Origin of the sequence: Brevibacillus halotolerans, from assembly GCF_026891775.1 — a bacterium.
GTDB lineage: Bacteria > Bacillota > Bacilli > Brevibacillales > Brevibacillaceae > Brevibacillus_B > Brevibacillus_B halotolerans.
In genome coordinates this window covers 287,205-467,109 of the sequence record NZ_JAPTNK010000002.1, presented here as the reverse complement: position 1 = coordinate 467,109, position 179,905 = coordinate 287,205, and the positions used below count along the sequence as shown (strand labels likewise).

Annotated in this window: 166 protein-coding genes and 8 pseudogenes (1 of these 174 running past the window's edge); 32 read left to right on the top strand and 142 right to left on the bottom strand. The window is 40.6% G+C overall.

All coding sequences use genetic code 11. From position 1 onward, the window contains the following. Nucleotides 1-128: pseudogene (locus O0550_RS05145) on the top strand (IS3 family transposase); the annotation flags it as partial. A 345-nt stretch (nucleotides 129-473) separates the two neighbouring features. Next, entirely contained in the window at nucleotides 474-1,190 is a 717-nt protein-coding gene (locus O0550_RS05140; RefSeq protein ID WP_258425735.1) for a hypothetical protein, read from the top strand. Nucleotides 1,191-1,864: 674 nt separating this feature from the next. Here O0550_RS05140 and O0550_RS05135 read toward each other — a convergent pair. Next, nucleotides 1,865-2,083: a hypothetical protein gene (locus O0550_RS05135; protein WP_258425734.1), complete on the bottom strand. Its 219-nt coding sequence runs from the start codon at nucleotides 2,081-2,083 to the stop codon at nucleotides 1,865-1,867. 134 nt (nucleotides 2,084-2,217) lie between these two features. Here O0550_RS05135 and O0550_RS05130 point away from each other — a divergent pair, with 134 nt between their 5' ends. Then, on the top strand, nucleotides 2,218-3,357 hold the full coding sequence (locus O0550_RS05130; RefSeq protein ID WP_258425733.1) for an aminotransferase-like domain-containing protein: 1,140 nt from the start codon (nucleotides 2,218-2,220) through the stop codon (nucleotides 3,355-3,357). A gap of 686 nt (nucleotides 3,358-4,043) precedes the next feature. Then, nucleotides 4,044-5,273 (top strand): Kelch repeat-containing protein, encoded by a 1,230-nt coding sequence (locus O0550_RS05125; RefSeq protein WP_258425732.1) that lies wholly within the window; start codon nucleotides 4,044-4,046, stop codon nucleotides 5,271-5,273. Between the two features lie 381 nt (nucleotides 5,274-5,654). On the opposite strand, the gene O0550_RS24625 is transcribed toward O0550_RS05125, so the two are convergent. Further along, nucleotides 5,655-5,879, bottom strand: coding sequence for a DUF1036 domain-containing protein (locus tag O0550_RS24625; RefSeq protein WP_396125683.1), 225 nt, complete (start codon nucleotides 5,877-5,879; stop codon nucleotides 5,655-5,657). 347 nt (nucleotides 5,880-6,226) lie between these two features. On the opposite strand from O0550_RS24625, the gene O0550_RS05120 reads away from it, so the two are divergent. Continuing rightward, the gene (locus O0550_RS05120) at nucleotides 6,227-6,649 is read left to right on the top strand and encodes a hypothetical protein (RefSeq protein WP_258425731.1); all 423 of its coding nucleotides are present in this window, start codon (nucleotides 6,227-6,229) and stop codon (nucleotides 6,647-6,649) included. Between the two features lie 77 nt (nucleotides 6,650-6,726). Here O0550_RS05120 and O0550_RS05115 read toward each other — a convergent pair whose 3' ends face one another. From O0550_RS05115 to O0550_RS05055, 13 genes and pseudogenes are all read right to left on the bottom strand, one after another. Then, nucleotides 6,727-7,287, bottom strand: coding sequence for a DUF3238 domain-containing protein (locus O0550_RS05115; RefSeq protein WP_022585456.1), 561 nt, complete (start codon nucleotides 7,285-7,287; stop codon nucleotides 6,727-6,729). Nucleotides 7,288-7,404: 117 nt separating this feature from the next. Then, nucleotides 7,405-7,641 carry a helix-turn-helix domain-containing protein gene (locus O0550_RS05110; RefSeq protein WP_258425730.1) on the bottom strand — a complete coding sequence of 79 codons (237 nt, stop codon included), beginning with the start codon at nucleotides 7,639-7,641 and terminating at the stop codon, nucleotides 7,405-7,407. A 5-nt stretch (nucleotides 7,642-7,646) separates the two neighbouring features. Further along, nucleotides 7,647-8,174: a sigma-70 family RNA polymerase sigma factor gene (locus O0550_RS05105; RefSeq protein WP_258425729.1), complete on the bottom strand. Its 528-nt coding sequence runs from the start codon at nucleotides 8,172-8,174 to the stop codon at nucleotides 7,647-7,649. Between the two features lie 98 nt (nucleotides 8,175-8,272). Continuing rightward, nucleotides 8,273-8,896 carry a glycoside hydrolase family 73 protein gene (locus O0550_RS05100; RefSeq protein WP_258425728.1) on the bottom strand — a complete coding sequence of 208 codons (624 nt, stop codon included), beginning with the start codon at nucleotides 8,894-8,896 and terminating at the stop codon, nucleotides 8,273-8,275. A gap of 158 nt (nucleotides 8,897-9,054) precedes the next feature. After that, complete coding sequence (locus tag O0550_RS05095) at nucleotides 9,055-9,198, bottom strand: hypothetical protein (protein ID WP_258425727.1); 144 nt, start codon at nucleotides 9,196-9,198, stop codon at nucleotides 9,055-9,057. A 462-nt stretch (nucleotides 9,199-9,660) separates the two neighbouring features. Then, the gene (locus tag O0550_RS05090) at nucleotides 9,661-10,041 is read right to left on the bottom strand and encodes a VOC family protein (protein WP_096886859.1); all 381 of its coding nucleotides are present in this window, start codon (nucleotides 10,039-10,041) and stop codon (nucleotides 9,661-9,663) included. A 275-nt stretch (nucleotides 10,042-10,316) separates the two neighbouring features. Continuing rightward, nucleotides 10,317-10,484 carry a hypothetical protein gene (locus O0550_RS05085; protein WP_258425726.1) on the bottom strand — a complete coding sequence of 56 codons (168 nt, stop codon included), beginning with the start codon at nucleotides 10,482-10,484 and terminating at the stop codon, nucleotides 10,317-10,319. 111 nt (nucleotides 10,485-10,595) lie between these two features. Further along, nucleotides 10,596-10,872: pseudogene (locus O0550_RS05080) on the bottom strand (terminase TerL endonuclease subunit); the annotation flags it as partial. Nucleotides 10,873-10,939: 67 nt separating this feature from the next. Continuing rightward, nucleotides 10,940-11,104, bottom strand: a pseudogene (locus O0550_RS05075) (YdhK family protein); the annotation flags it as partial. 4 nt (nucleotides 11,105-11,108) lie between these two features. Continuing rightward, the gene (locus tag O0550_RS05070) at nucleotides 11,109-18,122 is read right to left on the bottom strand and encodes a non-ribosomal peptide synthetase (RefSeq protein WP_258425725.1); all 7,014 of its coding nucleotides are present in this window, start codon (nucleotides 18,120-18,122) and stop codon (nucleotides 11,109-11,111) included. Between the two features lie 535 nt (nucleotides 18,123-18,657). After that, on the bottom strand, nucleotides 18,658-19,026 hold the full coding sequence (locus tag O0550_RS05065; protein WP_258425724.1) for an ATP-binding cassette domain-containing protein: 369 nt from the start codon (nucleotides 19,024-19,026) through the stop codon (nucleotides 18,658-18,660). A gap of 485 nt (nucleotides 19,027-19,511) precedes the next feature. Beyond that, complete coding sequence (locus O0550_RS05060; protein WP_309304368.1) at nucleotides 19,512-19,748, bottom strand: hypothetical protein; 237 nt, start codon at nucleotides 19,746-19,748, stop codon at nucleotides 19,512-19,514. Nucleotides 19,749-20,350: 602 nt separating this feature from the next. Continuing rightward, nucleotides 20,351-20,629, bottom strand: a complete 279-nt coding sequence (locus O0550_RS05055; protein WP_258425743.1) for a YolD-like family protein — start codon at nucleotides 20,627-20,629, stop codon at nucleotides 20,351-20,353. Between the two features lie 132 nt (nucleotides 20,630-20,761). On the opposite strand from O0550_RS05055, the gene O0550_RS05050 reads away from it, so the two are divergent. From O0550_RS05050 to O0550_RS05040, 3 genes are read left to right on the top strand one after another with little or no spacing between them, the layout of a single operon-like run. Then, nucleotides 20,762-20,932 (top strand): hypothetical protein, encoded by a 171-nt coding sequence (locus O0550_RS05050; protein ID WP_258425723.1) that lies wholly within the window; start codon nucleotides 20,762-20,764, stop codon nucleotides 20,930-20,932. Between the two features lie 21 nt (nucleotides 20,933-20,953). Beyond that, nucleotides 20,954-21,115: a hypothetical protein gene (locus tag O0550_RS05045; RefSeq protein WP_003343659.1), complete on the top strand. Its 162-nt coding sequence runs from the start codon at nucleotides 20,954-20,956 to the stop codon at nucleotides 21,113-21,115. Nucleotides 21,116-21,130: 15 nt separating this feature from the next. Beyond that, nucleotides 21,131-21,427, top strand: a complete 297-nt coding sequence (locus tag O0550_RS05040; protein WP_258425722.1) for a hypothetical protein — start codon at nucleotides 21,131-21,133, stop codon at nucleotides 21,425-21,427. Between the two features lie 101 nt (nucleotides 21,428-21,528). Here O0550_RS05040 and O0550_RS05035 read toward each other — a convergent pair whose 3' ends face one another. After that, the gene (locus O0550_RS05035) at nucleotides 21,529-21,654 is read right to left on the bottom strand and encodes a hypothetical protein (RefSeq protein WP_258425721.1); all 126 of its coding nucleotides are present in this window, start codon (nucleotides 21,652-21,654) and stop codon (nucleotides 21,529-21,531) included. Between the two features lie 220 nt (nucleotides 21,655-21,874). Here O0550_RS05035 and O0550_RS05030 point away from each other — a divergent pair, with 220 nt between their 5' ends. After that, nucleotides 21,875-22,261 carry a hypothetical protein gene (locus O0550_RS05030; protein WP_181749064.1) on the top strand — a complete coding sequence of 129 codons (387 nt, stop codon included), beginning with the start codon at nucleotides 21,875-21,877 and terminating at the stop codon, nucleotides 22,259-22,261. 320 nt (nucleotides 22,262-22,581) lie between these two features. On the opposite strand, the pseudogene O0550_RS05025 reads toward O0550_RS05030, so the two are convergent. From O0550_RS05025 to O0550_RS05005, 5 genes and pseudogenes are all read right to left on the bottom strand, one after another. Beyond that, nucleotides 22,582-22,761: pseudogene (locus O0550_RS05025) on the bottom strand (glucosaminidase domain-containing protein); the annotation flags it as partial. Between the two features lie 239 nt (nucleotides 22,762-23,000). Then, nucleotides 23,001-23,123: a hypothetical protein gene (locus tag O0550_RS05020; RefSeq protein WP_258425720.1), complete on the bottom strand. Its 123-nt coding sequence runs from the start codon at nucleotides 23,121-23,123 to the stop codon at nucleotides 23,001-23,003. A 10-nt stretch (nucleotides 23,124-23,133) separates the two neighbouring features. Next, nucleotides 23,134-23,208, bottom strand: coding sequence for a BhlA/UviB family holin-like peptide (locus O0550_RS05015; RefSeq protein WP_236867771.1), 75 nt, complete (start codon nucleotides 23,206-23,208; stop codon nucleotides 23,134-23,136). Between the two features lie 100 nt (nucleotides 23,209-23,308). Next, entirely contained in the window at nucleotides 23,309-23,554 is a 246-nt protein-coding gene (locus O0550_RS05010) for a hypothetical protein (RefSeq protein WP_258425719.1), read from the bottom strand. Nucleotides 23,555-23,641: 87 nt separating this feature from the next. Continuing rightward, on the bottom strand, nucleotides 23,642-23,887 hold the full coding sequence (locus O0550_RS05005; RefSeq protein ID WP_242401361.1) for a hypothetical protein: 246 nt from the start codon (nucleotides 23,885-23,887) through the stop codon (nucleotides 23,642-23,644). 214 nt (nucleotides 23,888-24,101) lie between these two features. Between O0550_RS05005 and O0550_RS05000 the strand changes: the two genes are divergently transcribed. Then, the gene (locus O0550_RS05000) at nucleotides 24,102-24,359 is read left to right on the top strand and encodes a hypothetical protein (protein WP_258425718.1); all 258 of its coding nucleotides are present in this window, start codon (nucleotides 24,102-24,104) and stop codon (nucleotides 24,357-24,359) included. A 490-nt stretch (nucleotides 24,360-24,849) separates the two neighbouring features. On the opposite strand, the gene O0550_RS04995 is transcribed toward O0550_RS05000, so the two are convergent. Next, nucleotides 24,850-25,803 (bottom strand): ETX/MTX2 family pore-forming toxin, encoded by a 954-nt coding sequence (locus tag O0550_RS04995; protein ID WP_258425717.1) that lies wholly within the window; start codon nucleotides 25,801-25,803, stop codon nucleotides 24,850-24,852. 712 nt (nucleotides 25,804-26,515) lie between these two features. On the opposite strand from O0550_RS04995, the gene O0550_RS04990 reads away from it, so the two are divergent. Further along, nucleotides 26,516-27,175 (top strand): hypothetical protein, encoded by a 660-nt coding sequence (locus O0550_RS04990; protein ID WP_096886262.1) that lies wholly within the window; start codon nucleotides 26,516-26,518, stop codon nucleotides 27,173-27,175. A 12-nt stretch (nucleotides 27,176-27,187) separates the two neighbouring features. Beyond that, nucleotides 27,188-27,745, top strand: coding sequence for a hypothetical protein (locus O0550_RS04985; RefSeq protein ID WP_101668621.1), 558 nt, complete (start codon nucleotides 27,188-27,190; stop codon nucleotides 27,743-27,745). A gap of 481 nt (nucleotides 27,746-28,226) precedes the next feature. Here the strand turns inward: O0550_RS04985 and O0550_RS04980 are convergent, their stop codons facing one another. Continuing rightward, nucleotides 28,227-28,856, bottom strand: a complete 630-nt coding sequence (locus tag O0550_RS04980; RefSeq protein ID WP_258425742.1) for a VanZ family protein — start codon at nucleotides 28,854-28,856, stop codon at nucleotides 28,227-28,229. A 113-nt stretch (nucleotides 28,857-28,969) separates the two neighbouring features. After that, a pseudogene (gene vanY / locus O0550_RS04975) lies at nucleotides 28,970-29,833 on the bottom strand (VanY-A/VanY-F/VanY-M family D-Ala-D-Ala carboxypeptidase). Nucleotides 29,834-30,004: 171 nt separating this feature from the next. Between vanY and O0550_RS04970 the strand changes: the two are divergent. Next, nucleotides 30,005-30,820 (top strand): annotated as a pseudogene (locus O0550_RS04970) (site-specific integrase); the annotation flags it as partial. Nucleotides 30,821-30,935: 115 nt separating this feature from the next. Here the strand turns inward: O0550_RS04970 and glnA are convergent. From glnA to O0550_RS04925, 9 genes are all read right to left on the bottom strand, one after another. Further along, nucleotides 30,936-32,267, bottom strand: coding sequence for a type I glutamate--ammonia ligase (gene glnA / locus O0550_RS04965; protein ID WP_003343687.1), 1,332 nt, complete (start codon nucleotides 32,265-32,267; stop codon nucleotides 30,936-30,938). Between the two features lie 48 nt (nucleotides 32,268-32,315). Then, nucleotides 32,316-32,723, bottom strand: a complete 408-nt coding sequence (locus O0550_RS04960; protein WP_003335725.1) for a MerR family transcriptional regulator — start codon at nucleotides 32,721-32,723, stop codon at nucleotides 32,316-32,318. A 221-nt stretch (nucleotides 32,724-32,944) separates the two neighbouring features. Then, nucleotides 32,945-35,371 (bottom strand): peptidoglycan D,D-transpeptidase FtsI family protein, encoded by a 2,427-nt coding sequence (locus tag O0550_RS04955; protein ID WP_396125675.1) that lies wholly within the window; start codon nucleotides 35,369-35,371, stop codon nucleotides 32,945-32,947. Between the two features lie 140 nt (nucleotides 35,372-35,511). Further along, the gene (locus O0550_RS04950; RefSeq protein ID WP_003335722.1) at nucleotides 35,512-36,780 is read right to left on the bottom strand and encodes a methionine gamma-lyase family protein; all 1,269 of its coding nucleotides are present in this window, start codon (nucleotides 36,778-36,780) and stop codon (nucleotides 35,512-35,514) included. Between the two features lie 21 nt (nucleotides 36,781-36,801). Continuing rightward, on the bottom strand, nucleotides 36,802-38,091 hold the full coding sequence (hflX, locus tag O0550_RS04945; protein WP_003335721.1) for a GTPase HflX: 1,290 nt from the start codon (nucleotides 38,089-38,091) through the stop codon (nucleotides 36,802-36,804). A gap of 224 nt (nucleotides 38,092-38,315) precedes the next feature. Continuing rightward, nucleotides 38,316-39,290: an AAA family ATPase gene (locus tag O0550_RS04940; RefSeq protein WP_003335720.1), complete on the bottom strand. Its 975-nt coding sequence runs from the start codon at nucleotides 39,288-39,290 to the stop codon at nucleotides 38,316-38,318. A 137-nt stretch (nucleotides 39,291-39,427) separates the two neighbouring features. Beyond that, nucleotides 39,428-41,083 (bottom strand): YcdB/YcdC domain-containing protein, encoded by a 1,656-nt coding sequence (locus O0550_RS04935; RefSeq protein WP_258425716.1) that lies wholly within the window; start codon nucleotides 41,081-41,083, stop codon nucleotides 39,428-39,430. Next, nucleotides 41,074-41,637, bottom strand: a complete 564-nt coding sequence (locus O0550_RS04930) for a sigma-70 family RNA polymerase sigma factor (RefSeq protein ID WP_035318841.1) — start codon at nucleotides 41,635-41,637, stop codon at nucleotides 41,074-41,076. The genes O0550_RS04935 and O0550_RS04930 overlap by 10 nt, the downstream gene beginning before the upstream one ends. 350 nt (nucleotides 41,638-41,987) lie before the next feature. Then, the gene (locus O0550_RS04925) at nucleotides 41,988-42,809 is read right to left on the bottom strand and encodes an AraC family transcriptional regulator (RefSeq protein ID WP_003335717.1); all 822 of its coding nucleotides are present in this window, start codon (nucleotides 42,807-42,809) and stop codon (nucleotides 41,988-41,990) included. Between the two features lie 379 nt (nucleotides 42,810-43,188). Here O0550_RS04925 and O0550_RS04920 point away from each other — a divergent pair, with 379 nt between their 5' ends. Then, on the top strand, nucleotides 43,189-46,635 hold the full coding sequence (locus O0550_RS04920) for an NTTRR-F1 domain (RefSeq protein ID WP_258425715.1): 3,447 nt from the start codon (nucleotides 43,189-43,191) through the stop codon (nucleotides 46,633-46,635). A gap of 255 nt (nucleotides 46,636-46,890) precedes the next feature. Then, nucleotides 46,891-47,817, top strand: coding sequence for a GNAT family N-acetyltransferase (locus tag O0550_RS04915; RefSeq protein WP_258425714.1), 927 nt, complete (start codon nucleotides 46,891-46,893; stop codon nucleotides 47,815-47,817). A gap of 4 nt (nucleotides 47,818-47,821) precedes the next feature. Here the strand turns inward: O0550_RS04915 and O0550_RS04910 are convergent, their stop codons facing one another. The 5 genes and pseudogenes from O0550_RS04910 to O0550_RS04890 all read right to left on the bottom strand — a co-directional run bounded on the left by O0550_RS04910 (nucleotide 47,822) and on the right by O0550_RS04890 (nucleotide 51,447). Beyond that, a complete protein-coding gene (locus O0550_RS04910) occupies nucleotides 47,822-48,616 on the bottom strand; it encodes a DeoR/GlpR family DNA-binding transcription regulator (RefSeq protein ID WP_173645584.1) in 795 nt (264 codons plus the stop codon). A gap of 149 nt (nucleotides 48,617-48,765) precedes the next feature. Next, nucleotides 48,766-49,008 (bottom strand): RNA chaperone Hfq, encoded by a 243-nt coding sequence (hfq, locus tag O0550_RS04905; protein WP_003337168.1) that lies wholly within the window; start codon nucleotides 49,006-49,008, stop codon nucleotides 48,766-48,768. Between the two features lie 29 nt (nucleotides 49,009-49,037). After that, complete coding sequence (gene miaA / locus O0550_RS04900) at nucleotides 49,038-49,991, bottom strand: tRNA (adenosine(37)-N6)-dimethylallyltransferase MiaA (RefSeq protein WP_003337167.1); 954 nt, start codon at nucleotides 49,989-49,991, stop codon at nucleotides 49,038-49,040. Next, the gene (locus O0550_RS04895) at nucleotides 49,988-50,779 is read right to left on the bottom strand and encodes a class I SAM-dependent methyltransferase (RefSeq protein WP_003337166.1); all 792 of its coding nucleotides are present in this window, start codon (nucleotides 50,777-50,779) and stop codon (nucleotides 49,988-49,990) included. The genes miaA and O0550_RS04895 overlap by 4 nt, the downstream gene beginning before the upstream one ends. A 385-nt stretch (nucleotides 50,780-51,164) precedes the next feature. Beyond that, nucleotides 51,165-51,447 (bottom strand): annotated as a pseudogene (locus O0550_RS04890) (YolD-like family protein). 185 nt (nucleotides 51,448-51,632) lie between these two features. Here O0550_RS04890 and O0550_RS04885 point away from each other — a divergent pair. Both O0550_RS04885 and O0550_RS04880 read left to right on the top strand, forming a co-directional pair. Then, nucleotides 51,633-52,445, top strand: coding sequence for a hypothetical protein (locus tag O0550_RS04885; protein WP_258425713.1), 813 nt, complete (start codon nucleotides 51,633-51,635; stop codon nucleotides 52,443-52,445). A gap of 20 nt (nucleotides 52,446-52,465) precedes the next feature. Continuing rightward, nucleotides 52,466-52,789, top strand: coding sequence for a hypothetical protein (locus O0550_RS04880; RefSeq protein WP_258425712.1), 324 nt, complete (start codon nucleotides 52,466-52,468; stop codon nucleotides 52,787-52,789). Nucleotides 52,790-52,935: 146 nt separating this feature from the next. Here the strand turns inward: O0550_RS04880 and O0550_RS04875 are convergent, their stop codons facing one another. Next, the gene (locus O0550_RS04875; protein ID WP_258425711.1) at nucleotides 52,936-53,097 is read right to left on the bottom strand and encodes a hypothetical protein; all 162 of its coding nucleotides are present in this window, start codon (nucleotides 53,095-53,097) and stop codon (nucleotides 52,936-52,938) included. A 199-nt stretch (nucleotides 53,098-53,296) separates the two neighbouring features. Here O0550_RS04875 and O0550_RS04870 point away from each other — a divergent pair, with 199 nt between their 5' ends. The 5 genes from O0550_RS04870 (at nucleotide 53,297) to O0550_RS04850 (ending at nucleotide 58,134) form a co-directional block, all read left to right on the top strand. Continuing rightward, nucleotides 53,297-53,827 (top strand): RNA polymerase sigma factor SigX, encoded by a 531-nt coding sequence (locus tag O0550_RS04870; RefSeq protein WP_003346059.1) that lies wholly within the window; start codon nucleotides 53,297-53,299, stop codon nucleotides 53,825-53,827. Between the two features lie 3 nt (nucleotides 53,828-53,830). Further along, the gene (locus O0550_RS04865) at nucleotides 53,831-54,799 is read left to right on the top strand and encodes a DUF4179 domain-containing protein (protein WP_258425710.1); all 969 of its coding nucleotides are present in this window, start codon (nucleotides 53,831-53,833) and stop codon (nucleotides 54,797-54,799) included. A gap of 192 nt (nucleotides 54,800-54,991) precedes the next feature. Further along, on the top strand, nucleotides 54,992-55,231 hold the full coding sequence (locus O0550_RS04860; RefSeq protein ID WP_174888195.1) for a hypothetical protein: 240 nt from the start codon (nucleotides 54,992-54,994) through the stop codon (nucleotides 55,229-55,231). Nucleotides 55,232-56,586: 1,355 nt separating this feature from the next. Next, a complete protein-coding gene (locus tag O0550_RS04855; protein ID WP_035319337.1) occupies nucleotides 56,587-56,856 on the top strand; it encodes a hypothetical protein in 270 nt (89 codons plus the stop codon). Nucleotides 56,857-57,204: 348 nt separating this feature from the next. Continuing rightward, a complete protein-coding gene (locus O0550_RS04850; protein ID WP_258425709.1) occupies nucleotides 57,205-58,134 on the top strand; it encodes a DUF1259 domain-containing protein in 930 nt (309 codons plus the stop codon). Nucleotides 58,135-58,250: 116 nt separating this feature from the next. Here the strand turns inward: O0550_RS04850 and mutL are convergent, their stop codons facing one another. The 7 genes from mutL to O0550_RS04815 form a co-directional block, all read right to left on the bottom strand. Beyond that, on the bottom strand, nucleotides 58,251-60,509 hold the full coding sequence (mutL, locus tag O0550_RS04845) for a DNA mismatch repair endonuclease MutL (RefSeq protein ID WP_258425708.1): 2,259 nt from the start codon (nucleotides 60,507-60,509) through the stop codon (nucleotides 58,251-58,253). Between the two features lie 30 nt (nucleotides 60,510-60,539). Further along, the gene (mutS, locus tag O0550_RS04840) at nucleotides 60,540-63,284 is read right to left on the bottom strand and encodes a DNA mismatch repair protein MutS (RefSeq protein ID WP_258425707.1); all 2,745 of its coding nucleotides are present in this window, start codon (nucleotides 63,282-63,284) and stop codon (nucleotides 60,540-60,542) included. 49 nt (nucleotides 63,285-63,333) lie between these two features. Then, complete coding sequence (locus O0550_RS04835; protein WP_035319335.1) at nucleotides 63,334-64,641, bottom strand: putative amidoligase domain-containing protein; 1,308 nt, start codon at nucleotides 64,639-64,641, stop codon at nucleotides 63,334-63,336. 159 nt (nucleotides 64,642-64,800) lie between these two features. Next, nucleotides 64,801-65,355, bottom strand: a complete 555-nt coding sequence (cotE, locus tag O0550_RS04830) for an outer spore coat protein CotE (protein ID WP_003337050.1) — start codon at nucleotides 65,353-65,355, stop codon at nucleotides 64,801-64,803. Between the two features lie 105 nt (nucleotides 65,356-65,460). After that, nucleotides 65,461-65,913 carry a YlbF/YmcA family competence regulator gene (locus O0550_RS04825; RefSeq protein ID WP_258425706.1) on the bottom strand — a complete coding sequence of 151 codons (453 nt, stop codon included), beginning with the start codon at nucleotides 65,911-65,913 and terminating at the stop codon, nucleotides 65,461-65,463. Between the two features lie 6 nt (nucleotides 65,914-65,919). Then, nucleotides 65,920-67,431: a tRNA (N6-isopentenyl adenosine(37)-C2)-methylthiotransferase MiaB gene (gene miaB, locus O0550_RS04820; RefSeq protein ID WP_003337048.1), complete on the bottom strand. Its 1,512-nt coding sequence runs from the start codon at nucleotides 67,429-67,431 to the stop codon at nucleotides 65,920-65,922. Between the two features lie 378 nt (nucleotides 67,432-67,809). Continuing rightward, on the bottom strand, nucleotides 67,810-68,625 hold the full coding sequence (locus tag O0550_RS04815; protein ID WP_258425705.1) for a (2Fe-2S)-binding protein: 816 nt from the start codon (nucleotides 68,623-68,625) through the stop codon (nucleotides 67,810-67,812). A gap of 503 nt (nucleotides 68,626-69,128) precedes the next feature. On the opposite strand from O0550_RS04815, the gene O0550_RS04810 reads away from it, so the two are divergent. Next, the gene (locus O0550_RS04810; RefSeq protein ID WP_181748063.1) at nucleotides 69,129-69,518 is read left to right on the top strand and encodes a helix-turn-helix domain-containing protein; all 390 of its coding nucleotides are present in this window, start codon (nucleotides 69,129-69,131) and stop codon (nucleotides 69,516-69,518) included. A 334-nt stretch (nucleotides 69,519-69,852) separates the two neighbouring features. Here O0550_RS04810 and O0550_RS04805 read toward each other — a convergent pair whose 3' ends face one another. From O0550_RS04805 to O0550_RS04785, 5 genes are all read right to left on the bottom strand, one after another. Continuing rightward, nucleotides 69,853-70,227, bottom strand: a complete 375-nt coding sequence (locus O0550_RS04805; protein WP_031413806.1) for a LytTR family transcriptional regulator DNA-binding domain-containing protein — start codon at nucleotides 70,225-70,227, stop codon at nucleotides 69,853-69,855. Continuing rightward, the gene (locus O0550_RS04800; RefSeq protein ID WP_258425704.1) at nucleotides 70,224-70,358 is read right to left on the bottom strand and encodes a hypothetical protein; all 135 of its coding nucleotides are present in this window, start codon (nucleotides 70,356-70,358) and stop codon (nucleotides 70,224-70,226) included. Before O0550_RS04800 ends, O0550_RS04805 begins: the two co-directional genes overlap by 4 nt. After that, nucleotides 70,355-70,876, bottom strand: a complete 522-nt coding sequence (locus tag O0550_RS04795; protein WP_258425703.1) for an accessory gene regulator B family protein — start codon at nucleotides 70,874-70,876, stop codon at nucleotides 70,355-70,357. Before O0550_RS04795 ends, O0550_RS04800 begins: the two co-directional genes overlap by 4 nt. After that, nucleotides 70,869-71,540, bottom strand: a complete 672-nt coding sequence (locus tag O0550_RS04790) for a hypothetical protein (protein WP_258425702.1) — start codon at nucleotides 71,538-71,540, stop codon at nucleotides 70,869-70,871. The genes O0550_RS04795 and O0550_RS04790 overlap by 8 nt, the downstream gene beginning before the upstream one ends. 700 nt (nucleotides 71,541-72,240) lie before the next feature. After that, the gene (locus tag O0550_RS04785; protein WP_031309031.1) at nucleotides 72,241-72,882 is read right to left on the bottom strand and encodes an FMN-dependent NADH-azoreductase; all 642 of its coding nucleotides are present in this window, start codon (nucleotides 72,880-72,882) and stop codon (nucleotides 72,241-72,243) included. Nucleotides 72,883-73,121: 239 nt separating this feature from the next. On the opposite strand from O0550_RS04785, the gene O0550_RS04780 reads away from it, so the two are divergent. From O0550_RS04780 to O0550_RS04770, 3 genes are read left to right on the top strand one after another with little or no spacing between them, the layout of a single operon-like run. Continuing rightward, nucleotides 73,122-73,724, top strand: coding sequence for a TetR/AcrR family transcriptional regulator (locus tag O0550_RS04780; protein ID WP_258425701.1), 603 nt, complete (start codon nucleotides 73,122-73,124; stop codon nucleotides 73,722-73,724). 7 nt (nucleotides 73,725-73,731) lie between these two features. Further along, nucleotides 73,732-74,088, top strand: a complete 357-nt coding sequence (locus tag O0550_RS04775; RefSeq protein ID WP_174888173.1) for a DMT family transporter — start codon at nucleotides 73,732-73,734, stop codon at nucleotides 74,086-74,088. Nucleotides 74,089-74,090: 2 nt separating this feature from the next. Continuing rightward, nucleotides 74,091-74,405 (top strand): DMT family transporter, encoded by a 315-nt coding sequence (locus O0550_RS04770; protein WP_258425700.1) that lies wholly within the window; start codon nucleotides 74,091-74,093, stop codon nucleotides 74,403-74,405. 132 nt (nucleotides 74,406-74,537) lie between these two features. Here the strand turns inward: O0550_RS04770 and O0550_RS04765 are convergent, their stop codons facing one another. The 8 genes from O0550_RS04765 to O0550_RS04730 all read right to left on the bottom strand — a co-directional run bounded on the left by O0550_RS04765 (nucleotide 74,538) and on the right by O0550_RS04730 (nucleotide 85,156). Continuing rightward, a complete protein-coding gene (locus O0550_RS04765; RefSeq protein WP_258425699.1) occupies nucleotides 74,538-75,893 on the bottom strand; it encodes a 6-phospho-beta-glucosidase in 1,356 nt (451 codons plus the stop codon). Beyond that, nucleotides 75,880-76,215 (bottom strand): PTS sugar transporter subunit IIA, encoded by a 336-nt coding sequence (locus tag O0550_RS04760; protein ID WP_035318504.1) that lies wholly within the window; start codon nucleotides 76,213-76,215, stop codon nucleotides 75,880-75,882. Before O0550_RS04760 ends, O0550_RS04765 begins: the two co-directional genes overlap by 14 nt. Before the next feature lie 29 nt (nucleotides 76,216-76,244). Further along, entirely contained in the window at nucleotides 76,245-77,012 is a 768-nt protein-coding gene (chbG, locus tag O0550_RS04755; protein ID WP_258425698.1) for a chitin disaccharide deacetylase, read from the bottom strand. Nucleotides 77,013-77,031: 19 nt separating this feature from the next. After that, nucleotides 77,032-78,381, bottom strand: coding sequence for a PTS cellobiose transporter subunit IIC (gene celB / locus O0550_RS04750; protein ID WP_022584442.1), 1,350 nt, complete (start codon nucleotides 78,379-78,381; stop codon nucleotides 77,032-77,034). A gap of 15 nt (nucleotides 78,382-78,396) precedes the next feature. Beyond that, nucleotides 78,397-78,699 carry a PTS sugar transporter subunit IIB gene (locus O0550_RS04745; RefSeq protein ID WP_003337029.1) on the bottom strand — a complete coding sequence of 101 codons (303 nt, stop codon included), beginning with the start codon at nucleotides 78,697-78,699 and terminating at the stop codon, nucleotides 78,397-78,399. Between the two features lie 185 nt (nucleotides 78,700-78,884). Continuing rightward, nucleotides 78,885-81,698, bottom strand: a complete 2,814-nt coding sequence (locus O0550_RS04740) for a sigma-54-dependent transcriptional regulator (protein ID WP_258425697.1) — start codon at nucleotides 81,696-81,698, stop codon at nucleotides 78,885-78,887. Nucleotides 81,699-81,807: 109 nt separating this feature from the next. After that, nucleotides 81,808-83,010, bottom strand: coding sequence for a lysophospholipid transporter LplT (gene lplT, locus O0550_RS04735; protein ID WP_258425696.1), 1,203 nt, complete (start codon nucleotides 83,008-83,010; stop codon nucleotides 81,808-81,810). A 19-nt stretch (nucleotides 83,011-83,029) separates the two neighbouring features. After that, nucleotides 83,030-85,156, bottom strand: a complete 2,127-nt coding sequence (locus O0550_RS04730) for an AMP-binding protein (RefSeq protein ID WP_258425695.1) — start codon at nucleotides 85,154-85,156, stop codon at nucleotides 83,030-83,032. Between the two features lie 333 nt (nucleotides 85,157-85,489). Here O0550_RS04730 and O0550_RS04725 point away from each other — a divergent pair, with 333 nt between their 5' ends. Further along, nucleotides 85,490-86,740: an S-layer homology domain-containing protein gene (locus O0550_RS04725; protein WP_258425694.1), complete on the top strand. Its 1,251-nt coding sequence runs from the start codon at nucleotides 85,490-85,492 to the stop codon at nucleotides 86,738-86,740. A gap of 106 nt (nucleotides 86,741-86,846) precedes the next feature. Here O0550_RS04725 and O0550_RS04720 read toward each other — a convergent pair whose 3' ends face one another. Then, nucleotides 86,847-87,317 (bottom strand): GNAT family N-acetyltransferase, encoded by a 471-nt coding sequence (locus O0550_RS04720; protein WP_003341256.1) that lies wholly within the window; start codon nucleotides 87,315-87,317, stop codon nucleotides 86,847-86,849. 158 nt (nucleotides 87,318-87,475) lie between these two features. On the opposite strand from O0550_RS04720, the gene O0550_RS04715 reads away from it, so the two are divergent. Together O0550_RS04715 and cbpB are read left to right on the top strand one after the other, a co-directional pair. Further along, nucleotides 87,476-88,348: a lipoate--protein ligase family protein gene (locus O0550_RS04715; RefSeq protein WP_258425693.1), complete on the top strand. Its 873-nt coding sequence runs from the start codon at nucleotides 87,476-87,478 to the stop codon at nucleotides 88,346-88,348. 288 nt (nucleotides 88,349-88,636) lie between these two features. Further along, the gene (gene cbpB / locus O0550_RS04710; RefSeq protein WP_003341260.1) at nucleotides 88,637-89,077 is read left to right on the top strand and encodes a cyclic-di-AMP-binding protein CbpB; all 441 of its coding nucleotides are present in this window, start codon (nucleotides 88,637-88,639) and stop codon (nucleotides 89,075-89,077) included. A gap of 150 nt (nucleotides 89,078-89,227) precedes the next feature. Here cbpB and O0550_RS04705 read toward each other — a convergent pair whose 3' ends face one another. From O0550_RS04705 to O0550_RS04695, 3 genes are all read right to left on the bottom strand, one after another. Further along, nucleotides 89,228-90,295 carry a YheC/YheD family endospore coat-associated protein gene (locus tag O0550_RS04705; RefSeq protein ID WP_258425692.1) on the bottom strand — a complete coding sequence of 356 codons (1,068 nt, stop codon included), beginning with the start codon at nucleotides 90,293-90,295 and terminating at the stop codon, nucleotides 89,228-89,230. A gap of 161 nt (nucleotides 90,296-90,456) precedes the next feature. Beyond that, nucleotides 90,457-91,011 carry a tRNA 5-(aminomethyl)-2-thiouridylate-methyltransferase MnmM gene (gene mnmM / locus O0550_RS04700; RefSeq protein WP_003337018.1) on the bottom strand — a complete coding sequence of 185 codons (555 nt, stop codon included), beginning with the start codon at nucleotides 91,009-91,011 and terminating at the stop codon, nucleotides 90,457-90,459. Between the two features lie 16 nt (nucleotides 91,012-91,027). Beyond that, the gene (locus tag O0550_RS04695; RefSeq protein ID WP_258425691.1) at nucleotides 91,028-91,765 is read right to left on the bottom strand and encodes an MBL fold metallo-hydrolase; all 738 of its coding nucleotides are present in this window, start codon (nucleotides 91,763-91,765) and stop codon (nucleotides 91,028-91,030) included. 51 nt (nucleotides 91,766-91,816) lie between these two features. Between O0550_RS04695 and O0550_RS04690 the strand changes: the two genes are divergently transcribed. After that, nucleotides 91,817-92,875, top strand: coding sequence for a YkvI family membrane protein (locus tag O0550_RS04690; RefSeq protein WP_003337016.1), 1,059 nt, complete (start codon nucleotides 91,817-91,819; stop codon nucleotides 92,873-92,875). A 200-nt stretch (nucleotides 92,876-93,075) separates the two neighbouring features. Here the strand turns inward: O0550_RS04690 and O0550_RS04685 are convergent, their stop codons facing one another. The 29 genes from O0550_RS04685 to O0550_RS04545 all read right to left on the bottom strand — a co-directional run bounded on the left by O0550_RS04685 (nucleotide 93,076) and on the right by O0550_RS04545 (nucleotide 126,156). Beyond that, nucleotides 93,076-93,942 (bottom strand): 2-oxoacid:ferredoxin oxidoreductase subunit beta, encoded by an 867-nt coding sequence (locus O0550_RS04685; RefSeq protein WP_003341270.1) that lies wholly within the window; start codon nucleotides 93,940-93,942, stop codon nucleotides 93,076-93,078. Further along, the gene (locus tag O0550_RS04680) at nucleotides 93,914-95,692 is read right to left on the bottom strand and encodes a 2-oxoacid:acceptor oxidoreductase subunit alpha (RefSeq protein ID WP_003337013.1); all 1,779 of its coding nucleotides are present in this window, start codon (nucleotides 95,690-95,692) and stop codon (nucleotides 93,914-93,916) included. Before O0550_RS04680 ends, O0550_RS04685 begins: the two co-directional genes overlap by 29 nt. A 577-nt stretch (nucleotides 95,693-96,269) precedes the next feature. After that, on the bottom strand, nucleotides 96,270-96,530 hold the full coding sequence (gene spoVS, locus O0550_RS04675; RefSeq protein ID WP_003337012.1) for a stage V sporulation protein SpoVS: 261 nt from the start codon (nucleotides 96,528-96,530) through the stop codon (nucleotides 96,270-96,272). Nucleotides 96,531-96,646: 116 nt separating this feature from the next. Next, on the bottom strand, nucleotides 96,647-97,441 hold the full coding sequence (locus tag O0550_RS04670; RefSeq protein WP_003341275.1) for a TIGR00282 family metallophosphoesterase: 795 nt from the start codon (nucleotides 97,439-97,441) through the stop codon (nucleotides 96,647-96,649). Nucleotides 97,442-97,585: 144 nt separating this feature from the next. Beyond that, nucleotides 97,586-99,136, bottom strand: coding sequence for a ribonuclease Y (rny, locus tag O0550_RS04665; protein ID WP_003337009.1), 1,551 nt, complete (start codon nucleotides 99,134-99,136; stop codon nucleotides 97,586-97,588). Between the two features lie 360 nt (nucleotides 99,137-99,496). Further along, complete coding sequence (locus O0550_RS04660) at nucleotides 99,497-100,156, bottom strand: RecX family transcriptional regulator (protein WP_003337008.1); 660 nt, start codon at nucleotides 100,154-100,156, stop codon at nucleotides 99,497-99,499. Nucleotides 100,157-100,237: 81 nt separating this feature from the next. Beyond that, entirely contained in the window at nucleotides 100,238-101,296 is a 1,059-nt protein-coding gene (gene recA, locus O0550_RS04655) for a recombinase RecA (protein ID WP_003337007.1), read from the bottom strand. Between the two features lie 174 nt (nucleotides 101,297-101,470). Continuing rightward, nucleotides 101,471-103,060, bottom strand: a complete 1,590-nt coding sequence (locus tag O0550_RS04650; protein WP_003337006.1) for a DEAD/DEAH box helicase — start codon at nucleotides 103,058-103,060, stop codon at nucleotides 101,471-101,473. 16 nt (nucleotides 103,061-103,076) lie between these two features. Continuing rightward, on the bottom strand, nucleotides 103,077-104,321 hold the full coding sequence (locus O0550_RS04645; RefSeq protein WP_003341282.1) for a competence/damage-inducible protein A: 1,245 nt from the start codon (nucleotides 104,319-104,321) through the stop codon (nucleotides 103,077-103,079). Nucleotides 104,322-104,340: 19 nt separating this feature from the next. After that, nucleotides 104,341-104,916 carry a CDP-diacylglycerol--glycerol-3-phosphate 3-phosphatidyltransferase gene (pgsA, locus tag O0550_RS04640; protein WP_003337004.1) on the bottom strand — a complete coding sequence of 192 codons (576 nt, stop codon included), beginning with the start codon at nucleotides 104,914-104,916 and terminating at the stop codon, nucleotides 104,341-104,343. Beyond that, a complete protein-coding gene (gene rimO, locus O0550_RS04635) occupies nucleotides 104,917-106,260 on the bottom strand; it encodes a 30S ribosomal protein S12 methylthiotransferase RimO (protein ID WP_003337003.1) in 1,344 nt (447 codons plus the stop codon). 243 nt (nucleotides 106,261-106,503) lie between these two features. Beyond that, complete coding sequence (locus O0550_RS04630; protein WP_022584429.1) at nucleotides 106,504-107,430, bottom strand: helix-turn-helix domain-containing protein; 927 nt, start codon at nucleotides 107,428-107,430, stop codon at nucleotides 106,504-106,506. A 12-nt stretch (nucleotides 107,431-107,442) separates the two neighbouring features. Next, complete coding sequence (locus O0550_RS04625; protein ID WP_018670903.1) at nucleotides 107,443-108,234, bottom strand: DUF3388 domain-containing protein; 792 nt, start codon at nucleotides 108,232-108,234, stop codon at nucleotides 107,443-107,445. 333 nt (nucleotides 108,235-108,567) lie between these two features. Then, entirely contained in the window at nucleotides 108,568-108,825 is a 258-nt protein-coding gene (locus O0550_RS04620; RefSeq protein ID WP_003337000.1) for a DUF3243 domain-containing protein, read from the bottom strand. A gap of 128 nt (nucleotides 108,826-108,953) precedes the next feature. Beyond that, nucleotides 108,954-109,688, bottom strand: a complete 735-nt coding sequence (ymfI, locus tag O0550_RS04615; RefSeq protein WP_101668662.1) for an elongation factor P 5-aminopentanone reductase — start codon at nucleotides 109,686-109,688, stop codon at nucleotides 108,954-108,956. Nucleotides 109,689-109,712: 24 nt separating this feature from the next. Further along, on the bottom strand, nucleotides 109,713-110,996 hold the full coding sequence (gene yfmH, locus O0550_RS04610) for an EF-P 5-aminopentanol modification-associated protein YfmH (protein ID WP_003336998.1): 1,284 nt from the start codon (nucleotides 110,994-110,996) through the stop codon (nucleotides 109,713-109,715). 1 nt (nucleotide 110,997) lies between these two features. Continuing rightward, nucleotides 110,998-112,293, bottom strand: a complete 1,296-nt coding sequence (yfmF, locus tag O0550_RS04605) for an EF-P 5-aminopentanol modification-associated protein YfmF (RefSeq protein ID WP_258425690.1) — start codon at nucleotides 112,291-112,293, stop codon at nucleotides 110,998-111,000. 181 nt (nucleotides 112,294-112,474) lie between these two features. Further along, the gene (locus tag O0550_RS04600) at nucleotides 112,475-112,630 is read right to left on the bottom strand and encodes a hypothetical protein (RefSeq protein ID WP_003336995.1); all 156 of its coding nucleotides are present in this window, start codon (nucleotides 112,628-112,630) and stop codon (nucleotides 112,475-112,477) included. Between the two features lie 85 nt (nucleotides 112,631-112,715). After that, entirely contained in the window at nucleotides 112,716-113,879 is a 1,164-nt protein-coding gene (locus tag O0550_RS04595; protein WP_258425689.1) for a stalk domain-containing protein, read from the bottom strand. Between the two features lie 199 nt (nucleotides 113,880-114,078). Further along, nucleotides 114,079-115,032, bottom strand: a complete 954-nt coding sequence (locus O0550_RS04590) for an ABC transporter permease (protein WP_003336993.1) — start codon at nucleotides 115,030-115,032, stop codon at nucleotides 114,079-114,081. A gap of 2 nt (nucleotides 115,033-115,034) precedes the next feature. Then, nucleotides 115,035-116,111, bottom strand: a complete 1,077-nt coding sequence (locus O0550_RS04585) for an ABC transporter permease (RefSeq protein ID WP_003336992.1) — start codon at nucleotides 116,109-116,111, stop codon at nucleotides 115,035-115,037. Beyond that, nucleotides 116,104-117,645 (bottom strand): ABC transporter ATP-binding protein, encoded by a 1,542-nt coding sequence (locus tag O0550_RS04580; protein ID WP_003336991.1) that lies wholly within the window; start codon nucleotides 117,643-117,645, stop codon nucleotides 116,104-116,106. The genes O0550_RS04585 and O0550_RS04580 overlap by 8 nt, the downstream gene beginning before the upstream one ends. 122 nt (nucleotides 117,646-117,767) lie before the next feature. Continuing rightward, entirely contained in the window at nucleotides 117,768-118,814 is a 1,047-nt protein-coding gene (locus O0550_RS04575; protein ID WP_003336990.1) for a BMP family lipoprotein, read from the bottom strand. 295 nt (nucleotides 118,815-119,109) lie between these two features. Continuing rightward, a complete protein-coding gene (locus tag O0550_RS04570) occupies nucleotides 119,110-121,488 on the bottom strand; it encodes an FtsK/SpoIIIE family DNA translocase (RefSeq protein ID WP_003341294.1) in 2,379 nt (792 codons plus the stop codon). Nucleotides 121,489-121,682: 194 nt separating this feature from the next. After that, entirely contained in the window at nucleotides 121,683-121,910 is a 228-nt protein-coding gene (locus O0550_RS04565) for a YlzJ-like family protein (protein WP_003336987.1), read from the bottom strand. Then, nucleotides 121,907-122,737: a ClpP family protease gene (locus tag O0550_RS04560; RefSeq protein ID WP_003336986.1), complete on the bottom strand. Its 831-nt coding sequence runs from the start codon at nucleotides 122,735-122,737 to the stop codon at nucleotides 121,907-121,909. The genes O0550_RS04565 and O0550_RS04560 overlap by 4 nt, the downstream gene beginning before the upstream one ends. A 184-nt stretch (nucleotides 122,738-122,921) precedes the next feature. Continuing rightward, entirely contained in the window at nucleotides 122,922-123,275 is a 354-nt protein-coding gene (locus O0550_RS04555) for a YxeA family protein (RefSeq protein ID WP_003341300.1), read from the bottom strand. Between the two features lie 115 nt (nucleotides 123,276-123,390). Beyond that, the gene (locus tag O0550_RS04550) at nucleotides 123,391-124,434 is read right to left on the bottom strand and encodes a PdaC/SigV domain-containing protein (RefSeq protein WP_258425688.1); all 1,044 of its coding nucleotides are present in this window, start codon (nucleotides 124,432-124,434) and stop codon (nucleotides 123,391-123,393) included. 489 nt (nucleotides 124,435-124,923) lie between these two features. Continuing rightward, nucleotides 124,924-126,156, bottom strand: a complete 1,233-nt coding sequence (locus tag O0550_RS04545; protein ID WP_258425687.1) for a macrolide family glycosyltransferase — start codon at nucleotides 126,154-126,156, stop codon at nucleotides 124,924-124,926. A gap of 442 nt (nucleotides 126,157-126,598) precedes the next feature. Between O0550_RS04545 and O0550_RS04540 the strand changes: the two genes are divergently transcribed. Together O0550_RS04540 and O0550_RS04535 are read left to right on the top strand one after the other, a co-directional pair. Further along, a complete protein-coding gene (locus O0550_RS04540; protein ID WP_258425744.1) occupies nucleotides 126,599-126,760 on the top strand; it encodes a putative glycolipid-binding domain-containing protein in 162 nt (53 codons plus the stop codon). Beyond that, nucleotides 126,705-127,172 (top strand): putative glycolipid-binding domain-containing protein, encoded by a 468-nt coding sequence (locus O0550_RS04535; protein ID WP_258425686.1) that lies wholly within the window; start codon nucleotides 126,705-126,707, stop codon nucleotides 127,170-127,172. The genes O0550_RS04540 and O0550_RS04535 overlap by 56 nt, the downstream gene beginning before the upstream one ends. 347 nt (nucleotides 127,173-127,519) lie before the next feature. On the opposite strand, the gene O0550_RS04530 is transcribed toward O0550_RS04535, so the two are convergent. From O0550_RS04530 to flhB, 50 genes and pseudogenes are all read right to left on the bottom strand, one after another. Further along, the gene (locus O0550_RS04530) at nucleotides 127,520-127,738 is read right to left on the bottom strand and encodes a helix-hairpin-helix domain-containing protein (protein ID WP_003341314.1); all 219 of its coding nucleotides are present in this window, start codon (nucleotides 127,736-127,738) and stop codon (nucleotides 127,520-127,522) included. A 598-nt stretch (nucleotides 127,739-128,336) separates the two neighbouring features. Next, entirely contained in the window at nucleotides 128,337-130,016 is a 1,680-nt protein-coding gene (locus O0550_RS04525; protein WP_003336978.1) for a ribonuclease J, read from the bottom strand. 411 nt (nucleotides 130,017-130,427) lie between these two features. After that, a complete protein-coding gene (gene dapA, locus O0550_RS04520) occupies nucleotides 130,428-131,291 on the bottom strand; it encodes a 4-hydroxy-tetrahydrodipicolinate synthase (RefSeq protein ID WP_003341321.1) in 864 nt (287 codons plus the stop codon). A gap of 58 nt (nucleotides 131,292-131,349) precedes the next feature. After that, complete coding sequence (dapG, locus tag O0550_RS04515; RefSeq protein ID WP_003336976.1) at nucleotides 131,350-132,576, bottom strand: aspartate kinase; 1,227 nt, start codon at nucleotides 132,574-132,576, stop codon at nucleotides 131,350-131,352. A 13-nt stretch (nucleotides 132,577-132,589) separates the two neighbouring features. Then, entirely contained in the window at nucleotides 132,590-133,630 is a 1,041-nt protein-coding gene (locus O0550_RS04510) for an aspartate-semialdehyde dehydrogenase (RefSeq protein ID WP_258425685.1), read from the bottom strand. 32 nt (nucleotides 133,631-133,662) lie between these two features. Then, entirely contained in the window at nucleotides 133,663-134,259 is a 597-nt protein-coding gene (locus O0550_RS04505) for a dipicolinate synthase subunit B (protein WP_003336974.1), read from the bottom strand. Then, on the bottom strand, nucleotides 134,246-135,154 hold the full coding sequence (dpsA, locus tag O0550_RS04500) for a dipicolinate synthase subunit DpsA (protein ID WP_258425684.1): 909 nt from the start codon (nucleotides 135,152-135,154) through the stop codon (nucleotides 134,246-134,248). The genes O0550_RS04505 and dpsA overlap by 14 nt, the downstream gene beginning before the upstream one ends. Before the next feature lie 163 nt (nucleotides 135,155-135,317). Next, nucleotides 135,318-135,596 carry a YlmC/YmxH family sporulation protein gene (locus O0550_RS04495; protein ID WP_003336972.1) on the bottom strand — a complete coding sequence of 93 codons (279 nt, stop codon included), beginning with the start codon at nucleotides 135,594-135,596 and terminating at the stop codon, nucleotides 135,318-135,320. 171 nt (nucleotides 135,597-135,767) lie between these two features. Beyond that, nucleotides 135,768-136,220 carry a dUTP diphosphatase gene (gene dut / locus O0550_RS04490; RefSeq protein WP_258419367.1) on the bottom strand — a complete coding sequence of 151 codons (453 nt, stop codon included), beginning with the start codon at nucleotides 136,218-136,220 and terminating at the stop codon, nucleotides 135,768-135,770. Nucleotides 136,221-136,235: 15 nt separating this feature from the next. Further along, the gene (locus O0550_RS04485; RefSeq protein ID WP_003336970.1) at nucleotides 136,236-137,492 is read right to left on the bottom strand and encodes a M16 family metallopeptidase; all 1,257 of its coding nucleotides are present in this window, start codon (nucleotides 137,490-137,492) and stop codon (nucleotides 136,236-136,238) included. 170 nt (nucleotides 137,493-137,662) lie between these two features. Beyond that, nucleotides 137,663-138,643 (bottom strand): polysaccharide deacetylase family protein, encoded by a 981-nt coding sequence (locus O0550_RS04480; RefSeq protein ID WP_003341332.1) that lies wholly within the window; start codon nucleotides 138,641-138,643, stop codon nucleotides 137,663-137,665. 150 nt (nucleotides 138,644-138,793) lie between these two features. Further along, entirely contained in the window at nucleotides 138,794-140,914 is a 2,121-nt protein-coding gene (locus O0550_RS04475; protein ID WP_096886163.1) for a polyribonucleotide nucleotidyltransferase, read from the bottom strand. A 142-nt stretch (nucleotides 140,915-141,056) separates the two neighbouring features. Beyond that, the gene (gene rpsO, locus O0550_RS04470; protein WP_003336966.1) at nucleotides 141,057-141,326 is read right to left on the bottom strand and encodes a 30S ribosomal protein S15; all 270 of its coding nucleotides are present in this window, start codon (nucleotides 141,324-141,326) and stop codon (nucleotides 141,057-141,059) included. Between the two features lie 151 nt (nucleotides 141,327-141,477). Then, complete coding sequence (locus O0550_RS04465) at nucleotides 141,478-142,458, bottom strand: bifunctional riboflavin kinase/FAD synthetase (RefSeq protein ID WP_396125667.1); 981 nt, start codon at nucleotides 142,456-142,458, stop codon at nucleotides 141,478-141,480. Beyond that, a complete protein-coding gene (truB, locus tag O0550_RS04460) occupies nucleotides 142,427-143,359 on the bottom strand; it encodes a tRNA pseudouridine(55) synthase TruB (RefSeq protein ID WP_003341337.1) in 933 nt (310 codons plus the stop codon). The genes O0550_RS04465 and truB overlap by 32 nt, the downstream gene beginning before the upstream one ends. Then, complete coding sequence (locus O0550_RS04455) at nucleotides 143,352-144,350, bottom strand: DHH family phosphoesterase (RefSeq protein WP_096886160.1); 999 nt, start codon at nucleotides 144,348-144,350, stop codon at nucleotides 143,352-143,354. The genes truB and O0550_RS04455 overlap by 8 nt, the downstream gene beginning before the upstream one ends. 1 nt (nucleotide 144,351) lies before the next feature. Next, nucleotides 144,352-144,708: a 30S ribosome-binding factor RbfA gene (gene rbfA / locus O0550_RS04450; RefSeq protein WP_003341340.1), complete on the bottom strand. Its 357-nt coding sequence runs from the start codon at nucleotides 144,706-144,708 to the stop codon at nucleotides 144,352-144,354. Nucleotides 144,709-144,743: 35 nt separating this feature from the next. Then, nucleotides 144,744-145,025: a DUF503 domain-containing protein gene (locus O0550_RS04445; RefSeq protein ID WP_003336961.1), complete on the bottom strand. Its 282-nt coding sequence runs from the start codon at nucleotides 145,023-145,025 to the stop codon at nucleotides 144,744-144,746. Beyond that, nucleotides 145,025-147,439 carry a translation initiation factor IF-2 gene (gene infB, locus O0550_RS04440; RefSeq protein WP_003341342.1) on the bottom strand — a complete coding sequence of 805 codons (2,415 nt, stop codon included), beginning with the start codon at nucleotides 147,437-147,439 and terminating at the stop codon, nucleotides 145,025-145,027. Before infB ends, O0550_RS04445 begins: the two co-directional genes overlap by 1 nt. A 14-nt stretch (nucleotides 147,440-147,453) precedes the next feature. After that, nucleotides 147,454-147,762 carry a YlxQ family RNA-binding protein gene (locus tag O0550_RS04435; RefSeq protein WP_022584414.1) on the bottom strand — a complete coding sequence of 103 codons (309 nt, stop codon included), beginning with the start codon at nucleotides 147,760-147,762 and terminating at the stop codon, nucleotides 147,454-147,456. Next, nucleotides 147,759-148,049, bottom strand: coding sequence for an RNase P modulator RnpM (rnpM, locus tag O0550_RS04430; RefSeq protein WP_003341347.1), 291 nt, complete (start codon nucleotides 148,047-148,049; stop codon nucleotides 147,759-147,761). The genes O0550_RS04435 and rnpM overlap by 4 nt, the downstream gene beginning before the upstream one ends. Further along, nucleotides 148,046-149,140: a transcription termination factor NusA gene (gene nusA / locus O0550_RS04425; RefSeq protein WP_003336958.1), complete on the bottom strand. Its 1,095-nt coding sequence runs from the start codon at nucleotides 149,138-149,140 to the stop codon at nucleotides 148,046-148,048. Before nusA ends, rnpM begins: the two co-directional genes overlap by 4 nt. 22 nt (nucleotides 149,141-149,162) lie before the next feature. Then, the gene (gene rimP, locus O0550_RS04420; RefSeq protein WP_003336956.1) at nucleotides 149,163-149,621 is read right to left on the bottom strand and encodes a ribosome maturation factor RimP; all 459 of its coding nucleotides are present in this window, start codon (nucleotides 149,619-149,621) and stop codon (nucleotides 149,163-149,165) included. A 292-nt stretch (nucleotides 149,622-149,913) separates the two neighbouring features. Beyond that, nucleotides 149,914-150,748: pseudogene (locus O0550_RS04415) on the bottom strand (multidrug resistance efflux transporter family protein). Between the two features lie 182 nt (nucleotides 150,749-150,930). Then, nucleotides 150,931-155,247 carry a PolC-type DNA polymerase III gene (locus tag O0550_RS04410; RefSeq protein WP_258425683.1) on the bottom strand — a complete coding sequence of 1,439 codons (4,317 nt, stop codon included), beginning with the start codon at nucleotides 155,245-155,247 and terminating at the stop codon, nucleotides 150,931-150,933. 163 nt (nucleotides 155,248-155,410) lie between these two features. Further along, the gene (locus O0550_RS04405; protein WP_258425682.1) at nucleotides 155,411-157,126 is read right to left on the bottom strand and encodes a proline--tRNA ligase; all 1,716 of its coding nucleotides are present in this window, start codon (nucleotides 157,124-157,126) and stop codon (nucleotides 155,411-155,413) included. A gap of 32 nt (nucleotides 157,127-157,158) precedes the next feature. Beyond that, nucleotides 157,159-158,223 carry a flavodoxin-dependent (E)-4-hydroxy-3-methylbut-2-enyl-diphosphate synthase gene (gene ispG / locus O0550_RS04400; RefSeq protein ID WP_003336952.1) on the bottom strand — a complete coding sequence of 355 codons (1,065 nt, stop codon included), beginning with the start codon at nucleotides 158,221-158,223 and terminating at the stop codon, nucleotides 157,159-157,161. 41 nt (nucleotides 158,224-158,264) lie between these two features. After that, nucleotides 158,265-159,524, bottom strand: a complete 1,260-nt coding sequence (gene rseP / locus O0550_RS04395; protein WP_181748020.1) for an RIP metalloprotease RseP — start codon at nucleotides 159,522-159,524, stop codon at nucleotides 158,265-158,267. 145 nt (nucleotides 159,525-159,669) lie between these two features. Then, the gene (locus tag O0550_RS04390) at nucleotides 159,670-160,821 is read right to left on the bottom strand and encodes a 1-deoxy-D-xylulose-5-phosphate reductoisomerase (RefSeq protein ID WP_258425681.1); all 1,152 of its coding nucleotides are present in this window, start codon (nucleotides 160,819-160,821) and stop codon (nucleotides 159,670-159,672) included. Between the two features lie 41 nt (nucleotides 160,822-160,862). After that, entirely contained in the window at nucleotides 160,863-161,711 is an 849-nt protein-coding gene (locus O0550_RS04385) for a phosphatidate cytidylyltransferase (RefSeq protein ID WP_003336948.1), read from the bottom strand. 18 nt (nucleotides 161,712-161,729) lie between these two features. Then, entirely contained in the window at nucleotides 161,730-162,500 is a 771-nt protein-coding gene (uppS, locus tag O0550_RS04380; protein WP_022584409.1) for an undecaprenyl pyrophosphate synthase, read from the bottom strand. A gap of 71 nt (nucleotides 162,501-162,571) precedes the next feature. Beyond that, entirely contained in the window at nucleotides 162,572-163,129 is a 558-nt protein-coding gene (gene frr / locus O0550_RS04375; RefSeq protein WP_003341354.1) for a ribosome recycling factor, read from the bottom strand. Continuing rightward, nucleotides 163,130-163,855 (bottom strand): UMP kinase, encoded by a 726-nt coding sequence (pyrH, locus tag O0550_RS04370; RefSeq protein ID WP_003336945.1) that lies wholly within the window; start codon nucleotides 163,853-163,855, stop codon nucleotides 163,130-163,132. It lies immediately after the preceding gene. A gap of 90 nt (nucleotides 163,856-163,945) precedes the next feature. Next, on the bottom strand, nucleotides 163,946-164,830 hold the full coding sequence (gene tsf / locus O0550_RS04365) for a translation elongation factor Ts (RefSeq protein ID WP_003336944.1): 885 nt from the start codon (nucleotides 164,828-164,830) through the stop codon (nucleotides 163,946-163,948). A gap of 142 nt (nucleotides 164,831-164,972) precedes the next feature. Next, entirely contained in the window at nucleotides 164,973-165,677 is a 705-nt protein-coding gene (gene rpsB / locus O0550_RS04360; protein WP_003341356.1) for a 30S ribosomal protein S2, read from the bottom strand. A 296-nt stretch (nucleotides 165,678-165,973) separates the two neighbouring features. Further along, entirely contained in the window at nucleotides 165,974-166,726 is a 753-nt protein-coding gene (locus O0550_RS04355) for a hypothetical protein (RefSeq protein ID WP_003341357.1), read from the bottom strand. A gap of 1 nt (nucleotide 166,727) precedes the next feature. Then, entirely contained in the window at nucleotides 166,728-167,324 is a 597-nt protein-coding gene (locus tag O0550_RS04350; RefSeq protein WP_258425680.1) for a DUF6115 domain-containing protein, read from the bottom strand. Between the two features lie 23 nt (nucleotides 167,325-167,347). Then, the gene (locus O0550_RS04345) at nucleotides 167,348-167,677 is read right to left on the bottom strand and encodes a hypothetical protein (protein WP_233882519.1); all 330 of its coding nucleotides are present in this window, start codon (nucleotides 167,675-167,677) and stop codon (nucleotides 167,348-167,350) included. Nucleotides 167,678-167,695: 18 nt separating this feature from the next. After that, a complete protein-coding gene (locus O0550_RS04340; RefSeq protein ID WP_003341360.1) occupies nucleotides 167,696-169,093 on the bottom strand; it encodes a flagellar assembly protein A in 1,398 nt (465 codons plus the stop codon). A 43-nt stretch (nucleotides 169,094-169,136) separates the two neighbouring features. After that, the gene (locus O0550_RS04335; protein WP_003336937.1) at nucleotides 169,137-169,928 is read right to left on the bottom strand and encodes a FliA/WhiG family RNA polymerase sigma factor; all 792 of its coding nucleotides are present in this window, start codon (nucleotides 169,926-169,928) and stop codon (nucleotides 169,137-169,139) included. 18 nt (nucleotides 169,929-169,946) lie between these two features. After that, the gene (locus O0550_RS04330; protein WP_096886145.1) at nucleotides 169,947-170,339 is read right to left on the bottom strand and encodes a hypothetical protein; all 393 of its coding nucleotides are present in this window, start codon (nucleotides 170,337-170,339) and stop codon (nucleotides 169,947-169,949) included. 2 nt (nucleotides 170,340-170,341) lie between these two features. Then, nucleotides 170,342-170,827 (bottom strand): chemotaxis protein CheD, encoded by a 486-nt coding sequence (locus tag O0550_RS04325; protein ID WP_022584404.1) that lies wholly within the window; start codon nucleotides 170,825-170,827, stop codon nucleotides 170,342-170,344. Further along, complete coding sequence (locus O0550_RS04320) at nucleotides 170,814-171,449, bottom strand: chemotaxis protein CheC (protein WP_003336934.1); 636 nt, start codon at nucleotides 171,447-171,449, stop codon at nucleotides 170,814-170,816. Before O0550_RS04320 ends, O0550_RS04325 begins: the two co-directional genes overlap by 14 nt. A gap of 3 nt (nucleotides 171,450-171,452) precedes the next feature. Beyond that, entirely contained in the window at nucleotides 171,453-171,929 is a 477-nt protein-coding gene (locus tag O0550_RS04315; protein ID WP_003336933.1) for a chemotaxis protein CheW, read from the bottom strand. Between the two features lie 16 nt (nucleotides 171,930-171,945). Continuing rightward, nucleotides 171,946-174,003: a chemotaxis protein CheA gene (locus O0550_RS04310; RefSeq protein WP_003336932.1), complete on the bottom strand. Its 2,058-nt coding sequence runs from the start codon at nucleotides 174,001-174,003 to the stop codon at nucleotides 171,946-171,948. A 19-nt stretch (nucleotides 174,004-174,022) separates the two neighbouring features. Next, nucleotides 174,023-175,165, bottom strand: a complete 1,143-nt coding sequence (locus O0550_RS04305; RefSeq protein ID WP_096886144.1) for a protein-glutamate methylesterase/protein-glutamine glutaminase — start codon at nucleotides 175,163-175,165, stop codon at nucleotides 174,023-174,025. A gap of 44 nt (nucleotides 175,166-175,209) precedes the next feature. Further along, the gene (locus O0550_RS04300) at nucleotides 175,210-176,100 is read right to left on the bottom strand and encodes a MinD/ParA family protein (RefSeq protein WP_258425679.1); all 891 of its coding nucleotides are present in this window, start codon (nucleotides 176,098-176,100) and stop codon (nucleotides 175,210-175,212) included. After that, on the bottom strand, nucleotides 176,093-177,718 hold the full coding sequence (gene flhF / locus O0550_RS04295; protein WP_181748007.1) for a flagellar biosynthesis GTPase FlhF: 1,626 nt from the start codon (nucleotides 177,716-177,718) through the stop codon (nucleotides 176,093-176,095). The genes O0550_RS04300 and flhF overlap by 8 nt, the downstream gene beginning before the upstream one ends. Further along, nucleotides 177,718-179,751: a flagellar biosynthesis protein FlhA gene (flhA, locus tag O0550_RS04290; RefSeq protein ID WP_003341371.1), complete on the bottom strand. Its 2,034-nt coding sequence runs from the start codon at nucleotides 179,749-179,751 to the stop codon at nucleotides 177,718-177,720. Before flhA ends, flhF begins: the two co-directional genes overlap by 1 nt. A gap of 14 nt (nucleotides 179,752-179,765) precedes the next feature. Beyond that, a protein-coding gene (gene flhB / locus O0550_RS04285) for a flagellar biosynthesis protein FlhB (RefSeq protein WP_003336926.1) crosses the window boundary here: on the bottom strand, nucleotides 179,766-179,905 show its 3' end. It continues 961 nt past the right edge of the window; only the last 140 of its 1,101 coding nucleotides appear in the window; its start codon lies beyond the right edge, outside the window; it ends in the stop codon at nucleotides 179,766-179,768.

Here is a 179,905-nt window from a genome sequence, read left to right as displayed (position 1 = left end):
ATTATGAATCTGCAAAGCTTGCGCTTTTTACATATATAGAAGGTTGGTATAACCGAACCCGAATACATGGTAGTCTAGGCTACAAAACACCTCAAGAAGTAGAAGACTTGCAAAGAAAAGCATCCTAGTACTTAACTTAATTGTGTCCAAGATATTGACTCAAATCCACTACTTCAAGTTAAATCTCGGTTACAAGCGGAAACTTACATACTTCCTAAAGAAATGAAATTAGTAGAAATGTTTTATATTCCCGAGAAAAAAATCAAAAGGATTGCCACATAGAAACCAAGCAACTAAAAAACCGGTATTATGTTCCAAAGGATGTTTGGACCGAATTTCTTATTGAGGAAGAATGGGCTAAAAGAATTTCTAGAAAAATTATAGAAAGATTTTCTTTTGTAATCGGTAACGGTAACAAGATTAGACACATTCTCGTTGTGAAGGAAAATGAGATTCCGCTTGAGGCTGATGATATGATAAATTTATTAAGTAGCTGGCCTAAACGGAATCGTATTGAGTTATTACAACGAAAAGATAACAATGGGGATTTCAAAATAATTTCAAAACCAGCCTCTATTTATAATTTGTCCGATCAACTAATAATGAAATCCCCTATTACAAATAACGTTCTAACTTACTTGAATATAGACCAGGTAAAATGGATATCTCAAACCGATCTTTTCAAAAACTGTTTTGTAGTTGATTATCATGATGCTGCTAGCCAGATGGACAGTACATCTAAGTTTAATTTCTACTTAGAACTATTACTTCAAGACGATCAGTACAACGATGAATCTATCAATTCATCCAATGTAAGAGAAGATATTCAGTTGCTGACAACTACAAGAAGCTTAGAAGAATGCCTGTTTACTTTATCTAGTGTTAAAACTAAGGTAGAACAAGCTCTTTCCATAAATGAATTACTCCAAGCTTATAATAACTACTTAACTTTGTCAGAATTCCACCGTAGTGACTCCATGCAAAACTTATCATTTTCCAAAGAGGTTATTAATACTTTGTATGATAGCTTCTCCCCTGCTCATAAATTAAATCACTCACTTAATATAGGGATACCAGAAGATGACTTCATGAAATTTGACCCAATCGTATTTGAATATATATGTTCGTATATTAAATCAAAATTATCCCTTCTAACAACTAAAGAGATAAAAGTGGTAATTACTAAATAATGTAACATTGAAAAAATTTAAGGGAGATACTATTTAGACGTAGTATCTCCCTTAGAAAGTTGATAAGTTGTGTAATAAGTATTCAAATTCCTTGCATTATCAGAAGGTATATTCTACTATGTTGTTACTTAAATTTAAAGGAGTTGTTTCTTTATGGGGCAAAGGGTCTCAGGTTACCTATCCCTGTATAAAGCGTAATTATTGCCTCTTCTACAATCGAATCACAATCGTTATTGTCGAAGAGCTAAAAAATCCCGATCAATGGCATAATATTACCCTAATTTTTGATAGATAGCGGTTCCATTTTTTTACCGATTTCTCTCCAATCGTCATAATTCCAGTATAATACGATGGAAAATAGATGACACGATTACCTAAAACAGCCTTTCCTGAAATGATTCCAGTATCACTTTGAAATATCTATTTTTGTTCACCATTGGGCAAGAAAGCTACGCATGCAATTCTGGTTTCTTCTGGTTGTGTTACGTATACACCGATCCAATAAACCATGCTATCTGCTCCGATTAAAAGGCCTTCCCTAAAATGTATTTTCCTTCTATCGTTTTCACCCACTAGAGTGTTCCATCTGAACTAATGGCAAAGAGTTTTTCATAGCTTGCTACATACAGCGTGTCATCAGCCCCTAATGCAGGATTAAATATTGTAAATTGTCCTCAGGCGTGCTCTTTTAGAGAAATTCTCCATTTCTCCTGTCCTGTTGGATAGACAGCCATAATTTCAGATGAATTGGAACTTCCTAGATAGATCGTTCCATCTGAATCAAGCTTCGGTTCCGTCTTTCTCACTCCAGAGGTATGATTATATTCTTTGCTAGCTGTATAATTTCGGGTTGACGGCATATAGCTTGTTTTTGATGTGCGAAAATAAATCACGCCCCCTTTACCGATTACAGGTGAACTTGAGAAATCTCCTTTGATTTTAAATACCCATTTCTTCGTTTAAAATATGTGAAGTTAAAGGATTAATTTACGCTGTTACCGGAAGTGGAACCTTTGTCGCTCCTAATGTGGGAAATGCTATTTTTAAAGCAGATAGTGAAGAGAAAAAGAATGTAATAGAGATGGGGATTATAGAACCACTTGATTGCTCAAATGCATTCGTAGCAGAAACAATTAAAAGCATCGTCACTAAAAATTATTTGGAAAAATTATTAGATTACAGACATCCGTTAGGCATGCCTTATCATAGAATGGCAGCCAAAAAGTGGATGGAGCGCTTTAACATGGATGTATCTGTTGAAAATATTGCGATAACTTCTGGAGGACAAAATTCCCTTACGCTGATTTTAATGTCCTTGTTTAATCCCGGGGATAAAATTGCGGTAGATACGTATACCTATCCTAATTTTATAGAATTGGCAAATATGCTTAATATTCATTTAGTTCCAGTAGAAGGAGATATCTTTGGGATGATACCAGAACGGTTAGATACCGTATGCAGAACAAATCATTTGCAGGGAATCTATTTAATTCCTTCCTGTAATAATCCGACTGCTGTCACTATGGATATGAATCGAAGAAGGGATATAGCAAAGGTCATAAAGAAACACAACCTTATACTAATGGAAGATGACATATTTTCTTTCCTTGCTCCACAAGGTTACCTACCTATTTCACACTTTGTACCGGAACGCTTTGTTTATAGTTTAAGTATCTCTAAATCACTAAGCTCAGGCATACGAGTTGGATTTTTAGCCTACGCCAATCAGTTTGCTGAAAAAATCACTCACGGAATTTTCAATATCAATATAAAGACCTCCGCATTAAATGCAGAAGTTATAACAGAGTTGATCAATACTGGTTGTGCAGAGAAGATTATTACTCAAAAGAGGGAAATTGCCAAAGAACGTAATCTTCTCTATCAACAATATTTTCAAAAAAATTCTAACGAAAACCCTTTGAGTTTCTTTCGTTGGCTTCCGTTGCGCCAAAGGTATCAACTGAAACAGTTTGAACAGAACGCTTTGGCACATGGTATTCATGTGTATCATTCCCATCGTTTTTTGGTCAAAAAAGATGAATCTGATCAGTTTATTCGTATCTCGTTGACATCTGCCAAGGATGCTGATGAATTGGAGAAAGGACTTTGCATACTTAAGAATTTCTTACTAAATACCGATGAAGAAACAGGACAAATTACCAAGTAGAATTTGAGAAAATTCTTTGGAGTGGTTGGCAGAAAATCGTATGTTCAGAATATCCGTGACATACGATTTTTTTGCGAAAATAAAGATTTGTTATGTCGAATGTTGCTTATAGAGCTGAGAGCATGTACCTTTATTGAAGAAAAAAAGGTGGTTGCTATGAAGTTTGGAATGCGTAAATCAAGTTTCAAAAAGCGTGTAGTAGCTAGGACAAAGCCTAATAAGAGAGTTAGTACTTCGAGTTGGGCTGAAAATTCCGAGAGGCTGGGGATGGCTCAGAAATCCTAAGAAGTATGCTTATAATAAGTTTATAACAGGACTACTTTTGATATATTTAAGGTGATTGGTAAGTTGTTTAAATAACTAAAACCCTCTAGGCTTCCTAGGGGGTTTTTCTGTGTATAAATGATTTAATGTTCCGTTACGCCTAAGAAAGAGATTATATTTCTTTCCTATCATAATTAAAAAAAGAAAATATTTTTTTAAAAATATACAAAATACACCATAATTAATTACATATTTTTCAATTTATGTTTTGTTTTATGAAATTCAATCTCTTATAATGCAAATGTGTCGGCCGACATAGCTACTATTCTTACAACATTTTTTATTCGTTATTCTTACATACAATCATGAAGGAGGTAAGCACTTTTCTCTTTCTATACAGATAGAGTAAAAGTGTTAAACAAATGAACCTAAAGAAAATAGGACTATTCGCTATTGCTATGATTATGACCTTATTTAGTTTTCAGACGCATTCCTTTGCAGCAGAAGAAATGGAATGGGTTAAAAAAGCACCAATGCCGACGGCTAGATACAGCTATGGTGAAGGAATAGTCCATGAAGATAAGATCTATATATACGGAGGAACCACAGGGTTTGATTCCATGGCTAATCTTGAGATGTACGATCCTGAAAAAGATAAATGGTATAAATTACTTAACTCCTCTGTAGGTAGGTATTTCACATCGTTTGTAGAAAACCAAGGAAAATTTTATGCTATAGGTGGTTATGTTGCTAATACTGCCTCAGAAACGAACATTGTTGAAGAGTATGATCCAATCTCTAATAGTTGGAGCCGGAAACAATCCATGCCTCAAGCTATTAGAAATGCTAAAGCTATTTCTTTTGAAAACAACATTTATGTATTTGGGGGAATCTCAGAAAAATTAGGAACAACTAAATTAGTACAAGTATTTAATCCTGAAACAAATACATGGATTTCTAAAAATCCATTACCTTTCGAAGGTAACTCACTCTCTTTTGGAGTTTTAAACAACTCTATTTATGCAATCGAATTTGTTCCTGATAAGGGTCTTAAAATATATACATATGACCATTTAAAAGATACTTGGACACTAGATGATGACATCCCTTCAGATTTTGTTCCCGTATATCCAGAGATAAATTATGATGGAAAACTCTTCTTTATATCTAGTAGTAGTACTCAAATAAAATATTATAATTTAAATTCTAAAAAATTAATAACACACCCTGCTTCTTTTACTCCTTTAAATAGATTTGGTTATTATTCGGGAATAGTAAAGGGTAAGCTGTATGTTGTTGGAGGTACCACAAAAGACGGATCAGCTAGTTCTACTTCAGATGTCCAAGAATTAGATCTTTCAGACTTAGTTAATCCGGATCCCAATCCAGATCCAGAACCTAATCCTAACCCTAATCCAACCGGAAACGCACTCTTAGTTATTTACATGGATAGTGGTTTAATCAAAGAATATGAAATGACAAATGAAGAAATAAGAAACTTTACCGAATGGTATGAAGGTAGAGCCAAAGGAAACGGTAAAGAAGCATACATCGTTAATAAGAAATACAACATCGGACCTTTTACTTCTAGAAAAGACTTTATTAGCTACAGTCATATTGAGAGCTTTGAGGTTCAAGAATACAGTAGATAATAAGATACCCCCTCTTACACTATGTGTGGAGGGGGTTCTCATGTTTTTTAAGGTGATCAGTAAGTTTTTTAAATAACTAATGTTTGGTTGCAAAATTTCATGAAAATAAGCAAAATGGTTGCAGAGATGATTGTCAAGAAAAAGAATGAAAAACCTCCCGATTAAAGAGGGTTATAGTTATTTATTCCTGTCCACTTGTAACCCTTGCCCGATCGGCAAGCTCACCAAGGGATTGACCATAGAAACGGATATTCATGAAATTTAATGCGCGGAGCCTATATCGAATATAAATACGGGCGAATTGTCGGTATCTACTTGCCTAAATCCTATTTCTCTACAAGGAGGGGGGCATCCATCTTGCCAGCACATATAGAACGACACTTACGGTACGGTAGTTCGCAAATCACCATTCCATACATTTCCAAAGGCGTCCTCTGCGTAGAAGAAGAACCTTAGCCCCCGGGTATCACCCTCCTTGATCGCCCTTCGCCTGCCAGGCTCAAAAGTCCACCATCCAAACTTATTCCAACCATTACAGTTAGGATCAAAAAGGCTGAAGCAAGCAAATACAGTTCTTGAGGTATTGTTGCCAAAAACAATAGACATCGTCTTCGCTCCTTTCCTTTGTTAAACTAATTCACGATATATTATTATGAAAAATTTTAACAATGGGTGTCTTACATCAAGTAAAGATAAAGTTATTTCCCCATGACGAAAAAATGATTTTAGCTAAAAGTAACATTTTTTCTTAGCGGAACCTTTTAAGAGTTATATGTTTTGAGGTGCTTGTCCACTTGCAATCCTTAGTTCATCTGCCAATTGCCCGATGTTTAAACCCTCATTTAAAAATCTAACATTTCAAAATTTACACTGTTAGTAAGATTAAGAACCATTAAACAAAACCCATTTTATGGTATAATAATTAATATTAATGTAAGGGGGTTATGATCTAAATGCGATCATACTTGTCTGGAGCAGGATTATCTCTGTTCTTTGCTAATTTAATTTTCTTTATATTTTCTTTAAGTCATACAATTGATTTTTCTGATTTAAGAAAATCAGGTTTTGATGCTGTTATTTTATTTATTTCATTATTTAATTATCTTTGTTGCATCTTTGGCTGGTTGTTACTTACTATTTTACGAAAAAGTAGAATTAAAAGCTGGCTCATTTGTACATTTTTCTTCATTGTATTAGGTAGTATTTTCGGAGCTGTACTCTATACGCTTTATCCTAAGGCAATCATTTTACCTTTCATTACTATATTCGGTTCAATTATGTTTTTCGTAGCGCAATTTAAAAACACTAAATTAATTTCGACTTTATTAAGTTTTAGTGGTCCGATTTTCACAATCTTATTGCTTATCATTGTATAGAGTTAAGAATCAAAAGGCTCCCTTTCTATTGAAAAGGAGCCTTTTTGATTTTTATGTTTTTAGATAATTCTCTTTTTTTACTTGCCAATGCGAACTGCAAATGGACGACGACTTACACCCTTATCCATTGGAGGAAAGAGAGCCCTAGCTGTTTCATTTTTATGACCATACGTATAAATAACGTTTTTATTTCTTCCCAATGAACTTGAAGTATTGATATATACTTCATAATTTGGGAACCCGTCATGCAATCCTTCAATAAATCCAGTACCATCTGATTTAAAAGTTACTTTAAACTCGTAATCAATCGCCGGAGCTCCTTTAACCAAAGGATTTTTACTTGAGCAAACAACTTTAAATTTTACTTGATTTGAACCACCCCATTGTACATCAAGTAATTTAAGGTCACTCGTAGGTGCAGTTCCTGTTTCTCCTGTTGTCAAATTATGAGTTTCGCCAATATAAGGCTTATCTTCAATAGTCTTATTATCAAAATTAATTACAATTTTTTGTTTGGTACGATAACTTCCATAAAAATCAAAACCTCGATTATCACCTTTATACCAGTGACCCCAGACAGGTTCTTCTATTTTAGCTTCTGGAATAAATGTTTTAAAAGTAATTATAAAATTTCCCAAAAAAACACCTCAATTCTTATATTTGAACGGAAGGGTAAGATCAAGTGTTTCCCTTCAAAACATTCGATCTTTTACGTTTCATATAAGGTAAGGTATAAAAAAACAAAAATAGTCAACCTAATCTTTTTTTTCATTAGAATTAATATATCTAAATAAATCGGGGATGTTTTTCATATCATATCTGTATACTGCTTCTATTATATTTTTTGTGATTTCTTGTCTTACATCTTCTTTTAAATGATTAGGTGCTTTTGCAATCTCTTTCCGAATTTTCGGCTCAAATTTTTCACAAATTTTAATCATTGCTTCTGTATCATGTTGCTTTGCTTTTTTAATCAATTCAATTAAAGTCATGACATCTACCTTTCCACAAGTAACTTTTTCAACTTATTTAGTGCCCTAATCTTCGTCTTTGAAACTGATTGCTTAGTTGTATTTGTCTTCTTTGAAATAAAACTAACATCGTACCCATCAATGACTAAATACTTTAATATCAATTTTTCTTTATCAGTTAATGCGGTTAACGCTAAGTACAAACTTTCGTTTCCAATTACCTCTAAAAGGTCATTGTTTTCTGTAAAGTAATCATCCTCATTAGAAATTGTTTCTTTTGCATCATTCTCAAAAATTATGGGGACTAGTTTTTCTTCTGCCTCACGATTTTTCTTAGAATAATTGATCGAAGAAAACTCTATTAAAGAAGCAAAATATTTTACCAACCTTATTTCACCAAAATATTCTATGAAACTTTCATTTAGTTTTTCACTTGCTCCAGTGTCTAAAGGGTTTGAAATCACTTTGTCATAAAGACTCTTATTCTCTTCTCTGCTCAAGAAGTTAGCGATTATTTTATTTTTCACAGATTTTTTGTTAATTGTATCTATCATTATTTGACCACCAATCTACATTTGATACGAATGTACGTTCTGTTTTATAGCAAAAAATAAATTGTGCCAGCACGTAACTGGCACACTCTAAACCGTTATTATTCATTCTTTCTTCCTTGCCCACTTGCAACCCTCAACTCATCTGCCAATTGCCCGATCCTTACAGCCTTATCCTTAATTCCCATTTGATTGTAAAAAGCCCATTGCCCTTGTAAATGGCTAATAATTTCATTTGCTACCTCTGGTTTCATCGTTATTTCCTCCTTGTCATATTTAGCTAACCCATACTTTTCAATCAATCCAATTAACTTACCTGGATAACCAGGATCTGTGGCATAACCGCCTTTATGGATTGCGTAGCAAGCCGTCTTATAATCAGCACCTAGTACGCCATGATAGCGTGTAGGCTTGTCTCTTGTGCCGTTAAGAATTAGCTTCGAATGGTCTGCAATAGACTCTCCCCAATTGTTGTAAGCTCTGAAATTAGCTGTAATGGTTGTCCATTGACCGTTATAATTCTCCTTTGTAGGCATGGCGCAAACACCTGCTGGACCTGTTCCTTTGATGCCAAAGAGGTTGTTTCCTCGTTTAGTTAGCCCGCTCTCTCCCCAAGCTGATTCCAGGATTGCCTGAGCAATTGTAAGAGATGCAGGTATCTTCGTTTTCTTCATGTCAGCTACAGCACTAGGTGCTATCTTATCTATAAAATCCTGTGGTTTCATTGCTCCACATCTCCCTTCTGAAACGAATTTTTAACTCCTGAATGAATCCCAATGGCAGCCGTTGCCTCAATAAAAGCTATCTTGCCAGCTTCGAGTAAATCTCCCCTTGAACAATAAAGCGTTTATTGCATTATAGGCTATTGCCATCTCAACAATAGCTAAAAGAATGTAATCATTTTGGGGACGCGTGTCTGAGCCTGTTTTACTAGTTGGGCCTCGCTCTCTCTTCCTTCCTTTTTTGTAGAGAATAACAGCCAAACAAACAGAGCAGTGAACGGCCCCTGTTGAAGGAATGCGTTCATTAACTCTCTTCCATGCTTTTCCCTCTCCTTATCACCCCCTAGGGGCAAAAATGAAAAGGGAGCCTATCAGCTCCCCATGAATGAAAAAACCCCTCTCTGATCGAGAAGGCGTTACTTGGCTAAATCCTCATATCCCAGTACAGTTAGTTGTCGTTTCACTTCAGGTCTTTATCTATTAGTTGTTTAGGCACCTGCTCCAGAGTTTTCTCTCCAGATATTACTTAATAAACAGTTGCACATTTATTATCAACCCAAACAGTTTGATCAAAATATGCGCGTAAACCTGCATTTTACACCAAAATAAAAGAATCCATTTTGAAAAAAGATTGATCAAAATGGATTCCTGACTTATAAATGATGGCTCGATTTTTATAAAAAAGCTTGATTGATAACTGACGGTGTTTATTGTTCACTCAACATCCAAACGACTTTTGATGTTTGTTTCTTCTATAATTTTATGATTTACTTTTTTTCCATGACTGCAAAGTAATTTTTTTCATTATCAGCAAAGTTAAACACTCTACCAGAAGGCATACTTACAATTTCCCCGACTGTAATTTTTTTATCTGAAAAGTCTTTATATAACTTATCGAGATCTTCCGAGAAAAACATCAGCGAAGGTGTATTAAGATTTAATTCAGGCTGCATTTTAGCAATTAGTTCCTTATTGTGGAGAATGATACTCGTTCCTGCCTCATTTGTTGGAGCAATTTCAATCCATCTTAACCCTTGACCATTATCTTCTTCAGAAACTACGCTAAACCCTACTTTTTCTGTCCAAAATTGCAATGCCTCATCTTGGTTATTTACATATAACATAATTTGACCGACTTTATTAATCATTTTCTTCTCTTCCTTTCTATTAGTTCAGTTAATATTGATTTTTTACTTTTGAGCATTTCATTATACTTTGGCATCAAAATCATAACATTTAACTCCATCTTTATTTTAAATCAATTTTTTTAAAAGCCACAGCATTATCTGCTGATTGTAATTGTAAAAACAGATCTGTTACGGCAATACTTATCTCAAAAGAGTATTGATAAAACCTTGAGGCTCGTAGTAATCTCATTTTAGGATAGATGCTAAAATGGCGCCTCCTGGTTTGTCCCTACTACCTACAGGTAATAATGGAGTAGCTGTTGGAGCTTTATATGTTTTAAGGTATTGTCTATCACTAAACTAGCGTTGTTGTATTGATCCCAGACTCGTACTGTATCGTAAAACTCCGTATCAGCTTGTAAGTATGCTGTCACTTTATGCGTACTACTACCACTCTCTATCATGCTGAGCCTGCCTTAACTTCAAAATCGTTCCACCCAGCTTGAAGATATCCCTTGTCAACCCCATTGCAAGTTCTCCTTTGTCAAAAACCAGATCGCCCCCTTGCAAAAGAAAAGACCAATATTTTCTTGGGCATCCATCTTAATAACTGCGTTTCCAAGTGACCATTCCAGGACAGGGTTCTTGTCATTAGAACCTTCTTTTCTAAGACCATTTCTCTAAAATTCTTAGTCGGCTCTGATAGAGTACGCCCCCTTGCCTAATTTCAATCATGGTATAGCCTTCTGCTTCCATATCAGCAGCGAATTGAGTTGCATTGTATGGATCGTAACAAATTTCTTTGATTTTCTATTCCTTTTCGCGCTCCATGTGCTGAATATACGCCTTAATATAGGACAAATAAAGAAGCAATCCATCAAGAATTGCTTCTTTATTTTCTAACCCTATTTTCAAACTTTTATTTAGTTGAAAGTTCACTCTCTGTTACCCATTTATGATTTTTCATTGGTTCTCCACCAGTTGTCGGAGTGTAATCAACCATATACGCTGTAGTATGTTCAACTGAATCAAATTTAGCAGTTGCTCCTTTTATACCTGGCATGTGGTCTGCGTCTAAAGTAACTTATTTACTTCAGAGCAAAACTCGCTTCGAGAATCTCTTTGAGTATGGAGCCATTTTTAGTAACTTGTTCTCCGCTAAGCATCCTCGGATGATCTCCATAGCCACGATAGTTTATAAATCGTTCAGATGCCCGTGCCCACACTTCCTCATTCCATTTTTCAGCCTCATAGGCTGTTACGTTTCCTTGCTCGCATTCTGCTTGGATGAGATGAATAGCGGCCTTTATATTACCTTTATTTACTAATTGATTATGGAACATCAGATAACTGAACATGTTTTGAAAAAAACTTTGTTTGATAAAATCGTTAGTTATGAACTGCTCTAGATCCTCTTTTTTCATATTAAACAGCTCGTTATTTTCTGCTATTTTTTTAAAATAGGCTCCAATTTCTTTTCTTGCTTCAGTAGCCGTTTGTTCAATTGCTTTATCCTTCCAATAGGAGTCAAATAAAATAATGCTGGACACCTGTCTTCCTTGGTTTTCCAATACTTTAGCTACTTCAAAAGCTAAGTTACCGCCAGAGGAATACCCCATCAAAGTATACGGCCCCTCAGAATCAATCTGAGTAATTGCATTGACGTACTGCTCAATGCGATTGTCTTCTTCTATGAAGTCAAAGCTATATAAAGAAATGTCGTGGACTTCTTCAGCAAGCTTTTGATAGAAGGTACTGTGGGCTGCAATCGGTGTAAAGCTAAATACAGGTCGATTTGTTTCTTTATTTAGTAGAATCGGGTAACCCGCGTTTTGCTCGTACTGCTTATGCAAAATAAACTCTGCCATTTTTTCAATCGTTGGATGCTGGAATACGAGATGCAACGGCAACTCTTCCTGCATGTACTCATACACCTTTGATATGAGAAGCATCGCTTTTAAGGAATGTCCCCCGATTTCAAAAAAATGATCGGTGATTCCAATTTTCTCTACCTCTAACACTTCTTGCCAAATGGCAGCCAATTGTTCCTCTACCATGTTTCTAGGAGCAATATATTCTTTTGCTGCAACGCCGACGTTCTGAGGCTTTGGCAATGCTCTCTTATCTACTTTTCCGTTAGCAGTAGTAGGTAGTTCTAAAAGCTGTACGAAGTAAGTAGGAACCATGTAGGCTGGGAGTTCCTTGGAAACAAATTTTCTCAGATCAGCCAGTACAACTTCCTTTTCAGCTACAAAGTAAGCACATAAATATTGCTGTGCATGTTGATCCTGTTGAGCAGTAACCACTACCTCCCCAACACCATGATACTGAAGAATGGTAGATTCGATCTCTCCTATCTCAATTCGGAAACCTCGTACTTTGACTTGTTCATCTACCCGACCAACATATTCTATCGTGCCATCTGGACGCCACTTGGCCAAATCACCCGTTTTATACATGCGCTCCCCAGGTACAAATGGATTAGCAACGAACTTCTCTTCTGTTAATTCTGGTCGATTTAAATAACCTCTAGCCAGTCCACGACCTGCTATGCATAACTCCCCTACTACTCCTATAGGCTGTAAATGATGCTCATTATTAACAATATAGACAGTTACATTGGCTAGCGGTCGACCAATTGTAATCGCTTGATCTACTCCAATTGCTCTTTGGATCGTCGTAACTACACTATTCTCCGTAGGTCCATACTCATTGTTAATCTCAATAGCAGGATTTTTTTGTTTAATCTTGTGGACAATTTGTGGTGATAATTTTTCTCCTCCAAGAGTGACACAACGTAATTGGTGTAAATCCTCTGCTGTAGCGCTATCCACAATTGCATTAAACAGACTTGGAACACCATAGTAATGAGTGATTGATTCAGAGGCGATCAATTTTCGTAGTGCAAATGGATCTTTTGCCTCTTCTTCCCTTGGCAAGATCGAAGTGGCTCCTCCAAGCATAGGAGCAAACAAACTAGCTACAAATCCATCAAAAGCAAATGAGAAAATCTGCAGAGCTTTATCCTTTGGATTAAATGCATACTCGTCTCTTCTCCATTGCAGGCAGTTCACGATGGAATGATGTTCAATCATGACACCTTTTGGTTTACCAGTTGTACCTGAAGTATAGATTACATATGCCAAGTCAGTTGGTTGGTTCACAACTGTGAGATTGGTTCCATCAACTACATAATTTTGCTCCTCATCTAAATCTAGCCTCACCATATTAACTGCTAATCCATTGAGCAAATGCGACTGGGTCAGTAAAAGAACAGCACCGCTATCTTCTAAGACATATTCAATACGTTCAGTAGGATAAGCTGGATCAATAGGAACATAGGCTGCTCCAGCTTTCAAGATACCCATGATACCAACAATCATTTCTACGGAACGATCTACCATAATAGCTACTAGTTGATTGGGAACGATTCCTTTATTACGTAACGTACGAGCTAATTGGTTGGCTCTTTCATTTAGCTCTTGATAAGTCAACTCCTTCTTGTTCCAGATAAGTGCTACCTGATCTGGTGTTTTTCTTACCTGTTCTTCAAAAAGCTGATGAATCGTTGTATCCTGCTGATAGTTTCTTTCTGTGTTATTAAACTCTTGTAAAAGCTGATTTTTTTCTGCATTCGTCAGTATTTCGATAGTAGCTAGCTTCACTTCAGGATTATCTACGATCGCTTTTATAATCTGAAGGAAATTTGTCGTCAAGCGTTCTATTGTTTCCTGACGGTACAATTTGGTGCAGTATTCCACACCAATCATGATTTGATCTCTTTCTTCTGTGGCGATAAAGGTGATATCGAATTTAGAGTGTTTCCATTTATTTTCCCTTTCATAGGCAATAAACCGTAGCTCATCTAATTCAATAGAATCTTCTCCTCTGTTTTGGAGAGTAAACATGGTATCAAACATTGGATTTCTGCTTACATCGCTTTGTAGCTCCAGTTTCTCCACTAGCTCTTCAAATGGATAATCCTGATTCTCATAAGCTTGTAATGCATTTCGTTTTACTTCTATTAAAAACTCTCTAAATGATTTTGATCTAGCTGGTTTATTTCGCATGGCCAATGTATTGACAAACATCCCAACAGTGCTCTGTAAATCAACATGCGATCGACCTGTAACCGGTGTACCCACAATCAGATCTTCTTGACCAGAATATTTGGAAAGAAGTACATTATATGCGGCTAACAAGACCATATAAAGTGTGGTTCCTGTGTCTGTAGCTATCTTGTACAAGCCTTCCATAAGCTCTTTGCCAGTTCCTCTTGTGATTACATCTCCGTCAAAGCTTTGTGTATTTGGTCTCGGAAAATCTGTCGGTAGATTTAACACAGGAATTTTATCTGCAAATGTTTGAACCCAGTGTTCTTCCTGTTTTTTATACAAATCCGTCTGAGACTGTTCATGTTGCCATTCAGAAAAATCCTTATATTGAATCGTAAGCTCCGGTAACGTATTCCCTTGATACAATTCCACCAATTCGCTGATGATGATCCCAGATGATACTCCATCAGAAATAATGTGATGCGTATCTACTAGTAACAAATAACGATCCAATCGGGTTTGAACAAGCTTGACGCGAAGCAATGGTGCCATATTTAACTGGAATGGTTTGATAAACTCATCAATGATTTCTTCCAGCTCTTCTTCAACAGTTACCTGATAATCGACTTCAAAATCAACTACTGAATGGATTTTCTGTACGGGAGAACCATTTACTAACTCAAAGGATGTACGCAAGCTCTCATGACGGTTGATTAAACCTTTAAAAGCGGTTTCTAGTTTTACCAGATCAAGTTTTCCTTCCAGTAGCATGATAGAAGGCATGTTATAGCTGATATCTATCCCATCAAACTGGTTAAGAATAAACATTCTTCGTTGTGCTGCTGAAACCGGATAGTAATCTTGCTTTGTAGCAGGTCGGATAGAAATGATCTGCTTCATGCGCTCGCTCTCCAAGTAGTGGGCTATTTCTTCGATCGTTGGTTTTTCAAATAGGACACGTAAAGGAATATCCATTTGATACTCTTTATGCATTTGAGATAGAACCATCATAGCACGTAAGGAATGTCCACCTAATGCAAAGAAATCGTCCTTACATCCGACTCGATCAATACCTAAAACTTGTTGCCAGACAGTAGCAAGTTGTACTTCCAATTGTGTTCGAGGAGCCACATATTCTGTGTTAAGCAAAAAATTATCTGGATCTGGTAACGATCGCTTGTCAATTTTTCCATTTGCAGTTAATGGCATCGCTTCAAGTGAAATAAACGTAGTAGGAATCATCGCGATCGGTAGCTGAGTTGTTAAATGGGCACGTATTTCCGATATGCTTACCTCTCTATCTGTGACCATATATGCGCAGAGGAATTTTTCCTTCGCTTGATCTTGCTTCGCTACAACGACTACTTCTCTTAGACCATCAAGCTTACGCATTTGTGACTCAATCTCACCAAGTTCGATCCTAACTCCACGGATTTTTACTTGATCATCAATTCGGCCCAAATATTCAATATTTCCATCTGGTAGCCACCTTGCTAAGTCCCCTGTTCTATACATTCGTTCTCCCGCGACAAACGGATTTTTCACAAATTTCTCTTCCGTAAGCTCCGGTCGATTCAAGTACCCTCTTGCTAGACCAACACCAGCAATGCATAACTCACCTGCTATCCCAATTGGTTGAAGGTTCTCAGAATTAGCCTGGACGATGTAAAGTTGGGTATTATATATAGGTTTACCAATCGGAATTGTAGCTAGTTCCTCATCTGTATCACAATCAAAATACGTAACATCGACAGTAGCTTCCGTTGGTCCGTATAAATTGATTAATCTAGCTTGACATACTGAAGAAATTGCTCGGCGGAATCTATCTACATGCTGTGGCGGCAATGCTTCCCCACTCGCAAAAACCTGACGTAAAGACTGTAGTTTTTCCTCTACCAACTTACTTGGCTGTTGTTCAACATAATCCAGAAAAGCGTGCAGCATCGCAGGAACAAAATGCATTGTTGTAATGCGATGTTCGGCTATTGTCTCTAAGATTTGCTCAGGGTTCTTTTCTCCTCCTACAGATAATAGGCACATTTTGGAGCCCACCATCGACCACCAGAATAGCTCCCATACTGATACGTCAAACGTAATCGCTGTTTTTTGCATAATGGTGTCAGCGGATGAAATAGGGTATTTTGCATGCATCCACATCAGTCGATTTATAACTGAATGATGTTCTATCATAACTCCTTTAGGCTTGCCTGTAGAACCTGATGTATAAATAACATAGGCTAAGTGATTCGGACCATTTATCGCTTCCAAATTCGAACCATCTTGGTGATAGCTTTGAGCGTCATTTATATCTACTATCTTCCCAGCAAAAGTCACTCGCTCCAACAAATGGTTCTGACCCAAGAGTAGTTTTGCTTTTGAATCTTCTAGCATGTAGCGGATTCTTTCCTCTGGAAATTCCGGGTCGATCGGCATATAGGCACCGCCAGCTTTTAAAATCCCAAAAATTCCAATCATCATCTCTAATGAACGTTCTGCCATGATTCCAACTAATTGATCAGCTACTACTCCTTCAGCACGTAGCTTTCGCGCTAACTGATTCGCTCTTTCATTCAGTTCCCGGTAAGAAAGTTGTTCCCCCTCGCAAATGACAGCTATCTGATCTGGTATACGTGCTGCTTGTTCTTCAAATAGCTGATGAATCAGCTTTTCGCGTGGATATTCCATTACCGTATTATTAAATTCAGATATAATCATATTTTTCTCTTCTTCTCGAAGCAGGGATATGTCCGCTATTTTTGATGTAGGATGATGAATGATTGTTTCAATAATGGTAAAGAACTGTTGAATTAGTTGTTCCATCTCCATTTCTGTAAACAACTGTGCTCGATAATTTAGTTGAAACAGAATTTTTTGATTATCTAATTCAATCACATTCATTTCAAAATCATTAATGACGTCTCCACAAAAATTCTCATCAACTTCAATTTCAACATTTTCATACTGCGAATAATTCATAGCACGGTACTGTACAGAAACACCAAAGAGACGTTGAAGGTCCTTATGCTGATGTACTTCTCGTAAATCTTCCATCATTTGATTGTACGGGAATCTTTGATGACGTAGAATCGAAACCTGCTCTTTTGATACAACTTTCAATAATGAAAGCAAATCCATCTCAGGATCAACGAATACCCGTGTTGGCACTGTACTAACGAACATTCCTAGCATTTCTTTTTCCTTTTTGGTTGTTTTGTTCGCATAGAATGTACCAATTGAAACATCGTTCTGTGTTGTCTTTTTATGCAAGTAGATGTACAACGCAGTCATAAAGATTGTTAACATACTACTGTTTGTTTGTTTGCAAAACTCATACAGGTTATAATACAAACGCTCTTCTAAGATAATATTTTTTCTTTTTCCAGCAGTACTTAAGGTAAGAGGATTATATGATTTAAACCCTATCACTTCGGGTAAGGTGCTAAATTTATCTACCCAATACGATTTATCCTTTTGATAGCGATCCGATTTTTCATAGTCCTGCTCCGTTTGTATAAAGTCGAAATAAGTATGATTCTCTGTTATTTCTGGAAGCTCATCATTTGCAATCTGAGAATAGTATTCGTTCACTTGATTGATGAACATTCTTGCGGAGATTCCGTCGCAGATAATATGATGAATTTTGACATTGTACCAATATTCTTGGTCACTAATCTTGCAAATGATAAATTGATACAATTCTGAATGTAGAAGTTCAAATGGTGTACGATTGTGCTGGTCCAGCCACTTTAAGGCCTGAGCTTCTCCATCAACACCTGAAAAATCGAAACATTCGAACGATTTTTCGCTATATTCCTCCACATATTGCTGAGGATAGCCATTTTGAGCTGTCAATTTAATCCGAAAGGCATCGTGCCGGAAAATAATCATATTTAAAGCTTGTTGCAAGGCACCTAGACTTATATTACCTTTCATTTTAATTGTCAATGAAATCGACGATACACCCGTATTTGGATAAAGTAATTCGGAGTACCATATCCTTTGTTGAGGATGAGTCAACGAAAATAACTGAAGCAAATCCTTATTCATATTGCTGCACCTCTTGTTAGAAATTATAGTTTATATAAAAAAATACTATGATTGCTTACTATGTAGATGCTATCGGCATGTTGCAAGGTTTGACTGTATGTTTGGATAGATGACGTTAATCTAAGATTTATGAGAGTTATGTCTAGAGATGTAGGGAGTCGCTTGAGGAAAGACGGTACTTTATGCAGAGGAATCATCATGATGTGAGAAAAGATTTTTTGTATATGAATCTATCAAATATTTTATCATCACCTCTTTTACTCAAGGATAATTGAAGCGGTTGTATGCGATCATACTTGGCCTCCTTTTCGATGTGAGTGACATATTGTTGCAGCAAAAAACCTTTGACCTCACTGTAAAAGCTAAATCACATATTCCACAAAAATATATTTTATGAAAAAATAAACATTTGCGACTCACCATAACATATTAGCATTATTCTTCCATTGAAGTGTTTGTAAATTTTGTGAACTTTTTTATATATTTCTGTAAATTTCATGCTGAAAAAGTCAAAGATGCTATTGACCGTACTATACTAATGAATAGAGATTGCTTTGTCAGAAGTGGTTTCCCCTACAAATAAACGCAGGTAAGGTCCCTCTTTCACTTTCATCTCATCAGGTGTCTCATGATCCACGATAGAACCCTGCTCCATCACGAAAATGACATTTGCTATCTCTATAGTTTGCATTTGATGCGTTACGATCACGACGGTACGTTGATCCTTTAATGAGCGGATCGCGTCACGAACACATGATTCGGAATGTGAATCTAGAGCAGACGTAGGCTCATCAAATAAAACGATAGGAGCTTTTGATAATAAAGCACGTGCAATGGCGATTCTTTGCCGTTGTCCTCCTGATAAACGTACCTTATCCCCTCCAATGAAGGTTTTTGTATCCATCAGGCAATCTCAGAATAAATTTGTGAGCATACGCAGCTTTGGCTGCTTCAATAAGTTCCTCCTCCTCTGCATCAGGCCTCCCAAATCTAATATTTTCTTCAATCGTTCCTTCAAATAAATGCGGATCTTGTGGAACGTATGCTATCAATTCTCTCACCTACGCGAGAGTGTGAGTTTTTACATTTTTAGCAAAGAATTTTATATCGCCTTCCGCAGGGGAATAAAACCCTAGTAGCGCTTTTCATAACGTACTTTTCCCAGAACCACTTGTTTCCACTACAGCGGCTAATATTTCCAAACTAATCTCCGTTTAGCTTAATGAGGCACTTCGTCTAATACTTTATTTCTTCTAACAGATAAATCATCTTCAAGAGCCTCTATCTTCTCTAGCATTCTTCCGATTATGACTTTGCTCATATTATGGCTACCAATTGTTCCGATCCCAAAACAACGTCTTATCTCCCTATGTGGAACGATATGGTCAACTACTGTAGCACCAGTGAGTAAGCCTTTATCAAAGCAATGTTTGCAGAGTGGATGTGCTTTCTTAAAAATCTTATTCTTGCTTTTCTCCACTTGGCATCGTAGCCACGTTGCGTAGATGATCCGCGTTCTCGATCATACTGCTGGACTTGTTTCTTTTGATGTAAAGGACAATAAGTTACTCTTGTTAAGGTTGGGCATCTGGAATACAGACAGGTCTTTAATGGTTTGCTAGGCATTGTTTCATCTTCCTTGTTTCATAGAAAAAATATCTATCAAAATGACCTATATATATTTATTTCTTTTCTTTTGTGTACCTATTGCATATATCATGCAGTAAAAACTAGAGTAACTGTTGCAGAAATGAAGGTTATTGCTTACAGAAACTCAAACGGTTAAAATATCCATTTTTCCTGAAATTAGTTATTGTAAATGAAAACCTCTATTACTGTTGCAGAAACTACAATTGAAACAAAGTTATTGCAACATGATGTAAACATTAAGTACAAAAGAAAAAAGCACCACATTGGGTGCTTACAGCGTGTAGACAAAATACAGAAAGGTATGAAGGTTTGCACGCTTTTAGCCCTCCGGTACTCTGGAGGGCTATTATAGTATCCATGACTCACTGACAATACATTCTATACTGTAGTATTTTTCCAAAAATACAAAAATCCGCCGGAAAAACAGCGACGGCGACCTACATAAATTCTTCCTTAAACGTAATTCAACCACGAGAGCCCTAGTGAGTCACGGGCCATTGACACCTCACTAGGCTATTAATAGTGAGGTGTTGACTGTATCCCTGTTCCCCGTTCTATGCAATTGTAAGATACTCAACTTAGGCTTCTACACTAATCACATCTTCTACAGGAATCCACCAAAAATCCTCATCGTTCTTTAACTTGATCTGTTTAAACGTTGACTCAAACCTATCTACCCATCCCCAAACTGATTCAATTACTCCTCGCCCCTCTTTTGTTTCTTTCCACCAGCTAATCGTAAGGGCATAGTCGTACTGACGTGAGCCAGATATCCTGTAGCAAAACTCGGCCAACTCATCCTCTTCAATAATCGGTTTCTCGATCAGTTTCTTATCCTCGTGATGTTGACGTAAAATCTCTGCATTTTTCTATGGGTACATATCTAGGACTCTCAAAAAATGGACTTCTTGGTTTGATACTAGTCTATTTACCTTCTCTTCACTTGTGCATTATACATAACACCACTGATAAACTAGGGAGGGAATACCATGAGTAATAACAAGTGTGCAGAAAAGGAAATTGATAAAATCATTCGCAACATCAAAAAATTTAAATGCAGACTAAAACATACAAGAAGAGAGAGCAAAGTAGAAGCAAATGAATCAAATATTCTCATCACGGAGATCCAGAGATTAATCGAACAAGCATTGCTCACATAGAACAGAAAGGGGTTATGAACCATGAGTGCCAGTCTCTGTAAACGTTTGGAAGAAATCGAGGAAAATATTAAAACACTCACAAGTCAATTCCTGCACGAAGCTGACGAAATAAAAGCTGATTTCGAGGATATTAATGAGCAATTACGACAAACTTTAGCCGTCATTCAACAATTGCTTGCATAAAGGGAGGAATTTATTTTGATCACTGACTTTGAAAAAAGCCTTTTGGTTGACATTTTTACTACAACAACAAGAATTAGGGCAACACAAAGAGCAATTCTTGCTTTAGAAAGGCAAGCTACTTTCGGTTTCGCAGTGCTACTCTCTACGCTGTCTAATGAGAGTAAAGAGCCAAGTGAAAAAGAAGATATTCTACTCGCACTCACATTCGCCCTTAGCGGACTGGTAAGTCAAATCGGAATATTGCGTGAATTTTTACAAGGACTGCAACAAGAATTAACGTTGGAGACGAACGCACTGGCAAAAACCCTCTGAATAATGACCGCAAACCACCCTGCGAAATCAAACGAGCCAAGCTGGGTGGTTTGTTCTATCCAACATCTACATAGGAAAAATTGTTAGATCAGTATGCACGATCATTGCAGTCTTTGGATTTTCGGCTTCTCAATCAGTTTCTTATCTTCATAAAACTGATGCAACATTTCTGCATGTTCTGCCAAGATGAATTTCGTTACAAGCGGATCAAGAATTTTGCTAGCCAACAAAACATCTCCTTAAAATACGAATATGCGTTCTTGTTTTATTAAATCTTGAAGAGACTATGCAATGGGTAAAATTACATGTTCAATAAATCTGCTAACCAATAAAAAATTATTTCTTATAATAAAAATATTTTTTAAAAATGTATTATATTTACATTTATTGCAATATTATGTTATTGTATAGAGGTAATAGCCTAACCATTTAAGGAGAGTGATCATTTTGAGAAAAGCTTTAGTTGCTTTAGGAGTGCTTGCAATGGTTACAGCCGCAGTTCCAGCATCAGCTTCAACTCAATTCTCTGAACCTAAGGAAATTACAGCATATGGAGATGTACAGTTTGGACAGACGGTTACGCATAACGTTGCTGGATATTCTAGTTCCAGTATAGATCTTCTGAATTTAGGTAAGAATGGTAGTCATACAATTGTAGTTTTTGCAACAGGTAATGTATCTGATGTAACGGTCCATGTTAATGGGGTGCCTACGAATTCTAGACTTAAAGCTGGAAATAATTATTTTAACGTTACGGCAAAAACAGTAACCTTTCAATATTATGGTAAATCGACTGGAACTAAATCCTTCCAAGTTACGTACTCTAAACAATAAGCCTATAGTTTTTTGAAAGTTTCACTAAGGTTATAAAATAGGTTTCCAACAGTTTAGATTTTACTTCTCTGTTGGGAACCTTTTATTATTCACATCTTAAAAATCCCTTTCAGTTTCACCATTTAATTATTTCTGTATATGGTTAACACTTGATAGCCCTCACTTTTAGTAGCCCAATTCCGTTACAAAAATCTCATATAAATCAACTTGGTTGCTGACATATTTCGTCAACTAATTTTTATTCTGTGGTTCCTGTCCACTCGCCACGCGCAATTCATCAGCCAATTTGCCCGATCCTAACAGCTACATCCCTCATCTCCACCTGCTGGGCCTGTTCCTTTGATGCCAAAGAGGTTGGTTCCTCGCTTGGTTAGTCCCCTTTCCCCCAAAGCTAATTCAAGGATTGCTTGAGCAATTGTAAGGGATGCAGGTATCTTTGTTTTCTTCATATCAGCTACAGAACTTGGTGCGATCTTATTTATAAAGTCTTGTGGTTTCATTGCTTGTTCCCTCCGTTGTCTGGTTTTACATAGCTATAAGCTCCCGAAGCCGTAATCCAATGACTACCGCTGATAGTAAATTGGTTTTTACTTCTCCGTTTGGAAGAAATACAAATAGAGCTGAAAAAGCCATTGCGACTAATGGAGCAAATTTATTCGGAACTCCAAACCCTTTACACACCAGTTAGCGCCGCAACAATTGGGGCTAATGTAGCGATATCAGTGGTCATCTCCATTCCTTATCCCACCTTTTCTTTTCGTTCTTGGACATCACTGCCAAGTTCTGCTAAACTCCATTCAATCTGTTGCAGGATAGTTGTATTTCTTTCGAGCTGAATCACCATTTTCTCGTTGTGTTTCATGAGTTTTGCTTCACGTTCTTTCCCATCTTTTTTGGTAGAAAAAAAGTAACCATACAAACAAAAGAGCAAATGGCCCCTGGGACATCACTGCCTTGTAATCATTTCTTCCATGCTTCCCTTCTCCTCATCACCCCCTAGGAGCAAAAGTAAAAAGGGAGCCGCAGCTCCCCATGAAAAAACGCCTTTTAAAATGAGAAGGCGCTATTTTTGGCTAATTCTTCGTACTCAAGTACATTAAGTTGTCTTTTAACCTCAGGACGTATTTTAATCGGAACCTGAGGATAGGGTTTGTCACCATCCAATATTAGATATACATATATGGTCGCAAAAGGCATGATGGACTCACCCCCTTTCACTAGCACCCAAAGCCAAAAGAAAAACGCCTCTAAAGCTCTTTTAATCAGCTTCATTGGCGCTTCATTGACTTTCAACTTTATCTCTAATTTTTTGGGGAACCTACTCCAAAGTCTTGTCTCCAGATTTAATTAGTGAGCAGTAGATTGGTACCATTGAATTCATTAGGCATTACCTCCAGATGTAGTTTGTAAAAATTGTTCAAACAGCTCTGTTACGGCAATCATGATAGCTGTAATCCGCTTGTTCGATTCTAAATTTTGCTCGTATATGTCTGTGACAGTGAGCATTAAATCACGCTTTTCCTTTTCGAGTTGGTCTACCTGATCTAGCAGTGTCTTTTTCTCTTGCTCCAACTTTTCTTTGGCAGCACGCATTTTCTCTAAATCCGTCGATTTTGCTATTTCCAATCTATATCACTCCCGCTCCCGTTTAGTCGTAGGAAAAACCAAACGCATCAAATTCAATCGGGCCTAAACTGTCATTAGCACAAAGACAGTGATCCTCACGTTTAAACCCCAAATTGAGTAGCTATTGGAGCTTTATATGTTTTAAGGTGAGGATTTGAAAGTTGCGTCACTTGGATCTTTCGGAAACTACTACTGGTGATGATATGCATTTACTATGACAGATAGGGATACTAGAGACGTAGCTAACGCTTGGGCACAAGCAGGGACAGTTACAGGAGGTGTTACTGCGATTTCTGGGTTGATTCCTTCTCCGCCAACAAAACTTGTACAAGCTATTTCATATGCTTTGTCAACTGGAATGGTAGCCATTGCAAACGAAATTAACCATAAAAATGAAGGTTATGGGGTTACAATAAACATTCATTATGTCGGTTATTTTACAATTTCGACAAACCCTAAAGGTGCATGGTAAAATATTGATTAGATCAACTTATACTACTCCATCAAGGTATTACAGAGGGGTGTTGACTTATCGTATTCGGTGTATTTAATATAATGCTGTTTATTATATTAATAGCTGCTGTTGTAACTTTATTCCTGTTAAAGTCTGTGTTTTCAAGAAACATAGCCTACATTGTTTTCTCTTTGCTTCTTATTTCGGTTTTAGTTTGGCAACAAATAACAATGGAGCATGCAAACAATTTGTTCGTTATTACTTTAATTTTGACTTTCACTATTAAAGTAATAGCTGACCAAAGAAAAGGATAGAACACTAATACCACGGAAATAAAAAAAGGCCTCTGACGGTTTATAACTTTCCGTCAGAGGCCTTTCCCGTTATCTTTCCATAGTTGTTAATAATAATTCAGCTCATTTTTTTCGTTTTTGGGGAACAACCAATTTCTTCACTTGATTGCAATGTGGTGCTACCCCTAGTAGACGGATAATCAAAAAGTGACTTACTATATTTCAGTTCTAATTAGTGGAACTTTAATCTCTTGAACGACAGTTCCACTCCCGTTATTGTTTCGTAACTTTGAATCTGTGATGTCTTCAATTTTTAAAATGAAGTCCGTTCCATAATTAGATGTGAAAGTACCTTGGCCTTTAACGATTACATCTCTTCCACTAGGTTGAAAGTTTCTGAAATCTCCCCATCCTTTTTGTTGGCATTTGGTAAGTACAGCACCTATATTTACTCCTCCGCCATTGGGATAACCTGGTAAAACCCCCCAAGCTATACCCCCAACATTTGCGTAAAGGTTAGCTTCACCTGAAATAGATCCAGTATTTAGGTATGCTAAAACTCTAAAGGTTTTACCTGCTGGTACTTTAATTTTTTGTGATGGGCTTTTATATGATACTTGTTTAGTTTTAGTATCAGTGGAAGAATTTTGAAAGTTATATTCAGTAGAAGCTTCCATGCTACCCTGAGCAATCGGGAATTTCATGGTAGCAGTGGTTTTGACTCCTAATTTTAATCCATGAGTTGTTGTATTTGAAGTGCTTTCCGTATAGGTATAGTTAAACTCGGGTGTTAACAGCTCTTGATCCATTGTTCCTTTTGAGTTATCTAATACGTTTTTTCCCGCATATAAAGGTGTCCCCGATACTTCGGTTGGACTTCCTTCTAATGTAGCCCATGCATTATTTACTTTATACTGTGAAATTCTTCTTTCGCCAATAACATTTTTAGGTGGTGTTAAGAAAACAATACCTTCAGTTGGACTATAAGAGAATTGTTGTTCATCACTGGGTTTGAAGTTAGTATTCCATGCTACATTAAGGGTTCCAGCTTCATTTTCTCTTGCCAAGTCCCGTAATCTTTCTTGAACATCTGTGGATGACGCATGAACAAATTGCGTACTCGAAAAAAGGAACACACTTATAAGAATTAAACTTGCAAATTTTTTCATAAAAACCCTCCCGTTAATATTTTATTATGTGAATATATTCACATAATAAAATCATACAATTAAATTCCACTAAATTCCACTATTTTCATTATGTAATCAGATATGTTCATAAATTCTCCATTTTTATAACAATTATTTTACAATTGGATTGTTGTTTATTTCTCAATGTATAATCTCTGTAAAATTAGGTTACACCCATAATAAACACAGACCGACTCTTTATTGTAAATAGACAAAACGATGCCTAGTTGTAAGTTCAAAAGGTTTTATTTGGAAATAAAAGTAAGCCTATGACCTGTTTTTACGTGTATCTCGGCTGAATCCCATTATCTCTTAGCGTACAGGAAATCGGCTTCTTCTTTATAAAATTTTGCTTAGCGTACGAAATTCGCATTTTGTTGGTGCTATCCCTGGTGCTATCCCAAATGTCTAACATCGTATCCAATGACTTATTATACTAGCCATCAAAACATCTCCTTAAATACGAATGTGTGTTCTTATTTTATTAGATGATGAGGAGATTATGCAATGGTTAGAATTGGTATTTACACCGAATGTAAATGAAAGAAGTACTGCCAAGCCTCCAGATGGTCACATTCTTTACAGGTGTCCTCTATATACCTTCCATACATAGATTTAATATTAATATTTACATATTTGTATTAAATTGGTAATATAATGGAAATTAATAGAAAATAGGAGGAACAAAAAAATGCCCTTTAAAAAGCTTTCTATTGCTGTAGGGATTTGTTTAGTAGTATCTGGAGGGAGTTCTGTATTCGCAAAATCTCAGGATATGAATGAACCTACTATTACACATGAAACAATAGGTGATTTGGAAATCGTTGAAAAAGTCTGGAATACTCCTGTGAATTATGATTATGAGGATGCTCTTGAAGAAGATAAGGAATCGAAATATACTCCTAAGGGTATTAGTCCTCAGTATGTCGATTTCAATGAAACCGTTTATGAAATTAGCAAAAAGGATTTATATAAAGCAAAAAGTTTTGAAACAGAAGTAACAAATAGGGGTTCGGCAAATGACTCTGTTACAAGATCAGTTTCAAGAAAAACATTTGTTACCGGAAAAGTAGGCACATCAGGTGAAACAGCAGTTAATTGGAAGCTAATTCAAGGGAAAGTAGGAATAAATGCAGAGGTTGCATTTGGAAAGGAAACTGTTGAGACTACAACTTACACCTGGACCATTCCTGCAAATACTGTTACAACTATTGAGTACGGATCAAAAGCAGTAAGCACAAGCGGAAGTATAGTGAAGTACTTCCACGGGGAGCCAAAGAAAACCACTTATGTATACACCGATTACTCATATTCCGAGTATGCTGATAAAAATCCAAAAAAATTGAGGTAGCAAAAAAACTACATGAAAAGAACACCAGTCATCCCAGCCGTTCTCATTGCTTCATTATTTCTGTTTAGTGGTTGTGCAGTAGATAAATCTCCGAGAAAAATAGACAAAATATCAGAGGAAACGATTCAGAAAGTATCCAGCAAGACCTATCAATCGATTAATGAGTACAGTAAGGAAATTGCTGGACAGCATCTAAAAACATCTGTACTTCAAATATCCCAAAAAGATACCTTGGCTGATCTTAAACTTGAAATTTCTATATCGGAATATTTAAGGGAAAAGATGGTGGATACTGAAAAACCTATTTATTTTACGTTTGGGGACGTATTGGGTAGCAAAAAAATAGGGCAGTTACTTGTTGAATCTCCTCCGGTTATTCAAATTGATTTAAGTAAAGGTAAAGAAAACACCTATACTCTTTTACAACAACTCAAATTAAAAGAGAAACCGTCAGAGGAAGAGAAAAAAACACTTTTAACTCCGGAGAATTATGAGCTACAAGTGCTCAATGAAGAAAAGTTAGCTGTAGCTGTTTTCATTGGATTGGAAACCCCAACTATTCAGAAATAAAGCGTGAAAACAAAAAAATAGCCCTCCGACAGAAAAATTAAACCGTCGGGGGGCCTTGACATTATCTTTCTCTCGCTAAATCAAAATAAAAGGGTAATTGCTATGAAGTTTGGAATGCGTAAGCCAAGTTTCAAAAAGCGTGTAGCAGCTAGGACAAGCCTAAAAAGACAGTTAGTACATCGAGTTGGATTGAAGATGCCAAGAGGATGGGGATGGCTCAGAAATCCTAAGAAGTATGCTTATAATAGGGGTAGCGTCAGGAAAATGCGGATTTACAACGTTAAGGAAATTACAATCGAAGTATGTTTAGTTCTGATTCGTAGGTTTTCGAAAGTATTTCAACAACCATCTACAGAGCATCTTAAGTAGATCTTTTGCCAAACTGTTACACTCCTTATCCTTGTGCAAGAGTGCTAAGCAGACGTTTTTTCATCATCTTTAAATTTTATTTTTTGTCAAGCATTATTGATGGCGAAAAGCCCTAAATAGCAAATAAAAACATCCCCAAAAATGATAAACCTAAATAAAAGAATGCTTCGTGTTTGATGACAACTGAAGATGATGTTATTTCATCTTTTTCGTTGCTATTTTTTTTCAAGAAGACGTAAAAGAATGCTTTAAAGATGAAATATCCAATAATAGCGCCTAGTGTGTTCATAATTAAATCATCTGTCGTTGTGTTTCGACTTTGAGTAAACAACTGACTTAATTCAATACATAAAGATAACAAAAATCCCGACAAGGCAACCTTTTTTATTGTTCGAAATTGTTTCCAAATCAATGGTAACAAGAATCCTAATGGTATCGTCATTATAATATTTAAAACATACGGCATAGTTACCTCAGAACTAGAGAATGGAACTAAATAAATTCGATTAAATTCAGATGTAGATGCGGTAACAAACCTTTGCACATCCCAAATTGTTCCTATACCTGTTACACCATAAACAACTGACAGATACACTAAAAAAATAAATACCCCTAAAAAATGCTTGCGGGAAACTCTTCCTTCCTTCTTCTTAGCCCTTAGAAAAAATATTTTTTGAAATATAATACATAAAATACATGTGCAAATAATGTTAATTAATAAATCCGTATGAACAACATACATAATACATATACGAGTATAAACATATAAATACTGAAATAGTGACATAATAATCCCCCTTGCTGAATCTCCTAACTTTACATTAAACCTATGACTTTATCATTTTAGAACCTAATTCAAGAAAATGTGGTCACAATCACTCCATCTATATATCACCAGATATTTCATATTGTTCATTCGCTGGTACTTCAACTTCAATTGTCTCATTTTGAGAAATAGTATAATATGAAATTGTATATTTTTTCCCATCAACACTAACAGAAATGCTCTTTTCTCCTTTTGAATAATCTAAATATTCTCCCAAATCTAAATTCATTTCCCGTATAATCGCACTGTGAGGCAAGCCGACATAGCGAATATGCCAAGGTTCATATTGAATTCCTGTAACATCCGTTTTATCCAAGGGATAGCGTAATATAAAGCCGTATTTCCAGGAATTTTCTTCTATCCACTCTCCTTCAGGTGCTTTATCCATCTTCATTTGAGTAGATCCTACATCAAGTGCTAATCCTAAATTATGTTCGCTATGACCAACTGGCAAAGCATAGTCAGCTCCCATCTCTTCGTATAATCTGCTTTACTCATCCAAGTCTCGATAACCACTGCTAATTAAAAAATTACTAACCCCATCCTCTTCAGCAGCAGCTATCATCTCCGAAAATTCTTCAGCTATTTCTTCTGACAATTTAATTTCGTTATCAAGTAACCCATACCCCTTCGTCAATTCTTTGTGCGTAAATAAATTTTACAATATCCGATTTTATACCTGCTTGTTGAACAGCATATTCACTGTTAACCAAAAGCAGATTCCCTTGATAGATATGCTCTTCTGTAATCTCAATCTTTTGGGTATTTTCAGTAGCTGTATTATCATTTTGTTCATATATTTGATCCTCTACTTTATCTGGGGATATCGGTAATATATTAAAAATAAATACTAGAAATAATGCAAAAACCAATAAAAATCCCCACTTTTTCATTTTTAGTCTCCTCCTTGATGTAACTTGTTTATAGGATAGGAAAAACTTTTAAAATAAAAAGTGGGGTAAATATAAAATTTTTCTTAAATTTTTTACTTGGATTTTACACTTAATCTCTTTGGGAATCCTCCATTGGTAAACGGACTTCAAATATAGTACGTATTAAATTAACCTATTATGTATCAGAAATTTTTGAATCAACTATTTGATAATGGCTACAGCAAACGTTCAGTTGAGTTAGTACACTCTATCATGCATAATGCAATGAGCAGAGCTGTTACATTAGGGAAGATTGAGAAAAATCCATGTATCGGTGCAACTATTAAAGGTCAACAAAAAGTACAGACTTTAAAATTTATGGAGTCAAAAGATATACCCTTTTTTTTGCAACAAGCTTATCAATATAATTACATCTATTGGATTTACTTCAAGCTTTTAATTGAAACAGGATGCGAAAAGGTGAAGCTGCTGCACTTCAATGGTCTGATATTGATTTAAAACAAATGACCATCAGCATCAACAAAACGCTCGATTTTTCTGCCACGGATAGAAGTGAGCTATTTGGTGATACAAAGACCTATCACTCTGTTAGAACGATTCATATTAGTAAAAACTTAGTTAATGATTTGATCAATCATGCAAAATATCAAAATCAAAACAAGTTAGCGCTAAAACGATCTCTACCATCACGATCTTAACCTGGTTCTATGTAGAAATGATGGGAGCTTTATTACTAAATCTTCTCTATTCAACGCTTTCTCAAGGATTTTAACTAGAGCAGGCATCCTCTCAATGCCCATACATTCTTTACGACACACTCACGTAGTTTTGCTTTTAGAAACAGGAGTAGATATGAAATACATTCAAGAGCGTCTCGGACACGGCAGCCTTCGAATCACATCAGACGTATACGCCCACATATCTAAAAAAATCGAAACTGATTCGATAAGCAAATTCGAAGAGTATATGCAAAATATTTACGACTAATTGAAAAAAATGTGGGTGTTTTGTGGGTGCGTATGTGGGTGGAGACTTTTTCAACCGTATAACCCACAAACAAGAAAAACCCTCGCGCCTACAGGCGCAAGGGCTTTGCCACTTCTTACAGTGACATATATTGATTACGCTCCCACTCGTGAACACGTGTGCGGAACATATCCCATTCAATCTCCTTCGCTTCGATGAAGTGTAACGCGGCATGCTCACCTAGCGCTTCACAGATAACACGATCTGCTTTCAGACATTCGATCGCCTCTTTTAGCGTAGATGGCAAGCTATCAATTCCGTTTGCTTCGCGTTCAGCTTCGTTCATCACATAGATGTTGCGATCAACAGCAGGCTGCAATTCTAATTTGTTCTTGATTCCATCCAAACCAGCTTTCAACATAACAGCTAGTGCCAAGTACGGATTCGCTGCCGGGTCGGGATTACGCACTTCCAAACGAGTCCCCAATCCGCGTGATGCAGGGATACGTACTAATGGAGAACGATTTTTTGCAGACCATGCCACGTAGCAAGGTGCTTCATAGCCTGGTACAAGGCGTTTGTAAGAGTTCACTAGTGGATTTGTAATTGCCGCAAATCCTCTCGCATGCTTTAAAAGACCAGCTAGATAGTATTTTGCTGTTTGACTTAGACCTAGCTCATCAGATTCATCATAGAATGCATTTTCGTTGCCAATAAATAAGGATTGGTGCGCATGCATACCAGATCCACTTACACCAAACAATGGCTTTGGCATAAAGGTTGCGTGCAAACCATGTTGACGCGCAATTGTTTTAACCACCAGTTTAAACGTCAGAATTTGATCAGCTGCATGTATCGCATTTGCATATTTAAAATCAATTTCATGTTGTCCTGGTGCTACTTCATGATGAGAAGCTTCGATTTCAAAGCCCATTTTCTCTAAAGTTAGAACGATATCACGGCGACAGTTTTCACCCAAGTCTAATGGTGCAAAGTCAAAATATCCGCCTTGGTCATTCAGATCGAGAGTAGGCTCGCCTTTTTCATCAATTTTAAACAAGAAGAATTCAGGCTCTGGACCAACGTTAAAATCCGTATAGCCAAGCTCTTCTGCTTCTTTCATTACCTTTTTCAAAATATAACGGGGATCACCTTCAAACGGTTTACCATCCGGCATATACACATCACAGATCAAACGAGCCACTTTTCCGAATTCAGTTCCCCACGGGAATACCACCCATGTATCTAAATCTGGGAAAAGATACATATCAGACTCTTCAATGCGCACGAAACCCTCAATGGAAGATCCGTCAAACATCATCTTGTTATCCAACGCTTTTGGCAATTGAGAAACCGGAATCTCAACATTCTTACTGATACCCATTAGATCAGTAAATTGCAAACGGATATACTTCACATTCTCTTCATCAGCAAAACGCATAATGTCTTCTTTCGTATAACGGCTCATTCTCTCTTCCTCCTTGACCAAATCCATCAATTTTTTGTACCCATCTATCTAGTGGAAGAACCTAGAAAGCTCTCCACGAATCAATGCCGATTCACCTAAGCGATTGGCACTGGGGTTTATCACTTGTTGTTTCAATAATTGCAGTAATTCCTTCTTCTCCATTTGTGGACGAGCTGCCGTTTTCCCTGGTAAGATCGGCGCCTCCACAACAGGCTCCTTCAATTGGATCACCTGTTTAATGCCAGCAATATTTAGCCCCTTATCAATCAGTTGTTTAATTTCTAACAGACGATCTACGTCATTAAACGAAAATAACCGCTGCTTCCCGTCTGTACGAGCTGGTGTGACTAACCCGTGTTGTTCATAATATCGGATCTGTCGTGCAGTCAGATCGGTTAATTTCATAACGATGCCTATGGGAAAAAGGGCCATGTTGCGACGAATTTCATCACTCATTTTGCTTCCCCTTCCTCGTAAATCAAATCATTTCATTTTGTTATGTTCAAATTCTAACGGATAGCAGATTATCTGTCAACACATGTAAGGAAATCTGACATGACTTTTTTACAACAAGAAAAAAGCATGCCCTCTACAATCTCTTGACTACCTTATTTGCGGTAGAACAGCGAGACGATCTGAGAACATGCTCCCTTGTGATTATTTCTTATCCATTTTAATTACTGCTCGATCCCATACATTTTCACATATTCCTCCAAAATTTGCTTTGCAATCACTCCAGACATATCAGCACCATGCCCCCCACCTGGCACAACGACAGCAAATGCAATCTGTGGATTTTTAACGGGTGCATATCCGACAATTAGCGCATTGTCTGCGTTCCCTCCCGTTTGTGCTGTACCCGTTTTAGCTGCCACAGGAAACGGAAAACCCTTGAAGTTACGATACGCTGTCCCGTTCGGCTGGGTTACCTTTGCCATACCTTCCTGCACTACCTTTATCCACTTGGGATCAATATCGACCTTATTTAGAACATATGGCTCCACTTTGGTCAATGTTATTCGTTCTGTTGGGTTACTTGCTCCCTTGCGAATCTCTTTGACTAAATGAGGTTTGATTCGATAACCCCCATTTGCGATTGTACTGACATACTGACAAAGCTGCATAGGTGTAAAGCTATTGTATTGACCGATAAATGCATCTACTAAATTCCCTAAATATTTGTCGTTTGCCAGGTACCCTGTCTTCTCACCCGGAAGATCAATTCCCGTTTTTACACCCAGCCCGAACTGGCTGTTATAGTAATCTAACACATTAAATTGTTCGCTATAATGCTTGCCTTCACGATTCCCCTTTCTTGCTAAACGAAGCCCCATTTCATACATATAAGTATTATTAGATACCTGTAAGGCCCTTCTTGCATCTACTGCACCATGTCCAGAGCGTAACCAGTTATTTTTAAAGCGATTTCCAACAAAGAGACCACCTCTGTCTATGATCGTCTCAGAAGGAGTAACCAGCCCCTCCTGCAAGGCAAGCATCACGGATATAGGTTTTACAGTCGAGCCTGGTGCATAGGCTCCCCGAGTAATTTTATTATCTTCATAAGGCCAGATATCCGTTTTATACACTTTACTAAATGTTTCTCGATCATAATACAAATTCAAATCATAATCAGGATAATTAGCCAAAGCTAATATTTCCCCCGTATCAGGAGCCATTACCACCGCATGCCCAACTTTCAGATTTTTCTGCGAAAGGTTTTTATGCAGAATATCCTCTACTTTATCTTGAAATCTCCAGTCCAAAGTAAGAATAAGATCATTTCCAGGCTCTGCAACACGCTTTATGGTTTCGTTGACAAATTCCGAATTCCGATTTACCTGTACAGTCATGGCGCCAGTTTTTCCCCGTAGCTGCGACTCGTAATAATTTTCTAAGCCTGCTACACCAACCAATTCATTCCCTGAATATTGTTTGGACTTATACTCCTTCACAAAGCGAGGATCAATGGAGTTGATATACCCCAAAATATGTGTCGCAAGTGGCCCTCCGTTTGCATCAGTCTTTACTTTTCTAAGCGGCTCCACCTCTACATAGACACCAGGTAATCGGGCTAATCGCTCCTCAATCCTAGCATCCTCAGCCGCTGTAATATTTCGCTTTATCTGTCTTGGCATGAAGGCCGGGATACCCATGCCTACCATCCGCTCTAAAACAAGTAATTTTCGCCAAGTCTGCTCACGTTGTATCTCAGACAGACCTAGGTTTACATCTAAGAAAAAGAAGCGTGCATTTTCAATTAGCTTTCGATCACTTTGCTTCGTAACAGGTGTTGCACGCAAAATCTCAATGGAGCTTTTTATTTTGCGAACAAGATCATCTGATTGTTTTTTCTCCAAATGATAAGGAAACGGAATCTGATGTTGCAGAAGTTCGCCAAGCAGTACTCGATCATTCGCCCCTTGCTCATATGATAAGATCTTTCCTGTTTTTTTTCGCAACAGCTCAAGAGCCTTAGTGCGTTCTACATCGGTAAAGGCATATTTGATTGGGATATGCACTTCTTTTGCCAGACGGAGTAACTCTACGGATTGTAATAGTTCCATTTTTTCTGGTAAAGGCAATGCATCTAATTTTGTCTGTATTTGCGTTCGCAGTCTCTGACGTTGCTCAAAAGACAATATGATGGGAAAGCTAGCTTGTAGCTGAATCCCTAAGTCAGCCAGCTTCTTATCATCACCTCGCTCCTCTTGCTTCCAATCAAGCAAGGTAGCCAATTCCTCCGCTACTCTCTCCTTGTTTATTTTTTCTTCTGGTCTATCCATAAATTTAACAGTGAAAACAGGCTTATTATCCACTAGGACCACCCCATTGCGATCTAAAATATGACCTCTTGGAGCAGGAATTGGAAGTTCTTTGAGGCTGTATTTCTCTAATTCTTGCGCAAATAACTCCCCTTGAACAACTTGAACATATGCTAGCCGTAAAATGACAACTACAAAACAGATAAAAACAGCTAAAAACATAATATTTACACGGAATACTATTTCCGGGTCTTTTTTTCGCTGCTGCTCTGGTTCAATTTGCATGATTTCACCGCATCCCTTGTCATATATCCCTTTCTTATAAATATACCAGAACATTCCATATATTCCATTAGATAATATAGCTGAAAAATTAGTACGTCCCGCTAGGTTTCACTTTTACTCCATATAAAAAGACAGCTATAAATGTTGGACATTCATAGCTGCCTGCATAATTTCATCATATCTAGCGTTATATGTTATAAATCAAGTAACCCTTTTGCAATCATGCCATCTAAAGCTGTTAAAATACCCACTTTTACATGCGAGTACGTAAGCCCTCCCTGCACAAAGCCCAAATAAGGTTCACGTAGAGGACCATCAGCAGAAAACTCAATGCTAGCCCCTTGAATAAAGGTGCCCGCTGCCATGATAACCTCATCCGCATAACCTGGCATTGGACTAGGATAAGGTGTTACATGCGAATCGACAGGAGCCGCCTTCTGTATACCTTGGCAGAAGGTTATTAATCGTTGGGCACTTCCAAATTCTACAGACTGAATTAAATCAGTTCGTGGTTCATGCCACAACGGATCAGTACGGAAGCCTAGTTTTTCCAGCATAGCAGACGAGAAAATCGCCCCTTTCAACGCTTCACCTACCACGTGCGGAGCTAAGAAGAAGCCTTGGAACATCTCCAATAAAGAGTATAATGACGCTCCGCCTTCCGCTCCGATTCCTGGAGCTGCCATACGATAAGACGCCATTGTAACCAAATCCTCGCGTCCTACAATATAACCACCTGTTTTAACCAAACCGCCACCTGGGTTTTTAATCAGTGAACCAGCCATAATATCAGCGCCGACCTGTAGCGGTTCTTTTTCCTCTGTAAATTCCCCATAGCAATTATCCACGAACACGTATAATTCAGGGCGTATTTCCTTCACAAAAGAAATCATTTCCTCTAACTTAGCAATCGTAAACGACGGGCGATCCGCATAGCCACGCGAACGCTGAATCCCAATCACTTTCGTTTCGGGACGAATCGCTGTTCTTACAGCATGAAAGTCAATGCTTCCATCCTCTAATAAGGGTACATAGTCGTAACTAATCCCATAATCCTTCAATGAGCCTTGACCTTCTCCACGCACTCCTACCACTTCTTCTAGCGTATCGTATGGTTTGCCCGTTATATATAATAAGTGATCTCCTGGGCGCAGCATTCCAAATAAACTTATTGCAATCGCATGCGTTCCCGATATAATATGCGGCCGTACGAGAGCCGCTTCTCCACCAAACACTTCTGCATAAATGGATTCTAGTGTTGCTCGACCACTATCATCATAACCGTAGCCAGTAGATGGTGAAAAATGAAATTCATTTACTTCATGCTTTTGAAATGAGCGCAATACTTTTAATTGATTATAGTCAACCAAGCGGGATACTTCCTGATGTCGCTTGGCAATCATCTCTTCTACTTCTTCCACAAGCGGACGTAATTGCGCCCCGTGCGTAAACAGTTGAAACATGTTCTTTCTCTCACCTTTCTCTTACCATTCCTCTTCGTTGATTGCTGGTGGGTTTACCATATATGGAATCAAACGCCCATACATGGGTTCATCTGGCTTAATACGTATCGTAATATGATAAGCGGTGCCATCCTCGGAGAATTCCTGCTCCATTTCTAGTCCAGCTCGATGCATCATGGAGATCACGTCCCCACGCTCCATCGGAATAATCAGTTCGACACTTTCATACCCCGTCAATACTATTCCTTCGACTCTATTTAATAAACGCTGCAAATCCTGCTCAGACAATGCTGATATCTGAATCGAATCTTCAGGGTGCGGCAAATACTTGTCAGTATCAAGCAGATCAGCCTTATTATATACCACTAATCGAGGGATGCCTTCAGCTTCTAAATCCTTTAAGACCTGATCTACAACCTCCATATGAACTTCAAAATCAGGATGGGAGCAGTCGACTACATGTAAGATTAAATCTGCCTCTTGAACCCCTTCTAATGTGGATCGAAAAGCTGCAATCAAAGCAGTGGGCAGGTCTTGAATAAAACCAACTGTATCCGTCAACAGTACTTCTTTTCCACTAGGAAGAGCCAACTGACGTGTGGTTGGATCAAGCGTAGCAAATAATTTATCCTCTTGCAATGTATCTGCTTTTGTTAAATTATTTAATAAGGTAGATTTGCCTGCATTCGTATAACCAACCAGCGCGATTTGGTAAACATGGTTTTTCTTCCTGCGCTCACGATGAAGCTGTCTAGTCCGCACAATATCATCTAGCTGTTGCTTTAATTCACTAATTCGACGACGAATGTGACGGCGGTCTGTTTCCAATTTCGTCTCACCAGGTCCACGCGTTCCAATACCGCCACCCAATCGGGACATCTGATTTCCTTGCCCGGCAAGTCGGGGCAGTAAATAGCTATATTGTGCTAGCTCTACTTGAATCTTACCTTCACGCGAATTAGCTCTACTCGCGAAAATATCCAATATCAATTGTGTACGGTCAATTACTCGACACTCAAATAACGCTTCCAAATTACGGTTTTGGCTTGCAGATAATTCATCATTAAAGATGACAACATCTACATCTAGACTAACTGCTAATTCCGCAATCTCTTGGATTTTACCCGTTCCTAGATACCAAGCTGAATCGACACGCTCGCGATTTTGAGTAATAACTTCTAGCACTTCAACACCGGCCGTCCGCGCTAGCTCTCCCAGCTCCTCTAGGGATAACCGCATCCGTTCCTCATCTCGCTGATCTAATAGACAACCAACTACTATAGCTGTTTGCTGTTTATTCCATTCACTCATATATGTAACCTTCCTTCCCACGTCCCCAGACGAAAAGAACGGCATCCGTTCGCATGTCTAGCAAACGTATGCCCTAATTCATTCTTTTACTAGCTAGTAATCAATATACCTTCTTTTTTACCCATTTGCCATCCTTTTCATCCTTCACCCGTTAAATCTAGGGAGATGTCAACTTTGTTCTCCAGATTTAAAAACACACGTTACATCCATTAAACGTCAGGCTTTCAGTTCAAAAAAGGATTGCTAACCTGCAAGTCCTCTGCTCGTATGCTCATTAATTCTTCCTTGCTTGGGTTAGAACTCTTTAACAACCGCATAGCTTGTGCTCGAATAGCCTTCTCCAGCATATTCCGTATGTAACGCGCATTGCTAAATGACTCCAAAAAAGGGTCGGATAGCAGGTGGATCAGATGCTGCTTCATTTTTTCTTTTGCCGTAGAGGTGAGCACATATTGCTTTTCCTCGACCATGATCGCTGCAATTTCCATCAGCTCATCTACCTCATAATCCGTAAAGTGAATCTGAATGGGAAAGCGCGAGGGCAGGCCTGGATTGATCTGCAAAAACTCATCCATCTCCTCTGTGTACCCGGCCAAAATGCAAATAAATTCGTTTTTGTGATCTTCCATTGCCTTCGTGAGACAATCCACTGCTTCCTTGCCAAAATCCTTCTCTCCTCCGCGTGCTAACGAATAAGCCTCATCCACAAACAAGATTCCGCCCAAAGCCTTTTTAATTAAATCGCGTGTTTTCTGCGCTGTATGTCCAATGAACTCTCCCACTAGATCGGCTCGTTCCACCTCAATTAAATGGCCCTTGCTTAAAATCCCCATCTCTTTAAGCACCTTCCCAAAAATCCGGGCCACCGTAGTCTTTCCCGTTCCTGGGCTACCTTTAAATACCATATGATATACCTGTTGTTCTGTCTTTAACTGATGCTTTGCGCGTTCACGGTTCGTTCTAAGGAGGGCATAAATCTCGTACATGACAAGCTTTGCCTCATCGAGTCCAATCATTTTTTCCAGATCATTAATAACGGATTTGATTTGATCATTCGCAGTAGATCGTACCGTGTCTACCAACGGCTCTGGTTCCTTTAGCGGCTGTACAACCGGATGATGAAACACAAATTGAATTCGATGTGGTGACTCCGGTGATTCTGTAACGACCGTTTTGGTCATAGTCGCAGCCTGTTTCATGTCCCATCACCTGCCTTCCATAATCGTCTCTACAGTATACGCAGCACACTTTGAAATCCTGTACAGAAAATCCAAAATAAATAGCTTGATTTATAAAAAAATCCCGTCTCACCTGTTGCAGTGATCCGGGATGTTTCTTATCTGTCAACAAATACAGCTTTACCTGTAGTCGCATCAATAAATACGTTTTTGTCTACCTTTCTTTCCTTAACTTGATACACTAACCTAGTCTTTTTACCTCCATCCACATATTCATACACCAGCTCTACCGGATTATAGCGCAGCCACTCACTAGCTCCCACTTTTGGTGACACTATGGCATTTCGATCCGGGAGCTTGACTTGCTTAATAGAAGAAGATACGAAAGGCTTTTCAACTGAATCTTTGATAAATAAGATGACTTCTCCTGTAGCTGAATCTACATGAACCGAATAACTGAGATAGGAACTATCCGTCTGTAAAACCGGAATGCCTTGATGGCTTTTAAAGAAACGGAATATATGCGTGTATTCATTCTCGTTACTGTATGTGAGCTGTACTTCCTTGTCCCAAGGATCAAGGTATTTCTCCAGAAATCGAATGGCCTTCTCTCTAGCTTTCTCTTTAGAGACTCTCCATTTTTCTTTCAGAGTATCCTTGGCAATTTGCAGGACACGCCCCGAGCTTAATTCCGTAATAACCGTATATTCACCCTTTTCTCCAAATTGGTAAACAGCCTCATTTTCTTCTTTCCGTTGTTTATGATCGTCCCAATTATTGGAGTAAACTTTTAATGGCCCCTTAATTCCATACTCCTGTTTAATGAGCAGCTCTGCTTCTTGTTGGTTGCGTGCGAGGGCAGGTTTATTTGGTGGATTCATTTTAATTAAGGTCGGTTGATCATAATCGTAGTAAGTATGATAGATCGTTTTGCCCGTAATCGCATCAAAGCTGTACGCGTTCAGGATACCTGGTGTATATTCAAGTATTGGGCGGTCATTTTTTGGATCAAAATGTTCGATATACCTTAATTTTATATACTTCTGTAACTGATTTTCCAATTCATGTTCGGGTATTACCTGTGACGGATGTGGAAAGGCTGATTGATCTATCCATTCGTCACTCCGTACACCGAACCCTTTTAACTCCCCTTTTCCATTAATACTTATGTAAACATTATCCCCGCTTACTGGAATCCCATTAACATATCGCATAAAGTTAGCTGAGCTTTTTGATAGATTGGTTTGTTTATACTCTTTCCTTTTTTCACCTAAAAATTCCTGTAAAATAGCCGTGGCACTTTGTGAATCAATCGCTTTATTCCCCTTATCCCGTCCTGCATTCAATACGTCGAGTTCTTCTAACTTACCGTTAGTCCGATCGAGTCGAATTCTTGCTGACCATCCTTCTTCTTCTTTTTCTGTTTTCTTTTCTTCAATAGTAACAATATAATTATCACGAGCATCTTCGAACTCCATTACTTTACCATTTTTTAGATATGGGGCGAATTTATAAAGGGACTGCATCGTTTTTTGAGCTTCCAGAGACAATCCTTTTAATTCTGTTTCCAGCTTAATAATCGGTTGTTTTGAGCTAAGCTGTATATCCTCGAGCCACACTGAGCGTGAACCAAGCACAATCAAAGTAAAGCCACACGCTAATGATAGGGAAGCGAATAATCGACGGTTTTTCTGCTTTTTCTTACGAATACCTTCCCAAATTTTTGCTTCCAACTGAGGAGTGAAGGGAAGGACATCTAAGTTAGTTGTCCTAAACTCTTGTGCTAATTTTTTATCAAATGAATCTACACCCATGTCTCTCCCCTGCTTTCTAGCATTTGCTTGATTTGTTGGCGGGCTCGCGAAAGCCTTTTCCGTACTGCCTCTTCTTTTATCTGTAGAATAAATGCTATTTCTTTCATTTCAAGCTCTTGGTAATAACGCAAAATAATGACTTGCTGATAATCTGGAGACAGAGACAGCACTAGCTTTCTTAATTCAACGGCTCCGTTTTGCTTAAAAAATATACTTTCGGTATCATCCGTTACCTTACTTTGGGCCTGTTGTTGACTTTGCAAGGTAAGCTTTGAAAAAATCGTCCGAAATGACCAGGAACGGACATACTTTTTCGTTTCATTGATAGCAATCCGATACAACCATGTTTTAGGCTCTGACTCCCCTCTAAAATAATCCCAATTCATATACGCCTTCATAAAGGTTTCTTGTGTAATGTCTTCCGCAATCTTTTGGTCTTTTATCATGAGATACACCATATTTAAAATCTTTGGACCATATTCATGCATAAGAGACTCAAAGATAGTCTCTTTAGACATTGTTAAAGCGATTTCCGCTTTTTCCAATGAATTCACCTGCTTTATGTATTCTTTTTTCTTCTATTAAATTAGATTCTGCTAAACGATTTTTGTGACAATGATTTTTATCGGAATTCCCCTAAAGGTAAAACATGAAAAACCGCCCTCATAGGAGAGCGGTTCACATCGAGCTCAGTCATTTTGGGGTACTAGCGGTACTGTTCTTTAACTCATCTACCTCCAATATAGAGTTAGATCATCAAAGCGAACCGGATACCACAATCTGGGTAATCATTTCATCGTCCACGGCACATCAACCTCCTATAAAGACTGTTGCGCGTTTCTAATTTGTGACCACCGAGCTCGATAAGTATAGTGTAGCCACAATGAACATTTCTATACATAGCTTATCCATTTTTTCTAAACTCGCTCGCTGAAACACCATATTGTTGCTTCCAAGCACGTTGAAACGAGCTGAGGCTACCAAATCCAGCCTCATATGCAATTCGAGTGATATCCCAATCCGTTGAACGTAGTAAATAGGCTGCCTCTTTTATTCGTAAATGTTGCAGGTATTGTCCGGGTGTCATTTTTTTATTCTTTTTAAACTGATGAATAAAATGATATTTGCTACTGCCGGCAATGCCTGCTATTTCTTCAAGTGTTACGGGATGTTTAAATGCTTCATGCATATAGTCAACTGCTCTTTTGATTCCCGGATATTCATACAAAGAGGTTACCTCAAGCTCCGTGTATGTATTGTTTTTTGAATGAAGGGTAAGAAAGAGTCTAGCTATCTCCCACTCCAGTTCCGTTTGAAGCAATTCATCCATCGGCTCAAACACCGATCGCTGAAAGGCACGTTGTACGGTTTGTTGAAATAAGGGGACAACCTTCGTAGATAAGCTTGTATATTCAAGTGCATGTCTTGCTCTTACGGGCTGTTCATGTTCCCATACCTGTTGTAGAAAATTACGATGTAGGCCAACTAGCAAAATAGTAGCAGGGCCATATGTAGCCAGATGACGATGTTGTTCATCCGGTTGTACTAACAGTCTTTGCTTAGCTGCTACTCTTTGATATCGTTGATTCCATTGAATCTCTACCTCATTGTCCAGCGGCATGCTGACTTGCAGGTAATCGCCATGATCATGTAATTCATCACTTTCCCCCTGTTGTAAAGTAAACAATCGAAAACCACTGTTTTTCCATTCTAGAAGCATATCCATTTGTTTATATTTCCTCCACTACAAGAGCTAATAAGAATTTCTAACGTGCCCAATATTCTGATTTTAAAGGACCTTTATATGAGCAGGAATACGACATTATCAATAGGAAATACATACATTTTTACACATTAGTCTAACATAATCAGAAGAATAAAAAGCGGTGATCCATTTATATGCCTAGTTTATTTGTTTTTCTATTGATATTTTTTAGCAAAATCTTTATTGTACTCTTTTTAATTATCATTAAAATATACACTTCTCTCTTTTTATAGAAATAACGCCCTCTTTTCGTTTCATTTTGTATTTTTCGCCACTGGTATATACCCTTCCCCATCTATAAGAGTCACCATATAATGCAAAAGATCTACTAAATTTATTAATGAAAGCGGTGATTTATTTGCCCTTTGGCAACAAAATTGTGAATGGAAATTTTGAGACAGGCAGCTTAGTCCCATGGAATTTTTCAAATGTAGCAATTAGTAATTTTCGGAGTCACACAGGGCTTTTTAGTGCACAAATGTTTGGAGATACTACAAATAGTGTATTATTTCAGACTGTTGCTGTCACACCCGGAGATAGTTTTGAATTTTTTCTATCGATCGGAAAAATAGGAAATTTGCCAAGTCCACAAGTAAATATTGCTGTGATTTATTTAAATGCCGCTTTTACTCCTGTAAGTATCGGAATCAATATTATACTTCCGGTAGGTCAACTTCCTAATAACCTGAATAATAACTGGTCTACCATCTACGAAATATCCTCTGTTGTACCTGCAACAGCTACTCAAGCAATGATTATTATTCATAAAATCCCTGCTCCATCAACTGCAGACATAGTCGTTGATGATATTGTTTTAGTACAAACTGTGGCAGGGACAATAGGAGGTACGGGGCCTACTGGTGCTACTGGGGACACTGGCGCTACTGGCGTTACTGGACCTACTGGTGCTACTGGCATTACCGGTGCTACTGGCATTACCGGTGCTACTGGTATTACCGGTGCTACTGGCATTACCGGTGCTACTGGTATTACTGGTGCTACTGGTATTACTGGCGCTACTGGTATTACTGGTGCTACTGGTAGTACTGGCGCTACTGGTAGTACTGGCGCTACTGGTAGTACTGGACCTACTGGTATTACTGGCGCTACCGGTGCTACTGGGGACACTGGCGCTACTGGTATTACTGGCGCTACTGGAGACACTGGCACCACTGGTTCTACCGGTGCTACTGGGGACACTGGCGCTACTGGTATTACTGGCGCTACTGGAGACACTGGCACCACTGGTTCTACTGGTTCTACCGGTGCTACTGGGGACACTGGCGCTACTGGCGCTACTGGCGTTACCGGTGCTACCGGTATTACTGGACCTACTGGTATTACTGGCGCTACTGGAGACACTGGCACCACTGGTTCTACCGGTGCTACTGGGGACACTGGCGCTACTGGCGCTACTGGCGCTACTGGCGTTACCGGTGCTACCGGTATTACTGGACCTACTGGTATTACTGGCGCTACTGGTATTACCGGACCTACTGGTATTACTGGCGCTACTGGTATTACTGGCGCTACTGGTATTACTGGCGCTACTGGCGTTACCGGACTTACCGGTATTACTGGCGCTACTGGTTCTACCGGCGCTACTGGAGACACTGGCACTACAGGTGCTACCGGCGCTACTGGGGACACTGGCACTACGGGTTCTACCGGTGCTACTGGGGACACTGGCGCTACTGGCATTACCGGACCTACTGGTTTTACTGGCGCTACTGGTTCTACCGGCGCTACTGGAGACACTGGCACCACTGGTTCTATCGGTGCTACTGGGGACACTGGCGCTACTGGCGTTACCGGTGCTACCGGTATTACTGGCGCTACTGGTTTTACTGGACCTACTGGTTTTACTGGCGCTACTGGTATTACCGGACCTACTGGTTTTACTGGCGCTACCGGACCTACCGGTATTACTGGCGCCACTGGTATTACTGGCACCACTGGTTCTACCGGCGCTACTGGGGACACTGGCGCTACTGGTTTTACTGGCGCCACTGGTATTACTGGCGCCACTGGTTCTACCGGCGCTACTGGGGACACTGGCACCACTGGTTCTACCGGTGCTACTGGGGACACTGGCGCTACTGGCATTACCGGACCTACCGGTTTTACTGGCGCTATTGGGGAAACTGGTCCTACGGGTTCTACCGGCGCTATCGGTATCACTGGTGCTACTGGTTCTACTGGCGTTACCGGACCTACCGGTTTTACTGGCCCTACTGGCGTTACCGGACCTACCGGTTTTACTGGTGCTACCGGTATTACTGGCGCTACTGGTATTACTGGCGCTACTGGTATTACCGGACCTACTGGTTTTACTGGCCCTACGGGTTCTACCGGCGCTACCGGTATCACTGGCGCTACTGGCATTACCGGACCTACTGGTTTTACTGGCCCTACGGGTTCTACCGGCGCTATCGGTATCACTGGTGCTACTGGTTCTACTGGCGTTACCGGACCTACCGGCATTACTGGCGCTACCGGGGATACTGGTCCTACGGGTTCTACCGGCGCTACCGGTATCACTGGCGCCACTGGTTCTACAGGTGTTACCGGACCTACCGGTTCTACTGGTAACACGGGAGCTACAGGACCTATCGGTTCCACTGGTAACACAGGACCCACCGGACCTATCGGTTCCACTGGTAACACGGGAGCTACAGGACCTATCGGTTCCACTGGTAACACGGGAGCTACAGGACCTACCGGTTCTACTGGTAACACAGGACCTACTGGACCTACCGGTTCTACTGGTAACACGGGAGCTACAGGACCTACCGGTTCTACTGGTAATACAGGACCCACCGGACCTATCGGTTCCACTGGTAACACGGGAGCTACAGGACCTACCGGTTCTACTGGTAATACAGGACCTATCGGTTCCACTGGTAACACAGGACCCACCGGACCTATCGGTTCCACTGGTAACACGGGAGCTACAGGACCTACCGGTTCTACTGGTAACACAGGACCTACTGGACCTATCGGTTCTACTGGTAACACGGGAGCTACAGGACCTACCGGTTCTACTGGTAATACAGGACCCACCGGACCTACCGGTTCCACTGGTAACACGGGAGCTACAGGACCTACCGGTTCCACTGGTAACACGGGAGCTACCGGTTCTACTGGTAATACAGGACCCACCGGACCTACCGGTTCCACTGGTAACACGGGAGCTACAGGACCTACCGGTTCCACTGGTAACACGGGAGCTACAGGACCTACCGGTTCCACTGGTAACACAGGACCCACCGGACCTATCGGTTCCACTGGTAACACGGGAGCTACAGGACTTACTGGTTCCACTGGTAACACGGGAGCTACTGGACTTACTGGTTCCACAGGTAGCACAGGACCTACCGGACCTACTGGTTCTTCTGGAAGCTTTTTAAATTTCCAAGTTTCCGAAAACGCACCTAATACCAGCGGCAGTTCCGCTATAGTAATAAGTACCACTCAAACCATATTAAAAACCATCACAGTAACAGGAAGTACAGCTACAAGCCGTATCTGGTTAACTGGAATAATTGGTTGGCAAAATGGATCAAGTAATCCAGTAGTCGAATTCCAAGTTCTTCAAGGAACAACAGTCATTTTTAGTATTAATGATCAAAGAACTGGAACAAATGCGTTTGGTTCTACGAGTATAAATCATGTTGATTTAGCCCCTGGAGTTGGTAATGTCACGTACACATTAGTGGCTCAAACTGTTGGTAGCGGCACAGTTACTGCTGTAGGGGGAATTACTTTTACCGGAGCTTTATTGTAGTCATATGTACTCTCTGTGGTCGCTCTTTATAAAGAGTGACCACTTCTTATTGCAAATAATCATTTCACTACGTCAAATATGAAACATCAATCCTGCCAATGAAAAATAAACAGTAAAATAAAGCATCGCAATTTATACTACATAACGCGCAATTTTTAGTGTGCGTAATTTCCGTATTCTTTTTATACTTAATTATGATACGTTAGCGCAAGAAATTTAGATGTAGCTAGCAGTTCTCGAAAGGAGTGAATAAATGTGCTTAGACAAACTAACGGTGCTTATGCCGCTGCAGGGCTTACGGAAGCCGAACTCATTCAAATAAAAGAGCTTCTACAGGTATGCAATACTCACGATAACATTCAGATAAAATTAAATCTGGATATGCTTACCTGTAGGCCCACTGACCAAATTCAAGATTTTTACTTTGCTATAGATAACCGAATCATTGGGTATCTTGCCTTGTACATTTTTAATACGCAAGAGGTAGAAATCAGCGGGATGGTAGATCCAGCGTATAGACGTAATGGCATATTTTCCTCTTTGCTTCGGCAAGCCTATCCTGAAATCGAACGTCGTCAATTACCCAAGCTAATATTTATGTCTCAGGAAAAATCAGATTCTGGCAAAGCATTTTTAGAATCACTCGGTAGCACTTATTCCTTCTCAGAATACTGGATGGAATTAGGAGCACCGCCTACAGAATTAATTGCACCTTCTCTTTCACTAAGAGAAGCAACGCAAGAAGATCTTCCCCTGCTTGTCCAAATTGATATGGAAGCCTTTGGAGCAACAAAAGAGGATGCAACCAGATATGCCTCAACAGGAGTTGAAGAACCTGATCGGCATCTTATCATGGCCTTTCATAACAGCGAATTTATAGGAAAAATCAATTATCAAAGAATTGAGAATATGGATTTTATTTACGGCTTTGCGGTCATGCCAGCCCAACAAGGAAAAGGTTTTGGGAGAGAAATATTGACAAGATTGGTGAACGACTTACTTCAAAAACAATCTCCTTCCATCGTCTTGGAGGTGGAAACGAAGAACAAAAGCGCGCTCACACTGTATAACCGTTGTGGTTTTAAAGAAGTAACTGCCAATGATTATTATATCCTGGCCACTTCGCAACTTGGGAGCCTATTTCGTCTTTCGGATAGAGAGGTAGGTGACCAGGAAATGTAAGATTCTACGAATAATCAGGAACGGCAACAGGATAGCTTCCTTTTGCTACCGTTACTTCTAATCCTTGCTTCTCGATTTGATCTCGTAACTCTTTTGGTGTTCCCTCATCAGTGATGAGTAAATGAAAGCTGTTGAGGGGACCTATTTTAGAAAAAGCATCATGTTCCATATTCTCATGAGACGCTAAAATGAAGCGACGTCGAGAAACCTCCAACACAGCGCGACTAAAACTAGCTTCCTCTGGGGTTGCAGTACTAACACCTTGCAAGCTAATGGCTCCTGCTGTCATAAAACACAGATCAATTGTAAATTGTTTTACCATTTCATTGGCAATAATATCGGAAATCATACCTGTTTTATTAACTTGTCCTCCGATAAGATAAACGTCAGTATTTTCAGATTCACGTAACTGTTCTGCGATTTTAACCGAGTTCGTCACCACTGTTATCGGCATATGTTGAGGTAAATATTTTATCATATGAAAATGCAGGTTCGTTCCACTTAAAAATATTGTATCGTGCTCTTGTATGTAGGATACGGCTGTTTTGGATATAGCAGTGATATGACTAGGTCCATCTTTTATACGTACCGCTGATGGTACAACAGGCTTTCGCACAGCTGATACAGGAATAGCTCCTCCATGAGTTTTTTTCAATAATCCCTGTTCTTCCATAATGGATAAATCTCTCCTGATGGAATCAATAGAAACATGAAATTGCTCCGCTAACTCCTTCACCAGCACTCGTTGTGCTTCGTGGAGTATCTCCAGAATCTTTCCTCTTCTCTCTTCAGCAAACATCTCATCGCCTGCCTTCACTATGTAATACTTCCATTTTATTCCGTTATCCGCAAAAAAGTCAATATTTACCTGCAAAAATCTTCTTGTTTATGCTTTTTTGGGCAAAAAAATCAGGATTCCCGAAGAAACCCTGATTTTCTTGTCTACAATTACATTTGTTGTGATTGGCTTTCCGACATCAAGGATACCGGACGTTGTGGTGTAAATGTAGAGATCGCATGCTTATAAACCAATTGTTGCTTGCCTTCTGTATCAATAACGATTGTGAAGTTGTCAAACGCCTTGATATAGCCTCTCAATTGGAATCCGTTTACCAAATATATGGTAACTGCGATATTTTCTTTTCGTAAATGGTTTAAGAACGTATCTTGAATATTGATCGTCTGTTTCATGGACAATACCCCCTAAAAGGACTTGTAAGTTATATATTCGGCGTGGAATGGAACTTTCCTTCCATCGCACTGGTAATTGTTTCAACCACTTGTTCATATGAATCGGATTCAGTCATATCATACCATTCCAACTGAGGCATCCGCTTAAACCAAGTTAACTGACGCTTAGCAAAATGCCTTGTTCTTTGCTTAATGTCAGCTATTGCCTTATCTAACGTGATCTCTCCATATAGATAAGGAATGAGTTCCTTGTAGCCCAGCCCCTGCATGGCAACCAGATCAGCAGAATACCCTTGATCTAGCAACCTGCGAACTTCTTCTACCAATCCAGCCTCAATCATTAAATCGACTCGTTGATTTACTCTTTCGTAGAGCTTCGCCCGATCCATTGTTAAGCCTATAATTTTCAAGTTGTAAGGCGAATAAGCGGCCTGATTTTGAAAATCAGACATACGTTTTCCAGTCAATTCGTATATCTCAATTGCACGTATAACCCGGCGAACATCATTTGGATGTAAGCGATCTGCTGTAATAGGATCATGCTCGCGTAGGCGTCTGTGAAGAGCTTCTACTCCTTCCACATCGGCAAATCGTTGCAATCTCTCTCGCAATTCCTCGTCCTGATCCGCCTCAGAGAATTGATAAGCATGAGTAACCGATTGTATGTAAAGTCCTGTTCCACCCACGATAATAGGCAGATGATTACGCTGATTAATTTGGGTGATTAGCTGTTGGGCCTGCTGCTGAAAGATAGCCACAGAGTATTCCTCATCTGGATTCATGATATCAATCAGATGATGGGGAACAATGGACCGCTCTTCCTCGGTAGCTTTAGCCGTACCTATATCCATGCCACGATAAACCTGCATAGAATCACCAGAGATGATCTCTCCATTAAACTGTTGTGCTAATCGAAGGCTAAGAGCAGTCTTGCCTACTGCCGTAGGGCCTGCAATTACCACTAAATTCTCTTTTTGCCTCATCTCTCACTCCCCTCCAATGCTTCCATATAACTATAAATCACTTGATGTTCACGTTTTCGATAAGGTGTAAAGCCCAATTGCTCGTGCAAGGTACCTGTTGTACCCTCTTTTAAAACGACTCGTCGTTTAGCTACCCGGCGAGCTTGAGCAATCGTTTCCTCCGTCAACACCTTATCATTAGCCAATTGACGCAAGGTAGAAATACCATGTGACTCGAAGACAGCTTGTTGGAACATAGGATCAAAATAAACTACATCAAATGAGTTATCGGGCAATGCTTGAAGCTTGTCAAGGTGATCAACCTGTTCCACCTGTACACGCCGCATCGCTTCGATTAAAGCTGGTGATCCCGTATCCCAATGAGTAAGACCGTCTCGGACAAGTCTCGCAATCATAGGCTCCGATTCAATTCCAACCACTTGCCCTGTTCCACCTGTGGCATAGGCAAATACGATCGCATCTGCCGCCAATCCCATCGTAGCATCAAGCACCTTATCACCTGGTGAAATTTGGCAAACAGAAAGCATAGTATCATTATCGCCGCGTTCTAGCCTCTTTATACGGAAAGACGCTGTATTGGGATGAAAAAAGAAAGCCTGTTGACCCCTCCGTTCCAACCTAGCTCCCTTAGCAGTTACAATTAAAATATCATTCGCCTGGTATTTATCTCTGAGCTTTTCAATCGAAAGCTCTCCACGTGAAACTAGTGGAGCGGAAAAGATAGTAGCCAGTTCCTGCGCATGAGCCAAAACAGACGCCCTTGGCTCATTTCCTGTTGTTACAATCATTTTATCACTCGTTTCCTACTCATACTAAATCCGATCAAATTTGATTCCTATCTCTATGTATGTCTGCCTTGGTTGCTATCCTATTATACTAACAAAAGAAAGCTGTCAACAGCAACGAATTTTGATTAGCAATAAGCTTAAAATCAAGGTTATTCACGATGTTGCCTCTTTTCCCCTAATCAGCTTCATTATCCATAAAAAGAAGAACATCCCGCCGCCTCGTAAGCATACGTTCGAGATGTTCCTCTATACTCATGCCAATGGATGATCAAATTATCTCTACATCACTCGTTTGATTAGTTGTGTTTCTATTAGTTAATTTGACCGCATTAACCGCTTTCTAATGCGATTCTTAACGAATATAGTTAACGTTCATTTATCTGATTTACTTAAGTGCGTTGTCAATTTGGTTGTCAATGTTGTCAGCCCTGTCTACTCTCAATACATCTTCTACAGGTATCCACCAAAAATCCTTATCATTCTTTAGCTTGATCCTCTTAAACAAGCGGATTCTATCACACCTTTACCCCCCTTTGTCTCTTTCCACCATAGTCAGGGCATAGTCATATGACGTAAGTCAGATATCATGTAGCAAAACTCGGCCAGCTCATCCTCTTCAATAATTGGTTTCTCGATTAGTTTCTTATCCCGTGAAGCTGACGTACCATTTCTAGTATTACGGTAAAAGTGAATCCAAAAATTTAGTAATCTATCATCTTTTTATATATACATTTTTTTACTAAAAAAATGTATTTTTTATTTAATTCTAAATATTTCTATATAATCTTCCGATATATTATTTGGGTATATTTGTATATCCACTATTATTTTAGAAAATATTAAGAGGATGACTATGATATCAGTTTCTAGTGCTTCAAATTCTTACAGGCAAAATATGAACGGCGCAAGAGAAGTAATGGCTTTAAGAAATCAACAGGAGCAACGTCAGAATGATCATCTGCAAGGTAATATTCAAAATGATAGGGTACAAATATCAAAAGAAGGTAAACAATTATATCTAGCTAGCGCTTCAGCTCGTTCTAATTCATGGTGGGATGATTTAAAAGATACGACCTCTGATTGGATTGATTCTAGTAAGAGATGGCTAGTTGATGCTGGTAATTTTTTATTAGACGCTGCCAAAGCAGGACTGGACTTCTTAATTTTAGATGATGTAAAAACAATTTTTGACCCAAAAGCTAGTGATGCAGAGAAAGGATTCGCAATTCTCTCTTTATTCCCTGCAGGAAAAGGTGCAAAGGCCGGTAAGAAAGAATATAATCTTTTAAAAGAGCATGGTGATGATATAGCTAGTTTTGCTCATAAGGTTTTAAATGGCCGAAAGAAAATCGGAAAATATTATGTTAATTCGAGAATCGATGAAGATTCTTTTCTTATACGCGAAACTGAAAAAGCAATGAAAGATAAGAAGCTTCAAGCTGAAGAAAATCATTTACTCAATGAGTATTTAAAAGGAAATAGTAATCCTGGTTCAGGGAACAACTATCTTTTTAATGGGGTTTTTGAGCTTCGTTCAAAAAATGGAGCTAGAGTATATCTAAGAACTGAAGGAGATACCGTTGAAATACTGGCAAAGTCAGATAAAAAAAATCAATCTAAAGTTATTGAACGTCTAGAAGAAATATACGGAAAAAAAATAAAATAACACAATCATAAGGAGAAAATATGAAACATGTAGTAAAAGAAATATGGATCAATGTAGAGCAGTCAGAAGATAAAAATTACGACATTTACGATAACAATGTTGATGTAATGGTAACGTTATCAGACAACTCAAAGTGGGTCGTAACATTCTTCACCTATGAAAATATAAAGACACTCCAACAAAAAAATAAAAAAACTGGTGAGAATTTAAAAGGTGCTTATCTATGGGCAAGTGATATGATTTTGGTTGATAACGTTAGTAGAAAAAGAATAGAGGAAATAATAAACCATTTAATAAACGAGGATGACTTTAAATATATATTTGTCCATTGTGAAGATGATTGAATAAATTCAGACGTTAAACCAAGTGAGAGTAGGATTTATTTATTCTCTACCCTCACTACATCCTCAATAGGTATCCACCAAAAATCTTCATTATTCTTTAACACGCTCTTGCTCCATTTCGCCCAAATCCATAGGTTTTATTAAAATCAATCGAATGCACCTCCGAATCCTCTTACAATCACAGGCTCAGTTGCAACTCCTTTAACAAAAACAAAGCGTATACTAACGCCCCATTTTTCTGCTGTTTTTTCCTTGTTGGTGAAGATGAAGCCACGGTTGAATATAACATGGTTAGTTGCGTCTTCCACGTAGGCGACTCGTCAAATGCATTGTTACACACCTCGATTTTATAATCTGCACCAGGAGAAACTGTCACATTCTGCATTTATCTCATTGAAAGATGAATGCTTTTTTTTGTACATAATAAATAAAAATTTTTGTCACAAAACATGTTTTTCCGGTTTCTCTATAATACAGGTATCAAATGAGAGTGAGGTTTTAACTGACATGTTAACGATAAAAAAGGAAGAACGGCCTGTTTCGGATGTGACATTTGAAGATTTGTTTAAACAATACTATGTGTACGTTGTGAAACAGATCGTATGGATTGTCAAAAATCAGCCTATTGCTGAAGAATTAGCACAAGAAGTTTTTTTACAACTACATCGCAACGATTGGAAAGAGATTAAAAGCTTATCTGGATGGCTTATAAAATCTTCTACTTATGTAGCGTATAACTATCTACGATCTGAAAAACGACATCAAGCGAAAATAGATAAATCTATACATTATCATGAAGTACAACATGTTTCATCGTTAGATGATGACTGGATCAGACAAGAAGAAATTACAAAGGTACAAATTGTACTCAGTAACATGAGTGAGCAAGATCGAACCATTTTATTAATGAAGTTTTCTGGTTTTCAATATAAAGAAATTGCAGAAGTGTTTCAAATTGACATATCTTCTATTGGAACTTTATTAGTACGAGCCAAACAAAAATTTCGTAAGATTTATCAACAATTAGAGGAGGCATAACAAATGAATTGTTATGATATGGGGTTTATACAAGCGTATATTGATGGGGAACTTCCTTATAATACAAGAAAAAAATTCACAAAACATCTAGATACATGTGAAGTATGTCAAAATTTATTGGCAGAAATCAGTAAATTAAGCCGTTGGGAAAATGTCATGTTAGAAGATGAAAGTATACATTCAACGCAAGACATTAAAATTGATGTCAATCAAGCTTGGAAAACATTTGAAAGTCGTTCAAAACGGGAGAATGTTTCTTATATAAATCAAAAAACACAACAGAGGAAGGGAATATTTACAAATATGAATAAAAAATCAAAACGTTTCATGTATACATCGGTAGCTGCAGCAGGACTTTTTACAATAGCGATGATTCCGCAAGTACGAGTGGTAGCTACGAATGTTGCTTCCTATTTTTCGAATGAAATATTAAATGATAAGGTTGTAAATGAAGGTATACAAGATGAAAATGGTGTTACACAAGACATGATGAAAAATGGGCAATTTATTCCGATTGATGAAAAAATTACAGATCAAGGCGTGACTGTACATTTTAAAGAATTATATGTTGCGGATTCACGTATATCTGTCCATTATAAAATTGAAAAAACAGATGGAAGTTTAGTACCGTTTGAATTTGACACAACAGGATTAAACCTTAAAAACGATGGAAAAATAAATGGCCAACAAGAAGAAAATCCTGAATATTATACGAAAGATGGTAGCTTCTCACAATCAGCATTTATTCAAGGTTCAGATGGTTTACCATTCAAATTAACTGCAGCAGGAAAAGAATTAACGCATGTAGGTATTCGTGATAAAGATAGACCAGAGGGTATCATTACATTTGTTGAAGGTCCTGAAGGGAAAGAATCCTTTAAACAACCACTTACATTAGATGTAAATATAAATAGAATTGGAAAAGTAGCTGGTTCTTGGAAAGGCCAAATTCATATTGATCCTCAAAATTGAAAAAGTAAAGTGAATGGAACATGAAAAAAGAATAGAACACTGTGTATCTAATACCGTGCTTATCTTCTTCCTTGTGTTATGATTAAGCAAGAAGAACAGCTTATAAATTGCCCTCCCACAAACCCTATACAATGAACATATAAAACATCTTTCAACCTTTTACGGAAATGGAAGGTGTTTTACATTAATCATTTGAAATTTTCCAGTGAACACCACACTATTCCTGCCCCAATAAAAAAATGGGAAAAGGTAGTTTTGGCTTTTTTATTAGATACTTTAGGTGGTTGGTCGCAAGATGCACTCCAAGATACTCATATAGGGTTTTGGGATTGGAAGGTTCGGGATTCTGATGACAAAGTGGATATTTATTATGTGACCGTTGTTCGTTATAAAGATAACACATTTAAAAAAGTTATAGATGTCCAATACTAAGAAGCTGATAGAGTACGTTATAAATAAAAATTAATTATAGGAGGGGGAGAGGTGATGTATTTTCCTCTACACCCTCCTATATATGAAAGAAGGAAAGTTTATTAAAGTAGAGAAATATTCGTGTTCCTATTTCATTGTTTCGGGTATAGTTGTTTTTATTGATCGTTTACTACGGAATTCGTTCGACAATATTTATGTTCTCTTGCTTATCGATTTAGTTTTGATATATTTATTGTTCAAATTAGCGGATAAATTCATCGCCCCATTCATTCAAAAAATTTGTACTAGATATCATATTCATGTGCTAGTCATATATATCGTTTATTTCCTGTTTTTTATTTTTGTTATGGCATAAAATCTAGTTATTGTAAGAGCGAACGTCCGAATCCCTTATATTCGGACATTTCTTTATTTGGATTCACCCCTTTCTAACTTTTATTCTGCGGCTCCTGTCTCACTTGCAACCCTTACCCGATCAGCCAGCTCCCGTTGCAACATGTCCAGCATGACCAGAAAAGCTTCACAAAGGTGTTTTCGCTTTATTTAATGAACACTGACCACATCTTCTACAGGTATCCACCAAAAATCCTCATGGTTCTTTAGCTTGATTTGTTTCAACGTTGAATCAAATTTATCTACCCATCTCCAAGCTGATTCTATCACGTCTCTGCCCTCTTCCTTCATTCCCATTTGATTATAGAAAGCCCATAGTCCCTGTAGATGGCTGATAAATTTCGTTCGCTACCTCTGATTACTGTTAATTCCTCCTTGTCATATTTATCTAGAACATACTCCTAAGAGGTTTACAACATGTTAATAGGAGACAATTCATTTCCTTTAGTTGAAAATGAAATCTCTAAAGAAAACAAAAAGGAATCAATATCAGACATTGCTTATAATCAAGAACCACCATCAGATAAGATTGACGTTTCGATCAGGTATAGGCGATGCTGGCTAAAAAGATGCTACTCGGATATTGCTACTACAACTCTAATCCTGTAAAAGCCAGAGGGTAAGAGGAAATAAAAAGGATTTGATTATCCCTATAGAAAACCATTTTGTAAAAATAAGGTAAATACAATATGATGTAAAGAGAGGAATTAAAATGAAAAAACATGCAAACTTGTAACCGCTCTATGCTTAACAGGATTCTTAGTAATTTCTCTCTCTTACAACTGAATTACTTAGTAAACGCGCTGGTACATAGCTAAGAAGATAGATAAAAACAAGACCAAAAAAGGTGTTTATATGGATTTTGGTTGGGATCGATTGACAACTAATATTTACGAGCGTTAACTTAACTGCATGAAAAGCCGCATACTTGCGGCTTTAGTTCATTTTAGGAGGTTGTTAGGATGAATGTAAACGTGATGAATATTGGTTTGTTTCTAGCCATTGTAATATTTTTAATTTCTTTATTTATTAAAAATAAAAAAAATCCCAAAAAATCATATGTTATAATCTACATACTCAACATTATTATTCTGTGTATTGTATTAGGTAACTATTTCTCCAATCCCCCTGGTGGAGCTGGTTCTATTGTTATACCTATCGTTTATATTCTGGTGATATTATTGAACCTCCAGCAAATTATACGAGGATTAAAAAATAATAACTTGAAATAATTTGTTCCTGATTATCAAACGTCCGAATGTGAGAATTCGGACGTTTGACGTTTTGCTGTATTAGCTATTATTTATTCTTTTTTCTTATAACATAAATTACTTATTCTGCAGCTCCTGTCCACTTGCATCCTTACCCGATCAGCCAGTTACCCAAGATATTTAGCCTGCTCTTTCATCCCCATTGCGTCACTAACTTTCCATTGTGTTTTCAATACTAAAATAATTATTCAGGCTTACGGGGTAGCATCACATCGCCTGAGCTTGATGACGAAGTAAATACTACCCCATGTATAAATAAAAACACCTTTGGAAAAGAAAAGGATGAAGTACTATATATAGGAGGCAGAAATGAAGAGGTCGTTCTTGTTATTGTCGATATTTACAGTACTATTGCTTGCATTAGTTGGAATCATGAAATTTCAAAGTGAAGCAGTCTCAAAACGCAACTCGGGAGTATCTCAAGAGCAAGGGCCTAAATGGGAGTCTGTCAAAAGAGTTTTTACCAAGGGGTCAATTCAAAATGATGTTTTTAGAGTAACGTTCCCTCGTACCGATTTGCAGATAAAAGTAGATGATGTTCAAATTGATCCAAATCTTGCTTTAACCTCTTATTTAGCTTTTAAGCAAGTTGGTAACCATTCTATGATGATGGGTGATCTTGTTCTCCTTGAAAAAGAAGTCAAACCTGTTGAAACAAAGTTAGCTGAGCTTGGAATTGAGATTACTGCTTTACACAACCATATCATCGAAGAAAATCCAAAAATCATGTATTTACATGTTGCTGGTCACGGTGATCCAGTTAATCTGGCTGAAAAAATGAAGGATGCTCTTTCCGTAACAGGCACTCCATTAGCCTCTACGCCACCTGAAAAATCACCGTCAACCTTTAACTGGTCTAAGGTTGAGGACACAATAGGGTGGAAAGGTGTACAAAGAGGAAAGGTGTTTCAATTCTCTATACCAAGACCGGAAAAAATAACGGAAAAAGGCGTAGGTATTCCACCGGCTATGGGTATAGCGATGCCCATAAACTTTCAATTGATTGGTGAGAAAGCAGCAACAACTGGTGATTTCGTTTTGCTTTCAAACGAAGTGAATCCCGTGGTTCGTGAATTAACGAAAAATGGGATTACCGTAACAGCGATACATAACCACATGTTGAATGAATCTCCTCGATTATTCTTCTTGCATTTCTGGGGAGTGGATGAACCCGAAAAGTTAGCTCGTGGTCTACGTGCGGCACTAAATCAAACCACAGTGGGAACACAAATAAAGTAGCCATAACGGAAATAGCCGGTTTCCTAAACATATAGGATTCCGGCATTTTTTTCGGACAAAAGGGCCTTAGTGTTTATTTTATCGTTTTGAAGGTGATCCTTTTTCTTTTTTTATGCTTACATCACTCGTTTAAACATTTTCTCTAAATCATAGGTTGAAAAATGAATAGCGATGGGTCTGCCATGCGGACAAGTGAATGGGCTCGTAGTTCGGCGAAGTTTGTTTAAAAGTGCCTCCATCTCAGCGTGGGTCAAATAACGATTCGCTTTTATAGAAGCTTTGCATGACATCATAATCGCAGCCTTTTCCCGCATTTTACTCACGTCAACCCGTTCATTTTCGCTCGCTTCTTGTACGAACTGAATCAGTTCGTTAATGACCTCCACTTCACTCCCCTGAGGGAACCACTGAGGATGAGCTCGAACAATAAACGTCCGGTTGCCAAACCATTCTATATCTAACCCAAAGGATTGCAGCAAATCAAGTCGCTCCAACAGTTTCGCTTCCTCCTGCATTGTACATTCGACTGTATGCGGAAATAGAAGCATCTGACTTGAAACCTTTTCCTCTTGCAGTTTTTGCATGAAGTACTCGTAAAAAATTCGTTCCTGAGCAGCATGCTGATCAATTAAATACATACCGGTGTCATTCTGAGCAATGATGTAAGTACCATGAACCTGACCTACTGGGTATAAGATTGGGACAGCATTTCCAGACTCATCTACGTAGGCAGCATCTTCATGGTTGCTTGCTTTTTGTATGGATGTATTCTCGGTATCTTCCTCAACTGCTGAGTTACTCATTTCACCTATATGCTCTGGTTGTTCTTCTCTATTTGAACCCAGCATATGAGAAGCTTCCTCGTGCGGTGTACTATTGTCGTCCTCGATAGCATCGCTCCAAAAGTCTTCCTCTGTATCGATACTCCTCCCTGAATCGGTAATATCATCTTTAGTTGGCGACTTTTCCAGCGCGTTAGCATCAATAGTATTTCCAGACTCATTTTGAGCAAAATGGTTACGAGAGCCTTCTGTGACAGACTGACTGGAATTGTGAGCAGGATAACTGGGCTTGCTGTTACCTGTGTACATCCAATTGCTCTCGCGTTGCTGATCTGACTGTATGTGAGCCTCTGCTTTCGACTCCTGATCTCCTTGCTGTCCAGATCCTTTTTTCGCCGTCAATTCAGAAGATGCAGGATCTGTGGATTGTTCTACGTAGGCTGACCGTTTTTCTCTAATCGGTACATCAAAAGCGGTCAGTAATCGATTCATCTGCTGTTGCTGTTCGTTTGAATGGTGTTCACCTAGATTAAACTGCGGCTGATACGGTTTTTCCAGCTTAATTTTGGGCTTACTGTTCGTTTGCATCGGCTGTACAATTCGTAAGCCTACGCGCAGTGCCTCTTTTACTGATTGTTCAACCGCTGCACACAATTCCTGTTCCTTACTAAAACGTACCTCTAATTTAGCCGGGTGAACATTTACATCAACCAAGATCGGGTCCATTTCAATATGCATAGCGACTATCGGAAAACGCCCAATTGGTAAAAAGGTATGATACCCTCGCATAATCGCTTGTGATAATGGATAATTGCGCACATAACGACCATTAACCAGCGTAGAGATGTAGGTACGATTCGCTCTCGTTACCTCTGTCTTAGATAGAAGTCCGCTCCAGCGAAAATCTAACGTCTCCCCTTCAAATGGCAATAATTGCTTTGCTACCTGAACCCCATAAATGGCCGCCATCACATGTAATAGTTTACCATCACCTGATGTTTGGAGAAGATTTTTTCCATTATGAGTCAACGTAAAAGCAATTTTTGGATAGGTAATCGCTAAACGGTTTACATAATCTGATACATGTCCTACTTCTGTCGAAATGGAGCGCATATATTTTAACCGAGCTGGTGTATTAAAAAATAAGTCACGTACAACAATTTCCGTTCCTTTTACCCTAGCCAAATCCTCAACGCTTTTCATGTCTCCACCGTCGATAACGACCTTAGTTCCTACTTGTCCGCTATCTTCAGCACTCATCAATTCAATTCGAGATACCGAGGCGATAGATGCCAAGGCTTCCCCGCGAAAACCAAGAGAACGAATATGAAATAAATCACGTGCCGAACGAATCTTGCTCGTAGCGTGCCGTTCAAAAGCTCGCAAACAATCTTCTCGATCCATTCCCACGCCATTATCAACGATGCGGATTAGCTGTAATCCGCCCTCCTCAATATGAATCTCTACTTGAGAGGTACCTGCATCAATAGCGTTTTCCACCAGCTCCTTCACCACGGAGGCTGGGCGTTCCACCACTTCACCAGCAGCAATCATATTGCTTACCTGCTCCGTAAGCACTTGAATTTTTCCCATGTTCCTCCTCCTTTTTTGTGTGAAGCAAGCTTATTTATGCTTGCGTAAACGTGTATTCCAGTCAGACAACTGAATGAGTGCCTGTAGAGGTGTCATTTGATTTAAATCGATATCACGTAATTCTGATAGGACATCAACCTCTGTTGGATTTGGTAAAGGTTCATTTTGGCTAGATGTAGCTGGGGCTTGGGCTACCTCTGTACCTTCTACTACTGTATCGGTTTTATCCGTTTTTCCTTTTGTTTCTGCCTTTGATGTAGAAGCATCGTTAGCCCTTTTCTTCTTCTGATGAATCGTTGTTTCAATTTGACCAGAAAAAACCTGCTGGGAAGGGGCTGAGGCTTGTCCCCAGAGCATATCAAGCGAAAGCTGCTCTAATGGCGCTTCTCGATCCTTGCCTTCTAAGCCCTGTAAAATTTCACGTGCACGACTGATTACCTCTAGCGGCATTTCTGCTAATTCTGCAACATGGATACCGTAGCTTTTATCAGCTCGTCCCTCTTCGATTTTATGCAGGAATAAGAGTTTGCCGTCACGCTCCTCACAACGTGCATGAACATTCACCACTCCTGGAATCTTCTCCTCCAGATCAGTTAGTTCATGATAATGTGTAGAGAATAAGGTCTTTGCCCCGATATGCTCGTGGATATATTCAATGACAGCTTGAGCTAATGCCATACCATCATAGGTGGACGTTCCCCGCCCAATTTCGTCCAGTAATATCAAGCTACGCGGGGTTGCTTTTACCAGCGCGTTACGAGTTTCTAGCATCTCCACCATAAACGTAGAGAATCCCCCCACTAAATCATCAGCCGCTCCAATTCGAGTAAAAATCTGATCCACTAGGCTAATACGAGCTTCACTGGCAGGAACAAAGCAGCCGATCTGAGCCATAACCGTAATTAAAGCCATTTGACGCATATATGTACTCTTACCCGCCATATTGGGGCCTGTAATGAGTAAAATATTACGATCCTTTTGATTCATCGTCACATCATTTGCCACATACTTCTCTTGATTTAATACTGCTTCCACAACAGCATGGCGACCGTCTTTTACATAAACCTCGCCATCGGTGGTCAAGGTAGGACGGGTAAAGCCGCGTTCTTCACTCACGGTAGCAAAAGCCTGCAACACATCAATGCGGGCAATTCGTTCTGCTAAATTTTGAATCCGCGGGATATGCTTCGCTACTTCCAAGCGAATTTGGGTAAACAACTGATATTCTAATTCCACAAGCTTCTCTTCAGCTTCCAGAATCAGAGCTTCCTTCTCTTTTAACTCTGGGGTGACATAACGCTCCGCATTCGTTAGGGTTTGCTTACGCTCATAGCGTCCCGGTGGTATGTGGGCCAGATTAGCCTTCGAAACTTCGATATAGTAACCAAAGACTTTATTGAAGCCTACCTTCAAGGAGCGGATTCCTGTTAGCTCACGCTCGCTTTTTTCGAGTTGTGCGATCCAGCCTTTTCCTTGGCGACTAGCTAATCTGAGCTTGTCTAGATATTCGTCATAACCGTCCTGAATTAAATTACCCTCACGCACGCTTACAGGAGGATCTTCTACAAGAGTTTCGGATAAAAATTGGGCAATATCACCACAGTCATCCATATCTGAAGCAATCGATTGCAGGGCTTGCTCTCCGCTGTTAACCAATAGATGGATTACACTCGGGATAGCTTCAAGAGAATGGCGTAGCTGCACCAAATCCTTGGCATTTGCATTTCCATAAGAAATCCGGCCCGCTAAACGCTCCAAATCATATACGCGATCCAGCCCCTCACGTACATCAGAACGCAGTAATAAATCGTGGCGAAATGCTTCTACTGTATCATAACGATTACCAATTTCCTCAGGATTCAAAAGAGGCCGTTCAATCCAGCGACGTAACAATCGTCCTCCCATGGCCGTCTCTGTTTTATCCAGAAGCCACAATAAAGAGCCCTTTTTGGACTTGTCCCGAATCGTTTCAGTCAGCTCTAAATTTCTTCGTGAGAAATGGTCCATTTGCAGAAATTCATCTGCCACGTAATGCTGTAGGGAACGCATATGTGTTAACGCTCTCTTTTGCGTAGTCCCTACATAATGCAAAAGTCCATTCATAGCTAGGCGGACTGCATCCTCTAGCTGCGTAGCTTCCTCTGGATAAAGCTCATCTACGGCTGTTTGCGACATTGCATTGGTAGCTAGGCAGGTAATAGACATATGGGGCGGTAATCCTTTTCCGCGAAGCTCATCCTCAGCGATATCACATAGCAATAGCTCACTCGGGCGATATTGCATCGCTTCCTCTACTGCTGCATACATGGTTGACAATGAGGTGGTATACAATTCACCAGTACTTAAATCACACGCTGCTACCGCCGCTTTTCCTGACAAAGCGGCAATAGCAACTAGATAATTGTTCTCTTTATCATGTAACCATTTTCCCTCAATCATGGTTCCAGGTGTGATCATTCGCGTTACTTCACGCTTTACAACACCTTTTGATGCTTTCGGATCTTCTACCTGCTCACAAATCGCTACTTTATATCCTTTTTTTAACAATTCGGCAATGTAGGTCTCCGCTGCATGATGAGGAACTCCACACATGGGAATGCGCTCTTCAGCTCCTCCACCACGACCTGTCAACGTAATCTCTAGTTCGCGTGAAGCTAGAACTGCGTCTTCAAAAAATAGCTCATAAAAATCACCTAAACGGAAAAACAAAAAAGCATCGGTATATTGACGCTTTATCTCTAAATATTGTTGAATCATCGGGGTGTATTGTGCCATTATTTCTACTCCTAATACCCATAATCATTCATCTATTATAACATGGTTCCTAGTGGTTGTTGAGTTGAAATGGAGGTAACTTCCAAGTAAGCTTCATATCCTGATTGCAAGGCCACTCCCCATCCATAAAAATACTATGAAAAAAGGGGGTTATATATTTTCGATACGTTTGAAATAAAGGTAGATTATTTATCTCCAAATACAAGTCCTTGACCAATGAAGCAAGTTTTTCTTTTTCCCCACGATAGTAGGCAAGCTGCATGGATATGTCTGTACTGACATCTTGCTTGAGAAGATATTGGGATTCTGCTATTACTTTTGTAAGAGCCAAAACTCCTTTGGTGATTCTTGGCGAAACCAGCCAACTAGGAAGAGTCCTGTATTCAAATCCTCCATGCGCCTGTGCACGTACATCTCCTAAAAAACCGTAGCGCGGCCTTCTTTTCATACATCCTTGATCTTCTAGTAAACATAAAGGTAATGCCAAATACGTATCTAATTTACGCACTAAATCAAAATGCAGAGTAGTCCCGCTAACATGAACATGACCGCCGATTGGATAACCATCAAAGGGCATCCCCCCTGCCAACCAAATAATCGAATCATCTGAAATCCGGCGTTGAGCCAGATGGAGGGCTCTATAAATATTTTTAAAGACAGTTTCTGGTTCAGTTGAGGGTTCTGGTCGAACTTCAACCAATGGATGCTGGTGCGATAGAAGCTCTGTTTTTAATCGGACTCCATCATATCCGATAACACCATTTTTCGGTAAATATTCTGAAGCAATTGCCATATTTCCAGACTGATCTCGTAAAGCAAATTCCGGATCGGCTCCTAGCATTACTTGTGGAGCTGCTACTTGATCTAAAAGAATTTGCTGTTCACGTTCCTTCATAAACATCTGTAAACGTTCTCGTAGCGAAACATCTGCTGGCAGCTCGGCTTTACAGTCCAGTACCCGCATCCTTGTTGGGGAATGAACTCCAACCAAAACTTTCCCGTAATCTAATCCAAGAGCGTAAATGGTACGAATCGCCAGGCTAATGATCCGATTTTTCTCAATCTCATCCAGCTTTTGACTTACTTCTTCTTTTTGCGTTTTGCCAGTGGTTCGTGCTTCTTGTAAAATCCAAACATTCCGTTCTTCTATTCGATAAATGGCAGCAACCTGGTGCTGAAACAGATGTACCTCAAACGTTTGCATAGGGATTACTCCATCGTACGTCTGAATTGGCATTCCGTGTAATTTCAGAATAGCCAACATTTTCTCTCGATGATGCGTATGTTTTATGGCACTCTCCCTATTCCACTTCTCAAACGTAGAAGCGGCGACTTTACTCATTACCATGTTAGACATACGCTTACCTCCCTTACTTCCTTCCTACACGCTATGCATGATAAAAAAGTAAGGTGCCTGGCCCAGTATGGTACCATTTTTAATAATAATATAATATTTTTCGTTATAAAAAATAGACGTAAAAAAGCCGCCGGACAAACCGACAGCCTTTTCTACCACTTAATCTAAATCATCTAGTAAACTCGATGAGTCGAATTGATCATACTCTTCGGTTGAGTCATCAAAGTCATGCGAGAAGGAATCTTTATCCTCACAGTTGTGACAAATTACAACACACACCTTCGTTTCTCCAACAACTTCAACAGAATACTCCTGTTCAACTCTTACATTAACTGCATTACCGCAAATTTCTGCTCTGACGCATTTTGGTTGTTCAATGCACTGGCAAATGATTTCTAAATCACCGCGGCAATTTTTGTCAAAATAAGAAAGAGGAACATCTAACGTGTACTTTACTTCTTCTTTTTTGACTTCTGTTTGAGTATTATCCTCATAAGAATACCAGAGATTGACATCATACGTTCCACTGATAACGACCGATTCTAACACTTTCTCTGCTGAAAAGTTATTGTTTATAATCCAGCATCCTAGGATAGTAGTCGGTGTCTGAGTAGGTGTGATCGTATGTGTCGTTTGCGAGAATCTATGTCCTCTACCGCAGACAGCCTTGGCAATCAATTCTCGACACTGCAAATCTTTATCAGGACCAGACATATTGTAACCTCCTCCATACATCGTTTCTGTACATTTGTATGCAGGTGATTCGCTCAGAGTGCAAGATCGAGAGAACTGTTGCGGCAAGAATTAATCTTTCATACTTTAGTGACCACAGCCACAGCCTTCATCATCATGATGATCGGCTTCAGGGCCACCTGTTTTACCGGTGAGAGGATTACCACCCGTATCTAAAATAATTCTATCGGACACAGTATTGGTAATAACATGGGTCACCATTTGCAAAAGATCGTTTACATCTGTTTGAGATTGCTTAAATTCTGTAACTAGCGGAATCTCATCTAATTCTTCCTGAAGAGCATCGAACTCCGCTTGTACTTTTTCTACAAGTTGCGTATTGTTCATGCTTTCATACATGACTAGTTGCTTTTGTTTTGCTTTCAGACTGGAAATCAAATCCTGAACGCGTTTGTTTTGCTTCACCTGTGATTCTGCTCGTTTGAAAAAGTCTACTTCCTTCGTCCGAGAAATCATGTTAGCTAATTCACGCGCTTTCGCTAAAATTTCTTGATCTGTGTAAACCGGTGTTTCTGCCATCTCCAATTACACCTCAACTTTAGTCACTAATTCCCCATATGTGGTAAATGTTTTTGCCTCTGTAATTGTAACATGTACCAGTGTACCAATTAAAGATTTATCAGCTTTTACATGCACTAATTTTCCAGTTCGAGTGCGTCCAGCTAATACCTCTGGATTTTTTCGACTCTCTCCTTCAATCAGCAATTCATAGGTTTTACCAACCATCTCTTGATTTTTACGCAAGGAAATCTCATTCTGTACGGCCATCAATCGTTGTAAACGATCCTTTTTCACCTCTTCTGGTACATTATCCACCATAGAAGCAGCCGGTGTACCCTCGCGTGGAGAGTAGATGAACGTATACGCTGAATCGTATTCCACTTCTTTCATCAAGGACAGTGTTTCCTGGAATTGTTCCTCCGTTTCACCTGGGAATCCCACAATAATATCTGTAGATAACGAAACATCCGGAATAGCAGCCTTAATTTTACGAACCAACTCCATATAATGCTCGCGTGTATATTTACGTGCCATTTTTTTCAGTACTTCTGAGCTACCAGACTGTGCAGGCAGATGAATTTGCTCTACCAAATTTCCGCCTTTTGCTAAGACTTCAATGAGGTGGTCATCAAAATCCCGTGGATGACTTGTTGTAAAGCGAATACGCGGAATATCAATCTTACGAAGTTCGTCTAACAAATCCCCAAGTCCATATTTCCGATCTTCAAAGTCTTTACCGTATGCGTTTACGTTTTGTCCCAGTACCATGATCTCTTTAAAGCCTTGGCGCGCCAATTCACGCACTTCAGCAACGACATCCTCTGGGCGGCGACTGCGTTCTTTTCCACGTGTGTAAGGCACGATACAGTACGTACAGAACTTATCACAGCCATACATAATATTAACCCACGCTTTGATATCACCCGTACGTGTTTTCGGCATATTCTCGATGATATCGCCCTCTTTAGACCATACCTCAATCACCATTTCTTTACTAAACATTGCATCTCGCAATAATACTGGCAGACGGTGTATATTATGCGTTCCAAAAATCATATCTACTTCTGAATAAGAACGTAATACTTTATTGACTACCTTTTCTTCCTGTGACATACAGCCACATAAACCGAGAATGAGATTAGGATTGTTACGCTTCAGATGCTTCATGTGACCAAGCTCACCAAACACCTTATCCTCTGCTCCTTCTCGGATCGCACAGGTATTAAACAGAATGACATCAGCTTCCATTGTATCTTCCGTCGCTGTATAACCCATTGCTTCAAAAATTCCAGCCATGGTCTCTGTATCATGCTCGTTCATTTGACAGCCATACGTACGAATCAAATAGTGAAGACCTTTTCCTATTTGTTTCATCTCTTCAGGTATAGTGAAATCGTAATGCACGGTAATGTCTTCTTTTCCACGTTTCTTGGCGTCCTTTAAGCTTGGTGCCTGAAAATATTTTGCATAATCAGCTGTGGACTTACTAGACTTTCCGGATTTTAAGTCCGTTGTCGCCTCTTTTTTATCGATCATTTTCTATTTTCACCTCATAATATGCTGTTTTTTTCTGCTATCATCCAGATATTATAGCATATTTGGACTTTGAGAATAAAAGGAAAAAAGTTCTCTGGGAATAGGGGTAGGGTGGTTATACTTGTCGTACAAGTAAAGAGAAAAAACGCTGATCACTATTCTTAACGTGTGTTATTTAAAAGTGTAAAACAAGCCTGATGCGAGTGTAAAAATGGATACGTGAAAAAGAGCCTTTCTTGGTTGATTCAAGAAAAGCTCATACGGAATACAAGCAAACGATGCTTTTACCTGACATGTATAATATCATGCCTGTTCAGACTTACTTTTAAACTGATGCTTTTTTTGCGGGAATGTCTAATTGAAGCATGTACTTCGCTATTATGCATTTGCTTGGATGATTTCAGCCCGATGTTTCGTTCTTCTTGCCGCCCTATCCTCTTCTTTCATGAGAGGACAGGTATAGCAATACTGGGCACCCTCGGTTCTAAAATATCTACAGCAAACATTTTTCATTCTCATTTGCTTTGTTGGATCCTCTATATGTTCGATTAATCGTACCTTCACATCAAACGGATTCTTGCTACGTCCAAAAACACTTGGATTTAACTCATGCTGTAAAAAATGAAAATCATCAATCACACGCTGCTTCTCTTCGGAGCTTGTTGTTTGTTCCAAAAGATTTGTTATAAAATGATGGAATTTCGTTGGCAGTTGTCCCCACATTTGGCCTACGTTAAATCCAGTAACAGCAGATATGCATTCCAAGAGAGGACGCAAAGTTTCACCATACAGTCTGGAAAGAACGTCCGTTCTCCATTCCTGTCTCTTCTCATCACTCACCGGTGCTTTTGTTTCTGCCCAGGAGCGTAGTTGAAAAGAGATTCGGGTATACGATCCCTCTGATTTTGGACTCATATGTACAATTACATTCTCTAAGGAGAAATCCAACGCCTTATTTTGGATCGACACCATGTACTGAAGTCCTGTAGCCATCGCCAGAAACCAGCTAGCAATGTAAGCAGCCGTAGCCGTATCATCTAATGCCTTGATCACTAGAGCGTATTGATCAATAAAATTTCGCATAGTGCTCTCATTAAGGAGGTCCGTGGCAGGCATGGAATAAAAAGCCCCATTAGGTTCTAGCAAATGAATATTAAACAGCTCATCAAGTCGTTGGATGTATTCGTTTTTCATTATATTCTCCTTTTCTTACTTTTCGTTATGTAGCAGAGAACGGCTCTAATGTGCGAGAATGATTTTCATTATTTGTAATTGTAAAGCACAGGGCTTACGCATTCAACTCAAAAAGGCTACCAAACGTTCCCTCATGACGTTTTGTAGCCACTTTTTATTTGACATTCCCATGCAGTTCTTCATCAGCCTCTGTTCTCCTGTTCTTTTATTTTTTTCAAAATGTATCTAGCTTCCTAATTTTTAAAGAACAAAACTTGAAGGTATTTCAACTCAAGGAATCTCAAAATCTATATTTTATCTTATAAGCAAATTATATTTTATGTACTATAGTATGTAGTAACTAGCTTCTTTTGACAGAAATCCATAGTTGATATTCTGGGATAAACACGAAAAAGCTTGAAATAAGTTCAAATCATTTATGTAGATATCTTGAATTTTCTTCATATTCCTTTTGAAGATACTTCAACTATCGTATAATTGTTAGAAAAAAATGGGGTGAGAATATGTCGACATTTGGTCAACGATTACAAAAATCTAGAAAAAAAGCAAAATTAACGCAGGAACAAGTGGCCAATAAACTCGGACTTGACTACTCCACTATCTCCAAATATGAGAATGATCACTCGCAACCCGATAATGATACTCTTATTTCGCTAGCAGATTTATATTGGGTTACTGTAGATTATCTACTCGGTCGATCAGTCGAACAATCTGATCACGATCTCTCTTTAGTGGATGCATACCTGCCTAAGGAAAAATTAGAAAAATTAACTCCAAAACAAATGGAAAAGATTAATGATTTTTTGTCTTTACCTGAAGACATTCAGATGAATATTGGTACAATGATTGAAGCCGCTGTCGAAATCGTAAAAAACAAAAATCGTCCTGATTAGTAGTCGAACTGATTATGGCGTTTTTTCGCATCTTCAATGATTTTCTCTATAAAACAAATAATGGAATTTATACTATAGTCTTTATTTTCGATTAAGTAGAGTTCGGCTAATTCAACGGCTTTCATTTTGGTATAATCTGTGAGTTGTACCGCTTTTATCTCCATTTTTTTCACCTACTTTAAAATTCTTTGCATATAAAAATTTATCATTAAATTATAGAATTTTTTGTCGAAAAATGAAGATAAAGCCTGTCTGTTCTACCCCCTTCAATTTTTCTTTACATTTATCAAAAATATCTGTATAATGGTATACCAAAAAAGAAAGAATCATCCATTTAATCCGGATGATTCTTTCTTTTCAAATGTTTTACTAATTCATATTTAGACCTAGAAACTGTTGTATAAGAACCATCGTCGAAGTAAGCTCTGATGAACAACGGATTCTCCACTACATAAGTAATATTTTCGAGATTAACAACATTTACAGCATCTAATGAAACAAAGCCGTATTTCCCCCAAGAAGCGCGAATCCCTTCTAAGGTAGTCACTCCAAGAAACACACCTTTGCTAGTATGGAAGCGTAAAATGCTATCTGAGTTTTTTTTTGGTCTAAAGAGATCTACATAATTAACCTCTTCTACTCCAAATTCTACAAAATCTGACTCATCGTACTTTCTTTCGATTCTAATCCCTGTTAGCCTAGGTTTCATTTTGCTTCACTTTGCTTTTTTAGTTCTTCTGGCACGATTGGACTACCGATGCTAGCCTTGAACGAAACAGCAAAAGCTCTAGCCACGGCGGTAAGCATAACCGAAGTAATTTCTGCTATATGTTTTTTCATTGATACTCACCCCCCTTTGGAATTAATAGCAACGATTGTACAAAGAATGATAATGCAACTATGGGAGAACCGATGACGAAATTCATGCTTACGATTAAAACAGAGCTTACTTTTAACAGAAGCACTTTTCGAGGTACGGTCAGATTTTCATATGTACTATTAGGAGCAAAACAGAATGTAAGAATAATACTAATTAAAGTTAGTAGATAAACAGCCATATAGTTTACTGGAATATGTGGAATTACTGCAATAATTGCTGTGGTTACAATAACACACAGATCTAAGGATCTTAAATGATAGCCCCCTGAAAAAAAACGCAGGATTACAAAAGAAGTCAATGCTATAAAACTATCCTGTAAACTATCTGTCAAAATCCCAACTAAAAGTAAAAAGAAACAAATAAAAAAAAAGTTAAGTAAAATAGAAAGAGCGTATGATAATACAGCTACGCTATTCGTACGCTCTGGACTCGCATTTTTTATTTTGATAGACATCACTTCTGACCATTTTTCAATCAATAATTTTGTCCCTCCTATATAACCAACGAAGTAAAAGTAATAGAGGGGCCAAAATAGGCAAAATCAATACCCAGATATCGCCTTTAAAAATAAAAATCCAATAAGCATTAGCTGAAATGGTTAAGATCCCAAGCACTAATCCACAAATGATCCTTATTTTTAAAGCGTCCAATTTTCCTTTTTGGTATAAATCATGGGGTGGTTGCATAATAAAAGAAAACCCTAGATTAAATATACCAATGAGCCAGCCTATCAGTAAAACGGTCACATCGGTGATAAGCTGAATCAAAAAAGTTCCCCACTCTACAAGACTTTTACCATCACTTAATGTCACCCATCCAAAGGATAGAAGAACAGGATAAATCACAAATTGAATTCCTATATAACTTAGATAACCAATTGCGGTAATTAAAGCTGATTCATATACTCTTATTTTGAACAAAAGTCTGAAAAACACTACAATCAGAAAAAATTGCGCCCCAACATCAATCTGGTCTACTTCTAGTACAACTCGGTTTACAAACGATGTGATAGACAATGCTGTAGCCATAATTGAGAAGTCCCTCAAATACATCGTTACTGGTAGCCTAAATGCTTTGAAGGTTAAGAACAGAATAGTAAATGAATCAATGAATCCAAACAATACATACAAAAAACTTTTCATATTATATCCCCTATTTAGCCAAGATCAAAACGATGTAGGTGTTTTTGTACTCACGACCATACAATAGACTATCTCTTAGAGAGTGTAGCTCGCTCATAACTTCTTGGTGAAAAATGATCTCCTCGCCTAATCAGCTCAAGGGAGGTTTTTTTATTTTTAAGTAAGTAACCATCAAGGCTAAAAAGAACATGCCAAACATGGAAATCAAGAACAAACCCTGATATCCACTGTGTACCTTTATGTACTCACCTCCTTCCCAATTGGGATAAAAGAGAGTGTGCTGATCATCTCTTAAGTGCCGCATTCTATTGTACCTCGCTATTATAGCATGGATTTTTTACGTATTCTCTACTTTCATAAAATATCAATAAAAAGCATGTGAATCCTTATCAAATCAAGTATTTTCTTGTAAAAACACACAAAAAATAGCACAAATAAATCCCTAAAATCTGAATGCTAAACCTTGTCCTCCCTCTATTACTATTTTTGTCCAAACCAACAACAAGTAATGCCCCATGACATCCATGATTCATACTCTTGACGAAGATATCCCCTTCCCACACTAGTATTGTTGATTCGTATGGGGAACAAAAGAAAAACGCCACAGCTTGTATGTAAGCCTGGCGTTTTCTTGCTGAATGGATTTTGTTTTTATATATTCTCTAACTTAATCTACTGGTCGTTTATCGTATGTTTATTTTTATTTACCAAACGTTTTCGCGATTTCAACAGCACGCTCTTTTGCTTTTGCCTTGATATTTTCTGCCTCAGCAGGAAGTGCGTTCATACCTTCTACTGCCAATGTTTCGTAGTCAGTGATACCGATGAAGTTCATTACTGCTTTTAAATATTTATCACCAAATTCAAAGTCAACAGCAGGACCCTCAGAGTACATGCCACCACGAGCTTGGATATGAAGAACTTTTTTACCGTTTAGTAAGCCTGCTGGACCAGCTTCTGTATATTTGAAGGTTTTTCCAGCGATTAATACGTTGTCAATGTATGCTTTCACTACAGGAGGGAAGCTCAAGTTCCACATTGGTGTTACGAATACATAGCGATCTGCTTCTAAGAACTGATCCAATACTTCACCCATGCGGCCAACTTTAGCTTGAGCTTCTGGAGATAAATCACCAAACGCAGTTCCTTGACGCAATTTGTTCCATGCATCTAGCACAGTTCCATCAATCATTGGAATATCTTCCTTGAATAGATCAACACGTACTACCTCGTCCTGAGGATTTGCTTGACGGTATGCATCTACGAAAGTTTGTCCCACACTTAGTCCAAAGGAATCCTCTACAGAGTTCGGATTTGCTGTAATATACAATACTTTTGCCATTTTTGTAATCATCCCTTCTGATGTATGTACCTTATTATGTGCTTGATAAGCCTGCTGCATGTAATACATTAATATTTATTTACTTACCTTATATAAGTATAGTACTTTTTGATAGAAAATTTGTCAACACATTTATTTAGAAAGTATCCTTCCATATTTTTCTGTATTCTTCATTTGACAAGAGTGAACTACCTGTGAGATATTTTACCTAACGAACGTTAGGTAGGAGGTTTTGTCTTATGACTGCAAACAAGATAAAAGAGGCTGCCTTGCAGTGCTTTGCTCAACACGGCTACGAGGGAACATCGCTTGCTCAAATTGCAAACGAGGTTGGAATAAAAAAACCTTCCATTTATGCTCACTTTAAGGCAAAGGAAGATCTTTTTCTGCACCTGATCCATGATGTATTCACGATTGAGAAGGCCAAGATACAACAATTTTTAATGATCAATCAGGATCAGCCCCTAGCTACCTTGTTACCCGAATTGTTAAACCATTACAAAACAAATTTTACTCACGATAGCACGTTTACCTTTTGGCTTCGGATGGCTTTCTTTCCCCCATCTAGCTTGGTGGAGCCGGTTAGTGATGTGACCAATCAATTTTTAGACGAACTGGAGGCTATGCTAGTCCCCTTGTTCAAGCGTGCAAAAGAATTAAGAGAAATTCAGGTGGATGATCCCCAAGATGCCGCCATTGCCTTTCTTTGTTTAATGGATGGTCTATTTGCGGAATTATTGTTTGGTGGATCAGATCGATATGAGAAACGTTGGTCTTCCTCATGGAAAATTTTTGCCAAGGGAATACACCTTCGAATACACAGGGAAAGGGATTGGGAGTAAACCTATGATGAACCGGAACTGGACATACGTCCTTATCGCAGGCTTATTAGAAATTATTTGGGTTTCGGGGATTAAATACTCCTCTACCTGGTATGAATGGGCTGGAACAATAATCACGATTGCTCTTAGTTTTATCGTGCTTATCCGTGCAACGACATTTCTGCCTATTGGCACGGTCTATGCGGTCTTTACAGGAATCGGTACGACAGGTACTGTTTTGACAGAGATGTTGTTATTTGGTGAACCGTTTCATTTAGCGAAAATAAGTCTTGTTGCATTATTGCTAATTGGTGTTATCGGACTGAAATTAATTACGTCTGATGATTCCAATACGAATGAAACAAAGATGAAAGGAGCGAGCTAAGCATGGGCTGGGTTTTCTTATTTTTTGCAGGATGCTTTGAAATTGTTGGCGTGCTTGGCTTAAAAAAGGTCTCATTGAAGCAGAGCTTAGCCTCTTATCTGATTTTAATGGGGGGATTCGCTCTTAGTTTTACCTTTTTGAACCTGTCGATGCAAAGTATCTCCATGGGTACAGCTTATGCAATCTGGACTGGCATCGGTACAGTTGGGAGCGCCTTATTGGGTATGCTTGTTTATAAGGAACCGAAAGAATGGAGGCGGATTTTATTTATTATGATGATTGTATCCGCTGCTATTGGTTTGAAAATAATCACATAGGTACTGCACAGCAAAGACGAGTGGAAAAGCACAGAAGGTTGAGATTGCGAGAATGTTCAATATTTCGCAATGACACCTCTGTGCTTTTTGTATAGGTGAAATGACTGACTATCCCATTTCTTTTTGTTTCATCTAGACGTTACCAACCTCTGCGGTCACTTTACTTGTCTCCTCTTTGAAAAACTGGGGCAGATAGGGCTTATGTGCTTCCAGCATTTCATCTAAAATCGTTTTAGCGATGGAGTCTGATGGAATTAACGGATTAATGCTCATGGCTAGCAATGCTTTATGGTAATCGCCTATCACTGCTGCTTCTATCGTCACGCGTTCAAAGGATTTAATTTGTTGAACTAAACCGTTTACGGCGATTGGCAGCTCTCCCACCGAGATTGGCACAGGTCCTTCTTTTGTGATAACGCAGTTCACTTCGACAGCCGAATCAGGAGAAATCCCCGCAATGGCACCGTTGTTACGAACATTAACCGGTTGAATATCCCGTACATCATTATAAATTGAGTAAATAAGATTACATGCCGCATCACTATAGTATGCGCCGCCTCGTTTCTCTAGCTGCGGTGGCTTGATCGCCAACTCAGGGTCTTGATACAGCTCAAACAATTCCGCTTCTACCTTCTGAACTACCTCAGCTCTCGTTCCTTCTTTTTTCGCCGCTTCTCTTTCATGTTCAAGCATCGGTCCAGTCTGATAATAATAGCGATGATAGGGACATGGCAATAAGCCTAGCGCCCGAATGAATTCTTTTTCCCACCCCATATCTGCAATATTTTTCACGGAAGGACCGGTTTCCTCGTCACTTGTCAGCTTATCAATTACTTGCTGGGTTACCTTCTTGCCATCCAGATAGACGTTTGTACCGAAAACCATATGATTTAACCCTGCAAAATCAATATGCACGCGACTACCATCTACATCCAGCATCTTGGCAACAGCCATTTTCATACCTACTGGAACATTGCAAAGACCTACGACTTTTTTAATATTGCTGTGACGCAGAACTGCCTCGGTCACCATTCCTGCTGGATTGGTAAAATTAATGAGCCATGCTTCTGGACATAGCTCTTCCATATCCCTACTAATGTCTAAAATTACTGGGATAGTGCGCAATGCCTTAAACAGACCACCTGCACCGTTTGTTTCCTGACCAATGCATCCATGTTTTAATGGTATACTTTCGTCTAATCCACGAGCCTTTAGTAGACCTACACGTAATTGAGTCGTAACAAAATCTGCTCCTGGCAGGGCTTCTCTGCGATCCAATGACAAATGAATTTTCATGGGAACACCAGCCTTCTCCACCATGCGTTTTGCTAAATTGCCTACGATTTCTAACTTTTCTTTGCCTTCTAAAATATCGACCAGCCAAAGCTCACGTACAGGTAATTCCGCATACCGCTTGATAAAGCCTTCAACTAACTCTGGTGTGTAGCTGGAACCACCGCCAATGGTTACGATTTTAATTCCGCTCAACTGTAAGTCCCCCTTCGATGTTTATTTTTGCATAAAGGTCTATGAACTCGTTTGCTAAGTCTTTCACTGTGATTGCATTCATTAAATGATCCTGCGCGTGGATCATTAATAGGGTTACTTCTGTCTTGTTTCCGCCCGCTTCTTCCTGAATTAAAGAAGTTTGAATATGGTGCGCTTCACGTAGCTCTGCAGTCGCTCCGTCCATTAGCTTGCGTGCTTCCTCTATTTCTCCTCGCTTCGCCGCTGCAATTGCCTCCATAGCGAAGCTTTTTGCGTTACCACCATGTAATATTATGTGAAATGCTACATCTGTAATTTCCATATGGTTGCCTCCTATCCCATGCACTACTGTCAGCCTAGTTGTGCAAATGTAATCAATTGTATATCTCGGCAGTTCAACCGTTTTGTAACATGCGGGTCAGTCAAAATCGCCAATTCGTTCATACGTTGAAGCGCATAGCTGCTCCCTTGGTAAAGAGACTGGTCGATAAAAGCTGGATGTGTCATAATCTCCAGTGATTCAGCTCCAGCATGCTTATCGAGAATTTGTTCCAGGGACTCAAGGGAAAGCTTATCTCCATAAAAACTCTGATCGAAAGCAGCAGTGCTTTTTATGCCTGCTGGTAACCGATTAGTCTCATCAGGTGTGCGGAGAAGACGAAGCGGCAAATGATACCGCTCCGCCAATTTCAACACAATAGGCAATATTTTTTCATGCGCATGTACATGATGATGACTATCAATATGGGTTGGTTTCTTTCCGTATGAGAGAAATGCTTCTACTTGACGTGTAAATTCTTTCTCTACATCTTCTGTATTTATGTGATGAAATACATCCGGCAGTGAGTGAAAATAACCTGATTCATTTACTAAGGAAGGTACGTCGTCACCAAGTGGTTTGCCACAGGTCAAAACCAAATGAATTCCTACTCCTAACGTTGAATGCTGTTTGGCCAGTAAAAAGGCATGATCTACCTCGGGCATATTCATCATCATCGTAGTCGATGTAACAACCCCGCATGCATGAGAAGTAATAATTCCATAGTTGACTCCTTTTGAGTAACCAAAATCATCGGCGTTTATAATCAGTTTCGTAACGATTCCTCCCTTCCCGTGCATCTAACTAACACAATTGTTCTTATGCTTGTAATGTGGTGACAGCTTGATTTTTTGTTGCCTCCTGCTCTTCCTTGCATTTTTGACGATCCCACAGACGTATAAATGGGTAATAAATCGCAAAAGCGAGTATAAAATTGATTAATTGTAGGACTAATCCGGATGTTTTAGCCCCAGTCGCGAGATAACCACTAACTAACAATGGAGTGGTCCATGGCACGGATATTCCGCTTGGTCTCGCTACAAGTCCCGTGGACATTGCAAAATAAGAGACACATAAAAGAACAACGGGCGTTACTATAAATGGAATAATTAAGAGCGGGTTCATGACGATCGGTACCCCGAAGATCACCGGTTCGTTAATGTTAAATAAGCCTGGTGCAAGAGATAGTCTTCCTAAGCTTTTCATCTGCTGGCTCTTTGCCAGAAAAGCCATGGAAACAACCATTGCAAGCGTTGTACCTGATCCGCCAATATAGAGCCATAAATCAAAGAATTGAGTCGTGATAACATTCGGTAATTCTGCATTAGGATTGCTCATGTAAACAGCTCGGTTTGCATCCATCAGCGTTAACCAGATCGGGCTCATTACACTGCCAACTAAATTGGCTCCATGCAAGCCGCAAGCCCATAAAAGATGAATAAGAATAACAGCGATTAAAGCACCTGCGAAGCTGGAACCCAGTGCTTGTAGGGGAACTCCTAATAGTGTTTTAACAACATTGTGTACGCTTTCAAAAGTAGTAGCTTCCATAATCAAACGAATAATCCAGCAGGTTCCAAGTACAATAAAGGCTGGAATCAGTGCAACGAAGGATTTCGCAACCGCTGGTGGTACACCTGGCGGCATTTTTAAAACAATGTCCTTTTGTATAACAATACGGAAAATTTCTGTCGATAAAAGAGCCATAATCATGGCAACAAACAAGCCTTGACTTCCCATTAATGTTACCGGTATGACCCCGCTAACCTGTATGGCTGTTTCTGTGCCAGCCGGAGTAAACATCGTGTTGTATGGCGTTACTAGCAAAAAGGAGGCAACAGATATCGATGCTGCCGATAAAGGGTCCACCTTATACTTTTCCGCTAACCGATACGCTATACCAAAACTAGCAATGAGTGCCATAATATCAAAGGTAACGCCTACCGGATATAAGAGCTTTGTACGCCATAGCTCTCCAAAAATCCCCTTCATAAAGTCATCATAACCCTCGATTGGAATAAACCCAATAACCAAACATAAGGAGCCGACAATTAGCAGGGGAGTTGTTAAAACGATACCGTCACGAATGGCTTGTAAGTGCTTCTGCCCAGCGACTTTCCCTGCAATGGGCATTAGCGCTCTCTCGAATAATTGAACGAGTCTGTCCATCGATATCACTCCTATCTATTTCTTCATGTGTAAGGCAGCTTCTAGTACCTTTTGGCCATTGACCATTCCATAGTCAACAGGGTTTATAACATCAACGGGTATATTTCTCGCTTCGCCTTCCTTTTTAAATTCTGCTAATTTATAACGGATTTGCGGTCCGAGCAACACAACCTCTGCTTTATCCCAGTTATCACGCATATCATCTGCAGATATAGCCCAAATCGTCGCTTCGATACCTTGCTCCTTTGCTGCCTCCTCCATTCGAGTTACAAGTAGGCTAGTTGACATTCCTGCTGAACAACATAGTACGATATTCATCTGTATATACCCCCTCTGGTCATGTAAGTGCTTACATTTACTTATTTTGCAAATATGATGCCAAAACACTAATGATGTATATGTAGGCTGTCATCCTTTCATTCTTCCATTAGTGTTTCGCTTGTCCATAAGAAAAACGAAACACTAATCCATAGTGTTTCGTCCTAAATACAGTGAGTGTTTACTTATACGTGAGACTGATTTGCTTCACTCATAAGGAAAAATTTCGCGAGATAACAAATTTCATTTTCTTCTACCATGATTCCATACGTCAACTCAATTGGCTGCATTTGTCCTTGTATAACAGTAAGCATCTCTTTAAAATGCTCTTTGTACGCTTCCTTTTCTTTAAATTCTGCTACTTCTCCTCCGCCTTTCAGCCGATCAATCATACAGCACATATGCAATGTAATCCCCATCAATTCATCCTGATATAGCTTCTGCTGTAGTTTTCGTTCCATGCGTTTAATAGTAGCACGTACATCTGCTAGGACTTGTTCGCCTGAGAGATATTTTAAATGAGCTTCTAGTGTTTCACCCATTTTTTTATAAATTTCTTCCTGGTTGATAATTTGCTGAATCTCAGGAATAGCCTGTAAGCTTAAGACCTGCTCAATATTATATTGAGGTGCATCTATATCCAATCGAAAATTGCTGACAATACACAAAATCTGGCGTTTTGTCTTTAGTGCCTCCAGCTCCTGTTTCGCTTTGTTTTGATCCACACACGTAATCGGTATAATTTGTAAGGATTCGTTATGAAAGCGAAGATAATTTTTCAATAGATTTTTAATCACAAGTGCGCTTCCTTCACCTGTCAAGCACGCTGTTACGATCACTTGCTTTGGTAGCTTATTACGTTCCCGTTTAACAGACTGTTCTTGTATTTCATGACTTGATACCGCTAACACGCTTTGATAAATCTCGTCTAATGTAGAACCGGATATCGCTTTGCGGGTAGCTTCTAAAACATGCGTGGTACTAACCAAGGGGATCACTTTTACCGGTATTCCCAATTCTTTTTGGATGATTTCTCCAAAGGTAAGTAAAGAGCCCATATCTACTAAAAACAGCAGACCCTCTTCATTCCCAATCGTTTTGGCAATTTCTCTGGCTTTTTCTAATAATTCATGGGGAGGCTTTTCTAAGGGCATATCTAATGAAACAGCATGATTCGTTCCTAAGAGGCGATTTGTCACCTCTACCATGGAGGTCGCACTGGAATTACCGTGCATCATGACGAGAATACCCACATAATTTTTGATCTCCTCAGGCTGTGCTTCGTCAAGTACAAAGAACATGCAGAGAAAACCTGCCTCGTCTAGCGGTATGTCGAGATCAAAAGCCTCTTCTATCTTACTCACACATTCAAGAGCTACCATGAATTCAGCTTTATGTAGCTTGCTAATTTGATTCAATTGCGGATTCGAGATTGTTTTTCCCCTTCCAATCCGATCAATGAGTGTCTGAATATGCAAAGACATTCCCAGTAGAACATTGCGTGTTAATGTTCTATTCAATATAGTTTGGGCATACTTAACGATGTCCTCGACCAGATTGACAATTTCGGGGTGGACAATTTTCAAGACATCTTCCTGATTGAAGCTTTTTCGTACATTAGTCAGATAAGTAGTGAAATACTTTTCAATCTCACTAGTCAAGACTGTGTACAGCTCTGTATCAGATACTCCCGTAGCTCGTAGTTGTACAATCTTTTGTTCCATTCGTTCGTAGATATTATTGTCCATTACCGATGAATCTTCTAAAATATATGGTTCTTGATCGGGATGAAACAAAAAATACTTCTTTTCCCCAATAAGCTTCTCGATATTTTGTCTATTCTGCTCCACATGCAGCACGCCCTCTTTTACATGAGGAGGAAGATCAGCGGTAGTAATTTGCATTTCTGTTTTCCGCAAAGATATAAAATCGGCATATGCCTTTGCACAGGATAGGCGAATATCCGTTTTCAATTGACCAATGTTGTTTGGACAGTCGTACAGGAGAAGCGCACGGATAGAATTACCTGAGACATGAATATCCTTCCCTAAACGATAAGACTCTTCTTGAAAAAATTGTTTGATTAGCTGTAGCCGCTCCTCCAGTCCTCTTTCTTTTAAGGAAGGCAGAGAAATCATCATAGGAATTCGTCTCGTAAAAGTCGCGAGCAATGCAGAGGTAGGATTCTCTGTTGTCGCCGCAATTAATCGTACATTTGCCTGACGCACTCCATCTGTTTCTCCTACGCGTCTAAAAAAACCTTTATCGATGAAAGTAAATAACATCTCCTGCCCTTCAGACGGTAAGCGGTGAACCTCATCTAAAAACAGAATGCCAGTGTCAGCAGCTTCCATTAATCCTTGTCGATCATGATCAGCGCCAGTATAGGCACCCTTTTTCACACCAAATAATTGGCCTACCAATAATTGAGCATTGTGAGCATAGTCCGCACAGTTAAAAGTGATAAACGGAGCAGTAGCTGCTAAGATTCCTTTTTCCACAGCATATTCGTACATAAGCCCAGCAAACATGGTTTTCCCAACACCCGTTTCACCAAAAAGTAGCGTATGCATGCCATGGGGCGGATAGAGCAGTGCAGCCTTAGCTTGTTCAATGAGTGCTGCTAAGCTCTGGCAATCTCTAGCCAACTGGTCCATTACACTAGCTTGTAGCTGATTTTCGCTATGATGTATATTCCTCTTAAGCTCCGGCGGAAAAGAACCCGCTCTCTTACGTTCCCAAGTCTGCTTCCCGTCCGTTTTCCTTTGTTTAGACAAACCTGCGTTCATCAAAGCTTTAGGTTGAATCCCAGGCAAGGAGAAGCGTACAGGCCTAGTTGTACTTTTCTCTATACGACCTTCTCTCCAAAGCTGGTTTAAATCAGAGCTGACATTGGCTCGACTTAACGAAAGAATCTCGGCCAGCTCTTGGGCACTGCTTGCTTGTCCTTCACGCGATCTGGATACAATCTGTTGCATAATCAGCTCTATGCGTTTCATTTCATCACCTTGTGCCGATTTTTAACTGACAGCCTTCACTATGAAAACTCTTTCATGATCCATCATCTCATATTTATATTCATTCATCCATGCATCATTTTTGTGAAAGTTAGATTCGCTTGGTTCGAGCTCGATCTACCTCTGGAATTTTGAATACTAGATAACCAAGAAAGACTACAAGAAGAATACCCTGAAATAAAATGGCAAAGGAAACAGAGCCGCCCATATAGGATACAGCATAGTAAATAACCGTTCCCCCTAGCATTAAGCTATTCTCTACAAAATTTTGGACCGCAATCGTTTTACCTGATCCGATGATTTGAAGTCCTTGCTCCTGAATGACAGTGTTCATCGGAACGATAAATACCCCGCCCATAAAGCCAACAGCAAGCAACATCAGAATAGCAATGAATGTTGAATGTATCCAAGGAAACAGCATAATACAGCCAGTCATAAGAAATCCATAGAGGATGGCTTTCGTAAATCTAGATAAAGGAATCACCTTCGGAGCAAAGAAGGCTCCTCCAATAATGCCAATGGAGGTAGTCGCTAGTATAAGGGATACACGAAAGTCGTTCTCTGCAAAACCCAGGGCAAGCGGAATCCAAGCAAGCACAGCAATCCGAAGTACCGCCGAACTCATCCAGAATGCCCCTGTTCCTATCAGTGCGTAGTGTGTAGTCGGATGACCGTACAGCAAACGAAAATTTTCAAAAAATAAGCAGGTTTCTTTTCTGATTTTAATATGGCGATTTCCTCGCTGCATTGGGATGTAAAAGGTCATCGCAATCGAAGCCGCAAAGAGCAGCAAGCAGATGCTCGAAGAAACCATGACACTAGTAACGGCCGCAATGGCCCCTCCTCCTCCGATTCCTAGCAAAATAGCCAGTATCGTATAGGCCTCAATCCGTGAATTAGCTTCAAATAACTCCATTTCGTTTTCAGTAAGCTCTACTAATATGCCGTACTTGGCAGGTGAGTAGACAACCGCTCCTATTCCTACAGTAAAGTAACTAGCCATCAACGCTATAATGCTTTGGTGGTCTACCGTCATTAATAATACGATGCCTAAAAGCTTCAAAAAATTACCTACAAGTAAAACGGCTGTTTTCGAATACTTATCTGCTATGGGCCCTACCACAGGTGCCATTACAATAAACGGCACGAAAAATGCCATGGAAACTAAGGCAAGCGCGACAGGAGAAAAGCCATTTTGTCTTAACAGATTGGCAATCACAAATAATGCCATGTTATCAGCAAACGCAGATAAAAACTGAGTGATATATAAATACTGCAAGGCTTTATTTTTCACGAATGCCGCTCTCCTCTCCCTATCGTTTAGATGGGGTCTCTTGTTCTGCCCATTGTTTTAATGTTACATAGTCCACCTTACCGCTTCCTAATAAAGGAAGTTCCTCAATTTCCACAATTTTAGAAGGAACCAATAGTACTGAGAAGCCTTTAGCTATCACGTATTCCTTAATCTCACGCATTGTAATGGGAGTAGAGGTAAATAGATAAATGCGCTCTCCTTTTCGCGGATCACCTGTGGTAACAGCAGCGAGCCTCGTATCTTGCACTACCTCCGTAATCAGTTGCTCAACTAAATTTAGTGAGACCATTTCACCTGCAATTTTTGCAAAACGTTTTTTCCGAGCTACAATGGAAATATACCCTTCGTCATCCACTGTTACGATATCTCCACAATCGTAGTACCCTTCTCTTGGCTCGAAGCCTTTTCCATGAAATAAATAGCCCTTCATGACATTTGCTCCATCCACCCAAAGGTTGCCGCCTTCTGCTATGCCTTCAATCTTCTCTAATTCGTAACGAATACCTGGCAAAAATTGACCGACTGTTCCCTTTTTATGCTGTAGTGGAGTGTTCAGTGAAAGGATTGGAGAAGCCTCTGTTGTACCATATCCCTCCATTACTCTAATGCCGAATTTATCCATCCAAAGCTGTCGAACCTCATCCTTTAATTTTTCTGCTCCCGCCACTACATGACGCATAGCGTAAAAATCGTATGGTTTGGCAGTCCGAGCATATCCTGCAAGGAATGTAGACGTTCCAAATAACACGGTACAATTGCGATCATAAGCAATCTCTGGAATCACCTTGTAATGAAGCGGCGAGGGGTAAAAAAACACAGGAATTCCTGTCACAATTGGTAAAATCGTACCTACCGTTAACCCAAAGCTGTGAAACATGGGTAAGGTATTTAAAAATTTGTCTTTCGATGTCATATCCATCATGGCCAAGACCTGCTGAATATTGTTATAGATATTACTGTGTGTAAGCACCACTCCTTTTGGTTTGCTCTCGCTTCCAGATGTAAATAAAATAAGTTCACTTTCCTGTAATGGATTCACCTTTAAAGCACGCTGTTTGCTCACATAAGCAACCAGCGCTTTTCCTTTATCAGTTGTGCTAATCGATGCTTTTACGTCTTCTAGGTAAATAACCCGAATATGTTTGGTAAGCGCATCAGCCATCGCCTGTAAATTAGCCTTCTGAATAAACTCTCTGGAGGTTAAAATGGTGGAAATACTCGCTGTTTCACAAGCATCCAATACCGTCTGAACCCCCATACTAAAGTTGAGGAGAGCGACCGTTTTATCTAAATAAAATAACGAAAATAAAGCTACGGTATGCCCAAGTGATGTAGGTAATAATGTGCCGATGCGTTGCTCCTGCTGAACAAGATCCTGTAATTTATTCCCTAATGCATATGTACTTATGACCAGCTTTTTATACGTTATTGACTGTGTTAATTCTTCCCCAATCATCCGGTTTGGACCATTAAGACGACAGGCATCTAGCATTTCATTAAATAATTGCACATGGTGCTTCTCTTTGGCATAAAATAATTCTGTTTGCATTGTTCTCAGGACTGTACTTCCGGCCTTTTCCTTTTGAATACGTTTCGATACTCCCTCTTTTGCTGGAATCGTATAGGCCTCACCAATACGGATACGCACCTTGGGGAATAAATGCGTTTTCCACTTATCCGTAATGTAAGAAAATGGTGTTCGTTCAGGCCCCACCAATGTAACGGGATAAATAGTGGCCCCTGTGCGAAGAGCAATATAACCGAGCCCACTATATATTTTCATGATTCCACCAGTCGTTGTAATTCTCCCTTCAGGAAACAACACCAAAGGAACTCCAGCCTTAACCTCACGCACAATTTTGCGGATGGAATAAGAATTAAAAGGATCAACCGTTATAAATTTTCGTTGTGATAAAAAGCTGGCATATTTTTTGGCAATATCCGTATTTACCACATAGCATACTTCTTTAGGAAGATTGCAGGCCAGTAATACGGCATCTAATATGGAAACGTGATTTGGTGCTAAAATAACCGGCTTGGAAAAATCGAGTTTTGAGAGTCCCTCAATCTCAACTCGATAACTCGTATTAATGACCGTTTTTAACAAACTATCTACAATACCCACACCATTCCACCTTTCTCCCTTTTTCTCTTTAACTTGTATTCTCAAAAAATCATAACAGACTTGTCAACTAATATATACTTTCATCTTCTAATCCCAACCATACATCTTATGTAGGATTTGCTTTTTCTATCTTTTTTCTTAGCATATTCTACTCTCCGTTGTTCAAAACAAGTCTTTTTAGCCAGGTAAGAATACCTCTCAGGAAATTAGCCCTACTCAATCAGCCCTATTTTTTATTTTTTCTGATAAATACCGAAACTAACTCGTTGTTTTGCGCGTCAAGGATTTTGACAAACATCACATATTTGTGAAAAAGAACATGAGGAGGAAACCATGAAAAGGATATCTGCTTTATTGCTGTCGTTCCTATTGCTGTTTTCCATGATGCCCCTGCTAGCACAAGCTAAAAACACAAATTTTTGGGATGTCTCGCGAGATCATTGGGCTTATGAGGCAATCACTGACATGGCCACCAAGGGAATTATTGATGGCTACAGTGACGGTTCGTTTCGTCCAAACTCAAAAGTGACCCGTGCCGAGTTTGCTAAAATTATGATTGCAGCAGCAGGAGTCCAATTGGGGGATAAATGGGGGATTTCTCAGACCTTTAAAGATGTACCGCGCAGCCACTGGGCATTTACGTATGTCGAGTATGCAAAGCCTTACCTGACTGGCTACAAGTCAGGCTCAACCTACAGCTACAAGCCTGATCAGAATGCCGTACGTGAAGACATTGCCGTAGCTTTGGTGCGCCTGCTGGGCTATGATCAATCAAAATCAGCAAAAGTATCTTTATTAAATCAATTCAGAGACAAAGAAAGAATTTCTTACAATCTTCGCACCTTTATCGCAATCGCCTTAGATTATGATCTGATTAAAGGCTTCAATGATGGTACCTTCCGACCACAAGATGCCATTACACGCGCGGAAGCCGCCTCTCTATTGTATCGAGCTAAGCTAGATGAGCAAAAAGTCGTTTTCCCAACTGATCCTACTTCTCCCGTCCCCCAACCAAAGCCTGATCAAAAAACAAGAGAAGTGGTTGATGATTTTTCAGATAATCAATTGAAAAAATGGAACAGTGCACGAGGAACTGGAGCGTGGGTGGTTTATGATAAACGTGTAACAGCTTATAGCAATGACAGCGCTCTAAAGCATTATCTCCTGCCCCTAAAAGATAAGGTAAGCAGGGATGATACAGAATGGGAAATATCAGTAGATATTATTCCTGTCAAAACCGATGCGGAAGCCGGTATATTTATTAATGGGAACGATGGAGAAGCTGATATCGTTTATCTAACAAAGGATTCTCTACAGATTCGCCACCTGCCTGATCCTGAAAAGAAAGAGACAAAAGCTATCGCAAGCATTGCCACCAAGCTAACAACCAACAATAGCCTTAAAATAAAAGCTAGCGGTGATACATTATCCGTTTATCTAAACGGCACCAACATCTATACGCTCCAAAATGTGAAATGGGATCATTCCGAAATAGGATTATATATGAGTAAGGATGCTTTTAAACAGATTCCATCAAAGACTACCTGGTTTGACAATTTCACATTTACCGCTACGAAAAAATAAAAAAAGCTGGTCCCCTGAACATTTCGTTATATGATAAAGGTACCATTTTTTATTGTTTGGTACCTTTGGCGAAATGTTCTGGGAAGCCAGCTTTTGTTTTGCTGTTTTACAGATTTTTTTTTAAAATCACCATATCTAAAGCACGAATTCCATTTTCCCAAATTGGATAGGGGTATTGCAAAAAGAAATCGGCTTTGATTCCTGTAATTCGAAACCCTACCTTTTGATAAAACGCTAGATTATCCAAGCTAGAATTCGCTGTTCCTACAACCATCACCTTATAGTTGGCTTCTTTAGCCTTCTCTTCCAAACACGAAATAAATTGTTTGCCGTAGCCCTTTCCCTGCTCTCCTCTACATACCGCAATATTTTTAATTTCGACCATTTCTTCGGTACACGGAAGCAAAATGGCGATACCAAGCAAACGCTCCTCTGTATAAGCAGCGTACATATCTCCACGATGCTTATAGCGTGCAATCATCTCTTCTGATTCATCAGCCTCTAACAACAATCGATCATATTCACCTTTATCCCGCTCTTCCATGGGTACAAGGACTACAGTTACCTCCTCTGACAAATCGCTCTTCCTCTCTTACATGGACTTCTTGACTTTCTCCTCATATATTAAACAAATCACACCGAAAAATCCATCTTTTCTGAATACTCCTTTTTCCTAGCAGAGATTTTCATGACATGTGTATAATGGAGAAAGACACCTCTCTTACAGGAGGGTATTTGGGAAGGGGTTTTATTGTGTATTCTGAACTACTGCACTCTCCATTTACCTGGATTGATTCGGGCATCTACCGACAATCTCCGGTAGAACCGATCGCATTGGATGAAGCATTAGCTACTGCTATGAAAGAGCCTAATGCAAAACCAATTATCCATTTATGGATTTATGATAAAGCTTTTTGGTTGGGACGACGTGACGCCAAGCTTCCGCACTTAGAGCAAGCCTTGAAGGCATACAGTTATGAAGGGTACTCGGCTCTCCTCCGTTCCTCGGGCGGCGCATGTGTTCCACTGGACAGCGGTGTTTTAAATATGGCTATTTTATTCCCACAATGCAATCTGGCAATTGATGATTTTTATAAGCTAGCTGCTGATATTCTATCAGTCGGACTTGCTGACTACGGAAAGATTGAACTAGGAGAAGTCGTAGATTCCTATTGTGTAGGTGACTATGATTTTGCGCTTTCTGGTAAAAAAATTGGTGGAATGGCTCAACGCCGTACCCGCTATGGTTCCATTTTGCAGCTCTGTATCAATATTGAGGGTAGTGGAATAGAACGCGGAGCCCTGATGGAAGACTTCTATCATCAAGCTGGACTTTATGAAATGGAAGTAGCCCAGCGCCCTGTTCCTGCCGTTCGAAAGGAGACTATCGGCAGTATCTCCGAGCATATGGGACGTGCCATCTCCGTAGATGAAGTAAAAGAGCAGCTTTATTCTGCTATTTCAAACAAATGGACGGCTCCCAAGGGAGAATTGCCTTTGACAGAAGCAGATAAAGAAGTCGCAATCCAGCATTTAACGGGACGCCTTGGCCTCTTCTCTTATACCGAAGCAGAGATTCAACAATCTGATTGGCGGTTACAAAAATAAATTCATAATCAATGAGGTCTTTTGCATATCTATAAAAAAGACATCTTCTCATTTAAAAAACCTGAGGATTGACCCGCTCAGGTTTTTTCTTTTTCATCTATTTTGAGACAAAATGGGCAGCATACATAAAAGATTTAGGATAGTCAGGACTTATAAAAATTTGCTCAAGCTACTTCTACACTGTTTTTCAACTCATTTCAAATAGAGAAAAAAATGCATTTTTGCTTAATTTTTTATACAATACAAGAAGAATGTCCATTAACAATGAAAGGTAAGGAGGATCTTGCATTGATTAATCCTCAAGCTAAGCATATTTTCAATTACCCGATTATGGATTTAATATTGCCCGCCTCAAAAGTAGCTCATGTTCAATTGGGCAATTCTTTGGAACACGCTTTATTAGTATTGGTGAAAAGCAGATATTCGGCCATTCCTGTATTGGACTCTTCCTATAAAGTGATGGGACAAATTAGTAAAACAATGATACTGGAATCCATTCTAGGTTTAGAGCGTGTGGAGTATGAAACATTACATGAGCATCATGTAGAAGAGGTCATGGAACATAACATCCCTCGTTTACGCCCTACTGACTCTTTTCAACGCGCTCTAGAATTATCCATTAATCATCCGTTTGTGTGTGTCGAGGATGAGCAAGGTGTTTTTGAAGGAATCTTGACTCGTAAAGCAGTTCTTGCCCTCGTGTACCACCATTTCCGTAACGCCGAATAATACAGTCTAAGACCCACACCCCATGGTGATGTTAGAAATGAAGGAAAGGCCCGCATCCAACTTGGAGCAGGCCTTTTATTACACACACGCTTTTTCTATTTTCCCGTAACCAATAGCATGATGTCTGGCCGTCTAGCAGTCTACTAATCATCATTTTTTCTTTTTGTACAGAGTAGCTCCATATTCAAGTGGTGTTTTATAAGATTGATAAAACATGGCCTTCTCTCCTGCTTTAAAAAATGAGTATCTTTGATCCCTTACGTTCGCCTCAATAAAATATGGTAATCCAGACCGGTCAATCCCCATATCTAAGCCCAGATCAGCTAGTGACGTTTCATGTTGTTCTAGCTCTTCTACAATGGCAAAGCATGCAGCCTTCAAACGATTCACAATGACGGGAATACTTTGAGTAGCAAACAGCGAGGCCAGAACTGTTTCCAATTGTTCTGCCCTACCACCTTGTGCTAAGTTACTTAATTTATTGGTAGGGTTTTCTAACTTCGCTACCATCCCTGATATCTTCCATTCATGCAATTGATTTTTTTGAATAGAAACACGCACATCAAAAGTTCGATCCTGATACTTGCAAAGCGGAATACCTTGTTGAATAATGTAGGTTTTGTTCTTGATCCAGTTTTCCACAAACTGTACAAGTTCTTCTACATGCTGAAAGCTTTCCTTTGTTTGCGACGAGTAGAAAAAATATTCCTCTGCCTTACGTTCTATTCGAGCAACTCCGACCCCTACTGATCCGATTACCGGTTTGATGTAGATAAAAGAATATTTATTCAGCATGTCGGTAAAGGCTTGTTTAAGAAATAGCTTGGTTTCTGGAATGTAATGACGTAAATTATCCTGTCCCCACAGTCTCTTGTGCACCCTCCATTTATTGCGTGTGACAATTCCGTTATACACTTGGCTTATTTTTTCTAATTTTTTTATCCGAAAAATCGTAGCTTTCTTGCCAGAAAGTAATCGATTGTGAATGACTTTTGGGATTATAAAAGTGGATGGTACCAGCTTCTTATCTCTCCATACATAGCCTTTAATTTTATTCGTGGCAAAGTTAATTTGATCAGCATGAAAAAACACAGTCTCTAGTCCAAGCCTAGCCCCAATCTCTACATAAAAAGCCAGCCGCTCATAGGTGTGTCGTCGTCGTCTGTTCAAGGAAATAACTTTCTTATCAAGCATGATTCCGATTTTTTCCACATTCATCCCTTCCTACATCATTTCTTCAGTACATTTTTCTTTTTTATTACTCTATGTAGGCCGCAGACAGATGGGTTGCCTATTTTTTATCTGCTTGATTTCAACTGAAAAAACCGAGTAATGAATAGATCCATTACTCGGCTAGGGCTGACGATATCTGTTTTGTCTTATCTTTTTTCAATGGCAATGATAAAAGGAGCTTGGTTTTGTTGATTCATATATTGATAACGAAGCACAAGGTATTCTGTCTGCGGTAGTTTTTCACAATAATCAACAACCGCCTCCTTCTCTACAGCCCCTGCTTCGTGCCCCCAATAAATAATGATCGTCATGATTCCACCAGTCCGGAGCTTATCCAATCCGGCTTCAATAGCACGAATGGTGGTATTAGCCTGTGTCGTAATATCCTTATTTCCACCTGGTAAATATCCTAAATTAAACATAACAGCTCCGATTGCTACCGGAATCTCTTTCATTTGCTCGTGGCTGGTTAATAATAAATTCACCCGCTCTACTACCTGTTCGCGTTCTAAACGTGCTCGGGTTTTCTCAATCGCTTCTGATTGAACATCATAAGCGTACACTTTTCCTCTTTCCCCAACTAGCTGAGCAAGAAATAATGTGTCATTTCCATTGCCCATAGTGGCGTCCACTACCGTCTCTCCTTCTTCTACTCGTTCTCTAATATATTGACGTACAACTTCTAAAACATTTGGAAACACGTAAGCTCTCTCCTTTTTATATCTCTATCTGTAATCCTATCCTTGCAACATAGCATGATTCCCCATATGATCTTGCTTGCTCGTATACATCCTCGTCTTTTGTATTATGAAATAGATGCGTAATTAATAATGCTTTTGCTTTTATATCATTGGCAATCTGAGCAGCTTGCCGCACTGATAAATGGCCAGTCGGCTTGTTCGGTTCAAAGCCGTCAAGATACGTTCCTTCACATATAAATAAATCAGGCTCCATAACCCTCTCCCAATTCATTTGCATCCCTGTATCTGCACCATAAAGGATTGTTTTTCCATTATACGTAAACATCATGGCATAACATAAAATGGGGTGATCTGTTTTAACAAAACGAATAGTGATGTCTCCTACAATTACGTCTGTCTGCTCAGTTATCGGCTTAAAAACTGTTGCTTCTTTATAGGCCATTTGACTGCTAAATTCGACTGGCTCTGTCGGAGCATAAATGGGTACAGGTTGATTGGCACGAATCCCTTCTACTCTTTGATGCACATTCAAACCATACTGCAAAACTCCAACATCAGCAATATGATCTTGATGATAATGTGATAAGAAAACCGCATCTAGCTGATGAATTGGTATGTATTTTGTTACCTGACTAATTACCCCGCTCCCACAATCAATTAATATATTCTTTGATTCTGTTTGTAATAAATAACCAGGGGTAGCTCCTCCAGGTCCTGGATACGGTGATTGAAAGCCTAACACAGTGATACGCATGTTTTCACTCTCCATTTCATAGGATGTAGTATGGTGGACAGGAGGTACTCAATGCAAAATTCATGGAAAACTATTTTGCAGATCGCCTTTACTTATATCGGAACGGTTGTAGGCGCTGGATTTGCTTCAGGTCGAGAGATTCTCGAATTTTTTGTACGGTTTGGACCCTATGGCTTAGTTGGCATTGGCATTGCTAGTCTATTATTTGTCTGGTCTGCTATACAGGTTATGCTGGTAGCACAGCGTATACAGGCCAAATCCTATCAGGAAGTTAGCTTCTACCTGTTTGGTAAAACGATCGGCACTTTTTTTAATACAATCTTACTCCTAGTTCTCATCGGGACAACTTCCGTCATGCTTGCTTTTACTGGTTCACTTTTTAAAGAATCGTTCCATTTACCAGCTCAGCTTGGAATTTGGGTAAGTATGATATTTATTTTCCTGGTAACAGCTAGAGGTATGGGTGCTATTCATATGGTAAATAGTATTTTTGTTCCAATCCTTATTGGATTTACGCTACTTGTCTTTTTCTACACGAAGCCTTGGGATAGCACTGCCTCCGTAGCCGGCTTGCCTCTTGATGAACTAGAAGCTGACGGATGGCTCCAATCTCCCATCTATTATGTATCACTAAACGTTGCATTAGCCCAAGCAGTCCTAGTCCCTATTGGACGTGAGTGCCCCTATAGGCGTACTTTGATTTACGGAGGTTTAGTTGGCGGTTTGGGTATTGGCTTGCTTCTCTTTCTCGCATATGCATCACTATTGGACAATATGCCCCACGTTCAATTTGTAGATACGCCTACTATTTTCATTTTGTCTGGACTAGGCAAAACGATTACCTTTCTTTTTGCATTATTGGTCTATGCGGAGGTTTTCTCCTCGCTCGTTGCCAATCTGTTTGGATTAGTTGAACAGGTGAAAAGCTATATTAACGTTCATTTTTCACTAATCCTATTGATCATACTGCTAATCTGCTATGGAGTTAGCTTCGTAGGATTTAGTTCTTTGCTTACTATATTGTACCCGCTTTTTGGACAGATTGTCGTGTTCTTTTTGGTGATGCTATTTTATCGCCAAATGATGGATCGATCAAAGCAATTGAATTGATATTTTCAGGCGCATAAGCTGATTCTGTATGTTACTAGAATCAGCTTGCTTGTATGGTATGATCATGTCAAAATTCCCCGCCCATCCTCAAAAAAACATCCCCTCATAAACACTATTGTAGCAAAAGAAATCCGTTTTGCTGCCAAGTGTAGATGAAGGGATGTTTTTATGAGGTAAGCATCGTTATACTTGCATTTGCCTTACGCAAATTCCGCTTGTAATTGATTAAAGAGCTCTTCACCAAGATGCAAATCCTTTTTCACAAGGGCTTCTTGATCAAATCCTTTAACTAAGTCCTCGTAGCGCTGTTGCTCTGTATTTTGATAGATAATACCTGTTAGCAGGCCATTGTTCGCCATCGAATGGGACATTGCCATAATTTTATTGTGCTTGTCATAGCCTTCAATGCTATCAACTGGAACAATATTTTGCTTGAACCAGTCATATGTGTTTACTTTATTAAAGGTTACACAGGGGCTGAATACGTTAATTAACGAGAAGCCCTTATGTTGTATTCCCTTTTCAATAACATCTGTCAAACCTTTTAAATCACTGGATACGGACTGAGCCACAAAAGTAGCTCCCGCTGACAGAGCTAATTCGATAGGAGAAATAGCTTGTTCAATCGCGCCAGCAGGGGTAGATTTCGTCACAAAACCTGCCGCAGAGCGTGGCGATGTTTGACCTTTAGTAAGTCCATAAATCTGGTTATCCATCACAATATACGTAATATCCATATTGCGACGAATCGCATGTACAGTATGCCCCATACCAATAGCGAAACCATCTCCGTCTCCACCAGAAGCAATGACAGTTAATTCACGGTTTGCCATTTTTAGACCTTGGGCAATTGGTAAAGCTCGGCCATGCACACCGTGGAAGCCGTAGCAATTAATATAGCCTGAAATACGTCCTGAACAACCAATACCAGACACGACGGCCAAGTTTTCTGGTTCTAATCCCACGTTTGCTGCTGCCCGCTGAATCGCAGCTTGTACGGAGAAGTCACCACACCCTGGACACCAGTTTGGCTTGGTACTATTGCGAAACTCTTTGAACGTCGCCATCTTTTATCAGCCCCTTGACTTGTGTATAAATTTCGTTCGGCAAGAACGGATTCCCATCGTATTTTACTACGTTCTCCAGTCTGTCAGCACAGCCTACATTCAATTTCACTAGGTTGGCGATTTGACCAGTCGCGTTATTTTCAACTACAATAATTTTTTTAGCTTGATCTACGTATGGCTTGATTGCTTCTACAGGGAACGGATGAAGCAATCGAATTTGAGCATGATTTACCTTTAAACCGTCCGCTTCCAAGCGTGTACGCGCTTCTTCCACGGTACCTCCTACAGAGTTGATCGAAACCAACAGTACATCAGATTCTACGCCTTCACCATTAATGCGAACCGGTGTAGGGAATTTAGAAGGAAGCACGTCTAATTTTCGTAAACGTTTATCCATTTGCGCCTTACGGTTAGTTGGGCTTTCCGACGGTTTACCTGTTTGGTCATGCTCTACCCCTGTAACGTGGTGAAGACCATACTTTTGTCCTGGAATGACGCGTGGAGATACACCATCCTCTGTTACTTGATATCGCTGGAACATCGCTCCAGCTTCAGTTTCTGGAAGCTCCTGACCCGCAAGCAGCTTTCCTCGACGAATCTCAACACGTTTATAATCAAGCGGTTCAACGGTTTGCTTACCAAGTGACAATGCCAAATCCGTAATCAAAATAACAGGGACTTGATATTCTTCCGCAATATTAAAAGCCTCTACTGCATCATAGAAGCACTCTTCAACCGATGTAGGTGCCATTACTACCTTAGGAATTTCACCATGTGTACCATTGATCATGGCATTAACATCTGATTGCTCTTGTTTTGTAGGTAAACCTGTAGACGGACCGCCACGTTGTGTATCTACAATCACGACAGGCATCTCGGTCATTCCTGCTAAACCGATTGCCTCCATCATCAGAGACAGACCTGGACCGGCTGATGCTGTCAAGGTACGTACACCACCATAGCTAGCTCCAATTGCCATCGTAATAGCGGCAATCTCATCCTCTGTTTGTATAACTGTACCGCCAAATTTCGGTAGTTTTTTAATAAGATATTCCATGATCTCAGACGCTGGTGTAATTGGGTATGCAGGCATAAAGCGGACTCCAGCCGTCAAACAGCCTAGAGCTATCGCATCATTGCCGATCATGAAAAGACGTTTATTTCCATCTGCCGGTTCTAGTTGGAACTCTGGAAGTTGTCCACCTGTTAATTCATTTACAAATTGTGCTCCACGAGTAATCGCTTGCATGTTTAATTCGACTACTTTTTCACCTTTACGCAAGAACATGTCCTCTACAATGTTTCGGTATCCCTCAACTGGAATACCCAAAATTGCGCTGGTTGCCCCAATGGATACCATGTTCTTCATTAAGGAAGTACCCAATTCATCAGCAATTTGAGTTAGTGGAACAGCTAATAGGCGGACAGACTGTATCCCTTCTGGCAACACTGGGTTGAATTTAGCATCTGCTATGATGACTCCGCCTTCACGTAGCTCTGGAGCATTTACATCAATCGTTTCCTGATCAAACGCTACCAACATATCTAGGACATCCGAAATGGCCTGAACAGGCTTCGTGCTCACACGAATCTTGTTATTGGTGTGTCCTCCTTTAATACGCGAGGAGAAATGACGGTAACCATACAGATAATAACCCATGCGGTTCATGGCAATAGAGAAGATTTCACCTGTACTTTCAATACCTTCCCCTTGTTGTCCTCCAACTTTCCAAGAAAGTTGACTAATCATGAAATTCCACCCCTTCAGCGACTGTGAGAAAATCTACAATCATCATTCAATCCGAACTGCACACATCTGTTCAATCAGTATTTGTCTATGTAATATAGTAGACAAATTGTGAAGAATTTGTGTATAAACAAAACCAATTTTAGACCTAGCTTATTCAAATTGCAAGTGCTTTTACTAAAGATGGTTGCATTGTGTTAATAAATGTACTCGGTATATTAATGATCTTCTCAAGTAATTGTAACATGTTCCCATAAAGTCGCAACTATTTTTACTAAAAATTTAGAAGGTTTTGTCCTTCTGTTGAAGTTGATTCATTAGCTATTCTTTATATCTTCGTTGATTTTCGTGCTGAAAGCAAGTCATGTTTATTTATTTGTTTTTTTGACTGCTTGTACATCTTTTTTACGATGTATTTTTGAAATAATTATATGTAAAAACGATAAGAAAGCCAAGCCAATCGACTGAGAGGCTTGGCATCTAACTCTCTATGCTTTAACAGGCTTGTCTGCTATTCGGCAAATAAAAAACCTGTTTATTCCAAGAGGACAAACAGGTGAATAGGTAGTTTAGTTCTCTATCATCTGGGTTCTACAATTAATTTTATGGCTGTACGTTCTTCTCCATCAATTATTATGTCTGTAAAGGCTGGGATACAAATCAAATCGACACCACTAGGCGCTACGAACCCACGTGCGATAGCTACTGCCTTAACAGCTTGATTGAGCGCCCCCGCTCCAATGGCTTGAATCTCGGCGGCCCCACGCTCACGGAGTACGCCTGCAAGAGCACCAGCAACAGAGTTGGGGTTAGACTTTGCTGAAACTTTTAATACGTCCATCCTTTGTACCTCCCGTCAGATAGAAATAACTCTTATCTCTAGAATGATATTCGCATAACCCCTAAAAATTCCTGCCTTTTACGATTAATATTCGCAAAATTCGAATCTACCTTGTATTATTCCATAAAAGGACAAGCTGCGTCAATTCGAATTCGATCTATCTTTTTCGTTTTTCCTGTGGAATTATCGAGGGTAAAGAGAACACCGTTTAATTGTGTCGGCCCTTCTGCCACTTCAAATCTGACAGGTAATTGTGTTAAGAATTTCTTTATCACTGCGCTCCGCTCCATACCCAGAATCCCATCTGTTGGACCGCACATTCCTGCATCGGTAATATAGCCGGTCCCATTAGGTAAGATTCGTTCGTCTCCTGTTTGTACATGTGTATGTGTTCCAACCATGGCACTAATTTTCCCATCCAGATACCAGCCTAGTGCCTGTTTTTCTGAAGTAGCCTCAGCATGCACATCCACAAAAATAAATTTGGTGCGCTTTCTTGCTTCTTCTACTAGCCGCTCTGCCGTTTCAAATGGACACATTAATGGTGGTAAAAAGGTTCTTCCCTGCACGTTAATGATGGCTACCTCTCCCACATGTGTTTGGACATAGGTAAGACCTTTACCTGGGGTCCCCTCCGGAAAGTTCGCTGGGCGAACAATACGTGAATCGTCGTCTATAAAATCAAAAACTTCTCGATTATCCCATGTATGATTCCCCATCGTGATCGCCTGAACACCCACCTGAAAAAGCTCATTAGCAATTTTTCGTGTAATTCCACGACCATGTGCCGAATTTTCACCATTAACTACAATCAGATCAGGTGCATATTTTCGTTTCAAACGTGGTACATAATCTTTTACAATTTCTCTTCCGGGAGACCCTACAATATCTCCAATGAACAATAATTTCATTCTAATCACCTCTACTATTGATTCTAAAAATGGGCGATGACCAATCCGCTACCCCCAGCAGGACTTGGTTGTACGTATAGAGATGAGAATGTAGATACATTTCTATCCGTCAAAAAAATAAAGTGGCGTCTCGCCACTTTATTTTTACTTCGCGTATTCAACAGCGCGGGTTTCCCGAATCACCGTTACACGTATATGTCCTGGATAATCCAGCTCATTTTCAATACGTTTCGTAATTTCTCGTGCTAGCCTCATTGACTCAGCATCATCAATTTTTTCTGGCTGTACCATCACGCGTACTTCTCGACCTGCTTGGATTGCATATGATTTTTCTACGCCATCGAAGGACTCAGAGATTTCCTCAAGTTTTTCCAAGCGTTTAATATATGTTTCCAAGGTTTCACGGCGTGCGCCTGGACGTGCAGCAGAAAGGGCGTCAGCTGCAGCTACTAACATCGCAATGACAGAAGTAGGTTCTGTATCACCATGGTGAGAAGCAATACTGTTGATAACAACAGGGTGCTCATTGTATTTCTTCGCTAGTTCCACACCAATCTCTACGTGAGAGCCTTCTACCTCATGATCAATTGCTTTACCGATATCATGCAGCAAACCTGATCTTTTTGCCAGTTTCACGTCTTCTTTTAATTCCGCAGCCATTAGGCCAGCAAGATGAGCTACTTCCATTGAATGTTTCAAGACATTTTGTCCGTAACTTGTACGGTAACGCAAACGTCCTAAAATCTTTATTAAATCAGGATGTAATCCGTGTACATCTGTCTCAAATGTTGCTTGTTCCCCGTACTCACGAATACGTTCATCTACTTCACGTCTTGATTTCTCAACCATTTCCTCAATACGAGCTGGGTGAATACGTCCGTCTGCCACCAGCTTATCGAGAGCCGTTTTAGCAATTTCACGTCGAATCGGGTCAAAGCCTGAAAGAATAACTGCCTCAGGAGTATCATCAATAATAAGATCAATACCAGTTAGTGTCTCTAGTGCTCGAATGTTACGACCTTCTCGACCGATAATTCGACCTTTCATTTCATCATTGGGAAGAGTAACAACTGAAACGGTCGTCTCTGCCACATGATCAGCCGCGCAGCGTTGGATTGCTGTTGTGATAATCTCACGAGCTTTTTTATCAGCGTCCTCTTTTGCTTGCGTTTCAATATCCTTGATCATAATTGCCATGTCATGGCGCACTTCGTTTTCTACGTTTGTTAGAATAATTGTTTTTGCTTCATCTTGAGTTAGTCCTGAAATGCGTTCGAGTTCAGCAACTTGATCTTTATATAATTGCTCAACCTTGGCTTGCAACTCAGTAATTGATTTTTCACGGTCGCTTTGTTCTACTTCTTTACGTTCCAATTGGTCCAGCTTTCGGTCAAGAGACTCCTCTTTCTGAAGGATACGTCTCTCTTGACGCTGAATTTCGTTACGACGCTCTTTGATTTCGTGATCAGCATCTGTACGCAGCTTAAACACTTCGTCTTTGGCTTCTAAGACTTTTTCCTTTTTCACTGCCTCCGCATCGCGTTTCGCTTCTTCGACGATTTGCTTCGCCGCTTCTTCTGCGCTTGAAATTTTGGCTTCTGCAATGGATTTACGTAAGAAGTATCCGACCCCAAAACCAATTGCTAGTGCTACCAACAATAGCAAAACTAACAATAGTGGGTTAGATAGATCCATACGTGTTCTCTTACACCTCCTTTGTCTATGACTTTTACATTTCTCATACAAATCATTTTTTTCTTGGTGATTCCTATCATCTTCGTATCTCGTACACAAAATGAAAAACAAGTAAGACCGAAGAAGGAAACATTTGGCATCCATAGCCTAAAAAACAAGACCGATGCGACTCGGTCGACTGCAATCATGATAGACATAGGCCTCATGGATATTCAGTTATGGATTGCTAATCGCAAAAAGTTATCAAACACCAAGTAATACAAACCTATTTTATTATTTGCGAACAAGCCTTGTCAAGGAGTAGACCTTGTGGGGAGTAGGATTGCTTCGCTAGGGAAGGATTTAGAGGATACGCCCTCCCTACTCGTCATCTTCCTCCATCCAGTTTTTTGTTCTCCATTCATTTCTTAGCTGTTGAACAATGGAATGGGAAAATCCTTTCCGTAATAAAAATTGTAAGAGCTTATGCTCTGTTTTTTGATCAATGGGAGCTGTTATTCTTGCTAGTTTTCCTCGTAACAAACCACGCGCTGCATCTAGCTCCTGTTCATATTCTATTCTTCCCAATACTTTCTCTATCAAACTTGGGGCAATTCCCTTCTGCTTTAATTCCATCTTGAGCATATAGGCTCCTCTAGGCTTTAAACGCAATCTCTCTTCTACCCATTTTTTAGCAAATAGCTCATCGTTTATATATCCTTCCCGCGTACACTTCTCTACTATTCGCTCCGCTAGTTCTAGTGAAAACTCTTTCCCTATTAAATATCTTTCTACTTCTCTAGAACTCCGTGGACGATAGCTAAGATAATTAATAGCAGCCAAATAGGCTTTATTCTCATGATCCGCTCGTAAAACCTCTGCGAAAAAATTACTATCTATCTCTGTACCCTTCATCAAATGGTACTTAATAAAGACTTCCTCATGCACTTCAAATGCAAATTCATTGTCCAGATCAATTAAATACACTTGTTTTCTTTTAGAATCCCTATGAACGGCCGTGATTACCCCTGAGGTTTTCATGTTTCCTCCCATTCTAATCGAGACTGCTTTGTCTTCACATAAAAAGCCTGCCGCACAGAATACGACAGGCTTACATCTCTTCTACTCTAAATCAAAAGTTGGCTCTTCATCCTGCTCTGGATCGAGAACCGCTTCTCCCTCTGGGATGGAATTAGGATTCAAGCTGTAATATTCTCGAATTTTTTGGTCAATCTGAGCTGCAATAGCTGGATTCTCTTTCAAGAACTGTTTTGCATTTTCACGGCCTTGACCTAAACGTTCCTCATTAAATGCATACCAGGCGCCGCTTTTAGCAACAATGTCCAGCTCAGCTCCAATATCCAGAATACTGCCTTCTTTAGAAATACCTTCTCCATACATAATATCGACTTCGGCTACTTTGAACGGAGGAGCTACTTTATTTTTTACAACTTTAATTTTAGTCTTTGTACCTACTATATCATTGCCTTGTTTAATTCCCTCTGCTTTACGCACATCAAGACGTACACTAGCATAGAATTTCAAAGCACGTCCACCAGGAGTAGTTTCTGGGTTTCCAAACATAACGCCCACTTTTTCACGCAACTGGTTAATAAAGATCGCAATCGTTTTGGATTTATTGATAGCTCCAGAAAGCTTACGTAAAGCTTGAGACATCAAACGAGCTTGTAGACCAACGTGAGAGTCACCCATTTCTCCTTCAATCTCAGCTTTTGGTACCAAAGCCGCTACGGAGTCTACTACGATAATATCTACAGCGCCAGAGCGTACGAGAGCTTCCGCAATTTCTAAAGCTTGTTCTCCTGTGTCTGGTTGGGATAAAAGTAATTCTTCTATGTTAACACCCAATTTAGCAGCATAAACAGGGTCTAGAGCATGCTCTGCATCAATAAAGGCTGCTTGTCCACCTTGCTTCTGTACTTCTGCAATGGCATGAAGTGCAACTGTTGTTTTACCAGAGGATTCTGGCCCGTAAATCTCAATAATACGGCCACGTGGGAAACCGCCGACACCAAGTGCGATATCAAGAGCTAAGGCTCCTGTTGAAACAGTAGAAACCTGTGAATGTGCCATTTCTCCCATCTTCATGATGGAGCCTTTCCCGAACTGTTTTTCTATTTGTCTTAAAGCACTCTCAAGCGCAGCGCGACGATCTGACAATAGTGACACTCCCTTTCTCGTTCCACTCAACTTTTTCTTATGTATGTATCATACATCGAGATAGAGGGGTTTGCCAAGTATTTTTTACGAACAAATATTCGTATAGGAATTATATAGAAAAAAGAAGGCATTTTCACTTAACCTCCATGTGAAAAAACCTTCTGTACAGCCTAATTATGATTTACGTGTCCGCGGTTTAGCGGGCTCTAGATTAATACGTTTACCGTTGATGCGCGTCTGTCTTAACGCCTCATAAACAAACGGAGCAACATCTTCTGGGACTTCTACAAACGTGAAGTTTTCAAAAATATCAATTCGTCCTACTGATTTGCCCGGAATGCCCACCGATTCGGAAATCTCCCGTACAAGATCCTGAGGCTTCATGTTCACATTTCGTCCTACATTTAAGAAGAAACGAACCATTCCTCTTGCTGCGCCCGTCTCACCAAAATTGTACCCTTCTTCTTCATCATTTCCACTCGGATCAGTATGAAACGCGAGATGTAGAGCAGCGGCTGCAACTTTAGCTGGGTCATGCTCCTGCATTAGCTCATTCACGATTTCTTGATACATACCATTCACAGACTCACTTTCAATCAGCGAACGTAGCTGTTCACGTAATTGAGTACGTTTGCGCTCCGCAATCTCCTCCAAGGTAGGTACGGTGCGAGTAATCAAGGATGCTTTCGTCTGTTTTTGAATCACCATTAACTGACGCATCTCTCGAGGAGTGACTAGTGTCATAGCTATCCCTTTACGCCCAGCACGTCCAGTTCGGCCGATCCGATGTACGTAGCTTTCTGGGTCCTGTGGAATATCGTAATTAATAACATGTGAGACGTTACCTACATCAATCCCACGAGCTGCTACATCTGTAGCAATCAAAAACTCAATCGTACCTTCCCGGAAGGCCTTCATTACTTTGTCGCGCTGTGCTTGAGATAGGTCGCCATGCAAGCCATCTGCCATATAGCCTCGTGCTTGTAAGGCCTCACTCAATTCGTCTACCCCGCGCTTCGTTCGACAGAAAATAATGCCAAGCTCTACATCCTGGCTATCGAGAATGCGGCATAGGCTCTCCCGTTTATTACGTTCGAAAACTTTATAATACACTTGTTCAATAGAAGGTGCTGTTACTTCTTCACGGCTGACAGCCACAGTCTCGGGATTTTTCATATAGCGATGAGCTAAACGCTTGATTTCAGGAGGCATGGTTGCTGAGAAAAGCAAGGTTTGACGCTCAGCTTTCATGTGGCTAAGAATGGTCTCGATATCTTCAATAAAGCCCATGTCCAGCATTTCATCTGCTTCATCGAGAACAAGCATTTTCACATTTTCCAAATGGAGTGTCTTGCGGCGCAAATGGTCTAAAACACGCCCAGGTGTACCAATCACCACATGCACACCTTGTCGAAGCGCACGAATCTGATGGCTAATTGATTGCCCACCGTAGATAGGGAGTGTGCGAATTTTTTTGTATTTGCATATTCTCACTAATTCTCCCGCCACCTGTATAGCGAGCTCGCGAGTCGGAGTCAAAACAATCGCCTGTATACGGTTGTTAGTAGGGTTTAAGACCTCAGCCAACGGGATACCAAACGCAGCCGTTTTCCCTGTACCTGTTTGAGCCTGTCCGATCAGGTCGCCACCCTCTAGTATTTTAGGAATGCAAGCCGCCTGAATTGGTGATGGTTCTTCAAAGCCCATATCATGAATAGCTTGCAACACATTTTTATGTAAAGCTAAATCTGAAAAAATCGTCATGATAGTCACCTTTCTTTTAGTCATTACAGTGAAGCTGCTGGAGCGCATAATATAGAGCATTCTTGGCAACACGCCCAATTATCGCTCTGCGCTGTCCTGCAACTTGCACCTTTTTTACCAAAGTAGGCTGCTTCTCACTGGCGATTCCGATATAGACCAGTCCCACAGGTTTTCCCTCGGAAGACTCAGGCCCTGCTACACCGGTAACAGAAACGCCATAGGTTGTGCCCATCTTTTGGCGAATATTCTCAGCTAAAAGCCGAGCCGTTGTTTCACTGACAGCCCCTTCTGTCTCTAAGACTTCAAGAGGCACATCCAGCCATTGATGCTTGATTTCATTGGAATAGCAAACAATTCCTCCTCGATATACCTGCGACGCACCGGGAACCGAGGTAAGCAGTTGTGAAACAGTGCCCCCTGTACAGCTTTCAGCAAAAGAAATCGTCTCTTGTTTTACTAGTAGCTGCTCATAAAGCACCTGATGCAACGGAGATTCCCCTACTGCATATATAAACTCACCTACACGATTGCGAATCTCCTCTTCAACAGGACGTAGCAATCTCTCTGCTTCCTCCACAGAGGTAGCGCGAGCCGTAATGCGCAACGTCACCTCAAACTCCTTGGCATAGGGGGCAATTGTCGGATTGGATTGCTCCTCAATTAAGTCTATCAGCTTTGCCTCTAACAGAGATTCTCCGATACCAAAAAAGCGAAAGACACGAGAATGAAAGATTTGATGCTCATTTCCTAAAGAAGCCAAAAACGGCATCACATAATTTTCCATCATCGGATACATTTCGCTTGGGGGACCAGGCAACAAGACATATGTAACGCCCTCTTGGGTAATCCCCATTCCTGGTGCCATTCCGTGATCATTATCAAAGACTGTCGATCCCTCAATTACAAGGGCTTGCTTACGATTATTTTCAGTCATGTCAGTACCGCGTCTCTCAAAAAAATCACGAATGTTCGCCATTGCTTTTTCATCCGTGACTAGCTTGTGACCAAGATGGTCGGCCACTACGTCTTTGGTCAAATCATCCTGCGTAGGGCCCAACCCCCCGGTAAAAATGATGAGATCGGAACGCGATTTCGCACGTTCTATCACTTGTAGCATTCGTTCATAATTATCGCCAACTGTTATGTGATAATAAACATTGATTCCTACTTCTGCTAGCTTTTGCGATAAAAACTGCGCGTTTGTATTAGCAATTTGTCCAAGTAATAACTCAGTTCCAACCGCGATTATTTCCGCTTTCATCACTCTTCATCCCAATCTTTTACGAATATTGAATGACATTGCGATTCTTAGAAAAATAGTCATACCCCGACCAAAGGGTAATCAGGACCATTGCCCAAATCGCGATTTTGTCAAAAGGTATGCCGACAAATTCAAACGGGAAATTATTCATCATTAAGACAGCAATCGCTACGATTTGAACCCAGGTCTTAATTTTTCCCCACGCGCTTGCGGCAATAACCTTTCCTTCCGCCGCTGCAATCATTCGTAGACCTGTCACTGCAAATTCCCGACTAATAATCACTATAACGACCCACGCTTCGATTCGTTGCATCTCAACAAGAGAAATAAGTGAAGCCGATACCAACAATTTGTCCGCCAGTGGATCTAAAAATTTGCCCAAATTCGTAACAATCTTCCGCTTACGGGCAATGTACCCATCTAGACCATCTGTGCTGGCTGCCAAGATGAATACCAAAGCCGCTATCAGCTCATTGTACGTCATAGTTAGAGTCCCGATGGTAAACGTGCCAAATTTGTATTCTACTAGTAGAAAAAACATGACGACAGGAACCAGAAAAATTCTGGCAAGCGTGATGCGGTTGGCAAGATTCAACTAAATAACCTCCCCAGCTAGATCATAATCGTATGAGTGGGTAATTCTCACCTTTACAATCTTACCTAGTTCTCCTTGATAATTTGAAATAAAGACTTCCCCATCGATTTCTGGAGCATCGTATTGGGTACGGCCTACGTAAATGTTGTTTCTACCTTCGTATCTCTCTACTAGGACATCCAATACCTTACCCACGTATTGACCATTCTTCTCGTTAGCAATCTCACGTTGAATCTCCATCAATATATTAGCGCGTTTTTCTTTGACATCCTCATCAATCTGATCAGGCAGGCGTGTCGCAGGAGTATCGTCTTCATTCGAATACGTAAACACACCTAGACGATCAAACTTAATGTCTTTCACAAAATCACAGAGCTTCAAGAAATCCTCTTCTGTTTCCCCTGGGAACCCAACAATTAAAGAGGTTCTCAAAGCTACATCCGGTACTTCAGCGCGGATTTTAGCAACAAGCTTACGAATATCGGTTTGACGTCCCGGACGGCGCATCCGTTTCAGAATGGCGTCCTCTGAGTGTTGCAAAGGCATATCAATATACTTACAAACTTTCGGGTTTTTAGCAAATGTTTCAATTAACTCATCTGTAAAGAACCCTGGGTATGCATAGTGTAGTCGAACCCACTCAATGCCGTCTACTTCAGACAGTCTGTTCAATAGCTCAGGTAGCATTAGCTTACCGTATAAATCCATACCGTAGTTCGTTGAATCCTGGGCGATTAGCGAAATTTCCACAATGCCTTTCGTTGCCAGATATGTCGCTTCCTCTACGATAGATTCGATTGAACGACTGCGAAATTTACCGCGCATGAGTGGGATACTACAGAATGTGCAATTGTTATCACAGCCTTCTGCAATTTTGGTATATGTTGTATAAGTTCCTTCTTTTACCTTACGTTTAACCACTTGCTCGTAGTTAAACACGGGATTGCCGATCAGGCTTGTACGTTTACCAATGAGCGTGTCTTCAATCACGTTAATAATTGACATAAAATCGCCGGTTCCAACAATACCATCCACTTCAGGAATCTCATGTAATAAATCTTCTTTATAGCGTTGGGTTAAACAGCCAGCTACTACCAACGACTTTAATTTTCCGCTCTCTTTTAACTCGGCCATGTCTAAAATCTTGTTCACAGACTCTTCTTTTGCAGCATCGATGAATCCACAGGTATTCACGATAACGACAGTTGCATCATCTGGATTATCAACTAACTCATAACCCTTCTCATCGATCAGATGTGCCATCATATCTGAATCGACCAGATTCTTCTCACAACCCAAGGTTACTATGGCAACCTTTTCACGGGGTGTTGTCTTTTCGGTCATTTCTCTTCCTCCAATTGCATATTCCAGCCCAAATTCACCTAACCAGTATAATATAAGCAAAGGCGAGTAGTCAAAAAGAGTAGCACTTAAAATCAACCGTTTTCAAGCGTTCAAAGCCTGTATCCTATATGGGTTAACTCTGATTGCAGATACAATCATGTTAGCTTATAAATAAGTCCTTCTGCTAAAAAACTCCCGTCTCACTTTTGATAGTGAAACGGGAGTCCATGAGCTTATAAAAAGTTATTGTGCCGGCACTTCGTCTTTTTGCAAAGTGAAATTAAACTTAGCCGTTTGCGCTTTAATATCACTCATTGTGATTGGAACCTGGTTAACTACTATTTCAATAGCAGGGGAATAACCTACATGCAGAAAAGCAGTATCTTGTGCCTCTATTGTTTTTTCTTCGCCTTTTTGAAGAGTAGATTCAAATAGTTTTTTCCCTCGATCTTTATCTCGCACCTGTACCCAGCAAGCACCATGGGTTGCTTTAATCGTCACTGAGATTTTATCCGTATTACCAACCTTATAATTGTAAGTCTTTCCTTGCTGGGATTCAAAAGTAAGTGTACCCGCAGCCCCAGCCCCATCCGTCTCAGGTAAATTCTCATCAGGCATCGTAACATCTGGGGGAGTTGTCGTTGCCGGCGGTGTAGCTGTTCCAGGAGTAGTCGGAACCTGTCCTTGACCCGGAGTTTGATTCGGCGTAGGAGTCCCTCCTCCACCTTGTGTGGTATCAATGATACCTTCAGCGGGCTTTTGCACAGTAGGTGGTGTACTATCCCGGTTCACTAGTGCCATATAAGCAACGCCAAGAACTAAGATGATAAATAGTGTTAATAAAGTAGGAGCTACCCAGCTACCGGTTTGAAAAGGTGATCGCCTTTGAACCACATGGCGTCTTTGTAATCGTTCCACCTCTTCTTGTGGCGGTTGGGATGGCAAGTCGGCCTGGTAATGCTCTACGATCTGATTAGGATCCAATCCTACCGCTTCCGCATAGCTTTTGATAAAAGCTCTTGCATAAAAGTGGCCGGGTAACATGTGAAAATCTCCCCGCTCAATCGCTTCTAAATATCTGGTTTGGATTTTTGTCATTTTTTGTATATCATTGAGCGAGATTCCTTTTTCTTCTCTTGCTCTCTTCAATACTTGGCCGAGCTCAGACACAATGTAGCCTCCTTACGTCATCTCGAAGTCATTAAAACTTCTCGTGTTGATTAATTCATATGTAATCTCTTCATCGGGATGATGTCTCAACTCAATAATGTAGTGGAAATCAGACAGCTTGTACTCTGTCTCTCTTGCAAAAATATCAGGGTGTTCAATGACTTTAGTAGCTGGGAAAGCCATAATCTCACGCAACAAGCTGTGATGACGTTCCGTTGAACGCATGGTTGAGACGATCCCATCAATCAAATATACATGATTAGCTGTCATTTCATCAACGGTCAAGGAACTACGAACTGTTTGTCTTAATAAAGTTGATGAAATAAACGTCCAGCGCTTATTGGAGGATACACTGGCTGCGATCATAGACTCTGTTTTACCTACCCGAGGCATTCCACGAATTCCGATTAATTGATGCCCCTCTTTTTTAAATAGCTCTCCTAGAAAATCAACCAGAATTCCTAATTCGTCACGAATAAAGCGAAACGTTTTTTTATCTTCCGCATCACGTTCGATATAACGTCCGTGACGAACAGCTAGACGGTCAAGCATGGTAGGTGGACGTAGCTTGTTAATTTCAATATTGCTTACTTTTAACAACAGGCTACGCAAGGCTTCAATCTTATCATTGTCATCTGTGGATAATAACATTCCTCGCGTATTGGTTTGAACACCATTAATTGTACGAATGTTGATGTTAAGCATCCCCAGAATAGAAGCTAAGTCTCCTAGCAAACCAGGACGATCCTTTATTAAGCGATATTCTAAATACCACTCAAAAAATTCCTTCTCCTCCGTGAGCATCATGTATCCCCTTTTTTTCTGTAAGAACAATCCTACTTGTTCTTCCCCCGTGATAGATGGCTTTTCAACAATAGTATACCATTTGCATGTAGAAGGACAAAGAAAAAATGCAGAAAACATGCCAATGATACCAATAAAAATTCTTTTACTGCACTTTATCAGCGGTTCGCTCTTTTGTTTATCAATAATCATTTCTATGCGCCGTTCAACTTATTATTCTCTTATAAAAAATACGCTTATTTTAATCTGTCTGCTTTTCTTACATTCCTTCGTATAAAAAACAGCCCTTACGTCTTTTCTAACGTAAGAGCTACTTTTCCTCAAAAGAAAAATCTATTCCATTTTACCATCGCTTACAAGCTTAACCATGACACTAGCTAGGGCGCGACGTTGCTCGTCATCACCAGCATCCCATAGTTGTTTAAGTAAACGTTCTTGTTCGTTTTTCGGATCAACCTGATCAGCAAGGTATCCACCGATTTGAAATGCTACATTTTGAATGGTATCGGAGTTCATACCAGCTTGTGTAGCTTGTTGGACACGTTCAGATAAAAAACCTTTCCAATCACTAAAGTTATCAAGTACTGACATCCCAATCCCTCCTTAAGCACTCTTCGGACGCTTTTTCATGTCCGCTCAGAATTAGAATGCGTTTCAGTCCTGATTTTTATACAAGAAGAAGGAAAAGTTACTGAGCTTTTACATCCATGTTTTCATTTCTAGGTATGCCAGCCACCATTAACTGAAATGGTTTGACCAGTAATATACCCGGCCTCCTTTTGGAATAAGAAGGAAACCGCTGCGGCTATCTCTTCTGGTCGTCCAAGTCGTCCCATTGGAATTTCTTCGGATACAGCCTCTCTTTCTTCCAAAGTAAACCGATCCATCATTCCACCTAAAATAGCACCTGGCGAGACCGCATTGACTGTAATGTGGTTACGTGCCACTTCTTTAGCCAATGCTTTTGTAAAACTAAGAATAGCACCTTTTGTCATGGAATATAAAACCTCACACGATGCACCTATCTCTCCCCATATGGAGGAGATGGTAACAATTCGCCCAAATCTAGCCTGTAGCATTGCTGGAAGTCCTTGCTGCGATACAAAAAAACAAGAGCCTATGTTAACTCGAACCAATTGATCAAATAATTCTGGGGTCACGTCGCTCAAGAGACCTACATGATCAATCGAAGCATTATTAACGATATACAATGGCTTCACTGGCATTTGACTAAACATAGCCGCGACTGCATCAGGTTGAGATAAGTCAGCCTGTAGCGCAATCGCCGGCACATTTTTGCTTTCACAATACGCTAACAATACGTTTATTTTATCTTTCTGTGTGTTGTAATGAAGATATAGGGGGATTGATTCGTCTGCCAGCTTCCGGGCAATAGCTTGCCCAATCTCACCGGAAGCTCCCGTAACCAATGCCCATGCTTGCTTGTCTTCCATGTATTTCTCCTCTTCCCCGGTTGCCTATGCCTGTGAACGTACGATCGAGACCGCCATCTGACTTTCTTGTAGATGGTCATGCATACGTTTTTGTACATCCTCTAACGTAATTTTTTCTAAAGTAGGTACGATTTCAAACAAATCAATTCCATTAAATTTATAACTAGTAAATTGATTAGCAATAAATTCAAGGGAATTTAACGAGCGCAGGAAAAGTCCGATTCTTCTCCGTTTTTGTCGTTGGAACGATTCCTCATCAATTCCTCGCGCTTTCGCCTCCTTGATTTCCTGTGTGATAACGCTAACTAGCTTTTCGGGATCAGGTGTATCGCCGCCTAGAATCGTATAGCCGTAATCCGTCTCGTTGCTGTAATCAAAATCAAAGGATTCTGTAAGGAGTCCTTCGTCATAATATCTTTGGTAAAAACTAGAGCTGTTTCCAAACAGCAACTCTAGCATCAATTTTGTCGTTAGTTCACGTTTTAGCAGCTCTTCACCAAATAATTGGTTTTTCACTTCTTTAAATCCGATGTATATTTTAGGGATTGCCACGGAAAGATGAGCTTCCACAAGCTTTTCTCCCACTTCAGTCGGTTCGTCTGGGAAAAAGCGTTCAATGATCGGGGCTGGTGGAAAACTTTTCGCTTGCTGATTACTACGAATCAATTCACCAATCTGATCTTTATCAAATCCTCCCACCACAAATAACACCATGTTGCTTGGATGGTAAAAGGTCTCATAGCATTGATACAGCATGTCTTTTGTGATCGGTGTAATGGTTTCGATTGTTCCAGCGATCTCGATTCGTACCGGATATTTTTGATACATGGCTTTCAACAAATTAACATATACTTTCCAATCCGGATTATCATCGTACATTTGAATTTCTTGACCAATAATTCCTTTTTCTTTTTCAACGCTTGCTTCAGAAAAATAAGGTTCCTGTACGAAATCCAGTAATATCTTCAAATTCTCCTCTACTTTGTCCGTAGAAGAAAAAAGGTAAGCTGTCCGGTTAAAGCTGGTAAATGCATTATAAGAAGCACCGTTGCGGGAAAAATCCTGAAATACGTCACGATCTTCCTTTTCAAATAGCTTATGCTCCAAAAAATGGGCAATACCATCAGGTACATTGATGGTCTCTTGGTTATTTAATCGGAAATGGCTATCATTTGAACCATAGCGGGTTGTAAAAACGGCATAGGTCTTGCTAAAGCCTTCCTTTGGCAACAAATAGACTGATAAGCCGTTTGGCAGTTTTTCATGATAGAGTGTTTCATTTAACTGATCAAATGTTACTGTTTTCACCCTATTCCCCACCCTTCTTATCGCGTAGTAGATAAATCGTATCGAGTTCAATTTTTTTAGCTACATGGACAACATCCTGCACGTTCACTTTTTCAATCTCAGACAGCAGGGTTTGTAAATCACGGTTTCTGCCGCTTATGACTCCGTTATAGGCAAAATCCACCATCATTCTACCGCTATCAAGCAATTCTTTAAATTGATTGTACAAGGTAGCTTTCGTCATATCCATTTCTTCCTGACTAATCTCGCCATTTTCCATCATCGTCATCTGTTCCTTGATGATGGTGACCGCTTTTTCATAATTATTGACATCAATACCTGACATCATCATTACTACGCCTTTATGGCTTTCCAAACGAGACACGGCATAATAAGCCAAGCTAGCCTTTTCACGTACATTTAAAAAGAGCTTGGAATGTGGGAATCCACCTAAAATCCCGTTATACACAAGCAAAGCAGGATAATCATCGTCTTTATATACAATATTGGTACGGCATCCTATGTTTAGCTTAGCCTGATTTACATCCATGCGATCTACAATTGTTTTTTGTTCAGTAACCTGCTTAGAGACCTGCTGAATGTTTAGATGGCTTTTATGCTGGGAGGGCAGCTGAAGATGCTTCTTACATAAAGCGGTAATCTCCTCTTCCTTCACATCGCCCACTACAAAGATTTCAAGAGGGTTATTATTTATAACTTGATGATAATATTCGGTAAGTGAAGCGGCATCTAGCTTTGTAACGTTATCTATTGTGCCGAATGCAGAAATAGCATATGGTTCACCCTTAAACATTTCTTCCGTAATCCGTTGATTTGCGTATCTCATTTTATCATTAACGATGCTTTCAATTTTTTTCGTTAAGGATTTTTTCTCTGCTTCAACATATGTGCTGTCAAACTGATCGTTAACCAAATAGGGGCGAGTAAGGATATCTCCAACAAACTCTATCGCGTCTTCAACTAATGACTGGCTTCCGCTTACATATTTTTCATTTGGAACCTCCATATATAGCTGGAGGACTTGGCGCTCCCCTTTTTTGGCTACATCAACGTCAAAAATAGCCCCATACAAATAATCAAGATGCTGACGAAGCTTTTGTGGTTCAGGAAAACGAGCTGTTGCACGCTTTAACACCATGGCAAGCAAAGCGGTTTTCGATGCATTTTCCTCCGTTAATTCCTGTTCAATGTTTACGATCATCGTAATTGATTTAAACTTTTTGGTCTGTAAAATATGTAGATTCATGCCATTTACCTGAGATTTCGTAAAAGCAATCTCCTGTGCCTTTTCAGCCATATGATTCGTCTCCCTCCTTATTTACGTACCTATTCTTTATTTTACCCAAAATAGGTAGCTTTCAGCAAAATGATTACATCAAATGTATGCCACACAACTGTACTCTTATACATCGTAGTTCATTCCAACAAAAAAGACTGATGAGTGAAAAACTCAACAGCCTTTTCTGTAATGCCCTTCCTTAAAAATCACTTGTATCCCAATCGCTAAGCATCTCCACACTAGTATCGCTAGAGTCAAAACGACCACAGTCCGGATTTAAGCAGAGAATGCCATGTAATTGATTGTCCAAAAACACATGACCATTTACAAACCCACAGTATGGACATTCCCACATTTTGATACACCCCTTATGCTTTTTATCTCAAAGTAGTGTACCCATTCCCTGTCTAGGATATAAGTATGGCATATATCATATGCTTTTACTTCGTCGATTGGATTTCAGTCGTTTCCAGATATTTAAGGAAAAAATAAGGATTAACAGCTTTACCTGTCTGATTGCTGTACAGGCCAAAATGCAGGTGAGGAGAAAACATACCTGTAGTTTCCATCGGTCCGTACCCGGTATCGCCTACAAAGCCTATTAACTGACCTGCTTTAACAGAACTACCCACCTTTATTTCGGGAGCAAAAGCGCTCAAATGGGCATAGTACACCCGATACTTGCCAGAGGAATGTGTAATATTAACTCTCCATCCTCCCATGCTATTCCACCCTAAGCGATTAATGACTCCATTCGTTGATGAAAAGACAGGGACTCCATGAAAAGCCATTATATCAATGCCTTCATGATTTCTACCTTGAGCATCTGCGCCCCATGTTCGTTCATCCCCATATGTATTGTAAACCTGTTCATACCATGTACCTTTTTGCAAGGGGAAGACACTTTGCTTGGGGGCTAAGGCTTGATCAATGTTCCCTAGATATTGCTGCTTAGATTGTATGTCTAATGGTTTCCATGTCTGATTATACATACTAATGACTGGAATAGTCAGCGTCATTCCCTGGCGTATCTCTTCCTTTGTTAGACGAGAAGCATTCTGTATCGCCGAAATAGGCACACCAAATTTTTGACTAATCGACCATAACGAGTCCCCGGCCTGTACCGTATAAGTTGCTGGAGAGGTTTTAGTAGCCACCATTGCTACCTTCGATTGTTCATTATAATTTACCTTATAGCCTAATAATTCACTTATCGAACGTAAAGGGACTAAAATACGTCCTTCCTTTACTATAGGGGAAACATCTAGGCTATGCTTTTTTCCATTCCCCCAAGCTGTTTTTTGATTCACCCTATAAGTGAATTCGTTTGTTTTTGTCTTAATAACTACTTGCTTCGTTGATGCCTGATAAGTAACTTGTGCCTTAGTAGCTTCTGAAACAGCACGAATCGGTACCAGCATACGATTATTCACAATTTGTGGTTCTACATCTGTTTTTAAACCCTTTCCATCTACCATAAGGAAAACACGTGGCACAGAAGCAGCCTGTACTTGTATAGGGTTAATCCAGGAAATGGATAACAAGGCAGCACCCACCAGACTCCTTACTAACCATCGGCTCGTACTCCTTCGTAATCTGTTCATGTAAATATCCTCCTTATCCAAGTCAAACTTGTCCCATTATCCCATAGGTTACAAAAGGGTATCTATGCATAATTACTGGTAAAAAGTAGCCGAACAAGAAAAACCACCCTTCCGGACGGAAAGGTGGCCATTGATTTTTTAGCTAGATTTACCTTTAAATACATGTAGATTCTTATTAGAAATAGATAAATACCGTTTACTAACGAGAACCTGTTTCATATGGTTCACCACTTGCTTTTGGAGCACGTGATTTACCAACAAGACCAGCAAGTACCAAGATCGTCAATACGTATGGCAACATGTAGATAAATTCAACTGGAATGTATTTGGTAAGTCCAAATACTTGTACAAGTGTTTTAACAGCTTGAGCTAATCCGAAAAACAGAGCTGCTCCCATAGCACCTACTGGATGCCACTTACCAAAAATCATCGCTGCAAGTGCAATAAAACCTTGTCCAGAAATCGTGTTGTGAGAGAAATTTGATGTTGTTGTTAAAGCAACAGTTGCTCCACCCAACGCTGCCAAAGCTCCACTCAGCATAACCGCAATGTAACGAACACGAAATACATTAATACCGGCTGTATCAGCGGCACGCGGATGTTCCCCTACAGAGCGAAGTCTTAAGCCAAACTGAGTTTTAAACAGTACGAACCAAACGATTGCCACTGTGATAAATGCCAAATAACTTGTAGGATATGCTTGGAACAAAGCACGGCCCAGGAAAGGAATTTCACTTAAAAACGGGATGTCCCATTTGGAAAATACAACGCTCAATGTTTTGGTTTGACCAGCACCATCAAAAATGATTTTGGTAAGATATACTGCCAAACCTGTTGCCAAGAAGTTAAGAGCAACACCACTTACTACTTGATTGGATTTAAACGTAATCGAAGCCGCTGCATGTGGCAGGGAAAAAATAATACCACCAATACAAGCCGCGATTAAACCAATCCAAGGTGCGTACGGTGCTGGCTCCATAAAGTAAGTAACAACTGCTCCAATGAAAGCTCCCATTACCATGAGGCCTTCCAGCGCAATGTTAACTACCCCGGAACGTTCAGAAATAACACCGCCAAGTGCCGCGAAAATGAGGGCTGTGGAAAATACGATCGTGTCATGTAAGAGATCGCCACCAATGGTTAGCCATTGCATCTTTACAGCACCTCCTTCTTATTCTTCTTAGATAAAACAGGTTTTAAAATAAATCTTACAATACCATGAGCGGCAACGAAGAAGATTACAGAGGCAATTACCACACGAATTAACTCTACAGGTACGCCTGCTCCCATCTTCATTCCATTTGCTCCAAAGGACAATATTCCAAATAAAATAGCACCTAATACTACCCCAATTGGAGTATTACCACCAATTAATGCAACTGCGATTCCATCAAAGCCATACCCAGGCTGAGCGGCCATAATAGCTTGATAATGGAACACCCCTAGAATTTCAGCGGCTCCACCCATACCTGCCATACAACCTGAAATAAACATAGCTTTAATAACGTTATTATTTACATTCATACCAGCATATTGTGCCGCATGCGGGTTAAAGCCTGTCGCACGAAGCTCAAAGCCTGTTTTTGTTTTCCAAAGAACAATATAGAAAAGGAGAGCTAAAACAAGAGCAAGCAATGTTCCCCAATGCATACGTGCACTTTCAAACATTTGAGACAGCCAGCCAATTGCAATAGACGCTGATTCCTTAATATTTTCAGAACGCTGTTGTCCTTCTGGAACCAATGTAGTCACCAGAATAAAGTTCACCATATACAAAGCAATCCAGTTCATCATGATTGTAGTAATAACCTCGTGGACACCACGTGCAGCTTTTAACCAACCTGCAAAAGCCGCCCACAGCCCACCGACAATTGTACTAACAATAATGGTTAATGGAGCATGAATATAGGCAGGTAAGTCCAGCTTTACACCGAGGTAAACAGCTGTAATCATACCCATCATGAATTGGCCCTCTACTCCGATGTTAAAAAGACCAGTACGGAAAGCAAAAGCAACAGCCAGTCCACTAAAAATCAAAGGGGTGATCTGGCGAATCGTTTCACCAAAATTATAGGCGTCACCAAATACTTTCTTGACCAGAGAACCATAGGCTAACAATGGATCAAATCCACCTGCTAGCATCGCAATCGCCCCGACGATGAGTCCAAGCAGAATCGCAACAACAGGAACGATGAAAGAATCCTTCGTAAAAATCTTAAATACACTATTCATCCTGTTCGCCTCCTTGAATGCGTTTTCCACCTGACATCATCAACCCGAGCTCTTGTTCACTCGTTGTTTTCGGATCAACAATACCAACGATTTCACCTTCATAAATAACAGCGATCCGATCGGAAACATTGCGTATCTCATCCAGCTCAAACGAAATGAGTAGAACCGCTTTTCCCTTATCGCGTTGTTCAATTAGGCGTTTATGAATAAATTCAATCGCACCTACATCCAGCCCGCGTGTCGGCTGAGCTGCAATCAACAGATCAGGATTCTTGTTCACTTCACGTGCAATTATCGCTTTCTGTTGGTTACCACCCGACAGAGCGCGTGCTAGTGTATGTATCCCTGGCGTACGAACATCGAATTCTTCAATAAGCTTTTCTGCATGTTTGTTAATCGCATCATAATTCAAAAATCCATTTTTATTAAATTCAGGGTGGAAATAAGTCTCTAGAACAATGTTTTCAGCCATGTTAAAATCGAGAACTAAACCATGCTTATGTCGATCCTCTGGTATATTAGATAGTCCTGATTCAGAAATAAAACGCGGAGTTTTATTGGTTAAGTCCTTACCATTTAGAGTTACTGAGCCTTCCTGACACTTACGTAGCCCCGTTAACACTTCAATCAATTCAGACTGACCGTTGCCGTCAACTCCCGCAATTCCAAGAATTTCACCAGCCTTAACATCAAAGCTGATTTTATTTAGGGCATTAACTCCACGATTACCCATTGCTGTTACATTTTTCACAGATAGACTTGCTTCTTTAGGATTAGCAGGCTTTTTATCTACAGAAAACGTTACGTCACGCCCAACCATTTTGGAAGCCAATTCATCTGGATTCGTATCTTTAATAGCTAGAGAGTCGATAGTCTTACCACGGCGAATAATGGTGACACTATCACAAATTGCCATAATCTCTTTTAGCTTATGGGTGATTAAGATAATGGTTTTTCCTTCTTTAACCAAATTACGCATAATCTCTATTAACTCGGAAATTTCCTGCGGTGTAAGAACAGCCGTTGGTTCGTCAAAAATGAGGATATTAGCTCCGCGGTACAAGGTTTTAAGAATCTCAACGCGTTGTTGCATCCCTACTGAGATGTCTTCAATCTTTGCATACGGGTCAACCTTGAGCCCATACTGTTCAGATAGTGCTTGTACCTTTTTAGCCGCTGAATTGATATCTATCTTCAAACCATTCTTTGGTTCTTTTCCTAGAATAATATTTTCCGTAACGGTAAACGGTTCGACAAGCATAAAGTGTTGGTGAACCATTCCAATACCCAATTCGTTAGCAACATTTGGACTGGTGATTTTCACTGGTGTTTCATTAAGTAAAATCTCACCCTCATCAGGCTGATACAACCCAAATAGAATATTCATTAGAGTGGATTTACCTGCACCATTTTCACCTAAGAGCGCGTGAATCTCGCCCTTTTTTACTTTAAGTTGAATATTATCATTTGCAATAATTCCTGGAAAGCGCTTCGTTATTCCGCGCATTTCTACTACAGTTTTTACGTCTTTCATTTCACTCACCCCGTTTTTCTGGGTAATAATCCACAAGTAACTCTGTACAAGGCAACAACAAGGCTAGTCATGAAACTAGCCTTGTTGCTTATTTTCTTCAACAAATAAAATAACTAGATCAATTACTTAACAGCTTTTTCTGGAACTTTAATTTCGCCACTTACGATTTTTGCTTTAAATTCATCAACTTTTTTCAGAACTTCAGCTGGCACATTGATAGTAGAAGTAGATGCTAAACCTACGCCGTCTTCAGCGATACCTAGGTTAACAACTTTTCCACCTTCCCATTTGCCTTCAGCCATATCTTTGGAAACTTTGTAAACAGCTTCGTCTACTTTTTTCACCATAGAAGTTAAAGTGATTTCGTTACCAAAGTTAAGAGATTGGTCTTTGTCTACACCGATAACCCAAACATTTTCGCCTTTTTTCTTACGATCAGCAGCTTCGTTGAATACACCGTCACCAGTAGCACCAGAAGCATGGAAGATGATATCTACACCCTGTGCATACATACCAGAAGCAGTGGATTTACCTTGGTCTGGCTTATCAAATGCACCTGTGTAGATAGATATTACTTGAGCTTCCGGATTAGCGGCTTTTACACCAGCAAGGAAACCAGCTTCAAAACGTTCAATAACAGGAATTTTAACACCGCCTACGAAACCAATCTTTTTGGTTTTCGACATTTCAGCAGCTACAACACCTGCCAAGAAAGCACCTTCTTGCTCTTTGAACAATACGGATGCTACGTTTGGAGCATCAACTTGCGCGTCAATGATCGCTAGTTTCGAATCTGGGTTTTGGTCAGCAATTTTCTTAATTGGTTCAGCCATCATGAAACCAATACCCCATGTTAGATCCCATTTTTCCTTAACAAAGTTGTTCAAGTTTGGTACGTAGTCAGCATCGCCATTACTTTGAGCATAGTTTGTTTCAATGCCTGTGTCTTTGTTTAGTTTCTGTAGAGCTTCCCATGCACTTTGGTTAAAGGAGTTGTCGTTAACACCACCAACGTCAGTAACCATACCAACCTTTGCAGAAAGTTTCTTTTCTGCCGCTGGAGAAGCGCTTTCTTTACTAGGCTCAGTTGGTTGAGCTTTACCGCAACCAGTTAGCACTAGTGAAAGACTCAGGGTTGCCACGGAAAGAACAGATAGGATCTTTTTCATGCTTGTGATACCCCCAATTATCAGTTTTTATGTAGACAAGAAAATATCAGACTATCAAATTTGGGTGATGATTCAGGAGCTTGGAGAGAGCACTTCATAAATAAAAAACGATAATTTGTTTATTTTGTTCTCTACCAATTCCTATTAAGGAAAAAACACCCATTTTCGACATGATTCCAATATTTTCGCCAGCCCGTAGAAATTTTACCCCATGTAAGAAGCGATATGCAAGCGAATTTTTTATTCTATCATTCGGAATATGTTAGTTTTCTTACTCTTTAACATAAAAAACCTTTTAAGAGATTTGTGATTCAGATGATGGTCGTGGAATTCGTACCTCTCGTGGTTTACTCCCCTCGTACGGACCAACAACTCCTTGGGCCTCCATCATATCTATAAGCCGAGCAGCTCTCGTATAGCCAACACGCAGTCTTCGTTGCAATAGAGAGGCTGATGCTGTCTGAGCTTCTGCCACAACCTGTACGGCCTGATCATACATTTCATCGTCCATGACCATTTGTGGCTCCTCGCTTATTTCCTCGGGAATCATTTCTTCACTGTATTTTGCTTCCTGCTGTTCCTTCACAAAGGATACGACATCTTCAACTTCCTTATCTGCAACAAAAGCCCCTTGTACGCGGGTTGGTTTGGAGGCTCCCATAGGTAAGAAAAGCATGTCTCCTCGCCCAAGTAATTTTTCTGCGCCTCCCATATCTAAAATCGTTCGGGAATCAGCCATAGACGAAACTCCGAAGGCAATTCGCGATGGAATGTTCGCCTTTATCACACCTGTAATGACGTCAACAGAAGGCCGCTGGGTCGCAATTAAAAGATGAATTCCAGCTGCGCGAGCCATCTGGGCTAATCGACAGATGGCATCTTCTACCTCTCCTGGAGCTACCATCATTAAATCGGCCAGCTCGTCCACTATTACAACGATATAAGGGAGGGGAGCCGTATGTTGCCCTTGTTCTGCGTTTTTCACCATCTGGTTGTACATTTCTATGTTGCGACAATTCGATTTAGAGAACAAATTGTAACGTCTTTCCATTTCTACCACTACTTTTTTTAAAGCTACAGAAGCACGTTTTGGATCAGTTACAACAGGCGCTAGCAAATGTGGTATACCATTATAAACATTAAGTTCTACCATTTTCGGATCTATCATCATTAATTTCACTTCGTTCGGTTTTGCGCGCAATAAAATACTCATAATAATCCCATTAACACATACTGATTTACCACTTCCTGTAGCTCCAGCCACCAATAAATGGGGCATTTTTGCTAAATCTGCCAAAATCGGCTCACCAGAAATATCGCGTCCTAAAGCTACAGTTAATTTGGCTTCTGAATCTTTACATTGTGGACTTTCTAAAACCTCTCGCAGTGTTACCAACGAAATCTCACTATTGGGAACCTCAATACCTATGGCAGATTTGCCGGGTATAGGAGCCTCAATTCGAATGTCTTTTGCTGCTAAGGCTAAGGCTAAGTCATCTGTTAAACTTACGATACGACTTACTTTTACCCCAGTAGCAGGTTGTACCTCATAACGTGTTACGGCTGGACCGCGATGGATTTCAGAGACAATAGCGCTCACACCAAAGCTTTTCAGCGTTTGCACTAGCTTAGCCGCATTTGAGGCGTGATCTACGTCTTTTTGTTGACCAGTGTTCTTCGGTCTTGATAGCATGGACAAATCAGGGATTATATAAGTACTTTCAAGCTGACTATCCTCTGTTTGAAAATTTACCGTCACATCCGGCATATCTTCTCCTTGAGAATCAGCCTTTGTTTTAATCGTGATCTTGGCTGATGTTTCTGTTTTGTTTGGCAGATTTGTCATTTCCTGCTCTGGGAGAGTCTCTACTCGCTCTGTGAAATCTTTTATCACAGGTGAGACCATCGCTGGTTCACTATCCATTTGCTCTTCCCAAGGGGTACTGTTATCTACAATCACTGGCGGTGGAGCCTCTATCGAACTAGCATGCTCCAAGTTTGATCCATTCCCGAGCTTTTCCTCTGATTTTTTCTTTTCTTTTTCTTCTTGTAAAAGCTGCATAGATTCTTTAACTGATTGCTTTGTTTTCATATAACCTGCGGACAGCTTGCCTCGAATGATATTGAACAGATCTACATAGGAAACCTGGAAGATAAACATGATGCCTATCAAAAAGAAGAGGCCAACAACAAGACCCGTTCCAACTGTGCCAATTAACGCATTGGTTACTGTAAATAAAATAGCTCCGATCATTCCCCCGCCGACGCTTACGGTCGATACTCTCTGCTTCTGATCCTCTAAAATTCTCTCCCAAGTGAGCTGAATCATATTTTGATCGAAACGTCCATTACCGGATAAAAGCTCATATAACAGCAGATGGTCCCATAATAGAATTCCCATGAAAATGATGAAAAAACCGAACATTCTTGGACTCATTCTGGGGAGTTTTCGAACGAACATCATATATACAGAAATCACAATAAGGGCAACAGGTATCAGAAAATCCCATGATCCTGCAAACATGCGAAATAAAAAGGAAAGGACTCTTTGACCTAACCAACCACTCTCCAAAAGACCGATCACACTGAGACAGATTATAATAAGACCAATCAGTTCCAGCTTAATGATCGAGGCCCATGCCGATGGGGATGTTTTTCTCTTTCTTCTACTCATGGCACGCTTGCCTCCTTTACGTATGATTACTTTTGCTTTTCCAGTCCCCTTGTAACATTCCCTTTTGACAGCGAGAATCCCTGCTTTAAGGGAACAAAAACAGCCGGAGTTGGTGCGTCCGGCTGTTTTTGCTATCTTAATTAGTATACCACAGGAAATTGTTACAAATACAAACTACTAACAAAATTCCTTTATTAATCAAATGAAGGACGAAATTTAACTGTTTGCCCAGGTGCATAGGCTGGATTGACATAGTCATGAGGATTAGGACTAATCAGACGGACAATTTTTCCTTCATAGGAATTAATAGGCTCTACCAGCATGACTGCCGCTCCCATTTGGATTTCCTGAATTTGCTGCTTTTCCACCTGCTCCTGGTTATCAAATATGAGCTCCATTGGCATAACAGAGTAAATAATCATTGAAGCACACCCTCTTTATTACGTTTTTCCTCAATAAGTTCATTTAGTTTCTTTAACGCTTTCCCAAGTCCACCTACTTCATTAATTAAGCCATATTTAACCGCATCAGAGCCAATTACATTCGTTCCAATATCTCGGGTTAATTCACCTGTACGTAGCATGAGATCACGGAATTTCTCCTCTGTAATATCCGAATTACGAGCGACAAATGAAACTACTCTATCCTGCATTTTATCCAGATACTCAAAGGTTTGTGGTACACCAATAACAAGCCCCGTTAATCGAATCGGATGGATTGTCATTGTCGCTGTCTCAGCAATATAGGAGTAATCACCTGCAACAGAAATTGGCACACCGATAGAATGCCCACCACCAAGTACGAGGGTAACAACAGGCTTCGATAAGGATGAAATCATTTCGGCTAAAGCAAGGCCCGCTTCAACATCGCCACCCACTGTATTTAAGATAACCATAACACCTTCAACCTTTTGGTTTTGTTCTGCTGCAACCAATTGGGGAATGATATGCTCGTATTTCGTTGTTTTATTCTGAGGGGGTAATTGAATATGCCCCTCTATTTGGCCGATGATTGTTAGGCAGTAAATATTGCTTTCCAATTGAGGTACGTTAGTCTGGCCAAGCTGAGTAATATTGTCTATTAGACGTTTTTTAACCTCATCTGAAGGCTCCTGCTGTGGTGCTGGCGTATCTGGCTGCTCTTGAGATCTTGAGCGGTCTGGTTGTATTTGGGGTGTTTGAGGACTTTCCTCATTATTGGTTCTATTCATTGTAAATGGGGGCTTACGCAAATAATCTTTAGGATCCATCTGGCTAACGACCTCCTTTATGCTAGTTGTAGTATGGGTTAGCCCTACCGAATTCATGCATTGATGGAAAAGCTAACCTGCTTATAAAATTGTTTCACATGAGTCAAATCCTTGTAAAAAAACACTCCTGTCATATTTGATGGCATATTCAGCCAATCATCCATGACAGGAGTGTTTTTATCGTCTATTTACTTTCTAAGCCTTTATTTAATTTTTCGCTTGCCTTAGCAGGAATCTCTGATATTTGTACCTCAGTATAGGAAACTACTCCATCAGGCTTCACATACAATTTAAGATACGCCTTTTGACGCAATTGTTTAAGACCAGTAAATGTAATCGTCTTTTCCATTCCATCCTTATCATATCCGGTTAACGTATACTCGTACGAGTCTGTATTTGACATGTGTTTACCTTCTCCAATGATCTGAACATAATAAAGGTCTGCACCTATTTTTTTGAATCGATTGTCTTCAAAAAGATAATACAAACCGCCTAAAACGATCAAGAAAACTAAGATTCTAATAATTGCCTTCTTCATTTTCATTCTCCTCTATACGAATTCTCTTGCGATCAGTATAAGGGAGTTTTGGCCAATGTAACATTGAATATCCTTTCATCAATATTACATTTTTGTAAGATAAGGCATGTATCTGCTATCTAGAGACCATTGATCCTTTTAAAAGGGAAGCAAGCGGGAAAGCAAATTCAGGAATCCCCGCAGCATAAGGAGTATACTCATATAAACCAAAATAAATGATTACGGAATCTCCTTTGATATAAAACGCTTGTTGCTCATTAATCGTTTCGAACGGTGTTAGTAAATACCCATATTTTTGTTGAAATTGTCTCTTTATTTGTTGTGAAATCTCTACTTTATAATCAGGATTTTCTTTGAAAAGGTCTTGCAGTGAAAGAATTTTACCTGTTTTGATATCGATTGTGTAAGCAACCCGATCAACCATTCCGTGTGCTCCACCCGTATATGTATACTGATCAAAAACGACGCTAATGAATCCGTTTTGATTATAGGTAATCTCGTAATCAAGTGAGTAATCATAAGGATTTTCACCCTCTCTGATCTCCATAGAAGCTTGAGAACCCATTTCAAAGGTTTCAAGTGCAACCTTTTCTAGCTGATCGTTTATTTTCCGTTGAATTTCTACATTGGAAGAAAGCCATTTTAATTGCGGATATTGTATCGATACGTTTGTATGATTTCTGTTAATTTTCAGTTCTTTATTCTCGAATTGCAGGTCATTTTCGGATACAAAATGGGTGCTTACAGCTTTCGTAACGGAATTCTGTGAAATAGAAAAACCCATGTTTTCACAAATAACCCGCAATGGTACCAGTATGGAAGAGTCTTTGATTCGAGGGGCTTCCTCCATAAACAGCTTATGTCCATTTACGAGATAGGCATTATCTTCTACCTTCATTACGATTTCCTTTTTTGAAGATAGGATTGAAATACGTTTTGTTTGGGGCTCGTAGTATACATGAAATCGGAAATCGTTGCGTAACGTATCTAATGTTACAAATGTAGTTCCCTTGATGACTTCTCCGGCGCTTCTAAGCAGTTTGGTGTCGACCAATACATCAATCTGCTTAGTAGATTCTGCCCAGACGGAATTTGCACCGAACGTAACGCAATGAAGCATTGCTGCTACCATCAAAATATACCCTCTTACTTTTCTCATACAAGATTCTCCTTTATGTACAGAACGATTCCTTCTTTTTACCATGACGCGAAAAGGACAGTATATCACATGTGATGCTTGCTTGTACTCCTTCATTAGCATTTCACATACCTCGGTACAGCTTTTATTATTACTTTTCCAGGTTAACTTCTCATTCTAAAAACAACGACCCATCAACGAAATCTTGACAGGTCGTTCATACTGTATCCCTGTTCCCACAGGCCATATATTTTATGCCTCTGTAAGAAGAAATGATTAGACTACCTGCCTGACTTCTACATTTATTCACCCTTAACCACTTCTGTCGCTTCCAATGCTAGCATGTCATATTGCAGCCGAATCAACTAACTAGATCGAAGCGATTTAATCAGCAGTCTGATCAGTACGTCCTATTCGAGATGGAACTAAAAGACTTATTTATCAGACTTATATGGATTTATTTTAAATTCATCCTGCCCAAAATTTTATTCCACATCGGTTACAAATAAATTACCTTTTTGTTATGGTACGAGTAAATTTGAACACTTCATCCGCTGCCCTTTGACGCCCTCCAGACTTATGAAATGACTGACTGATTTTTTTTGCCTTTTCCTGATAAATCGGATTTTCTAAAACCTCGTGAACAGCTTGTTTAATATCCTCTGATGATAGATTTTCAAAATCTAACAAAACCCCTGCTCCAAGCTCCTTCACCCGTCGTGCTATCATAGGTTGATCATTAACAATGGGCAGCATAACTAACGGTACCTCAAAATAAAGTGATTCACTTATGCTATTCATCCCACAATGGCTAATAAACACATTTGTGTGACGTAATACATCTATTTGAGGAACATAATGACGCACAATAAAGTTATCTGGTATATCCCCTAATTCTTCCATTGTTGTATTCTTGCCAATGCTAAGTACTACCTTACCATCCACGTCTTTTAAAGCCGTAAAGCATTTTTGATAAAGCTCTAGCTGTTGGTTTACGATCGTTCCCATAGAGATGAAGATGACTTGTTTTCCTTTCAACTCATCAATGGGAAAATCACCAAGGTGACTGCTATCTGGTATGGAAGGACCTACAAAAATATAGTTGTCATTAAACTGTTCACTATTTCTCTGGAAATAAGAAGAAGTGAACACAATATTTAAATCAACTGGCCCAGGATTCGATAAAAAAAATCCCGGAAATGGAACTTTATATTTGTTTTCTAATTGCTTTTTACATTCTTGTATTTTTTCCAATTGTAAAAAGTTTTGAAGCGTAGCCAGCCTCTCTAGCTTCCCTTTTTCATCATCTGAGTCTGTTAGTGTCATATTTTCATGAGGATCATTTGAAAATGCAAATGTAGTCCAAGTAGCAATGGATAATAACTTACATTGGTGAGCAATCCAAGTACCTACCATCGTTTGTGCATCGTATAAGAGATAGTCATATGTCTCATTCGTAATTTCGTTTTGTATGGTATCCGTTATCATTTCCATGGCATGTAGAAATTGTAGGAAAAACTCCACCGGCTGTGAATTAATCAGATTACTAATTTCTTGAAGTATTTCTTGCGCCCTTTGATTCACAGGCCGAAATATAGCTCCTGTTCGTTCAATTTTCTCTTGAAAATGATTGGACGAATAATAGACAATCTGCTCCCCGCGCTTTACTAAATCTGTTACTAGCCCTAACGTTGGATTTACATGACCTTCTCCCAACATACTGATATATAGTGCCTTTGCCATTTGCTTCCCTCCCATAATAAAGGTTGTTCTACTCCCCATTCCGTTTTTTTACAGGATGCCCACGGAAATTCGTTAGAACTGCTGCTTGTGAATGAAGCTCCCTATAAAACTAAACGTAGTTATTATTTGTTTGGATTATAACAAACAGTTTCATTTTTTGTCTACATTTTATTCACATCCCTTTCGTTCCGTATTCTTACGTCTTAGCTATTTACAGTTTTGAATTTCTAATAGATTCAGTTCATGAAATTACAGAGAAAATGAATTTGCGTAGATAAAAAAGCAAGTAGGCTTACGTTTTTTTAAAAACACCATCTATTTAATGGTACAATTCTAAATAGATAGATAACTAAAGCGAAAGTACCAATCTCTACGATTTGCTCGTTTTACTTGCATTCTTATTAGGAAAAGGTAGTGAAATTAGCTTATAGGAGGACGTATTATGGCAACAGCAACAGATATTTTTTGGAGACCAATCATCGGAAGCGGCTATGAACATTTGCGATTAGTAAAAGACGATCACAAGATAACGGTTGACAGTTTAGTAATTGGGAAAGACAGACGAGGGTGCAATTTTTCGTGTACAATATCAAATTATTCTTGACACGAATTGGATCGTCCGCAAAGTGACCATACAGTGTATTGGCAAAGAACAATCCCTGATACTGACCTCTAATGGGAAAGGAGAATGGCGGGATGCGCATGGAAAGGTCATCTCCGCTTTAGCAGGATGTATTGATATCGACATATCCTGTACCCCATTTACGAATACACTCCCTATCAATCGCTTAGAGCATACCCTCTCTACTCCACAGGAAATCTCTGTAGTTTACATATCAGTACCCGATCTATGTTATCGTCAGGTAAAACAGACCTATTCTCTGATGAAAACAAACCAAACTGAATCGATTTTTACCTATCAAAGTGGAAGTTTTATAGAAAATATCAAGGTAGATACTGATGGAATCGTCACAGAGTATCCGCAATTGTTTTTGCGTGAATTAGCCCATACTTAAAAATGTGATTATCCTATATAACGTTGCGTCAAATCATATAGCTTTTGAATAGCTGCATTCTGAACAATGACCTAGGCCTACTAATGAATTAGCATAAGTAGGCTTAGATTTTATGTTTTCAAATGCAGGCAGGCACTCGTTAATTTGCACTGAGTAAAAAGGGAAATAAGCTATTTTCCTTACACTAGCAATAACTAATTTTTCAGCTAATACGGGATCATTTCATACCGACAAACCTCACAGTCCCCTTGTTTGTTGTATGAAAAATCTTTTAAGCTGAGCTTGAGATCCTGATAGCCATACAATAAGCCTATTTTTACTGAATCGAAGCCAAATGTATCCACAGCTCAAATCTCTTTGGCAAATGATAATCCCTTGTCAGCTAAAGCGCGACGGATTTGATCCATTGCTTTTGGACCCATACCATGTAGCTTCATCACCTCGGCTTCACTTCGTAGTGTAAATTGTTCTAGCCGGAAATAGCCTGCCCCTTCGAGTGCTCGTCTTGCCGGCTTGGCTAGCGTACTAGGTAAATCACTTTGTGTTTCATGATCATTCTGAGCCATCAGTAACCCCCTCTCTCCTCCTTATTGAATCCCTCTTACAATTTCATTCTATTCTAGTTGAGCTCTTCATTATTTATAAAAGATTTCAAAAAGGATTAGACAAGCTTCTTTTTGAAATATTCCTTCCAAATGCATGCAACATAGGTGCATTACTCAGGTCTGACTAGCTTCGTTAACGAAAGTTATTTTTGTAATATATTTACATTATATAATTTTTCTGTATATAATAAATCATATCGAATGATCTGTCTACAGTGGCCCCGATGATATATAGAGTCAGGCTAACGTCATAACAGTCATTTATTATTTGCACCTATTAGTTGGGATGTTGACATTATCTAGTAAGATATCCCCTCCACTATCCGAAAATAGCTCGTGTGTTTTCGTAATCATGATTTCTCTTTGCTCATAGGAATTCATACGATCATACTTACTCCCTACATCAAATCTGGTTTTAAACTCTTCCATTTCCTTGTATCATGATCCACTCCTTTCTTTTTTATTTATAGTTGAAGCTGTTTAAATACCTTTTTCAAAACAAAAAGCCGAAAACCCTTGCTGTGCAAGGATTTCCGACTCTTTAACTTCATGTCTGGAATTACACTTCCATGATGATAGGTAAAATCATTGGTCTTCTACGTGTTTGTTCGTATAAATAACGTCCAAGTGTATCTTTTACATTATTTTTCAGCGATGACCATTCATTTACTTTTTCATCCATACATTTTTGCAGAGTTTGGGCTACGATACGATTTGCCTCTTCCATCAATTCTTCCGACTCACGTACATATACGAAGCCACGAGAGATGATATCAGGTCCAGACACGATAGTACCATGTTGTTTACTGAGGGTAACGACAACAACCAGAATTCCATCTTGGGATAATAATTTTCGATCACGTAAAACGATGTTACCTACATCGCCTACGCCCAGTCCATCAATAAGAACGTTGCCAGCATGCACTTTAGGACCGTATCTTGCCTGACCCTTTGCAATTTCCACGGTATCTCCATTATCGAGTAAGAAGATATTCTCAGATGCTACTCCCACCTGTTCAGCAAGTATTGCATGCATACGCTGCATACGATACTCCCCGTGAATCGGGATAAAGTATTTAGGTTTCATCAGGTTAAGCATTAAACGTAGCTCTTCCTGGCTTCCATGTCCAGATACGTGTACAGTACCATTTGGACCATGTCCTCCATAAATAACTTCTGCACCTGCTCGGCATAAGTGATCGATGGTGCGGGAAACGTATTTCTCGTTCCCTGGAATTGGTGTTGCTGCAATGATTACTGTGTCACCAGGCATCATGTCTATTTTCCGATGGGCGGATCGGGCAATGCGGGTAAGCGCTGACATAGGCTCTCCCTGACTTCCTGTTGACAGAATAACTACTTGTTCTGATGGTAATTTATTACATTCATCAATATCTACAATTACCCCTTCTGGTACATGTAAATATCCTAAATCCATACTTATAGTTATCACATTGATCATACTGCGTCCTACTAACGTTACTTTACGATTGTATTGAACAGCAGCATCAAAAACTTGTTGGATACGATGAACGTTTGATGCAAACGTGGAAACGATAATTCGCCCCTCCGCTTTATGAAAAACTTCTTTTAACGCTTTCCCTACTGAACTTTCAGATCCAGTAAAGCCTGGACGTTCTGCGTTTGTACTGTCTGATAACAAGCAGAGTACGCCTCGTTCCCCAATTTCTGCCATTTTTCCGAGATCAGCTCTTTGATTGTTTACGGGGGTTTGATCAAACTTAAAATCTCCGGTATGGACAACATAACCTTCAGGGGTTTCTAAGCAAACGCCGACTGAATCAGGAATACTATGATTTACTCTGAAAAACGTTGCAGTTAATGTACTGCCAAGACTTACTTCTGAATCACTATTGATCAAGTGACGAGTAGTTGTATTTAGGATACCCGCTTCCTTCAATTTGACATCAATCAGACCTAGCGTTAACTTTGTTGCATATACCGGCACATTAAGGTGACGCAATACGTAACTTAGTCCTCCAATATGATCTTCATGTCCGTGTGTAATAATAATTCCGCGTACTTTATCACGATTTTCTTCCAAATAGGTAATATCAGGTATTACCATATCAATCCCCAGCATTTCCTCCTCTGGGAATTTGAGACCAGCATCAATAACAACGATGTCTTCATCGGTCTCTACTACGTACATGTTCTTACCAATTTCGCCAACTCCGCCCAGGGCAAAGATAAGAACACTTTGATTCAACTTAGACAATGAATGTACCTCCTATATTTAGTTGTCAAATTACACCTCAAATTAAACCGCCCCAAATCGCTTATCCCTATTATATCCGAATTAAAAACAGGAATACAAGTAAGAAAAGCATATATATAAATTTATCTAGACATTAGTACGCCAGCTCTGAAAAGGGTTTGCGGTTTTTTCCTTTGAAATTCTGCTCTCTATTATTTGTAAAGATATGGGACAAATAAGAGGTGGACCGTACAATCCATAATCTTATAAATCATTTTGTTACCTGTAAAATACTGACTCAAGACATATGCTTTACACAAAAAATCGCTGAGTAGTCATTTAGATATGACATACCCAGCGATTTTGTCAAAACGCTATTACAATAACGGATTTCATAGGTACCAGAAGGGCTAACTCCTAAACAGCAGCAATCTACAGCCATTCATCTATATAGCTAGCTTCTTCGTCCGTCAGCTCCACAAGCGGTAAACGAACACCGCCTACCTCAATCCCTTTTTTGTTTAGCGCAGCCTTAATTGGTGTTGGATTAGGATATTTGAATGCACCTTCAAAGATCGGAACTAGCTTACGATGAAGAGCTGCTGCCCTAGAAGTATCTCCCTTGAAGAACGCATCCATCATTTCCTTCATCTCTAAACCAATTATATGGCTCGTTACGCTTACTACTCCAACTCCGCCAATAGAGAGTACCGGAATAGTTAAACCATCATCACCGCTATATAGCTCAAAGCCTTGAGGTGCACGTTCAATGATCTGTGCCATCTGGGTAAGATTACCAGACGCCTCTTTAATACATACTACATTCGGTAGTTCAGCTAAACGTAAAGTCGTGTCCGCTGTCACGTTAATTCCTGTACGTCCAGGAACATTGTATAGCATGATTGGCAGCTCTACTGCTTCACTAATTGCCTTAAAATGCTGGTACAACCCCTCTTGCGATGTACGACTGTAGTAAGGAGCCACCAGCATGATCGCATCTATACCCGTTTTTGTTGCTTCTTTTGTGAAAGCAATGGTTTCTTCTGTATCATTGCAACCTGTACCTGCGATGACCTTAACTCTACCGTTCGCTTTTTGTACACTAAAAGTAAATAAGTCAAGCTTTTCCTGTTTAGAAAGAGTTGGTGATTCTCCTGTTGTACCACTTACCACGAGTGCTTCTGAGCCTGTGTCTATTAGGTAGTTGATCAGTTTTTCTGTGCGATCCCAGTCAATTTGGCCCTTGTCATTAAAAGGCGTTACCATGGCAGTCACAATACGTCCAAAAATAGCCATGTTTTTTCATCTCTCCTCTTTCTTCCTTAATAGGCTCTCTAACTTCTGCTCTACATAACTATAATCGAGCATTAGACAAATCAAACTGCTGATGCAATGCCCGCACAGCCCTAGCCATATCCTCGTCATGCACTAGCACCCAAATGGTTGTATGTGAGTCAGCAGATTGCAGGATTTGTATCTCCTCTTTCGTAAGAGCTTCTACAATATGAGCCATAACACCTGGTACTCCTGCAATGCCAGCGCCAATTACCGACACCTTAGCACAATGAGGCATTATTTGAGGCTCATAGCCCATGTCAGCTAAGATAATCGCCGCCTTTTCAGCCATATGATCGTGTACCGTATAAGCGACACCTAATGGATTTACATTAATAAAATCAACGCTGATATTATGTTGTGCCATTGCTTTAAAAACCTGAAGCTGGGTATCATATTGTCCTTCTTTAGAGAATACCTTGATCTGTGTAATATTAGGAACATGAGCTATCCCCACTACAACTCGATCACTAAAGGATTCATTAAAACGGCCTAACTCATGTAGACTGGTAACCAATGTTCCTGGTTCGTCTGAAAATGTGGAGCGCACACGTATTGGAATATTGGTTTGCATAGCAATTTCCACAGCGCGTGGGTGAATCACCTTAGCACCTAAGTGCGCCATGTTGCAAATCTCCGTATACGTGACGGTATGAAGTGACTTAGCCTCGTCTACTATTCGTGGATCGGCCGTCATAATGCCATTTACATCTGTAAAAATATCAACCATGTCAGCTTTTAAGGCGACGCCAAGTGCTGTTGCTGTCGTATCGCTTCCTCCGCGGCCTAAAGTGGTCACTTGCCAATCTTCCGTACGACCCTGGAACCCTGGGACGATGACAACACGCCCTTGCTCAAGCTCTTGTTGAATACGATCAGGTTCAATCGTAAGGATTTGTGCGTTATTAAAATCATTAGTAGTTATGATATTAGCTTGCCCACCCGTTAAAATTGTGGACTCGATGCCTCGCTCATTAAGCATGCTGGATATGACGCAAGCGGAAATAATTTCCCCTGTATGCAATAACAGATCGTTTTCGCGCGCTCGTAGGCTGTCCCCATTTTGACGGATCAATTGTAATAGCGTGTCAGTGGCGTAAGGATCACCCTTACGCCCCATCGCTGACACAACTACTACTAAGGAAAAGCCTTCCGCCAGTGCTTTTTCAATGTGGCCAATTGCCCGATTGCGATGATCCTCCGTTGTTAAGGATGAACCCCCGAACTTTTGGACAAGTATTTTCATGAAAACCTCTCTCCTAGCTGTTGGCCTTGATAAGCTCCTCGGCAATTTGTACGGTGTTCCACGCAGCACCCTTTAATAGATTATCTGATACAACCCACATATGGATCCCACGTGGATGCGTTAAATCTCGGCGAACACGACCGACAAAAACTTCAAGCTTATCCGCAGAATCGGTAGCCAATGGATATTTTTGTTCTTCAGGGGAATCGACAAGCACAATACCAGGTGCATGTGCTAGTAAAGATTTCACTTCTTCCAGTTCATAGTCATTTTTTAATTCGACATAAACGGACTCACTGTGACCTTTTACTACAGGAATACGCACACAAGTAGCTGCAACTAAAACTTGATCGTCACCCAATATTTTCTTTGTTTCGTTTACCATCTTCATCTCTTCATACGTAAATCCATTGTCTGTGAAAACATCAATTTGCGGAATCGCGTTAAAAGCAATCTGATGATGAACGGGAAGCTTGGATACTGGCAGTACATTTGCTTCCGGCTCTTTCCCATCTAAAACATCTCTGGTTTGAGTCAACAGCTCATCGATAGCTTGAGCACCCGCACCAGATACAGCTTGATACGTAGAAACAATAATCCGATCTATTCCAAAACGGTCATAAAGAGGCTTCAATGCCGCAACCATCTGAATGGTAGAGCAGTTAGGGTTTGCAATGATTCCTTTGTGTTTGCGCGTTGCATCCATGTTAACCTCGGGCACAACCAATGGGACTTCTGGATCCATTCGATAAGCACTCGTATTGTCAATGACAACCGCTCCATAACGTACAGCATGAGGAGCTAATTCCTTACTGATCGCTCCTCCTGCACTGAACAGAGCAAAATCTACACCGATAAAGCTATCAGGTGTTGCCTCTTCAATTGTCACTTCCTGACCTTTAAACAGTACCTTTTTACCAGCCGATCTTTTTGAAGCCAATAGCTTCAGTTGACCGATTGGAAAATTTCGTTTCTCCAAAAGCTGAATCATTTGCTGTCCTACTGCTCCTGTCGCTCCCACGACTGCGACATTTACCTTCAGTTGGTTCTCCATCTTTTTCTCCTCCTAAGAGCCTGTTAGCTGCATCAATAATGGAATCTTTCTATAAGCAAAGGTTGCAACTGACGATGTTGAATAGCTAGCTCACACGTTTCCATGATGAGATCCATTCGCGCTACCAGTGAGTTTGGTTTTTTGTCAGGCGCATCCTGCCCAAACGGAACAAAATAAATATTTTTAGTGGCTAGAAGTTTTGCAATATTTGCCGCATTTAACCCCAATCCATCATTGGTTGAAATCGCCAAGACAACTGGATATAGATTGCGTAAGGTTGCTTTGGCAGCCATTAAAACAGGGCTATCTGTGAGTGCGTTCGCCAATCGGCTCGTGGTGTTACCTGTGCATGGAGCTATCACCATAACGTCAAATAGCTTGGAAGGTCCAAGCGGTTCTGCATCAGTAATAGTAGTGATAATCTCTTCGCCTGTAATCTGTTTTAATTGGTTCTGCCAATGGTTAGTCGTTCCAAAACGCGTATCAGTGGTCATCACAGTCTGGCTCGCTATGGGTACAACACGTGCTCCAGCGTCTACTAAGCGCTGAATTTGCGGCATGGTTTCTTCCAAGGTACAATGGGAACCCGTTAGCCCAAATCCAACCGTTTTTCCCCTAAGGTTGCTCATGATGCCCCCCCTGATTCTCGGCTTGCTCCGATAGAAGTCGCGCTAAGGTATTGGCAATGATTTGCCCGGCTGTTTTCGGTGCAACAATTCCAGGAAGACTTGGGGCGAGAATCGCTTTGATTCCTCGACGTTCTGCATAACGAAAATCAGTTCCACCTGGCTTAGAAGCAATATCTAGGATAAATGCAGTCTGTGGCATGTGTGCTATGATGTCTGATGTAATAATCAAATGTGGAATTGTGTTAAAGATAATGTCTACCTTTGAAACATACTGCTTAAAATCATCCAGATCAAAAGCATCAATACCCATTTCATTACTACGTGCTATGTGTTCCGGACGTTTTGCCCCAACCTTAACATGTGCTCCCAATGCATGCAAAGCTCTAGCTAATGACATACCTACTCGACCTAATCCGAGAACAATCACCTCGGAGCCATGGATCGTAATATCAGTGTTTTGGATCGCCACCATCAATGCTCCTTCCACAGTGGGAATGGAGTTGTAGATAGCCACATCATCACGGTTCAATAGCTCTTTTAGTGGGACGTTATGCAGTTTTATTAGTTCTCTGAGATAAGGCTTTGCCATCCCGGTATAGACAACGCATTTTTCTGGTAAAGCTTCAATATGCTCCTTAGATAGCTGAATGCTTTTTGTAGAAAAAATGCTTTCAATCATTCCTTTGTCATCTGTACCGACGATAGGTAGGATCAGGGCATCAACATCCATTAACACATCGCATGTTAATGGTTTTTTGTTTGCTCCTGTAAAGCTACTCTCTAAGTTATCAAAGCCAATAAGAGTAACTGTGGCGTCCAGCTGGATGCATTTTTTGATGACTTCCAGCTGACGAGCATCACCGCCAATAAAAGCAACATGTTTTCCCGTCAGCATGCCGTGTTCCCCTTTCCAAACATTTTACGCAAGATAACCTGGAAACGCAAAGAATTTTTCCGAGTCCCATGGAAAATGTAAAATAGTTGACGGACCGTTTTTTGTTCACGGTCGATGTATATGTCGTGCACTGCGGTAATCTACCGTCATCCTATTCGAACACCTAACGTTTCGTTACTGAAGTTTCCTGTGGGAAATGGTTTTGGGTAGGTTGTAACTGTACAATTATCATATCCGGACCAATTTGTACAATAGACCTCCAAGGAATCATCGTATCAGCTTTTTTCTTCCCTATCCCAAAAAAAGAAGGATTGGAAATGACAATAGAAGCAATTTCGCCTGTTATTGGATTAATTTCCATATCCGATTGTGCTATCACTCCGCGTTTTTCTCCATAATCAACATCTACAATCTCTTTACCGCTAAACTCGCTTAGTCGCATTTTACTTCCTCCTTTGTTTGTCCACTCACAGCAGAATATACGAAAAAGCTAATCAGTTTATACGTAAGATTGTCGTAAAGGGTATTTTTTAAAATAATTCGTATAAGATCAAATAATAAAAAGGCTTCCCACTAAGCCTAATGACTTAGGAGAAGCCTTTCTACCCAACAGTTATTTACCTGTAGAACCGAATCCACCTGCACCACGTTCTGTTTTTTCCAACTCGTCAACAATCTCTAACCGTGCTTGCATCACTGGCATAAAGAGAAGCTGGGCAACACGGTCCCCTTTTTTGACCACAAATGGTTCAGTCGTGTCTAGGTTCTGCAACAGCACTTGAATCTCACCTGTATAATCGCTATCAATTACTCCAACAGCATTCGTTAGTGATATTCCGTATTTAAAAGCGTTGCCGCTACGTGGGAACACTAGACCTACCATACCTGCGTCAGGCATTTGCACAGCAATCCCTGTAGGAATCTTGGCGCGTTCCCCAGGAGCAATCGTGATGTCTTGTTCAATACATGCTGATAGATCAAGTCCCGCAGAGCCTGATGTCGCATAATGCGGTAAAGGAATATCGGTTCCAATCATTGGAGACATTTTTTTTATGTTTACAAACACACAAGACACCTCTTTTTACGTTAAGAATACATTTGCATCAACATTTTCCGGGAATGCTTCCAATGGACTCACCATTGCCATTGCCATTTTGGAGTGGAATAATTCTTTCGCTACTGCTAGAACAGATTCCTGACTTACACGATCTACCTTCGCAATAATTTCATCTAATGTAAGGTGTCGGCCATGTAACAGCTCATTTTTACCCAAGCGATTCATGCGGCTGCTAGTGCTTTCTAAGCTTAGCATCAAACTACCCTTAAGCTGCTCTTTTCCTTTGTTTAATTCTTTTTCTGTAATTCCATTTGCGCGAACATCATGTAGAACATTAGACACGATATCAAATACTTTACCTACATGCTCTGGTGCTGTTCCCGTATAAATATTGAATGTACCAGATTCTTTATAGGAAGAGTGATAAGAATAAACAGAGTATGCTAAACCGCGTTCTTCACGAATTTCTTGAAACAGTCGAGAACTCATGCTGCCACCCAAAATATTATTTAAAATAATTAAGGAATAAACATTGTCATGGCCCACAGCATAACCAGGCATAGACAGGCATAAATGAGCCTGCTCGGTCTGCTTTTGATGTACAATGCTTTGACCTGTAAAGGTTGGTGTAGCGATATCCATTGTTTTTCCTGCACGCTGGTACGTCGAAAATAATGATTGCACCAATGTGATTAACTCATCGTCAAAGTTACCTGCTACTGTAATTACCGTGTTCTCTGGTAAGTAGCGTTGTTCGATATATGTCAACAAATCCTCGCGTTTCATGCCTTTGAGTACATCTTCTTTTCCCAGTATCGTGTACCCTAGCGAATGATCGGCATAGGAAGCACGTGCAATCAGATCATGCACCAAATCATCTGGTGTATCCTCATACATACTGATTTCTTCTAGGACTACGTTCTTCTCTTTCTCTAGCTCCTCTGCATCAAACACAGAGTTGAAGTACATATCAGATAAAATATTGAGAGCAAGCGGTGCGTGACGATCAAGTACACGCGCATAATAGCAAGTGTATTCTTTGGATGTAAAGGCGTTTACATTCCCACCAATTTCATCAAACGCTTCCGCTATTTCTTTCGCACTGCGAGTTGTAGTACCTTTAAAAAACATGTGCTCCAAGAAATGTGAAATTCCGTTATTTTGCTCATTCTCATATTTTGAACCCGTTCCTACCCAAATTCCTAAAGCAACGGATCGAACACTAGCTATTTTTTCGGTAACAATCCGGACACCATTTGCACACGTATATGTTTGAATCAAATCTGATCCCCCTCTATCAATCTGCTATCTCTGGCTTATGCCACACAGGGAAGCGATCATAAAGTCGCTTCCCTGTTGTACATGTTACTGATAAGCGTTTCGCTTTCAATAGAAAATAACATGTCTTACTATAGCAAAAAATAGCGTCCGGTACAATATTCCATAAGCTTCTACGGCAATCGACGACTAGAGATTACCTCGGAAACCGTCGTTGGTTTCAATCCTTTTTTCTCAGCTAGTGTCAGCATTTGATCTAGTCCTTTAGATGAGGAATCAGTTGGGTGCATTAGTATGAGCACCCCTTTATCTAACTTCTTGCGAATGCGCTCTACCATCGTTCCTACCGGCGGATTTTTCCAATCAATTGTATCCGCTGTCCAGAGAATGGTCTTCATCTGATAATCCTGATGAGCAATTTCTACCACCCGTTGATTAAACGAACCAGACGGCGGAGCAAATAGAGAGGGCTTTAAACCGATTGTCTTAGAAATAATATCTTGTGTTTTGCTAATCTCTTGGCGAATACGCGCTTCTCCCAGCTTGCTCATATCTGGATGGGAATAGGCATGATTTCCTATTTCATGACCTCTATCATAAATTTTCTTTGCTAGCTCAGGATTTCGTTTGACCCAAGATCCGTCTAGAAAAAAGGTGGTTTTTACTTTATGCCGATCCAATGTAGCAAGAATTTTATCCAGGTATTCATTGCCCCAGGCTACATTTATCATGAAGCACACTGCCTCTTTTTTGGGATTCCCTCTATAAATGGGATGAGCCCCTAGCTGTTCTACCTGTACCTTTGGCATCTGTTCTTTATAGACAATTGAACTTTCATCCTGCTTTCCTGTTTTCTTCATTTGAGCAATTGTTGCGTTAACATCAATCACTCGTCCGTTATATCCCGGAATCGCTTTCCAAACAGGATCAAGATATGCATCTTGTGGTGCTTCCTCGCGTTCCTTTTGCCACTGCTCTATCTTTTCTTTAAATGGCTCCTCAATGGTAATCTGACCTTGTACAGGGGTAACGCCAACTTTTAGTTGTGTAACATATGTGTTAATCGGAGATGAGGTTACTAATCCAAACAATAACGCTCCACAAACAGTTGCTACCGCCATATATTTTCTTGTCTTTTTAGAATGCTGTTTCACGGTTTCATCACCTTTGCTTTTATCTATCGAGTTCTTACTCTTATTCTCTATCCTCTTTGTCCAATCTATGTAGAGAAAATGCTCGATAGAAGCAAAAAAAGCTTGCACCCACATAGTTTCCCATGATCGGCAAAGCTTTTTGGCTATTTATTATTCAGTTTCTTGTGGTGCAGCCTGCGCTTGTTCTTTCAAAACAGCTTTTCGAGAAATATTTACGCGGCCTTGGTCATCAATCTCGGTCACTTTCACCAAGATTTTATCCCCGACAGAAACTACATCTTCCGTTTTAGCGACGCGTTCTTCCGCTAGTTGTGAAATGTGGCAAAGTCCTTCTTTACCTGCAAACAACTCGATAAAAGCACCGTATTTTTCAACACGTTTCACAGTTCCCAAGTAAGTTTGACCCACTTCTACTTCGCGTACCAAATCCTCGATGATTTGTTTTGCACGTAGGTTCGCATCTGCATCCGTAGAGGCAATAAAGATACGACCATCTTGCTCAATATCAATTTTAACGCCTGTCTCTTCGATGATCTTATTGATAACGCGACCTTGTGGCCCAATCACATCACGAATTTTTTCTGGGTTAATTGACATTGTCATGATCTTAGGTGCATAAGGAGACAAGTGATCGCGCGGAGCATTGATTGTAGCCAGCATGCTTTTCAGAATATGCATTCTGCCTTCCTTCGCTTGCGTCAATGCTTGCTCTAGGATTTCACGATTGATACCTTCAATCTTGATATCCATTTGAAGAGCTGTAACCCCTTCAGCGGTACCTGCTACCTTAAAGTCCATATCTCCCAAGTGGTCTTCCATACCTTGGATGTCTGTTAGGATGGAGAAATGTTCACCATCTGTATCCATGATCAAGCCCATTGCGATACCAGCAACTGGTGCTTTAATTGGTACCCCTGCATCCATCAAAGCAAGAACACTACCACAGATAGACGCTTGAGAAGTAGAACCATTCGATTCAATTACCTCTGATACCAGGCGAATTGTGTAAGGGAATTCTACTTCACTAGGGATGATTGGTTCAATTGCTCTTTCACCCAATGCACCGTGACCGATTTCACGACGACCTGGAGGACGAAGTGGACGTGCTTCCCCTACGCTGTAAGGAGGGAAATTATAATGATGCATGAAGCGTTTTGTTTCTTCAAGACCAAGTCCATCCAAAATTTGTACATCACCAAGTGCTCCTAATGTACAAACGCTCAATGCTTGTGTTTGACCGCGAGTAAATAAACCTGAACCGTGTGTTCTTGGTAAAATCCCCACTTCGCTCGACAATGGACGAATTTCAGTTAGTGCACGACCGTCTGGGCGAATTTTTTCATGGGTAATGAGACGACGAACTTCTTCTTTCACCATGTCGTAGAGAATTTCGCTAATTTCTCCCTCGCGCTCTGGATACACCTCAGCAAAATGTACTTGTGTCTCTTCTTTAACAGCATCGATCGCTTCTGCACGGGCATGCTTCTCTTCAACACGGACTGCTTCACGTATTTTAGCATCAGCAAAAGCACGCACAGCCTGGTCAACTTCCTCGTCTACACTATGCAAGACGACTTCCATTTTTTGCTTACCAATTTCAGCTACGATGTCATTTTGGAAAGCAACAATTTTCTTGATGTGATCGTGACCATACATGATCGCTTCTAGCATGATTTCTTCCGGTACTTCTTTTGCACCAGCCTCTACCATGTTAATAGCGTCCATCGTACCTGCCACCACTAGATGGATATCACTTTTTTCTTGCTCAGCAATCGTAGGGTTGATAATAAATTTACCGTCAATACGGCCTACAATAACACCAGCAATCGGACCATTAAATGGGATTTCAGATGTACTCAATGCAGCAGAAGTACCAATCATTGCTGCGATTTCGGTTGAACAATCCTGATCAACGGAAAGAACTGTATTTACTACTTGTACATCATTGCGGAAGCCTTCCAAGAATAGAGGGCGAATTGGACGGTCAATTAATCGGCTCGCCAAAATAGCTCTCTCGCTTGGGCGACCTTCTCGCTTAATAAATCCACCTGGAATTTTACCTACTGCATATAAGCGCTCTTCATAGTTTACCGTTAATGGAAAGAAATCCAAGTCTTTTGGTTCTTTCGAAACGGTAACCGCAGATAGAATGGTGGTATCTCCGTAACGCACTAAGACCGAACCTTGTGCCTGTTTTGCAACTTTGCCAAACTCAAGCGTAAGTTTTCGGCCTGCTAAATCAAAGTCAAAAGTACGATATTGTTGCTCCATTCTTTTAGCAGTCCTCCTTAATTAGACCATTGTCTAACATGATTCTTTTCTATCTCTATGTATTATTTCCTGCTATGGCAGAAATAAAATAGATATGATAATAGAAAAAGCGGGAATTCACCCGCTTTTTCAGACGTGCCGATTAACGGCGAAGACCAAGTTTGTCAACCAATGTACGATAACGAGCAACGTCGCTGTCTCTTAGGTAACCTAAAAGGTTACGGCGTTGACCTACCATTTTCAATAGACCACGACGGCTGTGGTGATCTTTCTTATGAGTGCGTAGGTGTTCGTTAAGATTGTTGATGTTTTCCGTAAGAATTGCGATTTGAACCTCAGGAGATCCAGTATCGTTATCATGTGTACGGAATTCATTGATCAATTGAGTTTTACGCTCTTGAGTAAGTGCCATTCGTACTCACCTCCATTAATTTTCCCACTAGCTGAGCATGCCGTCGGTGAGAATCGGACAGCCAAGCTAAAGGGGCGTTCTATTTAGAACAGTACAGATTATAGCATACTTTTTTTCATAAAGTAAAGGAAATCATTCACTTCGTTAGCATTCAAGCCAACTTAGCAAATTTATCTTTAGCAAAATTCACGTCTTGCTGGATTTGGGCGACAAGAGCATCCACGCCAGAAAATTTAATTTCATCGCGGATCATGAAGAGTAATTCTACTTCTACATTTTTTCCATAAATCTCATCTTTAAACCCTATGATATGAACTTCCAGCGATTTTTCACGCTTCTCCAGCTCAAAAGTCGGCTTAATTCCAATATTCATCACACCGTCATAGTTTTGACCATCAACGGTAATTCGAACGCCGTATACACCATTTTTCCCGATTAAATAAGGCTCGTCCACCCCGACATTTGCCGTAGGAAACCCGATGGTTCGACCGCGCTTGTCTCCGTGAATCACTGTTCCCTTTACCTTATAAGGGCGTCCTAACAGATGACGTACTTGCTCTACTTCTCCCTGGTGCAGATATTCCCGAATAATGGTACTACTTACCTTTTCGCCTAAACGATTTACTGGACCAATGATATCTACAGTATATCGATCCTTGCTTAGTTCTAATAGCGTCTGAGTGGTCCCCATTCCCCGATAAGCAAACGTATTGTCAAAACCAACCACAATATGCTTGACCTGAAGCGGCAAAATCACTTCTTCTACAAAATCCTCAGGATAAATAGAGGAGAAGGCAATATCAAATTGCATGACAAAGACGATGTCTACTCCCATTTTTTCGAATTGCTCCAGCTTATCATCCAACGGGGTGATATATTGAGAATAACCACTTCTGCCTAGAACTTCACGTGGATGTGGGTCAAAGGTCAAGACACCACTTTTTATTCCATGTGCCTGGGCATGATCAATCGCTCGCTGGATGACGCGACGATGCCCGATATGAACACCATCGAAGTATCCCATGGCGACCGCGCATGGTTGTAATTCGATCTCAGATGAAAGCGGATAGGATAGTCGTATTATGTTCAAAGTCCCCACCTCATGTGCGAAAAACTTTTTCTGGTTTGGCATATAGACCTCGGTGGCTCTTATATACCTTATGAATGCCAAGTAATTGACCATTACTATACAAACAAATGAGCTTCCCTTCCTCAATCTGACAACCTGGCAAGCCTGTTTCCAATCCGTTTAGAACAGCCTTAGCTCGATCCGCTGTAATTTCATAGCGAGGCAAATAAGATAAGGCTTCTCCAATTGGAATCACAAGTTCCTCAATGCTCTTAGAGCCCTGCTCCTTGTTCATGCTGGCTTCCAATTCCTCAAACGTATGGGCATGCTGCATTGTAAATGGTCCGCTTTTGACACGAACTAACTTGGCCATATGCGCAGGATACCCCAGTTTTTGTCCAAGGTCAACACATAACGTACGCATATACGTCCCTTTGGAGCAAAGACAATAAAACGACACATCTACATAGTCTGCGTTAGATTCAATGTGATGGAGCTGTAATTCATAAATAGTAACCTCGCGAGCCTTTCGCTCAATCGTAATTCCTTCACGGGCTAAATCATACAGACGCTGTCCATTTACCTTAATAGCAGAGTACATAGGAGGGGTTTGTTCGATTACGCCAAGCATTTCCTTCATTGCTTCTTCAACCCGTTCTCTAGTAATGGTCGCAGCATCCACCTTAGCTGTCTCCACTACCTCCCCAGAGGCATCCTCGGTTGTCGTGGTTGAACCAATACGCATAACAACCTCATAAGCCTTTGGAAGTTCCTGTAAGTACTCCACAATTCGTGTCGCATTATTTATGCATATAGGTAACACACCTGTCACATCAGGGTCTAGTGTTCCCGTATGCCCCACTTTTTTCGTTTGAAAGATGCGACGAATTTTGGCAACACAATCATGTGAAGTCATTCCTGCTGGTTTATGTAAAACGAGAACTCCATGCTGCTGCTCATTCATTTCTTTCCACTCCAAGCACTTGATCTACCAATGTCAAAACAGACTTCTTGGCTTCTTCCAAAGTTACATCCTTCATCGTGCAACCTGCTGCGCGGGCATGTCCACCGCCGCCGATATTCTTAGCTATCTGAGCTACATCTACCTTCGCACGTGAACGCAGGCTAATTTTGATAATGCCTTCTTCTACCTCGGTGAATAATATTCCAACCTCGACGCCTTCAATATTACGCCCGTAATTTACAATGCCACCTGTATCATCATTGGTTGAATGGGTTTCTAAAAAATCCTGTTTTGATATTTGCATAGTGGCCACGAGTCCCTCGTTAGTCAGTTCCAGAGATGCTAAAGCACGTTTTAGAACCTGTACATGCTTTAATGTAATGCTCTCTAGACAACGTTCTGCGATCTCGGCTGAAGAAACTCCATATGTAAGTAGATGGGAGGCGATTTCCATCACGTGCGGTGTCGTATTGGAATATCGGAAACCACCTGTATCCGTAAGTAATCCTGTATAGATACATGTAGCAATTTCTTTTGTTAATGAAAAGGAGGAAGCAACACACCAATCATACATAATCTCTGCCGTTGCAGCAGCATGAGGCAGGAGAATGTTATACATACCAAACGCATCATTGGTAGGATGATGGTCAATATTTAGAATTTGTGCATCTGGAGCAAACAAATGAGTTACTTCTCCCATCCGACTGCTATCTGCCGCGTCTACAGCGATAACGCAGGCGAATTTCTCATCCACAGTTTGTTCCGATAGATTGATGATGTGGTTGGAGCGCGGTAAAAAGGAGAACATATCAGGTGTAGACCCTTGGTTTACAATCACATAGCTTTTCCCCATCTGTTCTAACAACAAAGCCATAGCCAGTGCAGAGCCTGTCGTATCACCATCAGGATTAACGTGGGAAATAATTAAGAAACGCTCGTTTTCACGAACAAAACGAGCGGCATCTAAGAAAACAGTTTGGTCGATATTCATCCTATTTCTCTCCTTCATTTGGGGAGATTTCACGCAAAAGGTTATCGATTTTATTTCCGTAATCAATGGAAGCATCCAGTTTGAATAGAAGCTCAGGCACATGTCTTAATTTGATACGACGGCCCACTTCTGTGCGTAGAAAGCCTTTTGCTTTTTGCAAGCCTTTCAGCGATTCTTCACGTTTGCTCTCATCTCCGAAAACGCTAATATACACTTTTGCTTGTTGAAGGTCACTAGTTACTTCCACATCTGTTACTGTTACAAAACCGATGCGTGGATCTTTCATTTCACGTTGCAACAGAATGCTCAATTCTTTTTTGATCTCTTCACTTACGCGACTCATTCGGGTTTTATTCATGCTCATTTTGTTCACCTCCGAACGTAAATCGTACCTTAGTCGTAGTATTCCGTATCCGCACGAATTAACTCTACGTCGGAAAATGTTTCTACAAACCGCACGATGGTGGTAATTTCCTTTTGCAAAAAGGAGTATTCATTGGCAACGGCAGCTACCTCAAGTAAGGTACGCTGCCATTGCTCGTGAAAATCTATTTCAGCAATTGATACATTGTACTTATTTCGAATTTGACTCATGACGCTTTTAATAATCGAACGTTTTTCCTTAAGAGAACTCGTATAGGGCATAAACAATTCTAACTGCGTCACGGCTACCATTAGGCTTTAACTTCAACCATAATGAAGGCTTCGATAATGTCGCCCTCTTTAATATCCGTAAAACGTTCTAGAGTAACACCGCACTCGTAGTTCGTCGCCACTTCTTTCACATCGTCCTTGAAACGTTTTAGCGTATCTAATTTACCTTCGTAAATAACTACGCCATCACGAATCAATCGCGCACCTGCGTCACGGCTCAGTTTACCTTCCGTAACATAGCAACCTGCAATTGTACCCACTTTAGATACTTTGAAGATCTGACGCGCTTCCGCTTGACCAATGATCTCCTCTTTATATACAGGATCAAGCATCCCTTTCAATGCGGATTCAATCTCTTCAATTACAGTGTAGATAACGCGGTGTAGGCGGATATCAATTTGCTCCTGCTCAGCCATACTGCGAGCATTCGGTTCAGGACGTACGTTGAAACCAATGATAATTGCGTTAGAAGCATTTGCTAAAGTAACATCAGACTCTGTAATCGCACCAGCGCCTGTGTGAATAACCTTCACGCGAGTACCATTCACTTCAATTTTCTCTAAAGAACCTCGAAGAGCTTCTACAGAACCTTGAACGTCTGCTTTAATAATTAGGTTTAATTCTTTAATATCGCCTTCTTGGATTTGAGTAAACAAGTCATCCAAGGAAACACGCGCACTTGCACGGCGCTCAGAATCACGCTGTTTAACTGCACGAGATTCACCAATGGAACGAGCTTTCTTTTCATCCTCGAATACCATGAATTGATCCCCAGCCTGAGGTACATCATTTAAACCGGTGATTTCAACTGGCATGGACGGTGGTGCTTCTTTCATGCGGCGACCTTTGTCGTTCACCATAGCACGAATACGACCGAAAGCAGAGCCTACAACGATTGGATCACCGACTCGGAGCGTACCATGCTGAACCAATACAGTTGCAACAGGACCGCGACCTTTGTCCAACTCAGCCTCAACAACCGTACCGCGAGCACGTTTATCAGGATTAGCCTTTAATTCTTGTACTTCAGAAACCAATAGAATGTATTCTAAAAGTTCTTCAATACCTGTACGCTGTTTTGCGGATAGCGGGCAGAAAATCGTATCGCCGCCCCACTCTTCCGATACTAATTCGAATTGCATTAATTCTTGTTTTACACGATCTAGATCAGCAGCTGGTTTATCAATTTTGTTGACAGCAACGATAATCGGCACATTTGCCGCTTTCGCATGGCTGATTGCTTCGATTGTTTGTGGTTTCACACCATCATCAGCAGCTACAACAAGAATAGTGATATCCGTAACTTGAGCACCACGAGCACGCATTGTAGTAAACGCTGCATGACCAGGTGTATCCAGGAAGGTAATTTTCTTGCCTTTAATTTCAACTTGGTAAGCACCGATATGCTGTGTAATACCACCAGCTTCTCCTGCAACAACATTTGTAGAGCGAATCGCATCTAGCAACGTTGTTTTACCGTGGTCAACGTGACCCATGATGGTAACAACTGGAGGACGTTCACTTAGATCTTCTTCTGCATCCACTTCAGCAATTGTTTCGAAGTTTGTTTCATCAATGACGATTTTTTCTTCTACTTCTACACCGTAGTCAGCACAAATTAATTCGATGGTATCTCGATCTAGATCCTGATTGATCGTAGCCATGATACCTAAAGCGAATAGTTTTTTAATAATTTCTGCTGGCTCTCTTCTTAGCTTTTTACCCAATTCGTTTGCAGTAAGTGACTCTGTAAACGTAATTTTGCTAGGTAATTCTAACACAGGCCGTTGTACAGGGGCTCCACCGTGACGTCCATTTGAACGTTTTTGGTTTTTATTAAACTGCGGTCCTTTTCTGTTATCTTCAAAGGTTTTTTTAGTTTGTGGAGCCTTCTTAATTTTTTCGCGTTTTTCCATTCCAACTTTTGCTGGAATTTTCGCTTTGTCTGCTAGCGTTTCTTCCTTACGTTCTGCCTCAACATTGGTCGTTTGATCTTTTACTTCATTTTGCTTTGCATCTTGTTTTTTGTTTTGACTCATAGTATTTGCTCTTCGCTCCTGATTCTTCCCCTGATTTTGGTTTTGCGTTCCTCTACTCTTTGTTTGAGCTGAGGTGTTACCAGCAGCATGTGCAATTTGCGGTTTTTGACCGTCTTGTTTGGGGGATTTTTCCGATTGGGATGTGGCTCGCGCCTCGCTGCTCGTTATGGTTTGTGGCTTATCTTGCTTTGGTTGTTGCACTTGTTTTGCTTGGGTGTTACCACTGGAAGCATTCGCTCGTAAATTTGCTAAATGCTGTTCCAATTTTTGTACCGTTTCTTCGTCCATAATACTCATGTGATTGCTGACATCTATATTGATTCTCTTCAAGAGAGTAACAATTTCTTTACTGCTCATGTTATGTTTCTTTGCGTATTCATATACGCGTGTCTTCATGTAATCACCCCTTGTTATGGATTAGGTGTGAGAAGGTTCTCCATGCTCTTCGCCATCTTTGTATCTGTGATGGCGACCGAGACTCGAGCTTCTTTACCAATCGCACTTCCAAGTTCGTACCTGGTCGAAAGCGAATAACAAGGCACCTTATAATACAGGCATTTGTCGGACACTTTCTTGGTCGTGTTAGCTGATGCATCTGTAGCCAGAAGGACAAGCTTTGCCTGTCCGTTACGAACCCCATTGATCACGAGACCTTCACCCGTTACTACTTTGCCTGCACGCATGGCCAACCCTAGCAATTGCGCTACTTTTTGATTCATTTCCCCATCATCTCCAGCCATTTCTCGCGGAAGTTCTCGTATTGTTCCTGTGAAATGCTGGTGTTTAGCGCACGCTCCAAAACTTTTTTCCATTTTCCAGCAGTGAAAGTATCTGGTGTGCGGCAACTCTCTTTTTGACAAACATAAGTGCCGCGTCCGGACGCCCTTCCGCTCGGATCAATCAAAATTTGTTCATCCGGCGTTCGAACGACGCGGAGCAATTCCTTCTTCGGGTACATTTCCTGACAAACGATGCATTTACGTAATGGAACTTTTTTTACTTTCATTCCATACCCACATCGCTAGCGTCTTCATCGGAAGGCTTAGGATAGGAAATCCCCTCTTGTTCAGCTTGACTTTCACTCTTAATGTCTATTTTCCATCCAGTAAGTTTGGCTGCCAGGCGTGCATTTTGTCCACGTTTTCCAATAGCTAGCGACAATTGATAATCAGGTACGATTACGCGCGTCATTTTCTCTTCTTCGTTCACTTCAACGTGAACTACTTTAGACGGACTTAACGCGTTAGCTACGTACTCGGCCGGGTCCTCAGACCAGCGAACGATGTCAATTTTTTCGCCCTTTAGTTCGTTTACGATCGTTTGTACGCGTAGACCTTTAGGACCTACACAGGCACCCACTGGATCGACTTCTTCATTTGTGGAGTGAACCGCAATTTTAGAGCGATCTCCAGCTTCTCTCGCGACTGATTTAATTTCAACGACACCGTCATAAATTTCAGGTACTTCCAATTCAAATAGACGTTTTAATAGTCCTGGGTGCGTACGGGAAATGACGATTTGGGGACCCTTTGTCGTTTTCTCTACTTTAATAATATATGCTTTGATTCGGTCTTGTGGTTTAAAATCATCTGTTGGCATTTTTTCAGTGAGAGGCATTACCGCTTCCACTTTCCCCAAGTCAACAAAATATGCGCGGGAATCTTGGCGTTGAACGATACCATTAACGATATCTTCTTCACGATCAATAAATTCATTATAAATAAGTCCGCGTTCTGCTTCACGAATGCGTTGCGTAACGACTTGCTTCGCCGTTTGAGCCGCAATGCGTCCAAAATCACGAGGCGTTACTTCAATTTCAACGATGTCATCAATGCGGAAGTTAGGATCGATTTCATTAGCAGCCTCCAAAGAAATCTCCAAACGAGCATCTAACACATCTTCTACAACATTTTTACGTGCAAACACGCGAACTTGACCTGAATGGCGGTTTACATCAACACGAACGTTTTGTGCGGAGTTAAAGTTGCGCTTGTAACCAGAGATCAGCGCTGCTTCAATCGCCTCAATCAAAACCTCTTTGTCAATCCCCTTTTCCTTTTCCAGATCATGCAGTGCTGTAATAAACTCTGCATTCATTGTACTAATGTCCTCCCCTCAATTAAAAGACGATAGCCAATCGGGCTTCGCTTATTTGATCCATTTTAATTGTATATTTGTTTTTTTGTTCAGAAATCGTTAACGTATCACCGTCAAACGCTTCTAGTGTACCTTCAAACAACGTGTGACCGTCCACCGCTTCTTTGGTGGTGATATGTACGTGTTTGCCTACAGCCTTGTGATAATCTTTTTCTTTACGTAAGGGACGCTCCGCTCCAGGCGAAGAAACCTCTAAGAAATATGCGGTTGGAATCGGGTCCAATTCGTCCAGCTTTGCGCCTAGTTTTTCACTAACGGTACCGCAATCTTCAATATCGATGTTGGACGAATCATTATCGATAAAGATACGCAAAAACCAGTTGCTACCTTCCTTCTTGTATTCGATATCCACCAGTTCCAATCCTGTTTCTTCAAGGATAGGAGTCAGTAGTTCCTCAACAATTTGCACTACCTTGCTCAAGCAAGTTCCTCCTTTAAGCAGATCCATACTGTTATAAATGTGTAACCGGCTACCAAAGTGGCACCGGGTGGTCACAAATCTAATTCTTTGCCACAAGAAGCTTTCTAGCTAGAAATCCTCTGTGGTCAAGAAGAAAGAGTGGGTTTCCCCACTCTCGTACGTGTATAACCAGTATTTCCAAAAAAATTATAGCATAATACCATGGCTCTTGACAACCACTGCCTCATTTGATCAGACTTTCCAAAAACATGCTGAATCCCTATTATACCAGTCATTGTAAAGCCCAGCTTACTCAATCTGATACATGAAAAGGGGGTGTTTCCTTTTCTTTCCGCCCCGATACCAGGCTATGTAAAATCATTCCCAGCATGATAAGCAGGAGCCCCGCTGAAGCCACTGGTGTAGGCAAGCTGGCAGATAACCACACGACCTCTCCTGCTGTAGCAAATAAGACTTCTATCGATTGTGTTGCTTCTACAGCCGCTAGGCGACGCATGTTGCCTTTCACCATTTCCGTAGCTCGGAAAAATAACACCGTTGCCCAAATTCCTGAGAAAATCGCAACGAGAGAGGTTTGGAATACCTGACTCTGACTTGGCGCCCCATCTACAACCAAAGCTGTTATCGATAACAGCATCCAAAACGGCGTACTGCAAATTGTCATATCAAGTACACGCTGATAGGTATCGACTCGCTCTGCATGAACACAATTCCAAGCAAAATGATACTTGACTTCCATAACCCCGGAAGCGAGATTTTCCCTCGCACTATTGTACGCCCTGTGAGCCTGTTTTCTGCTCAAAAAAGAAAGGAGCCAGAGATGATTGTAATCTGCCATGTTCCCGCTATTAACCATCCTGGACCATACGATTGAGCAAAACAAAAGGGGGCGTAAAACAGGCCAAAACCAACCGTGCTCTATACTATCCATTCTTTTGGGTGCTTTTTAATCTCTATCCATAGCATTCCCAGATTTCCTCGTAAAAACACAAGAAACAATAGTGGCGGTAGCATGAAAAAAAGCGAAGTGTTGCACTCCACATTCAACTGCCTCCAGCAAGCTCCATGGAACGATTCAATACAAAGGTAAAGGCAAAAAATATAATCCCAATCCAAATCGGTCGCATGCCGTACCACCTCTATTTCAAGCTTTCAGCTTACCTCACTCCACTATGAAAAATCACTTAGAAAACGGCAACCTAACAATCTCCTTCTACCCTACCAAAAATTAATCATAGTGATAGATGGATAGATCGTTAACGTTGCCATTCTCAACGTATGATCAGTAAACTGCACTATGCTTTAATCGTTAGAACAAGGACAATTGATTTGAATCGGGCATACCTTGGAGGGCTCCCTGCTCGTCTAGATATTCCAAAATTGTTTTGGAAATTTTGGAACGGCTAAGTAGGTCCTCTTTTGATAAAAATTCACCCTGTTCACGTGCTTCTACAATGCTGATTGCTGCGTTAGTTCCAAGCCCTGGAATCGCATTAAACGGTGCAATAAGCTTGTTTCCATCAATCAGGAACTTCTCAGCGTCTGAACGATATAGATCGACATTGGTAAAGCTAAAGCCTCGCTCTACCATTTCCAAGGCCATCTCTAATACAGTCAAAAGAGATTTTTCTTTTGGTTGGGCATCGTGACCTTTTTCCTCAATCTCTTCAATCCGTTGGCGAATAGCTGCCGATCCTTGTACCATTAACGGGATATCGAAGTCATCAGCACGAACTGTAAAATACGTAGCGTAAAACTCTAGCGGATGATGTACCTTACAATAAGCAATCCGAACCGCCATCATTACATAAGCAGTCGCATGCGCTTTCGGGAACATATACTTAATCCGTTGACAAGAGCCTATATACCATTCGGGTACATCATGCTTGCGCATTTCCTCTTGGTCTTCCTCGCTGACACCTTTTCCTTTACGCACTGATTCCATTATTTTAAAGGCTTGTGAAGGTTCCAATCCTTTATAGATCAGATATACCATGATATCGTCACGACAACCGATAACCTCAGACAGCTTACACGTCTGATTACGTATCAACTCCTGTGCATTGTTTAGCCACACATCGGTTCCGTGCGAGAGGCCAGAAATCTGTACCAATTCAGCAAAGGTGGTTGGTTTTGTATCTTCGAGCATCTGCCGAACGAATTTCGTACCGAACTCCGGTATTCCCAACGTCCCCATATTCGTACGAATTTGATCAGCCGTTACACCTAGCGCTTCTGTTGAACTAAAGATAGACATCGTTTTTGGATCGTCTAATGGGATTTGTTTCGGGTCTAATCCCGTCAAATCCTGAAGCATCCGGATAACGGTCGGATCGTCGTGACCCAGAATATCGAGCTTCAATAGATTGTCATGGATGGAATGGAAGTCGAAATGCGTTGTTCGCCATTCAGATTTAACATCATCAGCAGGGAATTGGATCGGACAAAAATCCTCCATATCCATATAATCAGGCAAAACAATAATTCCCCCTGGATGCTGTCCAGTCGTACGTTTAGCGCCCGTACAACCATTAACCAAGCGAGCAATCTCTGCTCCGCGAAGCATTAGCTTGCGCTCTTCCGCCCATTTACGAACATAGCCGTACGCTGTCTTTTCGGCAACTGTACCTATCGTTCCTGCACGAAAAACATTATCGATACCAAATAGGTCTTGTGTATATTTATGCGCCCTTGGCTGATAGTCACCTGAGAAATTTAAGTCAATATCGGGAACCTTATCTCCTTTAAATCCAAGGAAGGTTTCGAAAGGAATATCTTGGCCATCTTTCATATATCTAGTGCCGCATTTCTCGCAATCCTTGTCCTTTAAGTCGAATCCAGAACCAATGGAGCCGTCCATAATAAACTCGCTATGCTGACAGTTTGGGCAAACATAGTGAGGCGGCAGTGGATTAACCTCAGTGATATCGGACATAGTCGCTACAAAAGAAGAGCCTACTGATCCCCGTGACCCTACTAAATAGCCGTCGCTGAGTGATTTTGTCACCAATCTCTGTGAGATCAGATAAATAACACCGAATCCGTGTTTAATAATACTGGTCAGTTCTTTTTCTAGACGTTGTTCAACAATTTCTGGCAACGGATCGCCGTAGATGCGCTTCGCTTTGTTATAGCACATATCACGCAGCTCTTCATCTGCCCCTTCGATTACAGGGGTATACAAACGATCTGGGATCGGGCTAACATCTTCAATCATGTCAGCAATGGCATTTGTATTGTCTACTACAATTTCTTTAGCCTTCTGTTCACCCAAATAAGAGAATGCCTCTAGCATTTCCTCCGTAGTCATGAAATATAGTGGAGGTTGGTCGTTAGCATCCTGGTCTCCTTTTGATAGCAAGAATACTTCACGAAACGTATGATCTTGAGGGTGTAGAAAATGAACATCTCCTGTGGCCACAACAGGCCGTTCCAAGTGCTCAGCAATGCGTATCAGTGTTTCATGATATGTCTTTACAACGTCCGTGTTAGGGATCGTCTCGTTGCGCAATAGAGGTTTATAATGCTCCAAGGGCTGCAACTCAATATAATCATAGAATGTAGCAATTTCTTCTAATTCTTGTTCAGGTTTACCACGCAGAATGCCTTGGAATAGCTCCCCTTCTTTACAAGCCGTTCCAATTAACAAGCCTTCTCGATATTTTGTAATCTGGCTACGCATAATACGTGGTACGCGGAAGAATGTTTCCGTATGCGAGATAGACACCAGCTTATACAGATTTTTTAAGCCCTCTTTGTTTTTCACCAATATCGTAGCATGAAAAGGACGGGTACTCTTATAATCCGCTTGAGCGTTGCTGCGCTCATTTAGCTCAGAAAGTGTTTTGATCTCTGCTTCCTTCACGTCTTTTAACATGAGCTGGAAAACCTTTGCTAGTGCAACGGTGTCGTCCAACGCCCGGTGAGCATTGATTAGTTCAACATTAAAGCGTTTTGCAAGCGTTCCTAATCGATAATTGCGCATGCCTGGATACAGCATGCGTGCGAGCGGCAAAGTGTCTAAAAAAGAATTTGTCCACGGTTCCATTCCTACTCGAATGGCACACGCATTAATAAATGCTTGGTCAAATTCGGCGTTGTGGGCCACAAGAATCGAATCCCCAGCAAATTCTTTAAAACGGCGCAAGACAACGTCCAGCTTCTGTTTTCCCCGTAGCATTTCGTTTGTAATCCCCGTAATCTCCGTGGTTTTAGGACCAACCAAAATACCAGGATCAATTAATTCTGTCCATTCTTCAATGATTTCTGAGCCTATCATTTTTACAGCCGCGATTTCAATAATGGTATGTTCATTCGCATTTAAACCTGTTGTCTCTGTATCAAATACGACATAAGGGGTCTTGTCATCAATGGCGTAATTCGTTGCTCCACGATCTAGGTTATAGACAATATTAATACCATCTTCCACTACATAGGCTTCTAAACCTAGAATACATTTGACACCGTTCTTTTTCGCTACACTATAAGCCTCAGGGAATGACTGTACGACACCATGATCCGTTATCGTAACAGCTTTGTGTCCCCATTTAGCAGCTTGTGAAATGTAAGATTTAACAGAAACAACTCCGTCTAACATGCTCATAGGAGTGTGAGCGTGTAGTTCAACCCGTTTTTCCTCTGCTTGGTCCTTACGTCCTTGCTGTTCAATCTGGTTGATGTCATTTGCCATCATTACCAGCTCGCGCATAAAGGTATCATGCTGAACGCTACCGCGCGCTTTAATCCACATACCGTCCTTAATCGCTTCAAGTACTTTAACATCTTCCTTGTCACGGGAAAAGATTTTGACCGTTAACGAATCCGTGTAATCTGTCAGATGGAATGTTAGGATGTGACGCCCACTTTTTAATTCTCTAATTTCTACATTAAAGACTGTACCTTGTATCGTAATTCGTCTTTCTTCCTCTTGAATCTCACTGATAGGTACAGGCTCCTCCTTGATGTCATATCCAATGGTAACGGTGGTAATCGCTTCAGCTTCTTGTCCATTCTGGCGCTCTTTCTCTGCTTGAGCCTGCTGCGTCATGACATTTTTAACCAACGCTCGTTCTTCTTCTTTACGTTGCTCAATAAAGGCCTGCATAGCCTCGTCATTTTCTTCGGCTTGGAACAGAAAGCGCGGGCGTACCTGTGCAATCTTCCAAAATGCTTGGGTCAGTTGTTCATCTGCTTTTTTCGATTTCATAATATCTACTGCCATCTCAGTAGGTAACAATAGCTTTACTTGGTCCCCCGCTGTCTCCACTCGTCCTGTTTTCAGGGTACCTACCAATGTTTGCAAATGTGCATCTGGATCGCTGAGCAAGTAATCCCAGTATTCTTCCACCACAATATGTACGGGCGGCTGCAAGGAATAACGAAAAATCGCGTCAACCTTAGCTAAATGCGCAAAGGTTTGCTGTAATCGTTTCGTAAACGCACGATATATATCAACTGGCATCATTTTTTCAAATGTAAAATGAAATATCCATTCTTTGGTTTGTTTATATACTTCCAGCTTCTCAATATACCCCTCGGTAAAATAACGCTCAACCATCTCTTGGGGAACCTCTAATTGCTTGAGGAGCAGAGAAAATCTATGTTTTTGTTCTTTTAATAGATCCATTTTTTCTCACCTCTCGCTTTTCTCCTTCTCTACCTTACGACAAAATGCTAAGCAGAACCAACGGTAATATCTACATAGAAAAGGTACCCCTTGCGCTTCTGGGGTACCTTTTTCTTTTCTACAAAATTCAAAGCAAATCCTGCATTGCTTTTGATACCTAACTCTATAGGTTTGCTAGCTGTTCTTTTACATAAGGGACAAGCTCGCTCACAGCTACCACAGTAGCCTCACCTGTACGTCTAATGCGAACTTCAACTGTACCTGGTTCCAATTTATCAGAAACCGTGATTCGAAGCGGTAAACCAAGTAAGTCGGCATCCTTAAATTTCACACCAGCACGTTCTGTACGGTCATCGTACAATACTTCTACTCCCGCAGCTTCTAATGCGGCTGTAATCTCTTCACTCATTTCACGCTGTTGATCAGATTTGACATTGATTGGAATTACATGTGCATGATAAGGAGCAACTGACGTTGGCCAGATGATACCATTTTCGTCGTTGTTTTGTTCAATTACCGCAGCCAGCGTGCGAGATACGCCGATACCGTAGCATCCCATGATCATTGTTTGTTCACGGCCATTCTCGTCTAAGAATTTAGCACCGATTGGCTCTGAGTATTTTGTACCCAATTTAAATACGTGACCTACCTCTACACCGCGGGCAAAAGCGATTGGAGCTTGCGTACGTGGGCAAACGTCACCCTCCTGAATATTTCGCAGATCAGCAAAACGAGATACTTGATAATCCCTTCCATACTGTGCGTTCTTCAAGTGGTAATCTACTTCATTTGCCCCGATGATGGCACTAGCCACCTCTTGAACGTAATTGTCCGCTACTACCTCAATTTTTCTCTCACCAGCACCCACAGGACCAACAAAACCAACTGGAGCACCTAGCTTATCCGTGATTTCTGCTTCAGTCGCCATGCGTACATCAATTGCGTCAAACATATTTTTCAGCTTCACTTCGTTCAATTCATGATCACCACGAATCAAAACAAGTACAAACTGATCATCCACCATGAATGCTAAGCTTTTCACGATGTCTTTGCCTTCAACACCCAGACCCTCTTTTAGTTGCTCAATGGTTTTGATGTTTGGAGTGTGAATTTTTTCTAATGGAGCTACGTCTGCTTCTGGGGAAGTTGGTCCGTTATACAATACTTCCGCTTTCTCCAGATTAGCTGCATAATCGCCCTCTGTAGAATAAGCAATCGTATCCTCACCGATTTCACACAACGCCATAAATTCATACGTTCCCGTTCCACCAATAGAACCCGCATCTGCTTCTACCGCACGATAATTAAGTCCAACACGAGTGAAAATACGGTGATAAGCATGGAACATATCATTAAAGCTCTTATCCAAGCCCTCTTGAGTTGTATCAAAAGAATAAGCATCCTTCATCATAAATTCCCGACAACGAATGAGTCCAAAGCGCGGGCGTACCTCATCGCGGAATTTTGTTTGAATTTGATACAAGTTAATTGGCAGTTTTTTATAGGAGTTGATTTCACTAGCTACTAAAGTAGCTACAACCTCCTCATGAGTTGGCCCTAAAGCAAAACGACGATCATGACGATCACGTAAACGCATCAATTCAGGACCATAATGATCCCAGCGGCCGCTTTTCTCCCAAATTTCTGCCGGTTGAATCGTTGGCATTAAAATCTCTTGAGCACCTGCGTTATTCATTTCTTCACGCACGATGTTTTGAATTTTTTGGAGGACACGTAGAGCTATCGGCATAAATGTATAGATACCGGAAGCTAACTGTCTTGCAAGACCAGCACGCAACAACAGTTTATGACTGGCAATCTCTGCGTCTGCTGGTACCTCGCGTAAAGTAGGGATTAGTAATTGGCTTTGCCTTAACACACAAGTTCCTCCTTTGATCAAATCAACACGTTCTATTTCTCTTCCATGATTGTGTTGATTTCTTTCATTAACTCTTCAAAAAGTTCATCTTCTTTTACTTTACGGACGATTTCACCGTTGCGGAAGATTAGTCCCTCTCCATTACCGCCAGCTACACCCACATCAGCTTCGCGTGCTTCACCTGGTCCGTTAACTGCACATCCCATAACAGCTACCTTTAATGGTTTCTTCAACGTGCTAACTGCGTCCTCCACCTTCGTGGCCAATCCGATCAGATCAATGGCACAACGACCACAAGATGGACAAGCAATAACAACCGGATCGTTGTTCACGATATCTAGACTGCGCAAAATCTGTTTCGCTACCTTAATTTCTTCAACAGGATCGGCAGTGAGGGATACGCGAATTGTGTCACCGATCCCCATGGATAAAACCGTACCAATTCCTACGGCAGATTTAATGCTACCAGAGAATTGTGTACCTGCTTCTGTTACCCCTACATGTAACGGATAAGGACGACGTTCGGCCATTAACGAATACGTCTGAATCATGGTTGGAACATCTGAAGATTTTAGTGAGATCGTAATATTATCATAGTTCAGGTCTTCTAAAATCTCTACATGGTTCATAGCTGATTCCACGATCGCTTCCGGACTAGGGTATCCGTATTTGTCTATTAGACGTCTTTCTACTGAACCTGAATTTACACCAATACGAATAGGAACATTTCGTTCACGACAAGCATCCACTACTGCCTGGGTTCGTTTCCGATTTCCAATATTCCCTGGATTAATTCGAATTTTATCAATCCCGCTCTCCAATGCTGTAAGCGCTAATCGATAATCAAAATGGATATCAGCTACTAACGGCAATGGGGAGCGTTCCTTAATTTGCTTGATTGCTTTTGCAGCATCTTCATTAACAACCGCTAAACGAACGATTTGGCATCCAGCTTCATGCAATTGCTCTATCTGTTTGAGCGTAGCTTCTACATCACGCGTATCAGCGGTGGTCATAGATTGGATAACCACACTTTTTTGTCCTCCAATTTGGACTCCGCCTACAAATACCGGTTTGGTCTCCTCGCGCTTATACAAAGTAAGCACACTCCTTTATCTGTTTCTCTCTACATGTTGAATTACTGTAAAAAGAGACGTTGTATATCATTCCAAGTCACAACTAGAATTAACATCATCAATAAAGCAAAACCAACAAAGTGAACCATGCCTTCTTTGTTAGGATCAATTGGTTTACCGCGCAATGCCTCAATGGCAATGAACACCAAGCGTCCACCATCTAGGGCAGGAATTGGCAGCAAATTAAAAATACCAAGGTTAATACTCAAAAGAGCTGTCCATGTAAAGAGTGCCGCAAGACCATTTTGCGCAAATTGACTGGTCATTGTAAAGATCCCTGCTGGTCCACTTAAATCCTTTACACTTACATGTCCTGTAAAGAGCTGTGCAAGATTGGTGAAGATGGTTTTCGTCCAGAAGATTGTTTGGTCAACACCATGCGTCAGCGCTAATCCAATCTCTCTTTTGACACCGGCACCAACCATTATTTTACCTTGTTCATTTACCTGTACGGGTACGACCATGTCTTGCCCATCCCTGTTGATCTTCATTTCGATATTTTTATTAGGAGATGCATTAACCGCTCCTACAAACTGGTTCCAATCATTTATTGGTGTCCCATCGATGCTAATAATGCGATCTCCCTGTTTCAGCCCCGCCTGATAAGCAGGTCCATCCGGAATAACTTGGCCTAAAACAGCATCTTTTGACGGAGCTCCGAAGAATAAAGCCCCCATCACAAAGATAACAAAAGCTAAAATAAAGTTAGCAGCAGGACCAGCAAAAATAGCTAGGAAACGTTGCCATATGGTTTTCCCTTTAAATTGACGATTAAAAGGAGCGATCTGTACTTCCTTACCCTCAATCACTAGCATTGTCTTGGGATCAACAGCAAATGTCTTCATTTCTCCCTGTATATCCAAGGTCATGATCAAATCATGCTCCAGATCATAACGAACCACATTACCAATCGTTGCATGATTGGGGATATCTTTAGGAGTAACATAAATGTGAGAAATCTGCTTAGCTTGATTAAATAAAACCCCGACCTCCATATGAGGCTGTAATACTTCCATCTCAGGGTCTTCACCAGCCATTCGCACCATACCACCGATCGGTAACCAACGCAACGTGTATTCTGTTTCGCCCCTCTTAAAGCTAAACATTTTTGGTCCCATTCCAAGAGCGAACTCACGGCATAAAATACCTGCCCGTTTTGCTAACAAAAAATGGCCCATTTCATGGAAAAAGACCAACAATCCAAAAATAACTACAAAGGCGATTACCGATCCAAAACCAATCTGTACGGGAGGCATTTGCATAGATATAGCCACCTTTCCTTCTATTTCGTGATTGAGAAGCACTCACCCGTTCTATCGAAACAGGACCACTACTCTACTATATGTAGGTAAAGCGTCTAATCAGTACCCTGTCTCTGGCAAAGCTTTTCGCTTGTTTCTTTCCCTCTTATTTGCCCCAGTTGCGTGCAGCTTGTCGTGCCCATGCGTCAACTTCGTCAATCTCTTCTAAGGCAGGGTGCGAACTCGTGTTGTGCAAGGCACATACCTGATGAACAACCTCTTCAATTCCTACGATTGTGAGTTCATCCTGCAAAAACCGCGAAACGGCAACTTCATTGGCTGCATTTAGTACAGCGGGCAGTGTACCGCCAACCTTACCGCAATCGTACGCTAGTTTTAAGAGTGGATAGCGGGTGAAATCCATCTCTTTAAAATGAAGCGTTCCGCATTTCACGAGATCAAGGGTCTCAGTCGGCAACGGCCAGCGGCTTGGATAGGTAAGAGCGTACTGAATGGGAACCTTCATATCCGGTGTTCCCAATTGTGCTATCACGGCTTTATCTTTGTATTCTACCATAGAATGAATAATACTTTCATAGTGAAGAATTGTCTCTATCTGCTCATATGGCATTCCAAATAGCCAATGAGCCTCTAATACTTCAAATCCTTTATTCATCATTGTAGCTGAGTCAATCGTTATTTTGGCTCCCATGCTCCAATTTGGATGCCGCAAAGCATCTTCTCGCGTTACATGAGCTAACTCATCTCGAGACAAATGGCGAAGTGATCCTCCTGAAGCAGTAATAACGAGTTTGGAAACATCCTGTCGATTTTCCCCGTTTAGAGCCTGAAAAATGGCAGAATGCTCGCTGTCAACAGGAACAATTGTCGCCTGATGCCTTTGGGCAGCCTCCATGACCAGGTGTCCTGCACTTACCAGGGTTTCCTTATTCGCAAGCCCAATTGTTTTGCCACGTTCAATCGCAGCCAGGGTTGGTTTTACTCCTACACTGCCTACTACTGCTGACATAACAAATGATGCTTGTGGATGTGTTGCTACCTCAATCAAGCCCTCTAATCCATACACGATCTCTGTGGATAAAACTCCCGCAAGGCGTTTCGATAACTCTCGTGCAAGCTCTTCTGTCCCTACGGAAATAAGTTGCGGTTTCGCATATAAAGCTTGTTCTTCTAATAAGTCAATGTTAGTACCGGCTGCCATTGCAACGATGTTAAATTGATCGGGGTGCTGTTTCACTACTTCCATGGTACTTGTCCCGATCGAACCGGTAGAACCTAACAGCGATATATTTTTCACTCATCTCACCTCAAAACCCCTATTTGTCTACGAGCTACTACTTAAAACAAGCCAAATAAGTACAGTATCGGAAACACAATAAGCATACTATCAAATCGATCGAGAATACCTCCATGGCCTGGTAGAATATGACCTGAATCCTTTACTGCGAAATGGCGCTTGTAAGCTGATTCTACTAAATCTCCTAGCGGACCGACAATACCTGTAATGGCTGCAATTGCTAAAGCTTGTCCCCAAGGAAGAGCTCCAGGTACTTGCAAAAAGATCAAGAAAGCATCAATTGCCCCGACAATCACAAGGGAGGCAAGGAAACCTCCAAGCGCTCCCTCTACTGTTTTATTTGGACTAATATCTGGCCATAATTTACGTTTACCGAATGCTTTTCCTGCAAAATAGGCTCCAGAATCTGTTGACCATACAGATAACAAGATGATAATCGTGAGCCAAAATCCAGTTAAGCCGATCCCCCCGCGAGCGACGGCAACGTAGTGAAAACCATATCCTATGTATAACGCTCCGAGTAATACCAGAGCGGCATGTTCAATATGAAAGCGATTTTTACTAAGTACAGTATAAAATAGCAGCAAGAATAAAGGTAACAGCAGAATTTGACCCCATTCCACTGTGATTGTACCAATACCATTCACCTTCAAGAATCCTAGCACTGGAAATAATAAAGCTGCGAGGTCTGGTTGCCATGCACTTATCAAAATCACATAGCCTAGTATACCTGGAAAACTAAATGGCTTTATGTTGGCCATGCGTAAAAATTCAAAAAGGCCGATGAAGGCCATAAGTAATACAAGGGACGAGTACCAAATCCCCCCCAGATATACCAGGGTGAGAAAACCAACACCCCCAAGTATTCCGGTAATTATCCGTTCCTTCACTTGTTCCACCTCTCCAGATCAAACTGCGCCATAGCGACGAGCTCGACCTTGGTATTCAGCAATCGCCTGTATGAAATGCTCTCTGGAAAAATCGGGCCAATACACATCCGTGAACCAAAATTCCGTATAAGCTAGTTGCCATAGCATGAAATTGCTAATACGAATTTCTCCGCTCGTGCGAATTAACAAATCAGGTTCGGGAATTCCTTGTGTATATAAATGAGAGGCAATTGTTTCCTCATCAATTTGTTCAGGTGTTAGCTTGCCTTGGGCGATCAATTGAGCAATCTCTTTTGTCGCTTTTAAAATTTCATCACGCCCTCCATAATTAAGGGCAAAATTAAGTTGTAAGCCTGTATTATTTTTTGTCTTTTCCTCTGCTTCAATTAAAGCGTTTAGAGTATGAGAAGGTAAGCCTTCTCTAGAACCTATCATACGTATCCGTACATTTCGTTCAACTAATTCTACCAATTCAGTCGACAAGAACTCCTGCGGGAGCTTCATTAGAAACTCAACTTCGTCTTTAGGACGCTTCCAATTCTCTGTAGAAAAGGCGTACATCGTTAATACACCTACACCGATTTCATCTGCTGCTTTTACCACATCTTTTACGGTTTTCATACCCTGATGGTGCCCAGCAACACGCGGTAAATTACGCCTTTTAGCCCATCGTCCATTACCGTCCATAATGACTGCTACATGGTGCGGAATGACTCCTGCCTGATCAAACGCATTGCTTTTATGTTCTTCCTGCCTACCGCTAAACATTTTTCCTAACCGTTCTAACATACAGGTTTCCCCCAAAAAGAGAGATATAGACATAGCTCCCCCTCATCACAGAGGGGGAACATTTTCTCACATTATACCTCGAGAATGTCCTTCTCTTTATCTTTTACGATTTTGTCAACTTCCGCAATAAACTTATCGGTCGTTTTTTGAACCGTTTCTTGATGACCGCGGGATTCATCCTCAGAGATTGAAGCCGCTTTTTCCAACTTTTTAATACCATCATTCGCATCGCGACGTACGTTGCGAATTGCTACTTTTGCATCTTCTCCACTCTTGTTCGCAACTTTTACTAAGTCGCGGCGGCGCTCTTCTGTAAGTGGTGGAACGGCAATGCGGATTACGGAACCATCATTAGTTGGTGTAAGTCCGATATCAGACTGCATGATTGCTTTATCGATATCTTTTAGAGCATTCTTATCCCAAGGCTGAACTTGTAGCATACGTGGTTCTGGAGCAACTACGTTAGCCAATTGATTGATTGGTGTTGGTGTTCCATAGTAGTCTACCATGATTTTATCCAACATAGCCGGAGTCGCACGACCAGCACGCAATGTCGCTAGGTCCTTTTTTAATGTTTGAATCGCCTTGCTCATGCGATCTTCCATATCCTTTAAAATGTTTTGTGGCATTTAAGCATCCCCCTTTACTATAGTCCCAATTTTTTCTCCCATGACGGCCCGACGAATGTTGCCCTCTTCCGTTATGGCAAAAACAATAAGTGGTATATGATTATCCATGCAAAGACTGGAAGCGGTAGAATCCATGACGCCTAAGCCTTTGTTTAAAACTTCAAGGAAAGTTAGGTTATCGTATTTTGTAGCGCTTTCGTCAATACTTGGATCGGCTGTGTACACACCGTCCACCTTATTTTTTGCCATCAGGATAACCTCTGCTTCGATCTCGGCAGCACGCAATGCTGCTGTTGTATCGGTGGAGAAGTACGGGTTACCTGTACCAGCCGCAAAGATGACAACTCGCCCCTTCTCTAAATGACGAATCGCCTTTCTGCGAATGTATGGCTCAGCTACTTGACGCATCTCAATAGAAGTTTGAACACGGGTAGGTACGCCGACCTGTTCTAACCCATCTTGCATCGCAAGCGCGTTCATAACAGTTGCAAGCATGCCCATGTAGTCAGCCGTTGCGCGATCCATTCCTTTGGAGCTTCCGGAAAGACCTCTCCAGATGTTTCCTCCACCTACTACTACGGCTACTTCTACACCTAGCTCTACGATTTCCTTTATTTGATTTGCAATCGAAGCGATAACTTTTGGGTCGATTCCATACCCTAGTTCCCCAGCTAGTGCCTCTCCACTCAGCTTTAGTATGACTCGTTTATATGCAGCGTCTGGCATGCGAAAAGACCTCCATTTTCATTTCGTATTGCTGTTATTTCCTGTGTTTCTTTAAAAATAGGGAACACAGCGGTGTTCCCTATTTTCATCTTATTGCTTATTCACTTGCGCCATTACTTCAGCAGCAAAATCTTCTTGTTTCTTTTCAATACCTTCCCCAACTTGGAAGCGAGCAAAGCCTTTGAAGCTAGCTCCTGCTTCTTTCAACAATTGAGAAACGCGTTTGTCTGGATCCTTAACGAATGGTTGCTCTACTAAGCAATATTCTTCAAAGAATTTTGCCATGCGGCCTTCTACCATTTTGTCTACGATGTTAGCAGGCTTTCCTTCAGACAACGCTTGGTTTTTCAACACTTCACGCTCACGGTCAATCACGTCTTGAGAAACTTCTTCTCTCACGCCGAAACGTGGGTTAGAAGCTGCTGCGTGCATTGCAATGTCTTTTGCCAAAACTTCATTGTCAGTATCATTTAAAGCTACCAACGTACCGATTTTTCCACCCATGTGCAGGTATCCACCGAAAACGCCGTTGTCAGCTTTTTCAAGGATTTCAAAGCGACGGAAGCTGATGTTTTCACCAATTGTTGCGATTTTCGCGTTGATGGTTGTACCCAAATCTTCTCCACCTTGGAACGCTTGAGTCAAAGCTTCTTCAACAGTAGCAGGGCGAGCGTTTACTACATGTTCAGCGATATCTTTAACTAGTTGTTGGAACTCAGGGTTTTTAGCAACGAAGTCTGTTTCACAGTTAACTTCTACTACTGAACCAAAGTTTCCGTTAATTGCAAATCCAGTCAAACCTTCAGCAGCGATACGTCCGGACTTTTTCGCAGCTTTTGCGATACCTTTTTCACGAAGTAGGTCAATCGCTTTTTCGATATCACCATTTACTTCTTCTAGTGCGCGTTTGCAGTCCATCATACCTGCGCCTGTTCTTTCGCGCAATTCTTTAACTGTTTGTGCCGTAATTGCCATTGAATTACATCCTCCTTCAACTAATCCGCAAGCATCTTATTGCCTACGTATGTAATGTGTGAAACTCTTCGTCGGGAGATACAATTGTATTCGTAGAAAAGGGTGGACGGGGTTCTGAAAACCCTCAGTCCACCCTCATTCATTACGCCGTGGTTGTTTGCTCTCCGCCTTGGTTTCCTTCAGACAGAGCGTCAGCCATCTTGCCAGTTAATAGTTTAACAGCACGGATAGCGTCATCGTTACCAGGAATCACATAATCGATTTCGTCTGGATCACAGTTAGTATCAACGATCGCTACGATTGGGATACCCAATTTACGAGCTTCCGCAACAGCGATGCGCTCTTTGCGAGGGTCGATTACGAACAATGCGTCAGGCAATTCTTTCATGTGCGCAATACCGCCCAAGAATTTCTCTAGGCGATCCATTTCTTTGTTCAATACGATAACTTCTTTTTTAGGAAGAACATCGAAAGTACCATCTTCTTGCATACGTTTTAGTTCAGCAAGACGAGCAGTACGTTTTTGAATAGTTTCGAAGTTAGTCAATGTACCACCCAACCAACGTTGGTTGATGTAGTAGTGACCAGTGCGTTCAGCTTCTTCTTTAACAGACTCTTGCGCTTGTTTTTTCGTACCAACGAAAAGTACTTTACCTTCGTTAGCAGCAACTTCGCGCATGAAGTTGTATGCCTCTTCTACTTTTTTCACCGTCTTTTGCAAGTCGATGATGTAAATTCCGTTACGTTCTGTGAAGATATAGCGATCCATTTTTGGGTTCCAACGACGAGTTTGGTGACCGAAGTGAACACCAGCCTCAAGAAGTTGTTTCATAGAGATTACCGCCATATTTCACACCTCCTCTAGTTTGGTTTTTTGTGTCAACCTCCGCCGACCGCATTTTTCAAGCAAAACTACCAGATGGTAGCACCGTTGCCGAAATTAGCCTGCGTGTGTATTTAACACCGAAGAAAACTATATCATATCAAAATAACAAATGCAATAAATAGTGTTAGAAAAGTTGCTTCGGTTTACTGTTATTTTCACCTAACGATATCCATTTTATCCAAAAAATGAACGACATATCATCAGTAAACTTATTTTTTAAGAAAATAACTATTAGGAAGCATTCTATTACCTGTCACTTATTTATGTTCAGATAGCGAATCGGCTACTGGAGTTTTCGGCGGCTCAGGAGGGGTTGGAGGAACTGGCGGCGTTATACCTGATGTATCCTTTTGCTCCGCTCCCGGCTTATTATTCGTAGTTTGCTCAACTGACTGCTCCTGCTTTTTCGCAGGCTCTTTTTCGCCTGTAGTGGACGTAGATTGCTCACTGTTCTCCTTAGAGCTATGATTCTGTTTTGAAACATCCTTCGCTTGTTGTTGCGTTGGAGCTGATGAGCCTTTAACAGGCTGCGTAGTTTTACTGCTTTCTTTTTCGTTTTCTTTCGTTTTCTTATCCGATTTCTCGGTTGATTGTTCCGTCTTCTTTTTCTCTTTACTGGACTCATTCATTTTCTGCTTCTCTGTCGCCGACGGTGAAGCCTTCGTTGCTTCCTTATCATGCTCGGAAGCTAGCTTCTTTTTCTCAGTATTTGCTGTTGGGGCAGTATCAGGCTTCTTCTCTGGTTGCTTTTGTCCAGTTGGAGCAGAGATAGCTGGCTGCCCGCTTTGTTTTTCTTTACTCGGATTTGGAGTTGCTTGTGGCTGATCTTTTGAAGGAACCTGCGTTTGCATACGCTGATATTCCTCTTTAGAAAGAACTACCCACCCTTGAGTAGCAGCGATTTGCTTTAGTTCATCTATGCTAATCGCCTTCTGTCCGAAGACTAGAAGAAATACGGCAGAGAATACAATCCCTAGTCCAAAACCCATCCACCCGATTCTCGTTCTCATGTCAGGCCTCTCTTTCAATCGGCTCGGCAAGCGTTAAAATTAATTCAATCTCCCCATGTCCGGCTCCAAGCTTTTTAGCTATCTCGGGAGTAGTAAGCCCTTGTTGTACTAATTCAAACACTCGCTGATACCGATCTTTTAATGCCAACACGTCTTGAGAAATCTCTGGTTGCTGGTCAGCGCTAGCTTGGCTCAACATCTGGGATTGCTCTACTCCCTTTTGTAATAAAGCGTGGGATTGTTGCAACTCACTAAATTGAAGATGTAATTTTTCCATCTCCTGCTGAAGAGAAAGATTGTCTTGTGCATATTGCTTAGCAGAAGCGAATAATTCCTGCTGGCTTTTTCTGATTTGCTCGATGTTCGCATGCAAATTCTCAGCTAACTCTTCATTTTCCCTTTTCACCTGTTGAACAAAGCGTTTAAGCGTTGTTTCCATGCTAGCGCGATCCAGGCTGGTGAGCTCTGAATGCTTCATCGAAGAAATTGCCTCAGAACCTATCTCGTGATGTTTTCTTTTAGATAACCAAAGGGAGAGGCCTGAAAGCACAATAGCGATTAGGCCAACTCCAAGTAGTATATATAACAATAGAGTCATTTTTCTTCACCTAGTTAGAATAGTTACAAAGAAATATCAATATGATGCCCACGGATTGGGTCAGGTGAAGGATGGGTTTGCGCTTTCATTTCTCCTTCTGCTTGTCCCTCTCGCCTTTGTTCAGGTTCTCCCTCATGCTTCTTTGCAGACTCTTCTTGTTTATTTTTAACCTGTTGTTGTTCTGATTTATGCACATTCTCCGTTTTATTCCGTTTGGCTTCAGCTAGCCTCTTCTGTTCTTCCTTAATCTGCTGTTGCTCCGCTGCAGCCCGTTGTTGCAGTTGTTCTTGCCATCTACCTATCTCTTGTGTCCTTGGAATAGCATGCTGTAATTCGAGTGCTTTAAAACTCATCAGCATCTCTCTCCTTTTCTAAATGAGAGTGGAAGTAGATATCTCTCCATCCAAAACTAGGAATCGAGTACGGCTAAACTCTTGTTTAATAAAACGCACATGCTTACCAAAAACCAGCTTTGCTCCTGGGAAAATTAGCTGAGATACCTCAATATAGGATGGAATCTCTTGGTCTAATTCTGCCTCAAGTCGTCGTTTTTCTTCTTCTAACGTTTTTATTTCTTTATCCAACACAAGCTGCGTATTGGTCAATCTAATCTGTAACGACTTCTTGTCAGAAGGCAAATCCCCATAGGCTTGCATCATTTGCGTCAATACCTGTAGCCCTTGATCTGCCTTGCGCTTCTGATCATGAAGGTCGGTTAATTTCTTTTTAATTTGGCTGACTTCTTCGCGGCATTGGGGCTTAGCACCCACTTCAAGACTGGTTGGCGTAGAGCTCATATTGCCTACTACCTGTGCAATAATCTTCTCGCCTGCTTGAACGACACCACCAATAATAATCCCCTTGGTCCCTTTGCAAACCACCTGCTTCCCAGCCTTTACCTGTGAAAACATGATGCTTTGTTTAACGAAAACGTTATTGCCGGCAGTTACATTCCCATTTTGAATATAGGAGGTCGTCACGTTATTACCTGCTTGAACATGTCCCTTATCCTGACCAGCAATACCGTTTTTAATATCAATGGAGCCTTCTGCAATCAGTTCGGCACCCTCTACACTTCCATAGATGCGAATATCGCCTGTGGCTTTTATCGTAAACCCAGTTGGCACATGGCCACGAATAACAACCGTTCCAACAAAATCAATATTACCTACACTAAAATCAACGTCTCCATTGACTTCATAAACAGGGAACACATGAATCTTGTCATTGTCCACCGATACTTGACCGTCTATTACAGCGTATGCCAATGTTCGTTCTTCATTTAACACAATCCCTTTACCAGGCTTTAATAAAGCTTCTTTACCTGGCTTTGGTGGGATCACATCATCTGTAACCGTTCTACCTGGTACTCCCGGTGTTGCCATAATCTTTTCTGCTAACAGTTGACCACGTGTCACATTAGCAATATTGAGAACGGAATAATAGTCCACTCGTCCATCTTCAAGCACTTTGGGGGAAGTTTTCTCTGCTGACTCATCTTGAAATAGATAACGAATGCTACCATTTTTACCCGGTATCGGTTCCACTCCTTTAGCAATACTGAGAGGCGTATTAACATATTGCGACGGGGCAGAACAGATAGCACGCACATGATTTTCTATTATTCCATATCTCACACCTTTTGTTTCACAAAATCGAATCAAGTCTTCCTCTTTAAGCGGGACATCACTTGTTGCTTTTAATGTAATTTCAGCAAGAAGCTTGTCAGATGAAATATGAATTTCCGCGTAATCGGTAATTTGATTCACGAAAAACCCCCCTTTTTCTGCGCTTTTGGGCGCCACCAGTTTTCTACATTAACTGCGATTTCCATTTTGCCAACGTATTGCGTAGACGAAAAATCGCTTTGGAATGCAACTGGGAAATACGTGAAGGGGATAAGCTCATGACCTCAGCGATTTCAGATAGAGTTAACTCTTCAAAGTAAAAAAGTGAAACAACGAGGCGCTCTTTCTCTGGTAGTTTGTCAATGGCTTGAGTTAAAACTTCCTTCAAATTCTGCATTTGGGCGACGTTTTCAGGATTTGGCATAAGATCATCTATTAAATAAGCATGACGAGCAATTTTCTGTTCATCTTCATCACCTACTGCTTCGTCAATCGACAACATACTGGATAACGAGGTATCATACATCACCTGTTGAACTTCTTTTTCCGTTATTCCCAAATGAACACTTACTTCTTTCTCAGTGGGAGAACGTAACAGATTTTGCTCTAAATATGTATACGCTTCTTCGATTTTTTTTGCCTTATCCCGTACCGTGCGAGGAATCCAATCATTTTCACGCAATCCATCAATCATAGCTCCACGAATTCTCCACATGGCATACGTTTCAAATTGCAAGCCCCGTTTATAATCAAACTTGTTTAAAGCATCAAGCAACCCGAATCGACCATAGCTGATGAGATCATCCTTATCCACGTTGTTAGGTAAACCAATGGAAAGACGCATTGCCACTTTATTTACTAGCGGCAAGAATTTTTCCACCAGTTCTAATTCCGCTTCTCGACTCCCGTTTTCTTTCCATTCCATCCATTTATCAAATTCTTTTGTTACCTTCTCTTGATTATATACGCGAGCCATGGTTTAATCACCTGCCTTTTACTCATCAGTAAATCTTCTTAACGTTTGGGCAATTAATTTTGGGTCATGCTCTGCAGATTCAGCTTCTGCACGCTCTACTTTTAATGGAATAAACTCTTCTTCTGGATGTAAAGACTCGTTCGTTTCTTCCTGATCGGTAGCAGCTTCCTGCTCTTCCCCTGCTGCTACTTCCTCGTCACCATCTGTATCCTCCAGCTCGATAGGATCTTCTTTTGGAAAAAGAATGGATAATACCCACTGAACAAGAAAGGCGATGATAAAAATAACCAGAAAAGCCAAAACTCCACGATAAAACGATACAACAAACAAATTGCCAGTAATGGCAGCCAAAAACGTTAGTAGAAATGCAATGCATCCTAACCAAAGACTTCTTTTCACGGTTTGGTTCATGGTTATACTTCCTTAGTTCCTTGATTTACGGTCCGGATTTGCAATACCCCGGTTTCCGCATCAACTTCAATAGTTCGTCCGCAATTTCCACCAGTATCCTCTGCAATAATCTGAATGGAGAATTGTTTTAAAGCTACTTTGCACGCCTCCACATTCCGCGGTCCAATTCTCATTGCATCGTTGGTAGAAAGAAAGGTAAACATTTGGGCGCCTCCAGCTAACTTAGCCGTCATATGACGGGTTTGGGCTCCCAGTTTCTTCATTCGTTCAACTAATTCAGGAATTGCTGTATCAGCATATTTCAAATGATTGGTCTCTGTATTTTTCCCTAGGCTTGAATCCGGTAACATGACATGTGCCATCCCCGCAATTTTAGTACTACGATCATAAAGTACAACCCCAACGCAAGAACCTAAGCCTGTCGTGCGAATATGGTTGGGGGAACTAGCTACTCCTGCGTCTGCCATTCCAACTTTAATAATTTCCATCTAACGGGACCCCTAATGCTTGGAATAATGTTGCAAATGAATCCGGATCTGGGATGAGGAAAAAGTGACCTTGCATTTTTTCGTTGCCTTCCATAAAAGCTGTGTCGATCGTTAAAGCAAAATCACCAGCCCGACCTAGTTCAATAAGTCCATAGCTCAAAAGAGCGCCTGCCATATCAATCGCAAGAGCAGGTACAGTCGGTTGCATATTGAGCTTCGTAAAATCAGCCAGTGATGACAGATAAGAACCAGCCATAATGTTGCCGATCTCATGCAAAGCCGATAATTCCATCTCACTAAAGATCTCTTCCTGCTCTTCTTGTGGCACAATCCCCAGCAGATGCTGCAATAGATTTTTAGCGGAAGGAATATCTATAATAAAAAACATATTTCCAGGGCAATCGCCTTCTACACGTAAAAAGACTGCAATTACCACCACTTCATCTCCACCCAGGAAATCTGCAATTTCCTGGAAAGAGATGATTTTTACTTGTGGAACAGTCATGTCGATTTCTTTTTGAATCAATTGCGAAAGTGCCGTGGTTGCATGACCAGCCCCAATATTACCTACCTCACGAAGCACATCTAATTGAAATTCGCCTAATTTCTTAATATGAGTCATAGACTAAACCTCAAACGAATCCAATTGTTTAATCTCTTCTGTACTCAACACTTTATCTAGATTTAATAAGATCAGTAGACGTTTTTCTAATTTAGCTACACCACGTAAATAGGTTGCTTCAACTCCGCCAACCACGGCTGGTGGCGGTTCGATTGCATTAACAGGGATATCAACCACGTCGTTTGCAGAATCAACAATTAGTCCAACTTCTAGTTCGTCTACAGCTACGATAATCACCCGTGTAGCTTCTGTGCATTCTGTTTCGGCCAATTGAAAACGACTGCGTAAATCAATAATAGGTGTAACCACACCACGTAAATTGATAACACCCTTTACAAACTCTGGTGTGCGAGGTACGCGGGTAATATGTTCCAGTTTCTCAATCGATCTAACCTGCTGAACCTCTACACCGTACTCTTCGTCTACCAATCGAAAAATAATTACTTTTACTTCTTCAGATGCTGCATTCATATCCAACATACTCATGACCTCCTACCTACTTAATTAAGGCATTGCAATCGAGAATTAATGCGACCTGTCCATCACCTAAGATCGTTGCTCCGGAAATGGCAAAGACATTGACTAGATACTTGCCTAGCGATTTCAGCACGATTTCTTGTTGTCCAATAAAGGAATCAACAACTAAGCCAGCCATTTTTTCCCCTTTGCGAACAATAACGACAGCCACTTCGTCTTCACGAGCTTTTCCATTAGATGGAATTTGGAAAATTTCTTTGAGAGACACAAGAGGTACAATACGTCCTCGGAAGTCAATCACTTGTTGACGATGAGCCATCATGATTTCGCTTTTCTTGAAGACAGCAGTCTCAATAATGGAGCTTAACGGAACCGCATACTTCTCATTTTCAACCTGAACTAGCATTGCAGAAATAATAGAAAGGGTCAGCGGTAGCTGAATACGGAACACAGAGCCTTCATTTGGCGCTGAATCAACTGATACGGAGCCACCTAGTGATTCAATCTTCGTTTTAACAACATCAAGACCTACACCGCGTCCTGAGATGTCAGATACTACGTCAGCCGTACTAAATCCAGACGAGAATAAAAGTTCAAATATCTGTCTGTCCGTCATCGTTTCTGCAACAGCGGCACTTACTACTCCACGGCTGATCGCTTTGTTACGTACCTTATCCTTGTCAATACCTGCTCCATCGTCACGTACTTCAATAAAGACGTGGTTACCGCTATGATACGCTTTTAGCTGAACCACACCCTCCTCTGGCTTACCAGATTGTTTACGCTTCTCAGGAGATTCTAGTCCATGGTCGATAGAGTTACGCAATAGATGAACAAGTGGATCGCCAATTTCATCAATTACAGTACGATCAAGCTCCGTTTCAGCCCCAAAAATCTCTAGATTTACCTTCTTGTTTAATTCCTTAGCCAAATCTCGAACCATCCGAGGGAATCGGTTGAATACCTGCTCTACTGGAACCATACGCATGGTTAGGATGATATTTTGTAGATCACCGCTAATCCGGCTCATGTGTTCCACTGTTTCATGCAGCTCTGTTTTACCGATTTCTCTGGCTAACTGCTCTAAGCGTCCGCGATCAATAACTAGCTCGCTAAACAAATTCATTAAGATGTCTAGACGTTCAATATCTACACGGATGGTTTTGCTAGCAGCAGGTCTTTTCGCAGGAGCTGCTGGGGTTGCCGGCTTTTGCTCTTTTTCAGGCTTAGCAACTTCCTGGGCAGGAGCTGCCGCAGCTACTTCCTTGTCCCCCGCTGCCAAGTTAATCTCCTCAATCAAAACCTCCTCGATTTCAGAGATATTGCTGATTGCTTTATGGATCTCTTCTAAAGATTTTGAAGTGATATAAACAACCTCAAAGGATCTATCAAATTTTTCATTTTCAATCTCTTCTACGGAAGGAGTTGACTTGATTACCTCTCCATGTGTGTCCAGTTGGTCAAATACCATATAAGCACGCGCTGCTTTTAGTACACATTCTGCTTGCAGGCTAACACGAATCCAATATAAATTGTTTCCTGTTTCCTGCGATTGACGCATAATTGTGATCGCATAATCATCTAGCTGATAGTCACGTGTTACAGCTTGAGCTTCTTCGACCTGATCATTGGTTTCTGCATCAGAGTCGTCATCCTCAGCTATTGTAGCGGTAGGTTCAGAGGATGCTTCGTTAAAATCTCCTGCCACTATGGAACGAAGGACTCCTACTAATGAGCTAACATCAGCGGCCCCGTCGCCACCTTCCATGATGTTTTGAACCATACCTTCCATAATGTCTACACTTTTGAAAATGACGTCCATGATGTCGGTTGTAATCATTAGCTTCTGATTACGGATCAAATCAAGCACGTTTTCCATTTCGTGTGTTAAGCTGGCCAAATCTTCAAAGCCCATCGTTGCTGCCATTCCCTTTAAGGTGTGAGCTGAACGAAAAATTTCATTAACGATTCCAATGTCATGCGGATCGGTCTCCAGAGTCAACAGATTGGAGTTAATCGCCTGCAAATGTTCCTTGGATTCTTCAATAAACATATCAAGATATTGATTCATATCCATGTATCTATAACCTCCCCCATCATGTTACGAGTCGAACTAACGTCTCTGCCATGTGGTCCAGTGGAACAATATGATCCGCTAATCCAGCTTGAATGGCTGCACGTGGCATTCCGAACACGACACAACTACTTTGATCTTCTATCAATCCTACGACGTGATGAGCTTCCTTCATCTGTCGTAAGCCCGCTGTCCCATCAGCTCCCATGCCAGTCAAAATGACCGCCCACTGCCTTGTATGCGTAAGTTTGCTCGCTGATTCAAACAAAACGTCAACGGACGGACGGTGACCGCCACGTGGCGCCTCTTGATGTAATTTAATGATGATTTTTCCACCGGATGGCTGCATGGCTTCCATATGATAGCCTCCCGGTGCGATATAAGCTATACCTGCCTTCACTTCTTCTCCGTCAGTTGCTTCCTTTACTGTGATTTGGCACATGCTATCTAGGCGTTGGGCCAAACTTTTCGTAAACCCTGGTGGCATATGCTGCACAATTAATATCGGCGCTGGAAAATAAGCAGGTATCTGAGTTAATAAAGTTTGTAAAGCACGAGGTCCCCCTGTGGATGTTCCTAAGAACACAACCTTCGTCCCTGACTTATCCGTCAATTCCGTATGTTGCACTCCCATACTTTCTTTCGTAGGAAGGACTTGCTCATTCGTCTTTTCTGTTTGAAATAGCTTTTTCTTTGGCTCTGTTAGTGGTTTTTTAACAGGAGCTTTCGCGATTGGAGCTATTTGTTTTTGCCTGAAACGTCCCTTTGCTGCCGCAGCTTCCTTCACGAGTTCGACAAGCTGTTTGCCAACTTTATGGATGTCTAAGGAAATGGGCCCAGAGGGTTTGCCAATAAAATCAAAAGCACCTAACTCCAGCGCTTTTAAAGTGGCATCCGCTCCTTCTTTAGTCAAGCTACTCAACATGACAACAGGCAGTGGATGCTCTACCATCAGCCTCTCTAATGTTGCAAGTCCATCTAAAATAGGCATTTCCACATCAAGCGTAACCACATCTGGCTGTAGTTCTCTTACTTTTTCTAAGCATTCCATTCCATTTCGAGCACGAGCCACCACTTCAATGTTGGGATCGCTTGTCAAAATGTCAGAAATGACCTTGCGCATGAAAGCGGAATCGTCTGCCACTAGTACTTTAATTTTCATCATGTTACCGCTCCCTTCTAGTCACTTCAATCGTTTACACCATCTGTTTACATCCACTTTCTTAATTTAGCAAGAAATCCTTTAAATCCACCTTGCTCTTCCTGATCTGTTGAAGAAGGGTTGAGCTGGGCAGTATATTTTGCAGCCAGTTGGCGAATGCCTTTTGCCATCTGAGACTGTGGATAAACGAGTAAAAGGGGGTGCTGCTGCTTTACTGCCTTTGAAACATACGGGTCGTCCGGCAATATTCCAAGTACTCCTATAGGAAATTCCAAAAAACGTTGGGCTACTGTAATCAGCTTATCAGCGGTTTGCTGACCTTCCCGTGTTGTTGAAGTACGATTTATTATTAACTTGATGTTAGCATCAGGTTTTTGCAAATGAACCATCTTCATCATGGCATATGCATCCGTGATAGCTGGTGGCTCAGGTGTGGTCACCAGCAAAATTTCATCAGATGCCATTAGAAATTGCAAAGATTCTTTGCTAAGTCCAGCCCCTGTATCAAAAAGGATAATATCGGCATAACCTTGTAATTTTCCCAATTCATCAAAAACCTTGCTCAATTCCGAATCTTGGAGTCGAGACATTTCGCTAAAGCCTGAGCCACCTGCAATGAATTCCAGACCTTTAGGACCTTTTTCAATGATGTCCCATACAGTATGGTCTGCTTCAAGAAGATGAAATAAGTGTTTCTTAGGAGTAACCCCCATTAAAACGTCAAGATTAGCTAAGCCTAGATCAACATCAAATACAAGAACCTTCTTGCCTTGCTCCATGAGACCTAGGGCTAAATTAAGCGTGACATTTGATTTACCAACGCCACCCTTTCCGCTAGTAACGGCTACGAGTCGCGTTTTGCGCGTCTCTATCTTTGCTTCATATGCTTGCTTCTTCCGTTGAAACTGTTCTCGCAGCTTTTGAGCTTGATCATGCATATGCCTCTTCCCCCACGATCAACTTGGTCAGTTTCTCCGTTGTGATGACTTCAATATCGTCAGGAACATTTTGTCCTGTAGTCAAATAAGAAAGAGGAAGATCAAATTGCTCAAGTAACGACAAGATGGGTCCATAATGTAGTGTTTCATCAGCTTTTGTTAAAATAACCTGCGAGATAGGCACGTTCTTAAACTGCTCCATGATTGCCTGCATGTCCGCAAATTTGGAGGTTAGACTCATGACTAGTAAATGCTCGCTCATTTCTTCCCATTGTAAATACTCTTTTATTTTGCTTACAAATTCATCATTTCGATAGTTACGTCCCGCTGTGTCAATGAAAATCAGATCATAACCCTGCATTTTGTCCAAGGCATTCTCCATTTCATTTGCAGAGAAAACGACTTCTAATGGTACATTTAAGATATTGGCGTATGTCTTTAACTGCTCTACTGCTGCAATTCGATAGGTATCGGCCGTAATAAACCCTACCTTTCGTTTTTCCTTTAACATATGCCATGCTGCCAGCTTGGCAATTGTCGTGGTTTTACCCACTCCTGTTGGTCCAAAAAAGAATAGATATTTTTTAGGATTCTTTGTTTTGGTTTCATCAGGTACATGCTTAGCGATTCGTTCGGCTATCCTTTGTCTCATCAAGCTGTCTACTTCTTCTTGGGTAGCATGATATGGATCAGATAGCTCTAGCAAAATATCATGCAATAGTGTAGCAATCGTGCTTTCTTGCATTTCATTATGTAAAAGCTTCTCTCGCCATTCGGTAAGGGATGGAGGTAATTGCTCACTGGCCTGTTTAGCAAACAAGAGCTTGTGGAGCATTACTCTCATATCTTTTAGCTCCCCAATCATATCCCGATATTCTTGCATACCTGTTGCTTGATCAAGTCGTTTCTCTTGATGCGCTTTTTCTGTAGAAACAGAAGTCCCAGTCTGATTCATGGATAAAGAGGATGCCAAGCTCTGAGAATGATCTGGCAACGAAGACTCTTCTGCGCTAGGAGTAGAGGTCACCTCTCCTGATGTTGCTATGAGTCCCGTGTCTTCCTCTCGCTCCCGCACTAGTGGAGTTTGAACTGGAGTTGACTTCGGTAATCCTGTACTCGCTTGTGGATTAGAATCTGTAAAGGTATTTATTGTTTGTTGATAACGGATGGCTGCAAGCGCTCCTGCCAATGACTTGGGTTGCCCCTCTGGCTGCACGGCATCTCCATTTTGTGCTGGAGTTACCAATAGCTCCTCTTTTGGACTTGCGTGAGGAGCTGTGTTGGGCTGAGAAGCTGTTTGGATAACCTTGGGACTCTGTCCAACAGAGGGTTGCTCATTGTTTTTAGGCGCTTGATACCCTTGCTTGCCTACCAATGAGTTCACAGTCTCTTGCCTATCCAGTTTAGGAACGGAAGTAGCAGGCTTTGCTGGAGCCTGCTTTTCTTCCTTGGTTTCCGCTGCTGCGATCACTTCGATTTGCTGTTTTTTAAACAGCCCCATGAAGCCGCCTGTCTTAACTTGCTTCGTATTTAAAATGACAGCATCTTTCCCGAGTTCGACACGAATCTTTTCTAAGGCCTCTGGCATTGATTCAACCAAGTATCGTTTGACTTTCATTATACATTCACCACTCCTACACTCTGCACTTCAACATGAGGCTCTAATTCACTGTACGACAGAACAGGAATGTCAGGCAACATGCGCTCCATCAATTGTCGCAAATACATGCGAGTCATAGGAGAAGATAGAATAACAGGCTGTTGACCCATATTTACCATACGATTTACTTGCTCAGATACACTTTGGTAGATGCGTTGAGAGGTATCCGGGTCCATAGCTAGGTAACTGCCTTGTTCAGATTGCTCAACACTCTCGGAGATGGTTTTTTCCAAACTTGGACCTGCCGTAATGACTCGGAGCGGTTCTCCAGGCTGTGTAAACTGTAAAGTAATTTGTCTAGCTAATGCCTGTCTCACATATTCAGTCAATACCTCTGGGTCCTTAGAGAACATAGCATGATCAGCCAATGCTTCCAAAATGATTGGAAGATTACGAATCGAAATTTTTTCTTTTAATAGTTTCTGTAGAACCTTCTGAACGTCACCAATTGAAAGCAAGGATGGGATTAATTCATCTACTAACACTGGTGCTGTTTCACGTATGTTATCAATTAACGCTCGTGTCTCCTGACGTCCGAGTAATTCATGAGCGTGGCGTTTAATAATCTCTGTTAGATGGGTAGCAACTACGGATGGCGGATCGACAACCGTATAGCCAGATAGCTCAGCCATCTCTTTATTTTCCTCAGAAACCCAAAGAGCTGGTAGGCCAAACGCCGGTTCCATCGTAGGGATACCCTCCACGGATTCATCCTCAAATCCAGGACTCATTGCCAGATAGTGATCCATTAAAATCTCACCCGTAGCAATCACGTTGCCTTTGATTTTGATGATGTATTCATTCGGCTTCAGTTGAATGTTATCCCGAATACGGATAACGGGAACAACTAGTCCTAATTCAAGGGCGCACTGGCGACGGATCATAATGACTCGATCGAGTAAATCTCCACCCTGCTTCGTATCCGCTAACGGAATTAACCCATAGCCAAATTCAAACTCAATCGGATCAACCTGTAGAAGATTAACCACACTCTCTGGACTTCGAACTTCCTCAAGCTGCTGCTCTTCTTCCTGTGTAAAGGATTCGGCCAATTCGCTCTTCTGCTGTTTGGTTAATCTCGTTGCCGCAATACATAAAATGACTGCTACGATAGCCGTAGGAAGCAAGCTGATTGGTGTTAACAATCCGAGTAATAGCATCGCTGCAGCAACCACATACAGCAATTTAGGATGTGCGAACAATTGTTCTGTGATATCTTCCCCTAAACCGCCTTCCGAAGATGCACGTGTTACAATAATACCTGTTGCTGTCGAAATCAGAAGCGCGGGAATCTGGCTTACTAAGGCATCACCAATCGAAAGTAGTGTAAAGGTACTTAAAGCTTCCATAAAGCTTAATTTATGTATAGCTACCCCGATAATAAAACCGCCAATAATATTGACGATAAAGATAACGATACCTGCGATAGCATCCCCTTTTACGAATTTACTCGCCCCGTCCATGGAGCCGTAAAAGTCTGCTTCTCGTTCAATTTTACGACGTCGCTGTCTCGCATCTTGTTCACTAATCATTCCTGCATTTAGGTCTGCATCAATACTCATTTGCTTCCCTGGCATCGCATCTAATGTAAAACGAGCAGCAACTTCCGCTACACGTTCCGAACCTTTCGTGATAACGATGAACTGGATGATGATCAAGATTAGGAATACAACAAAACCGATAACAGCGTTACCACCTACTACGAAATCTCCAAACGCTTCGATAACTGTACCACCCTGACCTGTAGATAAGATGTTACGGGTAGTTGAAACGTTTAGAGCCAACCGGAATAGTGTTGTTAATAGCAATAATGTAGGAAAGATGGAAAATTCCAGAGCCTCTTTGGTATACATCGAGACGAGCAGGATAACCAGGGCCAACGATATATTAACAATTAGTAGCATATCTAACAATCCGGATGGTAAAGGGATTACCATCATTACGACAATGCTTAACACGAAGATGATCATGCCCAACTGTTTTGCACCCATCTCGTCTCCTCCTTTCATCGTTTCACTTTACCTTGAAGTTTATAGACATAGGCCAATACCTCTGCTACCGCTTTGAACAGTTCCTCTGGAATGGTTTGACCAACCTCCACCTTTGCGTACAATGCCCTCGCAAGTGGTTTGTTCTCCATTGTAA

What these genes read in the sequence shown, in the direction of transcription:
- O0550_RS05140 (WP_258425735.1), top strand. Translation starts at nt 474, where the DNA reads ATGATAAATTTATTAAGTAGCTGGCCTAAACGGAATCGTATTGAGTTA.
- O0550_RS05125 (WP_258425732.1), top strand. Translation starts at nt 4,044, where the DNA reads ATGAACCTAAAGAAAATAGGACTATTCGCTATTGCTATGATTATGACC.
- O0550_RS24625 (WP_396125683.1), bottom strand. Translation starts at nt 5,879, where the DNA reads ATGTCTATTGTTTTTGGCAACAATACCTCAAGAACTGTATTTGCTTGC.
- O0550_RS05120 (WP_258425731.1), top strand. Translation starts at nt 6,227, where the DNA reads ATGCGATCATACTTGTCTGGAGCAGGATTATCTCTGTTCTTTGCTAAT.
- O0550_RS05110 (WP_258425730.1), bottom strand. Translation starts at nt 7,641, where the DNA reads ATGACTTTAATTGAATTGATTAAAAAAGCAAAGCAACATGATACAGAA.
- O0550_RS05105 (WP_258425729.1), bottom strand. Translation starts at nt 8,174, where the DNA reads ATGATAGATACAATTAACAAAAAATCTGTGAAAAATAAAATAATCGCT.
- O0550_RS05100 (WP_258425728.1), bottom strand. Translation starts at nt 8,896, where the DNA reads ATGAAACCACAGGATTTTATAGATAAGATAGCACCTAGTGCTGTAGCT.
- O0550_RS05095 (WP_258425727.1), bottom strand. Translation starts at nt 9,198, where the DNA reads ATGAACGCATTCCTTCAACAGGGGCCGTTCACTGCTCTGTTTGTTTGG.
- O0550_RS05090 (WP_096886859.1), bottom strand. Translation starts at nt 10,041, where the DNA reads ATGATTAATAAAGTCGGTCAAATTATGTTATATGTAAATAACCAAGAT.
- O0550_RS05085 (WP_258425726.1), bottom strand. Translation starts at nt 10,484, where the DNA reads ATGATAGAGAGTGGTAGTAGTACGCATAAAGTGACAGCATACTTACAA.
- O0550_RS05070 (WP_258425725.1), bottom strand. Translation starts at nt 18,122, where the DNA reads ATGAATAAGGATTTGCTTCAGTTATTTTCGTTGACTCATCCTCAACAA.
- O0550_RS05065 (WP_258425724.1), bottom strand. Translation starts at nt 19,026, where the DNA reads ATGGATACAAAAACCTTCATTGGAGGGGATAAGGTACGTTTATCAGGA.
- O0550_RS05060 (WP_309304368.1), bottom strand. Translation starts at nt 19,748, where the DNA reads ATGCCTAGCAAACCATTAAAGACCTGTCTGTATTCCAGATGCCCAACC.
- O0550_RS05050 (WP_258425723.1), top strand. Translation starts at nt 20,762, where the DNA reads ATGAGTAATAACAAGTGTGCAGAAAAGGAAATTGATAAAATCATTCGC.
- O0550_RS05045 (WP_003343659.1), top strand. Translation starts at nt 20,954, where the DNA reads ATGAGTGCCAGTCTCTGTAAACGTTTGGAAGAAATCGAGGAAAATATT.
- O0550_RS05020 (WP_258425720.1), bottom strand. Translation starts at nt 23,123, where the DNA reads ATGAAACACAACGAGAAAATGGTGATTCAGCTCGAAAGAAATACAACT.
- O0550_RS05000 (WP_258425718.1), top strand. Translation starts at nt 24,102, where the DNA reads ATGACAGATAGGGATACTAGAGACGTAGCTAACGCTTGGGCACAAGCA.
- O0550_RS04995 (WP_258425717.1), bottom strand. Translation starts at nt 25,803, where the DNA reads ATGAAAAAATTTGCAAGTTTAATTCTTATAAGTGTGTTCCTTTTTTCG.
- O0550_RS04990 (WP_096886262.1), top strand. Translation starts at nt 26,516, where the DNA reads ATGCCCTTTAAAAAGCTTTCTATTGCTGTAGGGATTTGTTTAGTAGTA.
- O0550_RS04985 (WP_101668621.1), top strand. Translation starts at nt 27,188, where the DNA reads ATGAAAAGAACACCAGTCATCCCAGCCGTTCTCATTGCTTCATTATTT.
- O0550_RS04980 (WP_258425742.1), bottom strand. Translation starts at nt 28,856, where the DNA reads ATGTATGTTGTTCATACGGATTTATTAATTAACATTATTTGCACATGT.
- glnA (WP_003343687.1), bottom strand. Translation starts at nt 32,267, where the DNA reads ATGAGCCGTTATACGAAAGAAGACATTATGCGTTTTGCTGATGAAGAG.
- O0550_RS04960 (WP_003335725.1), bottom strand. Translation starts at nt 32,723, where the DNA reads ATGAGTGATGAAATTCGTCGCAACATGGCCCTTTTTCCCATAGGCATC.
- O0550_RS04955 (WP_396125675.1), bottom strand. Translation starts at nt 35,371, where the DNA reads ATGTTCTGGTATATTTATAAGAAAGGGATATATGACAAGGGATGCGGT.
- O0550_RS04950 (WP_003335722.1), bottom strand. Translation starts at nt 36,780, where the DNA reads ATGTTTCAACTGTTTACGCACGGGGCGCAATTACGTCCGCTTGTGGAA.
- hflX (WP_003335721.1), bottom strand. Translation starts at nt 38,091, where the DNA reads ATGAGTGAATGGAATAAACAGCAAACAGCTATAGTAGTTGGTTGTCTA.
- O0550_RS04940 (WP_003335720.1), bottom strand. Translation starts at nt 39,290, where the DNA reads ATGAAACAGGCTGCGACTATGACCAAAACGGTCGTTACAGAATCACCG.
- O0550_RS04935 (WP_258425716.1), bottom strand. Translation starts at nt 41,083, where the DNA reads ATGGGTGTAGATTCATTTGATAAAAAATTAGCACAAGAGTTTAGGACA.
- O0550_RS04925 (WP_003335717.1), bottom strand. Translation starts at nt 42,809, where the DNA reads ATGGATATGCTTCTAGAATGGAAAAACAGTGGTTTTCGATTGTTTACT.
- O0550_RS04920 (WP_258425715.1), top strand. Translation starts at nt 43,189, where the DNA reads ATGAAAGCGGTGATTTATTTGCCCTTTGGCAACAAAATTGTGAATGGA.
- O0550_RS04910 (WP_173645584.1), bottom strand. Translation starts at nt 48,616, where the DNA reads ATGTTTGCTGAAGAGAGAAGAGGAAAGATTCTGGAGATACTCCACGAA.
- hfq (WP_003337168.1), bottom strand. Translation starts at nt 49,008, where the DNA reads ATGAAACAGACGATCAATATTCAAGATACGTTCTTAAACCATTTACGA.
- miaA (WP_003337167.1), bottom strand. Translation starts at nt 49,991, where the DNA reads ATGAGGCAAAAAGAGAATTTAGTGGTAATTGCAGGCCCTACGGCAGTA.
- O0550_RS04895 (WP_003337166.1), bottom strand. Translation starts at nt 50,779, where the DNA reads ATGATTGTAACAACAGGAAATGAGCCAAGGGCGTCTGTTTTGGCTCAT.
- O0550_RS04885 (WP_258425713.1), top strand. Translation starts at nt 51,633, where the DNA reads ATGATATCAGTTTCTAGTGCTTCAAATTCTTACAGGCAAAATATGAAC.
- O0550_RS04880 (WP_258425712.1), top strand. Translation starts at nt 52,466, where the DNA reads ATGAAACATGTAGTAAAAGAAATATGGATCAATGTAGAGCAGTCAGAA.
- O0550_RS04870 (WP_003346059.1), top strand. Translation starts at nt 53,297, where the DNA reads ATGTTAACGATAAAAAAGGAAGAACGGCCTGTTTCGGATGTGACATTT.
- O0550_RS04865 (WP_258425710.1), top strand. Translation starts at nt 53,831, where the DNA reads ATGAATTGTTATGATATGGGGTTTATACAAGCGTATATTGATGGGGAA.
- O0550_RS04855 (WP_035319337.1), top strand. Translation starts at nt 56,587, where the DNA reads ATGAATGTAAACGTGATGAATATTGGTTTGTTTCTAGCCATTGTAATA.
- O0550_RS04850 (WP_258425709.1), top strand. Translation starts at nt 57,205, where the DNA reads ATGAAGAGGTCGTTCTTGTTATTGTCGATATTTACAGTACTATTGCTT.
- mutL (WP_258425708.1), bottom strand. Translation starts at nt 60,509, where the DNA reads ATGGGAAAAATTCAAGTGCTTACGGAGCAGGTAAGCAATATGATTGCT.
- mutS (WP_258425707.1), bottom strand. Translation starts at nt 63,284, where the DNA reads ATGGCACAATACACCCCGATGATTCAACAATATTTAGAGATAAAGCGT.
- O0550_RS04835 (WP_035319335.1), bottom strand. Translation starts at nt 64,641, where the DNA reads ATGTCTAACATGGTAATGAGTAAAGTCGCCGCTTCTACGTTTGAGAAG.
- cotE (WP_003337050.1), bottom strand. Translation starts at nt 65,355, where the DNA reads ATGTCTGGTCCTGATAAAGATTTGCAGTGTCGAGAATTGATTGCCAAG.
- O0550_RS04825 (WP_258425706.1), bottom strand. Translation starts at nt 65,913, where the DNA reads ATGGCAGAAACACCGGTTTACACAGATCAAGAAATTTTAGCGAAAGCG.
- miaB (WP_003337048.1), bottom strand. Translation starts at nt 67,431, where the DNA reads ATGATCGATAAAAAAGAGGCGACAACGGACTTAAAATCCGGAAAGTCT.
- O0550_RS04815 (WP_258425705.1), bottom strand. Translation starts at nt 68,625, where the DNA reads ATGAAAAACGAATACATCCAACGACTTGATGAGCTGTTTAATATTCAT.
- O0550_RS04810 (WP_181748063.1), top strand. Translation starts at nt 69,129, where the DNA reads ATGTCGACATTTGGTCAACGATTACAAAAATCTAGAAAAAAAGCAAAA.
- O0550_RS04805 (WP_031413806.1), bottom strand. Translation starts at nt 70,227, where the DNA reads ATGAAACCTAGGCTAACAGGGATTAGAATCGAAAGAAAGTACGATGAG.
- O0550_RS04800 (WP_258425704.1), bottom strand. Translation starts at nt 70,358, where the DNA reads ATGAAAAAACATATAGCAGAAATTACTTCGGTTATGCTTACCGCCGTG.
- O0550_RS04790 (WP_258425702.1), bottom strand. Translation starts at nt 71,540, where the DNA reads ATGAAAAGTTTTTTGTATGTATTGTTTGGATTCATTGATTCATTTACT.
- O0550_RS04785 (WP_031309031.1), bottom strand. Translation starts at nt 72,882, where the DNA reads ATGGCAAAAGTATTGTATATTACAGCAAATCCGAACTCTGTAGAGGAT.
- O0550_RS04780 (WP_258425701.1), top strand. Translation starts at nt 73,122, where the DNA reads ATGACTGCAAACAAGATAAAAGAGGCTGCCTTGCAGTGCTTTGCTCAA.
- O0550_RS04775 (WP_174888173.1), top strand. Translation starts at nt 73,732, where the DNA reads ATGAACCGGAACTGGACATACGTCCTTATCGCAGGCTTATTAGAAATT.
- O0550_RS04770 (WP_258425700.1), top strand. Translation starts at nt 74,091, where the DNA reads ATGGGCTGGGTTTTCTTATTTTTTGCAGGATGCTTTGAAATTGTTGGC.
- O0550_RS04760 (WP_035318504.1), bottom strand. Translation starts at nt 76,215, where the DNA reads ATGGAAATTACAGATGTAGCATTTCACATAATATTACATGGTGGTAAC.
- chbG (WP_258425698.1), bottom strand. Translation starts at nt 77,012, where the DNA reads ATGCACGGGAAGGGAGGAATCGTTACGAAACTGATTATAAACGCCGAT.
- celB (WP_022584442.1), bottom strand. Translation starts at nt 78,381, where the DNA reads ATGGACAGACTCGTTCAATTATTCGAGAGAGCGCTAATGCCCATTGCA.
- O0550_RS04745 (WP_003337029.1), bottom strand. Translation starts at nt 78,699, where the DNA reads ATGAATATCGTACTATGTTGTTCAGCAGGAATGTCAACTAGCCTACTT.
- O0550_RS04740 (WP_258425697.1), bottom strand. Translation starts at nt 81,698, where the DNA reads ATGAAACGCATAGAGCTGATTATGCAACAGATTGTATCCAGATCGCGT.
- O0550_RS04725 (WP_258425694.1), top strand. Translation starts at nt 85,490, where the DNA reads ATGAAAAGGATATCTGCTTTATTGCTGTCGTTCCTATTGCTGTTTTCC.
- O0550_RS04705 (WP_258425692.1), bottom strand. Translation starts at nt 90,295, where the DNA reads ATGAATGTGGAAAAAATCGGAATCATGCTTGATAAGAAAGTTATTTCC.
- O0550_RS04695 (WP_258425691.1), bottom strand. Translation starts at nt 91,765, where the DNA reads ATGCGTATCACTGTGTTAGGCTTTCAATCACCGTATCCAGGACCTGGA.
- O0550_RS04690 (WP_003337016.1), top strand. Translation starts at nt 91,817, where the DNA reads ATGCAAAATTCATGGAAAACTATTTTGCAGATCGCCTTTACTTATATC.
- O0550_RS04685 (WP_003341270.1), bottom strand. Translation starts at nt 93,942, where the DNA reads ATGGCGACGTTCAAAGAGTTTCGCAATAGTACCAAGCCAAACTGGTGT.
- O0550_RS04680 (WP_003337013.1), bottom strand. Translation starts at nt 95,692, where the DNA reads ATGATTAGTCAACTTTCTTGGAAAGTTGGAGGACAACAAGGGGAAGGT.
- spoVS (WP_003337012.1), bottom strand. Translation starts at nt 96,530, where the DNA reads ATGGACGTATTAAAAGTTTCAGCAAAGTCTAACCCCAACTCTGTTGCT.
- O0550_RS04670 (WP_003341275.1), bottom strand. Translation starts at nt 97,441, where the DNA reads ATGAAATTATTGTTCATTGGAGATATTGTAGGGTCTCCCGGAAGAGAA.
- rny (WP_003337009.1), bottom strand. Translation starts at nt 99,136, where the DNA reads ATGGATCTATCTAACCCACTATTGTTAGTTTTGCTATTGTTGGTAGCA.
- O0550_RS04660 (WP_003337008.1), bottom strand. Translation starts at nt 100,156, where the DNA reads ATGAAAACCTCAGGGGTAATCACGGCCGTTCATAGGGATTCTAAAAGA.
- O0550_RS04650 (WP_003337006.1), bottom strand. Translation starts at nt 103,060, where the DNA reads ATGACGATTTTTTCAGATTTAGCTTTACATAAAAATGTGTTGCAAGCT.
- O0550_RS04645 (WP_003341282.1), bottom strand. Translation starts at nt 104,321, where the DNA reads ATGAAAGCGGAAATAATCGCGGTTGGAACTGAGTTATTACTTGGACAA.
- rimO (WP_003337003.1), bottom strand. Translation starts at nt 106,260, where the DNA reads ATGACCGAAAAGACAACACCCCGTGAAAAGGTTGCCATAGTAACCTTG.
- O0550_RS04625 (WP_018670903.1), bottom strand. Translation starts at nt 108,234, where the DNA reads ATGCTCACGGAGGAGAAGGAATTTTTTGAGTGGTATTTAGAATATCGC.
- O0550_RS04620 (WP_003337000.1), bottom strand. Translation starts at nt 108,825, where the DNA reads ATGTCAGTACTTGATAACTTTAGTGATTGGAAAGGTTTTTTATCTGAA.
- ymfI (WP_101668662.1), bottom strand. Translation starts at nt 109,688, where the DNA reads ATGGAAGACAAGCAAGCATGGGCATTGGTTACGGGAGCTTCCGGTGAG.
- yfmF (WP_258425690.1), bottom strand. Translation starts at nt 112,293, where the DNA reads ATGGCTGAAAAGGCACAGGAGATTGCTTTTACGAAATCTCAGGTAAAT.
- O0550_RS04600 (WP_003336995.1), bottom strand. Translation starts at nt 112,630, where the DNA reads ATGTGGGAATGTCCATACTGTGGGTTTGTAAATGGTCATGTGTTTTTG.
- O0550_RS04595 (WP_258425689.1), bottom strand. Translation starts at nt 113,879, where the DNA reads ATGAACAGATTACGAAGGAGTACGAGCCGATGGTTAGTAAGGAGTCTG.
- O0550_RS04590 (WP_003336993.1), bottom strand. Translation starts at nt 115,032, where the DNA reads ATGCAATGGCTAACCATTGGTGGCGATCTCTTACATGACACGATCGTA.
- O0550_RS04585 (WP_003336992.1), bottom strand. Translation starts at nt 116,111, where the DNA reads ATGAATAGTGTATTTAAGATTTTTACGAAGGATTCTTTCATCGTTCCT.
- O0550_RS04580 (WP_003336991.1), bottom strand. Translation starts at nt 117,645, where the DNA reads ATGAAAGACGTAAAAACTGTAGTAGAAATGCGCGGAATAACGAAGCGC.
- O0550_RS04575 (WP_003336990.1), bottom strand. Translation starts at nt 118,814, where the DNA reads ATGAAAAAGATCCTATCTGTTCTTTCCGTGGCAACCCTGAGTCTTTCA.
- O0550_RS04570 (WP_003341294.1), bottom strand. Translation starts at nt 121,488, where the DNA reads ATGAGTAGAAGAAAGAGAAAAACATCCCCATCGGCATGGGCCTCGATC.
- O0550_RS04565 (WP_003336987.1), bottom strand. Translation starts at nt 121,910, where the DNA reads ATGATTATTTACTCTGTTATGCCAATGGAGCTCATATTTGATAACCAG.
- O0550_RS04560 (WP_003336986.1), bottom strand. Translation starts at nt 122,737, where the DNA reads ATGGATCCTAAAGATTATTTGCGTAAGCCCCCATTTACAATGAATAGA.
- O0550_RS04555 (WP_003341300.1), bottom strand. Translation starts at nt 123,275, where the DNA reads ATGAAGAAGGCAATTATTAGAATCTTAGTTTTCTTGATCGTTTTAGGC.
- O0550_RS04550 (WP_258425688.1), bottom strand. Translation starts at nt 124,434, where the DNA reads ATGAGAAAAGTAAGAGGGTATATTTTGATGGTAGCAGCAATGCTTCAT.
- O0550_RS04545 (WP_258425687.1), bottom strand. Translation starts at nt 126,156, where the DNA reads ATGGCAAAGGCACTATATATCAGTATGTTGGGAGAAGGTCATGTAAAT.
- O0550_RS04540 (WP_258425744.1), top strand. Translation starts at nt 126,599, where the DNA reads ATGGCAACAGCAACAGATATTTTTTGGAGACCAATCATCGGAAGCGGC.
- O0550_RS04530 (WP_003341314.1), bottom strand. Translation starts at nt 127,738, where the DNA reads ATGGCTCAGAATGATCATGAAACACAAAGTGATTTACCTAGTACGCTA.
- dapA (WP_003341321.1), bottom strand. Translation starts at nt 131,291, where the DNA reads ATGGCTATTTTTGGACGTATTGTGACTGCCATGGTAACGCCTTTTAAT.
- dapG (WP_003336976.1), bottom strand. Translation starts at nt 132,576, where the DNA reads ATGAAAATACTTGTCCAAAAGTTCGGGGGTTCATCCTTAACAACGGAG.
- O0550_RS04510 (WP_258425685.1), bottom strand. Translation starts at nt 133,630, where the DNA reads ATGGAGAACCAACTGAAGGTAAATGTCGCAGTCGTGGGAGCGACAGGA.
- O0550_RS04505 (WP_003336974.1), bottom strand. Translation starts at nt 134,259, where the DNA reads ATGAGCAACCTTAGGGGAAAAACGGTTGGATTTGGGCTAACGGGTTCC.
- dpsA (WP_258425684.1), bottom strand. Translation starts at nt 135,154, where the DNA reads ATGCTGACGGGAAAACATGTTGCTTTTATTGGCGGTGATGCTCGTCAG.
- O0550_RS04495 (WP_003336972.1), bottom strand. Translation starts at nt 135,596, where the DNA reads ATGCGACTAAGCGAGTTTAGCGGTAAAGAGATTGTAGATGTTGATTAT.
- O0550_RS04475 (WP_096886163.1), bottom strand. Translation starts at nt 140,914, where the DNA reads ATGGAGCAACAATATCGTACTTTTGACTTTGATTTAGCAGGCCGAAAA.
- rpsO (WP_003336966.1), bottom strand. Translation starts at nt 141,326, where the DNA reads ATGGCACTTACTCAAGAGCGTAAAACTCAATTGATCAATGAATTCCGT.
- O0550_RS04465 (WP_396125667.1), bottom strand. Translation starts at nt 142,458, where the DNA reads ATGCCAAACCAGAAAAAGTTTTTCGCACATGAGGTGGGGACTTTGAAC.
- truB (WP_003341337.1), bottom strand. Translation starts at nt 143,359, where the DNA reads ATGAATGAGCAGCAGCATGGAGTTCTCGTTTTACATAAACCAGCAGGA.
- O0550_RS04455 (WP_096886160.1), bottom strand. Translation starts at nt 144,350, where the DNA reads ATGAATATCGACCAAACTGTTTTCTTAGATGCCGCTCGTTTTGTTCGT.
- rbfA (WP_003341340.1), bottom strand. Translation starts at nt 144,708, where the DNA reads ATGAATAAAACCCGAATGAGTCGCGTAAGTGAAGAGATCAAAAAAGAA.
- O0550_RS04445 (WP_003336961.1), bottom strand. Translation starts at nt 145,025, where the DNA reads ATGGTAGCCGTGACGCAGTTAGAATTGTTTATGCCCTATACGAGTTCT.
- infB (WP_003341342.1), bottom strand. Translation starts at nt 147,439, where the DNA reads ATGAAGACACGCGTATATGAATACGCAAAGAAACATAACATGAGCAGT.
- O0550_RS04435 (WP_022584414.1), bottom strand. Translation starts at nt 147,762, where the DNA reads ATGAATCAAAAAGTAGCGCAATTGCTAGGGTTGGCCATGCGTGCAGGC.
- rnpM (WP_003341347.1), bottom strand. Translation starts at nt 148,049, where the DNA reads ATGAAAGTAAAAAAAGTTCCATTACGTAAATGCATCGTTTGTCAGGAA.
- nusA (WP_003336958.1), bottom strand. Translation starts at nt 149,140, where the DNA reads ATGAATGCAGAGTTTATTACAGCACTGCATGATCTGGAAAAGGAAAAG.
- O0550_RS04410 (WP_258425683.1), bottom strand. Translation starts at nt 155,247, where the DNA reads ATGGATCTATTAAAAGAACAAAAACATAGATTTTCTCTGCTCCTCAAG.
- rseP (WP_181748020.1), bottom strand. Translation starts at nt 159,524, where the DNA reads ATGCAAATGCCTCCCGTACAGATTGGTTTTGGATCGGTAATCGCCTTT.
- uppS (WP_022584409.1), bottom strand. Translation starts at nt 162,500, where the DNA reads ATGTTAGAACGGTTAGGAAAAATGTTTAGCGGTAGGCAGGAAGAACAT.
- frr (WP_003341354.1), bottom strand. Translation starts at nt 163,129, where the DNA reads ATGCCACAAAACATTTTAAAGGATATGGAAGATCGCATGAGCAAGGCG.
- pyrH (WP_003336945.1), bottom strand. Translation starts at nt 163,855, where the DNA reads ATGCCAGACGCTGCATATAAACGAGTCATACTAAAGCTGAGTGGAGAG.
- tsf (WP_003336944.1), bottom strand. Translation starts at nt 164,830, where the DNA reads ATGGCAATTACGGCACAAACAGTTAAAGAATTGCGCGAAAGAACAGGC.
- rpsB (WP_003341356.1), bottom strand. Translation starts at nt 165,677, where the DNA reads ATGGCGGTAATCTCTATGAAACAACTTCTTGAGGCTGGTGTTCACTTC.
- O0550_RS04355 (WP_003341357.1), bottom strand. Translation starts at nt 166,726, where the DNA reads ATGAGAACGAGAATCGGGTGGATGGGTTTTGGACTAGGGATTGTATTC.
- O0550_RS04350 (WP_258425680.1), bottom strand. Translation starts at nt 167,324, where the DNA reads ATGACTCTATTGTTATATATACTACTTGGAGTTGGCCTAATCGCTATT.
- O0550_RS04345 (WP_233882519.1), bottom strand. Translation starts at nt 167,677, where the DNA reads ATGAGTTTTAAAGCACTCGAATTACAGCATGCTATTCCAAGGACACAA.
- O0550_RS04335 (WP_003336937.1), bottom strand. Translation starts at nt 169,928, where the DNA reads ATGGCTCGCGTATATAATCAAGAGAAGGTAACAAAAGAATTTGATAAA.
- O0550_RS04330 (WP_096886145.1), bottom strand. Translation starts at nt 170,339, where the DNA reads ATGAACCAAACCGTGAAAAGAAGTCTTTGGTTAGGATGCATTGCATTT.
- O0550_RS04325 (WP_022584404.1), bottom strand. Translation starts at nt 170,827, where the DNA reads ATGGAAATTATTAAAGTTGGAATGGCAGACGCAGGAGTAGCTAGTTCC.
- O0550_RS04320 (WP_003336934.1), bottom strand. Translation starts at nt 171,449, where the DNA reads ATGACTCATATTAAGAAATTAGGCGAATTTCAATTAGATGTGCTTCGT.
- O0550_RS04315 (WP_003336933.1), bottom strand. Translation starts at nt 171,929, where the DNA reads ATGTTGGATATGAATGCAGCATCTGAAGAAGTAAAAGTAATTATTTTT.
- O0550_RS04310 (WP_003336932.1), bottom strand. Translation starts at nt 174,003, where the DNA reads ATGGATATGAATCAATATCTTGATATGTTTATTGAAGAATCCAAGGAA.
- O0550_RS04305 (WP_096886144.1), bottom strand. Translation starts at nt 175,165, where the DNA reads ATGATGAAAATTAAAGTACTAGTGGCAGACGATTCCGCTTTCATGCGC.
- O0550_RS04300 (WP_258425679.1), bottom strand. Translation starts at nt 176,100, where the DNA reads ATGCATGATCAAGCTCAAAAGCTGCGAGAACAGTTTCAACGGAAGAAG.
- flhF (WP_181748007.1), bottom strand. Translation starts at nt 177,718, where the DNA reads ATGAAAGTCAAACGATACTTGGTTGAATCAATGCCAGAGGCCTTAGAA.
- flhA (WP_003341371.1), bottom strand. Translation starts at nt 179,751, where the DNA reads ATGGGTGCAAAACAGTTGGGCATGATCATCTTCGTGTTAAGCATTGTC.